This window comes from Amycolatopsis sp. cmx-4-61 (genome assembly GCF_046548775.1).
GTDB lineage: Bacteria > Actinomycetota > Actinomycetes > Mycobacteriales > Pseudonocardiaceae > Amycolatopsis.
In genome coordinates this window covers 1-227,215 of the sequence record NZ_JAEBEI010000010.1, presented here as the reverse complement: position 1 = coordinate 227,215, position 227,215 = coordinate 1, and the positions used below count along the sequence as shown (strand labels likewise).

At 72.7% G+C, this 227,215-nt stretch carries 203 protein-coding genes, 1 tRNA gene, 2 pseudogenes and 2 riboswitches (1 of these 208 cut by a window edge); of the genes and pseudogenes, 86 read left to right on the top strand and 120 right to left on the bottom strand.

What is annotated here, in order from left to right; translation table 11 throughout:
- The 3 genes from ACLJOU_RS27220 to ACLJOU_RS27210 form a co-directional block, all read left to right on the top strand.
- A protein-coding gene (locus ACLJOU_RS27220) for a cation:proton antiporter (RefSeq protein WP_410571061.1) crosses the window boundary here: on the top strand, positions 1 to 683 show its 3' portion. The gene continues 583 nt to the left of window position 1, outside the view; only the last 683 of its 1,266 coding nucleotides appear in the window; the start codon falls outside the window, past its left edge; its stop codon occupies positions 681 to 683.
- A gap of 112 nt (positions 684 to 795) precedes the next feature.
- On the top strand, positions 796 to 978 hold the full coding sequence (locus tag ACLJOU_RS27215) for a CsbD family protein (RefSeq protein WP_364268336.1): 183 nt from the start codon (positions 796 to 798) through the stop codon (positions 976 to 978).
- Positions 979 to 1,044: 66 nt separating this feature from the next.
- On the top strand, positions 1,045 to 1,923 hold the full coding sequence (locus ACLJOU_RS27210) for an alpha/beta fold hydrolase (protein WP_410571059.1): 879 nt from the start codon (positions 1,045 to 1,047) through the stop codon (positions 1,921 to 1,923).
- Here the strand turns inward: ACLJOU_RS27210 and ACLJOU_RS27205 are convergent.
- Positions 1,914 to 2,687: an SDR family NAD(P)-dependent oxidoreductase gene (locus tag ACLJOU_RS27205; RefSeq protein WP_410571058.1), complete on the bottom strand. Its 774-nt coding sequence runs from the start codon at positions 2,685 to 2,687 to the stop codon at positions 1,914 to 1,916. The two genes, ACLJOU_RS27210 and ACLJOU_RS27205, sit on opposite strands and share 10 nt — an antisense overlap.
- Positions 2,688 to 2,812: 125 nt before the next feature.
- Here ACLJOU_RS27205 and ACLJOU_RS27200 point away from each other — a divergent pair, with 125 nt between their 5' ends.
- The gene (locus ACLJOU_RS27200) at positions 2,813 to 3,652 is read left to right on the top strand and encodes a helix-turn-helix domain-containing protein (RefSeq protein WP_410571056.1); all 840 of its coding nucleotides are present in this window, start codon (positions 2,813 to 2,815) and stop codon (positions 3,650 to 3,652) included.
- Here ACLJOU_RS27200 and ACLJOU_RS27195 read toward each other — a convergent pair.
- The 3 genes from ACLJOU_RS27195 to ACLJOU_RS27185 form a co-directional block, all read right to left on the bottom strand.
- Positions 3,649 to 5,373, bottom strand: coding sequence for a SelB C-terminal domain-containing protein (locus ACLJOU_RS27195; RefSeq protein ID WP_410571054.1), 1,725 nt, complete (start codon positions 5,371 to 5,373; stop codon positions 3,649 to 3,651). The two genes, ACLJOU_RS27200 and ACLJOU_RS27195, sit on opposite strands and share 4 nt — an antisense overlap.
- On the bottom strand, positions 5,364 to 6,656 hold the full coding sequence (gene selA / locus ACLJOU_RS27190; RefSeq protein WP_410571052.1) for an L-seryl-tRNA(Sec) selenium transferase: 1,293 nt from the start codon (positions 6,654 to 6,656) through the stop codon (positions 5,364 to 5,366). The genes ACLJOU_RS27195 and selA overlap by 10 nt, the downstream gene beginning before the upstream one ends.
- Positions 6,656 to 6,750 (bottom strand) — tRNA-Sec (locus ACLJOU_RS27185). Before ACLJOU_RS27185 ends, selA begins: the two co-directional genes overlap by 1 nt.
- Positions 6,751 to 6,804: 54 nt before the next feature.
- On the opposite strand from ACLJOU_RS27185, the gene selD reads away from it, so the two are divergent.
- The 3 genes from selD to ACLJOU_RS27170 all read left to right on the top strand — a co-directional run bounded on the left by selD (position 6,805) and on the right by ACLJOU_RS27170 (position 8,689).
- Positions 6,805 to 7,797: a selenide, water dikinase SelD gene (selD, locus tag ACLJOU_RS27180; protein WP_410571051.1), complete on the top strand. Its 993-nt coding sequence runs from the start codon at positions 6,805 to 6,807 to the stop codon at positions 7,795 to 7,797.
- A gap of 68 nt (positions 7,798 to 7,865) precedes the next feature.
- A complete protein-coding gene (locus ACLJOU_RS27175) occupies positions 7,866 to 8,078 on the top strand; it encodes a DUF2795 domain-containing protein (RefSeq protein WP_410571049.1) in 213 nt (70 codons plus the stop codon).
- A gap of 44 nt (positions 8,079 to 8,122) precedes the next feature.
- Complete coding sequence (locus ACLJOU_RS27170) at positions 8,123 to 8,689, top strand: isochorismatase family protein (RefSeq protein WP_410571048.1); 567 nt, start codon at positions 8,123 to 8,125, stop codon at positions 8,687 to 8,689.
- A gap of 461 nt (positions 8,690 to 9,150) precedes the next feature.
- Here the strand turns inward: ACLJOU_RS27170 and ACLJOU_RS27165 are convergent, their stop codons facing one another.
- Positions 9,151 to 9,486 carry an antibiotic biosynthesis monooxygenase family protein gene (locus tag ACLJOU_RS27165; protein ID WP_410571047.1) on the bottom strand — a complete coding sequence of 112 codons (336 nt, stop codon included), beginning with the start codon at positions 9,484 to 9,486 and terminating at the stop codon, positions 9,151 to 9,153.
- Positions 9,487 to 9,621: 135 nt separating this feature from the next.
- Here ACLJOU_RS27165 and bla point away from each other — a divergent pair.
- A pseudogene (bla, locus tag ACLJOU_RS27160) lies at positions 9,622 to 10,547 on the top strand (class A beta-lactamase).
- Here bla and ACLJOU_RS27155 read toward each other — a convergent pair.
- The 14 genes from ACLJOU_RS27155 to ACLJOU_RS27090 all read right to left on the bottom strand — a co-directional run bounded on the left by ACLJOU_RS27155 (position 10,544) and on the right by ACLJOU_RS27090 (position 39,825).
- Positions 10,544 to 11,158: an NAD(P)H-dependent oxidoreductase gene (locus ACLJOU_RS27155; protein ID WP_410571045.1), complete on the bottom strand. Its 615-nt coding sequence runs from the start codon at positions 11,156 to 11,158 to the stop codon at positions 10,544 to 10,546. The pseudogene bla and the gene ACLJOU_RS27155 sit on opposite strands and share 4 nt — an antisense overlap.
- On the bottom strand, positions 11,155 to 12,096 hold the full coding sequence (locus tag ACLJOU_RS27150) for a TauD/TfdA family dioxygenase (protein ID WP_410571043.1): 942 nt from the start codon (positions 12,094 to 12,096) through the stop codon (positions 11,155 to 11,157). Before ACLJOU_RS27150 ends, ACLJOU_RS27155 begins: the two co-directional genes overlap by 4 nt.
- Positions 12,093 to 13,355 carry an ATP-grasp domain-containing protein gene (locus ACLJOU_RS27145; protein WP_410571041.1) on the bottom strand — a complete coding sequence of 421 codons (1,263 nt, stop codon included), beginning with the start codon at positions 13,353 to 13,355 and terminating at the stop codon, positions 12,093 to 12,095. Before ACLJOU_RS27145 ends, ACLJOU_RS27150 begins: the two co-directional genes overlap by 4 nt.
- Positions 13,352 to 14,614, bottom strand: a complete 1,263-nt coding sequence (locus ACLJOU_RS27140; RefSeq protein WP_410571039.1) for an ATP-grasp domain-containing protein — start codon at positions 14,612 to 14,614, stop codon at positions 13,352 to 13,354. The genes ACLJOU_RS27145 and ACLJOU_RS27140 overlap by 4 nt, the downstream gene beginning before the upstream one ends.
- On the bottom strand, positions 14,611 to 20,019 hold the full coding sequence (locus ACLJOU_RS27135) for an amino acid adenylation domain-containing protein (RefSeq protein WP_410571037.1): 5,409 nt from the start codon (positions 20,017 to 20,019) through the stop codon (positions 14,611 to 14,613). Before ACLJOU_RS27135 ends, ACLJOU_RS27140 begins: the two co-directional genes overlap by 4 nt.
- On the bottom strand, positions 20,016 to 23,003 hold the full coding sequence (locus tag ACLJOU_RS27130; protein WP_410571035.1) for a non-ribosomal peptide synthetase: 2,988 nt from the start codon (positions 23,001 to 23,003) through the stop codon (positions 20,016 to 20,018). The genes ACLJOU_RS27135 and ACLJOU_RS27130 overlap by 4 nt, the downstream gene beginning before the upstream one ends.
- Before the next feature lie 10 nt (positions 23,004 to 23,013).
- A complete protein-coding gene (locus ACLJOU_RS27125; RefSeq protein WP_410571033.1) occupies positions 23,014 to 28,305 on the bottom strand; it encodes an SDR family NAD(P)-dependent oxidoreductase in 5,292 nt (1,763 codons plus the stop codon).
- Complete coding sequence (locus ACLJOU_RS27120; protein WP_410571032.1) at positions 28,302 to 31,739, bottom strand: amino acid adenylation domain-containing protein; 3,438 nt, start codon at positions 31,737 to 31,739, stop codon at positions 28,302 to 28,304. The genes ACLJOU_RS27125 and ACLJOU_RS27120 overlap by 4 nt, the downstream gene beginning before the upstream one ends.
- A 150-nt stretch (positions 31,740 to 31,889) precedes the next feature.
- On the bottom strand, positions 31,890 to 35,336 hold the full coding sequence (locus ACLJOU_RS27115; RefSeq protein WP_410571030.1) for a beta-ketoacyl synthase N-terminal-like domain-containing protein: 3,447 nt from the start codon (positions 35,334 to 35,336) through the stop codon (positions 31,890 to 31,892).
- 387 nt (positions 35,337 to 35,723) lie between these two features.
- Complete coding sequence (locus ACLJOU_RS27110; RefSeq protein ID WP_410571143.1) at positions 35,724 to 35,954, bottom strand: hypothetical protein; 231 nt, start codon at positions 35,952 to 35,954, stop codon at positions 35,724 to 35,726.
- Between the two features lie 103 nt (positions 35,955 to 36,057).
- Positions 36,058 to 37,323 carry a PucR family transcriptional regulator gene (locus tag ACLJOU_RS27105; RefSeq protein ID WP_410571028.1) on the bottom strand — a complete coding sequence of 422 codons (1,266 nt, stop codon included), beginning with the start codon at positions 37,321 to 37,323 and terminating at the stop codon, positions 36,058 to 36,060.
- A 29-nt stretch (positions 37,324 to 37,352) separates the two neighbouring features.
- Complete coding sequence (locus ACLJOU_RS27100) at positions 37,353 to 38,015, bottom strand: alpha/beta fold hydrolase (RefSeq protein WP_410571026.1); 663 nt, start codon at positions 38,013 to 38,015, stop codon at positions 37,353 to 37,355.
- Positions 38,016 to 38,029: 14 nt separating this feature from the next.
- Complete coding sequence (locus ACLJOU_RS27095) at positions 38,030 to 39,139, bottom strand: FAD-dependent oxidoreductase (protein WP_410571025.1); 1,110 nt, start codon at positions 39,137 to 39,139, stop codon at positions 38,030 to 38,032.
- Positions 39,136 to 39,825, bottom strand: a complete 690-nt coding sequence (locus ACLJOU_RS27090; protein WP_410571023.1) for a TetR/AcrR family transcriptional regulator — start codon at positions 39,823 to 39,825, stop codon at positions 39,136 to 39,138. Before ACLJOU_RS27090 ends, ACLJOU_RS27095 begins: the two co-directional genes overlap by 4 nt.
- A 430-nt stretch (positions 39,826 to 40,255) precedes the next feature.
- Between ACLJOU_RS27090 and ACLJOU_RS27085 the strand changes: the two genes are divergently transcribed.
- Positions 40,256 to 40,681, top strand: a complete 426-nt coding sequence (locus ACLJOU_RS27085; protein ID WP_410571022.1) for a DoxX family protein — start codon at positions 40,256 to 40,258, stop codon at positions 40,679 to 40,681.
- Here ACLJOU_RS27085 and ACLJOU_RS27080 read toward each other — a convergent pair.
- The 5 genes from ACLJOU_RS27080 to ACLJOU_RS27060 form a co-directional block, all read right to left on the bottom strand.
- The gene (locus ACLJOU_RS27080) at positions 40,678 to 41,196 is read right to left on the bottom strand and encodes a VOC family protein (protein ID WP_410571020.1); all 519 of its coding nucleotides are present in this window, start codon (positions 41,194 to 41,196) and stop codon (positions 40,678 to 40,680) included. The genes ACLJOU_RS27085 and ACLJOU_RS27080 overlap by 4 nt on opposite strands.
- A 66-nt stretch (positions 41,197 to 41,262) precedes the next feature.
- Positions 41,263 to 41,415: a hypothetical protein gene (locus ACLJOU_RS27075; RefSeq protein ID WP_410571018.1), complete on the bottom strand. Its 153-nt coding sequence runs from the start codon at positions 41,413 to 41,415 to the stop codon at positions 41,263 to 41,265.
- Between the two features lie 279 nt (positions 41,416 to 41,694).
- Positions 41,695 to 42,237 carry a dihydrofolate reductase family protein gene (locus ACLJOU_RS27070; RefSeq protein ID WP_410571017.1) on the bottom strand — a complete coding sequence of 181 codons (543 nt, stop codon included), beginning with the start codon at positions 42,235 to 42,237 and terminating at the stop codon, positions 41,695 to 41,697.
- Between the two features lie 101 nt (positions 42,238 to 42,338).
- Positions 42,339 to 43,466: a S1 family peptidase gene (locus ACLJOU_RS27065; protein ID WP_410571016.1), complete on the bottom strand. Its 1,128-nt coding sequence runs from the start codon at positions 43,464 to 43,466 to the stop codon at positions 42,339 to 42,341.
- Positions 43,467 to 44,186: 720 nt separating this feature from the next.
- Positions 44,187 to 45,866 carry a sulfatase gene (locus tag ACLJOU_RS27060; RefSeq protein ID WP_410571014.1) on the bottom strand — a complete coding sequence of 560 codons (1,680 nt, stop codon included), beginning with the start codon at positions 45,864 to 45,866 and terminating at the stop codon, positions 44,187 to 44,189.
- 284 nt (positions 45,867 to 46,150) lie between these two features.
- On the opposite strand from ACLJOU_RS27060, the gene ACLJOU_RS27055 reads away from it, so the two are divergent.
- The 7 genes from ACLJOU_RS27055 to ACLJOU_RS27025 all read left to right on the top strand — a co-directional run bounded on the left by ACLJOU_RS27055 (position 46,151) and on the right by ACLJOU_RS27025 (position 51,592).
- Complete coding sequence (locus ACLJOU_RS27055) at positions 46,151 to 46,345, top strand: antitoxin (RefSeq protein ID WP_410571013.1); 195 nt, start codon at positions 46,151 to 46,153, stop codon at positions 46,343 to 46,345.
- A 74-nt stretch (positions 46,346 to 46,419) separates the two neighbouring features.
- Positions 46,420 to 47,586: a VanZ family protein gene (locus ACLJOU_RS27050; protein ID WP_410571012.1), complete on the top strand. Its 1,167-nt coding sequence runs from the start codon at positions 46,420 to 46,422 to the stop codon at positions 47,584 to 47,586.
- A gap of 99 nt (positions 47,587 to 47,685) precedes the next feature.
- On the top strand, positions 47,686 to 48,063 hold the full coding sequence (locus ACLJOU_RS27045; protein ID WP_410571010.1) for an STAS domain-containing protein: 378 nt from the start codon (positions 47,686 to 47,688) through the stop codon (positions 48,061 to 48,063).
- Between the two features lie 92 nt (positions 48,064 to 48,155).
- Positions 48,156 to 48,554 (top strand): ATP-binding protein, encoded by a 399-nt coding sequence (locus tag ACLJOU_RS27040; protein WP_410571008.1) that lies wholly within the window; start codon positions 48,156 to 48,158, stop codon positions 48,552 to 48,554.
- A complete protein-coding gene (locus ACLJOU_RS27035; RefSeq protein ID WP_410571006.1) occupies positions 48,547 to 50,175 on the top strand; it encodes a PP2C family protein-serine/threonine phosphatase in 1,629 nt (542 codons plus the stop codon). The genes ACLJOU_RS27040 and ACLJOU_RS27035 overlap by 8 nt, the downstream gene beginning before the upstream one ends.
- Positions 50,172 to 51,242 (top strand): B12-binding domain-containing protein, encoded by a 1,071-nt coding sequence (locus ACLJOU_RS27030; RefSeq protein WP_410571005.1) that lies wholly within the window; start codon positions 50,172 to 50,174, stop codon positions 51,240 to 51,242. The genes ACLJOU_RS27035 and ACLJOU_RS27030 overlap by 4 nt, the downstream gene beginning before the upstream one ends.
- Complete coding sequence (locus tag ACLJOU_RS27025; protein WP_410571003.1) at positions 51,239 to 51,592, top strand: STAS domain-containing protein; 354 nt, start codon at positions 51,239 to 51,241, stop codon at positions 51,590 to 51,592. Before ACLJOU_RS27030 ends, ACLJOU_RS27025 begins: the two co-directional genes overlap by 4 nt.
- Before the next feature lie 29 nt (positions 51,593 to 51,621).
- On the opposite strand, the gene ACLJOU_RS27020 is transcribed toward ACLJOU_RS27025, so the two are convergent.
- Entirely contained in the window at positions 51,622 to 53,697 is a 2,076-nt protein-coding gene (locus tag ACLJOU_RS27020) for an MMPL family transporter (RefSeq protein WP_410571001.1), read from the bottom strand.
- Positions 53,698 to 53,771: 74 nt separating this feature from the next.
- Here ACLJOU_RS27020 and ACLJOU_RS27015 point away from each other — a divergent pair, with 74 nt between their 5' ends.
- The gene (locus ACLJOU_RS27015; RefSeq protein WP_410570999.1) at positions 53,772 to 54,206 is read left to right on the top strand and encodes a MarR family winged helix-turn-helix transcriptional regulator; all 435 of its coding nucleotides are present in this window, start codon (positions 53,772 to 53,774) and stop codon (positions 54,204 to 54,206) included.
- A 29-nt stretch (positions 54,207 to 54,235) separates the two neighbouring features.
- Complete coding sequence (locus ACLJOU_RS27010) at positions 54,236 to 54,358, top strand: hypothetical protein (protein ID WP_410570998.1); 123 nt, start codon at positions 54,236 to 54,238, stop codon at positions 54,356 to 54,358.
- A gap of 124 nt (positions 54,359 to 54,482) precedes the next feature.
- Here the strand turns inward: ACLJOU_RS27010 and ACLJOU_RS27005 are convergent, their stop codons facing one another.
- From ACLJOU_RS27005 to ACLJOU_RS26965, 9 genes are all read right to left on the bottom strand, one after another.
- Positions 54,483 to 55,109: a DUF4360 domain-containing protein gene (locus ACLJOU_RS27005; RefSeq protein ID WP_410570996.1), complete on the bottom strand. Its 627-nt coding sequence runs from the start codon at positions 55,107 to 55,109 to the stop codon at positions 54,483 to 54,485.
- A 185-nt stretch (positions 55,110 to 55,294) separates the two neighbouring features.
- Complete coding sequence (locus ACLJOU_RS27000; protein WP_410570994.1) at positions 55,295 to 56,170, bottom strand: spermidine synthase; 876 nt, start codon at positions 56,168 to 56,170, stop codon at positions 55,295 to 55,297.
- Positions 56,170 to 56,529, bottom strand: a complete 360-nt coding sequence (gene speD / locus ACLJOU_RS26995; protein WP_410570993.1) for an adenosylmethionine decarboxylase — start codon at positions 56,527 to 56,529, stop codon at positions 56,170 to 56,172. Before speD ends, ACLJOU_RS27000 begins: the two co-directional genes overlap by 1 nt.
- Positions 56,522 to 57,670 carry a type III PLP-dependent enzyme gene (locus tag ACLJOU_RS26990; protein ID WP_410570991.1) on the bottom strand — a complete coding sequence of 383 codons (1,149 nt, stop codon included), beginning with the start codon at positions 57,668 to 57,670 and terminating at the stop codon, positions 56,522 to 56,524. Before ACLJOU_RS26990 ends, speD begins: the two co-directional genes overlap by 8 nt.
- A gap of 24 nt (positions 57,671 to 57,694) precedes the next feature.
- Entirely contained in the window at positions 57,695 to 60,226 is a 2,532-nt protein-coding gene (locus ACLJOU_RS26985; RefSeq protein ID WP_410570990.1) for a glutaminase domain-containing protein, read from the bottom strand.
- A 273-nt stretch (positions 60,227 to 60,499) separates the two neighbouring features.
- The gene (locus tag ACLJOU_RS26980) at positions 60,500 to 60,976 is read right to left on the bottom strand and encodes an MSMEG_6728 family protein (RefSeq protein ID WP_410571142.1); all 477 of its coding nucleotides are present in this window, start codon (positions 60,974 to 60,976) and stop codon (positions 60,500 to 60,502) included.
- A 74-nt stretch (positions 60,977 to 61,050) separates the two neighbouring features.
- Complete coding sequence (locus ACLJOU_RS26975) at positions 61,051 to 61,356, bottom strand: DUF1883 domain-containing protein (RefSeq protein ID WP_410570988.1); 306 nt, start codon at positions 61,354 to 61,356, stop codon at positions 61,051 to 61,053.
- Between the two features lie 100 nt (positions 61,357 to 61,456).
- Positions 61,457 to 62,671: a hypothetical protein gene (locus tag ACLJOU_RS26970; protein ID WP_410570986.1), complete on the bottom strand. Its 1,215-nt coding sequence runs from the start codon at positions 62,669 to 62,671 to the stop codon at positions 61,457 to 61,459.
- Between the two features lie 191 nt (positions 62,672 to 62,862).
- On the bottom strand, positions 62,863 to 63,351 hold the full coding sequence (locus ACLJOU_RS26965; RefSeq protein ID WP_410570985.1) for a MarR family winged helix-turn-helix transcriptional regulator: 489 nt from the start codon (positions 63,349 to 63,351) through the stop codon (positions 62,863 to 62,865).
- 28 nt (positions 63,352 to 63,379) lie between these two features.
- Here ACLJOU_RS26965 and ACLJOU_RS26960 point away from each other — a divergent pair, with 28 nt between their 5' ends.
- Entirely contained in the window at positions 63,380 to 64,825 is a 1,446-nt protein-coding gene (locus ACLJOU_RS26960) for a phenylacetate--CoA ligase family protein (protein ID WP_410570984.1), read from the top strand.
- Here the strand turns inward: ACLJOU_RS26960 and ACLJOU_RS26955 are convergent.
- Both ACLJOU_RS26955 and ACLJOU_RS26950 read right to left on the bottom strand, forming a co-directional pair.
- Positions 64,822 to 67,392, bottom strand: coding sequence for a hypothetical protein (locus ACLJOU_RS26955; RefSeq protein WP_410570982.1), 2,571 nt, complete (start codon positions 67,390 to 67,392; stop codon positions 64,822 to 64,824). The genes ACLJOU_RS26960 and ACLJOU_RS26955 overlap by 4 nt on opposite strands.
- Before the next feature lie 46 nt (positions 67,393 to 67,438).
- Entirely contained in the window at positions 67,439 to 67,633 is a 195-nt protein-coding gene (locus ACLJOU_RS26950) for a DUF4326 domain-containing protein (protein WP_410571140.1), read from the bottom strand.
- 323 nt (positions 67,634 to 67,956) lie between these two features.
- On the opposite strand from ACLJOU_RS26950, the gene ACLJOU_RS26945 reads away from it, so the two are divergent.
- A complete protein-coding gene (locus ACLJOU_RS26945; protein WP_410570980.1) occupies positions 67,957 to 68,349 on the top strand; it encodes an STAS domain-containing protein in 393 nt (130 codons plus the stop codon).
- 4 nt (positions 68,350 to 68,353) lie between these two features.
- On the opposite strand, the gene ACLJOU_RS26940 is transcribed toward ACLJOU_RS26945, so the two are convergent.
- The 8 genes from ACLJOU_RS26940 to ACLJOU_RS26905 form a co-directional block, all read right to left on the bottom strand.
- A complete protein-coding gene (locus tag ACLJOU_RS26940) occupies positions 68,354 to 68,734 on the bottom strand; it encodes a response regulator transcription factor (RefSeq protein ID WP_410570978.1) in 381 nt (126 codons plus the stop codon).
- Positions 68,731 to 70,152, bottom strand: coding sequence for a PAS domain S-box protein (locus tag ACLJOU_RS26935; protein ID WP_410570976.1), 1,422 nt, complete (start codon positions 70,150 to 70,152; stop codon positions 68,731 to 68,733). Before ACLJOU_RS26935 ends, ACLJOU_RS26940 begins: the two co-directional genes overlap by 4 nt.
- Before the next feature lie 52 nt (positions 70,153 to 70,204).
- Positions 70,205 to 70,603: an ATP-binding protein gene (locus ACLJOU_RS26930; protein WP_410570974.1), complete on the bottom strand. Its 399-nt coding sequence runs from the start codon at positions 70,601 to 70,603 to the stop codon at positions 70,205 to 70,207.
- A 71-nt stretch (positions 70,604 to 70,674) separates the two neighbouring features.
- Entirely contained in the window at positions 70,675 to 71,316 is a 642-nt protein-coding gene (locus ACLJOU_RS26925) for a response regulator transcription factor (RefSeq protein ID WP_410570972.1), read from the bottom strand.
- 53 nt (positions 71,317 to 71,369) lie between these two features.
- Positions 71,370 to 71,834, bottom strand: a complete 465-nt coding sequence (locus ACLJOU_RS26920) for a DUF6292 family protein (protein ID WP_410570971.1) — start codon at positions 71,832 to 71,834, stop codon at positions 71,370 to 71,372.
- Between the two features lie 66 nt (positions 71,835 to 71,900).
- Positions 71,901 to 72,608: an RraA family protein gene (locus ACLJOU_RS26915; protein ID WP_410570969.1), complete on the bottom strand. Its 708-nt coding sequence runs from the start codon at positions 72,606 to 72,608 to the stop codon at positions 71,901 to 71,903.
- Between the two features lie 9 nt (positions 72,609 to 72,617).
- Positions 72,618 to 72,941 carry a divalent-cation tolerance protein CutA gene (cutA, locus tag ACLJOU_RS26910; protein WP_410570968.1) on the bottom strand — a complete coding sequence of 108 codons (324 nt, stop codon included), beginning with the start codon at positions 72,939 to 72,941 and terminating at the stop codon, positions 72,618 to 72,620.
- A 112-nt stretch (positions 72,942 to 73,053) separates the two neighbouring features.
- On the bottom strand, positions 73,054 to 74,208 hold the full coding sequence (locus ACLJOU_RS26905) for an MFS transporter (protein ID WP_410570967.1): 1,155 nt from the start codon (positions 74,206 to 74,208) through the stop codon (positions 73,054 to 73,056).
- A gap of 165 nt (positions 74,209 to 74,373) precedes the next feature.
- Between ACLJOU_RS26905 and ACLJOU_RS26900 the strand changes: the two genes are divergently transcribed.
- Both ACLJOU_RS26900 and ACLJOU_RS26895 read left to right on the top strand, forming a co-directional pair.
- Positions 74,374 to 75,780 (top strand): hypothetical protein, encoded by a 1,407-nt coding sequence (locus tag ACLJOU_RS26900; RefSeq protein ID WP_410570966.1) that lies wholly within the window; start codon positions 74,374 to 74,376, stop codon positions 75,778 to 75,780.
- A gap of 130 nt (positions 75,781 to 75,910) precedes the next feature.
- Positions 75,911 to 77,062, top strand: coding sequence for an FAD-dependent monooxygenase (locus ACLJOU_RS26895; RefSeq protein ID WP_410570964.1), 1,152 nt, complete (start codon positions 75,911 to 75,913; stop codon positions 77,060 to 77,062).
- Here the strand turns inward: ACLJOU_RS26895 and metH are convergent.
- Positions 77,044 to 80,673 (bottom strand): methionine synthase, encoded by a 3,630-nt coding sequence (gene metH / locus ACLJOU_RS26890; RefSeq protein WP_410570963.1) that lies wholly within the window; start codon positions 80,671 to 80,673, stop codon positions 77,044 to 77,046. The genes ACLJOU_RS26895 and metH overlap by 19 nt on opposite strands.
- Before the next feature lie 14 nt (positions 80,674 to 80,687).
- A riboswitch (S-adenosyl-L-homocysteine riboswitch) is annotated at positions 80,688 to 80,766 on the bottom strand.
- A gap of 260 nt (positions 80,767 to 81,026) precedes the next feature.
- On the opposite strand from metH, the gene ACLJOU_RS26885 reads away from it, so the two are divergent.
- Positions 81,027 to 81,884: a TIGR03619 family F420-dependent LLM class oxidoreductase gene (locus ACLJOU_RS26885; protein ID WP_410570961.1), complete on the top strand. Its 858-nt coding sequence runs from the start codon at positions 81,027 to 81,029 to the stop codon at positions 81,882 to 81,884.
- A 28-nt stretch (positions 81,885 to 81,912) separates the two neighbouring features.
- Here ACLJOU_RS26885 and ACLJOU_RS26880 read toward each other — a convergent pair whose 3' ends face one another.
- Both ACLJOU_RS26880 and ACLJOU_RS26875 read right to left on the bottom strand, forming a co-directional pair.
- A complete protein-coding gene (locus tag ACLJOU_RS26880) occupies positions 81,913 to 82,101 on the bottom strand; it encodes a hypothetical protein (RefSeq protein ID WP_410570959.1) in 189 nt (62 codons plus the stop codon).
- 120 nt (positions 82,102 to 82,221) lie between these two features.
- Positions 82,222 to 83,622 carry a sugar porter family MFS transporter gene (locus ACLJOU_RS26875; protein ID WP_410570957.1) on the bottom strand — a complete coding sequence of 467 codons (1,401 nt, stop codon included), beginning with the start codon at positions 83,620 to 83,622 and terminating at the stop codon, positions 82,222 to 82,224.
- 347 nt (positions 83,623 to 83,969) lie between these two features.
- On the opposite strand from ACLJOU_RS26875, the gene ACLJOU_RS26870 reads away from it, so the two are divergent.
- A complete protein-coding gene (locus ACLJOU_RS26870) occupies positions 83,970 to 86,672 on the top strand; it encodes a cellulose binding domain-containing protein (RefSeq protein ID WP_410570956.1) in 2,703 nt (900 codons plus the stop codon).
- 335 nt (positions 86,673 to 87,007) lie between these two features.
- Here the strand turns inward: ACLJOU_RS26870 and ACLJOU_RS26865 are convergent, their stop codons facing one another.
- The 5 genes from ACLJOU_RS26865 to ACLJOU_RS26845 are packed head-to-tail and all read right to left on the bottom strand — an operon-like array spanning position 87,008 to position 91,871.
- On the bottom strand, positions 87,008 to 88,009 hold the full coding sequence (locus ACLJOU_RS26865; protein ID WP_410570955.1) for a zinc-dependent alcohol dehydrogenase family protein: 1,002 nt from the start codon (positions 88,007 to 88,009) through the stop codon (positions 87,008 to 87,010).
- Between the two features lie 26 nt (positions 88,010 to 88,035).
- Positions 88,036 to 88,737, bottom strand: a complete 702-nt coding sequence (locus tag ACLJOU_RS26860) for an HAD family hydrolase (RefSeq protein WP_410570953.1) — start codon at positions 88,735 to 88,737, stop codon at positions 88,036 to 88,038.
- Positions 88,734 to 89,555: a carboxymuconolactone decarboxylase family protein gene (locus ACLJOU_RS26855; protein ID WP_410570952.1), complete on the bottom strand. Its 822-nt coding sequence runs from the start codon at positions 89,553 to 89,555 to the stop codon at positions 88,734 to 88,736. The genes ACLJOU_RS26860 and ACLJOU_RS26855 overlap by 4 nt, the downstream gene beginning before the upstream one ends.
- A 28-nt stretch (positions 89,556 to 89,583) precedes the next feature.
- On the bottom strand, positions 89,584 to 90,393 hold the full coding sequence (locus ACLJOU_RS26850; protein ID WP_410570951.1) for an AfsA-related hotdog domain-containing protein: 810 nt from the start codon (positions 90,391 to 90,393) through the stop codon (positions 89,584 to 89,586).
- Between the two features lie 29 nt (positions 90,394 to 90,422).
- On the bottom strand, positions 90,423 to 91,871 hold the full coding sequence (locus ACLJOU_RS26845) for a hypothetical protein (RefSeq protein ID WP_410570950.1): 1,449 nt from the start codon (positions 91,869 to 91,871) through the stop codon (positions 90,423 to 90,425).
- 515 nt (positions 91,872 to 92,386) lie between these two features.
- Between ACLJOU_RS26845 and ACLJOU_RS26840 the strand changes: the two genes are divergently transcribed.
- On the top strand, positions 92,387 to 93,568 hold the full coding sequence (locus ACLJOU_RS26840; RefSeq protein ID WP_410570949.1) for a cellulose-binding domain-containing protein: 1,182 nt from the start codon (positions 92,387 to 92,389) through the stop codon (positions 93,566 to 93,568).
- A gap of 150 nt (positions 93,569 to 93,718) precedes the next feature.
- Here ACLJOU_RS26840 and ACLJOU_RS26835 read toward each other — a convergent pair whose 3' ends face one another.
- Positions 93,719 to 94,714, bottom strand: a complete 996-nt coding sequence (locus ACLJOU_RS26835; RefSeq protein WP_410570948.1) for an aldo/keto reductase — start codon at positions 94,712 to 94,714, stop codon at positions 93,719 to 93,721.
- 35 nt (positions 94,715 to 94,749) lie between these two features.
- Positions 94,750 to 95,943 carry an AGE family epimerase/isomerase gene (locus ACLJOU_RS26830; protein WP_410570947.1) on the bottom strand — a complete coding sequence of 398 codons (1,194 nt, stop codon included), beginning with the start codon at positions 95,941 to 95,943 and terminating at the stop codon, positions 94,750 to 94,752.
- Positions 95,944 to 96,110: 167 nt separating this feature from the next.
- Between ACLJOU_RS26830 and ACLJOU_RS26825 the strand changes: the two genes are divergently transcribed.
- Positions 96,111 to 97,244 carry a lytic polysaccharide monooxygenase gene (locus ACLJOU_RS26825; protein WP_410570946.1) on the top strand — a complete coding sequence of 378 codons (1,134 nt, stop codon included), beginning with the start codon at positions 96,111 to 96,113 and terminating at the stop codon, positions 97,242 to 97,244.
- A gap of 103 nt (positions 97,245 to 97,347) precedes the next feature.
- Here the strand turns inward: ACLJOU_RS26825 and ACLJOU_RS26820 are convergent, their stop codons facing one another.
- The gene (locus tag ACLJOU_RS26820; protein ID WP_410570944.1) at positions 97,348 to 98,298 is read right to left on the bottom strand and encodes a LacI family DNA-binding transcriptional regulator; all 951 of its coding nucleotides are present in this window, start codon (positions 98,296 to 98,298) and stop codon (positions 97,348 to 97,350) included.
- Between the two features lie 170 nt (positions 98,299 to 98,468).
- Here ACLJOU_RS26820 and ACLJOU_RS26815 point away from each other — a divergent pair, with 170 nt between their 5' ends.
- Complete coding sequence (locus ACLJOU_RS26815; RefSeq protein ID WP_410570943.1) at positions 98,469 to 99,740, top strand: ABC transporter substrate-binding protein; 1,272 nt, start codon at positions 98,469 to 98,471, stop codon at positions 99,738 to 99,740.
- A 48-nt stretch (positions 99,741 to 99,788) separates the two neighbouring features.
- Positions 99,789 to 100,316, top strand: coding sequence for a GNAT family N-acetyltransferase (locus tag ACLJOU_RS26810; protein WP_410570941.1), 528 nt, complete (start codon positions 99,789 to 99,791; stop codon positions 100,314 to 100,316).
- A 194-nt stretch (positions 100,317 to 100,510) separates the two neighbouring features.
- Here the strand turns inward: ACLJOU_RS26810 and ACLJOU_RS26805 are convergent, their stop codons facing one another.
- The 4 genes from ACLJOU_RS26805 to ACLJOU_RS26790 all read right to left on the bottom strand — a co-directional run bounded on the left by ACLJOU_RS26805 (position 100,511) and on the right by ACLJOU_RS26790 (position 108,232).
- Positions 100,511 to 102,340, bottom strand: coding sequence for a glycoside hydrolase family 6 protein (locus ACLJOU_RS26805; RefSeq protein WP_410570940.1), 1,830 nt, complete (start codon positions 102,338 to 102,340; stop codon positions 100,511 to 100,513).
- Positions 102,341 to 102,374: 34 nt separating this feature from the next.
- Positions 102,375 to 103,895 (bottom strand): cellulase family glycosylhydrolase, encoded by a 1,521-nt coding sequence (locus ACLJOU_RS26800; RefSeq protein ID WP_410570938.1) that lies wholly within the window; start codon positions 103,893 to 103,895, stop codon positions 102,375 to 102,377.
- A 10-nt stretch (positions 103,896 to 103,905) separates the two neighbouring features.
- A complete protein-coding gene (locus ACLJOU_RS26795; RefSeq protein WP_410570936.1) occupies positions 103,906 to 106,824 on the bottom strand; it encodes a glycoside hydrolase family 48 protein in 2,919 nt (972 codons plus the stop codon).
- 412 nt (positions 106,825 to 107,236) lie between these two features.
- Complete coding sequence (locus ACLJOU_RS26790; protein WP_410571138.1) at positions 107,237 to 108,232, bottom strand: LacI family DNA-binding transcriptional regulator; 996 nt, start codon at positions 108,230 to 108,232, stop codon at positions 107,237 to 107,239.
- A gap of 250 nt (positions 108,233 to 108,482) precedes the next feature.
- Here ACLJOU_RS26790 and ACLJOU_RS26785 point away from each other — a divergent pair, with 250 nt between their 5' ends.
- The 6 genes from ACLJOU_RS26785 (at position 108,483) to ACLJOU_RS26760 (ending at position 115,386) form a co-directional block, all read left to right on the top strand.
- Positions 108,483 to 109,790 carry an extracellular solute-binding protein gene (locus ACLJOU_RS26785; RefSeq protein ID WP_410570935.1) on the top strand — a complete coding sequence of 436 codons (1,308 nt, stop codon included), beginning with the start codon at positions 108,483 to 108,485 and terminating at the stop codon, positions 109,788 to 109,790.
- A 4-nt stretch (positions 109,791 to 109,794) separates the two neighbouring features.
- Positions 109,795 to 110,784, top strand: a complete 990-nt coding sequence (locus tag ACLJOU_RS26780) for a carbohydrate ABC transporter permease (protein WP_410570933.1) — start codon at positions 109,795 to 109,797, stop codon at positions 110,782 to 110,784.
- Positions 110,781 to 111,638 carry a carbohydrate ABC transporter permease gene (locus tag ACLJOU_RS26775; protein ID WP_410570931.1) on the top strand — a complete coding sequence of 286 codons (858 nt, stop codon included), beginning with the start codon at positions 110,781 to 110,783 and terminating at the stop codon, positions 111,636 to 111,638. Before ACLJOU_RS26780 ends, ACLJOU_RS26775 begins: the two co-directional genes overlap by 4 nt.
- Positions 111,639 to 111,640: 2 nt before the next feature.
- Entirely contained in the window at positions 111,641 to 113,062 is a 1,422-nt protein-coding gene (locus ACLJOU_RS26770) for a GH1 family beta-glucosidase (RefSeq protein WP_410570930.1), read from the top strand.
- Positions 113,063 to 113,248: 186 nt separating this feature from the next.
- Positions 113,249 to 115,015, top strand: a complete 1,767-nt coding sequence (locus ACLJOU_RS26765) for an IlvD/Edd family dehydratase (protein WP_410570928.1) — start codon at positions 113,249 to 113,251, stop codon at positions 115,013 to 115,015.
- A gap of 65 nt (positions 115,016 to 115,080) precedes the next feature.
- Positions 115,081 to 115,386: a DUF3040 domain-containing protein gene (locus ACLJOU_RS26760; protein WP_410570927.1), complete on the top strand. Its 306-nt coding sequence runs from the start codon at positions 115,081 to 115,083 to the stop codon at positions 115,384 to 115,386.
- Positions 115,387 to 115,456: 70 nt separating this feature from the next.
- Here ACLJOU_RS26760 and ACLJOU_RS26755 read toward each other — a convergent pair whose 3' ends face one another.
- Positions 115,457 to 115,873, bottom strand: coding sequence for a CBS domain-containing protein (locus ACLJOU_RS26755; RefSeq protein ID WP_410570925.1), 417 nt, complete (start codon positions 115,871 to 115,873; stop codon positions 115,457 to 115,459).
- An 87-nt stretch (positions 115,874 to 115,960) separates the two neighbouring features.
- Between ACLJOU_RS26755 and ACLJOU_RS26750 the strand changes: the two genes are divergently transcribed.
- Positions 115,961 to 116,593: a UdgX family uracil-DNA binding protein gene (locus tag ACLJOU_RS26750; protein ID WP_410570923.1), complete on the top strand. Its 633-nt coding sequence runs from the start codon at positions 115,961 to 115,963 to the stop codon at positions 116,591 to 116,593.
- Here the strand turns inward: ACLJOU_RS26750 and ligD (ACLJOU_RS26745) are convergent.
- Genes ligD (ACLJOU_RS26745) through ACLJOU_RS26730 form a run of 4 tightly spaced genes read right to left on the bottom strand, consistent with a single transcriptional unit; the run spans position 116,586 to position 119,556 of the window.
- Entirely contained in the window at positions 116,586 to 117,449 is an 864-nt protein-coding gene (ligD, locus tag ACLJOU_RS26745) for a non-homologous end-joining DNA ligase (protein ID WP_410570921.1), read from the bottom strand. The two genes, ACLJOU_RS26750 and ligD (ACLJOU_RS26745), sit on opposite strands and share 8 nt — an antisense overlap.
- Entirely contained in the window at positions 117,446 to 118,390 is a 945-nt protein-coding gene (gene ligD, locus ACLJOU_RS26740) for a non-homologous end-joining DNA ligase (protein WP_410570920.1), read from the bottom strand. The genes ligD (ACLJOU_RS26745) and ligD (ACLJOU_RS26740) overlap by 4 nt, the downstream gene beginning before the upstream one ends.
- Positions 118,387 to 119,343 carry a Ku protein gene (locus tag ACLJOU_RS26735; protein ID WP_410570918.1) on the bottom strand — a complete coding sequence of 319 codons (957 nt, stop codon included), beginning with the start codon at positions 119,341 to 119,343 and terminating at the stop codon, positions 118,387 to 118,389. Before ACLJOU_RS26735 ends, ligD (ACLJOU_RS26740) begins: the two co-directional genes overlap by 4 nt.
- 15 nt (positions 119,344 to 119,358) lie before the next feature.
- Entirely contained in the window at positions 119,359 to 119,556 is a 198-nt protein-coding gene (locus ACLJOU_RS26730) for a hypothetical protein (protein ID WP_410570917.1), read from the bottom strand.
- 177 nt (positions 119,557 to 119,733) lie between these two features.
- Here ACLJOU_RS26730 and ACLJOU_RS26725 point away from each other — a divergent pair, with 177 nt between their 5' ends.
- Entirely contained in the window at positions 119,734 to 119,946 is a 213-nt protein-coding gene (locus ACLJOU_RS26725) for a hypothetical protein (protein WP_410570916.1), read from the top strand.
- A 22-nt stretch (positions 119,947 to 119,968) separates the two neighbouring features.
- Here the strand turns inward: ACLJOU_RS26725 and ACLJOU_RS26720 are convergent, their stop codons facing one another.
- Positions 119,969 to 120,700 (bottom strand): ANTAR domain-containing response regulator, encoded by a 732-nt coding sequence (locus tag ACLJOU_RS26720; RefSeq protein ID WP_410570914.1) that lies wholly within the window; start codon positions 120,698 to 120,700, stop codon positions 119,969 to 119,971.
- A 292-nt stretch (positions 120,701 to 120,992) separates the two neighbouring features.
- On the opposite strand from ACLJOU_RS26720, the gene ACLJOU_RS26715 reads away from it, so the two are divergent.
- A complete protein-coding gene (locus ACLJOU_RS26715) occupies positions 120,993 to 121,358 on the top strand; it encodes an STAS domain-containing protein (protein ID WP_410570912.1) in 366 nt (121 codons plus the stop codon).
- Between the two features lie 5 nt (positions 121,359 to 121,363).
- Here ACLJOU_RS26715 and ACLJOU_RS26710 read toward each other — a convergent pair whose 3' ends face one another.
- Complete coding sequence (locus ACLJOU_RS26710; RefSeq protein WP_410570910.1) at positions 121,364 to 122,329, bottom strand: TIGR03557 family F420-dependent LLM class oxidoreductase; 966 nt, start codon at positions 122,327 to 122,329, stop codon at positions 121,364 to 121,366.
- Between the two features lie 119 nt (positions 122,330 to 122,448).
- Here ACLJOU_RS26710 and ACLJOU_RS26705 point away from each other — a divergent pair, with 119 nt between their 5' ends.
- The 3 genes from ACLJOU_RS26705 to ACLJOU_RS26695 all read left to right on the top strand — a co-directional run bounded on the left by ACLJOU_RS26705 (position 122,449) and on the right by ACLJOU_RS26695 (position 124,084).
- Positions 122,449 to 122,778, top strand: a complete 330-nt coding sequence (locus ACLJOU_RS26705; RefSeq protein ID WP_410570909.1) for a plasmid stabilization protein — start codon at positions 122,449 to 122,451, stop codon at positions 122,776 to 122,778.
- Between the two features lie 68 nt (positions 122,779 to 122,846).
- A complete protein-coding gene (locus ACLJOU_RS26700; protein ID WP_410570908.1) occupies positions 122,847 to 123,296 on the top strand; it encodes an ATP-binding protein in 450 nt (149 codons plus the stop codon).
- Positions 123,293 to 124,084 (top strand): SigB/SigF/SigG family RNA polymerase sigma factor, encoded by a 792-nt coding sequence (locus tag ACLJOU_RS26695; protein WP_410570907.1) that lies wholly within the window; start codon positions 123,293 to 123,295, stop codon positions 124,082 to 124,084. Before ACLJOU_RS26700 ends, ACLJOU_RS26695 begins: the two co-directional genes overlap by 4 nt.
- 557 nt (positions 124,085 to 124,641) lie before the next feature.
- Here the strand turns inward: ACLJOU_RS26695 and ACLJOU_RS26690 are convergent.
- Positions 124,642 to 126,159, bottom strand: a complete 1,518-nt coding sequence (locus ACLJOU_RS26690) for a CHAD domain-containing protein (RefSeq protein WP_410570906.1) — start codon at positions 126,157 to 126,159, stop codon at positions 124,642 to 124,644.
- Positions 126,160 to 126,284: 125 nt separating this feature from the next.
- Here ACLJOU_RS26690 and ACLJOU_RS26685 point away from each other — a divergent pair, with 125 nt between their 5' ends.
- Entirely contained in the window at positions 126,285 to 126,806 is a 522-nt protein-coding gene (locus tag ACLJOU_RS26685) for a hemerythrin domain-containing protein (protein WP_410570905.1), read from the top strand.
- Between the two features lie 41 nt (positions 126,807 to 126,847).
- Positions 126,848 to 127,684, top strand: coding sequence for an ANTAR domain-containing protein (locus tag ACLJOU_RS26680; protein ID WP_410570903.1), 837 nt, complete (start codon positions 126,848 to 126,850; stop codon positions 127,682 to 127,684).
- 32 nt (positions 127,685 to 127,716) lie between these two features.
- On the opposite strand, the gene ACLJOU_RS26675 is transcribed toward ACLJOU_RS26680, so the two are convergent.
- The 3 genes from ACLJOU_RS26675 to ACLJOU_RS26665 form a co-directional block, all read right to left on the bottom strand.
- Complete coding sequence (locus ACLJOU_RS26675; protein ID WP_410570902.1) at positions 127,717 to 128,193, bottom strand: hypothetical protein; 477 nt, start codon at positions 128,191 to 128,193, stop codon at positions 127,717 to 127,719.
- 69 nt (positions 128,194 to 128,262) lie between these two features.
- On the bottom strand, positions 128,263 to 129,102 hold the full coding sequence (locus ACLJOU_RS26670) for an aldo/keto reductase (RefSeq protein WP_410570900.1): 840 nt from the start codon (positions 129,100 to 129,102) through the stop codon (positions 128,263 to 128,265).
- A 98-nt stretch (positions 129,103 to 129,200) separates the two neighbouring features.
- Positions 129,201 to 129,662, bottom strand: a complete 462-nt coding sequence (locus ACLJOU_RS26665; protein ID WP_410570899.1) for an SRPBCC family protein — start codon at positions 129,660 to 129,662, stop codon at positions 129,201 to 129,203.
- A 119-nt stretch (positions 129,663 to 129,781) separates the two neighbouring features.
- Here ACLJOU_RS26665 and ACLJOU_RS26660 point away from each other — a divergent pair, with 119 nt between their 5' ends.
- Genes ACLJOU_RS26660 through ACLJOU_RS26650 form a run of 3 tightly spaced genes read left to right on the top strand, consistent with a single transcriptional unit; the run spans position 129,782 to position 130,760 of the window.
- Complete coding sequence (locus ACLJOU_RS26660) at positions 129,782 to 130,195, top strand: phage holin family protein (protein ID WP_410570897.1); 414 nt, start codon at positions 129,782 to 129,784, stop codon at positions 130,193 to 130,195.
- Positions 130,192 to 130,497, top strand: coding sequence for a DUF3618 domain-containing protein (locus tag ACLJOU_RS26655; RefSeq protein ID WP_410570895.1), 306 nt, complete (start codon positions 130,192 to 130,194; stop codon positions 130,495 to 130,497). The genes ACLJOU_RS26660 and ACLJOU_RS26655 overlap by 4 nt, the downstream gene beginning before the upstream one ends.
- Positions 130,494 to 130,760: a DUF4235 domain-containing protein gene (locus ACLJOU_RS26650; protein ID WP_364247189.1), complete on the top strand. Its 267-nt coding sequence runs from the start codon at positions 130,494 to 130,496 to the stop codon at positions 130,758 to 130,760. Before ACLJOU_RS26655 ends, ACLJOU_RS26650 begins: the two co-directional genes overlap by 4 nt.
- A gap of 40 nt (positions 130,761 to 130,800) precedes the next feature.
- On the opposite strand, the gene ACLJOU_RS26645 is transcribed toward ACLJOU_RS26650, so the two are convergent.
- Complete coding sequence (locus ACLJOU_RS26645; RefSeq protein ID WP_410570893.1) at positions 130,801 to 131,169, bottom strand: STAS domain-containing protein; 369 nt, start codon at positions 131,167 to 131,169, stop codon at positions 130,801 to 130,803.
- Positions 131,170 to 131,336: 167 nt separating this feature from the next.
- Between ACLJOU_RS26645 and ACLJOU_RS26640 the strand changes: the two genes are divergently transcribed.
- A complete protein-coding gene (locus ACLJOU_RS26640; protein WP_410570891.1) occupies positions 131,337 to 132,626 on the top strand; it encodes an NAD(P)/FAD-dependent oxidoreductase in 1,290 nt (429 codons plus the stop codon).
- 11 nt (positions 132,627 to 132,637) lie between these two features.
- Complete coding sequence (locus ACLJOU_RS26635; protein WP_410570890.1) at positions 132,638 to 133,192, top strand: hypothetical protein; 555 nt, start codon at positions 132,638 to 132,640, stop codon at positions 133,190 to 133,192.
- Between the two features lie 179 nt (positions 133,193 to 133,371).
- Here ACLJOU_RS26635 and ACLJOU_RS26630 read toward each other — a convergent pair whose 3' ends face one another.
- Positions 133,372 to 134,250 carry a LysR family transcriptional regulator gene (locus ACLJOU_RS26630; protein ID WP_410570888.1) on the bottom strand — a complete coding sequence of 293 codons (879 nt, stop codon included), beginning with the start codon at positions 134,248 to 134,250 and terminating at the stop codon, positions 133,372 to 133,374.
- An 81-nt stretch (positions 134,251 to 134,331) separates the two neighbouring features.
- Between ACLJOU_RS26630 and ACLJOU_RS26625 the strand changes: the two genes are divergently transcribed.
- From ACLJOU_RS26625 to ACLJOU_RS26610, 4 genes are all read left to right on the top strand, one after another.
- Positions 134,332 to 135,657 carry a diaminopimelate decarboxylase gene (locus ACLJOU_RS26625; protein WP_410570886.1) on the top strand — a complete coding sequence of 442 codons (1,326 nt, stop codon included), beginning with the start codon at positions 134,332 to 134,334 and terminating at the stop codon, positions 135,655 to 135,657.
- A gap of 23 nt (positions 135,658 to 135,680) precedes the next feature.
- A complete protein-coding gene (locus tag ACLJOU_RS26620) occupies positions 135,681 to 137,174 on the top strand; it encodes an ArnT family glycosyltransferase (RefSeq protein WP_410570884.1) in 1,494 nt (497 codons plus the stop codon).
- A 222-nt stretch (positions 137,175 to 137,396) separates the two neighbouring features.
- Positions 137,397 to 137,663: a hypothetical protein gene (locus ACLJOU_RS26615; RefSeq protein WP_410570882.1), complete on the top strand. Its 267-nt coding sequence runs from the start codon at positions 137,397 to 137,399 to the stop codon at positions 137,661 to 137,663.
- 583 nt (positions 137,664 to 138,246) lie between these two features.
- Positions 138,247 to 139,467, top strand: coding sequence for an SGNH/GDSL hydrolase family protein (locus tag ACLJOU_RS26610; protein WP_410570881.1), 1,221 nt, complete (start codon positions 138,247 to 138,249; stop codon positions 139,465 to 139,467).
- Here the strand turns inward: ACLJOU_RS26610 and ACLJOU_RS26605 are convergent.
- The 12 genes and pseudogenes from ACLJOU_RS26605 to ACLJOU_RS26550 form a co-directional block, all read right to left on the bottom strand.
- Positions 139,425 to 140,732 carry an MFS transporter gene (locus ACLJOU_RS26605; RefSeq protein ID WP_410570879.1) on the bottom strand — a complete coding sequence of 436 codons (1,308 nt, stop codon included), beginning with the start codon at positions 140,730 to 140,732 and terminating at the stop codon, positions 139,425 to 139,427. The two genes, ACLJOU_RS26610 and ACLJOU_RS26605, sit on opposite strands and share 43 nt — an antisense overlap.
- Positions 140,729 to 141,301 (bottom strand): GNAT family N-acetyltransferase, encoded by a 573-nt coding sequence (locus ACLJOU_RS26600; protein ID WP_410570878.1) that lies wholly within the window; start codon positions 141,299 to 141,301, stop codon positions 140,729 to 140,731. Before ACLJOU_RS26600 ends, ACLJOU_RS26605 begins: the two co-directional genes overlap by 4 nt.
- Positions 141,302 to 141,430: 129 nt before the next feature.
- Positions 141,431 to 141,976 carry a YbaB/EbfC family nucleoid-associated protein gene (locus ACLJOU_RS26595; protein WP_410570877.1) on the bottom strand — a complete coding sequence of 182 codons (546 nt, stop codon included), beginning with the start codon at positions 141,974 to 141,976 and terminating at the stop codon, positions 141,431 to 141,433.
- Positions 141,973 to 142,317, bottom strand: a complete 345-nt coding sequence (locus ACLJOU_RS26590) for a type VII secretion target (RefSeq protein WP_410571136.1) — start codon at positions 142,315 to 142,317, stop codon at positions 141,973 to 141,975. The genes ACLJOU_RS26595 and ACLJOU_RS26590 overlap by 4 nt, the downstream gene beginning before the upstream one ends.
- A 5-nt stretch (positions 142,318 to 142,322) precedes the next feature.
- Positions 142,323 to 144,410 carry a hypothetical protein gene (locus ACLJOU_RS26585; RefSeq protein ID WP_410570875.1) on the bottom strand — a complete coding sequence of 696 codons (2,088 nt, stop codon included), beginning with the start codon at positions 144,408 to 144,410 and terminating at the stop codon, positions 142,323 to 142,325.
- A gap of 8 nt (positions 144,411 to 144,418) precedes the next feature.
- The gene (locus ACLJOU_RS26580; RefSeq protein ID WP_410570873.1) at positions 144,419 to 144,889 is read right to left on the bottom strand and encodes a hypothetical protein; all 471 of its coding nucleotides are present in this window, start codon (positions 144,887 to 144,889) and stop codon (positions 144,419 to 144,421) included.
- Positions 144,890 to 144,903: 14 nt separating this feature from the next.
- Positions 144,904 to 145,746: an ESX secretion-associated protein EspG gene (locus tag ACLJOU_RS26575; RefSeq protein ID WP_410571134.1), complete on the bottom strand. Its 843-nt coding sequence runs from the start codon at positions 145,744 to 145,746 to the stop codon at positions 144,904 to 144,906.
- A gap of 429 nt (positions 145,747 to 146,175) precedes the next feature.
- Positions 146,176 to 146,712: pseudogene (locus ACLJOU_RS26570) on the bottom strand (flavin reductase family protein); the annotation flags it as partial.
- A gap of 47 nt (positions 146,713 to 146,759) precedes the next feature.
- On the bottom strand, positions 146,760 to 147,578 hold the full coding sequence (locus ACLJOU_RS26565) for an FAD binding domain-containing protein (RefSeq protein ID WP_410570871.1): 819 nt from the start codon (positions 147,576 to 147,578) through the stop codon (positions 146,760 to 146,762).
- On the bottom strand, positions 147,575 to 148,045 hold the full coding sequence (locus ACLJOU_RS26560) for a (2Fe-2S)-binding protein (protein ID WP_410570870.1): 471 nt from the start codon (positions 148,043 to 148,045) through the stop codon (positions 147,575 to 147,577). Before ACLJOU_RS26560 ends, ACLJOU_RS26565 begins: the two co-directional genes overlap by 4 nt.
- Entirely contained in the window at positions 148,042 to 150,306 is a 2,265-nt protein-coding gene (locus tag ACLJOU_RS26555; RefSeq protein ID WP_410570869.1) for a xanthine dehydrogenase family protein molybdopterin-binding subunit, read from the bottom strand. Before ACLJOU_RS26555 ends, ACLJOU_RS26560 begins: the two co-directional genes overlap by 4 nt.
- Positions 150,307 to 150,335: 29 nt before the next feature.
- Complete coding sequence (locus ACLJOU_RS26550) at positions 150,336 to 151,091, bottom strand: sulfite exporter TauE/SafE family protein (protein WP_410570867.1); 756 nt, start codon at positions 151,089 to 151,091, stop codon at positions 150,336 to 150,338.
- A 234-nt stretch (positions 151,092 to 151,325) separates the two neighbouring features.
- Here ACLJOU_RS26550 and ACLJOU_RS26545 point away from each other — a divergent pair, with 234 nt between their 5' ends.
- From ACLJOU_RS26545 to ACLJOU_RS26530, 4 genes are all read left to right on the top strand, one after another.
- Positions 151,326 to 151,538, top strand: a complete 213-nt coding sequence (locus ACLJOU_RS26545; RefSeq protein WP_410570866.1) for a hypothetical protein — start codon at positions 151,326 to 151,328, stop codon at positions 151,536 to 151,538.
- Between the two features lie 17 nt (positions 151,539 to 151,555).
- Positions 151,556 to 151,792: a dihydrofolate reductase family protein gene (locus ACLJOU_RS26540; protein WP_410570865.1), complete on the top strand. Its 237-nt coding sequence runs from the start codon at positions 151,556 to 151,558 to the stop codon at positions 151,790 to 151,792.
- Positions 151,793 to 151,905: 113 nt separating this feature from the next.
- Positions 151,906 to 154,926 (top strand): discoidin domain-containing protein, encoded by a 3,021-nt coding sequence (locus ACLJOU_RS26535; RefSeq protein ID WP_410570863.1) that lies wholly within the window; start codon positions 151,906 to 151,908, stop codon positions 154,924 to 154,926.
- A 112-nt stretch (positions 154,927 to 155,038) separates the two neighbouring features.
- Positions 155,039 to 156,085, top strand: coding sequence for a LacI family DNA-binding transcriptional regulator (locus ACLJOU_RS26530; protein WP_410570861.1), 1,047 nt, complete (start codon positions 155,039 to 155,041; stop codon positions 156,083 to 156,085).
- On the opposite strand, the gene ACLJOU_RS26525 is transcribed toward ACLJOU_RS26530, so the two are convergent.
- Positions 156,028 to 158,982 carry a glycoside hydrolase family 3 C-terminal domain-containing protein gene (locus ACLJOU_RS26525; RefSeq protein WP_410570860.1) on the bottom strand — a complete coding sequence of 985 codons (2,955 nt, stop codon included), beginning with the start codon at positions 158,980 to 158,982 and terminating at the stop codon, positions 156,028 to 156,030. The two genes, ACLJOU_RS26530 and ACLJOU_RS26525, sit on opposite strands and share 58 nt — an antisense overlap.
- On the bottom strand, positions 158,979 to 160,685 hold the full coding sequence (locus ACLJOU_RS26520) for a discoidin domain-containing protein (protein ID WP_410570859.1): 1,707 nt from the start codon (positions 160,683 to 160,685) through the stop codon (positions 158,979 to 158,981). The genes ACLJOU_RS26525 and ACLJOU_RS26520 overlap by 4 nt, the downstream gene beginning before the upstream one ends.
- A 479-nt stretch (positions 160,686 to 161,164) precedes the next feature.
- Here ACLJOU_RS26520 and ACLJOU_RS26515 point away from each other — a divergent pair, with 479 nt between their 5' ends.
- Positions 161,165 to 163,378, top strand: coding sequence for a discoidin domain-containing protein (locus ACLJOU_RS26515; protein WP_410570857.1), 2,214 nt, complete (start codon positions 161,165 to 161,167; stop codon positions 163,376 to 163,378).
- Here ACLJOU_RS26515 and ACLJOU_RS26510 read toward each other — a convergent pair.
- Both ACLJOU_RS26510 and ACLJOU_RS26505 read right to left on the bottom strand, forming a co-directional pair.
- Entirely contained in the window at positions 163,280 to 164,815 is a 1,536-nt protein-coding gene (locus ACLJOU_RS26510) for an FAD-dependent monooxygenase (protein ID WP_410570856.1), read from the bottom strand. The two genes, ACLJOU_RS26515 and ACLJOU_RS26510, sit on opposite strands and share 99 nt — an antisense overlap.
- On the bottom strand, positions 164,812 to 165,774 hold the full coding sequence (locus ACLJOU_RS26505; protein WP_410570854.1) for an MBL fold metallo-hydrolase: 963 nt from the start codon (positions 165,772 to 165,774) through the stop codon (positions 164,812 to 164,814). The genes ACLJOU_RS26510 and ACLJOU_RS26505 overlap by 4 nt, the downstream gene beginning before the upstream one ends.
- Positions 165,775 to 165,870: 96 nt before the next feature.
- Here ACLJOU_RS26505 and ACLJOU_RS26500 point away from each other — a divergent pair, with 96 nt between their 5' ends.
- A complete protein-coding gene (locus ACLJOU_RS26500) occupies positions 165,871 to 166,401 on the top strand; it encodes a MarR family winged helix-turn-helix transcriptional regulator (protein WP_410570852.1) in 531 nt (176 codons plus the stop codon).
- Between the two features lie 30 nt (positions 166,402 to 166,431).
- Here ACLJOU_RS26500 and ACLJOU_RS26495 read toward each other — a convergent pair whose 3' ends face one another.
- On the bottom strand, positions 166,432 to 167,043 hold the full coding sequence (locus tag ACLJOU_RS26495; protein ID WP_410571132.1) for a GTP cyclohydrolase II: 612 nt from the start codon (positions 167,041 to 167,043) through the stop codon (positions 166,432 to 166,434).
- A 326-nt stretch (positions 167,044 to 167,369) separates the two neighbouring features.
- Between ACLJOU_RS26495 and ACLJOU_RS26490 the strand changes: the two genes are divergently transcribed.
- Positions 167,370 to 168,002, top strand: coding sequence for a LysE family translocator (locus ACLJOU_RS26490; RefSeq protein ID WP_410570851.1), 633 nt, complete (start codon positions 167,370 to 167,372; stop codon positions 168,000 to 168,002).
- A 15-nt stretch (positions 168,003 to 168,017) separates the two neighbouring features.
- On the opposite strand, the gene ACLJOU_RS26485 is transcribed toward ACLJOU_RS26490, so the two are convergent.
- Positions 168,018 to 169,079, bottom strand: coding sequence for a cobalamin-independent methionine synthase II family protein (locus tag ACLJOU_RS26485; RefSeq protein WP_410570849.1), 1,062 nt, complete (start codon positions 169,077 to 169,079; stop codon positions 168,018 to 168,020).
- 262 nt (positions 169,080 to 169,341) lie between these two features.
- Here ACLJOU_RS26485 and ACLJOU_RS26480 point away from each other — a divergent pair, with 262 nt between their 5' ends.
- Positions 169,342 to 169,605 carry a DUF3040 domain-containing protein gene (locus ACLJOU_RS26480; RefSeq protein WP_410570848.1) on the top strand — a complete coding sequence of 88 codons (264 nt, stop codon included), beginning with the start codon at positions 169,342 to 169,344 and terminating at the stop codon, positions 169,603 to 169,605.
- 14 nt (positions 169,606 to 169,619) lie between these two features.
- On the top strand, positions 169,620 to 170,660 hold the full coding sequence (locus ACLJOU_RS26475) for a DNA polymerase IV (RefSeq protein ID WP_410570847.1): 1,041 nt from the start codon (positions 169,620 to 169,622) through the stop codon (positions 170,658 to 170,660).
- A gap of 72 nt (positions 170,661 to 170,732) precedes the next feature.
- Here ACLJOU_RS26475 and ACLJOU_RS26470 read toward each other — a convergent pair whose 3' ends face one another.
- Entirely contained in the window at positions 170,733 to 171,380 is a 648-nt protein-coding gene (locus tag ACLJOU_RS26470; protein WP_410570846.1) for a TetR/AcrR family transcriptional regulator, read from the bottom strand.
- An 89-nt stretch (positions 171,381 to 171,469) separates the two neighbouring features.
- On the opposite strand from ACLJOU_RS26470, the gene ACLJOU_RS26465 reads away from it, so the two are divergent.
- The 4 genes from ACLJOU_RS26465 (at position 171,470) to ACLJOU_RS26450 (ending at position 174,813) form a co-directional block, all read left to right on the top strand.
- Complete coding sequence (locus ACLJOU_RS26465; RefSeq protein WP_410570845.1) at positions 171,470 to 172,360, top strand: AurF N-oxygenase family protein; 891 nt, start codon at positions 171,470 to 171,472, stop codon at positions 172,358 to 172,360.
- 40 nt (positions 172,361 to 172,400) lie between these two features.
- Positions 172,401 to 172,883: a GNAT family N-acetyltransferase gene (locus ACLJOU_RS26460; protein WP_410570844.1), complete on the top strand. Its 483-nt coding sequence runs from the start codon at positions 172,401 to 172,403 to the stop codon at positions 172,881 to 172,883.
- Positions 172,884 to 172,914: 31 nt separating this feature from the next.
- Positions 172,915 to 172,992: riboswitch (S-adenosyl-L-homocysteine riboswitch) on the top strand.
- Between the two features lie 83 nt (positions 172,993 to 173,075).
- A complete protein-coding gene (ahcY, locus tag ACLJOU_RS26455) occupies positions 173,076 to 174,536 on the top strand; it encodes an adenosylhomocysteinase (protein ID WP_410570842.1) in 1,461 nt (486 codons plus the stop codon).
- 121 nt (positions 174,537 to 174,657) lie between these two features.
- Positions 174,658 to 174,813: a hypothetical protein gene (locus ACLJOU_RS26450; protein WP_004559113.1), complete on the top strand. Its 156-nt coding sequence runs from the start codon at positions 174,658 to 174,660 to the stop codon at positions 174,811 to 174,813.
- A gap of 372 nt (positions 174,814 to 175,185) precedes the next feature.
- Here ACLJOU_RS26450 and ACLJOU_RS26445 read toward each other — a convergent pair whose 3' ends face one another.
- The 7 genes from ACLJOU_RS26445 to ACLJOU_RS26415 all read right to left on the bottom strand — a co-directional run bounded on the left by ACLJOU_RS26445 (position 175,186) and on the right by ACLJOU_RS26415 (position 180,423).
- Positions 175,186 to 175,395, bottom strand: coding sequence for a hypothetical protein (locus ACLJOU_RS26445; protein ID WP_410570840.1), 210 nt, complete (start codon positions 175,393 to 175,395; stop codon positions 175,186 to 175,188).
- A gap of 110 nt (positions 175,396 to 175,505) precedes the next feature.
- On the bottom strand, positions 175,506 to 176,375 hold the full coding sequence (locus tag ACLJOU_RS26440) for a Ku protein (protein WP_410570838.1): 870 nt from the start codon (positions 176,373 to 176,375) through the stop codon (positions 175,506 to 175,508).
- A gap of 84 nt (positions 176,376 to 176,459) precedes the next feature.
- Positions 176,460 to 177,686: a styrene monooxygenase/indole monooxygenase family protein gene (locus ACLJOU_RS26435; protein WP_410570836.1), complete on the bottom strand. Its 1,227-nt coding sequence runs from the start codon at positions 177,684 to 177,686 to the stop codon at positions 176,460 to 176,462.
- A gap of 23 nt (positions 177,687 to 177,709) precedes the next feature.
- Positions 177,710 to 178,336, bottom strand: a complete 627-nt coding sequence (locus ACLJOU_RS26430; protein WP_410570835.1) for a GTP-binding protein — start codon at positions 178,334 to 178,336, stop codon at positions 177,710 to 177,712.
- Positions 178,311 to 178,721 carry a DUF742 domain-containing protein gene (locus ACLJOU_RS26425; protein ID WP_410571131.1) on the bottom strand — a complete coding sequence of 137 codons (411 nt, stop codon included), beginning with the start codon at positions 178,719 to 178,721 and terminating at the stop codon, positions 178,311 to 178,313. The genes ACLJOU_RS26430 and ACLJOU_RS26425 overlap by 26 nt, the downstream gene beginning before the upstream one ends.
- A gap of 26 nt (positions 178,722 to 178,747) precedes the next feature.
- Positions 178,748 to 179,185, bottom strand: coding sequence for a roadblock/LC7 domain-containing protein (locus ACLJOU_RS26420; RefSeq protein WP_410570834.1), 438 nt, complete (start codon positions 179,183 to 179,185; stop codon positions 178,748 to 178,750).
- Entirely contained in the window at positions 179,182 to 180,423 is a 1,242-nt protein-coding gene (locus ACLJOU_RS26415; RefSeq protein ID WP_410570832.1) for a sensor histidine kinase, read from the bottom strand. Before ACLJOU_RS26415 ends, ACLJOU_RS26420 begins: the two co-directional genes overlap by 4 nt.
- Positions 180,424 to 180,784: 361 nt before the next feature.
- Between ACLJOU_RS26415 and ACLJOU_RS26410 the strand changes: the two genes are divergently transcribed.
- From ACLJOU_RS26410 to ACLJOU_RS26395, 4 genes are read left to right on the top strand one after another with little or no spacing between them, the layout of a single operon-like run.
- A complete protein-coding gene (locus ACLJOU_RS26410; RefSeq protein WP_410570831.1) occupies positions 180,785 to 181,450 on the top strand; it encodes a TetR/AcrR family transcriptional regulator in 666 nt (221 codons plus the stop codon).
- On the top strand, positions 181,444 to 183,177 hold the full coding sequence (locus tag ACLJOU_RS26405) for an ABC transporter ATP-binding protein (RefSeq protein ID WP_410570830.1): 1,734 nt from the start codon (positions 181,444 to 181,446) through the stop codon (positions 183,175 to 183,177). The genes ACLJOU_RS26410 and ACLJOU_RS26405 overlap by 7 nt, the downstream gene beginning before the upstream one ends.
- Positions 183,174 to 185,186 carry an ABC transporter ATP-binding protein gene (locus tag ACLJOU_RS26400; RefSeq protein WP_410570828.1) on the top strand — a complete coding sequence of 671 codons (2,013 nt, stop codon included), beginning with the start codon at positions 183,174 to 183,176 and terminating at the stop codon, positions 185,184 to 185,186. Before ACLJOU_RS26405 ends, ACLJOU_RS26400 begins: the two co-directional genes overlap by 4 nt.
- Before the next feature lie 56 nt (positions 185,187 to 185,242).
- On the top strand, positions 185,243 to 186,316 hold the full coding sequence (locus ACLJOU_RS26395; protein ID WP_410570826.1) for a DNA polymerase ligase N-terminal domain-containing protein: 1,074 nt from the start codon (positions 185,243 to 185,245) through the stop codon (positions 186,314 to 186,316).
- Positions 186,317 to 186,367: 51 nt separating this feature from the next.
- On the opposite strand, the gene ACLJOU_RS26390 is transcribed toward ACLJOU_RS26395, so the two are convergent.
- Positions 186,368 to 187,834 (bottom strand): MFS transporter, encoded by a 1,467-nt coding sequence (locus ACLJOU_RS26390; RefSeq protein ID WP_410570824.1) that lies wholly within the window; start codon positions 187,832 to 187,834, stop codon positions 186,368 to 186,370.
- 193 nt (positions 187,835 to 188,027) lie between these two features.
- Entirely contained in the window at positions 188,028 to 188,912 is an 885-nt protein-coding gene (ligD, locus tag ACLJOU_RS26385; protein WP_410570822.1) for a non-homologous end-joining DNA ligase, read from the bottom strand.
- A gap of 221 nt (positions 188,913 to 189,133) precedes the next feature.
- Between ligD (ACLJOU_RS26385) and ACLJOU_RS26380 the strand changes: the two genes are divergently transcribed.
- From ACLJOU_RS26380 to ACLJOU_RS26370, 3 genes are read left to right on the top strand one after another with little or no spacing between them, the layout of a single operon-like run.
- Positions 189,134 to 190,402, top strand: coding sequence for an aromatic ring-hydroxylating oxygenase subunit alpha (locus ACLJOU_RS26380; protein ID WP_410570820.1), 1,269 nt, complete (start codon positions 189,134 to 189,136; stop codon positions 190,400 to 190,402).
- Complete coding sequence (locus ACLJOU_RS26375) at positions 190,399 to 190,899, top strand: aromatic-ring-hydroxylating dioxygenase subunit beta (RefSeq protein ID WP_410570819.1); 501 nt, start codon at positions 190,399 to 190,401, stop codon at positions 190,897 to 190,899. Before ACLJOU_RS26380 ends, ACLJOU_RS26375 begins: the two co-directional genes overlap by 4 nt.
- On the top strand, positions 190,896 to 191,525 hold the full coding sequence (locus ACLJOU_RS26370; protein ID WP_410570817.1) for a maleylpyruvate isomerase N-terminal domain-containing protein: 630 nt from the start codon (positions 190,896 to 190,898) through the stop codon (positions 191,523 to 191,525). Before ACLJOU_RS26375 ends, ACLJOU_RS26370 begins: the two co-directional genes overlap by 4 nt.
- A gap of 3 nt (positions 191,526 to 191,528) precedes the next feature.
- On the opposite strand, the gene ACLJOU_RS26365 is transcribed toward ACLJOU_RS26370, so the two are convergent.
- Together ACLJOU_RS26365 and ACLJOU_RS26360 are read right to left on the bottom strand one after the other, a co-directional pair.
- The gene (locus ACLJOU_RS26365) at positions 191,529 to 192,431 is read right to left on the bottom strand and encodes a prenyltransferase (protein ID WP_410570815.1); all 903 of its coding nucleotides are present in this window, start codon (positions 192,429 to 192,431) and stop codon (positions 191,529 to 191,531) included.
- Positions 192,428 to 193,180, bottom strand: coding sequence for a methyltransferase domain-containing protein (locus tag ACLJOU_RS26360; protein ID WP_410570814.1), 753 nt, complete (start codon positions 193,178 to 193,180; stop codon positions 192,428 to 192,430). The genes ACLJOU_RS26365 and ACLJOU_RS26360 overlap by 4 nt, the downstream gene beginning before the upstream one ends.
- 66 nt (positions 193,181 to 193,246) lie before the next feature.
- Between ACLJOU_RS26360 and ACLJOU_RS26355 the strand changes: the two genes are divergently transcribed.
- Positions 193,247 to 193,780, top strand: coding sequence for a PPOX class F420-dependent oxidoreductase (locus tag ACLJOU_RS26355; protein WP_410570812.1), 534 nt, complete (start codon positions 193,247 to 193,249; stop codon positions 193,778 to 193,780).
- Here the strand turns inward: ACLJOU_RS26355 and shc are convergent.
- Together shc and ACLJOU_RS26345 are read right to left on the bottom strand one after the other, a co-directional pair.
- Complete coding sequence (gene shc / locus ACLJOU_RS26350; protein ID WP_410570810.1) at positions 193,741 to 195,645, bottom strand: squalene--hopene cyclase; 1,905 nt, start codon at positions 195,643 to 195,645, stop codon at positions 193,741 to 193,743. The two genes, ACLJOU_RS26355 and shc, sit on opposite strands and share 40 nt — an antisense overlap.
- Positions 195,642 to 197,969 (bottom strand): isochorismate synthase, encoded by a 2,328-nt coding sequence (locus ACLJOU_RS26345; protein ID WP_410570808.1) that lies wholly within the window; start codon positions 197,967 to 197,969, stop codon positions 195,642 to 195,644. Before ACLJOU_RS26345 ends, shc begins: the two co-directional genes overlap by 4 nt.
- 161 nt (positions 197,970 to 198,130) lie before the next feature.
- Between ACLJOU_RS26345 and ACLJOU_RS26340 the strand changes: the two genes are divergently transcribed.
- Entirely contained in the window at positions 198,131 to 198,544 is a 414-nt protein-coding gene (locus tag ACLJOU_RS26340; protein ID WP_410570806.1) for a cupin domain-containing protein, read from the top strand.
- Positions 198,545 to 198,576: 32 nt separating this feature from the next.
- On the opposite strand, the gene ACLJOU_RS26335 is transcribed toward ACLJOU_RS26340, so the two are convergent.
- Together ACLJOU_RS26335 and ACLJOU_RS26330 are read right to left on the bottom strand one after the other, a co-directional pair.
- On the bottom strand, positions 198,577 to 199,617 hold the full coding sequence (locus tag ACLJOU_RS26335; RefSeq protein ID WP_410571129.1) for an alcohol dehydrogenase catalytic domain-containing protein: 1,041 nt from the start codon (positions 199,615 to 199,617) through the stop codon (positions 198,577 to 198,579).
- A gap of 28 nt (positions 199,618 to 199,645) precedes the next feature.
- Positions 199,646 to 200,740 carry a cytochrome P450 gene (locus ACLJOU_RS26330; protein WP_410570804.1) on the bottom strand — a complete coding sequence of 365 codons (1,095 nt, stop codon included), beginning with the start codon at positions 200,738 to 200,740 and terminating at the stop codon, positions 199,646 to 199,648.
- A 452-nt stretch (positions 200,741 to 201,192) separates the two neighbouring features.
- On the opposite strand from ACLJOU_RS26330, the gene ACLJOU_RS26325 reads away from it, so the two are divergent.
- Genes ACLJOU_RS26325 through ACLJOU_RS26315 form a run of 3 tightly spaced genes read left to right on the top strand, consistent with a single transcriptional unit; the run spans position 201,193 to position 204,298 of the window.
- Complete coding sequence (locus tag ACLJOU_RS26325; protein WP_410570803.1) at positions 201,193 to 202,497, top strand: cytochrome P450; 1,305 nt, start codon at positions 201,193 to 201,195, stop codon at positions 202,495 to 202,497.
- Positions 202,498 to 202,527: 30 nt separating this feature from the next.
- Entirely contained in the window at positions 202,528 to 203,745 is a 1,218-nt protein-coding gene (locus ACLJOU_RS26320; RefSeq protein ID WP_410570801.1) for a cytochrome P450, read from the top strand.
- A 46-nt stretch (positions 203,746 to 203,791) separates the two neighbouring features.
- Positions 203,792 to 204,298 carry a tetratricopeptide repeat protein gene (locus ACLJOU_RS26315; RefSeq protein ID WP_410570799.1) on the top strand — a complete coding sequence of 169 codons (507 nt, stop codon included), beginning with the start codon at positions 203,792 to 203,794 and terminating at the stop codon, positions 204,296 to 204,298.
- Between the two features lie 58 nt (positions 204,299 to 204,356).
- On the opposite strand, the gene ACLJOU_RS26310 is transcribed toward ACLJOU_RS26315, so the two are convergent.
- Positions 204,357 to 205,061 (bottom strand): DJ-1/PfpI family protein, encoded by a 705-nt coding sequence (locus ACLJOU_RS26310; RefSeq protein ID WP_410570797.1) that lies wholly within the window; start codon positions 205,059 to 205,061, stop codon positions 204,357 to 204,359.
- A gap of 99 nt (positions 205,062 to 205,160) precedes the next feature.
- On the opposite strand from ACLJOU_RS26310, the gene ACLJOU_RS26305 reads away from it, so the two are divergent.
- On the top strand, positions 205,161 to 206,138 hold the full coding sequence (locus ACLJOU_RS26305; protein ID WP_410570796.1) for a GlxA family transcriptional regulator: 978 nt from the start codon (positions 205,161 to 205,163) through the stop codon (positions 206,136 to 206,138).
- 253 nt (positions 206,139 to 206,391) lie between these two features.
- The gene (locus ACLJOU_RS26300; RefSeq protein ID WP_410570794.1) at positions 206,392 to 208,194 is read left to right on the top strand and encodes a YibE/F family protein; all 1,803 of its coding nucleotides are present in this window, start codon (positions 206,392 to 206,394) and stop codon (positions 208,192 to 208,194) included.
- On the opposite strand, the gene ACLJOU_RS26295 is transcribed toward ACLJOU_RS26300, so the two are convergent.
- Positions 208,166 to 208,807: a hypothetical protein gene (locus tag ACLJOU_RS26295; RefSeq protein WP_410571127.1), complete on the bottom strand. Its 642-nt coding sequence runs from the start codon at positions 208,805 to 208,807 to the stop codon at positions 208,166 to 208,168. The genes ACLJOU_RS26300 and ACLJOU_RS26295 overlap by 29 nt on opposite strands.
- Before the next feature lie 2 nt (positions 208,808 to 208,809).
- Entirely contained in the window at positions 208,810 to 209,376 is a 567-nt protein-coding gene (locus tag ACLJOU_RS26290; protein ID WP_410570793.1) for an MBL fold metallo-hydrolase, read from the bottom strand.
- Positions 209,377 to 209,522: 146 nt separating this feature from the next.
- Between ACLJOU_RS26290 and ACLJOU_RS26285 the strand changes: the two genes are divergently transcribed.
- From ACLJOU_RS26285 to ACLJOU_RS26275, 3 genes are all read left to right on the top strand, one after another.
- Complete coding sequence (locus ACLJOU_RS26285) at positions 209,523 to 210,395, top strand: peptidylprolyl isomerase (protein ID WP_410570792.1); 873 nt, start codon at positions 209,523 to 209,525, stop codon at positions 210,393 to 210,395.
- Between the two features lie 151 nt (positions 210,396 to 210,546).
- On the top strand, positions 210,547 to 211,359 hold the full coding sequence (locus ACLJOU_RS26280; RefSeq protein ID WP_410570791.1) for a LysM peptidoglycan-binding domain-containing protein: 813 nt from the start codon (positions 210,547 to 210,549) through the stop codon (positions 211,357 to 211,359).
- A 95-nt stretch (positions 211,360 to 211,454) separates the two neighbouring features.
- On the top strand, positions 211,455 to 212,018 hold the full coding sequence (locus ACLJOU_RS26275) for a hypothetical protein (RefSeq protein WP_410570789.1): 564 nt from the start codon (positions 211,455 to 211,457) through the stop codon (positions 212,016 to 212,018).
- Between the two features lie 2 nt (positions 212,019 to 212,020).
- Here ACLJOU_RS26275 and ACLJOU_RS26270 read toward each other — a convergent pair whose 3' ends face one another.
- Positions 212,021 to 212,800 (bottom strand): enoyl-CoA hydratase/isomerase family protein, encoded by a 780-nt coding sequence (locus ACLJOU_RS26270; RefSeq protein ID WP_410570787.1) that lies wholly within the window; start codon positions 212,798 to 212,800, stop codon positions 212,021 to 212,023.
- 72 nt (positions 212,801 to 212,872) lie between these two features.
- On the opposite strand from ACLJOU_RS26270, the gene ACLJOU_RS26265 reads away from it, so the two are divergent.
- Positions 212,873 to 213,706 carry an alpha/beta fold hydrolase gene (locus ACLJOU_RS26265; protein ID WP_410570786.1) on the top strand — a complete coding sequence of 278 codons (834 nt, stop codon included), beginning with the start codon at positions 212,873 to 212,875 and terminating at the stop codon, positions 213,704 to 213,706.
- 40 nt (positions 213,707 to 213,746) lie between these two features.
- Here ACLJOU_RS26265 and ACLJOU_RS26260 read toward each other — a convergent pair whose 3' ends face one another.
- Positions 213,747 to 214,769 carry a helix-turn-helix transcriptional regulator gene (locus tag ACLJOU_RS26260; protein WP_410570784.1) on the bottom strand — a complete coding sequence of 341 codons (1,023 nt, stop codon included), beginning with the start codon at positions 214,767 to 214,769 and terminating at the stop codon, positions 213,747 to 213,749.
- Between the two features lie 88 nt (positions 214,770 to 214,857).
- Between ACLJOU_RS26260 and ACLJOU_RS26255 the strand changes: the two genes are divergently transcribed.
- Together ACLJOU_RS26255 and ACLJOU_RS26250 are read left to right on the top strand one after the other, a co-directional pair.
- On the top strand, positions 214,858 to 215,271 hold the full coding sequence (locus ACLJOU_RS26255) for a cupin domain-containing protein (protein ID WP_410570783.1): 414 nt from the start codon (positions 214,858 to 214,860) through the stop codon (positions 215,269 to 215,271).
- Positions 215,268 to 215,669 (top strand): DUF1304 domain-containing protein, encoded by a 402-nt coding sequence (locus ACLJOU_RS26250; protein ID WP_410570781.1) that lies wholly within the window; start codon positions 215,268 to 215,270, stop codon positions 215,667 to 215,669. The genes ACLJOU_RS26255 and ACLJOU_RS26250 overlap by 4 nt, the downstream gene beginning before the upstream one ends.
- Here ACLJOU_RS26250 and ACLJOU_RS26245 read toward each other — a convergent pair.
- Positions 215,666 to 216,103 carry a MarR family winged helix-turn-helix transcriptional regulator gene (locus tag ACLJOU_RS26245; RefSeq protein WP_410570780.1) on the bottom strand — a complete coding sequence of 146 codons (438 nt, stop codon included), beginning with the start codon at positions 216,101 to 216,103 and terminating at the stop codon, positions 215,666 to 215,668. The two genes, ACLJOU_RS26250 and ACLJOU_RS26245, sit on opposite strands and share 4 nt — an antisense overlap.
- A 48-nt stretch (positions 216,104 to 216,151) precedes the next feature.
- Between ACLJOU_RS26245 and ACLJOU_RS26240 the strand changes: the two genes are divergently transcribed.
- Complete coding sequence (locus ACLJOU_RS26240) at positions 216,152 to 217,441, top strand: amidohydrolase family protein (protein ID WP_410570778.1); 1,290 nt, start codon at positions 216,152 to 216,154, stop codon at positions 217,439 to 217,441.
- Here ACLJOU_RS26240 and ACLJOU_RS26235 read toward each other — a convergent pair.
- The 8 genes from ACLJOU_RS26235 to ruvC all read right to left on the bottom strand — a co-directional run bounded on the left by ACLJOU_RS26235 (position 217,417) and on the right by ruvC (position 226,535).
- Positions 217,417 to 219,771 carry a RelA/SpoT family protein gene (locus ACLJOU_RS26235; RefSeq protein ID WP_410570777.1) on the bottom strand — a complete coding sequence of 785 codons (2,355 nt, stop codon included), beginning with the start codon at positions 219,769 to 219,771 and terminating at the stop codon, positions 217,417 to 217,419. The genes ACLJOU_RS26240 and ACLJOU_RS26235 overlap by 25 nt on opposite strands.
- 217 nt (positions 219,772 to 219,988) lie before the next feature.
- Entirely contained in the window at positions 219,989 to 220,507 is a 519-nt protein-coding gene (locus tag ACLJOU_RS26230; protein WP_410570775.1) for an adenine phosphoribosyltransferase, read from the bottom strand.
- A 1-nt stretch (position 220,508) separates the two neighbouring features.
- On the bottom strand, positions 220,509 to 221,726 hold the full coding sequence (secF, locus tag ACLJOU_RS26225; protein WP_410570773.1) for a protein translocase subunit SecF: 1,218 nt from the start codon (positions 221,724 to 221,726) through the stop codon (positions 220,509 to 220,511).
- Position 221,727: 1 nt separating this feature from the next.
- The gene (gene secD / locus ACLJOU_RS26220; RefSeq protein WP_410570771.1) at positions 221,728 to 223,536 is read right to left on the bottom strand and encodes a protein translocase subunit SecD; all 1,809 of its coding nucleotides are present in this window, start codon (positions 223,534 to 223,536) and stop codon (positions 221,728 to 221,730) included.
- Positions 223,537 to 223,752: 216 nt separating this feature from the next.
- Positions 223,753 to 224,163, bottom strand: a complete 411-nt coding sequence (gene yajC / locus ACLJOU_RS26215; RefSeq protein WP_410570770.1) for a preprotein translocase subunit YajC — start codon at positions 224,161 to 224,163, stop codon at positions 223,753 to 223,755.
- Between the two features lie 119 nt (positions 224,164 to 224,282).
- A complete protein-coding gene (gene ruvB, locus ACLJOU_RS26210) occupies positions 224,283 to 225,350 on the bottom strand; it encodes a Holliday junction branch migration DNA helicase RuvB (RefSeq protein ID WP_410570769.1) in 1,068 nt (355 codons plus the stop codon).
- Positions 225,351 to 225,357: 7 nt separating this feature from the next.
- A complete protein-coding gene (ruvA, locus tag ACLJOU_RS26205) occupies positions 225,358 to 225,954 on the bottom strand; it encodes a Holliday junction branch migration protein RuvA (RefSeq protein ID WP_410570767.1) in 597 nt (198 codons plus the stop codon).
- Positions 225,951 to 226,535, bottom strand: a complete 585-nt coding sequence (ruvC, locus tag ACLJOU_RS26200) for a crossover junction endodeoxyribonuclease RuvC (RefSeq protein WP_410570765.1) — start codon at positions 226,533 to 226,535, stop codon at positions 225,951 to 225,953. The genes ruvA and ruvC overlap by 4 nt, the downstream gene beginning before the upstream one ends.
- A 74-nt stretch (positions 226,536 to 226,609) precedes the next feature.
- On the opposite strand from ruvC, the gene ACLJOU_RS26195 reads away from it, so the two are divergent.
- Positions 226,610 to 227,050 (top strand): cupin domain-containing protein, encoded by a 441-nt coding sequence (locus ACLJOU_RS26195; protein WP_410570764.1) that lies wholly within the window; start codon positions 226,610 to 226,612, stop codon positions 227,048 to 227,050.
- Positions 227,051 to 227,215 lie beyond the last annotated feature (165 nt).

Here is a 227,215-nt window from a genome sequence, read left to right as displayed (position 1 = left end):
ACCTGTCCTGGGTGCTGGTGGACCTGCTGCTCCCGCTGGTCATCGGGGTCGTCGCCGGCCTGGTCACCGGCCGGGTGCTCGGCTGGGCGATCTTCCGGGCGCCGTCGGACCGGCTGCGGCTGGCCGAATACGCCGACGGGCTGGTCCTGCTCGCCCTCGCCTTCGTGCCCTACGCGCTCGCGGAAGCGAGCCACGGCAACGGGTTCGTCGCCGTGTTCACCGCCGCGGTCGCGGTGCGCACGCAGGAACGCGAGCACGAGTACCACGGCGTCCTGCACGCGTTCGGCCACCAGCTGGAGCGGCTGTTCGTGCCGATCGCGCTGCTGGGGCTCGGCCTGGCCATCGGGGACGGCCTGCTGCGCGGGCTGCAGCCGCTGGAAGTGGTGCTGGCGGTGGTCGCGGTGCTGGTGGTCCGGCCGGTGGTCGGCTGGCTGTCGCTGCTCGGCGCGCCGTCGCCGGGGCGGCGGGCGAGCGCGGCGATCGCGTTCTTCGGCGTGCGCGGCATCGGCACGCTGTTCTACCTCGCCTACGCGCTCGACCGGCAGCCGATCCCCCACCAGGACGTGCTGTGGCGCGTGGGCGCGGTGGCCATCGCCGTCTCGGTGGTCGTGCACGGCGTGCTCGCGGAGCCGGCGATCCAGCGCATCGAGCGGATGGGCGGTCATCTGCCGGCCGATGTCTAGCCGGCTGTCCGGCCGGCGATGTTAGGAACCGGGGTGAGTGGGTACACCACTGTCAAGGCCCTTTTGGCGACTGGCCGATCCGGAAATGTCGCCGCAACGGAAGGTGCACCCGATGAACGACAAGTTGGAAAACAAGGGCGAAGAGCTCAAGGGCCGGGCCAAGGAAGCCGTCGGCGACGCCACGGGCAACGAGCAGTGGCAGGCCGAGGGCAAGACCGACCAGGCCAAGGGCTCGCTCAAGCAGGCCGGCGAGAAGGTCAAGGACGCCGTGAAGGGCGTCACGAACAAGGACTGACCCAGTTCTTCCGCTGCCGCACCCCGCACACCGGGGTGCGGCAGCGTTCTGTTTCCGGGGGTAGCCGTGTTCGAAGGCTTCACGCTCGACCGCGTCGATCTCGGCGAGGTGACCCTGCGGGTGCGCCACGGCGGCTCCGGGCCGCCGGTCCTGCTGGTGCACGGGCACCCGCGCACCCACACGACGTGGCACCGCGTGGCCCCGCTGCTGGCCGGCGGGTTCACCGTCGTCTGCCCGGACACCCGCGGGTACGGCGAATCCGGCAAACCGCCGACCGACGAACACCACACGCCCTACAGCAAACGCGTCATGGCGGCCGACTGCGTCGCGCTGATGCGGCACCTGGGGCACGAGGAGTTCTTCGTGGCGGGGCACGACCGCGGCGCGTACGTGGCGACCCGCCTGGCCCTCGACCACCCGGCCGTCGTCCGCGGCGCGGCGATCCTCGACGCCGTCCCGATCGGCGAGGCCCTCGCCCGCTGCGACGCGCGGTTCGCGCGGGAGTGGTACCACTGGTTCTTCTTCGCCCAGCCGGAGAAGCCCGAGCGGGTGATCACGGCCGACCCCGACGCCTGGTACGACGTCGGCACGCGCAACACCCCCGAGCGGCTCGGCGAGGAGAACTTCGCCGACTTCCACCGCGCCATCCACGACCCGGCGACGGTGACCGCGATGCTCGAGGACTACCGCGCGGGCCTGGGCGTCGACCGCGCCCACGACGACGCCGACCGCGCCGCCGGGCGGCGGATCACCTGCCCCACCTTGGTGCTCTGGTCCAGCGACGACGACATGGAAGACCTCTACGGCGATGTCCTCGGCGTCTGGCGGCCGTGGGCGGCCGACCTGCGCGGGCACGCGATCGAGTCCGGGCACCACGTCGCCGAGGAGAACCCCGAGGCGCTCGCCGCCGCGCTGACGGAGTTCTTCGGCGGGCTTCAGCGGTAGCGGGAGGCGAGTTCCGGGCTTTGCGCGCCGAAGGCGGCCAGGTCGGCCCGGAAGACGGCCTCGAGCAGGCCGGCGTCCTCGACGCCCGGGGCGGTGACGACTTCGCCGAGCTCGAACCCGCGCAGGGACGCGGTCACAACGTCGGCGGCGCTCATGCGGGGCACCGCGCTCAGGTCGAGGCCCTGGCGCTCGTGGAACTCGGTGGCGACGACACCCGGGCACAGCACCTGCACCCGGACCCCGGTGCCGGCCAGCTCGGCGTTCAGCGTCTGGGACAGGGCCACGAGGTAGGCGAGCGAACCGGCGTAGACGGCCCGCCTCGGCATGACCGACGCATCGGCGGGGCCGCTGAACGCGATCATCCCGGCCACGTTGACGATCTTTCCCTCGCCGCGTTCCTGCATGCCCGCCACTGCGGCCCGGGTCAGCATGGTGGGCGCGGCCACCTTGACGTGGACGAGTTCGGCGGCCTTGGCGGCGGGCAGCTGCGCGAGCGGCATGTAGTGGGCGACCCCGGCGTTGTTGACGAGCACGGTCAGCGGCTCGGTGGCGCAGAGGGCGGCGACCGTCTCGACGCCTTCGTCGGTGCCCAGGTCCGCGACCACGGTCCGGACCCCGATGCCGGTGTGGGCGGCGGCGAACTCGGCGAGCCGGTCCTCGCGGCGGCCGGTGACGATCAGGTCGTAGCCGTCGGCGGCCAGGCGGTCGGCGAACGCCCGGCCGATGCCGGAGGTGGCGCCGGTGACGAGGGCGAGCTGGTGCATGGGTTCGGTCCTTTCCGGAAGTTCTGCCACCACGATCGGCCCGGAGCGCGCGGGCCGGAAGTGTCCGGTTTTCCTGGGACGGGCAGTACCAGGACAAGCGGCCGTCCGGCTTGCACAATCGAGGCATGGCGAACACCGCACTCGGCACGGCCCTGCGCCACTGGCGCGACCGTGTCTCCCCGCAGGCGGCCGGCCTGTCCGCGGGTGGCCGCCGCCGGGCCGCCGGGCTGCGCCGCGAGGAGCTGGCCCAGCTGGCCGGCATCTCCGCCGACTACGTCGTCCGGCTGGAACAGGGCCGCGCGACGAGCCCGTCGGCCCAGGTCGTCGAGGCGCTGGCCCGGGCCCTGCGCCTGACGTCGGACGAGCGCACGCACCTGTTCCGCCTGGCGGGCCTCGCTCCCCCGGGCCCCGGCACGGTCCCGCGGCACATCACGCCGGGCGTCCACCGCATGCTGGACCGTCTCGCGGGCACCCCGGTCGCCGTCTTCGACGCGGCGTGGAACCAGCTGCTGGCCAACCCGCTCCACACCGCCCTGATGGGTGAATGGCACGGCAGCGACCGCAACGGGGTGTGGCGCAACTTCCTCAACCCGAACAGCCGAGTGCGTGACACACCCGAGTCTCGCGCCGCCCTGCAGGCGGCGTTGGTGGCCGACCTGCGCCGCACGGCCGGGCAGTACCCGGACGACCCGGACCTGCGGTCCCTGATCGCCGACCTCCGCCGCCGCAGCCCCCGCTTCGCGGAGATGTGGGAGTCGGGCGCGGTCGGCCGGCACGAAGCGGCCCGCAAGACGATCGACCACCCGGACGTCGGCCCGCTGACGCTGGACTGCGACGTCTTGAGCGTCGCGGGGAGTGACCTGCGGATGATGGTGTACACGGCGGAACCGGGCAGCGAAGCGGCCGACCGCCTGGCGCTGCTCGGCGTGATCGGGACGCAGTCCCTGGTCGGGGAACGGCCTTAGCCGGTCGTGCGGCGGGTGCCGTCGCCGAGGGGTTCGGTGTGCCCGGCCGCGTCCAGGCGTTCCAGCAGCGGGATCATCACGCGGCGGGTGCTGTCGAGGGCCTGGCGCGCCTCCGACACCGTGAACGGCTGCGGCAGCCCGCGCAACTGCGCCGCCGCCAGCTCGGCCACGTCCGGGCCGAGGACCACCCCTTCGGCGACCGCCGTCAGCCGGCCCAGGCGGACCGCCGCCGCCAGCTCGCGGCGGCCCAGGCCCAGTGCGCGCAGCTCGTCCGCCTCCGGGGCGCGGAACGGGTGCTCGGCGAGCCGCTTCGCGACCACGTCCAGCGCCTTCTCCACGGCCGGGGCGAGCCCGGCGCCGGGGCGGCGGACCAGGCCGCCCGACACCTCGAAGCCGGTCCCCCGCACCACGGGGACGACCAGGTCCGGGGCGGGCAGCCCGAGCCGCTGCCGCAGCGCTTCGACCGGCACGCCCGCGGCCGTGCTGTCCCACGAGCCCACGACTTCGGCCGCCCGGGCGCGCAACGCCGTGAGCCGCTCCTCGTCGGCGTACCACTCGCCCAGACGCTCCCCCGTCGCGCTCAGCCCCATCGCCGTGAAGTCCCCGGCCCGCACGAAACCCTTGCGGCGCAGGTACGTCCGGGCCAGGTCCGGACCGGCCAGCTCGCGGCCGCGGGCGCGCGCCGCGCCGCGGCGGGACAGCGGGGGCGGGTCGACGTCGAGGACGTCGAACCCGGCGGCGATCCGGTGCTTGCCCGGATCGCGCACCAGGCCGCGGTCCCCCGTGCGCAGCGGCAGCGGGCTCGCCGTGGCGAGGCGCGCGGTGTCCGTCCCGAGTGGACGGACGCGCACCGGCACGGCCGCGGTGCCCAGGTGCAGCACCAGCTCGCGGTGCAGGTCCGCGGCCGCCACGCCGCGCAGCCGGACGTCGAACTCCGCCGTGGTGCGCCACCGGCCCGGCGTCAGCAGCACGTCACCGCGGCCGACGTCGCCGCGGGCGGTACCGCGCAGGTTCACCGCGACCCGGGCCACGGCGCCGACGCGGGCCCGGGGTTCGCCCAGAGCCTGCAGGCCGCGGACCTTGACCCGCGACGACCCGAGCAGCAGCTCGTCGCCCGTGGCGATCGTGCCCGCGGCCAGCGTGCCCGTGACGACCGTGCCCGCGCCGGAAACCGTGAAGGCGCGGTCGATCCACAGCCGGACGTCGGCGCCGGGGTCCGGCGTGGGCAGCCCGGCGGTCAGGTCCGCGATCGCCGCGCGCAGGCGGTCGAGACCCGCGCCCGTGGTACCGCTGACCGCGACGCTCGGGACCGCGCCCAGCGACGTCGCCGCGATCTCCTGCCGGGCGAGCGCCGTGGCGGCGGCCGGGTCGGCGCGGTCGGCCTTGGTGACGACGAGCAGGCCGCGGCGGACGCCGAACGCGTCCAGCGCCGCGAGGTGCTCGGCCGACTGCGGCATCCAGCCTTCGTCGGCGGCGACGACGAACAGCACCGCCGGGGCCGGCCCGGCGCCGGCGAGCATGTTCGGCACGAACCGCTCGTGCCCCGGCACGTCCACGAACGCGACGTCCTCGTCGCCGATCCGCGTCCACGCGAAGCCGAGGTCGATGGTGAGGCCGCGGCGGCGCTCCTCGGCCCACCGGTCCGGCTCCATCCCGGTCAGCCGCCGCACCAGCGTGGACTTGCCGTGGTCGACGTGCCCGGCGGTGACGATCACCCGCATCGGCGCACGGCTTCCCGCAGGTTCGCGTCCTCTTCCGGCCGCACGGTCCGCAGGTCCAGCAGGCAGCGGTCCTTGACCACCCGGCCGGCCACCGCGGGCTCGCCCGTGCGCAGCGCGGCCGCGTACCGGGCGGGCAGGCTCACCGCGACGCTGGGCAGCTCGACCCCGGGTGCGCCCCCGCCGCCGACGGCCGCCACCGACCCGACGACGCGGGCATCGACGTCCTCGACGTCCCCGAGGGCCTTGACCAGCGCTTCGGCGCGTTCCCGCAAGCTCGCCACGGACGCTTCGAGCGCGGCGCGTACCGGGGGCACCGGCCCGCGCAGCGTCGCTTCGAGGGCGGCGAGAGTCAGCTTGTCGACACGCAGGGCCCGCGCGGCCGGGTGCCGCCGCAGCCGTTCGACGACGCCCGCGTCCCCGAGCAGCAGGCCGGCCTGCGGGCCGCCGAGCAGCTTGTCCCCGCTCGCGGTGACGACCGTGGCGCCCGCCCGCAGCGCGCTCGCCGCGTCCGGCTCGTCGGGCAGCAGGGGGTGCGGCGCGAGCAGGCCGGAGCCGATGTCGGCGACGAGCGGCACGCCGAGGCCGGCCAGCTCGCCGAGTGTCGCTTCCGCAGTGAACCCGGTGACGCGGTAGTTCGAGGGGTGGACCTTGAGCACGAAGCCGGTGTCCGGGCCGATCGCCGCGGCGTAGTCCCGGATCGAGGTCCGGTTCGTGGTGCCGACCTCGCGCAGCCGCGCCCCGGCCGATTCCAGCAGGTCCGGGAGGCGGAAGCCGTCGCCGATCTCGACCAGCTCGCCCCGGCTGACGACGATCTCGCGGCCCGGGGCCAGCGCGAGCGCGCAGAGCAGCAGGGCGGCCGCGTTGTTGTTGACGACGTGGACCGCGCCGGCGTCCGGCACCGCCGCCTCCAGCGCCGCCAGTGCGCCGCGGCCGCGGCGGGCCCGCTCGCCGGTCGCGAGGTCGAATTCGACGTCGGTGGCGCCGCCGGCCGCGGCGAGGGCGTCCAGCGCGGCGGGCGACAGCGGGGCCCGGCCGAGGTTGGTGTGCACGACGACGCCGGTCGCGTTGACCACCGGCCGCAGCGAGGACGCGCTCGCCGGCAGCCGCGCGAGCACGGCGTCGGCGACGTCGCCCGGGGCGATCTCGCCGGCCCGCGCCGCCCGCTGGACGTCGTTGACCACCGATTTCACCAGGTCCCGGCCGAGCGACCCGGCGGCCTTGGCGATCCGGGGCTCGGCCAGGACCGCGTCGGTCCGCGGGATCGCGCGGCGCGGGTCAGGCATGGCGGAGGCGGACGGGAATCGAACCCGCCAGCGGCAGAACCTGCCGTTCGACGGTTTTGAAGACCGCGCCGGTCACCAGGCCGGATACGCCTCCCTGCACCATGGTGGCCATCCTGCCAAGGATGCCGCCGGCGGGCAGGATGAGGGGGTGGGTTACCGACTGACGCAGTACGCGCACGGCGGCGGGTGCGCCTGCAAGATCCCGCCCGGCGAACTGGAAGCGGCCGTGGCCGGCCTCACCGGAGCCGCGCCCGTTTCGCCGCCGGGAGAGCTGCTCGTCGGGCTCGACACCGGCGACGACGCGGCCGCGGTCCGCATCTCCGGGGACACCGCGCTGATCGCCACCACGGACTTCTTCACCCCGGTCGTCGACGACGCCTACGACTGGGGCCGGATCGCCGCGGCCAACGCGCTCTCCGACGTCTACGCCATGGGCGGCACGCCGGTGGTCGCGGTCAACCTGCTCGGCTGGCCGCGGGAGACGCTGCCGTTCGAGCTCGCGGCCGAGGTCCTGCGCGGCGGCCTCGACGTCTGCGGCGAGGCGGGCTGCCACCTGGCCGGCGGCCACAGCATCGACGACCCGGAGCCGAAGTACGGGCTCGCCGTCACCGGCGTCGCGGATCCCGCCCGGCTGCTGCGCAACGACGCGGGCCGCGCGGGCGTGCCGCTGACGCTCACCAAGCCGCTCGGCATCGGCGTGCTCAACTCGCGGCACAAGGCCACCGGCGAACGGTTCGAGCAGGCGATCGACGCGATGACGACGCTGAACGGGCCGGCGTCGCGAGCCGCGCTGGCCGCCGGCGCCACCTGCGCCACCGACGTGACGGGGTTCGGCCTGCTGGGGCACCTGCACAAGCTGGCGCGCGCGAGCGGCGTCACGGCGAGGCTGGACCCGGCGGCGGTGCCGTACCTCGACGGCGCGCGGGAGGCGCTGCGCGACGGGTACGTCAGCGGCGGCACGCGGCGGAACCTGGACTGGGTGCGCCCGCACGCCGACCTGTCCCGGATCCCGGAGGACGAGGCGTTGCTGCTGGCGGACGCGCAGACGTCGGGCGGCCTGCTGGTCGCCGGGGAGCTGCCGGGCCACCCGGTGATCGGGTCACTGGAACCGCGGTCGGCGCACACGATCGTCGTGGGCTGAGTTTTCGTCGTTTTCGTCCCGGCCGCCGCGGGTACGCCGGGGTGGCAAGAACGATCAGGAGGTGTGCGATGCCCGCTCCGGACCGGACCAGCCTCGAGCAGCACCTGTCCGAGACCGAGTACCCCTGCGGCCGCGACGAGCTTCTGCGCCGCGCGGCGGCCGCAGGCGGCGGCGACGGCGTGCTGGGCTCGCTCGGCGGGCTGCCGGACAACGACCGGTACGACAACTTCGACGCGGTGTGGGAAGCGGTGTCGGCCAAGCACATCGGCGGGGCGCCCTGATCGCGGGCTCGGGAATTGTCGGTGCCGGTGGCTAGGGTGGCGCCATGACCACTTTGACCGGCCGGCCGAACACCGCCCTGCTCGTCGTCGACGTGCAGAACGGCGTGATGGAGACGGCCCACGACCGCGAACCCGTCCTGGCCAACCTCGTCACGCTGGTGGAACGCGCCCGCGCGGCGGGCACCGACGTGGTGTGGGTCCAGCACACCAGCGACGAGCTGCCGCGCGGCAGCCGGACCTGGGAGTACGTCCCGGAGCTGGTGCGCGCCGAGGCGGAACCGCTGGTGCACAAGGAGTACGGCGACTCGTTCGAGGCGACCGACCTCGAGGAGGTGCTGGCCGCCCGGGGCATCGGCTCGCTGGTGGTGGCGGGTGCGCAGACGGACGCGTGCATCCGGTCGACCCTGCACGGAGCGCTGGCTCGGGGGTACGACGTGGCGCTGGTGGCGGATGCGCACACCACGGAGGATCTTTCGGCTTACGGGGCACCGCCGCCCGGGCAGGTCATCGCGCACACGAATCTGTACTGGAAGTACCAGACCGCGCCGGGGCGGACCGCGGGGACTGTGGAGACCGCGGAGGTGGACTTCGGGGTGAAGGCGCCGGTCTGAGGGGTTGCCGGGCTGGGACCGCGGGGTTGGCTGCGAGTCTCGCCGGGGAGCGCGCGGCCGGTGGGCGTGGGGCCGGTGGGTATAGCACTGTGCCCGGCGGCGCTGGTGGAAGGCCCTGGGCCGATCGCCGGGGCGAAGCTGTGGCCGCACCCGACGGCCGGGCTCGCGGGGCGCCGGGTGCGGCCGCGCGCACAGAGCTGCCGGGTGGCCGTGTCTGCGGGGCACCGGGCATGGCCGCGCGCACAGAGCTGCCGGGCGGCCGGGCCTCGGGGCGCCAGAATCGGCCGCGCGCACAGCGCTGCCGTGCGGCCGCGACCGGGCAGCCGGGCCTGCAGGGCCACTGGCGCTAAGCCGACCATGGCGGGGGACACCTGCGGCCTCCGCCGGGCGTGCGGGCAGCCAAGGGGCGGTGAGCCACCTTCGTCCTGGCGGCCATGTCCGATGCCGTGCGGCGGCCCCCCTTACTCCTCGCCCCGGTCGAAGCCGTACGCGCGCTCCACTCTGGCCACCTCGATGTGGTACCTCGTGTACCACTGCTCCCGGCCTCGGCGCTGGGCCTCCAGGTGCTCCGGATGCTGTTTCCACGCCGAGATCGACTCTGCGTCGCGGTAGTACAGCACCGTCAGGTCGCGGCCCTGCGCGTCCGTTTTCGACTCGCGGCCCAGGTATCCCGGCTGGGCTCGGCCCAGCTCCGCCATGCGCTCGTCCATGGCCGCGTAGCCGTCGAGGTCGGTCGCGTCGAGGGCGCTGGTGATGATCACCGCGTAGTACGGGGGTTCGGGTCTGGTGAACGACACCGCCGGAGCCTAAGCCGCCTTCCCCGCGCCCCCAACCGGTTTTCCCGCCGGCACCGGACCGCGCCTTCCCCGTCTTGGACGGCAGGGACCGCGACCGTGAACACTGCGAGAGATCACCTCGAAAGGAAGCTCCTCGTGCCGCTCCCCCACGCCCGGCGGGCCGCGCTCGCCGCGCTGGTCCTCCTGCCGCTCACCGCCTGCGCCGCCGAACCGCCGACACCGACGCGCCGGCCACGACCGCGCCGCGGACGACCTCGCCGCCCGCGACCGCGGCCGTCGCGTCGCCGGACTTCGCTCCGCTCGAGCGGGACTTCGACGCCCGCCTCGGCGTCTACGCCCTGGACACCGGCTCCGGCCGCGAGATCGCCCACCGCGCCGACGAACGCTTCGGCTTCGCCTCGACGCACAAGGCGTTCTCCGCCGCGGCCGTCCTCCAGCGCACCAGCCTCGACGGGCTCGCCGAGAACCTCACCTACACGCGCGCCGATCTGCAGCCGAACTCGCCCGTCACCGAACAGCACGTCGCCACCGGGCTGCCGCTGCGCGACGCGATCGACGCCGCCCTGCGCTACAGCGACAACACCGCCGCGAACCTGCTGTTCCGCGCACTCGGCGGACCCGCCGGGCTCGCCCAGGCGCTGCGCGGGATCGGTGACACGACCACCCACGTCGACCGGATCGAACCCGGGCTCAACGACCTCGCACCCGGCAACGTCCGCGACACGAGCACGCCGCGCGCGATGGCGGGCAGCCTGCGCGCCTTCACCCTCGGTGCCGCCCTGCCGCCGGAGAAGCAGGCCGTCCTAGTCGACATGATGCGCGCCAACACGACCGGCGGCGCGCTGATCCGGGCGGGGACGCCGGCGGGCTGGACCGTCGCCGACAAGACCGGCACCGGCAGCTACGCCACCCGCAACGACATCGCCGTCGTCCGGCCGCCCGGGCGCGCGCCGATCGTGCTGGTCGTCATGTCCAGCCGGGCGGCCGAACACGCCACCCACGACGACCGGCTGATCGCGCAGGCGGCGAAGCTGGTCTTCGACGCCCTGCAGAGGAGCTAACCGAAGAGCCGCCGCACCTCCGCCGAGACGTCGTCGAGCCACTCCGCTCGCCGGGCCGCGTCGGCGTCGCCGACCACGCGCAGCACCAGCCGGCTCACCTCCGGCTCTCCGAGGTAGGGCGCGAGGCAACGCCGCCAGATCGCGTCCAGGGGGTCGCCGAACAGCGTCCGCTCCCGGTCCGCCGTCGTGTCGGACGTGTTCACCACGAGCAGGCGCCGCAGGGACAGCAGCGATTCGGGCGCGCCGCCGGCGTCGTCGAGGCGGTACGCCACCCCGGGCACGAGGATCCGGTCGAGCCAGCCGCTGAGGATGGCGGGCGGCTTGCCCCACCAGTTCGGGTGAATCGCGACGAGGCCGCCGGCGGTGCTCAGCTCGTCGCGGTGCCGCCGCACCAGCGGGTCCGGTTCGGCGGCGAGGAACTCCTCCGCCCGGGACCCGCTGGTGTACGCCTCTTCCGCGGTCAGCACCGGGTCGAACCCTTCGGCGTACAGGTCGTGGAACCGCACCGGCACCCCGGCCCGGGCCAGCGTGTCGGTCACTCGCGCGGCGAGCGCGTGGTTGAAGCTGCCCGGCCGCGGGTGCGCGAGCAGCACCACCACCGGTGCGGTCATCCCGTCATCGCCACCAGGATGCGCCGCTTGCCGGTGAACGGCTCGCGCCCGTGGGCCATCAGCATGTTGTTGATCACCATGATGTCGCCAGTCTGCCACGGGAACGCGTAGCTGACCTCGTCGTACACCTCGCGGATCCGCTCGAGGTCGGCGAGCGGGATCGGGCTGCCGTCGGCGAAGTAGGCGTTGCGCGGCAGGTCCTCCTCCGGGTACAGCTCCAGCAGCGCTTCGCTGACCTCTTCGCCGAGGCTGGACACGTGGAAGAGATTGGCCTGGTTGAACCACACGGTGTCCCCCGTGTGCGGTTCCGCCACGAAGGACGGCCGGACGTGCCGCGTGCGCAGCCCTTCCTCGGTCCATTCGAAAGTCTGCCCGTAACTCGCGCAGTACTCCTCGACGGCCGCGCGGTCCTCGGTCTGGAACGCCTCCTGCCAGGTCAGCCCCAGCCCTTCGCGGAACGCCCGGGTGTAGGTGACGCCGTCCGCGAACCGCCCCCGCAGGTCTTCGGGCAGCAGGCGGAACATCGCGCGGCTGTCCGCGATCGGCGTCGCGCCGCCGGTCTCCGCGGCGGTGTCGCACAGGAAGAACAGCCGCGCCGGCCAGCTCGCCGAGTAGGAGTTCTCGTTGTGCATCGGGATCGACTCGGCCGGCGGGTACTCCGTCGAGGTGTAGATGTTGCCCGCCACCGCCGAGCGCGGCGTCGACCGCTCGGTGTAGGTGAGCAGCGCGCCGCCGATCGTCTCGGTGACGCGGTTGAACAGGCCGAGGTCGGCGGGCAGGCCGCGCAGCAGGACCGCGCCGTGGTCGCGCAGGTGCGCCTGCAGCCGCGGCAGGTGCGCCTCGACCGCGGCGAAGTCCGCGGCCGGGAACACGGCGATCCGGGTGTGCTCGTTGCCCTGCAGTTGCTCCAGCGAAGCCCCGGACGGCAGAGCGGTCATGCTTCCTCCAGTTCGAAACGGACGAGTTTGGTGGCCTCGGCGTGCAGCGCGGCCAGGTCGTCGACGTCGGCGAACCCGGCGACGAGGACGTTCACGGCGTAGATCTCCTGGTCGTCGGTGAGCACCTGGCCCGGGGAAACGATGGTGACGACGTCGAGCACCTCGGGCAGGTCCGCGACCTCGCCGGTGCCTTCGACCCGCACCAGCCGCCCCGCGCCTTCGGCGTAGACGACCAGGTACCCGACCGGCACCGGCAGCCCGGTACCCCGCGCCGGCGGCGGTGTGCCGAGGGCGAGCGAGACCGCTTCGGCGCTGACGTCGATGCCGGTGGCGAGCTTCAGCAGCGCGGGCTGCGCTCCCCCGGCGGGCCGGCCGGCGTTGACCTCGACGACCACCGGCCCGAGCCGTTCGTCGTCGATGACCTCGACGTGCGCGCACGTCCGGTCGAGCCCGAGGGCGAGCACCGCGTCGGCCGCGGCCCCCCGGATCGCCGCCGCGCGCTCCCCGGACAGCCCGAACGGCGGGCACACCATGGCGAGCTCGAACTTCCGCTCGTCGATCAGCGGCTTGCCGACCACGGTGACGGTCTCCGCAGCGCCGTCGCGGACGAGGACGTCCACCGCGTACTCGGGCCCGTCGAGCAGTCCTTCGACGAGGAACACCCGCAGCGGGTCGAGGCCGCCGGGCAGCAGCCGGTGGTAGCGGGCGTCCGCGTTCTCCGGCAGCCGGGTGGCCAAGACCTGGTAGGCCGCGACGAGATCATCCACAGTGGACACCGTGCGGACCAGGGTGCTGGCGGCGCCGTTGACCGGCTTGACGATCGCCGGCAGCCCGACCCGCTCGGCGATCGCCGCGGCCTCGGCCGGGTCGGCGAACAACGCCGCCCGCGGCCCCGGCAACCCGGCCTCCGCCAGCTTTTCCCGGACGGCGAACTTGTTGTGCGCCACCGTGAACACCGACGCCGGGCCGCGCGCGACGCCGAGCTCCTCGGCGATCCGGGCGGTGCTCGCGATGATCCCCTCCGCCGCGGTGAGCACCGCGGCGGGTTCCCGGTCCCGCAAGGCGTCGGCGACGGCCGACACGTCCCGCACGTCCTCGACGACGACGAACCCGTCCACGACCGGGTCCAGCACGGCCCGCTCGGTGTCGTCCAGCGGCTCGGTGACGAGCTCGGCCCGCCACCCTGACGCCCGGACGGCGGCGGCGAAGTCGCCGATCCAGTGCCCGCGCGTCTCGCGGACGATGAACGCGGTCTTCACGCGACCTCCAGCCGGATCAGCTTGCTCGCTTCGGCGTGCAGGGCCGCGAGGTCTTCGTGGTCGGCGAATCCGGCGACGACGAGGTTGACCGCGTACGTCTCCTGGTCGTCGGTGAGCACCTGGCCGGGCGAGACCGTCGTGACGACGTCGACGACCTCGGGCAGCGCGGCGACCTCGTCGAGGCCGCCGATGCTCCGCAGCGTGCCGGAGCCCGCCGCGTAGAGGATCAGCATCGCCAGGGGGATCGGCAGTTTCGCCGGCTCGCGCGCGGGCGGCGGCGCACCCAGGGCCAGGGCCGTCAGCTCGGCGAACACGTCGATGCCCGTGCGCAGCTTGGCCAGCAGCGGCATGATCGACCCCGCCGGCCGGCCCGCGTTGACCTCGACGATCGTCGGGCCACGCCGCTCGTCGTCGATCACCTCGACGTGCGCGACCGTGTTGTCCAGGCCCAGCGCGAGCACCGCCGAAGACGCGGCCGCCGTGACCAGCGCGGCCCGCTCGGCGGACAGTCCCGCCGGGGGGCAGGACAGCGCCAGCTCGAACTTGCGCTCGTCGATCAGGGGCTTGTCGAGGATCTCGATCGGCTCGACGACACCGTCGCGGACCAGCACGTCCACGGCGTACTCCGGGCCGGCCAGGAAGCTCTCGACCAGGAAGGTCGCCGACGGGTCCAGGGACCCGAGCCGGCGGTGGTACCGCGGATCCGGCGAGGAAGGCAGCCGGGTCGCCAGCAGCTCGTACGCCGCCGCCAGTTCGTCCACGGTGGACACCGTGCGCACGAGGTTGCTGCCGGCGCCGTTGACCGGCTTGACGATCGCGGGCAGCCCGACCCGCTCGGCGACGGCCGGCGCTTCGGAAGCCGACGAGATCAGCGCGGCCGCGGGGCCGGGCAGCCCGGCCGCGGCCAGGGCCTCCCGGACGGCGAACTTGTCCGCGCACCGGGCGAACACGGCGGCCGGGCACCGGGCGACGCCGAGCAGCTCGGCGACCCGGGCCGTGCTCGCGATGGCGCCGTCCGAGCCGGTCAGCACGGCGGCGGGCGTCCCGTACGCCGAGCGGATCGCAGCGGCGACCGCCGAAGCGTCGTAGACGTCGTCGACCGCCACCACCTCGTCCACCAGCGCGGCGAGCGACGCGCGCTCGGCCGCGTCCACCGGCGGTGCGAGCAGCACCGCGCGGTGGCCCGCCGCGTGCACCGCGGCGGCGACCTCGCCGACCCAGTGCCCGCGGGCTTCCCTGATCAGGACCACGACGCTCACGCGGCCTCCTTCCCGGCGAGCCTGCGCTCGCGTTCCTGCGCGCCGACGAGGTCGTCCGGCAGCGAGTCGGGGACTTCGGTGTCGAACCGGCGCAGCAGCCGCACGCCGAACCCGCCGGCGTTGATCAGCAGGAGGATCAGCGCGTAGACGACGTAGGCGAGCCCGACGCCACGGCCTTCGCCGGTGCCCAGGACCGTGCCGACCGACCCGGCGAGGGCCCCGCCGGGCGCGAGCAGCGGCGAGAACCAGCCGACGGCCAGCGGCGCCAGCACCGCGAACCCGATCGGCAACGTCGACCAGGTGATCGTCTGGTTGATCGCGAAAACCCGGCCGTGGTAGCGCTGCGGCACCTTGACCTGCACCAGCGTCGCGTAGATGCCCTGCGACACCGCCATCGCGGCGGCCAGCAGGAACACCCCCGCCGCGACGACGAGCAGCGACGGGCGCAGGCCCATCACCAGGCTGCCCAGCGCGATGCCGACGTTGCCGAAGAGGACGCCGACCATCCGCCGGTGGCGCGGCCCGCCCCACAGCGCCATGCCGATGCCGCCGGCCACCGCGCCGATCGCCTCGGCCAGGGCGACCTGGGCGACGTCGGTCACCGTGCCGAAGGACAGCACCAGCGGCGAGACGAGCACCAGGGCGGGCGCCAGGAAGACGTTGGCCAGCGCGAAGTACAGCAGCATGGTGCGGAAGCCGCGGTGGTGCCACGAGTACTTCAGCCCGCCCGCGATCGCCGTCAGCAGCGGTTCGCGCGGGCGCCAGCCCAGCAGGTCGGGGAACCGGACGAACAGCAGGCTGACGACGGCGAAGGCGTAGCTCGCCATGTCCAGGACCAGGATGCCGGACAGCTGGATCGCGGCGAGCAGCCCGGCGGCGATCACCGGCATGAGCAGCTGCGCGAAGCCGTTGGACAGCTGGGCCAGGCCCATCGCGTGGCCGAGGTACTGCTTCGGCACCAGCTGCGCCACCGACGACTGGTAGGCGATCCGCTGGATCGACCCGGCGACCGAACCGAGCGGGATCAGCACGTAGAGGAACCACAGCTGCAGGTGCCCGGCCGTCAGCAGCAGCGCGAGCGCGAGCTGGATGACACCGGCGACCGCGCTGGCCGCGATCATGATCCGGCGGCGGTCGCCGCGGTCGACCAGCGCGCCCGCCACCGGCAGGACGAGCACGCCGCACAGCAGGGCGAGGGCCCAGAGCAGGCCGAGGTCGGTGACCGAGCCGGTCTTCGTGTAAAGCCAGATGGGCACCGCGAACGACGTCAGCGCGGAGCCGGTCGAGGAAACGAGCTGGCCGACGGTGACCGTGACGAACCGGGCCATGCTCGGCTGCACCGCGGCCTTCTCGTCCACTGTGGACTCGTGCGTGTCGTGCACGGCCCAGCCCGCGTCTTCACCGCGGGCCGAAACGTGCAGGTCACCCGGATCGTCGAGCGCCGGGTACACCCGGGTGAGGATTTCGGCAAGCTCCTCGGCGCGGTAGCGGAGGAAGAAGTGTCCGGCCTGGTCCAGCACGACCAGGGCGGTGCGGTCGGTGAGGAACTCCCATTCGCGGTAGCGCTCGGCGTAGTAGTCGGTGACCGGGTCCTCCGAGCCGACGACCGAGACGATCGGCGCGCGCAGCTTGGCCACGCGGGCGTCGAGCAGGCCGCTGAAGTACTCCTCGGCGGCGCGGCTGTCGGCGCGCATGTTGCTGATGATCCGGTCGGCCTGGGCCGGGTCGAGGTCGTCGGTGTCGACACCCATGCCCTTGAGCCAGTTCGCGTAGTACCGGTTGCTGCGCAGCTTCTCCAGCCGGGTGCGCAGGGTGCCGACCGCGCCCTTGATCCGGGCGAACGGGAAGATCGCGCCGATGTGGACGACCTCCAGTTCGCGGCCGCGCTCTTCCAGGCGCCGGGCGACGCCGACGGCGAGCGCGTTGCCGACGCCGCAGTGGCCGTAGATGGCGAGGGGGCCGTCGATGCGCTCGAGGACCTCGTCCGCCAGCCGCTCGACCAGCTCGTCGAACGGCACCGCCTCCTCGGAGAGCCCGACGTCGTGGCCGGGGATCGCCACCGAGAACAGCGAGTAGCCGCTCGGCAGGGCGTCGGCGAGGGGCTGGTAGACGATCGCGCTGCCGCCGCCGTACGGGAAGCAGACGTAGGTGAGCGTCGGCTTCGCGACCGGCTTGGTCAGCTCGTACAGCAGGCGGCCCGAGTCGTCGCGGTCGCCGGCCAGGAACACCGCCAGCGCGCGGATCGTGCGGTGCTGGAACAGGTCCATCACGCCCGCCTGGTGTCCCGCCTTCGCGATCCGCGCGACGACCTGGGTGGCGAGCATCGAATGCCCGCCGAGGTCGAAGAAGTCGTCGTCGACGCCGAGTTCGTCGACCTTGAGGACGTCCCGCCAGATGTCCGCCAGGAGGACTTCGAGCGGCGTGGACGGCTCGACCAGGGCCGTGCTCGCGTCGCGGGCCGCGACCGGCGCGGGCAGCGCCTTGCGGTCGAGTTTGCCGTTCGGGGTCAGCGGCAGGGCGTCGAGGGTGACGAACGACGGCGGCACCATGTAGTCCGGCAGCGTCTCCTTCAACGCCGTCCGCAGCACGCCCGCGTCCGCCTCGCCGACCACGTATCCGACCAGCCGCTTGTCCCCCGGCGTGTCCTCTCGGACGAGGACCACCGCGTCGGCGACGCCGGGCTGCTCCCGCAGGCGCGCCTCGATCTCGCCCAGCTCGATGCGCAGGCCGCGCAGCTTGACCTGGTGGTCGAGCCGGCCGAGGAACGCGATCGTGCCGTCCGGGCGCCACCGGGCGAGGTCGCCGGTGCGGTACATCCGGCCGTCGGCAGAAGCGCCGAACGGGTCGGGCACGAACCGCTCGGCCGTCAGCTCCGGCCGGTTGTGGTAGCCCAGCGCCAGCCCGGCGCCCGCGATGTGCAGCTCCCCCGGCACGCCGACCGGGCACGGGTGGCCGTGCCGGTCGAGGATGTGGATGCGCAGGTTGCGGATCGGCGCCCCGATCGGCACGGACGCGACCTCGGCGAGGGCTTCGGGCGTGCAGTGCCAGGCGGTGACGTCGATCGCGGCCTCGGTCGGGCCGTAGAGGTTGTGCAGTTCGCAGTGCGGCAGCCGCCGGACGAACTCGCGGGCGGTGCCCAGGGGCAGTTCCTCGCCACTGCACACGACCCGCCGCAGCGCCGTCACCGATTCGACGCCGGGCTCCGCGAGGAACAACGTCAGCATCGACGGCACGAAGTGCGCGGTCGTGATCCCTTCGCCGACGAGGAGTTCCCGCAGGTAGGCGGCGTCCTTGTGGCCGCCGGGCTCGGCAAGCACCAGGCGGGCGCCGGTCATCAGCGGCCAGAAGAACTCCCACACCGAGACGTCGAAGCTCGCCGGGGTCTTCTGCAGCACCGCGTCCGAGCCGTCGAGGCCGTATGCCCGCTGCATCCAGTCGAGGCGGTTGACGATGCCGCGGTGCCCGTTCGGGACGCCCTTCGGCCGCCCGGTGGAGCCGGAGGTGTAGATGACGTACGCCGGATCGTCCGCGCTCGCCAGGGGTTCCACGGGCGTGCCCGGTCCGGTCAGGTCGTCCAGGACGACCACGGCCGCGTCGCTCGCGGGCAGCGTGTCGCGCAGCGCGGCCTGGGTGAGCACGACCGGCGCGGCCGCGTCTTCGAGCATGAACGCGAGCCGGTCGGCCGGGTACTCGGGGTCGAGCGGCACGTACGCGCCCCCGGCCTTGAGCACCCCGAGCAGCGCGGCGACGAGCTCGAACGACCGCTGCGCGAAGACGCCGACCAGGGTGCCCGGTCCGACGCCGAGGTCCCGCAGGCGGTGGGCGAGCCGGTTGGCGCGCTCGTCGAGCTCCCGGTAGGACAGCGATTCGCCGCGGAAGGTCAGCGCGGGCGCGTCCGGCGTGCGGGCGGCCTGCGCTTCGACCAGCGAGTGCAGCGTGCCCGGCGGGATCTCGCCCGCGGTGTCGTTCCACCGGTGCACGACCAGGTCGCGCTGCTCGCCCAGGATGTCGAGTTCGGACAGCGGCCGGGTGGGGTCGGCGACGATCGAGCGCAGCAGTGTGACCAGGCGCCCGGCCATGCCGGCGACGGTCTCCGCGCCGAAGAGCGCCGTGTTGTGCACGAACTTGCCGATGATGCCGGACTCGATTTCGATCGCGTGGAACTCGAAGTCGAACCGGGTGGCGGGCAGGTCCATCGGCAGCCAGCGGAAGTCCACTTCGGACGTCCCCGCCGCGCCCAGCCGGCCCATCTCGTAGTTCTGCAGCACGAACATCGCCTGGAACACCGGCGAGCGGCTGACGTCCCGGGGCACGCCGAGGGCGTTCACCAGGCGCTCGAACGGGACGTCGGCGTGCTCGAACGCGTCGAGCACGTGCCGCCGGGTCCGGGCCAGCAGCTCGGCGAAGGGGGGATCGCCGTCGAGCTGCGCGCGCAGCGGCAGCATGTTGATGAACATGCCGACGACGCCCTCGAGCTCGGGCAGCCCGCGCCCGGCCGACGACGACCCGACCGCGAAGTCGTCCTGCCCCGAGTACCGCGAAAGCAGCACCTGGTAGGCGGCCAGGAGCGTCATGAAGAGCGTGACACCGTGGTCGCGGCTCAACGCGCCGAGCGCGCGGGCGAGGTCCTGCTCGACGAAGAACTCGTGGATGGCACCGTCGAACGTCTGGGTCGCCGGCCGCGGGTGGTCCGTCGGCAGTTCGAGGGGTGCCACGCCGTCGAGCGCGGCCCGCCAGTGGTCGAGCTGGCGGTCCAGTTCGGCGCCGGTCAGCGTCCGGCGCTGCCAGTGCGCGAAGTCGCCGTACCCGATGGACAGCGCGGGCAGCGCGGCCGCCGTGCCGTGGTAGTGCGCGGCGAGGTCGCGCAGGAGCAGGTCGACCGACCAGCCGTCGCCGACGATGTGGTGCGTGCACACGGCGAGCAGGTGCTCGTCGTCGGAGATCCGGGCCAGGGTCGCGCGCAGCAGCGGCCCGGTGGCCAGGTCGAACGGCTCGGCCGCGGCGGCGTCGACGGCCGCACGGGCCGCCTCCTCGCCACCGCAATCCACCATGGACAAGGGAACGGCGGCGACCGGTTCGATGTGGACGGACGGCTGCCCGTCCTCCCCCGCCGGGAAGCGCATCCGCAGGGCCTCGTGGCGGGCCGGGAGGGCGTCGAGCGCCGCCTGCAGCACGCCGAGATCGAGCCGGCCGCTGAGCCGGATCGGCACCGGGATGTGGTACGACGTGGTCCCGGGAGCGAACTGCTCCATGAACCAGACGCGTTCCTGCTGGTAGGACAGCGGGACGGGGTCGCCGTCCGGCCGCCGGCTGATGGTCGCGGCCGGCTCGGCGCGCCGCCGCAGCCGCTGTTCGAGCAGCGCGCGGCGCGCGGCCGCCCGGCCGGTTTCGTCGATCGTCGTCACGCCGGCCCGCCTTCGGCCAGCTGGGCCTGGACCTCTTCGTCGCTGAGCTGGTCGAGGTCGGCCTCCAGGCGGCGCTCGACCTCGGCGGCGAGCTCGGCCACCGTGGTGAACGAGAACAGCCCGCGGACCGGCAGGTCGACGCCGACCTGCTTGCGGATCCGCACCATCGCCCGGATGGCGAGGAGCGAATTGCCGCCGTGGGCGAAGAAGTCGTCGTGCACGCCGAGCTTCTCCACGCCCAGCAGCTCGCCGAGCACCTCGGCGACCAGCTCCTCGGCCGCGGTGCTCGGGGCCACGTACTCCGCCGCGCCACCGAGCTGCGGGTCCGGCAGGGCGGCCCGGTCGAGCTTGCCGCTCGCCGCGACCGGCAGCGCGTCCAGGGTGACGAACACCGTCGGCACCAGGTACTCCGGCAGGGTCGCCCGCAGGGCGTCGGCCGCGCCGTCCGCGGTGCCGACGACGTACCCGACGAGCGTGCCTTCGCGGACGGCGACCGCCGCGTCCCGGATCCCCGGCAGCTCCTTCAGGGCGGCCTCGACCTCGCCCGGCTCGATCCGGAACCCGCGCAGCTTGACCTGGTCGTCGGTCCGGCCGAGGTAGTCCAGGGTGCCGTCGCGGCGCCAGCGCGCGAGGTCGCCGGTGGCGTACATCCGCCCGAACGGACCTTCGGGGAACCGCTGCGCGGTCAGCTCGGGCAACCCGAGGTAGCCGTGGGCGAGCTGCGCGCCGGCCAGGTGGAGCTGGCCGGCGACCCCGGGCGGGACCGGCCGCAGCCGGTCGTCGAGGACGTAGGCGCGGGTGCCGGGGATCGGGCGGCCGATCGGCACCGGCCCGGTGACCGGCCCGTCGAGGCGGTGGGCGACGCAGCCGACCGTCACCTCCGTCGGCCCGTACTCGTTCGTGACGGCGATCCCGGAGAACGGCTGCACGGCCTCGCCCAGCAGCGCTTCGCCGCCGAGCACCAGATCGCCGGCCGGGTGGGACTCCGCCGGCAGGACGGCCAGGTGCGTCGGGGTGGCCTTGACGAAGTCCGGTCGTCCCGAGTCCACAATGGACCCGCCGGCGGTGAGCGGGCCGAGCAGCGTCGTGACGGTCAGGTCGAACGACGCCGACGTGTGCAGCAGGGCGCGGCCGGCCAGGCTCGGGTACGCCTGACGCGCCCAGCCGAGGTAGGTGGCGAGCGCACGGTGCCCGACCTGGACGCCCTTCGGCCGCCCGGTCGAGCCGGACGTGTAGATGACGTAGGCGATGTCGTCCGGGGCCGGTCGCGCGGGATTCTCCTCGGGCGAGTCCGCCCAGGCCGCCGGGTCGTCGAGCGCGAGGGTGTCCCCCTCGAGAACCACGTCCCCGGCGGTGAGCACCACCCGCGCTCCGGCGTCGGCCAGGATGAGCGCCTGCCGCTGGGCGGGGTTGGCCGGATCCAGCGGGACGTAGGCCGCGCCGCTCTTCAGCGCACCGAGGATGCCCACGATCAAGTCCGCGGAGTTCGGCGCGCAGATCCCGACCACGCCGCCACCGCCGAGGCGGTGCGCGACGCGGTTGGCCCGCGCGTTCAGTTCGGCGTAGGTCAGCCGGACCCCGCCGAGGTCGACGGCGACGGCGTCGGGGGTCGCCCGCACCCGGTCTTCGAAGCACGCGACGACCGACGGGGCGTCCTCGGTGGCCGAACCGCTCCACTCCTCGAGGACCTGGACGCGCTCGGCCTCCGACAGCAGCGGCAGGTCCGCCACCGCGACCGCCGGGTCCGCGACCGCGGCCGTCAGCAGCCGCAGGAACCGGTCGGCCATGGCCTCCGCGGTGGCCCGGTCGAACAGGTCGGTGCGGTAGAGGAGCCGGCCGCCGACCGCGGTCAGGTCGATGGCGACGTCGTCCTTCGCCGTGGCGTAGCGGACCGGCTCGATGCCCGAGTCCGGGATGAAGTTGAAGCCGAGCTGGTAGACCGCCTGCACGCTCGGGTCGCGCTCGGGACGGACCTCGTCGGCGACCAGCTGGAACGGCACCCGGCCGTGCTCGATGGCGTCCAGCACCGCGGTCCGGACGCGGCCCACCAGCTCGGTGAACGGCCGGTCGCCGTCGCAGTCCACCCGGATCGCGAGCTGGTTGACGAACATCCCGATCAGCGGCGCCAGCTCCGGCAGGTCGCGGCCCGCGACCGGCACGCCCACCACGATGTCGGCCGAACCGGACAGCCGGGACAGCAACGCCGTGTAGGCGGCCAGCAGCACCATGAACGGCGACGCCGACACGCCCCGGCCGACCTCGCCGACCCGCGCGAGCAGGCCGTCGGGCAGGGCGAAGTCGACCTGGTCGCCGGCGAACCCGAACTCCGCGGGCCGCGGCCGGTCGGTGGGCAGGCCGTGCACCGGCGGCAGGCCGGCCAGCCGGTCGCGCCAGTAGTCCAGCTGCGGCCGGACGGCCGCCAGCTGGCCGCGTTGCCAGGCCGAGTAGTCGGGGTACTGGATGGCCAGCTCGGGCAGCTTCGGCAGCCGGCCCTCGGCGGCCGCGTTGCACGCTTCGTCGAGTTCCTTGCCCAGGACGACCGCCGAGCCGGCGTCGAACACCGTGTGGTGCACGACGAAGGTGAGCAGCCAGTCCGTGTCGGCCAGCCGGCACAGCTGCGCACGCCACGGCGGCGCGGTGTCCAGCGGGATCGGGCGGCGGGCGATCGCTTCCGACAGCTCGGTCGCGCGGGTTTCCCGGTCCGGGTCGTCCCGCAGGTCGTGCACCTCGAAGTCGATCGGGACGTCCTGGTGCACCACCTGGACGAGGTCGCCGCCGTCCATCCGGAACGTCGTCCGCAGGGCTTCGTGCCGCCCGACGACCACGCCGAGCGCGGCCCGCCACTGTCCCTCCGTGAGCGGCAGGTCCTGCCGCACCTGGCACGGGAGGTTGTACACCGGGGACGCCGGGTCGAGCTGGTTGGACAGCCAGATCCGCTCCTGCCCGAACGAGGCCGGGAACGTCCATTCCTTCGTGTCGGTCATGTCTCCTGCTTCAGCGCTCGAGCTTGGGGATGGTGGTCGCGGCCGGGGCGGGCTCGGGGGCGCTTCCACGGGAATGGGCCCCGCTGCGCAGTTCCTCGATCCGCTCGGCCAGTGCGGCCACCGTGGAGGATTCGAACAGCGTCTTCATGGCCAGCCGGGCGCCGGTGGTCTTGCGCACCTGGGCGATCAGCTGGATGGCGACGAGGGAATTGCCGCCGAGGGCGAAGAAGTCGTCGTGGACGCCGACGCGCTCGACGCCGAGCACCTCGGCCCACTGCCGCGCGATCTCCGCCTCGAGGTCGGTGCGCGGGGCGACGTAGTCGTCCTGCGCCTGCGGCGAGACCGCCTCGGCGACCTCTTCGGTCTCTTCCAGGCGCTCGGCGGTGACGCGGCGGGCGAACAGGTCGCGCACCGGGCGGGTGCTGATCACCACCTGCCCGCCGAGGCCCGGCGTCAAGGCCCGCAGGAACGCCTCGGCGCCGTCGACCGGCCGGATCCCGGTGGAGTCCACAGTGGACCTCGGCACGACGCTCAGCCCGCTGCTGACCGCGTTCTCGTCGACCTGCCGCAGCACGAAGTCCTCGATTTCGACCAGCACGCGGCCGGTGTCGTCGCAGAGCGTCAGGTCGGCGGAGATCACCTGGTCGCCACCGGAGTCGCGATGACGCAGGTGGCTGTGGAAGCTCGCCGGGAGCGGGGCGTGCACGACGACGCGCCCGTAGCTCATCGGCAGGTAGGTGCCGCTTCCCCGGCCGCGGCCGAACGCGGTCGCGACGTCGAGCAGCGCGGGGTGCAGGCCCCAGCCGGTGTCCCCGGCGGCCGCGTCCGGCGCGACGAGCGATGCCAGTTCCTCGTGCTCGCCGACGTGGTGGGTGCGCAGCGCCGCCCAGCGCGGGCCGAAGGTGACCATGCTGGTCCGGCCGGTGCCGAAGGCGTTGCCGTCGTCGAGCACCCGGGTCCGGCCCCGCACCGCTTCGAGGTCCACTGTGGACGTCGTCGGGGCCGGGACCCAGCCCGCGGAGCCGCGGACGTGCACCTTCGTCACCCCACCCGCGCGGCTGGTCACGGTGAAGCCGTCGCCCTCGAAGGCGACCCGGTACTCCGCGACGGTCCCGTCCGGCACCGAGAACGGCTCGAGGAAGGCGACGTCCTGCAGTTCGACGACGTGGCCGTCGCCCGGGCGCGGCCGGGCCGCCTCGACCGCCGCTCGCACGGTTTCCAGGTGCCCGGTGCCCGGGACGACCGGCACGCCGGAGATCCGGTGCTCGGCCAGCAGCCAGTGCCCGTTCGCCGAGACCAGACCGTGGCAGCTCTCGCCGGTGCGGGTGGTCAGCACCGGGTGCGAGACGGGGCCGTCCGCCTTGGTGCGGGTGGAGCGGATCGTCGTCGGCGCGGCGACCTCGGCGGCCATGCCGACCTCGTCCCAGCCGCCCCAGTCGTGCGAGACGACCCGGGCCCGCCAGCCGTGGGAGCCGCGGGCGTAGGCGTCGAGGAAGTTGTTGGCCGCGCAGTAGTCGACCTGCCCGAAGTCACCGGAGACGGCGGTGACCGACGAGCACAGCGCGACGAAGTCCATCGGCAGGTCGGCGAACGCCTCGGCGAGCGCGAGCGTGCCACCGATCTTCGGGGCGAGGACCGCTTCCGCGGCCGCCCGCTCCTTGACTTCGGCGACGCCGCCGCCGGGCAGGCCGGCCGCGTGCACGATCCCGTCGAGCCCGCCGAACTCGCGCTCGGCCAGCTCGCGGACCTCCCGCAGCCGTACCGGGTCGGTGACGTCGGCGGCGACCACGTGCACCACCGCACCGGCCGCCTCCATCCGCCGGATAGCGCGGATCGCGCGGGCCGGTCGGTCGTCGCCGTCATAGGCGGCCCAGTCCTCGCGGGGCGGGAGCCCGGACCGAGTCAGCAGGATCAGCTTCGCGCGGACGCGCAGCGCGAAGTCCTCGGCCAGGGTGATCCCGATGCCGCCGGTCCCGCCGGTGATCAGGTACCGGCCGCCCTCGCGCAGCACCGGCTGCGTCACCTCCGGCACGGTGAGCTGCGTGTGCTCCAGGACCCACCGACGGCCGCGCCGCAAGGCGACCTCGGCGGTGTCCGCCGGCCCGAACAGCTCGGCCACGACCGCACCGGACACGCTTTCGACGTCGATCCGCCGCACGACCGTGCCGGGGACCTCCAGCGGGAGCACCCGGGCGATGCCCGCGAGGGTCGCGTGCTCGGGCCGGGTCAGGTCGGTGCCGGTGACGTCGGCGGTGCCGGTGGCCAGCACGTCGATCCGCACCGGCTCGCCCCACGCCTGGACCAGGTCGAGGACGCTGAAGAACCCGCGGTCCTGCGCGGCCATCCCGGTTTCCGTCCCGCCGAGGGCCCACGCGTGGACGACCCGCTCCGGCCGGGTGCCGAGGGCGGCGACGAGTTCGTCGTAGTCCTTCCGGGCCCCCGGCCGGACGGTGAAGCCGTGCTCGACGGCGGCGAACTCCGCACCCGGGCGGACCTCGGTGACCGTGACCCCGGCGTCCCGCAGCAGGCCGGGCAGCACGTCGTCGTCGACGAACGCGAGGCAGGTGGCGAACGGCTCGCGCCGCAGCTCCGGGCCGGCCTGGCGCCAGGACGGCACGGCGAACCACTCGTCCAGGGGCAGCGGTCCGCTCGGACGCGCCGGTTCGGCGATCGTGCCCGCCGGATCGGGGTCGACCCAGTAGCGCTTGCGGGCGTACGGGTAGCCGGGGAGGGGAACGCGGTGCCCGGGCACCGTCGACTCGACCGGTACTCCGTGTGTCCACAAGAGACCGGCCGCGGCATGGAGCGTTTCGACGTCGCCTTCGCGGTCGGTGCGGCCGGGCAGGCTCGGCCGCGGCGCGGGCAGGCCCTTCGGCACCTGGCCGCGGGCGAGCCCGGCCAGCTGGTGCCCCGGACCGCACTCGACGAGCGCCCAGCGGTCACCGCCGGCGAACAGCGTCCGCACGCAGTCGCCGAACCGGACCGCCTGCCGCAGGTGCGCGGCCCAGTAGCCCGGGTCGGTGGCCTGCGCGTCGGTGATCCAGCCGCCGGTGAGGTTCGAGAGGAACGGCAGCGACGGCGCCGACCGCGGCACCGCGGCGACGGCCTCGGTGAACTCGGCCAGGATCGGGTCCATCATCGGCGAGTGGAAGGCGTGCGAGGTCACCAGCTCACGGCACTGCACGTCACTCGACCTGAGCAGCGCGGCGAAGTCCGCCACGGCGTCGGACGGCCCGGCGACGACGCAGGTGCCCGGGCCGTTGACGCCCGCGATGGCCAGGCCTTCGGGCAGCCGTTGCGTCACGGCCGCTTCGTCGAGCTGGACGGCCAGCATCGCGCCGGCCGGCATCGCCTGCATCAGCTCCCCGCGCCGGACGACCAGCCGCAGCGCGTCGGCCAGGGTGAAGACCCCGGCTACGGTCGCGGCGACGTACTCGCCGACGGAATGGCCGATCATCGCCCCGGGCCGCACACCCCAGCTGCGCCAGAGGGTGGCGAGCGCGTATTCGACGACGAACAGCGCGGGCTGGGTGTACCGGGTCTCCCGCAGCTGCGCGTCCCCGCCGCGGTCGAAGATCAGCTCCTTCAAGCCCGGCAGCCCGGCCAGCTCGCAGCACTCGTCGACGGCCGCGGCGAACACCGGCTCGCTGCGGTACAGCTCGGCACCCATCCCGGCGTACTGCGACCCCTGCCCCGAGAACAGGAACGCCACCTTGAGCTCGGCCGCCTGCGCGGTGAGCAGGCGCCGCGGGTCACGCAGGCCGTCGACCGCGTCTTCGGAATCGCGGGCGACGACGGCCGCGCGGTGCGGGTACTCCGTGCGCCCGGCCGCCAGGGTGTGGGCGACGTCGGCGAGGTCGAGGTCGATGTCCCCGGCCAGCCGGTCGGCCAGCCGCTCGACCGCCGCGGCCAGCGTTTCCGGCGTCTTCGCCGACACCCGCAGCAGGTAAGCCGGGTGCGGGCGGCGGTGCCGCCGCGGCGCCGGGGCCTCCTCCAGCACCAGGTGGGCGTTGGTGCCGCCGACGCCGAACGAGCTCACCCCCGCCCGGCGCGGGGTGTCGGCCGCCTCCCACTTGGTCACCGTGCGCGCCGGGTAGAACGGGCTGCGCGGGAAGTCGATGCCCGGGTTGGGTGCTTCGTAGTTGATGGTCGGCGGGATGAGCCCGTGCTCCATCGCCAGCACGGTCTTGATCAGCGCGACGACGCCGGCCGCCTGGGACAGGTGGCCGATGTTCGACTTCACCGAGCCGATGGCGCACCAGCCGGTGTCCGGCACGCCGTGTCCGTACACAGTGGACAACGAGGTGATCTCGATCGGGTCGCCCAGCGCGGTTCCGGTGCCGTGCGCCTCGACGTAGGAGATCGTGCGCGGGCTCACCCCGGCCATGCCGACCGCCTGCGCGATGGCCTCGGTCTGGCCCGAGACGCTCGGCGCGGAGAAGCCGACCTTCGTGGCACCGTCGTTGTTGATCGCGTTGCCGAGCACGACCGCCCGGACGTGGTCACCGTCCGCCAGGGCCTGCGAAAGCCGCTTGAGCAGGACGACGCCGACGCCGCTGCTCCAGACCGTGCCGTTGGCGCCCGCGTCGAACGCGCGGACGTGCCCGTCCGGCGAGGTGAAGCCGTCGACACCCATGTACCCGATGCCGTGCGGCATCTCCAGGTTCACCCCGCCGGCCAGCGCCATGTCGCATTCGCCGTTGCGCAGGGCCTCGCAGGCCAGGTGCACCGCGACCAGCGACGTCGAGCACGCCGTGTGGACGGCCAGGCTCGGCCCGCGCAGGTTCAGCTTGTAGGACACCGACGTCGTCAGGTAGCTCGGCTGGTTCCCGGTCGACATCCCGATGCCGCCGTGCTGCGACGCCATCACCCGCTCGTTGCGCAGCAGGTTCTCGATCAGGTACCCGGTCCGGCCGGTGCCGCCGTAGACGCCGATCGCGCCGCGGTAGCGGGCCGGGTCGTAGCCGCCGTCGGTCAGCGCCGAGTGGCAGGCTTCGAGGAACACGCGGTGCTGCGGGTCGGTGATCTCCGCTTCGCGGCTGGTCATCCCGAACAGGTCGGCGTCGAACTCGTCGAAGCCGTCGACCATCGTGGTCGCGTTGACCCAGCTGGGATCGTCCAAGGTGGCCGGGTCCGCGCCGCGGGCCAGCAGTTCCTCGCGGGTGGCGGGCTTGATGGACTCGACGCCGTCGACGAGGTTCCGCCAGAACCGGCGCAGGTCGCCGGCGCCGGGCACGCGGGCGGCCATGCCGACGATCGCGATCGGGTCGGCGATCGCGTCGGGTTCGAGGTCGTGGGTCACAGCGGTCGCTCCTGTTCCTGGCCGGTCGTGCCGGCACTGCGGCGGGGTCTTCTGGACGGGGTGCGCCCCCGGCGGGCGGCGACCCGCTCGGCGGCGCGGGCGAGCTCCGGGCCGGGTGCGGCCCCCGCGTGCAGGTGGGCGGCGAGGGCGCGGACGGTGGGGTGGGTGAACAGGTCCACCATCGGGATGCGGCGGCCGAGCCGGGCGGTGACCTCGGCGTGGACGCGGGCCAGGGCGAGCGAATGCCCGCCGATGTCGAAGAAGTTGTCGGTCACGCCCACGGCGTCGAGCCCCAGCACCTCCCGCCAGGTGGCCGCGATGACCGTCTCCGTGGCGGCCAGCGCGGCGACGTCGGCGACCGGTGCCTGCTCGGACCGGGACCGTGCGGCCGCCTCCGGTGCGGCGGTGCGGACGGCGGCCCGCGGGAGCTCCGGCGCGCACGCCGCGGCCGGCCGGTCCGGCTCGGCGACCAGCGCCGCGAGCAGCGCCGTGAAGTCCTCGGCCAGCGCGGCCATCCGGGCCGCGTCGAAGAGATCCGGGTTGTAGAGCAGCTCGACGCCGTGCTCGAGCACGTAGACGGTCAGGTCGAACGGCGAGCCGGGCTTCTCGACCGGCAGCCACGACCCGCGCACCCCGGGCAGGTCGAGCCGGGGTTCGGTGAAGTTGAGGACGTTGACCATCACCTGCACGAGCGGCGCCCGCGACGGGTCGCGCGGCACGCCGAGGGCGTCCACGAGCCGGTCGATCGGTGCCGCCGGGTGCGCGGTGGCGGCCAGGAGTTCCTCGCCGCTGGCCCGCACCAGTGTGGTGAAGTCCGCCTCCCGCGCCCTCAGCCGCACCGGGACGATGTCCACGAAGAACCCGGCGACGTCCTGGGTTTCGGCCAGCTGCCGGTCCGCGACGACGGTGGCCACCAGGTGGTCGTCGCCGCCCGTCAGCCGGCGCAGCAGCTGCCCGAACGCCGCCAGCACCACACCGGCGCGGGTGGTCCCGGTGCGCCGCGCCAGTTCCCCGGCGGCGTCGGCCACGCCGGCGGGGAACGCCTGGTACCGGCTCGCGCCGCGGTAGGTCTGCACGGCCGGGCGCGGGTGATCCCGCGGCAGGTCCACAGTGGACGGTGCACCGGCGAGGTGGGCGCTCCACCAGGCGAGGTCGATCGCTTCACGACGGCGGTCGCGGTCCGCGCGCCAGACCGCGTAGTCCGCATAGGACACCGGCAGCGGCGGCAGCGCCTCGCCGCGGTAGGCCGCCGCGAGGTCGGCGCACAGCAGTTCCTGCGACCAGCCGTCGAACACCGCGTGGTGCAGCGTGCACCCGAGGACGTGCTCGTCCGGCCCCAGCTCGTAGAGCCGCACGCGCCAGGGCGGTTCGCGGTCGAGCCGCAACGGCGTCGCCGCGTCGGCGGCCAGCCGGTCGCGCACGGCGTCCGCGGCCACCGGGATGACCGGCAGGGCCACGTCGGACGGCGGCAGGCACTCGGCTCGCGGGACACCGTCGACCGGGCGGATGCGCCAGCGGAGCACGTCGTGCCGCTCGGCCACCGCCCGCAGCGCGGCCCGCAGCGCCTCGACGTCGAGACGACCGGCGAGGCGGAAGGCCATCGCGATGTTGTACGGCGCCGCGTCCGGGGCGAGCTGGTCGAGGAACCACAGCCGCCGCTGCGGCGGGGACAACGCGGGCGCGTGCCCGGTGGTCAGGCCCGCGCCGGAGAGCGGGGCGGCCGCGGCCACCCGCCGGGTGAGCCCGTCGAGGGTCCGCCCGGCGAAGACGTCCTCGACCGAGACGTCGGCGGCCAGGTCCGCCCGCAGGGCCGCGACCAGCCGCATCGCCGAGATCGAATCGCCGCCGGAGAGCAGGAAGTCGGCTCCGGCGCCCGCGCCGAGCACCCGGCGCCACACCGCTTCCACCGGTGACGCGGGTTCGGCGGCCGCCACCGGCTCGGTCCCGGCCAGTGCGCGCAGGGCGGCCCGGTCGATCTTGCCGGTGACGGCGTTGACCGGCAGCGCGTCCAGCCGCCGGAGCGCGGCCGGGCGCATCGCCTCGGTCAGCCGCTCCCCGGCATAAGCGTGGATGTCGGCGTCGGACGGGGCCGAGGCCGGGGTCAGGAAGGCGACCAGCCGGGTGCCACCGGGACCCGGTACGGCCTCGACCGCGACGGCGCCGACGTCCGGGTGGCTCCCGAGGGCCGCCTCGACCTCGCCGAGCTCGATCCGCTGGCCGCGGACCTTCACCTGGCGGTCGGCGCGGCCGGCGAACTCGAGCCGGCCGTCGAGGCGCAGGCGGGCCAGGTCTCCGGTGCGGTAGCGCCGCTCCCCCGGGGCGACCGGGTCGTCCACGAACTTCCGCGCGGTCAGCTCCGGGTGGTTCAGGTAGCCCGCGGCGACGCCCGGGCCGCCGATGACCAGCTCGCCCACTTCGCCCGGCGGGACCGGCCGCAGCTCGGCGTCGACGATGCTCGCGCGGTGGTTCGGCGTCGGCGTGCCCAGCGGCAGCGGGTCGGCCGGGCTGCCGGTCACCTCGTCGGTGACCACGACGACGGTGGTCTCGGTCGGGCCGTAGACGTGGAAGAACCGGCGGCCGGGCAGCCAGCGGGCGACCAGCTCGGCGGGCACCGGCTCGCCGCCGCAGGCCACGGTCCGCCAGCCGGGCACGTCCGCGGGGTCGAGCAGGGACAGCAGGGTCGGCGTGGTGAACCCGAAGTTCACGTCGTGCTCGACGACGAACCGCCGCAGCCGTTCCGGGTCGGCGCGGTCGGCCGAGCCGGCGAGCTGCACCGAGCCGCCGACGGCGAGCGGGACGAAGACGTCCATGGTGAACGCGTCGAACCCCAGCGAGGAGACGCCGAGCGCGCGGGTGCCTTCGCCGGCGCCGAGCCGGGCGGCGAACCCGGCGACGAAGGCGACGATGTTGCGGTGGCTGGTGAGCACGCCCTTCGGCCGCCCGGTCGAGCCGGAGGTGTAGAGCACGTGCGCGGTGTTGTCCGGTGTCGCGGGGCAGGTGCCCGGGTCACCGGGCGGCGGGACGTCGATTCCGCGGCCGGGCCCGAATTCCGCGACGGCGGCGTCCCCGACGACCAGGGTCACGCCGGCGTCCGCGGCGATGCCGGTCAGCCGGGCCCGCGGGCCACCGGGTTCGAGCGGGACGTAGCAGGCGCCGGACAGCAGCACCCCGAGCACGGTGGCCACCAGAGCGGGTGTCCGGTGGGCGCACACCCCGACCCGGGTCTCCGGGCCGGCGCCGCGCTCCCGCAGGGCGGCGGCCACCCCCCAGGCGGCCGCGACGAGCTCAGCGTAGGTGAGCTCGGTGGCGCCCTGCCGCACGGCGAGCGCATCCGGCGTCCGCCGCGCCTGCGCGAGGACCAGCGCGGCGACCGTCGTGTCCGGATAGGACAGTGGCGGGCCGTCGATGCCGGTGCCGGCCAACGTGTCGGTCAAGGTGAACTCCCCGGTTCGGTACGGCCGCGGTGGCGGCCGGGTGGTCGTGCGTGCCGGTCACGGGTGTGTCCCGGGACGGGCGGGTCGATCGGGTGGTGCCGCCGCCGGGCTGGGCGCGGGGCGCCTCAGCCGGGTGGACGAGCTCACCGGTCACCGTTGTTCTCCCGGGACCGGCGGGTCGATCCAGCAGCGGGTGCGCTGGAACGGATGTCCCGGCAACGGCACCCGGCCGGGGCGGGCGCCGTCGTGCCGGGCGGCCCAGTCGACCCCCGCGCCGCCGATCCAGCGGGCGGCCAGTTCCCGCGCCGCCCCCGGCGGGCCGGCCAAGCCGGTGCCCTCGGCCAGCAGCGTCTCCAGCGCCTCGACCGCCTCGGCCGCCGTCGTCGCGACCACGGCCGCGCGAACACCGAACTCCCGGCGGCCCACCGCGAGGGTGTACGCCACGTCGGCCAGGTCCGGTGGGTCGGCCGCGAGGCGGTCCCGCAACGCCGACAGCGCCTCGCGCAGGGCGGTCCCGTCCCGCGCGGACACCGGCAGGACGTACGGGCCGTCGGCCGTCACCCGCGGCCCGGGTGCCGGGGCCTCCGCCACGAGCACGTGGACGTTGGTCCCGCCCATGCCGAACGCGCTGACCCCGGCCACCCGCCGCGGCACCTCCGGCCAGTCGGTCGCCTTGACCGGCACGAAACACGGGCCGCCCGCCAGGTCCACCTCCGGGTGCGGGGCGGTGAAGTGCAGGTTCGGCGGGATCACGCCGTGGCGCACCGACAACACGGCCTTGATCAGCCCGGCCACTCCGGCCGCCGCGTCGAGGTGGCCGATGTTCGTCTTCACCGAGCCGAGCGCGCAGGTGCCGGGCGGGACGTCCCCGTACACCCGGTTGAGGGCGGCCACCTCGATGGCGTCGCCCAGCGGGGTGCCGCTGCCGTGCGCCTCGATCAGCCGGACCTCCGCCGGGTCCACCTCGGCCACGGCGAGGGCCTCGGCGATCGCGGCCGCCTGCCCGGCCGGGCTCGGCACCGCGTACCCGGCGCGGTCGCCGCCGTCGTTGGTCATCGCCCAGCCGGGCAGCACCGCGTGGATGTGGTCGCGGTCGGCGAGGGCGTCGGCCAGCCGCCGCAGCACCACCACCCCGGCGCCCGAACCGAACCCGGCGCCGCCGGCCGCGGAGTCGAACGAGCGGCAGCGGCCGTCCGGGGACGCCATGCCGCCGGCGCGGTACCGCGGCCACGTGACGCTCACTCCCCCGGCGATCGCGAGGTCGCAGCGGTAATCGGCCAGGCTCTGCGCGGCCAGCCCGACCGCGGCGAGCGAGCTGGAGCAGGCACTTTGGACGGCCACCGCGGGCCCGGTCAGGCCGAACCGGTAGGCGAGCTGGCCGGGCAGGTGGTCGGTCAGCTGGCGGCCGAGCAGCCGGCCCTCCCAGTCGTCCGGGTCGACGTCCCCGGTCACCGCCGGGTTGCCGAACAGGTGGAACAGGAAGTACCGGTTCACCCCGGCGGCGGTGAACACGCCGACCGGGCCGGTTTCCCGCGCCGGGTCGCGGCCCGCGTCCTCCAGCGCCCGCCACGCCGTCTCCAGGAACAGCCGGTGCTGCGGGTCGGTGCGGGCGGCCTCCTCGGCGGTGAACCCGAAGAACCCCGCGTCGAAGTCCTCGACGCCGTCGAGCCGGCCGCCGGCGCGCACGTGTGCCGGGTCGGCGCGCAGGCCGGGGCCGATGCCGAGGGCGGCCAGCTCGTCGTCGGTGTAGTCGTGGACCGAGTCGGTCCCCGCGCAGAGGTTCCACCAGAACGCGCCGGCGTCCGGGGCGCCGGGGAACCGGCAGGCCAGCCCGACGACGGCGATCAGGTCGCTGCCGGGTTCGTCCGCACGGGACTCGTCCGCACCGGAGAGCAGCGGGTCCGAAGTGGACTGCTCCAGGTACGCGGCCTGCGCCGCGACCGTCGGGTGCTCCAGCAGGCTCAGCAGCGGGACCTCGGTCCCGAACTCGGCGGCCAGCCGCTGCTGGACCCGGCCCAGCAGCAGGGAATGCCCGCCGACGTCGAAGAACGCGTCCGTGGTGCCGATGCGGTCGTGCCCGAGCACCGCGCACCAGATTTCGTGCACCCGGCGCTGCGCCGGGGACATCGGCCCGGCGGGGACGGGCGCCGGCGGCCGCGGGTCCGGAAGCGCTTCCTCGTCCAGCTTGCCGCTGACGGTGAGCGGGAACGCCGGCACCACGGTCACCGCGCCGGGTACCGCGTGCCCGGGCAGCACCTCGGCCAGCGCGGCCCGCAGCGCCGTCCCGCCCGGCCGGGATCCGGCCACCGGGACGACGTAGGCGAGCAGCTCCCCGTCGCGGACGATCGCCCGCGCTTCGGCCACTTCCGGGTGCTCGCCGAGCCGGGCCTCGACCTCGGTCAGCTCGATCCGGAAGCCGCGGACCTTCACCTGCCGGTCCAGCCGGCCGAGGCAGACGAGGTTCCCGTCGGGGAGCACCCGGCCGAGGTCGCCGGTGCGGTAGCTGCGGACGCCGCCGCCGGTGGTCCCGAACGCCGGGCTCGCCTGGTCGAAGTAGCCGTCGACCAGGTACTCGCCGCTGACTTCCAGCTCACCGCCGTCGAGCACGGTCAGCGTGTAGCCGGGCAGCGCGGTCCCGATGGGCAGCGGCCCGGTGTCGTCGTCGCCGACGTCCGCGGCGGTCAGCCGGTACTGCGCGGCGAAGGTCACCTCGGTCGCGCCGTAGCCGTTGACGTACACGCACTCGGGGGCGAACCGGCCGCGGCGGACGTCGGCGTAGATCGCCTGCTCGCCGCCCAGCAGGACGGTCCGCACCGAGGGCAGGTCGCCGTCGAGGGCGTCGAGCAGGTAGCGGTAGACCGTCGGCGTCGAGTGGTAGACGGTCACCTCGTGCCGCGCGAGCTCGCGGGCCGCGTGGGCCACGCCGTGGGCGCGGACGTCCACCGGCACGACGGCGGCGCCGGTCAGCAGCGCCGGGTAGAGGTCGGGGATCGCCGCGTCGAAGCCGAAGGAGGCCAGCAGGCTGACCCGGTCCGCCGCGGTGATCCCGAGCGTGGCGATCTGGTTGTCGACCACGTGGCCCAGGTTGCGGTGGGTCTGCGCGACGGCCTTGGGCGTCCCGGTGGAGCCGGAGGTGAACAGCACGTAGGCGGGCGCGTCCGGGTCCGGGTCGGGCACCGGCAGCGGCGCGGTGTCCGTTCCGGACCGCACGACCCGCGCGGACCCGGTGCGGCACAGGGCTTCCGCGAGTTCGACGTGCTCGCGACACTCGGCGTCGGCGAGCACGGCCGACACGCGGGCCGCCGCGACCTGGTGGGCGAGCCGGTCCCGCGGGAAGGTCGGGTCCAGCGGGACGTAGGCGCACCCGGCGGCCAGGGTGCCGAGGATCGCGGCGATGGTGGAGGTGCCGTGCCCGGTGACCAGGCCGACGAACTCCCCGGGCCGCACCCCGGCGTCGAGCAGCCGGGCGGCGTGCCCGCCGGCCAGCGCGGCCAGCCGGCCGTAGCCGACCGCCGGACCGGCCTCCAGGACCGCGATCCGGTCGGGGGCGCGCCGGGCGAGTTCCGCGAATCGTCTGAGACAACCGGCTTGCGTCATCGCCGGCAGTCGGCTCCCGATGGCGAATGGGCGCGCGAAAACCAAAGCGGTGACGTGGACTTCATCTCACTCCCCAGTGCGATTTGACGAAGAATCACGCAAGGCTAAGGGGCAGGACCGCATCTGGGGATACGCAATCCGCAGAGTTCAGCCGAATGCCCTATCGAACCTGGACCGGTCGACGCAGTTTCCCACGTCTTCCACGGTTGATCGCCACTGTGGACGATCGATCGGCTACCGATCGTCACCTGCCGGAATACCCGTGCTCCCGGTCGGATATTCACCGACCGCATTTCGGTAGCCCGGTTCGGCGGCCGGGCGGGTGGCAATTCCACGAAATCGATTCAGGCACCGCACGCGCGATCCCGCGAAGGGAGTGGTGGCTCCTCAGCCCGCGTTGGCGAGGAGGCCCTGCCCCGGTGTCGCACTCCGCAGCAGGCACGGGTGGCACGGCATGCCGCGCAGGCCGTCCAGCACCTCGGCATCGGCGGGGAAGATCGGCTCGCCGCACAGCGCCGTCAGGTGGCCGGGCACCGGGGCGTCCGGGACGGGGATCAGGTGGCAGACGCGTCTGCTTTCGCCGACGACGCCTCGGCGTAGCCGCACCAGCGCGAGCATCCCACCGTTCTCACCCATGGGAGCACGGTAGGCGAAGATCGGCGCCGCGACTTCGTGCCGGCGGCCCAACGATCTTGGGCGCCCGTGGTCCGGGACACCAAAGTCACGCCGGGGAGAGCACCGCCGCGCCCAGCCGGCGGCACAGGGCCAGCGCCAGCTCGACGTCCAGCCGTCCCTCGCCGAGGCCGCGCGGCAGCAGCTCCTGCGCCTTGCGGACCCGGTACTGCACGGAGTTCTTGTGCATCGTCAGCTCGGCGGCGGCCGCGGTGTAGCTGCCGCCGGAGGCGAGGAACACCTGCAGCGTCTCGCGCAGCCGCGCGCAGTTCTCGTCGTCGGCGGCCAGCGGCCCGAGCGTGCTCGCCACCCACAGCCGGGCCGCGTTGAGGTCGCTCGTCATCAGCGCCACCGTGCCGACCTCCCGGAAGGTCAGGACGCGGTCGCAGTGCTCCCCGGCGGCCAGGGCCAGCGCGTGCACCCGGCGGGCCTGCTGGTGGGTGTCGCGGAAACCGACGACGCCGGTGCCCGGGTCGCCGACGGTCACCCGCACGCCGGCTTCGGCTTCGGCGAGCACCGCGTCGAGGTGCTCGCGGCCGACCGTCGCCCCGGGGGCGAGCGGCAGCCACACCCAGGCGCTGGCCTCGTCGCGGGGCACGAACAGGGGACGCCCGTGCCCGCGGACGCGCTCGAACACCGCACCCGCGACCGACTCCAGCGACGACAGGGCGTCGTCGACGAAGGCGGCCGACGCGTGCCAGACGATCATCCCCACGTGCGTGCCGCGCAGGCGGTAGCCGATCACCGCCTCGGCGGCGTCGACGTCGGGCGGGCCGCCGTTGCCGTCGAGCAGGTCCGCCACCTTCGCCGCCCGCGCGGCACTGCGGTTGAGCAGCCACCGGTCGCGTTCGTCCTGGTAGACGCCGACGAGCTGGCGGACGACCCGGGTGATGAACTCGTAGGCGACCCGCAGCAGCCGGCGCATCATGGCCCCGAGCAGGGCGGCGTCGTCGACGAGCCGGGTGCACTCCTGGAACCCGAAGTCGAGCATCGCGGCCTGCCCGAGGTCGTAGGCACGGATCAGGTCGAACACCGGGGTGCCGCGCTGCGCGAGCCGGCGCGCGTACTCGATCGCCGCGGCCGGCGGCTCGACCCCGGCCGGGTCGATGCCGTGCCGGAAGATCTGCAGCGCGGTCTCGATGTTCTGGTAGACGCTCGACGACAGCAGGCTGACCATGCGCTCGTCGTCGTTGACCAGCTGCGGCAGATCGGTGGCGTACAGCTGGACCAGCTCGCCGGTGAGCTCGCCCGCGCGCCCCTCGAGGGTGGCGGCGATCTGCCGGATGCGCTCCGAGACGACTTCTTCGTCCACCATGGAGCCACCTTAGGGGGTCGCCCTTCAGGCTAGTCGAGGAACTCGTCGATCAAGTCGAACGTCTCCCGCGGAGCCTGGAGGGCCGGCTGGTGGCCCGCGCCCGCCACCACCTCGAACCGCGCGTCGGGGAACGCGCCCGCGTACGCCTTGCCGAACGCCGGCGGGACGACGACGTCGTCCTCGCCCCAGATCAGCAGGGCCGGGACCCGGACCCGGGCGAGGCGGCGCAGCAGTTTCGGATCGGCCAGGCCGGGCCCGGCGTACGCCTGCATGGCGGCCAGGTCGGCCGGGTCCGGCCCCGGGGCGCCCGGCGGCGGCTGCGGCAGCCGCACCGGGTGGCCCTCGATCGCCGGGCCGATGGCGTCGAGCAGGACGAGCCGGCCGAGCCGGTGGCCGCGGTCCCGCACCGCCAGTTCGGCCGCGACCCAGCCGCCGAACGAGCTGCCCACCACGACGACGCCGGCCAGGTCTTCGTCGTCGAGGAGGTCGAGGTAGGCCAGGGCGAGGTCGTCGACGCCGCCGAACGCGGCCGGGCGCGGGGTGCCCGCCCAGCCCGGGTGCGTCGGCGCGAGCACGCGGGCGCGCGGCGCGAAGTGCTCGACGATCGGGGTGACGCTGCGCGGTCCGGCTCCGCCGTGCAGGACGAGCACGGCACGGTCGCCGCCGCCGGTGTCGAGGAGGTCGAAGTCCACGGGTTTTCCTTCCGTCAGTGCTGCTGGGCGGCGAACCGCGTCATCTGCTCGACCATCGCGCCGGGCGCGCCGGGGGCGAAGCAGGCTTCGAGGCTCTCCGCGGAAACCCGTGCGGCGGCTTCCGCACGGGGGAACATCGCGGCTTCGTAAGTGGAGAGAGCGCTTTCGACGTCGTCGTGGCCGGCCAGCGCGAGAGCCAGCTCGGTCGCGTCGAGCATCGCGAGGTTCGCGCCCTCCCCGGCGAAGGGCGACATGACGTGCGCGGCGTCGCCGAGCAGCGTCACCCCCGGCACCCGCGGCCAACGGTGGCCGGTCGGCAGCGCGTGGATCGGCCGCGGGACCACGGCGCCTTCACTGTCCGCGACGAGCGCCCGCAGGGCGGGGGCGAAGTCGGCGAAGACCTCGAGCAGCCGATCCCGGTCGGCCAGCTCCGCGACGGCGGTCGTGTCGGCGGTCCCGACGGCGGCGTACACCCGGATCCGGCCGCCGCCGGTGCGCTGGGCGATCAGCCCTTTCCCGTCGGCGAGCGCGAACATCGAACCGGCGCCGACCAACGCCGACGCCGCCGGGTGCTGTCGGTCCACATCGGACAGATGGGCTTCCGCGAAGGACAGCCCGGAATAGCGCGGCACGGCGTCCGAAAGCAGGGTCCGGACCTTCGACCAGGCGCCGTCGGCACCGACCACGAGATCCGCTTCGACGACGTCGCCGGTGGCCAGGGTGATCGTCCCCGGCGACACGGCGGTCACCTTGGCCCCCCAGCGGACCACCCCGGACGGCAGCGACCCGGCCAGGATCCGCTTGAGGTCGCCGCGGTCCACTTCCGGCCGCGTGCCGCCGCCTTCGTCGGCCGTTTCTTCGAAGCGGACGGTGCCGTGCCGGTCCAGGATGCGCAGCGCCTCGCCCTCCTCGCGCACGACGGCGCGGAATTCGGCCGTCAGCCCCGCTTCGGCCAGCGCGCGCTGCCCCGACTCTTCGTGCAGGTCGAGGGTGCCGCCCTGGTCCCGGGCGGTCGGCGAGGCGTCGAGCTCGTAGACGGTCGACGGGATCCCGCGGGTGTGCAGGACCCGCGCCAGCGTGAGGCCGCCGAGGCCCCCGCCGACGATCGCGACGGACGGGGTCATCGGTCCTCCCCGGACGCGGGGCGCGGGGTGGCGAGCGCGCCGTTCAACAAGGCGTCGAACGCCCACCTCGCGCGGGCGGGCCCGGGGCCGGACACCAGGTCACCGGCCAGCGCGGCGATGTGGGGGTGCGTCCCGGACGGAACACCGGCCAGGGATTCGGTCAGCACCTCGTGTTCGCGGGCCGCCCCGGGCCGCTCGCGGCGGCTGCCGTGTTCGACGGCGGTGGCGGTCGCGGTCAGCAGCAGGACGTCGACCGCCCACGCGGCCTGTCCCGGGGCCATGCCACCTTCGTCGAGCAGGGCCAGCACCGCCTCGACGAGCGCCAGGTAGTGCGGACCGCTCAGCCGGGTCACCAGCGCGACCCGGGCGAGGCTCGGGTGCGCGAACAGCACCGCCCGGTAGGAGTCCAGCACCGCCCACAGGCGTTCGCGCCAGTCCCCGTCGCCGTCGAGGGCGACCTCGGCGAGCAGTTCGTCGAGCACCGCCGCGTGGAGCTCCTCGGTGTCCCTGACGTAGACGTAGAGCGACGCCGCGCCGGTGTCGAGCTCCTGGGCGAGCCGCCGCATGGTGACGCGCTCGACACCTTCGGCTCGCATCACGGCCACGGCGGCCGTCACGATCCCTTCGCGCGTCAACGCGGGCTTCGCCGGCCGCTCCCGGCGGTTGTGCGTGCTTCCCGGACTCATGACCCCACTGTAGCGAACATGTTCGTTCCGATCACGTTCGGAGCGAACATGTTCGAGTGAGCCGCGCCACAGCGATCAACACTTCATTCGGGTGCGTGGAATACGGCATTCGGATCCCCCATTTTGTTAAGTCGTCCGTTAAGCGGTCACCTCGAAAGACTCGAAAATAATCGCGAAAGAGCGGACCTGATTATCAGGTGGTCTGGACCATACCGGGAAAGATCACCCGTACGGCGGCTTTTCCTTGCCGCACAACGCCGACGGACCGGCGCGATCACCGGAGCACGGTTTTCGAAAGGCGCTTACACGACGTTTGGTGCTTGTGGCAACTCTCCACGAGCGGTATATCTGGGTGACCTGAATTCGCACGCGGCCGGCCACACTGCCGGCCGGTTCGATGCCGCCCTCTCCCCCGCTCCCCGGAGGCACCATGCATCGCCTGGACCCCGCCCGCGACCACGTCATCGGGCTCTACCGCATCGTCATCGGGTTCCTCTTCGCCTGCCACGGCCTCAAGTCGCTCTTCGGCCTGTTCGGCGCGAAGTCGACCATCCCCGTCGGGACCTGGCCCGGCTGGTGGGCCGCGGTCATCCAGCTGGTGTGCGGGGTGCTCGTCTGCGTCGGCCTCGGCACGCGGGTCGCGGCCGTGCTCGGCTCCGGGTCGATGGCCTACGCGTACTTCGTCGTCCACCTGCCGACGGGCCTGTTCCCGATCCAGAACGGCGGCGAAGCGGCCGCGCTGTTCTGCTGGTCCCTGCTCCTGATCGCCTTCGTCGGCGCGGGGCGCTTCGCCCTCGGCAACCTGCCCGTGCGCCAGCGGACGGCCGAGCCGACGCGAGAGGGCGCCGCGGTCTAAGCGGGACGGGAGATCCCGACGCCGCTGCGCGCGTCGGGACCGTACTTCGCCACTTCCGCCGCGAGGTCGAGCCGCCGGGTGGCCGCGCTCTTCGCCCGGTCCTCGTCGGTCAGCAGGTCACGCGGGATGATCCAGACGACCTCGAACTCCAGCCCGCTGGGATCCCGGCCGTACAGCGACTTCGTGGTCCCGTGGTCGGACGAGCCGACCAGCGCGCCCGCTTCGGCGAGCCGGGCGGCGAGCCGCTCGAGGTCACCGAGGGTGTCCACTTCCCACGCGAGGTGGTAGAGCCCCACCGAGGTCCGCCCGGCCCCGGAGTCCGCGGCGTCCGCGCCGATTTCGAAGAGGCCGAGGTCGTGGTCGTTGACCGACCCGGGAGCCCGCAGGAACGCGGCGCCGCGGTGCGCGTCCCCGCCGTCGATGTACCCGAAGCCGAGCACGTCGCGGTAGAACGCCACGCTCTCGGCCAGGTTCCGGACGTAGAGCACGGCGTGGTTCAGGCGGAAGATCGACATCGGTGCTCCACGGCGCGCGAATCGGTTGAAGTTTCAACTTGAGGTTAAGCGCCCGCCTGCGGCCGGTCAACCCGGCAGTGCCGCCACCCAGAGCCGGCCGAGCCAGGCCGCGTACCGCTCGTCGGACCACGCACGTCCCTCGACGAGCATCGCCGCCGCGGCGGGATCGCTCGCCGCCGCGGCGCGCACCGCCAGGTGCGGCCGCGCGGTCCGCCGCATGGTCGCAGCGGCGACCTCGCCTACACCATCGGCTTCGAGCACAACACGGTGTCGATCAACGGCCGGCCGGGACCCACTCTCCGTACGTCCGGTGACCGACCGGGCGACAAACCTTCGACACCGGATCGAGGCCCTGGTCAGGGTCCCCGGCGGTTCGTAGGGTGGGTCCACCGCAGGACATCGTCAGCCGTCCCGCGGGCGGTGGTGCCCCCGGATCCGACCTTTCCCCGAAGCCAAGTCCCGGGGCACCACCGCATCGACACCGCGGCCTCGGCCGGGCTAGCGCGTCCGGTAGGTGCCGAGGATCGCCGGCCCGACCTGGACGGCGGAGACCAAGGTGAAGTCGGCGGCGTCGCCGAAGAGCCGCCTGCCCGCCCCCGCCACGCTCGGGAAGACGAGCAGGCGGTACTCGTCCACGAGGCCGTGGCGGGCGAGTTCCTGCGCGATCCCGACCGAGCCGATGACCACCACATCACGCTCTTCCCGCGCGATCGTCTCGGCCAGTTCTCCCCGCAGCAGCACGGAGTTCCGCCACGCCGACACGTCCTGGAGGGTGCGCGAGGCGACCAGCTTGGCCGCGGCGTTGAGCCGGTCCGGGAACTCGCCCGACCGGCCGGGCCAGAGCTTCGCGAACAGCTCCCAGGTGGTCCGGCCGAACAGCAGGACACCCGTGTCCAGCAGGGACCCGAGCCGGAACTTGTCGCCGGCCACCGCCTCCGGCCCGTGCCGGAACGCCCAGCCGCCGAAGGCCGTGCCGGCGGACCCGTCCGGGTCCTCGACGACGCCGTCCAGGGTGGTGAACTCGACCACGATCACGCTCATGACTGCTCCCGGTGCTGTCCCGCCGCGCCCCGGTGGCGCGGCCGCACCGGTACCTACCGGCGGCGGCCGCCGGATTCATCGGCCGCCGCCGGCGGAGCTCCCTACGCCGTCACCAGCGACACGCCGTAGGTCTGCAGGATCTCGTTCACCGGCTGGAACCACGTCTCCCCGCCGGAGCTGCAGTTGCCCCAGCCCCCGGAGGTGACGCCCTGGGCCTGGTCACCGGTGATGAACGAGCCGCCGGAGTCGCCGGGCTCGGCGCAGACGTTGGTGCGAGTCACCTCGTAGACCGCGCCCTGGGCGTAGTTGACCGTCTCGTTCAGCCCTTCGACGACGCCGCAGTGCCAGTGCGTGGTCGAGCCCGAGCGGCACACCGACGTGCCGACCGGCGCGACCCACGACCCGCGGACGAGCGCGTCGCTCACCGTGCCCCAGCCCAGCACGACCGGTGCGGTCCACCAGCCGCCGCCGATGCGGATGAACGAATAGTCGTTGCCGGGGAAGGACGAGCCGGCGAACGTGCCCATCCACGAGCCGTCCCAGCCGACGACCGAGCTGCCCGCGCCGCCGCAGTGCCCGGCGCTGACGAACCCGCCCTGCACGGAGAAGCCGATCGAGCAGCGGGTGTTGCCGTTGATGTAGTACGGGTCCCCGCCGACGGTGCCGGCCGAGAACGGCGCGGCGGCCGGCGCGGTCGCCACGGTGACCGGACCGGCCTCGGCCGCCCGGGCCAGGAAGGCGTCGACGTCGGCGCCGCGGGCGCCCGGGCGGACGGTGACCACGACGCTGCCGGCCCGCGGGTCGGCGCGCCAGCCGGTGACGGCGGCGGGCGCCGGCCGCGCCTTCGCCGACGCGTCGATCGCGGCCTTCGCGGCGTCGAGCTTCGCCGCGCTGGTCCGGGCCGCCACGGGTTCGGCGCCGGCCTGCCGGACGGCGGCGGCCGCGGCCGGGTCGGTGACGCCGACGACGAGCTTGCCCCGCGCCGGGTCGAACCACGCGCCGCCGAACGCGCTGCCGGCGGCCTGCTGCGCGGCGGGCAGCACCCGGCTGGCGGTCATTTCCTGCGTGAGCCGGGCCGACGCCTGCGCGGCGGTGAGCCCGAGGTCCCGCTGCATGGCGGTGAGCAGGCCGGGTGACGCCTGGGCCACCGCCGGCGTGAAGGAAGCGGAGGCGAGGGACGCGGTGAGGACGGCGGCGCCGCCGAGAGCCAGGGCGATTCTTCGACGCATGGGAACTCCTCCAAGGCCGGGGGAAAGAAACACACCGTCCGCCGAGTGTGCGGGCGGCGCTCGCGCCGGTCCAGATTTGTCCGGTCTTCTGTCCGGAACTTCCCCCGCCTCGTCCACTGTGGACAGTGGAATCCCGTCGCCTGGCAACCCCTTTTGCCGCGCACGGCTGAGGCGCGGATCGGCCGCCGGCTCGTCCGCGCCGTGCCGCCACCCCTTCGTCGCGGCGTCGCAGAAAGGTCTGAACCAAGTAGAACACGCCCGGCCCGGCGGCGGCCCGGACGGGAGTCTGCCGGGCACCGGACGTGCCCGGCCGTCCCCGCCCCGAAGACGGACGAGCGCCGACACCCCCACCGACAGTCCGAAGTGGACGATCTGGCCGCGGTGGCGTACGACATCCGGACGAAACGCCGTGCGGCCTCCTGACCGGTCGTACTCGAAGGGCCTTCCGCGTCACCGCGGAAGGCCCTTCACCGTGTCGTCCCTCCAATCACGCGTGATGTCCTCCCAATCACGCGAGTCACGGGCTCGATCACGTCGGCCGCGGCTTTGCTCGTGCGCCGAAGGGCCATCACGCGTGATCAGAGGGACATCAAGCGTGATTGGAGGGACATCACGCGTGATTGAAGGGACGACTCGGAGGGCCGCGCCGGGGGATCCGGCGCGGCCCTCCGGTCACTGGTTGCAGCGCTTGCCGGTGTTGATGCAGTTGACCAACCTGGTTCAGCGTGCGAAGGCGTTGAGGAAGCGGTCGCGGAAGGAATCCATCTTCCAGATCGGCGCCTGCGCGCCCGGGTGGAGGCCGTCCTGCCAGCCCCAGCCGGCGATCCGGTCGAGGACCTTCGGGTCCTTGGCCACGATGGTGATCGGCACGTCGTGCACCGCGCCCTGCGGGGTGACCACCGGCGGCTGGTGGTCGCCGAGGAACACGAGCACGAGGTCGTCGCCGCCGTAGTGCCGGACGAACGAAATCACCGTCTTCAGGGAGTAGTCGGTCGCGTCGCGGTAGGCCTCGCGGATCTTCTCCGGGTCCTTCCAGACCGATTCCGGCGCTTCGCCCGCCGCGGGCTGGGGGGCGAAGACCGAGCCGTCCCCGACCTGGTTCCAGTCGACCAGCCACGGCCGCGGCGACCAGGGTGCGTGGCTGGAGACGAGGTCGACCTCGGCCAGCACCGGCTGCTTGGCCGAGTTCGCCAGTTCCTTGCGCTGCAGCATCGACAGCGAGAACTGGTCGGGCATGGTGGCGTAGGCGTAACCCGGCCCGTGGTAGCCGATGGACCGGGCGTCGTAGTAGGCGTCCGGGTGGTAGAACCGCTGTCCCTCCGGCCAGTCCTTCGTGTGCGCGGGCACGTCCCAGACCGTCCGCCAGCCGGCCCGCTGGAACGCCCCGCCGAGGGTCAGCCGGTCACTGGCGAGCAGGTCGTTGTACCGCTGCTGGTTGTCGATCCACAGGCCCGACTGCACGGTCGAGTGGGCGAGCCAGCTGCCGCCGCCGAACGTCGAGGAGGACAGGAACGCGCTCTTCGCGCCGATGCCCGCCGCGCGCAGCTCGGCCGTGCCCGCGTCCAGCGTCGGGCCGATCTTCGCCCCGATGACCGGGTCGTCGAGCGCGATCCGCCCGTAGCTCTCCACGAAGGTCAGCACGACGTTCTTGCCGCGCAGCCCGTTCAGCAGCTGCGCCCCCGGGGTCGACCGGAAGGCGTCGTCGGCGGCCACCTCCCCGAACGGCCGCTGGTCCCGCAGGTCCGCGCCGACCTGGCGCAGGTCGCCGTAGGCCAGCGCGGCGGCGCTCTGCGCGGCGACCGGCTGCCCCGGCGCGAGCTCGACACCGAACACCGAGGAGACGATCCAGACCACGGCGAGGACGGCCACCACCCGCGTCGCGCCGGTCCGGCGCCCGGCCGCGACGTGGCTGAGCCGCAGCACCGCGAGGACCATCAGCACCACCACGGCCACCGCGAGCAGGCCGGCGCCGACGAGCGCGGCGATCGTGGCCGCGTCCCCGATCTGCCCGGCGAGGAACTCGACGCCGGCGTGGAAGAAGCTCCAGTCGTAGATCGGGTCGAACGGCTTCTCGAGGGTCGCGTAGAACCCGGTGTCGAGCGCCTTCAGCAGGGTGAGCAGCCCGAGCCCCAGCCCGGCGAGCACCGCGCCGACGCGGCGCGCCCGCGGCGGCAGGACCAGCAGGACCGCGCCGATGACCACCCCCTCGACCGGCACCCGCACCAGGGCCGCCGCGGAGAACGAGCTGAGGTCGTCCGGAGCCAGCAGCCCGAAGAGCACGAGCAGCGCGGCCAGCACGGTCAGGACCCCGCCGGCGACGTCGTGCCGCCGGGCGAGCCGCGGCAGGCCGAAGTCGGGCAGGGACACGGCCGGGGTGGTCGGACCGGTTCGTCGGAGCATGCGGGCCTCACGTCGTCGTTCGCGGCGGCGACCGCGCGGCCCGTGCGGCGGGGCCGGCGATCCTCACCCCGGTATACGGGCTGCGGCCCCGGGCGGTTCAGGCGAAACCCCTCCGCACCCGTCCGCGCCCTTTCCCGGAACCGCCCGGCGTGAAACCCCGCCCCCGGCCGTTCACCCGCGGATACCGCCGGAATCGCCGGGTCAGGGGAAGGAGCGTTGCGGGTCCGCGCCACTGGTGCTTCCCTCGGGGTTGTCCGAACACCGGTTTCGAGCGGAGGTCCACGATGAACCTGTTCGACAAGGCCAAGGAAGCACTCGGCAAGCACCCGGACCAGGCCGACCAGGGTGTCGACAAGGCCGCCGAGGCCGCCAAGCAGCGCTTCGGCGACCACGGCGACCAGATCGACCAGGGTTCGGAGAAGGCGAAGGAGTTCCTGCACAAGCAGGGCGGCAGCGGGCAGGACGCCCCGCCGCAGTGAGCCGCCGCCGGTGATCCCCAGCCGTCCGGGGGAAGCACGCTTCGCCGCCCCCGCGGCTGGGTACCACCGGCTCCGTGGTCGCCACCTACCTCGTCCCCGTCCGGACCGCCCTGCTGCTCTTCCCGTTCGTCGCGCTGGCCGTGATGCTCCCGGCCGCCTTCGTCAGCTACCGCCGCCGCGGCCGCGCCGGCGGATGGCCGACGTTCGTCTTCTACACGTTCCTGTTCTACCTGCTGGCGATCGCGATGCAGACGGTCCTGCCGCTGCCGGCCGATCCCGCCTACTGCGCCGGGCACACCTACGCCAGTTCGCCGCAGCTGCGCCCGTTCTACTTCGTCGAGGTGGTTTCCCAGCGTGCCCGCGGCCACTGGAGCCCGGGCGCGCTGCTGCACAACCCGGCGGTCTGGACCACCGCGCTCAACGTCGTGATGCTGGCGCCGCTGGGGTTCTACGTCCGCTACGCCCAGCGGATGCGGCTGCTGCCCGCGACCCTGATCGGCTTCGGCGTGTCCCTGTTCTTCGAACTGACGCAGCTGACCGGCCTCTGGTTCGTCTACCCGTGCCCGTACCGGCTGTTCAGCGTCGACGACCTCATCCTCAACACCGCGGGCGTCGTGGCCGGCTGGCTGCTGGCCGGCCCGCTCGGGCGCCTGCTCCCGTCGCCGGAACCCGAGCACGACCGGCGCCGCTACGCCGCAAGGGTCACCTTCACCCGGCGGCTGTTCGCGCTGGCCACCGACCTGCTCGGGTTCGCCGCGCTGCTCGGGTTCCTCTTCGGCCTGCTGACGCTGTTCGGCGAGGACCTGAGCCACCGCGACACGCCGGTCGTCATCCTCGCCCTCGTGTGGTTCGTGGTGCTGCCCGCCGTGACCGGCTCGACCCCCGGCAAGCGGGCGATGCTGCTGCGGGTGACCCGCCGGGGCGGCCGGCGGGCCGGACCGGTCGCGCTGCTGGTCCGCAACGGCGTGCTGCTCTCGCCGCTGTGGCTCACCTGGCTGCTGCTGGACCTGGACCGCTGGGACCTGGGCGACCACCCCGAGCAGCTGCTGCTGCCGGTGGCACTGGCCGCCTCGGTGTTCGTCGTCGGGATCTGGACGCCGCTGGCGGTGCTGCTCGACAACGAGCACCGGGCGCCCTACGAGCGGCTGACCCGCACCGTGAACGTCGCCGTCGTGCCGCCGCAGCACGCGGAACCGGCGCCCCCGGCGGCCCGGCCGGAGGAAGTCCTTAAAGGACGGTGAGGGACGCCGGGCTGCCCGGGGTCGACAGCGCTGGTAGATTGCGACCGGAACGGGTTGAGCCCCGCCGGCCCGTGTCCCCTCCCCAGCCTGGAGTTTCCGATGACCACCGACGCAGCGCGGCCGCGGTACTCGGGTGACGGCTGGTCGCTCGTCGCGCACGAAGCCGGCGGCCTGAGCGTCTACACCCTGCGCGGTGAGTTCGACTTCGCGGCCTCGGCGAAGCTGGCGGAGCTGCTCCCGGCCGCTCCCGGCGCCGAGCGGATCGTCGTCGACATGGCCGAGGTCGAGTACTGCGACTCCAGCTGCCTGCAGATCCTGCTGCGGCTGTCCCGGCGGCTGCGCGCGGCCGGCGGCCGCTTCGCCGTCGTGTCGGCCGCACCCGCCGTGACCAGGCCCATCGCCCTGCTCCGCCTCGGTGACGTGCTGCCCGTGCACCCCGCCGTCGAAGCGGTCGAAGCTTCCTGGAGTGCGGCATGACAACCTCGGACACCCGTGTCGGCGGCCCCGGTTCCGGGCATGAAGAAGGGGAGGGCCTCCCCACGGGGGCCGGCACGGCGAAGGAGGCGGACGTGAAACTCCGATCTGTCCGGCACGAACTCGGCATCTCCCCCGAGCTCTCCGAACTGGCGCGGGTCCGCCACTGGGTCCGGACGGTGCTGCGCGGATTCCCGGCGCACTTCGTCGGCACTGCGGTCATGGTGGTGGACGAGCTGACGTCGAACGCGCTGCGGCACGGCCGCGCGCCCTACTACGTCCGCCTGCTGCCCGACGCCGCCAAGCTGCGGATCGAAGTCGACGACAGCGGCGGCGAGCCCGCCCGCCGCCGGGCGCCGTCCGACCACGGCGGGCGCGGGCTCCTGCTGGTCGAGCGCTGCGCGGCCGCCTGGGGCCAGCTGCGCCGGGCGGGCGGCAAGACCCTCTGGGCCGAGCTGGCCACCGACCCGGACCCGGCCGGAGCCCGTGGCTGACCGGGCGCACCCGACGCTCGCCGTCCCGGTGGACAGCACCCGCGGCTGGACCGCCGCGCCCGTCGCCGCCCTGGTGGCCGACGGGTCCGGCGTGCTCCGCTCGCTCAACGACGCCGCCCGCCGGCTCTTCCCCGCCGCCGCCCCCGGCCGGCCGCTGGCGGGCACGGTGGCGGACTGGCTGGTCACCGCCCACGGCGACGGTCCGCCCGGGATCGTCCGCGGCGAGGTCGGCGAGCGGTGCTTCGCGGCGCACCCGATCCTGCACGGCGACGCCGTGACGTGGTGGCTGCTCGACGAGACCGAGACCCGTTCCGCCCGCGACGCGCTGGCCCGCGAGCAGGAGCGGACCACGTTCCTCAGCGACGCCTCCGCGGCCCTGCTCGGCTCGCTCAACCTCGACCGCTGCATGGAGGTCGCCGCCCGGCTGGCCGCGCAGCACCTGGCCGACGCCGCGCTCGTCCTGGCCCCGACGAACGGCGGCCCCTTCCCCGCCGTCACCTGCGTGCGCGGCGGCGAGCCCGCCCGGACCCGGCTGGAGATCGACCCGGCCGAGCTGCCCGGGCTGGGCGAAGCGCTGCAGGGCTTCCCGCCGGTGCCGTCGCGCTGGCTCGACCCCGACGCGGCGCCGTCGTGGGTGCTGCCGGCGGGCTTCGGGCCGGTCGGTTCGGTCGTCGTGACGCCGCTGCCCGGCCACGGCGTCCCCGCGGGTGCCCTGGTCCTGCTGCGCCGGGGTGACCGGGCGTCGTTCAGCGAATCCGAGGAGCTCTTCGCGCGGCTGTTCGCGGCGCGGGCGGGCGCGGCGATGTCGGCGGCGCGGGTGTTCGCGCTGCAGGCGTCGATCACCGACACGCTGATGCGCGAGCTGCTGCCGCCGACCCTCGAACAGCTCGGCGGCGTCGAGTTCGCCGGCCGGTACCGCCCGGCCCGCGACGGCGAGCGGATCGGCGGCGACTTCTACGACGTCCACTCGGTGGTCACCGCCGAGGGCGACGAGTCACTCGCCGTGCTCGGCGACGTCTGCGGCAAGGGGCTGGACGCGGCCGTGCTGACCGGCAAGATCCGCACCACGCTGCGGGCGCTGCTGCCGATGGCCGTCGACCACCACCGGCTGCTCGACCTGCTGAACCGCACGCTCGGCGACAACGACGACGCCCGGTACGTCACCCTGGTGCTGGCGTCCGCGCGGCGCGAAGGCGCCACCGTGCAGCTGCGCGTGACCTGCGCGGGGCACCCGCCGCCGCTGATCGTGCGGGCCGACGGCCGGGTCGAGGAGGCCGACAGCCAGGGCAGCCTGATCGGCGTGCTGCCCGAAATCGAGTCGCAGAGCGCGGACATCACGCTGCACCCCGGGGAGACCTGCCTGCTCTACACCGACGGGATCGTCGAGGCCAAGGGCGGCCCGCTCGGGGACGTCATGTACGGCGAAGAGCGGCTCAAGCAGGCGGTGGCCGAGTGCGTGAACATGCCGGCCGACGCCGTCGTCGAGCGGGTGCAGATGCTCGCGTCGCAGTGGATCGGGCGCGGCGCCCACGACGACATGGCCGTGCTGGCGATCACCCCGCCTCGCGGGCAGCACCTGGCCGCAGTCGGCGGCCACGGCCGCGGGAGGTACACCGCATGAGCACCGTGACCCGCGGCACCCGGGTGGCCGAGCACGCCGAGCGGCTCTGGGACGCCGTCACGGCCGGCGACGAGTACGCGGCGGGCGACATCGTGGTCCGGGCCCTCGGCGACGGGACCGACCCGGAGAGCGTGCTGCTCGACGTGATCGGCGCGGTGCAGCGGCGGGTCGGCCGGGAGTGGGCGGCGAACCGCCTCAGCGTCGCCCAGGAGCACGCGGCGACCGCGATCAACGACCGCGTCATCGCCACCGTCGGCCACGTCCTGCGCCGTCCCGAACCACACCTCGGCCGGATCACCGTCGCCTGCGTCGACGGCGAGTGGCACGCGATGCCGGCCCGGCTGCTGTCGGAGGTGCTGCGGCTGCGCGGGTTCCGGGTGGACTACCTCGGCGCGCAGGTGCCGGCCCCGCACCTGGTGGCCCACCTGCACCGCACCGGCCCGGACGCGGTGGCGCTGTCCGGTTCGCTGGCGACCCGGCTGCCGGCCGCGCACGCGACGATCACGGCGTGCCAGGCGGCGGCGACCCCGGTCATCGCGGGCGGCGCCGCCTTCGGCCCCGACGGCCGGTACGCCCGCCTGCTGGGCGCCGAAGCGTGGGCCCCGGACGCGCGCGCGGCCGCCGACCGGCTGGCCGAGCCGCTCCCCCGCCCGCACGCTGCGCACCAGCCGCTCGACGACCTGCCGCACCTGGCCGACCAGGAGTACACGCTGGTCACGCGCAGCTCGCCGGCGCTGGTGAAGACGGTGCTGACCGGCCTGGCGGAGCGCATCCCGGCGATGCGGGCCTACACCGACCAGCAGCGCCAGCACACCGCCGAGGACCTCGCCCACATCGTCGAGTTCCTGGCGACCGCCCTCTACGTCGGCGACGAGGAGCTGTTCACCGGGTTCCTGGGCTGGACGGCCGGGATCCTGACCGCGCGTGGCGTCCCGGCGGCGTCGCTCGTGCCGGCCCTCGAGCTGTTCGAAGCGGAGCTTCGCGACTTCCCGCGGGCCACCGGCATGCTCCGCGCCGCACGTACGCACCTGGCGGAGCCGGCCGCCGGATCGGAGCTGCCCGCATGACCACCGGGCTGACCTGTACCTGGACCACCGCGGAAGAGGGCACGGCCCGCGTGACGATCGAGGGCGACCTCGAGTTCGCCACGACCGGCACGCTGCTGCGCCTGATCGCCGACCACCTGGCGGCCGGCACCGGCGTCCGCCACGTCCGCCTGGACTGCGCCGCGATCGGCTTCTGCGACTCCTCCGGGTTGTCGGAGCTGATGAAGGTGCACCGCATCGTCGTGGCGGCGGGCGCCCGGCTGCACCTGGACAACCGCCAGCCCGCCCTGCACCGCCTCCTGACCCGGACCGGCACGGCCGCGCTCCTGACCGGCGACGCACTGGACTCCCGGGCGCGCCGCGACTCCTGAGCAGTCCCGGGCCCGGTACGCGCACTCCGCTACCCGGCCGGCGATTCGGGGCGCGCCAGTTTCGACGGCCACCAGATGCGCCGGCCGACGTCGACCGTCAGGGCGGGGACCAGCAGGGAGCGTACCAGGAGCGTGTCCAGGAGCACGCCGAACGCCACGATGAACGCGATCTGGGCCAGGAACAGGATCGGGATCACCGCCAGCGCCGAGAACGTCGCCGCCAGCACGACCCCCGCCGAGGTGATCACCCCGCCCGTCAGCGACAGGCCGCGCAACGTGCCCTCGCGCGTGCCCCGGGTCAGCGCTTCCTCGCGCACCCGGGTCATCAGGAAGATGTTGTAGTCGATGCCCAGCGCCACCAGGAAGACGAACCCGAACAGGGGCACCACCGGGTCCGCGCCGGGGAAGTCCAGGACATGGTTGAACACCAGCGCCGACACGCCCATCGTCGCCGCGAACGAGAGGACCACCGTCGCGATCAGCAGCAAGGGGGCCACCAACGACCGCAGCAGCAAGGCCAGCACCAGGAAGATCACCAGCAGCACGATCGGGATGATCAGCGCGCGGTCGCGCTTCGACGTCTGCTGCGTGTCCAGCTGGATCGCCGTCGGGCCGCCCACCTTCGCGTTCGCGTCCGGCACCGCGTGCACGGCGTCGCGCAGCCGGCCGACCGTGGCGACCGCCGCTTCCGAGTCCGCGGGGTCGGTGAGCACCGACAGGATCTGCACGCGGCCGCCGACCACCTTCGGACGGCCGTCGTCGCCGGGCAACGGGAACGACTGCGCCACCCCGGCCGTCGCGGCCGCCGCCTTGAGGACGGCGGGCAGCGCGCCGGCGTCGGCGATCGTGATCGCCGGGGCGCCGAGGCCGCCCGGGAAGTGCCGCCCGAGGATCTCCTGCCCGGTCCCGGATTCCACCTGGGTCAGGAAGACGTCGGATTGGGCGGTCCCGGACGCCTTGAGCTGCGGCAGGAACGCCACGCCGACGCCGAGCACCAGCGCCGTCACCACCCAGACCGCGCGCGGGCGGCGGCCGACCAGGCGGGCGACCCGGCCCCAGATCCCCGCCGTCTCCGGGTGCGGCGAACCCAGCGCCGGCTTGAACGGCCAGAACGCGCCGCGGCCGCACAGCGCCAGCGCGGCAGGCAGGAACGTCGTCGACGCCAGCAGCGCGGCACCGATGCCGATCGCCGCGACCGGACCGAGGCCCTTGTTCGAGTTGAGGTCGCTGAAGAGCAGGCACAGGACGCCGAGCACGACGGTGCCCGCCGACGCCGCGATCGGTTCGAGCGTCGCCCGCCAGGCCAGCTTGAGCGCGTCGAACCGGCTCGGCGTGTCGCGCAGCTGCTCGCGGAACCGGGCGACCAGCAGGAGCGCGTAGTCGGTCGCCGCGCCGAAGACGAGGATCGAAAGAATGCCCTGGCTCTGGCCGTTGAGCGCGAGCACGTCGTGCTTCGCCAGCAGGTACACGACCAGGCTGGCCAGGCCGAGCGCGAACACCGCCGACAGCAGCACCAGGAGCGGCAGCAGGGGGCTGCGGTAGACCACGACGAGGATCAGCGCCACCACGCCGCCCGCGACGAGCAGCAGGATGCCGTCGATGCCGCCGAACGCCTTGACGAGGTCGGCGATCTGCCCGGCGGGCCCGGTGACGAGCACGGTGAGCCCGGCCGGCGCGCCACCGAGCCGGGCCCGGACCTCCTTGACGACGTCCGCGGGGTTGCCGTCGGCGAAGATCGGCACGGCCAGCTGCTCGGCCTGGTCGTCCCGGGGGGCCTGCTGCGGCTGCCCGAGCGGGCCGGCCACTCCGGGCACGCCGCCCAGCTCCTGCGCCTTGGCCGCCAGGAACCGCCGGTCTTCGCCGGTCAGGCCGCTCGTGCGCTCGGCGACGACCGTCGCGGGCAGCACCTGGCGCGGGCTGAACGCTTTCGTCTCGTCGGAGACTTCGGTGGCTTCGGCGGACTGGGGCAGGAAGGCGGCGTTGTCGTTCTTCGCGACCTCACTGAGCTTGCCGGCGAACGGGCCACCGAACCCGCCCAGCCCGAGCCAGGCGATCACCAGGAGGGCGGGGACCAGCCAGCGGAGGCGGCGCGGCTTGTCGTTCATGGTCGCTAAGGTCCTTTCGAGGGCGGACACGCCCAATTGTTCAGCAAGCTGAACATTCTGCACGACGACCCGGAGTGACGGTGAGCACAACCCCCGAACCCGACCTGAGCACCTGGCCGACCGGCCGCCTGCTGGCCGTGGCCGCACGGCTGGTGGAGCAACGCTGGGTGGCCGTGCTCGACGGCATGGGCCTCACCCACGCGGGTCTCATCGCGCTGCACACCCTGCGTGACGGGCCGCTCCCCCAGCGGACGCTGGCCCAGCGCTGCCAGGTCACCGACCAGACGATGAGCCGCACGCTCGACCGCCTGACCAAGGCCGGCTTCGTCACCCGTACGGCGGACCCGGCCGACGCCCGCCGTCACCTGACCCGGTTGACCGACCACGGCCGGGCGGTGCACGAGCAGGCCGTGCGCGCCGAACCGGCCCTGCTCGGGGGCCTCGGCGACGACGACGCGTTCCGCGCCGGGCTGCTGGACCTGATCACCCGGCTGTCCACGGGCGATTGAGACCGCGCGAGGCTGGGTAGCTTTCTCACATGTGGATCGCGGTGAGCACCCCAGTGGCCGTCCTGATCGCTACCGTCCTGATGGAGCGGTTCGAACGCCGGTGCCGTCTGGTACCCGGCTCCGAAACCGAGCGCGCGCCGCTCGGCAGCTGACGTCGACCGGTTGATTCGCGTTCAACGGATTCGCGGTTCGGAAAGCGGGTACGGCAAACCCGCTCACCGGCCGAGGGGTTTCCGGTGAGCGGGCGCCTTGACAATGGCTCCGGCGAGGGCCTATTCAGCAGGTCTTCCACGCGAAGTGGTAAATCGTGTCCACGCTCGCGTGCTCAGAATCCATTTCGATGAAACTGCCCCCGGCGGACGAACCCGCGTCCGCGCGCAGTTCCGCATTGATGTTCAGGTTGCGGCTCTCCCCGCACGGGGCGAACACCAGGTCGGCCACGTCCGTCGTGTCGGTGGCCCGCCACACGCCGTGGAACGGGCCGGGGAAGGTGTGCCGCACGCGGGCGGTGGGCGCCGTCCCGGTGAAGTAGTAGTTGGCCTGCTCGAGGGCGCTCGCTCCGCTCTCGATGTGGGCGAAGCCGCGGTAGTCCGCCTCCGCGATCGCGTACGTGAACCCTTGCGGCACATGCACGAGCACGTTGATCTGGCAGTTCTTCCTGCCTTCGAGCGCCGACGCCCCGCCGCCCGCCTTGGCGGTGAAGTTCGTGTAGTGCACCGTGAACGCCGTGTTGTCCGAAGCGACGTCGGCCGACGCGGTGGCCGTGCCCGCCGGGCAGCCGGAACCGTTGATCGTCTTGATGTCGAGCGTGATCTTCTCGGACGGAACCGAGTCCGCCCCGGAAGCGACGGGGGCGGCGAAGGCGGACAGAACCAGTGCGGCAACGATCGACGTACCGAGCATGACGCTCCTCCAATTGGGCCACGGTGCCTGGTGGTCGTGATGATCGCGCGCGGAGAGGATCGTAGCGCGATCGCAACCTTTTCGACGGCCACTGAACGGAGTAACACGATCGGGCCCGCCGACCCGGGAAAACCATTTCCCGCCATTTCCCGTTTCACAGGGCCGGATATTCGCGGAATCGAAGGTCAAGAGCGGCGAGCCGGACCACTGTCGTGCCGGAGCGAATACGGCGGGGTGCAGCCGCCGAGCAGCGCTTCGGCGTCGAGCGTCACCGCCCCGCTCCCCCGCTCCGCGAACCGCCGCGCCACCAGCGCGCCGGGCTGTTCGACCGGGTCCGCACGCCCGGTCAGGAAGGCCCACTCGTGCTCGTCGGAACCGAAGTACAGCACGGCGCCGAACACCTCGCGGAACCGGCGCCAGGACGCGCGCAGCATTTCGTTGCGCCACAGCGTCGGGCAGCCCGCCTGGCAGGTCACGACCCCGCCCGGCGCCAGCAGGCGCGCGCAGCGGGCGAGGAAATCCGGGCCGTACAAGCGGTTGTGCTGCGCGGCCGGTTCGGTGTTCTCGTCCGGCAGGTCGATCACGACCACGTCGTAGGTCTCGCCCCGCCGTTCCGCCTCGCCCAGGAACGCCCAGCCGTCTAGATAGGACACCCGGACCGGTCCGTCCCCGCGCTCGGCCCGCGCGAGCTCCGCCGGGGTGTAGCCGTAGGGCAGGTGCTCGGCGCAGGCCCGCACGGCGTCGGCGTCGATGTCGACGTGGTCGACCAGCGAGGCGCCCGCGTCGACCGCCAACCGGCTCGCCACTCCCTCGCTCGAGCCGATGACGAGCACCCGCCGCACCCGCTCGGCCAGCAGCAGGGCGGGCACCATCAGGGCTTCGTGGTACACCAGCTGGCTCGCCTCGGTGCTCTGGCGCTCGCCGTCGCAGAACAGCGAAACGCCCTGCGCGGTCGTCCCGATCAGCACCTCCTGGTACGGCGTGCGCTCGTGGTACCGGACGTCGCCGACCTCCCAGACGCGGGTGAGGCCGTCGCCGACCGGTTCGTGGATCAGGGGCATCAGCGTTCTCCCCGGTGCAGGACCGACAGGTGGACCGAAGCGGCGTGCAGCGAGGCCGCGAGCAGCCGCAGCGCGTGCTCGGGATCGGCGCGTTCCCCGCAGGTGAACACGTCGGCGAAGAGCGACCCGTGCTCCGGGTAGGTGTGCACGGACGCGTGCGACTCGGCCAGCAGCGCGACCACCGTGGCGCCCTGGGGCGCGAACCGCTGCGCCACGACGTCGAGGACCGTCGCGCCCGCCGCGGTCACTGCGGCCCGCAGCAGTTCCCCGAGCCGGACCGGGTCGTCGAGCAGGCCGGGGTCGACGCCGTGCAGCTCCGCGAGCACGTGCCGCCCGGTGAACCGGCCGACGTCAGGCATCGCCCCACCGCCCGAGGCAGTACGTGCGCAGCGGCTCGATCCCGTTGAACCCCACCGACGCGTAGCTCGCGGTGTAGGCCCCGGTGCCCGGCAGGTCGAGCCGGTCACCGGGCCGCAGCGCCAGGGGCAGCTCGTACGGCGTCCGCTGGTAGAGCACGTCGTCGCCGTCGCAGGTGGGCCCGGCGAGCACCACCGGGCCGTCCGGGCCGTCGTGCGCCCCCACCGGCTCGAACCGGTAGGCGATGGCTTCGTTCTCCGCCTCGGCGAGCCCGTTGTAGCGGCCGATGTCGAGGTACACCCAGCGCCGCTCGTCCCGGTGCGCGACCAGCACGACCTCGGTACGCAGCAGGCCGGCGTCCGCGACGAGCACCCGCCCGGGCTCCAGCAGCAGCTCCGGCCGCTCGCCGGGGAAGAACGCCGCCAGGGCCGCCGCGATCGTCGACGCGTACGCGGCCAAGGGCGGGACGGCGGTGCGGTGGGCCGTCGCGAAGCCGCCGCCGAGGTTGAGCCGCGTCATGGTGACGCCGTGCGCCGCGGCCTCACCGAACAGCTTCGCCGCCGTGGCGATGCCGATCTCCCAGGCGGTGACGTCCGGCTGCTGCGAGCCGACGTGGAAGGCGAGGCCGGGCCGCAGTCCCCGCTCGGCCGCGCGCAGCACCAGCTCGAGCGCCCCGGTCGGCGCGCAGCCGAACTTCCGGCCGAACGGCGTCGCCGAGTCCGGCGCGTCGAGCACGACGCGGATCGACACCGCCGCGCCCGGCGCGTACCGGCCCAGGTGGTCGACGTCGGCCGGGGCGTCCGAAGTGAACTCCCGGACCCCGCGCTCGAACGCGAAGGCGATGTCCCGCGGCTTCTTGATCGGGTTGCCGTAGGCGAGGTCCGCCGGATCGGCGCCGCGGCCGAGGCACAGCCCGATCTCCCCCGGCCCGGCGACGTCGAAGCCGACCCCGGCCGCCACCAGCGCGTCGAGCACCGGCGGCGCCGGGTTGGCCTTGACCGCGTACCGGATCAGCGCGCCGGGGAAGGCCGCACCGAACTCACGCGCCCGGTCCGCGACGACGTCGGTGTCGACGACCAGGCACGGCGTCGGCGGGTCCCGCTCGGTGAGGAAGCGGCGGATCCGGGTGAAGTCGGCGCGCACGGCCGCCAGTGTCGCAAACCGGCGTCAGACGAACCGCCACAGGTGGTCCGGTGTCCCGTTGTCGTCCCACTGGGTGACCTGGGCGCCGTCCGCCGTGGACTGCTGGTCGACGGCCATCACCTTGCCGCTGCGGACGTTCACCAGCTTCGACCAGCCACCGCCGGCGTCGACGATCCGCCAGTTGTGGTCGGGCGTGCCGTTGTCGCGGTACTGCTGCACGTGGGCGCCGTTGTCGAGGCTCTGGTCGTGCACCGCCAGGACCTTCCCGCTGTTGCGGTTGACGATCCGGACGGTGCCGTCGCCGTTGTCCACCACGGCCCAGAGGTGATCGGCGGTGCCGTTGTCCGACCACTGGGTGACCTCGGCGGTGTCGGCCAGGGACATGTTCGAGACGGCGAGGACCTTCCCCGAGCGCTGGTTCTGCAGCTTCCGCCACACCGTCGCCGACGCGGCCGGGCGGGTCAGCAGGGCCAGGTAGCCGCCGGCGACCGGGCGGGCCTGGAAGCCGCGCTGGGTGGCGTCGGCGACGACGTACCAGTCGCTGAACGGCACGCGCTGCGGTGTGGTGTTCGCGTAGCTGTAGACGCCTTCGACCAGCGTGGCGCGGATGTTCGGCTGGTCGGTGAGCCAGGCCGCGGTCCACAGTTCCCAGTCGGCCTTCGTGTAGTCGTTCCGCGGGTCGAGCAGGACGCCGTGGGCCCCCGCGCGGGCCTGGTACCAGGCGGCCTCCTGCGTCGCGACGCCGTAGGGGACGAGGTCGAGGCCGAGCACGCGGTCGGCGAAGCCGTTGTACTTCAGGCTCCACGTACCCGGCTGGTCGTAGGCGAGCCGCAGGTGCTGCCCGTCCTCGGCGAGCGTCACCCACTGGCTGACGTAGCTGCGGGACGTCGAGCGGTACCGCTGGACGTCGGCGGTGTTGCCCACGGTGGCGGCGATGATGCCCATGGCGCCGACGCCGATGATCCCCTTCAAGGCGAGGTTCGCGCTGTGGGCGATGAAGCCGGTGAAGTCGTCGGTCTGGTTCTGGAAGCCGGGGTCGAGGGTGTTGGCGACGAGGTATTCGCCCCACTGCCGCAGGATTCGGTAGTGGGTGTTCGCGAACGCCACGGCGTCGGCCGACGGCAGCCGCTGCACCAGCGCCGCCGCCATGATCAGCAGGTTCGCCGACTCCTCGACGGGCATGCTTTCTTCGTTGCCGTCGTTGTGCCCGGTCGCGTCCGGGTAGTGGGTGCCGAGGTCGTGCTCGGCGAACTGCATCGGCCAGCCGCCGCGCTCGGCGTAGTCGAGCAGGGGTTCCAGCAGCAGCCGCAGGTAGGCGGGCGAGAGGTAGAGGTAGGCCGGGAACGCCGGGTAGGTGACGTCCACTGTGGACATGTTGCCGTTGGAGGAGATCTCCTTGAGGAACGCCCAGGGCGCGCCGCCCCGGTCGACCAGCTCGGTCCCGCCGTAGGCCTGGCGCAGCGCGAGCGCGCAGATCCCGGCGTAGTGCTCGCCGGTGGTGCCGCCGCCCGCCGCGGCGACGGCGTCGTCGTGCAGGCGCTGGTCGAGCGCGGTCGCGGCCGACAGCGCGGCGGCGTAGTCGTTCGCGAACCACACCGCCATGTCCGGCCAGCTGCTCCAGTAGTGCGTCCACCAGGGGCGCAGCTCGGTGCCGAGGTAGCGGACCGCGGGGGTGCGGACGTGCCCGATCGCCAGGGTGAACGGGGCGGCCGTGCCGCCGGCGGGGATCGTGCCCAGGTCCCTGTTGACCGCGAGGACGGGCCAGCGGTCGTTGATCGCCCGGGGCTGGGCGCTGTCGCTGGTGTTGTTCAGGGCGCCCTGGGCCGCCGACGCACCGCGCACGACGGTGTCCTGCCCGATCTGCCAGGTGGTCCCGGACGCCGGCGCGGCGAGGACGAGGGAGCCCCAGCTCGCCTGGTCGCCGTTTTCCTGCAGCACGCCGGGGCTCGCCGGGGTGCAGCTGAGCAGCGTGTAGCCGCCTGCCTGCTGCTGCGACCAGGTGACGGGCGTGGCAGTGTCGCCGTGCACCCACTCGGCGGAGGTGTCGAAGTGCAGGTCGACGGCGTGCGCGCGGCCGTCGGCGCTGGCGGCCTGGATGGTGACGTACCCGAACGGGACGCACTGGCGCTGCAGGTTCGCCGGGTCGACCGGGGAGAAGAACGTGACGGTGAGGTTCACCCCGCCGCCGGTGAGGACGTAAGTGGACCGGGTGCCGGTGACCTGGAGGCTCACCTGCGTCATCGCGGTCGCGGCCGGGCTGCCGGGCGCGCCGGCGAAGAGGTAGGCGACGCCGTCGATCCGCGCGAGGCCGCAGAGCGCGGTGATGTGGCCGGTCCAGAAGCTCGACCAGGTGCCGGCGAGGTTGTCGGCGGGCTGCCAGGTGGACAGGTAGGGCGAGCGGACGATCAGCGGGGTGGCGGGCGGCCGAATCGGGCTGAAGGTCCCGGCGACGGCGGTCCCGGGCAGCCAGAGGGCCGCGGCGACGGCGGCGGCGGTGCCGCCGGCGAGCCGGAGCAGATCGCGGCGGGTGAGGTGATCGCGTTCTCGGGAGGACATCGGTGGCCCCTTCCAACGGCGCACGAGCCGGGCAGGGACTTTTTTACATCGTTGGTACAACGTTGTAAATCCGCCGAAGGTCGGCGTTCGGGTGGGGTGCGGACCAGTGGCGCCGCAGGTCCGGTGCGGATTCCGGGCGCGTTGTCCGGCGCTGTTCGGTGAGGCCGTCCGGCGCGGCTCGGTCGAGCCGTCCCGTGGGGTTCGGCCGAGCCGTCCGGCGCGGCTCGGTCAAGCCGTCCGGTGGGGTCCGGTCGAGCCATCCGGTGGGTTCGGTCAGGCCGTCCGGCTCGGCCGGTCCGACGGCGGCCACACGTACGGCAGGTCCGCCGGCACCCCGGGGAACCGCGCGCCGTAGTGCTCCGGGTCCTTGCGCACCAAGGCCGACTGGTGACTGCGGTGCAGGGCTTCGTCGCCCAGCCACGGCGGCACGTCGCCCGCCGCCGTGAGCTCCGCCTGGGTGCGGACCTCGGCCGTGCCGCCCGATCGGGTGAACTCCTCCCCCAGCTTGACCGCGCAGGTGTCCGCCGCGCCCAGCTCGCACCACACCCGGCAGACCTCGAGGCCGTAGCGCGTCAGCGCTTCCTCGTACCCGGTCCACATCTTGGCCGCCGGGTGGTGGCGCCAGCCGTAGCCGGGGATCACGAGCGCACGCAGCACCTGGAGCGCCTCGACGCGCTGCTTCCCCAGCCGGCGGCGGTCGAGGACGCGGGCGCTGGCGGCGAAGTCGGCACACGGCAGGAACGTCTGCATCCCGGCCGGGTACCCGGCTTTCGCCCGGCGATGCCCCCCTTCGGCGGCCCTGCCGGCCGCCGAAGGGGCGGTGGTCACCGTGGGCCGCCGCGTCCCCGGGTCGTGCCGGCCGCTTCCGGTTCGACGCTCACCCGCGGGCGCAGGGGCCGGGCTTCGAGGCCCTCGACGTCGATCACCAGGAACCAGTGGGCGTTGGCCGGGATGTGGATCTTGAACATCGGTGCGGTGGCCACCCCGCCGTGCATCCGGTAGTACTGCCGGCGCTGGTAGGCCTCGAAGTTGACCGCGGTCAGCAGCCGGATGTTGGCCATCGCGTCCAGGCGCACGGTGACCACCGCGTCTCTTCGCACCTTCCCCAGGTCGAACACGCTCGCTTCCATTTCGTCCCTCTTCCACGCGTGGTTTTCGGTTCGAGTTCGGCGGTCGCGGGCAGCGCGGATCGCGCCGCGCAGCACACGACGGGCGGAAGACCGGAACGGACTAGCCGGGCCCGGTGCCCGGTTCGCACGGCCGCCACAGCGGCACGAACTCGCCGTGCGCCCAGGGGGACGCCCGGAAGCGGTGCGGGGCGGGGCCCGCGGTCAGGAAGGCGGGCGGAAGGGTGGAGCCGACCCCGGAGGCGACATCGCAGGGCACGGGCACACCGGGACGCCGCGGGGCGGGGGTTTCCTCGGGCCGGTGGCCACCTCGCGGCGCGCGCGGGTGTTTTCCTCCGGGTGCTCGCGCGTCGGGGCGGTTGGTGACGCAGGCCGGGCCGTCCGCGACGGGGGCGGCGGTTTCCGGGGCCGGGGTGACCTGCTGGGGCGGCGACGGGCGGATCTCGGTCCAGAGCAGCGGAGCTCCGAAGGCGGCCGCGGGTGGTTCGCCGCCCGCCGGGACCGCCAGGGACCGCTCGGCTCCCTCGACTCCCTCCGCAACGGCGGGAACCGGCTCGGTCGGACGCAGAACCGGGGCAAGGGGGGTGGCAACGGGCGAGACGGCACGCGCGATCGGCTCGAGAGACCCCAGCACATCCCCCACGGGCGCCAGTACGGCGGCAGCGGTTTGGCGCACTGGCGAGAGAAGAGCTTCCGCAGCGCGCGCGACTGCCGTGACGCCCTTACGCACCGGGGAAACGACAGTTTCAGCAGTACGCGCCACCGGCTCCACCGAACCCGCCAAAGGCTCCACGACCGCCCCGGCGCCCTTGGCCACCGGCGAAACGACAGTGCGCGCCACCGGGGCCACCGAACCCGCCAAAGGGCCCATGACCGCCCCGGCGCCCTTCCGCACCGGCGAAACAACAGCTTCCGCCGTACGCGCCACCGGCTCCGCCGAACCCGCCAAAGGCTCCACGACCGCCCCGACACCCTTGCCCACCGGCGAAACGACAGTGCGCGCCACCGGGGCCACCGAACCGGTCACCGGCCTCGCTGCCGCCGCGGCGCTCTTGCTCACCGGGGCGACCGCCGCACGGACCACCTGCCCGGCCGCGAGCGCGAGGCCGTCCTCGGCCGTGGCCCGGTGCGAGACCGGCACCGGGCCCACACCGTCAGCAGGCGCAGCCACCACAACCGGATCCCCGGCCCGGGTCGCTGCGCCGGCGTGGGCGGACGTCAGCCATGACACCAGCCAGAGGCCGGCCACGGCCCCCGCCAGCACCAGCAGCCGTCGCGCGGTGACGGACGCGCCGCCCACCTTGCGAGCCCGGGTCACGTCGGCGAACCTCCACAGTGAGAGCAGGCCTGGGACTTACCCTCCAACGCCGCCCGCCACACCCCTGCAACGGGCCGCTGGGCGCTTCCACTCGTCCGGCCTAGCGTTTTCACCCTGCAAGGCCCCACTTAGGCCTCCGGTCGGGCGAGTGTGCTGGACCGGGTGTCCGCTGCCGGATACCTCCGCCGGGTTCAGGCTTCCTGGGCGCGCCGTTGGCCGGAGAGCGCGCCCAGCGCCGTGACGCCGTGCTGGAGCCCTTCGCGGAACGTCGCGCGCTGGCCCGGGCTCAGGTCCGCCAGGAGCGCGTTCTCCACCTCGGCGACCGCGGGCGCGCACCCGGCGAGCAGCGCGCGTCCGGCGTCGGTGAGGCCCGCGAGCAGGACGCGCTTGTTGCCCGCTTTCGGGGTCCGCGCGATCAGCCCGCGTTTTTCCAGCGCCAGCACCATTTCGTGCATGGTCTGCGGCCGCAGGAACGAGCGGCGGGCCAGCTGCGCCGACGAGAGCGCGCCGCTGGCTTCGAGCACGGTCAGCGCCGTGTACTGCAGCGTGGTCAGCCCGAGCGGCCGCAGGGCGTCGTCGAGCAGCGCCCTGATCACCAGCTCGAGCCGTTTGACCAGGTAGAGGGTCAACGGCGCGCCGGCGGGCTGCTCCTGGGCCGAGGTGCTCACGGCGCCCATCATGACACGCGGCCGCCGCTATGCTCCGATCATGGACCTCGGTCGGCAGACCCGCGTGCGGCAGGCGTTCGACACCTTCTTCGGGGCTCCGGAACCGCCGTCGGAAACCCGTGTCCTCGACCTCTTCCACCGCACGGCGGAGACCGTGCCGGCGTACCGGAAGTTCCTGCGGGAGCACGGGATCGAACCCGCGAGCGTCACGACGATGGCCGACTTCCGGCGGCTGCCCCCGGTCGACAAGGACGGCTACCACCGCAGGTACCCGCTGCCCGAGCTGTGCCGCGGCGGCACGTTCGCCGGGCTCGACATGATCGCCGTCTCCTCCGGCTCGAGCGGCCGGCCGACGATCTGGCCGCGGGCGCTCGAAGACGAACTGCACGTCGCCCGGCGGTTCGAGCAGGTGCTGGTGGACGCCTTCGGCGCCGATCGGCGCAGCACGCTCGCCGTCGTCTGCTTCCCGCTCGGCACCTGGGTGGGCGGCCTGTTCACCACGGCGTGCGTACGCCACCTCGCCGCCAAGGGCTGCCCGATCACCGTCGTGGCGCCGGGCAACAACAAGGCGGAGATCCTGCGGGTGCTGCCCGAGCTCGCGCCGCACTTCGAGCAGGTGGTGCTGCTGGGCTACCCGCCGTTCGTCAAGGACGTCGTCGACACCGGCCTGGCCGAGGGCGTCGACTGGCCCGCGTACGCGATCAAGCTCGTGCTGGCGGGCGAGGTCTTCAGCGAGCAGTGGCGCGAGCTGGTGGCCGGGCGCGCGGGGATCGCCGACCCCGTCCGGGACATCGCGTCGCTGTACGGCACGGCCGACGCGGGCGTGCTCGGCACCGAAACCCCGGTGTCGGCGGGCATCCGCCGGTTCCTCGCCGGCCGTCCGGACCTCGCGCGCGAGCTCTTCGGCGACGCGCGGCTGCCGACGCTGGTCCAGTACGACCCGGCGAGCCGCTTCTTCGAGGTGCACGAGGGCACGCTGCTGTTCACCGCGGACGGCGGCATCCCGCTGATCCGCTACCACATCGCCGACGACGGCGGGCTCCTGCCGCACGCCGGGCTGCTCGCCTTCTGCGCCCGGCACGGCTGCACACCGCCGCCCGGCCCGGAGCTGCCGTTCGTGTACGTGTTCGGCCGCTCGCTGTTCACGGTGTCGTTCTTCGGCGCGAACGTCTACCCGGAGAACGTGACGGTCGGCCTGGAGCAGCCCGGCATCAGCGACACGGTGACGGGCAAGTTCGTGATCGAGTCGGTGGAGGACGCCGACCGCGACCGCCGGCTGCGCATCACGGTCGAGACGGCCCCGGGCACCACCGCCGACGCTGCCCGGATCGCGGCGGCGGTGCGCGCCCAGCTGGTCCGGCTGAACAGCGAGTTCGCGCACTACGTCCCGGCGGAGCGCCAGCTGCCGGAGGTCGTCCTGCGCCCGGCGGGCGACCCGGAGTACTTCCCGGTGGGGGTGAAACACCGCTACACGCGGCCGGTCTAGGGGTGGGCCAGCTTGCGGAACCGGTCCCGCCGTTCGTCCGCCGACGAGCCGTCGGCGATGGCGTCGTCGAACCAGGAACCGAGCGCGGCCCAGAGTTCCGCGCAGCCGGCGAAGTCGTCGATCACGGACTGCTCGGCCAGCTCGGCGATGTCGGCCACCAGGTGGTCCAGGCGGCGGTCGCACAGGCGGACGTACTCGCGGACGACGATGTTCGCGTCCAGGTTCGTCTTCGCGCGCGGACCCGCCGCCCCGCGCAGCTGGGCGTGCAGGCTTTCTTCGCAGTACAGCGGGAATCCCGGGATCGAACCCGGGTAGCCGCACTCGGCCGACCACTCGCGGAACGCGCAGATCGCCTGGTACCGCGTGTACCAGTCCTGCTTGCCCGCCGCCAGGCTCGCCAGTTTCCGCCAGGCGTCGCGGTCGGCCGAGCGCCAGCGGTCGAGGGTGCGGCCGTCCGGGGCCGGCCCCTCGTCGAGCGCGTGGGCGCGCCAGAAGTGCGCCCGGCAGCCGGCCATCTCGGCGACGAGCTCGCGCACGTAGCTGACCTGTTCCCAGACGTGGGCGCGCTGCGGCCGCAGCGGGGCCGCGCGGTCCGGGGAGAACGTCACCATCTCGAAGACGCGGAACAGCTCGTGGCCGCGCAGGGCCGCCAGGTCCGGGTCCTCCCCCATCACCCAGGACCGGCGCTCCGGCAGCCGGCCGCTGTGGCTGATCGTCGCCGCGTGGTAGAGCTCGCGGACCGCCCGGCGGGCCACCTCGTCCCGGGCTTCGCCGGCCAGACGCGGGTTGCGCGCGCGGTCGCGCAGGTCGCGCTCGCCGCGCGGGCCGACTTCGAGCAGCGCGACCGCGTACACGCTCGCCGCGTTGTAGCACTCCTCCCACGACCGGCGGGGGCCCGCGGCTTCCACGGTGGCGTCGAGCGCGGCGGGGTCCGGCGGCCAGCGCCGGTCCGGGCAGACGTCGGCCAGCCGGACGCGGCTGCCCGGGTAGGCGGGCTGCGGTTCGGGCACCGCGCCGGTGACCGGCTCGACGTCCGCCATCGCGCGCCGCACCACCGACCAGACCAGGGAGAGGTCGAGCGCGCGGTTGGTCAGCTGGTGCCAGCTGGGCCGCCAGCGGCGGCCGAACCGGTGGTAGTCCGCGATGAGCCGTTCGATCTCGTACTGCGAGAGCGCGCAGAAGTACGAGCGCATCTCCGCCGCGCGCTGGTTGTACTCGGCCAGCTGCTCCGGGGTCGCCTCGCCGACCAGCAGCTCCTCCACCGGCACGCGCAGCACGCGCCGGTGCAGCTCCAGGCGCTTCTCACGCGGGATCGCGTACGGCCGCGTCCGGACGTCGAGGTCGACGTACCGGCGGAAGCGCAGCTCGATCGCCGCCCGCAGCTCGGCGCGGCGCTGGGCCCGCGCGTCGCCGGGAGCGCCCGCCGTCGTGCGCCGCACCCACCAGGCCCCGGCCACGGAGTCGCCGTGGCCCAGGACGAGGGCATGCCGGTAGCGGGCGATGAGCAGGGCGACGTCGCGGCCGCGGCCGGCGTGGCGGGGCTGCCGCGCGAAGTCCGGACCGATCCACCAGCGGGCCAGCCGCGCGTGGCCGCGGCTGCAGACGGTGATCACGTCGTCGTAGGTGGCGAGCGCGTCGAGGTGCAGGTCGAGCTGCTCCTGCAGGGCGGCGATCTCGAGTCTGATGTAGACGTTGGCCGGGTCGAGGCTGACCGCGCGGTAGTACTCGGCGAGGGCCTCGTCGTAGCGGCGGTTGGTGATGAAGTGGTTGGCGCGCTGGTAGGCGTCGAACAGCTCGCACGGGATCTTCGCCCCGCGCCAGGCGGCCCAGTGGATGTTCGTGCGGACGTACGCGCTGCGCGGGATGACCAGCGCGGCCACGGCGTTCGCCGCCCGGTGCAGCACGCGCGGCCAGTTCGCGTCCTCGATCACCAGCGGGCTCGCGGCGAACCGCGGGACCCGGACGAGTTCCAGGATGAGCTGGTGGCGGCCGGGGGTGTTGCCGGGCCGCACGGTGCCGGTCACGGTGAACGCGGCCGGCGGCTGGGCGAGCCGGATCAGCTTGGTGACGGCCTTCCACCAGCCTTCCGCGGCATCGCCGGCGTGCTCGACGATCTGCAGGAAGTCGTAGGAGCTGCCGGCGCCCGGGACCGGCGTCGGGGTGTAGAGCCGGGAGTCGTTGAGGAACCGCTTGAAGGTGGCGGTCAGCTCGACGGCGGAGTCGATCTCCCGGTCGTGGCTGCCGTCGGGCCGTTCGTCCACGAACACCCGGATGTCGATCTGGTTGGCCCGGTAGGCGGCGGCTTCCAGCCGCGCCTTGCCGACGAAGTACAGCGTCAGGACGGCCGAGACGAGCACGACCGACGTCTGCAGCACGGTCCAGGTGATCACGGTGGCGACCTTCGGGTCGCGCACGAAGGTCCAGGCCTGGAAGAACGGCAGGTACGGCACGACCGCGAAGCCGGCCGCGACGAGCCCGGCCGCCACCGCCGCCAGCCACCACCTGATCCGGTGAGCTGCGGGGAGTTCGGCTTGGTCGAAGCCGCCGAGTCGCCGCGCGTGCACCATCCCTCACCCCCTCGTGCCAGGTTACTCGCGGAGGGAGTGCGTTGCGTTACGGCGCGTTATCCGCGAGCTCGGCGATCACCTGGGCGTGACACGGTTCGGGGACGCACCAGCACCCGAGCCGGCGACCGCGCAGCCCGGGCAGCAGCGCGAGCAGGTCCGGCCGGGACAGCAGGTACTCGCGGTACTTCGCGACGACGTCGTCGCGCGTTCCGTCCGGACCCGGCCGGAACGGGCTGGCCAGCTCCGAGCCCGCCAGGTGCCAGCCCCGCGGTGCATCGGCCGCCCGACGTAGACCACGTCGGCGTACTCCGGATCGTCCCGGTGGCCCTTCAGGTTGACGACCGTCGTCGGCACGCTGACTCCTTACACCACGGGCTGTCCGTTGTCCACCGGTCCGCTCTCCATCCGGTTACGTCCGTTGGTTCGCCTAGTGCAGTTGCACTATGCTCAAGGTTCACGGTTGAGCCGCCAGCCGCTGCCGGACGTTCCGCGCCCGGGCCGGCAGGTTGCCGCCGTCCCGCACGTCCGGCCCGCCCCCGCTGCCCGACGAAAGGGTGTGCCGCGATGGTTCCTGAACCGCGATCGGCCGACCACCAGCTCACCGGCCCCGCCTGGCTGACCGCCGGCGGGTACATGGCGCTGCGGGTGCTCCGCCCCGGCGCCCGCACCCTGCTCGTCGAGGTGACCGGCGAGGTGGACCTCGGCACCGCCCGCCGCCTGGACGAAGTGCTGCGCGACCACGTCCGCGGCGACCTCGGGGAGGTCGTCGTCGACCTCGCCGGCGTCACGTTCTTCTCCGTGGCCGGGCTGAACTCGCTGCTGCGCGCCCGGCTGCTCGCCGACGCGGCCGGGGCCCGCCTCACCGTGGCCGCCGGCCGGTCCCGCGCGGTGCGGCGGCTGTTCACGCTGGTGCCGACCGACTTCGACAGCGTCGCGGACGTCCGGCCGGTCCCGTGACCGCTCACCCGGCCGCCCGGCGGCCCAGCCGCCGGACGGCTTCGACGATCTCCACGTTCGGCGCGCCCTTCACCAGGTACTCGGTGACGCCCGCCGCCGCCAGCCCGGCGATCGAGGCCCGGTCGGCGTAGGCGGAAAAGGCGAGGATGGCGGTGTCCGGGCTGCACCGGGCGATTTCGCGCGCGGCCCGCGCCCCGCCGCCGCCCGGCATCCGGACGTCGAGGACGGCGACCGCGGGCCGGTGCCGCTCGGCGAGCCGGATCGCCTCGTCGGCGTCGCCGGCGACCGCGACCACGGCGATGTCGGCCTCGGACTCCAGGACCTCCCTCAGGACCTCGCGGATCATCACGTCGTCGTCGGAGATCAGCACGCGCAGCTCGGTCACGGTTCGAGCTCCGTCGCGTCGGGCAGCAGCGGCAGCCAGAACTCGACGACGGTGCCCTCGCCGGGTGTGCTGTCCACCGAGAGCCAGCCGTGGGCCGCTTCGGCGCGTTCGTGCATCTCGACCAGCCCGAAGTGGCCCGTGCCGGCGTCGCCCCCGGCCGTGCCGACGCCGTCGTCGGCGATCCGCACGCGGGTTCCGCGGTCCACAGTGGACAGCGTGACCAGGACCCGGGTGGCGCGCGCGTGCCGGTGGACGTTGCTGAGCGCCTCCTGGCAGATCCGGTAGACGGTGATCGCCGCTTCCGGGGACGGCTCGGCGGTGAGCTCGTCCCGCACCTCGTGCGCCAGTCCCCAGCGGCCCGCGACGTCGTCGACGTAGGCCGAGACCGCCTCCACGAGGCCGTGCCGGTCGAGCTCCGGCGGCCGCAGCCGGGACACCAGGCCGCGCAGCCGGGCGATCGCGGCGGCGACCGACTCGTCGAGGCTGCCGACGGCGGCGGCGTGCGGCTCCGGCAGCCGGGAGGCCAGCAGCTGCAGGCGCATGCCGACGGCGACCATGGACTGGATCGACTCGTCGTGCACGTCCCAGGCGATCCGGCGCCGCTCCACCTCCTGGGCCTCCACGAGGTGCCCGACCAGCCGCCGGCGTTCGCGCAGGGCCTGCTCGGCGTTGCGGCGCTCGGTCATGTCCCGGGTGACCTTCCCGAACCCGTGCAGCCGCCCGTGCTCGTCGAGCAACGCCGTGATGACCACGTTCGCCCAGAACCGCGTGCCGTCCTTGCGCACCCGCCAGCCCTCGTCCTCCAGCCGCCCTTCGGCGACGGCGGTCTCGAGTTCCCGGGCGGGCTTGCCCGCCGCCACGTCTTCGGCCGGGTAGAACACCGAAAAGTGCTGCCCGATGATCTCCTCGGCGGTGTACCCCTTGATCCGCTCGGCGCCCGCGTTCCAGCTCGAAATGTGCCCCCCGGTGTCGAGCATGAAGATGCCGTAGTCCTGGACGCTCTGGACGAGCAGGCGGAACCGTTCTTCGCTTTCCCGCAGCGCCAGTTCGGCCGCGCGGCGCTCGGTGACGTCCCGGATGACCTTCCCGAACCCGTGCAGCCGCCCCTGTTCGTCGTACAACGCGGTGATCACCACGTTCGCCCAGAACCGGGTGCCGTCCTTGCGCAGCCGCCAGCCGTCGTCCTCCAGCCGTCCCTCTTCGACGGCCGTTTCCAGCTCCCGGGCGGGCTTGCCCGCCGCCACGTCCTCGGCCGGGTAGAACACCGAAAAGTGCTGCCCGATGATCTCCTCGGCGGTGTACCCCTTGATCCGCTCGGCGCCCGCGTTCCACGTCGAAACCCGGCCTTCGGTGTCGAGCATGAAGATCCCGTAGTCCAGCACGCCCTGCACCAGCAGCCGGAACCGGTCGTCGTCCATGGGGCAACTCTGCCGGATCCCGGCGCGTCCGGCGAGGCCACGGACCGGCGGCTCAGCCCGCCACCCCGGCGGCCGGGGCGGGCAGGACGCACCAGACGACCTTGCCGCGGCCGTGGCGCTCGGTCCCCCGCAGCGAGGACAGGCGGTCGACGAGGGCGAGACCCCAGCCGCCGTCGGGCCCGGCGGGGCGGCGCACCGGGGGCGCCGGGTTGTCGTCGAAGACCTCGATGCGCAGGTCCGCGGCGGCCACGCTCAGCCGCAGCACCGGGTGGCCGGCCCCGTGGCGCAACGCGTTCGCCGCCAGCTCGGTGACGACCAGCAGCGCGTCGTCGACGGCGACGCCATCGGTCCAGGCCCGCAGGACCAGCCGGGTGAACCGGCGGGCGAGGGCGAGGCCGCCCGTGGAGCCGGTCAGCACGCACTCCGCGGTGAGCGGGGCAGAAGTTTTCACCCGGCAAGCCTGCGCGACGAGCACCGGGCGGCGCGAGATGCAAACGCCCCCCTGCGGCTGGTGCAGGTGCATCAGCCGATGAGGCCCTCCCGGCGGGCCACCGCGACGGCTTCGAGCTTCGACCGGGCGCCCAGCTTCTCCAGCACCCGCTGGACGTGGTTGCGGGTCGTGTTGCGGGACACGCCCAGCCGCCGTCCGATTTCGTCGGTGGTCGCGCCCTCGGCGAGCAGGTTGAGGGTTTCGCGTTCCCGCGCGGTCAGCGCCGCGCCCGGGCTGCGGCCGGCGAGCCGGTCGAAGAGGCCGGGCAGCAGCTCCGGGTCGAAGACCACGGCGCCGGCGGCCACGTCCCGCACGGCGGCTTCCAGCACGCCGAGCTGGGCGGACTTGAGCAGCAGCCCCGCGCCGCCCGCCTTGGCCACCTGCACGGCGACCGCCGGGGTCGCGTCGCCGGTCAGCACCAGCACCCGCGCGCCACCCGCCCCGAGCTGCGCGATGACGTCGAGCGCGTCGCCGTCGGCGAGCCGCCGGTCCAGCACCACGACGTCGGGCGCGTGCCCGAGCACGTCGGCGAGGGCCTCCGCCCGGGACCGCGCCCGGCCGACCACGGTGATGCCGTCGGCGCGGTCGAGGGCCTGCTGCAGCGCCTCGGCGACCATGTCGTGGTCCTCCACGAGCAGGACACGGACGGGACGAGGTTCCTCGGCGCTGCTCACGGCGTTCCCTCACTCCGGCGGTGACTGCCCGCCCATCCTAGGCGCCCCGCCGGTCACCAGGCCGGGGAGCTCGGCCGCAGCAGTCCTTCGGGGCCGCTCGCCGGCAGCCAGTCGACCAGCTCCTCGTGGTGGCCCGCCGCGCGGAACACCGGCGGGTGGAACGAGCCGGCGGGCGGCCCGGCGACCCGCAGCGCCTCCAGGAACCGGGCGACCGCCCGCGGCTCGGGCAGGACCTGCGGGCCTCCGAGATAGCCGAGCACCCGCACCGCGCCGCCGCCCGTCGGCTCGACGACCGCCGACCAGCCGTGCACCTCGTCCCAGATGAGGGCCAGGTCGTGCCCCGGCAGGTCGGGACGCGTCCGCTCGAGCGCGACGTACCCGGAGGTGGGGACGTCGAGGTCGAGCGAACACGATTCGTACCCGACGCCGACCGCCCGGGCGACCCGGGCGAGGTAGGCACGCAGCCCCCGGGCGAAGTGGTATTCGATGTCCCTGCCGAATCCGATGAGCGTGTTCATGGTTCCGCCTCCCGCGCCCGCTACAGGCCGGAATACCCGATACGGGCGGCGATCACACTTTCGTGGTCACTCTTCGATGGCGCCGCCCACGGCCCTGAGGTGAGCTCGGAAAGTCAAGCCCGGATTCGTTTCCCGCGCCGCCAGGAATTCACCGAACCGCACCTGCCGGCGCAACGGTTCGCCGCCGCGGATCCGGTCGGTCTGCCGGCGTTCGGTGTCGCGGATTCCTTCCGCGAGGGTGAACAGTTCACCCGCCCGGTCGAGCGGGACGAAGAGGACGCCGTCGTCGTCGCCCAGCACGAGGTCCGCCGGCCCGATCCGCCAGGTCCCGACGATCGCCTCCGCCAGCCCGCCGTCGACGCGCGGCCCCAGGCTGAGCGGCCCGGTGGGCAGCGACCCGAGGCTGAACACCGGAAGCCCGATGGCGCGGATGTCCGCGGTGTCGCGGTGCAGGCCCCAGATCACCACCCCGGCGAGCCCCGCGGCGCGCGCCTCGAGGACCACGAGGTCCCCGACGCAGCTTTCGTCGAGCCGTCCGCCGTTGTCGACCACCAGGACGCCCCCTTCGGGCGCGTTCTCGAACGCTTCGAGGAAGACGTCGACGCTGCCGACGTGCCGGGCCGGGACCGCCGGGCCGAACAGCCGGCTGCCCGGCACGACCGCGCGCGTCGGCGCGGGCGCGCAGCGCACCGGCAGCCCGGCGCGGATGCAGGCGTCGGCGAGGTGGGCGGTGGTCAGCGTCGCGAAGCGCTGTTTGAGTCCTTCGTGCTCCATGCGCCGAATCTAGCCAGCGGTCTCGTCGCTCAGCCAGGCCAGGTATCCGGCGCTGCCGCCGACGATCGGCGTGGCGACGACCTCGGGCAGGTCGTAGCCGTGCAGCTGCCGGAGGCGTTCGGTGAGCGCGGGCACCCGCTCGGCGGTGGTCTTGATTTCGACCCGCCACTCCCGGTCGGCCCGCACGGCGCCGTCCCACCGGTAGACGCTGGTGATCGGCCCGACGATCTGGGCGCAGGCCCCGAGCCGGGCTTCGACCGCCTGCGTGGCCAGCTCCCGCGCCGAGGCTTCGGAGTCCGTCGTGGACGTGACGATCACGTGTTCTGCCACCATGCGGCGAGGTTACCGGCCCAGGCGGGCCGTCGCGGGCGCCCCGAAGAGCGGACCGCGCGGCCGCCCCCGTAGCCGGGGACAGGCACTCCGACCCGAGTCACCCCGCTCCCGGCTACCGGCCCAAGCGGGCCAACGCCGCCGCCCCCACCAGCGGGCCGATCGACAGCAGGGGCACCGCGGCCCGCCAGCCGACCGTGGCGGCCACGAGCGGCAGCAGCTGGATCGTGGCCGCACTCAGCAGGAACCCGGCCGTCGTCATCGCCGTGAGCGCCGTGCCGAGGTACCGGGGGTCCGTCGTCTCGGCGAGGGCGGCGGAGAACTGGCCGGAGTCGGCGATCACGGCGACGCCCCAGACCAGCAGCAGCGGCAGCAGCAGGGCGGTGCCGGACAGCGGGAACGACAGCAGCGCGCACCCCCCGCTGACGAGCATCGCCGCCATCGCCACGACCGCGCGGCCGCAGCGGTCCGAGAGCGCGCCGCCCAGTACGCAGCCCGCCGCGCCGCAGGGGCCGATGACCGCGAAGGCCGTCGGGCCGCCCGGGCCGCCGGTCGCGGCGAGGTAGGCGGGCAGCCACGCCCACAGCGCGTACAGCTCCCACATGTGCCCGAAGTACCCGAGGCACACCAGCCGCCGCCGGCGGTCGGCCGCCAGGCGCAGCAGGTACCGCGGCTGCCACGGCGGGGCGGGCGCCAGGCCGGGGCCCGGCCGGACGAGGACCGCCGAGACCACCGCGCCCGCCGCCGCCAGCCCGGCCGACCAGCGCAGGACCGCCGGCCAGCGCAGGGGTTCGAACGTCACCAGCAGGCTCGGCAGGGCCGACCCGAGGGTCAGGGCCCCGAGCAGCACGCCCAGCGCGAGCCCGCGCCGCCGCGGGAACCACGACACCACGACCTTCATCCCGACCGGGTAGACCCCGGCGAGCGCGAAGCCGGTCGCGAACCGCAACGGGACGGCGAGCCCGGCGCACCACGGCAGGACCGCTGTCGCGGCCGCCGCCAGCAGGGCGCTGCCGGCCATCAGCAACGGCGGCTGCACCCGGTCGGCGAGGTTGAGGGCGGCCGAAACGACCGCCCCGCAGGCGAAACCCAGCTGGACGGCCGCCGCCAGCAGGACCGCCGGTTCGCCCGCCAGGCCCCACTCGGCGCGCAGCGCGGGCAGGACCGCCGAGGCGGAGAACCAGACGCTCATCGCGCACACCTGCACCACGGCGAGCAGCCCGAGCTGCCGCCCGCCCGTCGCGGGCCGGAGGATGATCACCCGTCCCACTTGCGGCCACCGCGCGACCCGCGTCAACGGCGGCACCCGCGCTGTCACACCTTGGGCTGGAAAACCTCCCGCATCGCGGACGCGGATTCATCCGGAATTCGAGACAACGCAACCGGTCGGCGGCCAGGATGGGCGGCACCCGTTCCCCGACGTGAGGACCCGAGGATGCGCCGCTTGCCCGCGTTGGCCGTCTCCGCACTGGTCACCGCCGCCGTCCTGACCCCCGCCACCGCCCACGCCGCGAGCCCGCCGTTCACCGCGTCGGTGTTCCGCGCGACCCACAACAGCTATTCGGGAAACGTCGACGGCGCCAAGAACTCCCTCGCCTACCAGCTCGACCACGGCGTGCGGTTCCTGGAACTCGACGTGCACGACAACGGCTACGCCACCTCCCACGACTACGCCGTCGGGCACGACTCCCCCGGCAACCTCGTGGACCACAGCGGCGGCAACCCGGCTTCGAACGACCTGCGCGACTGGCTCGCCGTGGTCGACACGTGGTCGGCGCAGCACCCGGCCGCCGCGCCGATCGTCGTCATGCTCGACCTCAAGGACGACCTGACCGACAACCCGTCGTTCGCGGCCGGCAACCTGACCGCGCTCGACCAGGAGCTGGAGTCGGCGTTCGGCGCGCGGCTGCTGCGGGCGCAGGACTACCCGGCGGCGCCGCCGGACGTCGACGCGCTGCGCGGGCGCGTGCTGGCGCTGCTGTCCGGTGACGGCGGCTCCCGCACCGAGTACAAACGCGATGTCGGCTACCACCCGGCGGTCGCGCTCAACGGCCGCGGCCAGGTCGTCGAGGTGCACGACTCCGGGGCCGGCGCGCTCTGGTACTGGACCGGGACCTACGGCGCCGACGGGCGCGTCACCTGGCTGCGGCACGGCAAGTACGACAGCGGGCAGACGCCGGCCGTCGCGCTCGACGACAACGGCGACGTCGTCGAGGTGCACCAGTCGCCGAGCGCGGCCACGCTCTGGTACCGCGTCGGCAAGCTCGGCGCGGACGGCGAAATCACCTGGCAGGCGTCCCACCAGTACGACAACGGCGTCCTGCCGACGGTCGCCTTCACCGACGCGACGCACCTGCGGGAGATCCACCGGAGCCAGAGCAGCAGCCAGAACTGGGACTGGGACGGCGTGCTGGCGGGCACCACGGTGGCGTGGAGCGGCAACGCCAAGACGTCCGACGCGCGGTTCGCGAAGGCCACGGCGACCGACGGCGCCCAGCGGGTGAGCGTGTGGACCGGCGCGGACGGCCCGACGCCGTCGAACACGCTGCGCGTGGACACCGGCAGCGTCGCCGGGGACCGGATCCGCTACCGGCAGGTGGCCTTCGACGAGTTCCAGCAGGGCGACAGCGCCGAACTCCAGCAGGGTGCGTTGTTCTACGGCGCACCGGCGACGGAGTCGGCGTTCCTCACCTCGGCCCGGCAGGCGGGCAAGCTGGTCCGCGGCTGGGACTTCGACTCCGCGAGCCAGGCGACCACGCCCCTGGCGAACTACCCGGCGACCAACCACCCGTACGACCCGTGGTACCAGAACCTGCTGGCCCAGGCGGGCGCGATCGAGTAGCGGGTCACCGGCGACGTCCGGAACTGTCGGTGCTCTCCGGTAGCTTGGAAAACGGGGGCGCCCCGCGGCTGACGGGCGCGGTCAGCGCTTCGCCAGGGAGCGGTAAGCCGCCCTGGCGAAGCTCGGCGGCATGACCGAGCCCACCGTCCTCATCTCCGGCGCGAGCATCGCCGGCCCCGCCCTCGCCGGCCTGCTGACCCGCGCCGGCTGCACCGTCACCGTCGTCGAACGCGCTCCGGCGCTGCGGCCGGGCGGGCAGGCCGTCGACTTCAAGGGCGCCACCCACCGGACCGTGCTGGAGCGCATGGGCATCCTCGACGAAGTCCGGCGCCGCCGGACGGGCGGGCAGGACCAGACGATCGTCGACGCCGCCGGGCGTCCGCAGGCGGTGATCCCCGGCGAATTCACCGGGGGCGAGATCGAGATCCGCCGCGGCGACCTGGCGGAGATCCTGTATGACCGCTCGGGTTGCGAGTACGTCTTCGGCGACACCGTCACGTCGCTGACCGAGACGACCGGCGGCGTCGACGTCACCTTCGCCCGCGCGGCACCGCGCCGGTTCGACCTCGTCGTCGGCGCCGACGGCATCCATTCGACCATCCGGCGGCTGGCGTTCGGCCCGGAACGCGACTACGTGCGGTACCTCGGCTACCACTACGCCCTCGCCGAACTCGGCGAGGAGCTCGGCGGCGGCGAGGCGCAGATGTACAACGAGCCGGGCCGGATGGCCGCGGTCGGCGGCCCGAAGGCGTCGGCGTTCTTCGTGTTCGCCTCCCCCGAGCTCGACTACGACCGCACCGACACCGCGGAACAGCGGCAGCTGCTGATGGACGCCTACCGGGGCGCCGGCTGGCGGGTGCCGGAACTGATGGCCCGGATCCCGCGGGCCCGTGAGTTCCACCTGGATTCGCTGAGCCGCGTCACGATCGACCGGTATTCCCGCGGCCGGGTCGTGCTGCTCGGCGACGCGGCCTACGGCAACTCCCTCGGCGGCTTCGGCACCGGCCTGGCGATCGTCGGCGCGTACGTGCTCGCGGGCGAGCTCCGCGCCGCGGACGGCGACCACCGGATCGCGTTCGCCCGCTACGAGGAGCTGATGCGGGACTACGCCAAGGTCGCGCAACGCGGCAGCGCCGGGCCGTTCCTGGCGCCGCCGTCCCCGCTCCGGATCAAGCTGCGGAACCGGACGTTCAAGTCCCGCTTCCTGCTCGGCCTGCTGCTCAAGGCGACCGACAAGTTCGCCACCGGCATCGAGCTGCCGGACTACGCCTCGGGGTCGTAGGCGAGGTTCGGCCGCAGCCACTGCTCGACCTCGGCGATCTCGACACCCTTGCGGCGGGCGTAGTCCTCGACCTGGTCGCGGCCGAGCCGTCCGACGGTGAAGTAGCGGGAGTCCGGGTGGGCGAAGATGAGGCCGGACACGCTCGCCGCCGGCGTCATCGCGAACGACTCGGTCAGGTCCATGCCCAGCTCGCCCGCTTCCAGGAGCTCGAACAGCTCGCGCTTTTGGCTGTGGTCGGGGCTGGCCGGGTAGCCCAGCGCCGGGCGGATCCCGCGGAACCGCTCGGCGTGCAGGTCCGCCAGTTCCGGCTGCGCGTCCGGCTCGAACCAGTCGCGGCGGGCGCGCAGGTGGATGTGCTCGGCGAAGGCCTCGGCGAGCCGGTCGGCCAGCGCCTTGACCATGATCGCGCGGTAGTCGTCCTGCTCGGCCTCGAACCGCCTGGCCAGGTCGTCGGCGCCGTGGATGGTCACCGCGAAGCCGCCGAGGTGGTCCCCGGCCGGCGCGATGTAGTCGGCCAGGCAGCGGTTGGCGCGGTCCTCGGGCTTGGCCGTCTGCTGCCGCAGCATCGGGAACTTGACGTGCGCGAAGTCGCCGTCCAGCAGGATGTCGTCGCCTTCGCGGTGCGCCGGCCAGAACGCGTACGCGCCCTTCGCGGTGAAGCTGCCGTCGGCGATGATCTGGTCGAGGAGGGTGTTCGCGTCGTCGAACAGCTCACGGGCGACCGGCTGCTCCAGGATGGCCGGGTACTTGCCCTTGAGCTCCCAGGCCAGGAACAGGAACTGCCAGTCGATCATCTCGCGCAGTTCCGCGATGGGGGGCTCGACCACGCGGACGCCGGTGAACGCCGGGGTCGGCAGGCCGTCGAAGGACACCTTCTCGGGGTTCGCGCGGGCCTGCTCGAGGGTGAGCATCGGGCGGCGCTGCTTGCTCGCGTGCTGCTCGCGCAGCACCTCCTGGTCCGCCCGGTTCTTCTCGGTCAGCGCGATCGACCGGTCCGGGTCGAGCAGGTCGGACACGACGCCGACCACGCGCGAGGCGTCGAGGACGTGGACGGTCGCGTTGTCGTAGGCCGGGGCGATCTTCACCGCGGTGTGCTGCTTGGACGTCGTCGCGCCGCCGATGAGCAGCGGCATCTTCAGGCCGCGCCGCTGCATCTCGGTCGCCACGGCGACCATCTCGTCCAGCGACGGTGTGATCAGCCCGGACAGCCCGACGGCGTCGGCGCCTTCGGTCACCGCGGTGTCGAGGATCTTGGCCGCCGGCACCATCACGCCGAGGTCGATCACCTCGTAGTTGTTGCAGCCCAGCACGACACCGACGATGTTCTTGCCGATGTCGTGGACGTCGCCCTTGACCGTGGCCAGCACGACCTTGCCCTGCCCGCCGGTCGAAGCCAGCCGGCCCTCCTGGCGGGCCTTCTCCTTCTCCGCCTCCATGAACGGCTCGAGGTAGGCGACGGACCGCTTCATCACCCGCGCGCTCTTGACCACCTGCGGCAGGAACATCTTGCCGGAACCGAACAGGTCGCCGACGACCTTCATGCCGTCCATCAGCGGGCCCTCGATGACGTCGAGGGGCCGCGCCATCTGCTGCCGCGCCTCTTCGGTGTCGTCCTCGATGTAGTCGACGATGCCGTGGACCAGGGCGTGGGACAGGCGCTCGCCGACCGGGCCTTCGCGCCAGGAGAGGTCGACGACGCGCTTGGTGCCGCTGCCCTTGACGTTCTCGGCGAAGCTCACCAGCCGGTCGGTGGCGTCCTCACGGCGGTCGAAGAGCACGTCCTCGACCAGCTCCAGGAGGTCCTTCGGGATGTCCTCGTAGACCGCGAGCTGGCCGGCGTTGACGATGCCCATGTCCAGCCCGGCCTTCACGGCGTGGAAGAGGAACGCCGAGTGCATGGCCTCGCGCACCACGTCGTTGCCGCGGAAGGAGAACGACAGGTTCGAGATGCCGCCGCTGGTCCGGGCGCCGGGACAGCGCTCCTTGATCCGGGGCAGGGCCTCGATGAAGGCCTTCGCGTAGCCGTTGTGCTCGGCGATGCCGGTGGCGACGGCGAGGACGTTCGGGTCGAAGATGATGTCTTCGCCCGCGAAGCCCGCCTTCTGCGTCAGCAGGTCGTACGCGCGGGCGCAGATCTCCACCTTGCGGTCGGCGGTGTCGGCCTGCCCCCGCTCGTCGAAGGCCATCACGACGACGCCGGCGCCGTAGTTGCGGATCGTGCGGGCCTGGGCGAGGAACGGCTCCTCGCCCTCCTTGAGGCTGATGGAGTTGACCACGCCCTTGCCCTGCAGGCAGCGCAGGCCCGCTTCGAGCACGCTCCACTTGGAGCTGTCGACCATCACCGGGATCCGGGCCACCTCGGGCTCGGTGGCGATCAGGTTGAGGAACGTCGTCATCGCCTGCTCGGATTCGAGCAGGTCGGCGTCCATGTTGACGTCGAGCAGGTTGGCCCCGCCGCGGACCTGCTCCAGGGCGACGTCGACGGCGCCGGCCTGGTCGCCGGATTCGATGAGCCGCCGGAACCGCTTGGAGCCGGTGACGTTCGTGCGCTCGCCGATCATCACGAAGCCGGTGTCGGCGCCGATGCCGAACGGCTCTAGACCGCTGAAGCGCGTGTGCGTGCGAGGGGCCGGCACCTCCCGCGGCGTGACGGTCTTCGCGGCCGCGGCGATCTTCGCGATGTGCGCCGGGGTCGTGCCGCAGCAGCCGCCGACCAGGTTGACCAGGCCCTCGCGGGCGAACCCGCCGACCAGGCCGGCCGTCTCCTCCGGCGTTTCGTCGTAGCCGCCGAACGCGTTCGGCAGGCCGGCGTTGGGGTGGCAGGCGACGTAGGTGTCGGCGAGCCGGGCGAGTTCCTCGACGTGCGGGCGCATCTCCGCGGCGCCGAGCGAGCAGTTCACGCCGACGACCAGCGGCTTCGCGTGCTCGATCGAGCTCCAGAACGCCTCGACGGTCTGCCCCGACAGCGTCCGGCCGCTCAGGTCGACGATCGTCACCGAGATCCACAGCGGCAGGTGCGGCGCGACCTCGCGCGCGGCGGCGATCGCCGCCTTGCAGTTGAGCGTGTCGAAGATCGTCTCGATGAGCAGGAGGTCGACGCCGCCCTCGGCGAGGCTGGCGATCTGCTCGGCGTAGGCCGCCTTGACCTGCTCGAACGTCACCGCCCGGTACGCCGGGTCGTCGACCTTGGGCGACAGGCTGAGGGTGACGTTGAGCGGGCCGATCGACCCGGCGACGAACTTGCCGCCCGCTTCGTCGGCGGCCTGGCGGGCCAGCTGCGCGCCGCGGACGTTCATCTCGTGGACGCAGGCCTGCAGGCCGTAGTCGGCCTGGCCGATGCTGGTCGCGGTGAAGGTGTTGGTCGTGGTGATGTCCGCACCCGCGGCCAGGTACTGGCGGTGGACGTCGAGGATGACGTCCGGGCGGGTGAGGTTCAGCAGGTCGGGGTCGCCGGTGACGTCGTGGGTGTGGTCGCCGAAGCGGGCCCCGCGGTAGTCGGCCGGGGTCAGCCCGGCGCCCTGCAGCATGGTGCCCCAGGCGCCGTCGAGCACGGCCACCCGCTGGTCCAGCAGGGTGCGCAACCTGGCTTCGGACTCGTGCGGGGTGTTCACCGGCAGCCTCCCTCGGTCGGGAGGCGCCCTTGGGTGGTCAGTCCCGGCCGAGCGTGGCGGACCCGGTGGTCCGTTGCAGCGCCTCTCGACCTGTGGTCCACGGTATCGGATCCGGCCCCCCGCACGCCATCCCGCCCCGCGGTCGTGCCCACGGAGTGGGACACCGCCCTTGATCGTCCACAGTGGAGCGTCTGGTCCACCCTGCACCTCCGGTCGTGCCCGCGACTGCCGACCCCGAGTCTCCCAGCCCGGCATCGAACACCCCTCAAGCCCACCTCGGGTGACCACCCCCTCACCGCGAGCGACCGTCCGGCCGTCTTGAAAACTGAAACACGTTCTAATACGCTCCGCGGGTGGACTACGGAATCGTGCTGTTCACCAGCGACCGGGGAATCACCCCGGCGGCCGCGGCGCGCGCCGCGGAGGCCGCGGGGTTCTCCACCTTCTACGTCCCCGAGCACACCCACATCCCGGTGAAGCGCGAGTCACCGCACCCGCGCACCGGGGACGCGTCACTGCCCGACGACCGCTACCGCCGGACGCTCGACCCGTGGGTCGCCCTGGCGACGGCGGCCGCGGTGACCTCGCGCATCCGGCTCTCGACGGCCGTGGCCCTGCCGGTGGAGAGCGACCCGATCACCCTCGCCAAGACGATCGCCAGCCTCGACCACCTCTCCGGGGGCCGCGTCACGCTCGGCGCGGGCTTCGGCTGGAACGTCGACGAGCTGACCGACCACGGCGTGCCGGGGAACCGCCGCCGCACCGCGCTGCGCGAGTACCTCGAAGCGATGAGTGCACTGTGGACCCAGGAGGAAGCGGCCTACGACGGGGAGTTCGTCTCCTTCGGACCGAGCTGGGCGTGGCCGAAGCCGGTCCAGCCGCACATCCCGGTGCTGCTCGGCGCGGGTCCGACGGAGAAGACGTTCCGCTGGATCGCCCGCCACGCCGACGGCTGGCTCACCACCCCGGCCGACACCGGCCTCGACGGGCACGTGGCGCTGCTGAAGGAGATCTGGCGTTCCGAAGGGCGCGCAGGAGCGCCGCGGATCTGCGCACTCGGCGAACGGCCGGATCCGGAACGCCTGACGCACCTGGATTCCCTCGGGGTGACCGAGACGATCTTCGGCCTGCCCGACCGTTCGCCCGAAGAAGTCGAGGCGTGGATCGGGCGGCTGGCCGGGAAACTCGCCCTCGTCGGTGTCCCGACGTGATGACGAGTCCCGGCGCCGCCTGAATCCGCTACGAGAAGGTGGAAGTCGGCCCGGAGCCGCCCTTTTCGAACCAGGTGTTGCGGCCGCGCTTGGAGAACCCCGCCCAAAGGGCGAAGCCCACGCCCACCACCCCGAACGCCACCCAGAGCCACACCGGCATGCCCTTGACGCCCTTCACCAGCGCCAAGACGATCAACGCCACCCAGACGATCGCCACACCCACGGCTTTGGGCTTGGAGATTCCTTTTTGCCACCGAGACATCGGCATCACTCCCCAGTGTGGTGAACTTTCCCGTCTCACTGGTACCCGGGGAGTGATCCACCGAAACTGCGGCTGTCAGCTCTTGGCCGCGACGCCCTGGCGAGCCCGCAGGTCGAGCTCGATCTGCTCCAGCGAACGGCCCTTGGTCTCCGGGACCAGCCACTTGGTGAGCCCGAACAGCACCACGTTCACCCCGGCGAACAGGAACATCGAGCCGCCGATGCCGAGGGACTTCGGGTCGGAGATGATCGGGAACACCGCACTCACGATGCCCGTGGCCGCCCACAGGACCACGCTGCTGACGCCCATGCCCGTCGCCCGGTACTTCAGCGGGAAAACCTCCGACATCATCACCCACACGACCGCGCCCCAGCCGAGTTCGTACCCGACGAGGTAGAGCACCATCATCACCAGCATCAGCAGGCCGCGCGTGCCGGTGTCGTGCACGTTCAGCACCACCAGCCCGGCCGCCACCAGCGTCAGCACCATGATGACGTTGCCGATGAGCAGCAGCGGCTTGCGGCCCCAGCGGTCCACCACGAACACGACCCAGGCGGTGAACAGGAACTTCGTCACGCCCAGCAGCACGCCGGACAGCAGCGCGGCCTGCGTCGCGAAACCCAGGCCGATCAGCATCGTCGGGAAGTACGCGTTGATCGCGTTGACGCCGCTGAACTGCTGGCCGATGGCGAGCAGCAGCGCGACCACGAGCATCGGCCGCACGAACCCGGAGAACAGGTCGCGGATCCGCGGCTTCTCCTCCGTGTCGAGCCGGATGACCTCGTGGATGGTCGCGATCTCCTCGTCGAGGTCGACGGTGCTGCCGTGCGCGCTCGCCAGCACGCGCCGGGCTTCCTCCTCCCGGCCGTTCTTGACCAGCCACCGCGGGGTTTCCGGCAGGAACACCAGCCCGATCAGCAGGACCACCGCGGGCACGATCGCGCCGGCGAACATCCAGCGCCACGCCGAGATCGGCCCGAGCCCGTAGCTGACCAGGAACGCGATCAGGATGCCCAGCACGATGAAGATCTGGTTGAGCGCGCCCATCGCGCCCCGCCACTTCGCCGGGGCCAGTTCGGACAGGTAGGTCGGGACGGTCGACGACGAGAGCCCGATCCCCAGCCCGATGACCAGGCGCGAGAGCACCAGCAGCACGAACGTCGGCGAGACGCTCGCCGCGAGCGTGCCCACGATGACGATGCCCGCGGCGACCATGATGGTGCGGCGGCGGCCGAGGGCTTCGTTGGTGCGGCTGGAGAACAGCGCGCCGACGATGGCGCCGACCGACAGGCTGGCGGTGATCACGCCCTTGTCCCAGCTCGTCAGCGCCCACAGTTTCCCGATGAACGGGAGCACCCCGGAGATCACACCGAGGTCGTAGCCGAAGAGGATGCCGCCCAGTGCGCCGAAGAAGTACAACGTGGGTCGGCTGATGTGCCGCGCCGGGGCTGTCAGTGCCCTTGACGGATCGGTCATTGCCGGGTCGCCTCTTTCGTAGGTCCAGTCCAGCCAGCGGGCACCACACTCACACGCCGGAAAATGGCGGGCAAGAAGATCCGAGGTAACAATTCAGAAACCTGATCGCTGTTCAGATATGTGACTCCGGCAAACCCGGCGCAAGCCGCTCCCGCAGGGCCGCTCTTCGAGCCTCCGAATCCACTGTGGACAGTCGGGATCGCCGAAATCGTCGAATGCTTTACAACGCTCCGAACGCTGGTTTACCGTCCCTCTGGAAGCGCTCCCAGACCGTGGAGGCAGAGGTGCACACCGTCGTGCCGAGAACTCATTTCCCGTCCAGGTCCCGCTCAGCGAGACGACTGTTCGTGTCCGCGCTCGCCGTCCTGCTGCCCGCCGCCCTCGCGGTCACCGTCGGCGCACCGGCGTCCCCGGCCGCACCGGCGGCCGCCGCCACCACGTGGCGCAACGCGGAGATCGCCGGCGGCGGCTTCGTCCCCGGGATCGTCTTCAACCAGACCGAACCCGGGCTGGTCTACGCCCGCACCGACATCGGCGGGGCGTACCGGTGGAACACCACCACCGGGCGCTGGATCCCCCTGCTGGACTCGGTCGGCTGGACCGATTGGGGGCACAACGGCGTCGTCAGCCTGGCCACCGACGCGGTCGACCCGAACCGGGTCTACGTCGCGGCCGGGATGTACACCAACAGCTGGGACCCGAACACCGGCGCGGTCCTCCGGTCGGCCGACCGCGGCGCGACCTGGCAGGCGTCCGCGCTGCCGTTCAAGCTCGGCGGCAACATGCCCGGCCGCGGCATGGGCGAGCGGCTCGCGATCGACCCGAACCGCAACAGCGTCCTCTACCTCGGCGCCCCGAGCGGCAACGGGCTTTGGCGCAGCACGGATTCCGGCGTCACGTGGGCGAAGGTGACCGCTTTCCCCAACCCCGGCAACTACGCCCCCGACCCGAGCGACACGACGGGCTACCAAAGCGACAACGAGGGTGTCACCTGGGTGACGTTCGACCCGTCGACCGGCACCCGCGGCAGCACGACGCAGACGATCTACGTCGGGGTCGCGGACAAGCAGAACACCGTCTACCGCAGCACCGACGGCGGCACGACGTGGGCACGGCTGGCCGGGCAACCCACCGGGTACCTGGCGCACAAGGGCGTGGTGGACCCGGTCGGCGGCTACCTCTACCTCGCGACCAGCGACACCGGCGGCCCCTACGACGGCGCGAAGGGCGACGTCTGGAAGTACGCCACGAAGACCGGCACCTGGACGCGGATCAGCCCGATCCCCTCCGACAGCTCCGACGACTACTTCGGCTACAGCGGCCTGACGATCGACCGGCAGCACCCGAACACGCTGATGGTCGCCACGCAGGTGTCGTGGTGGCCGGACGTGATCTTCTTCCGCAGCACCGACGGCGGCGCCACCTGGACCCGGATCTGGGACTTCGCCGGCTACCCCGACCGGTCGCTGCGGTACACCCAGGACATCTCTTCGGTGCCGTGGCTGACCTTCGGGACGCAGCCCGCGCCGCCGGTGCCGTCGCCGAAGCTCGGCTGGATGACCGAGTCGGTCGAGATCGACCCCTTCGACTCCGACCACCTGCTCTACGGCACCGGCGCGACCGTCTACGGCACGTCCGACCTCACGAAGTGGGACAGCGGCGGGAAGATCACGATCAAGCCGGTCGTCGGCGGCCTCGAAGAGACCGCGGTGCTCGACCTGATCAGCCCGCCGTCGGGCGCTCCCCTGCTGTCGGGCCTCGGCGACATCGGCGGGTTCCGGCACGACAGCCTCGACGCGGTCCCGGCCACCATGTACACGCAGCCGGTGTTCACCACGACCACCAGCCTGGACTACGCCGAACTGTCCCCGGCGACGATCGTGCGCGTGGGCACGCTGGACCGGTCCGCGCGGCCGAACGACAACCGAATCGCCTTCTCCACCGACGGCGGCAAGAACTGGTTCCAGGGTGCGGAACCGGGCGGGAACGCCGCCGGCGGCACGGTGGCCGCGGGCGCCGACGGCAGCCGGTTCGTCTGGAGCCCGGACGGCGGGAACGTCAGCTACACGGCCGGGTTCGGGTCCTCGTGGACGGCGTCCACCGGCATCCCGGCCGGGGCGGTGGTCGAAGCCGACCGGGCCGACCCGAAGCGGTTCTACGGGTTCGCCGCCGGAAGGTTCTACGTCAGCACCGACGGCGGCGCGACGTTCACCGCGACCGCGGCCACCGGGCTGCCCACCGGCTCGGCGCACTTCAAGGCGCTGCCCGGCGTGGCCGGCGACATCTGGCTGGCCGGCGGTTCCGGCACGGCGTACGGCCTCTGGCACTCGACCGACTTCGGAGCCTCCTTCACGAAACTGGCGAACGTCGCCGAAGCCGACAACATCGGGTTCGGCAAGGCGGCACCCGGCCGGACGTACCCGGCCTTGTACACGATCGCCTCGATCGGCGGGGTGCGCGGGATCTTCCGTTCGGACGACGGCGGCGCGTCGTGGACGCGGATCAACGACGACCAGCACCAGTACGGCAACATCGGCGCGGCTCTGACCGGGGATCCGCGCGTCTACGGCCGGGTCTACGTGGGCACGAACGGCCGGGGCGTGATCGTGGGCGAATCCGGCGGCACCCAGCCGCCGCCCCCGACGAGCACCACCCCCACCACCCCCACCACGACCCCGACCCCGACCACCACGACGACCCCGACGACGACCACCACCCCGGTGCCGTCGGGGTCCTGCACGGCGGCCTACACGGTCACCAACCAGTGGCAGGGCGGGTTCCAGGCCGCGGTGAAGGTGGGCAACACCGGCACGGCGGCGGTGACCGGCTGGACGGTGACGTGGACGTTCGCCGACGGCCAGAAGGTGACGCAGGCGTGGAACGCGCAGGTGACCCAGAGCGGGGCGGCGGTGACGGCGGCCGACGCCGGCTGGAACCGGACCATCCCGGCCGCCGGGAGCGCGGAGTTCGGCTTCACCGGGAGTTCGGGGATGGTGAACTCCCGGCCGAGCTCGATCTCGCTCAACGGCCGGGCCTGCACGACGACCTGACCGAAACCCCGAAAGCCACCTCGAAGAGGTCGGGGTTCCTCGAGGTGGCTTCCGGAGTGCCCGACGCGCGGGCGGAAGGGGGTTTCAACCCACCCCCAGGCGGTTGAAACCCCCTCCCCGCGCCCCCAGTGCCCGGACCCGCTCGAGCATCCGCAGCCTGCTCGGGCGATGTCCTGGTGAGCTCCACTCTTCCCGTTGCCGCCGACAGCCGCCATTCCTGCCCAAAGGGGACTTTTTCGCCCCGACACACCCCCGCTGAGCTGCGCAAACCCGGACCACGGGTACCGGAAATACCCACCCGGGCGCGCAAAAGTTACCCGGCGGACAGCAGGCGCTCAGGCGCTCTCCAGGACGACCTTCCCGATGTGGGTCCCCGACTCCAGGTGCTTGAGGGCCTCGGCGACCTCGTCGAAGGCGAACCGGCGGTCGATCACCGGCTTCAGGCCGGTCCGTTCGATCGCGGTGTTCATCGCCTGGAACGTCTCGCGGGAGGCGTTGGTGAGCCCGCGCAGGGTCAGCTGCTTGACCAGCATTAGGATCGGGTCGGCGCCGCCTTCGTGGGTCAGGACGCCGGCGACGCTGACGCGGCCGCCGTACCGGGCGGCGAGCATCGACTGGCCGATCGTGCCGCCGCCGCCCACGTCGACGACGTGGTCGACGCCGCCGCCGGTCAGCTCGGCCACGGCCGCGCCCCACTCCGGGGTGGTCGTGTGGTTGAGCGTCTCGGCGGCGCCGAGCTCGCGCAGCCGCTCGAGCTTCTCGTCCGAACCGGACGTCGAGACGACGTGGGCACCGCCGAGCGCGGCGAACTGCAGCGCGAACGTGGACAGGCCGCCGCTGCCGAGCGTGAGCACCGTCTGGCCCGGCGCCAGCCCGCCTTCCTCGACGACCGCCCGCCACGCCGTCACCCCGGCGCTGGGGAGCGTGGCCGCTTCGGCGTAGTCCAGGTGCGCGGGCACCGCGACCAGGGCGTCCTCGGCGAAGACCGCGTACTCCGCGAGCACGCCGTCGAGCGTGCCGGCCAGGTCGTCCGCGGTCTTCTCGGGCGTGCCGGGGCCGGCCAGCCAGTCCGGGAAGTACGTCGCCGCCACCCGGTCGCCCGCGGCCCAGGCGCGCACCCCCTCGCCGACCGCGACGACCTCGCCGGCGCCGTCGGACAGCGGGATCACGTCCGGCTTGACCGGCTTCGGGTAGAAACCCTTGAGGATCATCAGGTCACGGGCGTTGACCGCCCACCCGCGCAGCCGGACGAGGACCTGTCCGGGCCCGGGTTCGGGCACGTCGCGCTCGCCCAGGACGAGCCCGGCGCCGGGACGGGGCAGGGAGAAGAACTTCACAGCGGCTCCAAGGGTCGGGGAACTCCTCAACGAGGCCAGTGTGTCGAAGCCGCGAGCTCCCCGTCGACGGTCGCCAGCAGTTCCGGGGTCAGTTCGGCGAGCGACGAGGCGAAGTGGCGGACGCCGAGGGCGGCCATGAAGTCCCGCTGCCGCGCGTGGGCGGGGCTCGACGGGAACCCGACGAAGCCGGCGCCGTGCGCGCGGGCGTCCTCGGCCACCCGGCTGACGTCGTCGACGAACACGATCTCGTCGAAGCCGGCGCCGAGGACGGTCCGGGTGATGTGGTCGACGCCCGGGCGGTGCTCGTTGATGCTCACGTAGGGCACCTCGGGGTCGAGGAGGTCGACGAAGCCGCCGAGGTGGTGGTCGAAGGTGTGCTCGCGGGTCCGGCCGCCGTAGCAGACGACCCGCAGCGGCAGCTTCGCCAGCGCCTCCAGGCAGTCCCGCACACCCTCGGCGACGCGGATGGGGTGCTCGGCCAGGTACTCCTGCCGAGCGGCCCACAGCTGCTTCAGCGTCTCTTCCGCCGGCTGGTCCAGCCCGCAGAGCCGGGTGACCTTCTCGGCGACGACGATGTCGCGCAGCCCGATGACGTCCCGCTCGGCCGCGGCGTCGTACACCCCGCCGTGCCCGGTGACGAACCGGGCGATCATGGCCAGGTAGGTGTCGTCGATGAGCACGCCGTCGCAGTCGAGCGCGACCACGCGCAGTTTCTCGAACCGGGTCACCGCTGCGCGAACACTTCGCGGACGGCGGCGATGGCGTTGAGCGCGGCCGGGAAGCCGCAGTAGAACGCCAGGTGCAGCACGGTTTCCACGACTTCCTGCTCGGTGCCGCCGACGTTGAGCAGCCCGTGGACGTGCACCTTCAGCTGCGGCAGCGCGGTGCCCAGCGCGACGCACGCGGCGATCGTGACGATCTCGCGGTGGCGCAGGCTCAGGTGCGGGCGGGAGTAGATCTCGCCGAAGGTGAATTCGACGATGTAGGCGGCCAGGTCCGGGGCGATGTCCCGCAGGCCGTCGGCGACCCGCTCCCCCGCCTCGCCGTCGACGGCCTTCATCGCGGCCAGGCCGCGCTCGTAGCGGTCCTCGATGCCGGCCCACGGCACTTCGCCGTCCTCGTCCTCACCGGCCGGTGAGGACTCCTCCTCGGGCAGGCCGTCGAAGGCCGCCTTGAGCGCCGTCAGGGCGTTCAGCGTGGCCGGGAACCCGGCGAACGAGCTGACGTGGATCACGGCCTCGACCAGCTGGCGGCGGGTGCAGCCGACGTTGAGCGCGGCCTTGGCGTGGAACTGCAGCTGCGAGCCGGCGTAGCCCAGCGCGGTGAGCGCGGCGACGGTCGCCAGCTGCCGCTCGGGCAGCGGCAGGCCGGGCCGGTGGTAGACGTCGCCGTAGATGAACCCGACGCACTGCTGCCCGAACTCGGCCTCCCCGATGCTTTCGAACAGGTCCAGCACGGCGGGCCGGTCCGTCCCGCCGAGCTGCCGGATGAGTTTCAGGCCCTGGGCGAAGGACGCGGAGCGGTCCTGCTGCTGCAGGTCGGACATCGTGGCGTGGTTCCCTTCCGGAGTGGACTCAGCCGAGGTAGGCCTCGGTGGCCTGGTCGGCCTTGCGGCGTTCGAGGGTGTCGATGCGCCCCTGCACGATCATCGAGTACTCGATGGCCGCGGTGGCCACGGTGCGCTCCTGCTGGCGCACCGACGTCGTGGCTCGGAACTTCAGGTTGGTGTCCCGGCCGAGGTCGGCTTCGACGATCAGCGATTCGACCGTGGCCGGCAGGGGGAACAGGAAGTCCTCGAAGGACAGGTCGATCCGCTTCCACACACCGGCGTACGGGGCCGGGGCGAGGCCGGGGCGGATCGCGGTTTCGAACTGCGCGATGCAGATCTGGCGCATCGCCTCGATGATCACGATGCCCTGCACGTGCTCACCGGTGTGGTGGTCGAGGACCAGCTCGTTGTCCCGGTGGATCCGCAGCTCGGCCCGGCAGTGCCGCGGCAGGGGGCTGTGCACGCCCGCCAGCAGCACGTTCTCCGGCCGGCTCTTGTGGACGACCACGGGTCGTGCCCACGGCTGCCGGAACTTCTCCGGGTCCGCCAGGTACACCGCGCCTTCGCTCTTGTCGCAGGCGGCTTCGAGCAGGTCGCCGTCGGTCGCGTCGAGGCCCTGGCCGAGGTGGACGACCCAGTGACCGCCCGAGGCCGCCAGCCCGCCGGAATCCAGCAGGGCCAGCAGGCCCGACAGCGTGAACACCCGGTCGCCGCGGGCGAACTGCCCGAAGCGGTCGGCGACCACGACGACGTCCCGCCGCGTGTGCCCGGCGAACGCCCAGTCCTCCTCGCTCTCGGCTTGCACGTCCGGGCACGGGAAATCGTGCGGTGCCACTCCGGGCGCCTCCGTCCTCGGGTCTGGTGTCACGGCCGCGCCGACGCATGGGCGTCCAGCAGGGCTTCGGCGAGGTGGCGGGCCGTCGCGGCCGAGCGCCAGCGCGGCCCGGACAGCTCGGTGGCCAGCAGCTTCAGCATGGCGCGCACCATGTCCGGCTGTTTGCCAACGCCCGCGTCGAGCAGCGGCGCCACCTGGGCGGCGGCACCGTCGAGATCGTCGAGCCGCAGGTGCGCGCGGCCGGTGTCGATCCGGATCATCGGGTCCATGGCTTCCCAGCGGTTTTCCAGCGACAGCTTCTCGAAAGCCTCGCGGGCGGTGGTGAACTCGCGCAGCGCGGCCGAGGCCTGCCCGACCGACAGCAGCGAATTGCCCGCCATGTAGTGCCGCCGGTCCTTCGTGATGTTGAAGAAGCTGTCGTCGCCGCCCGCCCCGACGTCGGGGTCCTCGATGGTGGCCCAGCGGGCGATCGCGTCCAGCACCTGCGGCTCGGCCTGCACCGACGACCAGCCGCGCGCCTCGGCGAGGATCAGCGGCGCGTCGGTCAGCCGGCCGCCCACCTGGTAGTTGAGCCCGTCGGCGGCGAGCTTCGCGGATTCGATGCCGTTGCCCGCCCAGAACGCCACCCGGGCCTGGGACGTGCGCACCCAGCGGCGGGCGAGGAAGTCGTCGGCGTACTGGGTGTAGAGCCAGGCCGCGGAGTTGAGCTCGCGCGAGAGCCGGTACCGGCCGAGGTCGCCCGCGATCCAGGCCATCATCGCCGTCGACTTCGCCCCGACGAGCAGCAGCTCCTGGGTCTGCTTCGGGCGCTGCCTGCCCTTCAGCAGGGCCGAGGTCCGCTGCTCGATCACGGCGAGCTGGCCGAGGATCGAGTCGGGAGCGGTCCGCGTGTAGGCGCCGCCGACGAAGTCGAGGTCGGCCCAGAGGTCTTCGAGCTGGACGTCGTCGACGTTGGTCTTGGTGAGCAGGATGGCGGCGTCGAGGGCGCTGCCGCCGAGCTCCTCGTCCGTCCGGGTTCCGGTGCGCGCGACGGCCGCGGCGGGCGGCGCTTCGGGTTCGGGGGCCGGCGCCGGCTGCGCCTCGGCGTGGTACTCGGCGAGGTCCTTGGCCGGCAGCTGCTCGAGGTCACGCAGGCTCAGCAGGCACTTCCAGTCGGTGCCGTAGACCTGCGCCAGTACCCGCAGGGCGGCGAGGGTGGGCCGGACCCCGCGCTCGGGCCACTGCTCGTACTCCCAGATCCGGGTGCCGCGCATGCCCGCGCGGGGGTCTCCGGTCACGGCGTTGTACTGGTGCGCCGCGACGTCGAGCGAGAGCTCGGCCGCGAGGCGCCACGCGGTGCGCGGGGGGATCCGGCACTCGACGACCAGGTTCTTCGCCACCTGGCCCGGGATCGCCGCCTCGGGGAAGCCCAGGGCGGCCAGCCGGTCGCGCAGCTGTGCACGGTAGGGCTTACTCCCTGGTTTGGCCTGTCGACTCATCGTTCATCCAACGATTTCCGGAGTACGGGTGCACCCCGACGACAGTACCGCAGCGTGACAGCGGGGGCCCAGGCCGTCACGGGGCGGAAACCGGGCGGTTTGCGAGAGGTTGAGGACGCAACGAATGGGCCTCGATTTCCTGAGAGCGCTCCCATGTTCGCCTTCCGGCGCTCGGGCGATGATCTTGGGGCGGATTTTCGGATTCCACCCCAACGGCGGCGTCCGGGCGCGCGGAGCGGTGGCGCAGTGCGACCGCGGGATGCTTTGCCTCCCAACGGCTTCCGCCGTTCAGGAGCGTTCAGTGGCGAGCACGGGCGCCCCGGCTGCGGAAAACCGACCACCGGATCGGACCGCGTCCGGGTCGCTCTTTACAAGCACGACACAGCGGGGTTACCTTTCCGGCGGCTGGAAGCGCTCCCATGCCAGGTCGCCTCGCCAGAACGCGGCCACCACCCAGGGGCGCCGTGGTGCAGGCCACGGCGCCCCTGTCCGCGTCCCCGGGAGGAGCCCACCCCATGAACAGGTTCGCCGGCGCCCTCGCCGCGCTCTGCCTCGCCGCGGCGGGCACCACCGCGCTCGTCGTGGCCGGTCCGGCCGCCGCCGCACCCGCGTGCTCGGTCGACTACCGCGTCAACCAGTGGCAGTCCGGGTTCACCGCGGACATCACGGTGACCAACGGCCCGGCCGCCGTCTCTTCCTGGACGCTCACCTGGCACTACGCGGGGAACCAGTCGGTGACGTCCGCCTGGAACGCCACCGTCCGCCAGACCGGGACCGCCGTCACCGCGCAGAGCCTGTCCTACAACGGCGCCCTCCCCGCCGGCGGTTCGGCGTCCTTCGGGCTCCAGGGCACCTACAGCGGGACGAACGCCGCGCCCACGGACTTCGCGCTGAACGGCGTCTCGTGCGGCGACGTCGCTCCCCCGACATCGACCACCCCGACCACCCCGACGACACCCACCACACCGACGACGCCGACCACCCCCACCACCACGACTTCGGGGCCGCCGCCCGCCGGCTGCGCGAGCGCGACGATCTGCGACGACTTCGAGCAGCAGACCGGCAGCACCCCGGCCGGCCGCTGGACCGTCGGCGCGGCCAACTGCCAGGGCACCGGCACGGTCGCCGTCGACACCTCGGTCGCGCACTCGGGCACCCGCTCGGTCAAGGTGACCGGCCAGGGCGGCTACTGCAACCACGCGTTCCTCGGCACCAGCCTCACGGGTGGCTCGGGCCCGCTGTTCGGCCGGTTCTGGGTCCGCCACACGACCCCGCTGCCCACCGGGCACGTCGCGTTCATGGCCCTGCGCGACACCGCCGACGGCGGCCGCGACCTGCGCGCCGGCGGGCAGAACCGGGCCCTGCAGTGGAACCGCGAGTCCGACGACGCGACGCTGCCCGCGCAGAGCCCGGCGGGGGTGGCCCAGAGCGTCCCGCTGGCCACCGGCACGTGGTCCTGCTTCGAGTTCGAGGTCGACGGCGCCGCCGGTCAGCTGCGCACGTGGCTGAACTCCGCCGAGGTACCGGGCCTGGTGGTGGACGGGGTGCCGACACCCGACATCGACCAGCAGTGGCTGGCCCGCGCCTGGCACCCGGCACTGACGGACCTGCGCCTCGGCTGGGAGAGCTACGCGGGCGACGCCGACACGCTGTGGTTCGACGACGTGGCCCTGGGCAGCAGCCGCATCGGCTGCTGACCGGGGGCCGCCCCTGTTCACCGGCGCGACTCGGTCAGCGGCGCCCGAGCCGCGCCGGCCACCGGCCGGCCGGATCGGCGGGCCGGATCGGCGGGCCGGGCCCTCCACCGGCGCCGGTGGAGAACCGAGACCCGGCCCCCCGCCGGGCGGCTACCGGCCCAGGATCCGCTCGATGGCGGCCAGCTCGTCGTCGGCGAACTCGAGGTTCGCGGTCGCCGCCACGGTGTTCTCCAGCTGGGCCACGCTGCTCGCGCCGATCAGCGCCGACGTGATGCGGCCGCGGCGCAGGACCCACGCGATCGCCAGCTGGGCCAGCGTCTGGCCGCGGCCCTTCGCCACGTCGTTCAGCGCGCGGATGGTCGCCAGCGTGTCCTCGGTCAGCCGGTCGCGGGTGAGGAACGGGCTCGCGCCCGCCGCGCGGGAGTCGGCCGGGATGCCGTCGAGGTAGCGGTCGGTCAGCAGGCCCTGGCTCAGCGGCGAGTACGCGATCGAGCCGACACCGTGCTCGTCGAGCGTGTCGAGCAGACCGTCCTCGACCCAGCGGTCCAGCATCGAATACCGCGGCTGGTGGAGCAGCAGCGGCGTCCCGAGTTCCTTCAGCGCCGCGAGCGCCGCCTCGGTCTGCTCCGGCGAGTAGTTCGAGATGCCCGCGTACCGCGCCTTCCCCGACCGGACCGCCGTGTCGAGCGCCCCCATCGTCTCCTCGATCGGCGTCTCCGGGTCCGGGCGGTGGGAGTAGAAGACGTCGAAGTGGTCGAGCCCGGTGCGGGCCAGGCTCTGGTCGAGGCTGGCCAGGAGGTTCTTGCGGGAGCCCCACTCGCCGTACGGGCCGTCCCACATCAGGTAGCCCGCCTTGGACGACACCAGGATCTCGTCGCGGTAGGGGCGGAAGTCGGCGGCGAAGTGCCGTCCGAAGTTGGCCTCGGCCGAGCCGGGCGGCGGACCGTAGTTGTTGGCCAGGTCGAAGTGCGTCACCCCGAGGTCGAACGCCCGGCGCAGCACCGCCTGCTGGACGTCGAGGGGCTTGTCGTCCCCGAAGTTGTGCCAGAGGCCGAGCGACACGGCGGGCAGCTTCAGCCCGCTGCGCCCGGCCCGCCGGTACGGCATGTCCGCGTACCGGTCTTCCGCCGCGACGAAAGGCGACATGGTGCTCCTTGGTGAAGAGGGACGGCGAGCGCAGTCTAATCGCGCGGCAGGAGGGCGCCCGCGAACGACGCCGCGGGCGGCAGTTGCGGCAGCAGCGTCGCCTGGTAGGCGTGGTAGACGTCCGGTTTGCCCGCCCAGACCGTCGCGGCGGGGCGGTTGTCCGGGTCGAGTTCGTGGTGCCACGAACCGAGTTCCCGGTCGACGAAGCACCGTTCGGCGTGGTCGCACCATTCCCGGAACCGCGCGAGGTGGCCCGGTTCGCCGGTTTCCTGGTGCAGCGTCCACGCCGCGGCCATCGCCTCGGCGACCACCCAGTGCAGCCGGGTGCGCACCACCGGCGTCCCGGCGAAGTCGGTCGTGTAGACGAAGCCCGGCCGGCCGTCGACCGCCCAGCCGTACCGGACGCCCGCCTCGAACAGCGCGGCCGCGTCGGGCACCAGCCACGGCGGCGCGTCGGCGCCGAGGGCCCGTCCGAGGTGGACGGCCAGCCGCGCCCACTCGAAGAGGTGGCCGATCGTCGCGCCGAACGGGCGGAACGGGTGGGCCGGTTCGCCGCGGTTGAACTCCAGCCGCACCCGCCAGTCCGCGTCGTAGTGCTCCGGGAGCAGCCAGCCGTGCGCGCGGGCCTCGCCGTGGACCAGTCGCTCCACAATGGACAGCGCACGCCGTGTCCACACCGCGTCGCCGGTGACGTCCGCGGCGGCCAGGAACGCTTCGACGGTGTGCATGTTGGCGTTGGCGCCGCGGTAGTCCTCCAGGTGCGTCCACCCGCGGTCCCAGACGTCGGCGACGAGCCCGGCCCCGGGTTCCCAGAACCGGCGTTCGACGGTTTCCAGGGCTTCGGCCAGCAACGCCGGGGCGCCGTCGGCACCGGCCGCGGTGGCGCTCGCCGCGGCCAGCACGACGAACGCGTGCTCGTACGCCCGCTTCTCGTCCACGGCGGTCGAGGCGTACCAGCCGCCGTGGCGGGCGTCCCGCAGCAGGCCGGTCAGCGCCGCGACGCCGTGGGAGACCTGCTCGCCGGTGTCCGCTCCCCGCAGCGACGCGAGCGCGAAGACGTGCGTCATCCGGCAGGTGATCCAGGTTTCGACGGGCCGGTCGAGCACCGGCCGCCCGGCGTCGTCGAGCCAGGCGAACCCGCCGCCCGGGTGGGCCGCGGCGCCGGCGAAACCGAGCAGCCGGGCGGGTTCGGCGCGCACCCAGGCGGGAACCGAAGACGGACTGTCCACTCTCTGCCTTTCTCGAGGGGCGCGCCCGGTGCGACGGCCCCCGCCAAGGTAGGCCAAGGCACCCGCCCCGGCCATCGCGGGCTGTTCCGGAAGTGACCGCCACCGCGTATCCTGACCTTGGAAGCGCTCCCAGTCTTCGACGCACGCAACCCAATGAAGGGACTGACGTGACCAGGAGACGAAGTACGATCCTCGCCGCCGTCACCGTGCTGCTGGCGAGCCTGACCGCCATCCTGCTGAACACCGGCACGGCCGAGGCACACGGTGCCATGATGAAACCGGGCAGCCGGACCTTCCTGTGCTGGCAGGACGGGCTCAGTTCGACCGGCGAGATCAAGCCGCAGAACCCGGCCTGCGCGGCCGCGGTGGCCGTCAGCGGCGCCAACTCGCTGTACAACTGGTTCGGCGTGCTGCGGTCCGACGGCGCCGGGCGCACGCGCGGGTTCATCCCCGACGGCAAGCTGTGCTCGGGCGGGAACCCGAACTACGCGGGCTTCGACGGGGTCGGCGCGTGGCCGCTGACGCACCTCACCGCCGGCGCCCAGTTCGACTTCTCGTACAACGCGTGGGCGGCGCACCCGGGCTGGTTCTACACCTACGTCACCAAGGACGGCTGGAACCCGAACCAGCCGCTCACCTGGGACTCGCTGGAGGACCAGCCGTTCCTGACGGTGGACCACCCGCCGGTGACCGGCCAGGTGGGCACGGTGGACGGCCAGTACAAGTGGAGCGGCGCGCTGCCGTCGAACAAGTCCGGCCGGCACATCATCTACTCGGTGTGGAAGCGCTCGGACAGCGCCGAGACGTTCTACGGCTGCTCGGACGTCGTGTTCGACGGCGGGCACGGCGAGGTCACCGGCGTGAAGGACCCGGGCACGGGCACGACGACCACGCCCACGACCCCGACCACGCCCACCACGCCGACGACACCCACGACCCCGACCACTCCGACCACGCCCACCACGCCGACCACGCCGACGACCCCGACCACGCCGCCGGGTTCGTGCATGGCGACGTACGAGATCACCAACACCTGGAGCGGCGGCTACCAGGCGACGGTGACGGTGATGAACCACGGCACCTCGGCGTACACGAGCTGGCAGGTGCAGTGGACGCTGCCGGCGGGCCAGACGGTCGGCAGCGTCTGGAACGGCACGCTGAACCAGTCCGGCTCGGCGGTCACGGTCCGCAACGCCAACTGGAACGGCGCGGTCGCCGCCGACGGCACGACCACGTTCGGCCTGGTCGTCAACACGACGGGCGGCAACGCGGCCCCGTCGCCGACGTGCCAGGGCACCTGAGAAGTCCTGAATGGACGGTTGGGGAGGCCGCTCCGGGTACGCCCGGAGCGGCCTCCCCCCGTTCGCCGGGCCGGACCCGCGCGGGGGATCCGGCCCGCCGTGCTCACGCGTTCGCCGGGCCGGTACTGCCCCGGGTGAGCAACCGCGGCCGCGAGGTGTACACGTCGCCCGGCCGCTCCCCCGCCAGCACGTCGTGCAGCACGGCCGCCGCCAGGGTGCCCAGCTCGGCCAGCGGGCGCCGGATCGCGGTGAGGGCCGGGCGGACCAGGCGGCAGAGCGGGGTGTCGTCCCACGACACCACCGACAGGTCCTTCGGCACCGCGAGGCCCAGTTCGCGGGCGGCGACCAGCGCGGCCACCGCGAGGTCGTCGGTGTCGCACAGCAGCGCCGTGGGCCGGGGGCAGGACGTCAGCACGCGGCGGACCGCGTCGGCCGAGGGTTCCGGGTGGACCGTGCCCGGGTGCGGGAGGCCGGTCGCCGCCGTGGTGAACGCCCGGCCGCGCGCCTCGGGGTCGGCGAACACCGCCGCGCCCGCGATGCGGACCACGTGCCGGTGGCCCAGCGCCGCCAGGTAGGCCAGCGCCTCGGCGGCGCCGGCGACGTCGTCCACGAGCACCGAGGGCACGCCCGGCACCCCGCCCGGCCCGCCGAGCACCACCGCCGGCAGGCCGATCCGCACCAGTTCGGCCGCGCACCCCGGCTCGGTGAGCAGCACGCCGTCGACCTTGCGCTCGGCCCGCCAGCGGCGGTAGCTGGCCAGCGCGGCGTCGCGGCCGGGCGCGACCTGCAGCAGCAGTTCGCCCTGGAAGCCGTCGAGCAGGGCCGGGACGAACTCCTCCAGGGACCGGTCCAGCACCAGGCCGATGGCCCCGGACCGGCCGCCGGACAGCGCCCGGGCGGTACTGCTCGGGGCCCACCCGAGCTCCCGGGCGATCTCGGTGATCCGCCGCCGGGTCGCCTCCGAGACGCCGGGGCGGCCGTTGAGGGCGTAGGAGACCGCGCCTTTCGAGACGCCGGCCTCCCGCGCGATGTCGGTGATCGTCGGACGCTTCATCGCACCCCTTTCCTCGCACCACGGACCGGGCCGGAGCCCGCGGTCCGTGTCCGGGCGGACACCCGCCGTCGCACACTTGACACCCGCCGCACCGGGAAACGAGACTCCTGCCGGGAGCGCTCCCAGCCAATGGGGGCCGGGAGCGTGCCGCGAACGGGGAGTGCGCGCGCATGAGGCATATCCGCAGACAGCTGGCCTTCGCCGCGGCCGTCGTCCTGCTCATCCTGACCGGGGGGTGCGGACCGGACGAGCCGGAGCGGATCACGCTCACGGTGGCGACGTTCGGCGAGTTCGGCTACGACGACCTCATCCCCGGTTACGAGTTCACCCACCCCGGGCTCACCATCCGCCAGGTGCGGACCGAGCAGGGCGGACCGTACCACCAGGACCTGTTGAACAAGCTGCAGAGCGGCCAGGGCCTCGCCGACGTCCAAGCCGTCGAGGAAGGGCACCTCGCCGACGTGCTCGCGCAGTCGGCGAAGTTCGCGGACCTGGCCAAGGTCGGGCCCGCCGACGTGAAACCCGGCCGGTGGCTCGAGTGGAAGTACGAGGCGGGCCGCAGCAAGGACGGCAAGCTCGTCGGCTACGGCACCGACATCGGCCCGCTGGCCATGTGCTACCGCAAGGACCTGCTCGAAGCGGCCGGGCTGCCCACCGACCCGGGCTCGGTGAAGACGATGTTCGCGACCTGGGACAGCTTTTTCAAGGCCGGCGAGAAGTACGTCAAGCGCTCGCACGGCAAGCCGTGGTTCGACTCGTCGGCACAGATCTTCAACGCCATGGTGAACCAGCTGCCGGTCGGCTACCTCAACCGCGAGGACCACCCGACGCTGGAGACGAACACCGCGCTGAAGGACGCCTGGAACGAGGTCACCACCGCGGTCAAGCAGGGTCAGTCGGCCGGGCTGACCGCCTTCGCCGACGACGGCAACAACGGCCTGCGCACCGGCGCCTTCGCCACGAAGGTCTGTCCGTCGTGGATGCTCGGCGTCATCGAGCAGCAGGCCGGGATCGGCAACGCGGGCAAGTGGGCGCTCACCGACGCCTTCCCCGACGGCGGCGGCAACTGGGGCGGGTCCTACCTGACCGTGCCGGCCGCCAGCCCGCACCAGAAGGAGGCCGCCGCGCTGGCCGCCTGGCTGACCGCGCCGGAGCAGCAGCTGCACGCCTTCCGCGTCAGCGGCAACTTCCCCAGCCAGGTCGACGCCTTCACCTCCCCGGACCTGCTCAGCGAGATGAACGGCTACTTCGGCGGCGCCCTGAGCGGCCAGGTCTTCGTCGCACAGGCCCGGAAGGTCGGGAAACCGCAGTACAAGGGGCCGGGCGACGGCAAGATCCAGGAAACGGTGATCGCGCCGGGGCTCAAGGCGGTCGAGCAGGGCGCCGATCCCGCGGCCGTCTGGGACCAGGTGCTGATCGGGGTGCGCCGGCTGGTCCCCTGACCGGAAATCCGCTCGTCGGAGCCCGCCGGACCGGGCAGGGTGACGGGCATGATCAGTCCTCTGCCCGAACCCTGGCGGCACCACACGGTCCGGCACCCCGGCCCGGACGACCACCTGCCCGTGCTGGCCGTCCTCGACCGCTGGTGGGGCGGTCTCGGCGGCGAAGCGGGCTCGCGCCAGCGGGCTCTGCTGCTGCCGAAGCTGATGTTCCAGCACTTCTGGCGCAGCAGCGTCCTGGTGACGTCCGACGAGCGGATCGTCGCGTTCCTGATCGGGTTCCTCTCGCCGTCGAGGCCGGCCGAGAGCTACATCCACTTCGTCGGCGTCGAGCCCGCCGAACGCGGCCGCGGGCTGGGTGCCGCGCTGTACGAGCGCTTCTTCGCCTACAGCGCCGCCCATGGGCGCTCGGTGGTCCGGGCGATCACGTCGCCGGAAAACAAGGGTTCGCACGCGTTCCACACCCGGATGGGGTTCGTCACCGAACCAGGGCCGAAGGAGGTCGGGGGGTTGCCGGTCCAGCCCGACTACGACGGGCCGGGCCTGGACCGGCTGAGCTTCCGCAAGGATCTCGGCTGACGCGCCCTCAGGCGCGCGCCGCGGGGTCCGGCCGGGGTTCCCGTGGACCTCGGCCGGACCCCGCGGTCCCTTCCGGCCGCCTCAGGCGGCGCGGGCGGGACCGCGGCGACCGGGCCCGGCGGGACGGGCCGCGGTCGCCGTGGTGGAGTCCGGGCCGGGCGGCGGCTGCGCGGCACCGCCCGGCCCGGGGCTTTCTACTGGATCGTCGGGTAGGCGTTCTGGACCAGCTGCTCGAACTGGGCCTCGAACCACTTGCCCGACAGCGGGGCGTCCGGCAGCGCGCCGGTCAGGTTGCCGCCGTTGGCCTGCTGGGTGCCGTGGAACGTCGGGTCGCACATCTGGTCGAAACCCTTGCCTTCGTCGTTCGGGATCTGCGAGCTCGCGCCGTCGGACTCACCCGGCGGCTTGATCCAGACGTAGGCGTCGAAGTGCGCCGCCGGGGACGCGGTGGGCCGCACGCCCAGTCCCGCCCCGCTCTGGTTGCACCAGTTGCCGCGGTGCAGCCGCCGGTCGACCCGGCCCGAGTTGACGTAGGCGTCCACAGTGGACCCGGAGGCCCCGCTGGGCCGGGCCGAGCCGCCCCAGCCGTTGCGCGAGGTGTCGACCAGCATGCCGATGCCGCTGGGCAGGCCGGCCGCCACGAACGCGTTGTACATCGCGGTGGCGAAGGGAACCTCCGCGAAGTACGGGTTGTACTGGTAGAACGTCGCCGACTTCAGCGGCTGCCCGCCGACGGTCAGGTTCGGGTCCGGCAGGTTGGGCTCGGTCAGCGGCGTGTAGTTGGCCGTGTCGCTGATGAAGCCGTCGACGCTGTTCACACCGGCCGTGGTGCCCTGCAGCGTCTGCTTGATCAGGTTGACGAACGGCTGGAAGTTGCTGTCCCAGCCCAGCCACGCCGAGTGCGCGATGTCCAGGTAGTTGTAGACGTTGGAGATCGCGTGCAGCTTGTTCAGCGCGTACTGGATGCCCTGCACGTACGCCCCGCTGGACTGCGCCTCGGCGCAGGTGGACATCGAGGTGTTCGTGATCAGGTTCGGCAGCGAGTCCGGTTCGACGACGGCGACGATCCGCAGCGGCGCGTACTTCGCGTCGGAGAGGATCGAGGCGATCGGGTCGATGTACTCGCTCTTGTACCGGGCCAGGCCGTTCTGCGCGACCTTCAGCTCGCCGTTGGACGCCAGCGCCGCGCAGTCGCGGTTGGGCAGGTCGTAGACGACGATCTGGATGGTCACCGGCGTGCCGCCGGCCGCCTGGGCCAGCGCCGCGTCGAGGTGCCCGCGCAGCCCGCGCGCGCTCGACGTGCCCTCGATCGCGGCGATCCGGTCCAGCCAGACCGCCGTCGAGGCGTTGGCCACCTTGGCCATCTGGGCGCCCAGCGTGCCGCCCTTCGCCGCGGCCGCCGCGCTGACCTCCGACGACCAGTCCGGGTTCACGTACCCCTTGGCACCGGCGTACGGGTTGTCCACGTGGGTCCCCGGCTGCGGGGTCGTGGTGACCGTCGTCGGGGTCGTCGTCGTGGTCGTGGGGGTCGTGGTCGTCGGTGTCGTGGTCGGGGTCGTGGTGGTCGTCGGCGTCGTCGTGGTGCCGCCCGGCGTGCCGTCGCAGTGCGCACCGTTCAGCGAGAACGACGTCGGGATGTCGTTCGTCCCCGAATACGAGCCGTTGAAGCCGAAGCTGGCCGTGGCGTTCGTGCCCAGCGACCCGCCCCACGACGGGTTCTTGGCGCTCACGTGCTGGCCGCTCTGGCTGAACGTGGCGCTCCAGCCCTGCTGCACCTTCTGGTTGCCGCCGAAGTCCCATTCGACGTTCCAGGACGAAACGGCGTCACCCAGGTTGGTCACGGCGATGTTGGCGGTGAAGCCGGTGTCCCACTGGTTGACCGTGTAGGTGACCTTGCAGCCGGTGGCGGCGCCCGCCGGACTGCCCCCGGCCACCAGCAATCCCGCGGTGACCGCGGCTGCCGTCACCGAGGACGCCACGGCGAACCGTGACTTCCTCTTCGCGGACCAGAATTCACTCCTCATCGAGTGCGCTCCTTAGTGTTCTTCGGTGGGTGGGTCAGGTGGTGCAGGCGGTCGCGCCGACGGCGAAGCCGCTCGGCGTGCCGGTCGAAGCGCCGGACGCCTGGATGCCGATCGACACCGAGGCACCGCCGGCGAGGTCGGGCGCCCAGGTCGGCGCCTTGGCGCTCGCCTGCTGCCCGGTCTGCGTGACCGTCGCGTTCCAGCCGCTCGTGATCTGCGTCCCGGACGGCACGGTCCAGCCGAGCGTCCAGTTCTTCAGCGCCGAGCTGCCGGTGTTCTTCAGCGTCACCGAGGCGGTGAAGCCGCCCGGCCAGCTGTTGTCGACGTGGTAGGTGACCGCGCAGCTCGCCGCGGGCGGCGGATCGGTCGTGCCGCCGCCCGAACCCACCGGCGGGATCAGGTACGGCTGCAGGATCGCCTGCTTGGTCTGGTTGACCGTGGTCCAGTCGTCGTTGAGGATGCCGCCGGTGTCCCCGGAGTTCGGGTTCCACGACCAGTACGTGAAGCTCATCCCGGTGGGCCCGGTGCCCGCGTACTTCATCAGTTCCTGCAGCCAGACCTTGTCGCGCGGGTCGGCGAGCGTGGAGCCGAACTCGCCGAGCAGCACCGGCGCGATGTTCTGCTTCTGCAGGTAGCCGAAGAAGTGGTCCCACAACGCCGGCAGGTTCGCCGGGAACGCCGGGTCGGAGAACCACGTCTGGGCGAACACCGAAGTCGCGTACTCGTGCGCCGAGTACACCAGCTTCTCCGGCTTGGACAGCCGCACCGGGAACTGCTTGGCCCCGGAGAGGTTGCCGCCCCACCAGCCGCATTGCGGGTCGCCGGTGCCGCTCACGCAGTCGACGCCCTCGACGATGATCAGCCAGTCCGGGTTGGCCGCGAGCACGGCGTTGCCGCCGCGTTCGGCGGCCAGGCGCCAGTCGGTCGCGGTGTCGCCGCAGCCCCAGCACGCTCCCCCGCCACCCTGGATCGAGTGGGGCTCGTTGTGCAGGTCGGCGCCGATCACCGTCGGGTTGCCCTTGTAGTGCTGGGCCAGCATCGTCCAGTCGGACAGCCACCGGCTTTCCGGGTAGGCGCTGGTGTACCAGAGCGGGGACTGCGCGCCGGAGTCCGGCCGGTGCTGGTCGAGGATCACGCGCATGCCCTTGACGCCGGCGTAGGCGATGATCTTGTCCAGCACCTGCAGGCCGGACAGGCCCTGCAGGTCCGGGTTCTGGACGGCGTCGATGCTGGTGGGTTTGACGCCGGGGTCGAACAGCTGGTTGGAGTACGGCAGCCGCAGCGTGTTGTAGCCGAGGCTCGCCATCTGGTCGAGCATGTCCTTGTAGTTGCGGCTCCACAGGCCGTGCGGCGAGTAGTTGCCGGTTTCGGCGCCGAACCAGTTGACGCCGGTCATCCGGACCGGTGCGCCGGTCGAGTCGACCAGCTGGGAACCGACGGCGTGCCAGAAGCCGGTGCCGGTTCCCGAAGCAGCGGGGGCCGCGGCGGCCGGGGACGCCGTGAGAACGGCGCCCCCGACCAGTGCGGCGACCACCAGTGAGAGCAGTCGCTTCATCGAGTGCCTTTCAGCCGAACAGGGCGACGTGCGCGGCGAACGCCGTGGCGATCTCCGACTGGGCCCAGAACCGGTGGTAGGTGAACGTCGGCGCGGCGCCGCCGTCCAGGTAGGCCTGGACCTTCGGCCACTGCGGGTCGCTCTTGTAGAAGGACCGGATCGACAGGAACGTGGAGTTCGCGTTGATCGGGTCGCCGTTGGGCATCGTGCCCGTCCAGCCCGGGGGCACGTACAGCCCCTGGTCCGTGGTGGCGTTGTAGGTGTCGTCGAACCGGTTGTAGTCCGTCCGGGTCTCCGGCACCGCGATGCCCTTGCTGTCCGCGTTCGCCGACAGCGCGTTGAGCAGCTGCTCCCCGACCGACTGGGCCTGGGCGTTGCTCGCCCCGGACGCGTAGTAGAGCAGCGTCTTGGCGAGCGAAGCCGCGACCCCGACGTCCTGGCTGTAGTTCTTCACCGAGACGTGCAGGCCGGTGTTGGCCCCCGGGCTGGTGGCGTTCCAGGTGTCCGGCGCGCCGCTCCAGGTCAGGTCGGACGGGATCTGGAAGCTTCCGCCGGCGCCGACCGTGGTGTTGGCGATGGCCCACGGAACCCACTTGTCGAGGATCTTCTTCGCCCGGGCGTCGCCGGTCGCCTGGTAGTACTCGGCGATCCGCTCCATGCCCCAGGTCTGGAAGCCGAACCACTGGTTGCTCGGCGGGTCGTGCCAGACCGGCTGGTAGTCGTAGTACATGCCGTAGAAGGTCGGCGTGCCCGCGGGCGGGGTGCCGTACTGGCCGTCCCAGCTGTTGGTCGCGCCGCCGGCGAGACCGCCTTCGGAGGACTGCAGCCACTGCAGGAACTCCATCTGGCGGCCGAGGCTGGTCGCCCAGTCGGTCGCACCGGTCGCCGAGGTGACCTTCAGGCCCGGGTCGGCCGACAACGCGTACGCGGCCAGGGGGTTCTGGTAACCCTGGTGCGCCGCACCGTCACCGATCCGCCACGCCCAGGCGCTGGACGAGTCCATCGAACCGCCCCAGGCGTAGTACCACGAGATGAGGTAGTGCTCGCTGTCCTTGCCGGTCCCGGCCGGGCAGCTCGACGCGCCGACGCAGTTGCCGATCTTCTTGAAGTACTTGTCGAACAGCGAGTACCGCAGGTAGTCGCCCATCTTCGACGCCTTCTTCAGCACGCCCGCGACATCGGCGCTCTTGCCCTGCGCCTGCGCCCACTTCTCGGCCTGGAAGGCCACCTGCACGACGCGGGCGTCCGCGTCGGGCGCGTCGGTGTACTTCCACTGCTTGGCGTAGGAGGAGTCACCGGTGAACAGGTCGAGGTACCCGTTCTTGCCGCCGAACTTCAGCACGTCGCAGCTCGGCTGGGTGATCGTCTCCCAGACCGATTCCTGCGAGCCGCGCTGGAAGGTGTTGATGAACGCCGGCGCGGTGTTGGTGCCGTCCTCGCAGTGGCCGAACTTGTAGATGTTGTCCACGTCGAGCAGCCAGTGCATGCCGTAGACGTCCGGCGAGCCGTAGGCCGCCTTCAGCTCGGCCGCGATCGGGTCGCTGCCGACGGGCACGCCGCTCTGCAGCGGCGACGGGTAGGACTTCGGGGTCGGGTACTCCGCGGCGTACGTCGCCGGCTTGCTGGCGTTGTAGCCGGAGTTGCCCGGCTGGTCCGCCGCCGACGGGATCGCGTACGTCTCGATCGAGGTCCACGCCTGGTTGAACGGGGCCCAGTCACCGGTCACCCGGCCGTAGGACGCCTCCAGCCAGAGGTAGTAGCTGAACGCCTCCGACGTCGTCTCGTGGCCGTAGTCCGGCGCCTCGACGATCAGCGTCTCGATCGAGTGGTAGGGCACCAGGATGTTGCCGAACTTGCGGAAGTAGCCGTTGTTCGGGTCCTTGATCTTGTTGTACTGCGTGAGGAACGCGAGCTGGTAGTCCGAAGTGGACGACGAGATCTCGTTGACCGTCACCGTGGCCGCGGTGTACCCGCTGCTGCCGGCGCTGAAGGTCGCGCTGCCCAGCGCTCCCCCGTTGTCGGCGCTGGTGACCGTGACGTTCTGCGGCACGTTCCAGTTCGCCGTGGTGAAGGTCAGGCTCGCCGGGCTCGCGGTCAGGTCCGTGCTGCCGGCCGTCCGCGCGACGGCGACGGTGACCGGCGCCGACGGGGCACCGGCGAGGGAGACGGCGAACGTCGTCGTCCCGCCCTGCTTCACCTGCGCGGTCGCCGGGCTCGCCACGATCGTCGGCCCGGAGAGGACCTTCACGCTCACCGGGCTGGACGTCGTCGACGCGCCCTTGTTGTCGTAGGCCTTCGCCGTGATCGAGTAGGTGCCGGCCGGGACGTTGCCCCAGTTGCCTTCGAACGGCGCGGCCGTGTCGGTGGCCAGCAGCGTGTCGCCGGCGTAGAACTCGACCTTGCTCACCGTGCCGTCGCTGTCGGCGGCGGTCGCGGCCAGCGGGATCGTCGCCGGGGCGTAGTACGTGCCGGTCGAGGACGGCGCGGTGAGGCTGACCGTGGGCGCCTTGTTCGCGCCGGTGCACGAGGTGCCGTTCACCGAGAAGTCGGTGGGCGGCCGGTTGGCCGAGCCCTTCGAGCCGTTGAACCCGAAGGACGTGCTCGCCCCGGTGTCGAGGTGGCCGTTGTAGGACAGGTTCGTCGCGGTGACCGCGGCGCCGGACTGGGCGAACGTGGCGCTCCAGCCCTGCTGGACCTTCTGGCCGTCGAGGAACGTCCAGCCGACCTTCCAGCTGTCGAGCGGAGCTCCGTCGTTGCGCAACGAGACGTTGGCGGTGAACCCGGTGTCCCAGTCGTTGGTGGTGTAGGTGACCGAACAGGCGATGTCGGCGCCGAGCGCCGGTGGTGGGGCGACCACCGCGCCCGTGACCGCCAGCACGGCCGAAGCCAGTGCCAGCGCACGGACGCGCTTTCGGGGAGAGGAACGCATGGCTGCGGAACTCCTTTGTCCGTAGGGAGCCAGCGATCTGGGAGCGCTTCCAGGCGCAGACGGTAGCCAGCCGGAAACCTGGATGTAAAGAATCGAGTCAGAAGGACACCGGCGGCGCGGATGTCACATCTGCGCTTCCGGCGAGCACCGGCGCACTGAACGCTCCTGAACAGCCGTAGCCGTTGGTCGGCCCGTCACTCGTTCGGCGCAGCGAAACGGTGACTCACCGTTTCGTGAAACGTTATTTAGCGCCAAACGTGTACACCTCAGGCGGGAGACTCCCCACTGACCGGGCAACACCGGCGGGCCGAGCACACGCGGAGTTCACCGAGGGGGCACCCCGGGACGCACCCGGGTGGCCGCCACGCGTGCGGCGGATCGACGGCACGCGTGTTCGGCCGGACACGACCGGTCAGCTCGAGGCGCGGACCGCCAGGGAGACCGGGAGGATGTGCTGGCGCGGCTTGAGGTTCTGGTCGTCGAGCAGCTGCATCAGCGTCTCGACCATGGCGTGGACCTGCTCGCGCGGGTCCTGGTGCACCGACGTCAGCGGCGGGTCCATGGCCGGGGCGAGGGTGACGTTGTCGTCGAAGCTGACCACCGCGACGTCCTCCGGGACGCGGCGGCCCGCGCCGCCGAGGGTGCGCAGCGCGCCCACCGCCATCATGTCGCTGGCGACGAACACCGCGTCGAGGTCCGGGTGCCGGGCCAGCAGCGCCGACATCGCGTTCGCGCCGCCCGAAAGGGTGAAGTCGCCCTCTTCGACCAGGTCGGCCGGGTCGAGCCCGGCGTCGAGGAGGGTCTTGCGCCAGCCGGCCAGGCGGTCGATCGGGGCACTCTGGTCCTGCGGGCCGGCGATCGTGGCGATCCGCCGCCGACCGGCCGCGACCAGGTGCTCGACCGCCAGCCGGGCGCCGCCTTCGTTGTCGAAGTCGACGACGTGCACGCCGCGGCGGATGCCGGCCGCCTGGCCGCCGAACACCACCGGGATGCGCAGCAGCCGCAGGGCCTTGGGCAGCGGGTCGGCCCGGTGCGGGGCGAACACGAGCGCGCCGTCGACGTGCCCGCCCTCGAGGAACCGGACCGTCCGGCTCAGGTCCTCGCGGATGTCGCTGAAGATGAGGACCATCTGGCGGCCGACGTCGGCGAGCTCCCGGTAGCCGGCCCGCATGACGGCGGCGCGGTACGGGTCGTCGAGCAGCCGGGACTCCGGCTCCGACAGCACCACCGCGATCGCGCCGGTGCGGCGCGTGACCAGCGAGCGCGCCGCCTGGTTGGGCGAATAGCCCAGGTCACGGGCCGCGGCGAGGACCTTCTCCCGCGCCGCCGCACTGACGTACGCGTCGTCGTTCAACGCGCGCGACGCCGTCGACCGCGACACGCCGGCGAACGCCGCGACGTCCTCCAGTGTCGGCCGTTCTTCATCGCCTGCTCGAGGCCCCACGGCACCGCCCTCGCTCACCCTCTGCAACTCTGACGGACTCAGCTTAACGTTCACGCCTTTGCGCGTCCGGGAGCGCTCCTCGCAGGAAACACTCCGGTTACGACCTCTTGACACCGGTGAACACCCCCAGCAGACTCTGCCACACCTGGGAGCGCTCCCAGATCGGCTCCCAGCAGTGAGAGCGCTCATTCCCGTCAACAAGGTGGTTGGACACGTGAGAACGATCCGGAACAGCCTGGTCCTGGCACTGGGCATCACGATGACGGCGCTCGGCGCCACGGCCTGCAACGGAGGAGGTGGCGACCAGCAGACCCCGGCCGCGGCGGCTCCGAACGAGCACGTCGACCTGACGCTGGCGACCTTCACCGAGTTCGGCTACGAGGCCCTCATCCCGGAGTACGAGCGACTGCACCCGAACATCAAGATCACCCACCGCAAGACCGGCCAGGGCGGGCCCTACCACCAGGAGCTCACGACCAAGCTGGCCGCCGGTTCGGGTCTCGCCGACGTGACGGCGCTGGAAGAGGGCCACCTGTCCGACTTCCTCGACAAGGGTTCGAAGTTCAACGACCTGAGCAAGATCGGGCCGGCCGACGCCTCCCCCGACCGCTGGCTGCCGTGGAAGTACGACGCCGCCAAGACCAAGGACGGCAAGGTCATCGGCTACGGCACCGACATCGGTCCGCTCGCCATGTGCTACCGCAAGGACCTGTTCAAGGCCGCCGGCCTGCCGGATGACCCCGAGGCCGTCAAGCCGCTGTTCGCCACCTGGGACAGCTACTTCCAGGCCGGCGCGGACTACGTGAAGAAGACCGGCGGCAAGGCCTGGTTCGACTCGGCCGCGCAGAACTTCAACGCCATGGTCAACCAGCTGCCCGAGGGCTACATCAACACCGACGACAAGCTCGCCGTCGACACCAACCAGGGCATCAAGGACGCCTGGACCAAGGTCACCGACGCGGTCGCCAAGGGCGAGTCCGCCAAGCTGACGGCGTTCAGCCCCGAGTGGAACACCGGCTTCAAGCAGGGCGCGTTCGCCACGAAGGTGTGCCCGTCCTGGATGCTCGGCGTGATCAAGGAGCAGGCGGGCCCGGACAACGCGAACAAGTGGGCCGTCACCGCGGCCTTCCCCGGCGGCGGCGGCAACTGGGGCGGCTCGTACCTCACCGTGCCGACGCAGTCCAAGCACCCGAAGGAAGCCGCCGAGCTGGCCGCGTGGCTGACCGCGCCGGAGCAGCAGATCAAGGCGTTCCAGGCCAAGGGCAACTTCCCCAGCCAGGTGAAGGCGCTGTCCGACCCCGCCCTGCTGAGCCAGACCGACGCCTACTTCGGCAACGCCAAGATCGGTGAGCTGTTCGCCGAGCAGGCCAAGAAGGTGCAGAAGCCGCAGTACAAGGGCCCCGGCGACGGCCAGATCCAGGAGAACGCGTCGAGCCCGGCCCTGCAGGCGGTCGAGCAGGGCAAGTCGGCCGCGGACGGCTGGAACCAGATGGTCGAAGCCGCGAAGAAGATCACGCGCTGAACCGATGACCGTCCTCGACAAGGTCGCGCCAGAAGGGAGTAAGGCCGGGGAGCGGGTGTCTCCCCGGCCCACCTTCCGTCACCGGTTGAGCCGGTGGGACGTCAAGGTGTCGCCCTACCTGTACGTCGCGCCGTTCTTCATCGTGTTCGGGATCGTCGGCCTGTTCCCGCTGCTCTACACCGCCTACGTTTCGCTGTTCAAGTGGAAGGCCGGGGGCGACGACCCGGACTTCATCGGCCTGGACAACTACAAGGACCTGTTCGCCGACAGCCAGTTCTGGAACGCGCTGGTCAACACGATCAGCATCTTCCTGCTCTCCAGCATCCCGCAGCTCGTCATCGCGGTGCTGCTGGCCGCCCTGCTCGGCGCCCGCCTGCGCGGGGCGACCGGCTGGCGCGTCGGCATCCTGCTCCCGTACGCGGCCAGCCTGGTCTCGATCGGGATCATCTTCGCCAACCTGTTCGGCTCCAAGTACGGGCTGATCAACGGCGTGCTGCAGACGCTCGGGCTGGACCCGATCGACTGGCAGGCCAACCGGTTCGCCAGCCACGTCGCGATCGCGATCATGGTGAACTGGCGCTGGACCGGCTACAACGCCCTGATCGTGCTGGCGGCCATGCAGGCCATCCCGAAGGAACTGCACGAGGCGGCGCTGATCGACGGCGCGGGCCTGTGGCGCCGGTTCTTCAACGTCACGCTGCCCCTGCTGAAGCCGACGCTGGTCTTCGTCACCATCACCTCGACGATCGGCGGCCTGCAGATCTTCACCGAGCCCAAGCTGTTCGACGCCATGCCGGGGTCGAACAACGGCGGCTCGACCAACCAGTTCCAGACCGTGACGCTGTACCTGTACCAGATGGCGTTCGAGAACTCGAGCCTCGGGTACGCCTCGGCGATCGCCTGGGTGCTGTTCCTGGTCATCGTGCTCATCGCGCTGGTGAACTTCTTCCTCACCGGCCGGCTCGCCCGTACCCCGGCGGTGAAGAAGAAATGACAACACTCCAGACCGGGCTGCGCAAGAGCGTCGCCACCCTCGGCAGGCCGCGCAAGGCGACCTACGTCGTGCTGGCGATCTTCGTGCTCGGCTCGCTGTTCCCGTTCTACTGGTCGTTCCTCGTGGCCAGCCGCGACAACGGGATGCTCACCGAGCGCGTCCCGCCGTTCCTGCCCGGCGGGAACTTCTTCGCGAACGCCTCCCGGGTGTTCGACAGCGTGCCGTTCTGGAAGGCGCTGGCCAACAGCGTCATCGTGTCCGGGACGGTCACGCTGACCACGGTGCTGTTCTCGTCGCTGGCCGGCTTCGCCTTCGCCAAGCTGCGGTTCCGCGGGCGGAACGGGTTGTTCGTGTTCATCGTCGTCACGCTGGCCGTGCCGACCCAGCTCGGCATCATCCCGCTGTTCATCGCGATGTCCGAGCTGGGCTGGGCGGGGCACCTGCAGGCGGTGATCGTGCCCAACCTGGTCACCGCCTTCGGCGTGTTCTGGATGCGCCAGTACACAGTGGACGCTCTGCCGTACGAGCTCATCGAGGCCGCGCGCGTCGACGGCTGCAGCATGATCCGGATCTTCTGGAACGTCTGCATGCCCGCGGTGCGCCCGGCCGCGGCGATCCTCGCGATGTTCACGTTCATGATGTCGTGGAACGACTTCCTGTGGCCGCTCGTCGTGCTGGACGCCGGCAACCCCACCGTCCAGGTGGCCCTGGAGAAGCTGCAGAGCGGCTACTACGTCGACTATTCGCTCGTCCTGGCCGGCACGACCCTGGCCACCATTCCCATCCTCATCGTCTTCGTCCTCCTCGGCCGCCAGATCGTGGCCGGGATCATGCAAGGTGCCGTGAAAGGGTGAACATGTCCGTACATCCCGACAGTGTTCGGGCCGAGAACGTCCGGGCGGAGACCGCGTTGATGTTCCCGCCCGGCTTCGTCTGGGGGGCCGCCACCGCGGCCTTCCAGGTGGAAGGGGCCACGACGGCCGACGGACGCACCGACTCGGTCTGGGACGTCTTCGCCCGCCGCCCGGGGGCGGTCCGGGGCGGCGACAACGGCGAGCCGGCGGCCGACCACTACCGGCGGTACTCCGAAGACGTCGGGCTGATGCGCCGGCTCGGCCTCGGTGCCTACCGCTTCTCGCTGGCCTGGCCGCGAGTGCGGCCGGACGGCGGCGAAGCGAACACCGCGGGGCTCGCCTTCTACGACCGGCTGGTCGACTGCCTGCTCGAGTCCGGGATCCAGCCGTGGGCGACGCTGTACCACTGGGACCTGCCGCAGGCCCTGGAGGAGAAGGGCGGCTGGACGAACCGGGACACCGCCTACCGCTTCGCCGAGTACGCCGAAAGCGTGCTGGAGCGGCTGGGCGACCGCGTCGCGAGCTGGTCGACGCTCAACGAGCCGTGGTGCGCCGCGATGCTCGGCTACGCGGGCGGCATCCACGCGCCCGGCCGGACCGACCACCCGGCCGCCGTCGCCGCCACGCACCACCTGCTGCTGGGCCACGGCCTGGCGATGGACGTCATCCGGCGGCACGCCGGGGACACCCCGGCCGGCATCACGCTGAACCTGTACCCGGTCGCCCCGCACGACCCGGCGAACGTCGCCGACGTCGCCGCGGCCCGGCGGATCGACGGCCTGCAGAACCGGTTGTTCCTCGACCCGGTGCTGCGCGGCGGGTACCCCGACGACCTGGTCGCGGACCTCGAGCCGTTCGGGCTCGGCGACGTGGTCCGCGACGAGGACGCCGCGGTCATCGCCGCGCACGTCGACTGGCTGGGCGTGAACTACTACCGCGACTACCGGGTCGCGGGCCGCCCGGTGCCGGGCAGCGAGCCGGCGGGCCCGGAGTGGGTCGGCGCGGCCGACGTGCACTTCGTCCCGGACCCGGCGGCCCCCCGGACCGACTCGGGCTGGGAGGTCCAGCCGGCCGGGCTCACCGAGTCCCTGCTGCAGGTGCACCGCGGCTACCGGCCGGTGCCGCTGTACATCACGGAGAACGGCGCGGCCTACCCGGACGTCGTCAGCGACGGCGGTGACATCGTCGACACCGACCGCGTGGCGTTCCTCGACTCCCACCTGCGGGCGTGCCACGACGCCCTCCAGGCGGGCGTCGACCTGCGCGGGTACTTCTACTGGTCGCTGCTGGACAACTTCGAGTGGGCCGAGGGGTACGCGAAGCGGTTCGGCCTGGTCCACGTCGACTACGCGACCCAGCGGCGCACGCCCAAGCAGAGTGCGCACTGGTACTCCCGGGTGATCGGCCTCAACGGCCTCGGCTGAGGGGGAGGGTTCGTGGCGGGCACCGGCGCGGGTGCCCGCCACGAACGACCCGAGCGCCCCAAGGCGGCCTTGGGTGCGTCCCACGCACCGAAGGCCGCCTTGGGTGCGTCTCGCGCACCGAAGGCCACATTGGGGCGCTCGAGCCGGGGCGTGCATTCCCGGCAGCGCGTTGTCAGACTGGCCGGTATGGGACTGCGCAGCGAAGCTTGGTTCGACAACCCCGCCGACCCCGGGATGACCGCGCTCTACCTCGAGCGGTACCTGAACTGGGGCCTGACCCGGGAAGAGCTCCAGTCCGGCAAACCGGTCATCGGCATCGCGCAGACCGGCTCCGACCTCACCCCCTGCAACCGCCACCACCTGCAGCTGGCCGACCGGACGCGGGAGGGTATCCGCGAGGCGGGCGGGATCGCCATCGAGTTCCCGGTCCACCCGATCCAGGAGACCGGCAAGCGCCCGACCGCGGCGCTGGACCGCAACCTCGCCTACCTCGGCCTGGTGGAGACGCTCTACGGCTACCCGATCGACGGCGTCGTGCTCACCACCGGCTGCGACAAGACCACCCCGGCGTGCCTGATGGCCGCCGCGACCGTCGACATCCCCGCCATCGTGCTTTCGGGCGGCCCGATGCTCAACGGCTGGTTCAACGGCGAGCGCACCGGGTCCGGCACCATCGTCTGGAAGGCGCGGGAGCTGCTCGCCGCCGGCGAGATCGACGCCGCCGGGTTCATGGAGCTCGTCGCCTCCTCCGCGCCGTCGCCCGGGCACTGCAACACGATGGGCACGGCGTCCACCATGAACGCGCTCGCCGAGGCCCTCGGGATGAGCCTGCCCGGCTGCGCGGCCATCCCGGCACCGCACCGCGACCGCGCCCGGATGGCCTACCGGACCGGGCTGCGGATCGTCGAGATGGTCCGCGAGGACCTCAAGCCCTCGGACATCCTGACGCGGGAAGCGTTCGAGAACGCCATCGTGGTGAGCTCCGCGATCGGCGGCTCGACCAACGCCCCCATCCACCTCGGCGCGATCGCCCGGCACATCGGCGTCGACCTGCCCCTGGACGACTGGCAGCGGCTCGGTCACGGCGTCCCGCTCCTGGTCGACCTGCAGCCCGCGGGCAAGTACCTCGGCGAGGAGTTCCACCGCGCCGGCGGCGTCCCGGCCGTGGTGCACGAGCTGATGCGGCACGGGCTGATCCACGAGGACGCGCCCACGGTCAACGGCCGCACCCTGGGCGACAACTGCCGCGACGCCGAGGCGGGCGACCGGGACGTCATCCGCACCTTCGACACGGCCCTCACCCCCGATGCCGGGTTCCTGGTGCTCAAGGGCAACCTCTTCGACGCCGCCATCATGAAGTCGAGCGTGATCTCGCCGGAGTTCCGGCGGCGGTACCTGGCCGGGGGCGTCTACGAAGGCACCGCGGTCGTGTTCGACGGCCCGGAGGACTACCACGCCCGCATCGACGACCCGGCCCTCGGCGTCGACGAGCACTCGCTGCTGGTGATGCGCGGCACCGGCCCGCTCGGCTACCCGGGTTCGGCGGAGGTGGTCAACATGCGCCCGCCCGCGGAGCTGATCAAGCGGGGCGTGCACGAGCTGCCCTGCCTCGGCGACGGCCGCCAGTCGGGCACCTCCGGCTCGCCGTCGATCCTGAACGCCTCCCCCGAGGCCGCGGCGGGCGGTGGCCTCGCCGTGCTGCGCACCGGGGACCGGGTCCGGATCGACCTGGGGGCCGGCACCGCGGACGTGCTCGTCTCCGACGACGAACTCGCGCGGCGCCACCGGGAACTGGCCGACGCCGGCGGGTACCCGGTCCCCGAGTCGCAGACGCCGTGGCAGGAGATCCAGCGGTCGCTGACCGACCAGCTGTGCGACGGCATGGTGCTGCGCCCGGCCGTGGCGTACCAGCGGATCGCCGCGACCAAGGGGATCCCCCGCGACAACCACTGAGTTTCTCGCTTCGGAAGCCGGGAAAACGGGTATCCAGTCCGATAGCCGAGGCGAGGAGGCCCCCCATGCTCCCGGATCGTGAACGCCACGCCCTGCGCGAAATCGAGGCGGAGCTGCAAGCGAGCGATCCCGCGTTCGCCGCCGCCTTCAGCGGCCGCAGGCTGCGTGCGCCCAGGCGGTGGAACCTGCTGCTGGTGCTCTGCGACATCACCGCGGTGGTGATGCTGGTCGTCGGGCTGTTCGCCCGTGACGCCGCGCTGGTGCTCTGGGGCACCGTCAGCGCGGGCGCGCTGGTGGCCTGGCACATCGCCCGCGCCGAGTCCCTCCACGAATCCACTGAGGACGGTGCCACCCCCGCCGGCTCGCGCTGAACCCCCTCCGACGCACCACGGCCGCTCCCGGAACTCGCGCCGGGAGCGGCCGTGGTCGGTCGAGGGTCACTCAGTCGTAGGAGAGCGCCTCGACCAGCTCGCCGGCGGTCGGGTTCGACAGCGCCCGGGCCACGTCGGCCTGGGCGACGATCCCGACGAGGTCGTGTCCGTCGATCACCGGCAGCCGGCGGACGCGGTGCTCGGACATCGTGCGCAGGATCTCCTGGGCGTCGTCGTCGGCGCCGATGGTCACGACCTCGCCCTGGGCGAGCTCGCCGACGTGGACCGCGCGCGCGTCCTTGCCTTCGGCCAGCACCTTCACCACGATGTCGCGGTCGGTGAGCATGCCCTTCAGCCGGTTGTCCTCGCCGCAGATCGGCAGGGCGCCGACACCCTTCTGCGCCATCGTGACCGCGGCGTCGTGCACGGTGTCCGACTCGCGGGCGCAGGTCGCGTCCGACGTCATGATGTCGCGTGCGGTGGTCATCGTGAACTCCTTTCTCCGGTCCCTTGTCTTCCGGCTACCCGGGTGCGGCGGGTTTACCCGCGGCCCGGCCGGGGAATTTCGGCGCACATGCCGGATCCCCGCGGTGCCGAGCCACCGGACACCACCGACCTGGAACGCCTGCGGTCGGCGGCGTCGGGCTGCCACGGATGTCACCTGTACCAGGACGCCACGCAGACCGTCTTCGGCGAAGGCGCGGCCGGGGCGAAGGTCCTCGTCGTCGGCGAGCAGCCGGGTGACAAGGAGGACCTCGCCGGCGAACCGTTCGTCGGGCCCGCCGGCAAGCTGCTGGACCGCGCCTTCACCGAGGCCGGCTTCGACCGGCGGTCGATGTACGTGACCAACGCCGTCAAGCACTTCAAGTTCAAGCGCGACGAACGCGGCAAGCGCCGGATCCACCAGAAGCCGGGCCGCACCGAGGTGGTCGCGTGCCGCCCGTGGCTGCTGGCCGAGCTGCGCGCGGTCCGCCCGGACCTGGTGCTGCTGCTGGGCGCGACGGCCGCGCAGTCGTTGCTGGGCCCGAAGTTCCGGCTGACCGCCCACCGCGGGGAGCCGGTGGAGGCGCCGGCGGACGTGGCCGAACTGGTGCCCTCGGCGGTGGCCACCGTCCACCCGTCGGCCGTGCTGCGGGCACCCGACCGCGACGAAGCCTACGCGGCTTTCGTCGCCGATCTGAAGGCCGCGGGCAAGCTCCTCAGGTGAGCCGCTTCAAAGCCGCTTCCGCCGAAGCGGCGTGCTCGTCCAGGTTCCGCCAGGGGTCTTCCTTGCGCGCCAGCCGCCGCTTCTCCTTCGCCAGTGACCAGCCGTCCGGATCGGCGCCGCCCAGCTCCCGCCAGTCCAGCGGGGTGGCCGCCGCCGCACCCGGGCGGGCGCGCAGCGAGTAGGGGGCGACGAACGTCTGCGCGTACCCGTTGCGGTTGGCGTCCAGGAAGATGCGGTCGCCGCGCTTGTCCTTGCGCTGGGCCGTGGTCAGCCGATCGGGGTCGTCCGCCGCGACGCGGTCGGCGAGCACGCGGGACAGCTCCAGCACGGTCTCGGTGTCCGACTTCGCGTCCAGTGGCGCGAGCACGTGGAAGCCGCGGCCGCCGGTCGCCTGGACGAACGCCGTCAGGCCGGCGTCCTCGCAGTGGGCGCGGATGCGGCGGGCCACCGCGCGCAGCCGGCCCACCGGGGTGCCGTCCGGGGGGTCGAGGTCGAGCACCAGCCGGTCCGGGCGCTCCGGCGCGTCCACAGTGGACAGCCAGACGTGGAACTCCACGGTCCCCTGGTTCGCCAGGTACTCCAGGGTTTCGGCGTCCTCGCACACCGCGTACTCGTCCGTGCCGCCGCCGCGCCGGGGCACGCGCTCGACGCGGATCGAGTCCGGGAAGTGCTCCCCCGGGTGCTTCTGGAACCAGCCCGGCTTCCCGATGCCGTCGGGGTACCGCCGCAGGGTCAGCGGGCGGCCGCGCAGGTGCGGCAGCATGACGTCGGCGACGGCGCGGTAGTACTCGACGACGTCGCCCTTGGTCAGCCCGTCCTCGGGGTAGAACACCTTGTCCGGGTGGGAAGTCTTCACGCGTGCTCCCGTACGACGTCCGCGGCCTGCTTGTCCTCGCGCAGCCCGGCGAACCGCGGGTGCCGCAGCCGCCTGTCCCGCGTCCACTCGGAGAAGCCGATCTGCGCCACCAGTTCGGGGCGCACCCAGTGCGCCCCGGGTTCCTTGACCGGCCCCTCGAACGGCGACCGCTCCGTCTCCCGCTCCCGCAGCTGCGCGTGCAGGGACGTCAGCAGCCCCTCGTCGAAGCCCGTGCCGACCTTGCCGGCGTACCGGAAGGCGCCGTCTTCGTGGTAGCCGAGCAGCAGCGCGCCGAAGCCGTGGCGCGCGCCCTGGGGGTCGGTGAAGCCGCCGATGACGAACTCCTGGCCCTGCGCGCACTTGAACTTCAGCCAGTCGGGTGACCGGCCGTGGTGGTAGGGCGCGTCCGCCCGTTTCGCGATGATGCCTTCCCAGCCGCGCCGGCAGGCCTCCGCGTAGAACTTCTCGCCCTCGGTGTTGCGGTGCGCCGACAACCGCAGTGGGTCCGCGAAGTCGAACGCGTCCCGCAGCAGCGCCTTCCGCTGCCGCAGCGGCAGCCCGGTCGTGTCCTGGTCGTCGAAGTAGAGCAGGTCGAACAGGTAGTAGTAGACGCGCACACCGGTCGCCCGGGCGCGCTCCGGGTCGCTGACGTGGATCCGCGGCTGCAGGGCGGCAAAGCTGGTGTTCGCCCCGTCGAACGCGACGATCTCGCCGTCGGCGACGAACCGCTCGCCGCCCCGGTCGGCGAGCGCCTCGACGATCTCCGGGTAGGCGTTGTCCATCACCTTGTGGTTGCGCGAGTAGAGCGTCGGCGTCCCGGAATCGCGCACGCAGAGCGCGCGGACGCCGTCCAGCTTCCGTTCGAAGAGCCAGCCCGCGTCGGAGAACCGGCGGTCGGTGAGCGTCGCCAGGGTCGGCTCGCGCCAGCCGGGGCCGGTCACGACGCCTTCAGCGCCTTCTCCAGCTGGGCACGCGTCATCTTCGACCGGCCCTTCACGCCCTGTTCGCGGGCCAGCTTGTCGAGGTCGGCCTTGGTCAGCTCGCCCAGGTCGGCCTGCTGCTTCTTCGGCTTCTTCCCCTTCACCGGCTTCTTCGCCGGCTCTTTGCCGCCGCCGCTCTTGCGGTTCTTCACGCTGCGCGACAGCGCCTCGAACAGGTCGACGACGTCGGCCGAGGGCTCGGGCTCCTCCTCGTGGGTGATCTCCTTGCCGGCTTCCTTGGCCTTGATCAGCTCTTCGACGCGCTCGGCGTATTCGTCGCGGTAGTCCTCGGGTTTCCACGGCGCGGTCATCTCGTCGACCAGCGCGAGCGCCATGTCGAGCTCCTTCGGCCGCGGCTTCGGCAGCTGCGGGAGCTTGCCCATGACGTCCTTCGGCTTCCGCAGGTCGGCGACGAAGTGCAGCGTGTTGAGCACCATGACGTCTTCCCCGGCGCGGACGGCGGCGAGGTACTCCTTGCCGCGCAGCACGAACTTCGCGACCCCGGCCTTTTCGCTGCGGTCCATCGCCTGCAGCAGCAGGCCGTAGGCCTTCGCGAAGTCCTCCTTCGCCGGCTTGAGCCAGTACGTCTTGTCGAAGAACCACGGATCGATCTCGTCGAGCTCGACGAACTGCTCGATGTCGATCCGGCGGGACCGCTCGGGCGCGATCTCGTCCAGTTCGTCCGGTTCGACGAGCACGTGGTCACCGCCGCCGACGTCGTAGCCCTTGACGATCTCGTCCTGGGTGACCTCCTCGCCGGTCCGCTCGTTGACGCGGCGGTTGCGGATCCGGTCCGACGTCCCCCGCTCGAACTGGTGGAAGTGGATCGTGTGGTCCGCCACCGCCGGGTACAGCTCCACCGGCACGGTGACCAGCCCCAGGCTCAGCGCGCCGCTCCACACCGGTCGGGCCATGTCGTCCTCCCCGTCTCAGGCGACGTCGCTGCTGCGGAGCCCGCTCCGGTGCAGCCCCAGCATGTCGAGCAGCCGGGCGCAGTCTTCGGGGTCCTTGGCCCGCGCGGCCACGGCCAACGCGGCCTTGCGCCGCGTGCGCTCCTGGTCCGGCGAATTCCCGCCGTCGGCGAGGAGGTCCGCCACCGGTCGCAGGTCGTTCCGCTTGTCTCGCATGTTCGCTCCCCTCCGGCAATCCGTTCGCGGGCGGGTTACCCAGGATCACCGCAGGCGACACAGGTGTCACCGAAGGAAGCACAGAAGGCGAGGCCGACTAGGCCGAACGAGTGAATTCGTCCGGCTCGGACGCCGAACACGGCAAGGTGGTGAGACCCACGTCACACAGGAGGCCGGATGGGCACCCAGCTCCGCATCAGCCGCGAGGACGGCTCCCTGCCCTGCGAGGTCTGCGGCTTCCCGACGATGCACGTGGCCCAGGTCGTCGCCGACGACGGCACCGTGCTCGGCCGCACCCTGGTCTGCACGACGTGCCAGCGCGGCAAGCAGCGCCCGGATCCGGCGCCGGTGGCGTCCGAGGCACCCCCGGACGAGGTCCCGGCGGGCTAGAGGCTCCGGCGCGGGGGCCGGCTCACGCGGTCGTCGTCGCGACCGCCGCCACGAACTCGGCCGCCACCTCGTGGAGTTTCCGGTTGCCGTCCTGGGAGCGCTTCACCAGCCGCTGGAACGCCTCTTCCGCGGTGATCCGGTGCGCGGCCATCAGGATGCCCTTGGCCTGGTCGATCACCGCCCGGGTCTCCAGGGCGCGGTTGAGCTGGTCGACCAGTTCGCGCGCCGCGAAGTACCGCCGCGCGCTGCGCAGCCCGATCACCACGGTCGCGGTGTACAGCTCGAGGATCTTGGTGCCCAGCTCGCTGAACCCGTGTTGGCCGAACCCGAAGAGGTTGACCGCACCGGACATGTCGTCGTCCACGGTCAGCGGCGCGGCGAGGAAGCTGGCCACGCCCAGCTGTTCGGCCGCCGTGACGAACTGGGGCCACAGGTCCCCGACCGCGCCGACGCCGACGCGGACCGGCTGGCCCGTCTCGGCGGCACGCAGGCACGGCCCGTCCCCGATCCGGTACTGCTCGCGGTCGAAGTTCACGGCCCGCTGGTCGGTGCTGGCCACGGTCTCCGGCACCCCGTCGCGCACCAGGGTGATGCTGGCCATGTCGGCCCCGGGTACGACCTGCACGACGTGGTCGCACACCGCCTGGAGCATCTGGCCCAGGTCGAGCTCGCCGTCCAGCATCGCGGTCAGCGACTCCATCGCGAGCGTGACTTCGTCCAGCCGCGCGGTGAGCTGCTCGTGGCCGCCCGTCATCCTGGTGACGCCCCTCTTTCTTCAACAGGGCGCTCTGAACCAGGGAGGACCCGGGCGCGCGCCACTAGTGGGCCGCTAGCGCTTTAACGGGTCCAGCGCGAGATTACTGCATCCCCGTCCGCCCGGGCACGAGCGGTCACCACCGCGGCGTGCCGCACGCCCGTTCGGAGCAACGGCGGTTGCGGGCCGCGGGCGCAGGGTTAGTGTCGGTGGCACGGTTCAACCAGCAGCCGCTCCACTCCCCCGAGCGCGGCGCCGCGGCCGCGCCGCACCAGGACGGTGGCGAACCGGCATGAACCTTCCCCGAGCCCGGCACCCCAACCTCCGGCTGCGCACGGCGTGGCCCGCTCCGCACGCGGTCGTGGTGACCGTGCGCGGCGAGCTCGACAGCGCGACGGCGGGCGACCTCGCCGCGCTGCTGTCCGACCGGCTGTGGGCGAGGCCGGAGCAACTGGCCGTCGACCTTTCCGAAGTGGACTTCCTCGGCGTGGCCGGGATCCGGGCGCTGCTGCACGCGGCGCTGCAGGCGGGGCCGGGTGGCACCTCGTTCCTCGTGGTCACCGGGTCCAACCCGGTGGTCCGGCGGGCCCTGCGGGTGACGGGGGCGGACCAGCGGCTGGCGCTGGCCGATCGCCGCCCCGCCCCCGCACCGGCGTGACCGCGCTAGCCGCGCAGCGCCGGGAGCAGTTCCTTCTCGGCGAAGTCGAGGAACCCGTCCTGCTGGTCACCGCCGATCTGGACCAGCGCGACGTCGGTGAACCCCGCCTTCTCGAACTCCTGCACCGCCTCGGCGATCGGCTCGACGTCGGGCCCGCACGGGATCGAGCCGGCGACGTCGTCCTCGCGGACGAACTGGGTCGCCCCGGCGAACCCGGCCGGCCCCGGCAGCTCGGCGTTGACCTTCCAGCCGCCGGCGAACCACCGGAACTGCTCGTGCGCGCGCTGCACCGCGGCGTCCCGGTCGGTGCCCCACGACACCGGCAGCTGCCCGACCTTGCGGCTCGGCGCGCCGCCGAGCTTCGTCGCGTCCCATTCCTGGGAAAGCTCCGCCTTCGGCTCGACGGCGATCATCACGTCGGCGACCGGCGCGAACCGCCGGACCGACTGCGAACCGGACACCGCGACGCCGATCGGCACCCGCCTCTCCGGCAGGTCCCACAGCTTCGCCGAGTCGACGCGGAAGTGCTTGCCGTCGTAGTCGAAGTAGCCGCCGTCGAAGAGGCCGCCGATGATCTGCACGGCCTCGGCGAGCATCTCGTGCCGGACGTTGGCCGGCGGCCAGCCGCGGCCGATGACGTGCTCGTTGAGGTTTTCGCCCGCCCCGAGGCCGAGGGTGAACCGGCCTCCGGAGAGCGCCTGCACGGTCGCGGCCTTCTGGGCCACCACCGCCGGGTGGTACCGCATGGTCGGGCAGGTCACGTAGGTCATCAGCTCCGCCCGCTCGGTCACCTGCGTGACCGCGCCGAGCACGGCCCAGGCGTAGGGCGCGTGCCCCTGTTCGTCCAGCCAGGGCGAGTAGTGGTCGCTCATGACCTCGAAGTCGAAGCCGGCCCGTTCCGCACCGGCGGCGAACCGGACCAGGTCGCCCGGGCCCGCCTGCTCGGTCATCAGGGTGTAGCCGATTCGCATCGGCGCCTCCTCTCGGTCGACTCTCCGCTTACCCTCGCGCGGCGGCGGGTAACCACCACGACCGGGATGTTTGCGCCGTGATCAAGCGGGTACCCGACCCGTGATACGAAGGGAGCGGCATGCCTCAGTCGTGGAGCGGCAAGCGCGAACGCCAGTACGAGCACGTCAAGGACTCGGCCGAGGACCGCGGAGCGAGCACGAAACGGGCCAAGGAGATCGCGGCCCGCACGGTGAACAAGAACCGCGCGCAGTCGGGTGAGTCCCGGCAGGCGAGCAAGACGTCGCTGAAGGACAAGTCGCCGCAGCAGCGCGGCGGCGAGCGGTCGGGCAACCGCAAGGGCCCGGGCGGCCCGACGAAGGAGCAGCTGTACAACGAAGCGAAGAAGAAGAACATCGACGGGCGTTCCAAGATGACCAAGAAGGAACTCGAACGGGCGCTGGGCCGTTGACCGTTCCCGAAACCCCCGACCACGAAGTGTCCGTGTCAGCATTACACTGGATGGGTAGTACCTCCCGCATGGAAGAAACTCGAAGCGACAGCTCGTTCGGCGCCAAGCCGACCGTCGACGAGCTGCTCGACGAACTCGTCGAGCTGCGGCTCCCCGCGATGGCGGAGCAGATCCCGCTGGTCCGGATGCTCACGCACGGCGTGGTCTCGCGCGCCGACTTCGGCTTGGACGCGATCGCCGACGCCAAGATGGCGGTCGACGAGGCGTGCGCGCAGCTCGTCCAGCTGGCCGAGCTCGGCTCGCAGCTGCAGTGCCGCTTCCGCCTGGCCCCCGACGGCCTGCACGTCATCGTTTCGACCCGGTCGACCGACCCCCGGCCGCCGAGCGACCGCACGTTCGGCTGGCACGTCCTGACCACCCTGAGCCGCTCGGTGACGGCCCACTGCGACACGCTGCCCGGCGGGGGTGCGGGCATCGTCACGATCGAGCTGGTGCTCAACCCGGGAACGAGCGCGTGAGCAGCGAGCGCAAAACCCTCCTCCACCGCCCGGACGAATATGCCCACTGCGAACCGCTGTTCGCGGAACTGGGCGAGCTCGAGCCCGGCAACCCGCGGCGCGACGTCGTCCGGAGCAAACTGGTCACGGAGCTGCTCCCCCTGGCCGAGCACATCGCCACCCGCTTCTCCGGCCGCGGCGAGCCCCGCGAGGACCTGGTCCAGGTCGCGCGCATCGGCTTGATCAACGCGGTCGACCGCTTCGACCCGGCCCGCGGCCACGACTTCCTGTCCTTCGCGGTGCCGACGATCATGGGCGAGGTCCGCCGCCACTTCCGCGACACCGGCTGGTCCGTGCGGGTCCCCCGCCGCCTCAAGGAGCTCCACCTGTCGCTCAGCCAGGGTTCGGCGGTGCTGTCCCAGAGGCTGGGCCGAGCCCCGACGCCGACGGAGCTGGCGGAGCACCTGAGCCTGGACGTCGACGAGGTCCGCGAGGGCCTGCTGGCGGGCAACGCGTACCAGGCCCTTTCGGTCGACAAGCCGGTCCACGACGACGCGGAGGCGTTGTCACTGGCGGACACCATGGGGGAACCGGACCACGAGATGGCCATGGTGGAGAACCACGAGGCCCTCCAGCCCCTGCTGCAGGAACTGCCCAAGCGAGAGCGCGCAATCCTGGTGATGCGCTTCTTCGGCGGCTTGACCCAGACCCAGATCGCCGACCGGGTCGGCATCTCCCAGATGCACGTATCCCGCCTGCTGTCCCAGACACTGGAGCAGCTGCGCGGAAAGCTCACAGGCGAAGGCTGAGCGACCCCACAAGCGCCCCAATGCGGCCTTGGTTGCGTCTGACGCACCGAAGGCCGCCTTGGGCCGCTCGCCGCGAGCAATCTCGCCAAGGCGAGTTCGACCGCGACATTTCGCCAAGGCGAGTTCGACCGCAACATTTCGAGAACGCGAGCTCGACCGCGAGATTCCGAAAACGCGAGCTCGACCGCGACATTTTGAGAACGCGAGCTCGACCGCGAGATTCCGAAAACGCGAGCTCGACCGCGACATTTTGAGAACGCGAGTTCGACCGCGAGATTCCGAAAACGCGGGTAAGCAACCCACCTCAAGACCCCACCCACGCCTCGGCCGCACCCCCCTGCCGACCCGATACGCAGCCGCATCAGCGGCCGACAGGCTGTGTCAAGGCACGCTTTCCCGCCTTGACACAGCCTGTCGGCCGTTGAACAATCCGGCGTTCGGGCCGGCGGGAAGCCCCCGGCAGAGCCAAATCCGGCAGAGCTGAACCGTCAGAACCAAACCCCGGCAGAGCTAAATCCGGCAGAGCTAAAGTCCGCCAGGGCAAAACCGACCCAAGCTCACCCAAGGAACCCAGGCCGACCCCCCTTCCGCAACCTACCCCACTCCTTCCGGAACCGCCCCCGCAATTCCCCGGCCCGCGCACTCTCCCGCCCGTACAACAACCCGAACGAAAAAGTGTTCTGCCCCTCCCCGTGCCCGGCAATGGCCAGGTGACGCAGCACCTCCCGCCCGACAACGGTGTCCTGATGCTCCCCCAGCGTCTCCTGCACGACCTTGACGTTCTCCCGCCATTGACGCAGTTTTTTGCCGTACACCGGCTTCACCGTGTCAGCCGCATACCGAGCCTGCTTCGCCTTCTTGCGGACCCCGTGCAGAGCCGTCTCCAGCTGATCCCCCGCGAGCCCCCGGCTCGCCGCCTCGGCCCGGCCCAGTTTCCGCGCCACCTTCCGCAGCGGCTTCCGCAGCCCCGCCTTCGCGGGCTTCCGCGCCTGAGCCGTCAGCGGCGGGTCCTCCAGCAGCGTGTCCAGCCCGCGCAGCAGTTCGAGGTACCGCTTCCCGGTCAACGTCGCGAGCACCCGGGTCCGCCCCTCCTCGGCCTCCCGGGCGAACTGCCGGGTGAGGAACTGCCGCAGCGGCCCGAACACGAGCTCCGACGGCACGTCGTCGAGCTGCTCCCGCAGCCGCTCCTCGGTGACCTCGGTGTCCCTGGCCGGCGACAGCTGACGGCCGAGCCACTGCAGTTCGGCGAGCAGAGGCGCGGTCTCCTTCTTGTCGACGATGGACCCGAAGGTGCGAAGCGTGCTCCGCAGCTTGCGAATCGCGACCCGCATCTGGTGCACCGAATCGTCGACGTCCAGCCGCACCCCGACGTCCGCCCCGCGCAACCGGCCGTAGTGCTCGTGCAAGGCCGTCAGCACGACGTCCCCCGCCGACGGCTTCTTGGCCGCTCGCGGCGGTGCCGGGACCCGGTCGCCGATCAGGCGGCGCAGCTTCGACGGCCACGGGGACGCCGACGCACCGGCCTCGGTCAACGCCCGGTCGAACTTCGGAAGCAGCTTGGGGTCGGCCGAGGGATCCAGCTCGAGTTCCAGCTCCCGCCACTCGTCGAGCCGCGCGGTCTCGCCGCCGGCCTCCCCGGTCACGTGGTCGTCCGTCAGCACCGCGATGGTGCGGCCGCCGGCGTCGGCCAGCCGGTGGGCGAAGCGGTCGGTGCGCAGGTGCGCGATCGGGACCAGCTTCTCCCCCAGCGTGTACGCCCGCACCAGGCGCCGGAGCCGGCCGGGCACCTTGTGGGCGTCCCCGCCCAGCGGCCACTGCAGCTCCTGCCGCTCGTCGGCCGACACCGGCAGCTTCAGGTGCCAGCCGGCGTCGGGCCCGCCGACGCGCCGCCGCAGAGTGATGCCGCTGCGGGCCAGCCGGAACGTTTCGGTGTCGTAGTAGGACGCGTCGAGGACGTGCTCCACCGGGTCGTCCTGCGTCTCGACGCCGCCGATGCCGACCAGCCGGGGTACGCCGCTGCCCGCGACGATCTCGTACTTGCGTTCGCGCTCGGTCACCGAAGTCGGCGCTGCCATGATTCGTCCTCCCTGGGGCCGGGTTCGCCGGATGAGTACCCGCCCGGCGCGCGGCCGACACGGGATTCGGCGCCGGAGCAGCGGGTATCCCCTTCTGCGAACCCGAGCCCGGACCAGGAGAGTGCATGAACGGCAACCAGCCCGCAACCGACCTGACGACCGTCCTCACCGGCGACCACCGTGAACTCGACCGGCTCTGCACCGAACTCGAGCTCGGCCAGGGCAGCCCGGAAAACCGCAAGGACCTCGCCGATCACCTGATCGCGGCGCTGATCCGGCACGCCGTCGCCGAAGAGCCCTACCTCGACGGCGAGGGCGACCTCGCCGAGGCGGACGGCCTGATGCGGCAGCTCGAAGGCACCGGGCCGCAGGAGACGCGGTTCGAGCGCCTGCTGGGCGGGCTGATCCGCGCCGTCCGCCGGCACGTCCGCGAGGAGGGGCCCGCCGCCGTGCGCGAGATCCGGCGCAGCTGCTCCCCGGAGCAGCAGGCCGCACTGGGCAAGGAGGTGCTCGAGGCCCGGGAGGCCGCGCCGACGCTGCCCCACCCGGACCTCGCCGACCGGGTGCCCCAGGCCGATCAGCTGTGGCCGGGTCCGGGGTTCGTCGACCGGGCCCGTGCCGCCCTGCGCACCCCGGCATCGGGTTGAATGGAGGGTCCGCACCACGAACCCGGAGACAGCGAGGACCCATGAGCGCCGGCGGCGAAGAGGAGTGGGCCCGCGAACGGGCCCGGTTCGGGCAGGACGGTGCTCCCGGACCGGGCCCGCTGGCCCGGCAGTTCGCCGATCTCACGCGGACGCTGCTCGACGTGGCGCCCACCGTCGGCGGGGTGCTCAAGCTGGTCGTCGGGGCCGCGACCGCGCTCGTCCCCGACGCCGACCTGGTCAGCGTCACGCTGCGGGACGCCGACGGCACCTTCCACACCCCGGTCGAAACGGACCCGGTCGCCGAACGGCTCGACCAGGTCCAGTACGACCACGGCGAAGGCCCCTGCGTGGAGTCGGCCCGCCCGGACGGCCCGGCCGTCGGCTGGTCGCAGGACCTCGGGCGGGATCCGCGCTGGCCGGCGTTCGGCCCGGCCGCCGCCCGCCACGGCTTCCACTCCGTGCTGGCCACGGCCCTGCTCCCGGACGCCCGCCCGCCGAGGCTGTCCGGTGCGCTCAACATCTACTCGCGCCGGCCGGGCGCGTTCGACGCCCGGGCGATCGACGTCGCCCTGCTGCTGGCCACGCACGCGTCGCTGGCGCTGGCCCACACCCAGGCCGTGGCCGCGGCCGAGCTGGAGACGGCGCACCTGCGCCGGGCAGTCGACAGCCGTGACGTCATCGGCCAGGCGAAGGGCATCCTGATGCAGCGGCGGGGCATCACCGCCGACGAGGCCTTCGACGTGCTCCGCCGGGCGTCCCAGGACCTCAACGTCAAGCTCGCGGACCTGGCGAAGGCCCTCGCCTCGCGGCACGCCGACGTGGACCTCCCGGACTCCCCGCCCACCCCACCCGTGCGAAAGAGCGGCACTCTCACCTGAAAGTGCCGCTCTCCCGTGGGTGCTGAAAGCCGTTACGGCGTGGTGTACGGGGACCGGTTCTCCAGCGACGGGCCGGCCGTGGGGTACCGGACGTCCTGACCCGGCGCCGGGGTGACCGGGGTGACCGTGGTGCCCTGCTGCTCCGCCTCCACCCGCGGCCGGGGACCGCGGTGGACGACCGCCTCGACCTCCTGCTCACCGCGGATGCGGGCCAGGACGCCGAGGGTGATCGCGTGGGCCAGGGCGAGGATCAGCAGCAGCACGCCGATCCGCCCGACCACGCCGGGCAGGTCGCTGTCGCCCAGGTTGACGGTCGAGATCAGGGCCAGCACCCCCAGCGTCGCGAGGTGGAACAGCACCGTGACCAGGCGCGTCATCGAAGCGCCCGCCGCCGGGTCGCCGTAGGAGTTCTCCAGGTACCGGCGGCCGCTGCGGTAGATGATCTGCCCGTCTATCAGGACCAGCGCGATGCCGATCGCGAGGAACGACAGGTATGCGTTCGTGGTCATGCCGGACGCTCCTTCCAGGGGGACCTTGCCGGAGGGATACCCGGCAGGTCGCGCAGGGAAACGCCGCGGTCACCCGGTGAAGGTGTCCGGGTCCGGTCCGGTCCGGCGGCCCTCGTCGAGCCGGCCGAGTTCGGCCATGTCCTCGTCGTCGAGTTCGAAGCCGAACACGTCGATGTTCTGCCGCATCCGCTCGGGCGACGACGACTTCGGGAACACGATGTTGCCCAGCTGCACGTGCCAGCGCAGCACGACCTGCGCGGCGGTGCGGCCGTGCTTGTCCGCGAGGCCGGTCAGGACGGGGTCGTCGAGCAGCTCGGCCCGCGCCAGCGGGCTCCACGCCTCGGTGGCGATGCCGTGCGTGCGGTGGTATTCACGCAGGTCGGTTTGCTGCAGCGCCGGGTGCAGCTCGATCTGGTTGACCGCGGGCACCAGCGACGTCTCCTCGGCGAGCCGGTCGAGGTGGGCGGGCTGGAAGTTCGAGACGCCGATGGCCCGGGCCTTGCCCGCGCGGAGGATGTCCTCGAAACCCAGCCACGTCCGGACGTAGTTGTCCTTGGCGGGCAGGGGCCAGTGGATCAGGTAGAGGTCGACGTAGTCGAAGCCGAAGCGGCGCAGGCTGCCTTCCAGCGCGGTGATCGCGTTGTCGTGCCCGTGAGCGTCGTTCGCCAGCTTCGTCGTGACGAACACCTCATCGCGGGCGACGCCGGAGTCCGCGATCCCGGCGGCGACGCCGGCCTCGTTGCGGTACGTCTGCGCGGTGTCGATGTGGCGGTAGCCCGTTTCCAGTGCCGTCCGCACGGCGGCGGCGGTTTCGCCGGGTTCGATGTCGTAAACGCCGAGCCCGAACTGCGGGATCCGCACGCCGTTGTTCAGTTCCAGTGCGGGAACGCCGGCCGTGGTGGTGATCATGCGTACCGCCTACCCGGCGTGCCGGGCACGCGAAACGCGGCGGGGCGGGTGATCCCGCCCCGCCGCGGCAACTCACCCTGATCGGGTGATCGCGGGGGCTACTGGCCCGGGCGGTCCACGTCACCGCGCCAGCTGCCGGTCTCCCGGCCGCGCTGCTCGATGAACTCCTTGAACCGCTTGAGATCGCCCTTCACCCGGCGGTCGAGCAGGCCGAGCTTGTCGGCGACGTTCTCGGCGAAGCCCTCCGGGTCGATGTCCATCTGGGCGGTCACCCGGGTGCGCGAGTCGTCCAGCCGGTGGAAGGTGATGACGCCGGCGTGGTCAGGCCCGGAGTCCGAGGTCCAGGCGACCCGCTCGTCGGGGTGCTGCTCGGTGATCGTCGCGTCGAATTCGCGCGTCACGCCACCGAACCGCGTGACCCAGTGGGTGTGGGTGGCGTCCACCTGGCGGATTTCTTCGACACCCTCCATGAACTTCGGGAATTCCTCGAACTGCGTCCACTGGTTGTACGCGGTCGAAACGGGGACTTCCACGTCCACGATTTCGGTGATCGTGCTCATGCACTCCTCCTCGTCGGTGGTCGGTGTCATTCGGCTACCCGGTGCACTCGCGGCCAAACCCGGCGCGATTGACCCCCGGCGCCGCCGGGTACCCGGCGGCCAGGCAAAGGAGGTGTTCGGTGATCGAAGAGGCAAACAAGACACCGGCGGCCGACCGCTCGGTCGGCGAACTGGTGACGGACCTGACCGACGAGGTCAAGCGGCTCGTCCGGGACGAGATGCGGCTCGCGGTCTTCGAACTGCAGCGCAAGGGCAAGAAGCTCGGCCTGGGCGCCGGGTTGTTCGGTGCGGCGGGCCTGTTCGCGTTCCTCGGGGCCGGCACGCTGGTCGCGGCCGCCGTGCTGGCGCTGGCCCTGGCCGTGCCGGGCTGGCTGGCGGCGGTGATCGTCGCGGTCGCGCTGTTCGTCGTGGCCGGGATCGCGGCGCTGGTCGGGAAGAAGGAAGTCACCCAAGGGGTGCCCCCGGTGCCCGAAGAAGCGATCAGCGGCGTCCGCGAAGACGTGGACACCGTGAAGCAGGGAGTGCGGGCATGAGCGGGGACTTCCCCAAGAACGCCGAAGAGGCGCGGCTCGACCGGGACACCACCCGGGAGGAACTCACCGAGACGCTGACGGCGCTCGGCCAGAAACTCGACGTGAAGGCCCGCGTCAAGGAAAGCGTCGACGAGAAGCTCGACCAGGCGACCGCGAAGGTCGCCGACGTCACGAACGAGCCGACCGCGGCCAAGTTCCGCCAGGGTGCCGACACCGTCCGCGCCCACCCGCTGCCGGTCTTCGCCGGCGTGCTGGGCCTGCTCATCCTGATCCGCCTGATCCTGCGCCGGAGGGACTCGTGAACAAAGCGCTCTACAAGCCGCTCAGCTGGGTGGTGGGTGCCCTGGGCGGCATCCTGGCCGGTCAGGTGTTCAAGCAGGTCTGGAGCCGCGTGGCGGGCGAAGAAGACGCCCCCGACGCCACCGACCGCGACTACACCTGGCGGCAGGTGGTCATCGCGGCGGCGGTGCAGGGGGCGATCTTCGGCGCGGTCAAGGCGGCCACCGAACGGGCCGGGGCCGTCGGTTACCGCAAGGCGACCGGCGACTGGCCCGGCGACGACTGACCGGACACAGTGGACGGTGGGAGGTGTGCCCGCGCGGCGGTCACGCCTCCCGGCCGGGCTCGGGTCCCATCCCCACGAGCGCGGCGCCGACCCCGGGGTGGATCTTCAGCACCACGTCGGCGCCGGTGGCTTCGAGCGAGCGGGTGACCGCGTGGCCGCCGAGGACGACGGCCAGTTCGGTGCGGGCGTCCGCCTGCAGCAGCGACCGGACGCCGGCGCAGCTCAGGAAGGCGACCCGGCTCAGGTCGACGACCAGCCGCCCCACGGTGGCGAGGGCGTCTTCGAGCGTGCCGACCGTGGCGGCGTCGATGTCGCCGACCAGGGTGAGCACGGTGATCCCGCCCGGTCGTTCGGTCGTGGTGACGGTGAGGCCGGCGGGTTCGTGGATCGTGCGGAAACAGTCGTACATGGCGCTCCCTTTCTCAGCGGTGCCGGGGGCGCTGACCGGAGCACGTGTCTGAACAACAGCCAACCCCCTGACCGTACGCCCCTGGGCTGGGAGGTCAACCCCGCGGGTTTCCCGGCACTGACCTCGGGTAATCCGTTCGGGACGGAATCAGGCGCGGAAGGAGATCCATGCGAGTCGTGATCGTCGGCGGCGGTTTCGCCGGTTACCACGCGGCGAAGAGCCTGCGGAAGGAAGCCGGGGCCGACGTCGAGGTCGTCGTGCTGAACCCGACGGATTACTTCCTCTACCTGCCGTTGCTGCCGGAAGTGGCGGCCGGGATCCTCGACCCGCGGCGGGTCACCGTTTCGATTCCCGAAACGCTGCGCGGGGTCCGCCTGGTGCTCGGCGCGGCCACCGCGGTCGATTTCGATTCGCGTCAGGTCACCTACACCGATCCCGAGGACAACGAACACCGGATCGGGTACGACCGGCTGGTGCTGGCCGCGGGCAGCGTCAACAAGCTGTTGCCGATTCCCGGCGTCCCGGAATACGCCCACGGTTTCCGTGGCGTGCCGGAAGCGCTCTACCTGCGCGACCACATCACGCGGCAGATCGAGCTGGCCGCGACGGCCGAAGACCCGGCCGAACGCGACGCCCGCTGCACGTTCGTGGTGGTCGGCGCCGGTTACACCGGCACCGAGGTCGCCGCGCAGGGTCCCGCGTTCACCGCGGCGCTCGCCGCGCGCCACCCCGAGCTGGCCGGGCAGAAGGTCCGCTGGCTGCTGCTCGACGTCGCCGAGCGGGTGCTGCCCGAACTCCAGGGGCGCCTGGGCCGGACCGCCGACGAGGTGCTGCGCTCGCGCGGGGTCGAAGTGCTCATGAAGACCTCGGTCGACCACGCCGACGCCAAGGGCGTCACGCTGACCAACGGGGACACGGTGCCGACGCGCACCCTCGTGTGGTGCGTGGGCGTGCGGCCGGACCCGCTGGTGGCCGGGCTCGGGCTCGAAACCGCGAAGGGCAGGCTCGTGGTCACCGAGCAGCTGAACGTCCCGGGCCGCGACGACGTGTTCGCCTGCGGCGACGCGGCCGCGGTGCCCGACCTGACCCGCCCGGGCCAGTACACCGCGATGACCGCCCAGCACGCCGAGCGCCAGGGCAAGCTCGCCGGGCGCAACGTGGCGGCGTCGCTCGGGTACGGCCGCCGCGGCACCTACCGCCACCACGACCTCGGCTTCGTCGTCGACCTCGGGGCCGGCGCCGCCGCGGCGAACCCGCTGCACATCCCGCTGTCCGGGCGGCCGGCGAAGGCGGTGACGCGCGGTTACCACCTCATGGCGATGCCGGGCAACCGCGTCCGCACGGCCGCCGACTGGCTGCTGGAAACCCTGACCGGCCGCCAGACCGTCCAACTGGGGCTCGTCCGCTCCGGTGCCGTGCCGCTCGACACGGACACCCCGGAACTCCCCCGCCGCTGAAAGGACCGCGCATGCCCACCGAACCCGAACCCGTCCGCTCCGAAGGCCCGTCCGTCGTGACCGCCGGGGACCTGTCGGGCCCCAAGGTGGTCGTCCTCGACCCGGCGGGCGCCGGGAAGCACGACGAACTGCCCGCGACCTGGCGGCCGCTGGCCGAACAGCGGGCCGTGGTCTGGTGCCGGGTCCCCGCCGGCGGCGCCCTGACCGAAGCCGACGACCTCCTCGGCGACGCGGGACCCGGCGATCCCGAGATCGCCGTGGTGGCGAGCGGCCCCTTCGCGGCCGAGGCGCTGCAGCTGGTCGAGCGCCACCCGGGCGCGGCGGCGCACCTGCTGCTGGTCGACCCGGCCTCGGACGCGTTCCTCGGTTCCGGCGACGCCGCCCAGGCCAACGAGGCCTGGCTGACCGAGCACGACGACGTCGTCACCAAGCTGCGCGAGGCGGGCACCGAAGTGCGGATCGCGGCGTCGAGCACCGACGACCTGGACGACCGGGTGCCGCCGCCGCTGCCCCTCGGCCACCCGAACGTGGTCACGGCGGTGCGCGCGGCTCTCGGGCTGGATTAGGTTTCCGCGCGGGCGGGTCCGGAGCGCCTGCGCTCGGCGCTCCGGACCCGACGGCGGCACCCGAGCCCCGACCGGGACCGGCTGCTCGGCGGATCCACGAAAGTCCGCAAGAGCGGAGAAGCCGGAAGCAGGTCCGCCGGCCGCCCCAGCGCCCGGTATTCCCGAACCGTCGACCGGGACTAGCTCCCGGCAGCGAGCGCCACGAACGCCCGCACCACCGGTGACACCGGCCCGGCCCGCCAAGCCAGGCCCAGGTCGATCCTCGGGGCCGGGTCGGCCAGCCGGCGCAGCACCACCCCGCGCCGCCGGAGGGCCCGCGCGCGGTGCTCCGGGACCGCGGCGAGGCCCGCGCCCTCGGCCACCGCCCGCATCAGCTGCTCGTCCTCCGGTTCCTCCCGGACGATCGGCGGGAGGCCGGCCGGCCAGACCTGGCCGCTGATCGCGTCGTACTGGCCGGGGCCGTTCTCCCTCGGCCAGAACACCACCGGCTCGGCGGCGATCGCGGCCCGGCTCACGCGGCCGCGGCGGCGGGCGAGCGCGTGACCCGACGGCAGGGCGAGCAGGACCTCCTCCGAGCCGACCACGGCGACCTCGATCCCCGGGGCGGTGACCGGCGGCCGCACGAAGCCGAGGTCGATCTCGCCCGCCGCCAGCCGGGCCAGGTTCAAGCTCGTCCAGCCCGTTTCCAGGGCCAGTTCGACGTCCGGGTACCGCTCGCGGTACGCCGCGACCAGGTCGCCGGCCGGCGGGCCGGGCGCCGACCGCGTGTAGGCGATCCGCAGGCGGCCGGCGTCGCCCCGGCCGGCCGCGGTGATCGCGCCCCGGGCCCGGTCGAGCCGCTCGAGCAGGTCGCGGGCCTCGGCGGCGGCCACGCGCCCGGCCTCGGTCAACGCGAACCGCGGACCCGTGCGGTCGAGCAGCGCCACCCCGAGATCCGCTTCGAAGGCGCGGATCTGCTGGCTCAGCGACGGCTGGGACACGAACAGGCGGGCGGCCGCCTTCGTGAAGTGCATCTCTTCGGCGAGCACGGCGAAGTAGTGCCATCGGCGCAGGTCCACGCAGCGATTATAGGTCTGCCCTATGATTTGATCGGGACGAAGTCTTGGACGGCCCGCCACACCCGCTGCTGTCCTGGGTCCGTGACCACGACCCGCGCGCCGCTGACCCGCGCCGACCGCAAGCACCTGGCCCTCGCCGCCGCGGCGGACCGGCGGCTGATCGGCCCGATGGCCGGGTTCGTCGACCTCGCCGCCGTCCGGGAAGCCGTCGAAGACCTCAAGAAGGCGTTCGCGCCGCTCGGCCGCGTCCAGCACACCGTCGCCGCCAAGGCGTGCGGCCTGGCCCCGCTCCTGCGGTTCCTGGGCGAGCTCGGGATCGACGCCGAGGTCGCGAGCCCGGGCGAGACGGCGGTCGCGGAAGCCGCCGGCCTGCGCGGCCCGCGGCTCGTGCTCGACTCCCCCGCCAAGACGACCGCCGAGCTCGCGCACGCCCTCGCCGAGGGCACGGCGGTCAACGCCGACAACTTCCAGGAACTCGCCCGGCTCGACTGGCTGGCCGGGGCGGCACCGCCCCGGTCGGTGCTCGGCCTGCGGATCAACCCGCAGGTCGGAGCGGGCCGGATCGGCGGCACGAGCACCGCTACCGCGGTGTCGAAGTTCGGCATTCCCCTGCGGGACAACGGAAATCGCGCGCTGCTGCGCGAGGCGTTCGCCCGGCGGCCGTGGCTGACGCGGCTGCACGTCCACGTCGGCTCGCAGGGCTGCCCACCGGAGCTGATGGCCGACGGCGTGGCCGCGGTGCACGAACTCGCCGAGGAGATCAACGCCGAGGCGGGGTACCGCCAGGTGACCAGCCTCGACATCGGCGGCGGGCTCCCGGTGGACTTCACCTCCGACGAGCCGGGCCCGGGCTACGCGGATTACGTCGCGACACTGCTGGCGCGGGTTCCGGCGCTGGCCGGCGGGCACTACGCGTTCGTCACCGAGTTCGGCCGGTCGCTGCTGGCGAAGAGCGGTTTCCTCGTCAGCACGGTGGAGTACACGAAGGTCGCCGGCGGACGGCACATCGCGGTGACGCACGCGGGCGCCCAGGTGGCGGCGCGCACGGTGCTGCAGCCGGAGCACTGGCCGCTGCGGCTCGGCGCGTTCGACGCCACCGGCGTCCCGAAGACCGGATCCGAGGTGCCGCAGGACATCGCCGGCCCCCTGTGTTTCGCCGGCGACCTCCTCGCCCGGGAGCGGCCGCTGCCGCTGCTGGAGCCGGGTGACCTCGTCGTCGCCCACGACACGGGCGCGTACTACTTCGGGGCGCACTACGCGTACAACACGCTGCCGCGCCCGGCCGTGCACGGGTTCACCGTCTCCGGCGGCCACGTCGAGTTCACGCCGATCCGCCGTGCCCAGACCCTGGCCGAACTGGTCGCCGACGCCGGCGGCGAGTTCCTCGGAGCGCTCCCGGAAGGGTGATCGACCGCGTACGATGCCCGGCCATGGGGGATGATCGAGAGCTGCCGCGGTTCGCCGCGCTGCCGGTCGGAATCGTCGTCGCCGTCCAGGCGGTCGTGCTGACCGCGCTGTCCGGACGCTACGGCTTCCACCGCGACGAGCTGTACTTCGTCGCCGCCGGCCGCCGCCCGGACTGGGGGTACGTCGACAACCCGCCGATCACCCCGTGGCTCGCGCGGGCGTCGACGGCGGTGTTCGGCGAGACGCCGTCGGGCCTGCGCGTGGTGGCGACCCTGCTGGGCATGGCGACGGTCGTGGTCGTCGCGCTGATCGCGCGCGAGTTCGGCGGCGGCCGCGGAGTCCAGCTGGGCACCGCGATCGCGACGGCGTTGTCGTCGTACGTGCTGGTCGTGTCCCACACGCTGGCGACCAACTCGGCGGACGTGCTGCTGTGGTCGGTGCTGACCCTGTGCGGCCTGCGGCTGCTGCGCACCGGCGACGGCCGGTGGTGGCTCGCCGTCGGTGCCGCCGCCGGGCTCGGCCTGGCGAACAAGTGGCTCGTGCTGCTCCTGCTGTCGGGGCTCGGCATCGGCGTGGCCGTGGCCGGCCCGCGCGGGGTGCTGCGCACGTGGTGGCTCGCGGCCGGCGCCGGGATCGCCGTCGTCCTGGCCGCGCCGGTGGTGCTCTGGCAGGCGGCGCACGGCTGGCCGATGCTCACCGTGGCCGGCGGGATCAGCGCGGACGACGGGCCCGGGAACCGGCTCCTGTTCGTGCCCATGCAGCTGGTGCTGCTCTCACCGGTCCTGGTCCCGGTGTGGGTGACCGGGCTCGTGCGCCCGTGGCGCGAACCCGGCCTGCGCTGGGCCCGGGCACTGGCGATCGCCTACCCCGTCGTCTGTGCCGAGCTCCTGGCCGTGGGCGGGAAGCCGTACTACTCGGTGCCGTTGCTGCTGCCGCTGGTGGCGCTGGGCGCGGAACCGGCCGTGCGGTGGTTCGGCCGCGGCGGCCCGGCGCGGCGGGCGCTCACCGGCGTGGCCGTCGCGGTGTGCGCGGCGGTGTCCGTCCTCATCGGACTCCCGGTGGTGCCGGCCTCGGCGCTGAACGGACCCCTGCTGGCGATGAACAAGGAACCGGGCGAGCAGGTCGGCTGGCCGGACTTCGCCGGCACGGTGGCGGACGCGTGGGCCCGCATCCCGGCCACCGAGCGCGACACGGCGGTCATCCTCACCGGCAACTACGGCGAGGCCGGGGCGCTGGAGCGCTACGGCCCCGAGCGCGGGCTGCCGCAGGCGTACTCGCCACACATGTCGTACGCCGACTGGGGCCCGCCACCGGACCGGCTGGTCGGCCCGGTGCTGCTGGTCGGGCGGATCCGGCCGGGCACGCCCGCGGCCCGCCTGCTCACCGGCTGCCGGGCGGTCGCCAAGCACCACAACGCCGACGGCGTGCACAACGACGAGGACGGGGTCGTGGTGTCCCTGTGCACGCTGACGCGGCCCTGGTCCGAGGCGTGGCCCCAGCTGCGGCGGTACTACTGACCGATTGTCGCGCTGTCGGGGACACCGCGGCCGAGAAACCGTTTGCGGCGCTGCCGCCAGCGGAGCTGGTTCAGCCGACGAATGGCCCTGCTCGCCGGCTGGGGCCGTGTCAAGGGGCCAATCGGCGCGATCGACCTGAACCGCGCTCGTGTTCGCCGCGTGTCCCCAGGTGGCGAGCCGCCGCGGCTCGCCCCGAACCAGCCGCACCGAAAGGCCGGACCGATGTCCACCCACCCGAACGCACCGAGCCGCCGCGCGATCGCCATGCTCAAGGCGGTCGCCGCGGGCCGGGCCGAGCTCCGCTGCAGCTGCGAACCCGACCTCCGCGTCGACGGCTTGCCCTGCTGCGACCAGTCCGCCGCCCACGAACTCGCCCACGCCGGGCTGGTCAGAGCCACCCGGCCCGTCTCCCCCGGCCAGTGGGCGCCCGCCGAACTGACCGACGCGGGCCACCGCGCCCTGGCCGGCTTTCCCGCCGCCGCAGCCTGAGCTCGACGGCGCCCCTGGACCGGCGGGGTGAGAAAACCCGTCGCTGGGCGACGACCCCGACCTGGTCGACGCCGAGGCGATCGGCGACCTGGCCGGCAGCTGGAGACGCTGCTGACGGCGACGCCCGCGGCCCCGGAAGCCCGACCGGCGGCCCTGCGCCTGCTCGCGGCGCGGGAGCGGCCGCGGTCGCCCGGTGCCGCGACGTGCCCGCGGGAACCCCGGACGCCGACCGCCTGCACCGAAGACGAACGGCACCGCGAAAGTGCACTGAACCGGGGCGGGCCGGCGGACGTGCTTGGGGGTGAGGGCGTCTCGCACACGCCCTCCGGGGTCGCCACGACGCAACGATCCGGGCCAGCCTCCGCCCGATCGGGACCGGGTACCCCGGCGAGCGGCCGTCGCGGCAACGGCCACCTCGCGCGGGCCCGTCCGGCATCCCCAGAATCCCGGACGGGCCCGCCCCTTTTCCCGCGCAGACCCCCTTCCCGGAGCCGCTTCCCGGAGGTCCTGTCCCGGGTCTTGTCCGGCGCCCTCACCTGAACAGCGGTCGCTGACCCCGTGCACCGCGCGCGACGGTGGGGACATGCGACGTTTCGTGGCCGTGAGCGCGGCCGTCCTGGCGGGTCTCGGCCTCCTCACCACGGCCGGCAGCGCGAATCCGGAAAGCGCTCTCCCGGCGCCGCCGCAGCACGCGGTGGGTGGCTGGGTCGGCACCTGGGCGGCGGCGCCCGCGGCCGCCGTGCCGAACACGCCGGACGGCTACCCCGGCTACTCGATCCGCAACGTCGTGCACACCAGCGCCGGCGGCGGGCGCGCCCGCGTCCACCTGTCGAACGCCTTCGGCGCCGCTCCCCTGACCTTCGGGCACGTCACGGTCGCGGTGCAGGCGACCGGGCCGGACGCCGTGCCGGGCACCCTGCGGTCGCTGACCTTCGGCGGCACCCCGAGCGTCGTCGTGCCCGCCGGTGCCGAGGCGCTGAGCGATCCGGTGGGCCTGCGGGTGCCCGCCGACGCGAACCTGCTGGTCACGACCTACGTGCCGGCGAAGTCCGGGCCGGTGACCTATCACCCGGCCGCGGCGCAGACGTCGTACTTCACGCGCACCGGCGACTTCGCCGCCAGCGAGTCCGGCGCCCCCTACACCGAGCAGACGTCCGTGTGGCACTACGTCTCCGGCGTCGACGTCCAGGGCGGCGCGGAAGCTTCCATCGTGGCCCTCGGCGACTCCATCACCGACGGCGTCGGCTCGGCCACCGGCGCCGACCACCGCTGGCCGGACTACCTCGCCGACCGGCTGCACGGCCGGTTCGGCGTGCTCAACGCGGGCATCAGCGCCAACCGGCTGCTGCTGGACGTCCCCGGGTCCGGTGCCGGCCAGAACGCGCTCGCCCGCTTCGACCGCGACGTCCTGAGCGTCGGCGGCGTGCGGACGCTCATCGTGCTCGAAGGCATCAACGACATCCAGCAGGACCCGCACCAGACCGACCCGGCCGCGATCACCTCGGCCTACCGCCAGCTGGTCGCGCAGGCGCACGCGCGCGGCATCCGGGTCCTCGGCGGCACGCTGACGCCGTTCAAGGGCTGGCGCGTCTACGACGACACCCTCGAAGCGACCCGCACGGCGGTGAACGCGTTCATCCGCACCGGCGGGGTCTTCGACGGCGTCGTCGACTTCGACGCGGCGGTCCGCGATCCGGCCGACCCGCTCCGGATGCGGCCGGCCTACGACTCCGGCGACCACCTCCACCCCGGCGACGCCGGCTACGAGCGGATGGCCGCCGCCGTCCGGCTCGACCGGCTCTGACCCGTCGGGATGAACAGCACCGCGACGAGGCTCAGCACCGCCACCGCGACCAGGTAGAGCGACACCGAGAGCGAAGTGCCCGTGGACGTCTGCAACGCCGTCGCGATCAACGGCGCGAAGCCCCCGCCCAGCACCGCGCCCACGGCGTAGGAAAAGGAAGCCCCGCTGTAGCGGTAGCGCGGCTCGAACAGTTCCGCGAACAACGCCGACTGCGGCCCGTAGGTGGCGCCGAGGCCGATGTTGAGCACGATCACCGCCACGATCAGCCACGCCGTCGCCTTCGTGTCGACGAGCAGGAAGAACGGGATCGGCCAGAGCACCAGGAGCACCGAACCGGCCAGGTACACCGGTTTGCGGCCCACGCGGTCGGACCACGCCGCCGTGACGAGGATGCTCACCAGCCACGTCACGCTGCCGATGATCACGACGACCAGCAGCGTGGTGCGGTTGATCTTGAGCACCGAAGTGCCGTAGGACAGCAGGTAGGCCAGGAAGATGTAGCCGATCGCGGTGTTGGCGACGAAACTGCCGGACGCCACCAGCAGCGCCCGCGGCCGCTCGCGCAGCACGTCGACCATCGGCCGGCTGCTGCGTTCTTCCGCGTCCCGCAGCTGTGCGAACACCGGGCTCTCTTCGATCCGCAGCCGGATCACCAGGCCGACGGCGACGAGCACGATGCTCGCCAGGAACGGCACCCGCCACCCCCAGGACGCGAACTGCGCGTCGGTCAGCGCCCGGCCGAGGACGAAGAACATCAGCTGCGCCAGGATGAGTCCCGCCGGGACGCCGATCTGCGAGAACGCGCCGTACCGGCCGCGGCGCCCTTCGGGGGCGTGTTCGACGGCCATCAGCGCGGCCCCGCCCCACTCGCCGCCCGCGCTCAGCCCCTGCAGGAGCCGCAGCACCAGCAGCAGGATCGGCGCCCAGACGCCGATCGCGGAGTACGTCGGCAGCAGCCCGACGCCGACGGTGGCCAGGCCCATCAGCAGCAGCGACAGCACCAGCATCGCCTTGCGGCCGACGCGGTCGCCGAAGTGGCCCCAGAGGATCCCGCCGACCGGACGGGCCAGGAACCCGACCCCGAGCGTCGCGAAGGCGGCGAGGGTGCCGGAAGCGGGCGACAGCGTCGTGAAGAACAGCTTGCCGAACACCAGCGCCGTCGCCGTGCTGTAGATGAAGTAGTCGTACCACTCGATGGTGGTCCCCACCGCGCTCGCCACGGCGACCCGCCGCAAGGGCCGGGCCGCGACCGCGGGGCCCGTCACGAGCCGGCTAGTACGGGGTCGGAGGAAGCGACCAGGTCGTCCACGAGCAGGTCCATCAGCAGCCCGTCGTGCCAGCTGCCGTCGGGACCGCGCTCGTAGGACCGCATCGTGCCGACCGGGCGGAAGCCGAGCGAGCGGTAGAGCCGGATCGCCGTCTCGTTGCCGGCCGCGGGGTCGATCACCAGCCGGTGGTGTCCCCGCACGGTGAACAGGTACTCGGCCAGCGTGCGGATGGCGTCCGAACCGAGGCCGCGGCCCTGGAAGTCCGGGTGCACCGCGATGTCGATCCCGGCGTGGCGGTACTGCGGATCGGCTTCCTCGAAGGCGAGTTCGATGCCGACGACAGTGCCTGTCTCGTCGTCGCCCGTCACGTCGTCGAGTTCGATGGCGTAGGTCGTGGTGCCCTCGTCCGGGTCCAGCAGGTAGGACACCTGGGCGGCCACCGGCTCCTCGGCGTCGGCCCACCAGCGGGCGACTTCGGGGTGCGACAGGATCTCCTCGAACCGGGCGGCGTCCGGGGCGGCGGCTGGCCGCAGCCGGACACGGCTTCCGGTGATCAGGCCGGTCATCGGCCCAGTGTCGCCCGCACGGGCGCCCGCTGTCGAGACCCCGAAAGGACCGCTCGGGCGTGGACCGCGACGGCGCCCGGCCCGGTCTCGGCGGCCTTGCGCAGGGCCACCGAGCCCGAACCGGTCAGTTCACCACGGGTTGTTGTCGTCGTCGTCGGCCGGGGCGGGCCGCCGCGGCGGCTGCGGAGCGCCGGGAGCGGGCGGGGCCGCGGCGCCCCCGGAGGGCGGGGACGGCGGAACCGGCTCCGGCGGCGCGGGCGGCTGCTCGTCCGGTTCGTCGGGGTTCGGGAAGCGGCCGCGCAGGTTGTCCAGCAGTGCGCCGCGGGTTTCGCGGTCCTCGTCGCCGAGCTGCTCGGCCATCACCCCGGCGACGCGGTCGGCGATGCCGGACTGCGCCCGCCGCATCGTCGTCAGGATCTGCCGCGACAGCTCCTCCAGCGGGAACGACTTGACCTTGTTCGAGAACGTCAGGTCGGTGACCGTGCCGTCCGCGCCGACGGTGACGCTGACCGCGCCGTCGGCGCTGGTCGCGGTCAGGCGCAGCCGTTCGGTCTGCTCCTGCGCGGCCTGGTAGCGCTGCGCCTTCGCGGCGAACCCGGCGGCCCAGTCGTCCATCCGGCGGATCGTCTCGTCGGGGTCCCGCATCAGGTTCCCCAGCCCGTTCGGACCCGTCATGCGTTCGTCCTCGCTTCCGCTGCGCGCGGCGAGGCCGCGAGCTGGCGTTCGAACGGCTGCGCGTTGGCGTCTTCGCCTTCGCGGTAGGACTGCGCGGCCGTCCGGACGTTGTCCGCCAGCCCGCGCACGCCTTCGCCCGACGCCGTCAGGGCTTCCTTCGCCTGCTCGTTCGTCGGCCGGATGATCGGCGGGAGGAACGCGCACAGCAGCCCGTAGGCGTGGTCCGACATCGCCGTGTCCGCCGCCGAGCTCGCCGTGGTGAGCCGGTCCACCAGGCTCTCGACGTGACTCGCGTGCGCGACCAGGTCATCCGGTTCGACCTCGAAGCCGGGGGCCGTCATGGCCGTCACTTCCAATCCTGGTTCTTCCAGTCGCCGATCACCGGAGGCGCGACCGCCTGCTCACCCGCGAAGAAGTTCGGGTCGTCGCTCTCGAGGTAGTCGGCCGACTTGTGTTCCTTGTCGTCTTCCTTCTTGCCGCCCCGGCCGGCGCCCATGCCGCCCATGCCCGGGGAGCCCGCGGCACCGGCCGCACCGCGGCCCGACATCGCGTTGCGCGCCGCCGCGGCTTCGGCTTCCGCGGCCGCACCGGACGCGGCACCGCCGCCGAGGTTGCCCGCGCCCGTGCCGCGCACGCCGCCACCGCCACCGGCCCCGCCGGCACCGCCGCCGATCCCCCCGGCACCGCCGCCGATCCCGCCGAGGGAGCCGCCCCCGGCGCCGCCGCCACCGATGCCGCCGAGCCGGCTCGCGATGCTCTCACCGTTGATCCCGCCGCCGCGGCCGATGGTCGGCAGCTTGGCGCCGCCCGTGCCCCCGCCGGGGATGCCGCCGGGGCCGGTGCCGGTGGGCAGGCCGGTGATCGGGTCGATGCCGGGCGGGGTGAAGCCCGGGATCGGCGAGCCGCCGCGGACCGCGCCGCCCCCGCCGGAGACGTCCGGGATGTTCGGGATCGACGGCGGCGTGAAGCCGCTGCCGCCGCTCCCGCCGCCGGCCGGGATGCCGGACGGCGTGAAGCCGGACGAGGTCGTCGAGTCGTCGAAGTGCGGCAGCGACGAGCCGGGGATCCCCGCACCGCTGAAGTTGCCGCCGCCGGGGCCGCTCGGGGCGTCGAAGTTCGGCGGCGTGAAGCCGGCGCCGCCGCCGCTGCCGCCACCGGGGATGCCGCTGCCGGAGAAGCCGCTTCCCGAAGAGCCACTGCCGAAGCCGTCCGATCCCGGGATGCCGCTGCCGGAAAAGCCACTCCCCGAGGAGCCGCTCCCCGAAGAGCCGCTGCCGGAGCCGTCCGATCCCGGGATGCCGCCGGAGAAGTCGCTGCCTCCGGCGCCCGGGATGCCGCTGCCGGAGAACCCGGAGCCGCCGCTGCCCGAGCCGCCGCCGGGGATGCCCGGCACCCCCGCGCCGCCGGCACCGGAGCCGCCCGCGCCGGCACCGCCGAAGGCCGCGGCGTTCGCGTCGACCGGGGTCTGCGGGGTCACGCCGTCCATCGCGGTCCGCGCCATCAGCGGGTGCTGCGCGCTGCCCGCCCCGGAGCCGCCCGAGGCCGGGGTGCCGGAGGAGTACGCCGTCGCGGTGGCGGTCGGCAGTTTCGGCGGCGCCGGGAACCGCGGGGTGGCAACGGCGGCGCCGATGGTCTCGTCGTACTGGGTCATGATCTGCGCGGCGTGCTCCCGGGCGGCCTGCTGCGCCCGGTAGGTCTGCATGGCCTCGCCCGCGGCCGCGGCGTACTGCACCGGGTCGGTCATCGACATCAGGCGCTGGTTGGTCGCCTGGAGGTCGAACTGCACCGGCGGGTTGGCGGCCATCTGCCGCTGGGTCTCGTTGAGGGCCTGGGAGTGGATCTCCTGCTGCCGCCCGGCCAGCGTCGCGCCCTGCGCGGTGGCGCCGAGCCACTTGCCGACGCCGGCGAGGTGCTCGCGGACGGCGTCACCGGCGCCGCCCTGCCAGTTGCTGGTGCTGGCGTTGATCGCGTCGGCGAGGGTCTTCTGGTGGGTGCCGAGGTCGTTGCCGACGCGCACCCACTCCTCCGAAGTTTCCGCGACGGTCGCCGGGTTGGCGTCCTGCGTGATGGCTTCGTTCATCTGTTCGTGGCTGGCGTTGTTCCACAGCGTGCGCGGCGCTCCGCCGGTCTCGCGCATGGCGAGGCCCTCGTCGAGGCCGTGCTTGGCGTCGTCGAGGTGCTGCTGGTAGAGCTCCTGGATCTTCCGGTCGCGCAGCACGGGGTCGACGACCGGGCCGAGCCAGCCGCGCCGGATCTCGTCGTCGACCTGCCGGGTCGCCATCTCGCGGATCTGATCGCCCGAGGGCGAGTTGTCCGTGGTCAGCGGCCCGACGTAGTACTTCGACGACGGATCGGCGGTCACGTCGTAGAGCGGACTGCGCGGGTTGTAGTCCGGGGACGACGGGTCCGAGACGGACTCGGCGGTGGGTGCCACGGTCTCCCTCAGCTCTGGTCGGCGGTCGGGAGCGAGGTCAACGTCTGCTGCGTCGTCTCTTCCCGGGACTTGTAGTTCTGCTTCGCCAGCTTGATGGCTTCGATGTAGGTCGGGAACTCCTGCCGCGCGGCCTGCAGCTGGGTGACCAGGCCGTGCTCGTCGGCGGCGGTGCTGACCATGTGCGCGGACACCCACTGCCCGGTGGCGGTCCGGCTCATCGCCGGGGCGTCGTGCAGCCGCTGCAGCGCGGCCCACCGCGCCTCGAGGGACTCCAGCACGCCTTCGAGCGCCTCGATCAGCTGGTTGCCGGTGGTGTCGTCGATGGCGAAGCCGCCGCTTTGGGCGAGCCGCTTCAGCTGCGCCCCGGCGAGGCCGACCCGCAACGCGGCCACGGCCTTCGTCTCGGGGGACGTGGCCGCCTGCAGCTGCATGGTGGCCTGGACAGCCTGGACCGTGGCCGCGGTCTCTTCCGTCGTCATCTGGTCCTCCCCGATCAGTAGACAGCCGCGATCGCGTCGCGGATGGCGCGCGCGAGGTCGGCCCGCCCGGCGGGCACGTATTCGGCGGTCAGTTCCCCGGCGTCCCCGGTCCGCGTGTGCACCAGGTACCGCCCGTCGGCGGTGTCGAGCCAGCTCAGCGGTTCGCCGGCGAGCCGTTCGCCCCGCCGTCCCTGCGCGCTGACGGCGATGTGCCCGCCGCCGAGCCGCGGTTCGGCCAGCACCCGTTCGAGCACGGCGACGTCGGACGGCTTCGGCGCCGCCGGACGGCGCCCGGGCCGCACGACCGCCTTGACCTCGATCATCCCGAAGGCGTCGGTTTCTTCTTCGTCGAATTCGGCCTCGGCGATCCGCTTCGCGGTCATCGCGGAGACTTCCCGCCCGGCCGCCCGGTGCACGACGTGCTTCCCGGTGGTGGCGGCGGGTGCCGGCGGCAGCACCCCGGTGACGACCTCGACGAGGTCTTCGTCGGCGAACAGCGAGAACAGCAGTTCGTCGGTGTCCGGCGCCTGGGTGATCCCGAGGGCCTGGGCCCCGTCGCTGACGACGAGGACGGCGACATCGGCCCCGAGCCCGTCGATCCCGCTCACCGCGACCGAGATCCGCGGGTCGGCGAGCAGTTCGAAGGCGGTCCGGACGCCGGGGTGCAGCTCGCCGGAGACCGACAGCCGCCGCTGTTCGAGGGCGTCGTACACCTGCCGGGCCAGTCCCACGAACCGCACCGGATCGGCGGGCAGGTTCCCGGCCCGGAGCGGGTACCGCCGCACCTCGCCCCCGGTGGCCCGCCCGACGACGAGCGCTTCGAAGACCTCGAGGACGAACTCGAACCGCTCCGCCATTTCCCCTCGCCGGATCCTTTTCATCAAACCTTCAAGCAAGTTCCCTGACGACACTAGCAGTGCGCCGGGGAGGGGCGTCGGCGCCGCCACCCGGATGCCCGAAAGACCACGATCCCCTGGACCGGCCGGGCAAAGCCCGGGGTTTCCCTCGATCGGGTGGCGGCGCCGGCTGTGGCGGACCGACGTGCGGAGATGAATCGGGGCGGCGGGCCCGGCCGGGCGGTCAGACCCGCTGCCCGACCTCCGGAGCACCGGGAACCCGCCGGGCCGGTCGATGTCCGGACCACGGTAGAGCCGCTCCGGGATCCGGGCCAGCGTCGACGGGTGCACCTGCGTCCCGAGCCCGTAGAACTTCTGGAAACTCATGATGAGCGGCCGCCAGCGGTCCGGGTCGATCCGGTCCTCGGTCCCCGCCAGCCGGATCTCCTCGTGCACCCACACCCGCTGCACCCGCGCCTCGAAGGCGAGCACGCCCCCGCCGTCCCCCACCGGGTGCGCCGCCTCGACGACGACCTCCATGGCCACCGGGCACTCGCCGACCCGCGGCGGACCCACGGTCGACGACGGCACCGGCGTCAGCCCGGCGCGCGCGAACTTGTTCGCCACGTGGAAGTAGCCGCGCTCCTGCTTGCCGGCCGGGACCGGGTCCGACCCCGTCGTCAGGGCCAGCCGGTCGACCGCCGGGGCGAGCGCCTCCGACGGCAGGTTCAGCACGCCTTCGCGGGTGCGCAGCAGGTTCTGCGCGGTCTTCGACCGGGCGCCCAGCCCGAGCATCGCCCGCCAGCCGAGCCAGAACGCCGAGGACATCGGGGCCAGGTTGGCGGATCCGTCTTCGTTGGTCGTGGAGATCAGCACCACCGGGGTGCCGAAATACAGGATGCCGGGCTCGATGGCCGTGTGCGCAAGGGTTTTCACCCGGCCGATCCTGCCGTCCACACGGGACACCCGCTGGCGGGAATCGGCCATGGCGATTTCCCGGGGCGGCACCGCGGAAGCGCCGCCCCGGGGATCGGTCAGCTGCGCGACGCCGCCTGCGTCAGCGCCCGCCGCGTCAGCACCCGCGCCAGGTGACGCCGGTACTCCGCGGTCGCGTGGGGCTCGTCCGGCGGGTTCGTCCCCGACGCCGCCAGCGCTGCCGCCTCTTCGATCGAAGCGCCCGCCGCCAGCGCCTGCTCCGTGGCCGTGGCGCGCAGGGGTACGCCCCCCATGTTCACCAGGCCGACGCGGCCGCCCGCGACCGCCACCCCGACCAGCGCCCAGTCGATCGCGCGGCGGGTGAACTTCTCGAAGCCCCAGCCCTGCCCCGTCTGGGCCGGCAGGCGGATCTCCGTCAGCAGCTCCGTGGGCTCGAGCGGTGTGGTGAACGGGCCGAGGAAGAACTCCGCCGCCGGGATCCGGCGCTCCCCCGCCGGGCCGCGGGCCACCAGGACCGCGTCCGACGCCAGCACCGCCGCGGGCAGGTCCGCCGCCGCGTCGGCGTGGACCAGGGAGCCGCCGATCGTGCCGCGGTGGCGGACCTGGCGGTCGCCCACCTCGCCGGACACGTGCGCCAGCAGCGGCGCGTGCTCCCGCAGGACCGGGTCCTGCACCAGCGAGCTGTACCGCGACAGCGCGCCGATGACGACCTCGTCGCCGTCCAGGCGGACGTACCGCAGCTCGTCGAGCGGGCCGATGTCCACCAGGTGCTCCGGCGTGGCCAGCCGCAGCTTCATCAGCGGCAGCAGGGAATGCCCGCCCGCCAGCACCTTCGCGTCGTCGCCGTGCGAGGCGAGCAGGGCCAGCGCTTCGTCCACTGTGGACGCCCGGGTGTACTGGAACGCAGCGGGGATCACCGGTCCACCTCCTGCCCCGAAGCGTCGATCACGGCGCTGACGATGTTGTGGTAACCCGTGCAGCGGCAGAGGTTGCCCTCGAGCCCGGCGCGGACTTCGTCGCGCGTCGGCTTCGGGTTGTCGGCCAGCAGCGAAACCGACGCCATGATCATCCCCGGCGTGCAGAACCCGCACTGCAGGCCGTGCTGCTCCCGGAACGCCCGCTGCACCGGGTGCAGCGAACCGTCCGGAGAGGACAGTCCCTCGACGGTGGTGACGGCGTGGCCGTCGGCCTGCGCGGCCAGCACCGTGCAGGACTTGACCGACTCGCCGTCGAGCAGCACCGTGCAGGCGCCGCACGACGTCGTGTCGCAGCCGACGTTCGTGGCGGTGAGCCCGGCGGTGTCGCGCAGGAAGTGCACCAGCAGCGTCCGGTCCGGCACCTCCTCGGTCACCGGCCGCCCGTTGACCTCGATCGAGACCTTCACTGCGCGCTCTCCTTCCGAGCTTCCTCCAGCGCGGCCCAGACCCGGATCGGGGTCGTGGGCATGTCCAGGTGCTTGACACCGCGGGCCGACAGCGCGTCGACCACGGCGTTGTGCACCGCCGGCGTCGACCCGATCGTCGCGGCCTCGCCGATCCCCTTGACGCCGAGCAGGTTCCGGTCGGTCGGGGTCGCCATGTCGACCAGCTCGAAGTCCGGCAGCTCGGCGGCGGTGACGAACGAGTAGTCGGCCAGCGTCGCGGTCGTCGGGTTGCCGTCGTCGTCGTAGGTCACGACCTCCATCAGCGCCTGGGCCGCGCCCTGCCCCAGCCCGCCGTGGCGCTGCCCGCGGAAGGTGAGCGGGTTGACGACCGGGCCGGCGTCGTCGACGGCGACGATCCGGCGCAGCCACACCTTGCCGGTCTCGGTGTCCACCTCGACCACCGCCAGGTGCGCGCCGAAGGGGAAGGTCGGCTTGCCGTCGCCGAACCAGACGTCGGCGGTGAGCTTGCCGCCGTCGGCGCGCCCGGCGACCTGCGCCCAGCTGAGCACGGTGCTCGACGGCGCCCCCCGGACCTGCCAGACCCCGCGTCCGGCGTCCAGTTCGAGGTCCTCCGGCGCCGCTTCGAGCAGCTCCGCGGCCAGTTCGCGGGCCCGCGAGATCACCTCGTCGGCCGCCTGCCGGATCGCCGAGCCGCCCAGCTGCAGCGACCGGGAGCCGAACGTGCCGACCGCCTTCGGCACCTCGTCGGTGTCGCCGTGGCGGACGGTGATCTCGTCCAGCGGCACGCCGAGCCGGTCCGACAGCAGCATGGCCAGGGTCGTGCCGAGCCCCTGCCCGTGCGGCGAACTGCCGGTCCACGCGACGACCGAGCCGTCGGGGTGGATGTCCACGCGGCCGCTCTCGCCACCGCCGTCGCCGCCGGTGATCTCGACGTAGGCCGCGATGCCCAGGCCGAGCTCGACGGGGTCGCCCGCCTCCCGGCGACGCCGCTGCTCGGCCCGCAGCTCCGCGTATCCGGCGGCCGCCAGGACCTTGTCCAGCGCCGCCGCGTACTCGCCCGTGTCGTAGGACGCCCCGGTCGGCGACTGGTACGGGAACTCGTCGGGCCGGATGAAGTTGACCCGGCGGACCTCGGCCGGGTCCCGCCCGATCTCCGCGGCGAACAAGTCCATCGCGCGCTCGACCGCGGCCGTCGCCTCCGGGCGACCGGCGCCGCGGTAGGCCCCGACCGGCGTGGTGGTGGTGACGACCGCACGGCTGCGCGTCTCGACCCGGGGGAACCGGTAGACGCCAATCGCCATCAGCTCGGTCAGCGTCGGCAGCAGCAGCATCCGCGGGTACGCACCGGAGTCCTGGACGACGTCGAGGCGGTAGGCCAGCACCGTGCCGTCGCGCTTCCCGCCGATGGTCACGGTGTTCTGCTGCGCGCGGCCGTGGGTCATCGCCGTGAGGTTCTCGCTGCGCGTCTCCACCCAGCGCACGCCCCGCCCGAGCCGCTTGGCCGCCCAGCCCAGCACGGTCGCCTCGGGGTCCGCCCCGATCTTCGCGCCGAACCCGCCACCGACGTCCGGCGCGATCACCCGCACCGACTCTTCGCCGACGCCGAGGGTCGCGGCCAGCTGGCTGCGGGCCATCTGCGCGTTCTGCGTGGACAGCCAGGCCGTCAGCCTGCCGTCCTCGCCCCACACGCAGGAAGCGCCGCGCACTTCGAGCGGCGCGGGCGCGACGCGCTGGTTGAGGATGGTCTCGGTGACGACCACTTCGCAGTCTTCGAAGAGGGCGTCGTCGAACTCCGTGACTCCCTTGGCCTGCACGATGTTGCTGCCGTGCTCCGGGAACAGCAGCGTCTCGCCGGCCAGGGCCGCGTCGATGCCCGCCACGGCTTCGAGCGGTTCGTAGTCGACGTCGACCAGCTCGGCCGCGTCCGCCAGCTGGTAGCGCTCTTCGGTGACGACGAGCGCGACCGGTTCGCCGACGTACCGCACCACCTCACCGGCCAGCCACGGTTCCCGTAGTGGCCCCGCCGGGCGCGGGGCCAGCCCGAGGTCCGCGGCGGTGAAGACGCCGAGCACACCCGGTGCCTCCTTCGCCGCGCTCACGTCGATGCCGCCGATCCGCGCGTGCGCGATCGGGCTCCGCACGAAAACCGCGTGCGCGGCACCGGAAAGCGCTTCCTCCCGCAGGTCGTCCACGTACGTGCCGCCCGCGGTGATCAGATTCCGGTCTTCCCGGCGGACCACCCTGGTCCCGACAATGCTCATCCGACCTCCTGCTCGCCGATATCCGCCGATCATGCCCGCAGGCCGAGGACGACCGCCAGGCCCAGTCCGCAGAGAGCGATCCCGATCCGCAACGGCGTCGCCGGCAGCCGCCGCACGAGCGCCGAGCCCAGCCAGGAGCCGCCGAGCGAGCCGAGGCAGACCGCGAGCGCGGCCGGCCAGACCACCTTGCCGGTGACCGAGAAGACGATCGCCGCGAGGAGGTTCGCCGAGCCGGTGACCAGGTTCTTCGCCGCGTTGGTCCGGGCGAGTGGCTGGGTCCAGACGGTGACGAGCAGCGCGAGCATGAGCACGCCCGCGGCGGCCCCGAAGTAGCCGCCGTAGCCGCCGATCAGGAACGCGAGCACGCCGGTGACCGGGCTGAGGCCGTGGTGCTCGGCGCCTTCGGCCAGCCGGCGCAGCCACGGGCCCGCCAGCAGCACCAGCGACGCCCCGCCGATCAGCCACGGCACGATGACGGTGAACGCGCTCGACGGCGTCAGCAGCAGCACGAGCCCGCCGCACGCGCCGCCGACGGTGGTGATGGCGCAGAGCGGGACGAGCCGCCGCCGCTGCCCGGCCAGTTCGGGCCGCGCCCCGGCGGCGGCACCCACGGTGGTGCCCAGCATGGCGACGGTGTTGGTGACGTTGGCCGTCACCGGCGGCAGCCCGGCGGCGAGCAGTGCCGGGTAGGACACCAGCGAAGCGAGCCCGGCGGTCGCCCCGGTCAGGCCGGCGCCGACGCCGGCCAGCACGAGCAGGAGCAGCACCCACGGGTCGGTGATCACGTTCTCATGAGAGCACGGCCATCCGAGCACGCCGCAGTGGCTGTCGATCCGGGCCGCCGCCGTTCGTATCGGACGTGACAACCGTCCCGGCCGGAAGGACACCGATGCGTTCGATCACCGTCACCACCAGCGTCAGCCTCGACGGCGTCGTGCAGGGCCCCGGCCGTCCCGACGAGGACCCCCCGCGGCGGGTTCGCCCACGGCGGCTGGGGCACGCGCTACCAGGACGACGTCATGGCCCGGGCGATGGGCGAGGGGATGAGCCGGCCCGGCGACATGCTGTTCGGCCGCCGCACCTGGGCGGACGTCACCACCGCCTGGAGCGGGCGCGACGACGGCAACCCGTTCACCACCCACCTGAACGCCGCCACCAAGTACCTCGCCTCGACCACCCTCGCCGACGCCGGCGCGTGGGAGAACCCGATACTGCTGCGAGGCCGGCTTTGAGTTCCGCCACGCGGACGGTGGCCGAACTCAAAGTCCGGCCAGGCCGTGACCTGTCGGTGATCGGCAGCGCCGCGCTGGTGCGGGCCCTGCACGCCGCCGGCCTGGTCGACCGGTACACCCTGCTCATCCACCCGCTGACCCTCGGCTCCGGCGCCCGCCTCTTCGGCGCCGGGCCGCTCACCGAGTTCACCCTCACCGGCTGCGTCACCACGACCAAAGGGGTCGTGATCGCGCACTACGACCGCGGCGTGTAGGCCGTTATACGGATGTCCGAAACCGGACGGGTTCCGCCGCCGGGGTTGCCCGGGGTGACGGCGGCGTCCCAGAATCCGCGCTGACAAGGTTGTCAGCGACGGGAGACCCGGGCATGGAGCTGGACCGGCGGCAGGCACTGCGCCTGCTGGGCGCGGGTGGCGCGGCGGCGGCACTGGCTTCGGGCCTGCTCCCCGGCCGGGCGCGGGCGGCGGCACCCGGCGGGCCGCCCGATCCGGTCGCCGCGACCTACCTGCGCGTGCTGCTGCGGCACACCCGCTGGGCCGAGCAGCAGTTCGACCCGGCCGCCGGCACCTACCCGGCCCGGGACTTCACCTTCGCCGTCGTGCTCGGCAACGCCGTGCTGCTGACGCGCGACGGCTACGACCCGGCCGTCGCCGGGGTCGACCGGGACACCCTCCGCACCCACACCCTCGCCACGATCCGGCGCTTCGCCGCGTCGAACCGGCTCGCCGGCGGGACCGAGTGGGGCCGCAAGCTGTTCTTCGACACCACCTTCCAGTCGTACTTCGTGCTCGCCGCCCGCCTCCTGTGGACGGAACTCGACGACCCGGCCCGGGCCGCCGTCGAGCGCATCACCGCCGGGCAGGCCGCCTACACGACCGCGCTCGGCACCGGGGACGACCCGGACTCCGGCGCCTGGACCCCGAACGGCCTGCGCGGCGGCCACGTCGGGGACACCAAGCTGGAAGAGATGGGCGTCTACGCCCAGTCGCTGGCCCCCGCGCTCGCGTGGGCGCCCGGCGACCCGCGGGCGGGTGACTGGCGGGCGGCCTTCGGCGCCTGGAGCCGCAACGAAGCCGGGCTGCCCGCCGCCGACCTGGCCAACCCGCGGCTCGTCGACGGCCGTCCGATCAGCGAGAACACCGCCACGAACCTCTACGACACCTTCCTCGTCGAGAACCACGGCTCGTTCGGGCCGCACTACCAGGAAGAGCTCTGGCGCACCTCCGGCCGCAACGCGATGCACTTCCTCGCCGCCGGCACGCCGCTGCCGGAGGTGCTCACCGCGCAGCCGAACGGCGAGCTGCTGTGGCGCACGATGCTACTGATGACCAGCGACGCCGGTGAGCCGCTGATGCCGATGGTCGCCGACCGCGAGCACCTCTACGGCCGGGACGTCATCCCGCTGGCCTTCCGCGCCCAGGTGCTCGGCGACCGCTACGCCGCCTACGCCGAGGCGCAGCTGGCCGCGCGGCTCGAGCCGTACCAGGCCTACGCGCCGGCCGACCGGATCACGAAGTTCTCGGGCGAGCCGAAGTACGAGCCGGAGGCCCGGGCCGAAGTGGCCATCAGCTACCTGCTGCACGAGTGGCGGGCCGCGCACGGCGGCCCGGTCGTCCCGGTGAGCGGGCGCGAGTTCGACACCCACGCCGCCGGCGTCGCGGACTTCGGCGCCGGGCCGGGCCTGCTCGCCCACCGCTCCCCCAGCGCATGGGCCGCCACCGTCAGCAAGCCCGGCTTCGTCAAGTTCGCCTGGCAGCCGCACCACGACGACTGGCTGTTCGTGCTCGGCGGCGCCAACCCGATGCTGCTGCCGTCGGCGAACTTCGCGGTGCGGGAACGGCACGCGACGGCCTACGCGAAGGTCCGCGACGGCTTCGACGGCACCGTCGGCGTCCTGCGCTTCGACACCGGGTACGCCGCCTTCGCCACCCTCCCCACCGGCACCGCCGTCTACGCCAGCACCGGTGTCGCCGAGAGCGAAGGCGTCCTGAACGTCCACAACCTCACCATGCCGGGTGTCCCGGGCCTCGACGGCGACCGCACCTACACCGCCGTCGAAGGCGCGGTGACGATCGAGGCGGCGGCCGCACCCACCGGCGCCCGGACCGACGACCTGACGTTCGCCCCGGTCACCGCGCGGCACGTCCGTATGCGCGGCGTCGAGCCGGACCCGCAGTACGGCTACTCGCTCTGGGCGTTCGAGGTCCGCGACGGCGACGGCCCCGACCTCGCGCGAACCGGCACCGCCTCGGCCTCGTCGGCGTCGCCGGGCAAGGAAGCCGGGTACGTCAACGACGGCAACGCGGCAACGCGGTGGGCGGTGTCCACATCGGACCGGCCGCGGGCGGACAGCTGGCTCGCCGTCGACCTCGGGAGCCCGCGGGCGATCGACCGCGTGCGGCTGAGCTGGGAATCCGCCGCCGGGCGGAAGTACCGCATCGAAACCTCGGCCGACGGCGTGACCTGGACGACCGCCGCGACCTACCCGGTGCCCGCGCTGCGCAGCACCGGCGGGCGGCTGGACATCGACGGCCGCGCCGGGATCACGGTCGCGGGCCCGCACCCGATCACCGTCGCCGGCGACCGCGTCACGCTCTCCGACGGGCCGCCCGCCCGGTTCGCCGCCGAGCTGCGGCCCGGGCCGCCGCAGGCGAGCGGCCGCGTCCCGGCCGGCGCCGACGCGGTCGAAGCGACCGTCACCGACGGCTTCCTCGTGCTGCTCAACCTCTCCGGCGCCGCGGTGCGCGGCACGGCGGTCCTCCCCGGGGAAACCCGGCTGTACCGCGGCGAGCAGACCGTCACCCGGACGGGCACGGAATTCTCCTACGAGCTCGCTCCGGCGGAAGGCCGCATCGAGCCTCCGCGGTTCACCGTACGTGGCCCGGCTGGGCTGAAAGCGGTCGTCCGCGACGCGAGCCGGGTCGAGCTCACCGCGCCGGCCGGGCTGCTGCCCGTGCTCGTCACCGTGACGCCGGACGGCGGACGCGCGCGAGCGGTGCTGCTGCCGCCGCGGCGGACCGTGCCGGTCGTCTTCGGCGAACTGCGCCCCTACCCGCTGCCCGACCGCGCCCTCGGCCGGACCACCTTCCCCGCCGACCCCCTGCCGCCGGGCATGTCCGGCCCGGCCGCGGCCGTCGACGACGACCCGGCGACGGCGTGGCGGCCGGGCCCCGACGGCCGGATGGTCGTCGATCTCGGGACGGTGACGGAGGTTTCCGCGGTCGAGCTGGCCTGGACGCGCGGCCGCGTGCCCGGCGCGGCCGTCGAAACCAGCGTCGACGGCGTCACCTACGCGGCGGCGGACACCGGGCCGGCCCGGTACGTCGCGGTCCGGACGCGCTGGCGGCCCGGCGACGCGAGCCTCACGCGGTTGTCCGTCCGCACTTGATCGATCTCGCACCCCCCGCGGCGGGCCCGCGGGCGAGTACCTTGGCACCACAGAGCTTGGCACCCCAGAGCTTGGGAACACGGAGCTTTCCACCGCCCGATCGGGAGGACGGATGCGCGTCACGATCGCCGAGGTCGCCCGCCGCGCTCGGGTGAGCAAGACGACCGTGTCGCGGGTGCTCAACAACAAGGCCGACGTGGACGCCGCGACGGCGATCCGGGTGCGCGAAGTGATCGCCGCGACCGGGTACATCCCCAGCGCCGGCGCGGTCGGGCTGGCCCGCGGGGTGACCCGCACGGTGGGGATGCTGGTGCCGGGCCTGACCTGGCCGTGGATGGGCGAGGTGCTCCAGGGCGTCGCCGACGTCGTGGAGTCGAAGGGGTACGGCCTGCTGCTGTCCACGGCCAACCGCGGCGCCGACTCCCTCGGCGAGTTCTCCCGCCAGGTCTCGGCGAAGGCGTTCGACGGCCTCCTGCTGGTGGAACCGCCGGACGCGGTGCGGCACCTGCGGGTGCTGCACGACTCCGGGCTGCCGGTGGTGGTGATCGACGACCGCGGCCGCCGTCCCGCGTTCCCCTCGGTGGGCACGGACAACCGGCAGGGCGGCGCGGCCGCGGCCCGCCACCTGCTGGAGACCGGCCGCACCCGGTTCGCCACGGTCACCGGGCCGCACGACTTCGGCTGCACCGCCGACCGGCTGAACGGCTTCAACGAGGTCGTCCTCGACGCGGGGCTGACCCTCGACCCGCGGCTGATCATCGAAGGCGACTTCACGAGCGAAAGCGGTGAGGCGGCGATCCGGCAGCTGCTCGCCACCGGCCCGGAGTTCGACGCGGTCTTCGCGCACAACGACCTGACCGCGGCGGGCGTGCTGGCCGGGCTGCGCAAGTCCGGCCGCGCGGTGCCGGGGGACGTCGCCGTGGTCGGCTTCGACGACATCCCCCTGGCCGCGCACACCCAGCCGCCGCTCACCACGATCCGCCAGCCGCTGCGGCAGATGGGCGAGACGGCGGCCGGCCTGCTGCTGGACCGCCTGGCCGGCGCGCCGTCCCCGGACACCCCGCTGATCGTCCCGACCGCGCTCGTGGTGCGCGAGTCGACTCAGGAGACCGTCAGCGTCCCCGACAGCGGGACGTTGCGCGACGAGTCACCCAGGTAGACGCGGTACTGGCCCGCGTTGGTCGTCCACGAGCCGGTCCAGTGCGCGAGGTCCCGCGGGGTCAGCGGGAAGGACACCTGAGCGCTCTGGCCGGGGTTCAGCGCCACCTTCTTGAACCCCTTCAGCTGCTTCGGCGGCTCGCCGTTCCCGGCGGGCTGGCCGACGTAGAGCTGGACGACGTCCGCGCCCGCCCGGGTGCCGGTGTTGGTCACCGTCGCCGTCACGGTCGCCGTGCCGTTCGTCCCCTGCGGCGTCACGACGAGGTTCGAGAACCCGAACGTCGTGTACGACAGCCCGAAGCCGAACGGGAACAGCGGCTCGAGGTTGCGGCTGTCGTACCAGCGGTAGCCGACGTTGAGCCCCTCCGAATACTCGATCCGGTCGTTGGCGCCCGGGAACTGCTGGACGTTCGCCGTCGGCAGGTCGGCGAGCTGCTTCGGGAAGCTGACCGGCAGCTTGCCCGACGGGTTGACGTCGCCGTAGAGCAGCGACGCGAGCGCGTTGCCGTTCTCCTGGCCCGGGTACCAGCCCTCGAGCACCGCGGCGACCTTGCCCAGCCACGGCATGGTCACCGCCGAGCCCGTGTTGAGCACCACGACCGTGCGCGGGTTGGCCGAGGCGACCGCGTCGATCAGGTCGTTCTGCTGGTGCTGCAGGTCGATGCTGTCGAGGTCCTGTGTCTCGGACTCGCCGTAGCTGGCGAACACGATCGCGACGTCGGCCGCCTTGGCCGCCGCCACCGCACCCGGGATGTTCGGCGTCTGCACGTGCTCCCCCGCGCCGTCCACATAGGACACGGTGACGCCGGATCCCGCCCGTGCCTTGATGCCGTTGATCGGGTTCACCGACGCCGGCGACGGGTTGACCTTCGCACTGCCGCCGCCGATGTTCTGCGGGTCGATGCCGTCGCCGCCGGACAGCGCGATCGACTTGACCGACGGGCCCAGCGGCAGGACGCCGGTGTTCTTGAGCAGCACCGACCCGGCCGCGGCGACGTCCCGCGCGGTGGCCACGTTCGCCGCGTTCGTCACGACGGACTGGGGTGTCCCCCGCCGCGCCCGGTCGAAGAGGCCGAACCGGAACATCTGGGTCAGCACCCGCCGGACCATGTCGTCGACGCGGGCCTGCGTGACCTCGCCGCGGGAGACGGCGTCGAGCAGGCCCTGGCCGAAGAACGCGCCGCCGGGCATCTCCATGTCGAGCCCGCCGTTGGCCAGCTGCCGGGCCCCGCCGGTGGCCGAACCCCAGTCCGAGCCGACGAACCCGCCCCACCCGGCGTCCTGCTTGATCGCCGTGGTGAGCACGCCGCTGTTCTGGCAGGCCGGGACGCCGTTGATCTGGTTGTAGGCGCACATCATGGACGCGACCTGGCCCTGGCTCGCCACCTGCTGGAAGGCGGGCAGGTACAGCTCGTGCAGGGTCCGGTCGTCGATGATGACGTTGTCCGACGGCGTCCCGCGCGACGCCCCGGCCTCGACGTTGTAGGCGGCCGCGTGTTTCGCCTGCGCCATCACGCCCTGGCTCTGGATGCCCTGGATCGTCGCGGTCCCGGCCGCACCCGCGAGGTACGGGTCTTCCGCGTAGGTCTCGAAGTTGCGGCCCCAGCGCGGGTCGCGGACCAGGTTGATCGTCGGGCCGAGGGCGATGTCGACGCCCTTGCCCGCGAACTCCGCCCCCATCGCGCTGCCGTACCGGTTCAGCAGGCCGGTGTCCCAGGTCGCGGCGGCCGAGACCGGCGCCGGGAACTGGGTGACGCCGTCGAGGCCGTCGCCGACCCCGGCCGGGCCGTCCTGCAGGCCGAGCGCCGGGATGCACAGCTCGGGCACGGCGTCGGTGTTGCCGATGTAGGGACCCGTGGCGCCGTTGCCGTGCAGCACCTTCACCTTCTGCTGGGGTGTCATGACGGCCAGCAGCTGGTTCACCCGGTCGGCGACCGGCGCCGTGGACCCCACCCACGGGCAGCCACCCGGGTTGGTCGGGGTGGTCGTCGGCGTGGTCGTCGGCGTGGTCGTCGGCGTGGCACTGTCGGACGTGTGGACCGCGAACTCCCACAGCGAGACGCCCCACTGGGTGGCCCGGACGGTCGCGGTCAGCCGGACGTACCGCGCGGTCCCGGACACCGCGGGGTGCTCGGTCCCGTCGGCCCCCGCCACGGTGGCCGCCGTGGTCCACGACGAGCCGTCGGTGGACAGCTGGATCGTGTACGCGCTCGCATACGCCGCCTCCCACGTCAGGTCGACGCCGCAGACCCGACGCGGGCTGCCCAGGTCGACCTGGATCGACTGGGGGTCCGCGGCCAGGCTCGACCACCGCGTCCCGAGGTCGCCGTCGAACGCGGCGCTCGCCGGGAAGGCGTCGGACTGGACGCTGGACGCCGTCGCCGGCTGCCGCAGGGCCGCGTTCGCACTCCCGCACGCCTGGGCGGAACCGTCGCCGAACACCTGGAACTCCCACAGCGACACGCCCCACTGGGTGGCGCGTTTCGTCGTGGTCAAGCGGACGTACCGGCCGCTGCCGGCCACCGGCAGCGTCTGCGTGCCGCCGGTGCCGGTGGTCGTCGAGTACACCGTGGCCCACTGGCTGCCGTCCGCGGACGCCTGGACGGTGAACGCCGTCGCGTAGGCCGCCTCCCACTGGAGCACGACCTGGCTCAGCGTGTGCACCGAGCCGAGGTCGACCTGCAGCGTCTGCGGGTCCGCCGCCTGGCTCGACCAGCGGGTGCCGGGGTCGCCGTCGACGGCCGCGGTCGCGGGGAACGCGGCGTTTTCGGTGGAGGACGCCGTCACGGCGTGCCCCTGCGAGAGCAGCGCGGGCGCCGCCTGGGCGGTGAACAGCGGGGCGGTGAGCAGCCCGGCGGCCACCACCGCCCCGCTGACCAGTGCTAGACGTCGTCTCACTGGTAGACTCGCACGTAGTCGATCACCATGTCCTGCGGGAGCACGGTCCCCGCGCCCGGCGGACCGGGGAAGTCGCCGCCGATGGCGTTGTTGAGGATGAGGAAGAACGGGTGGTCGTACACCCACGGCCCGCGCGTCGACTCGACGGTGTCGCGGTTGATCGTCTCGAAGGCGTTGCCGTCGACGGAGAAGGTCATGTGGTTCGCGTCCCAGTCGAGACCGAACCTGTGGAACCCGGCCGAGACGTCCTGACCCAGGTCGTAGGGCTGGCCGATGCCGCCGGCGCCGTTGTAGGCCGGGGCGTGGATGGTCGAGTAGGCCAGGTTCGGCGACTTCCCGACGTGCTCCATGATGTCGATCTCGCCGCAGTTCGGCCACGGCGTGCCGCTGAAGAAGTTCGCGCCGAGCAGCCAGAACGCGGGCCACAGCCCCTGCGTGCCGGACACCTTGATGTTGGCCTCGACGTGCCCGTAGGTGAAGCTGAACTTGCCCGCGGTGTTGATCCGGCCGGAGGTGTACTGGCAGGTGCCGCTGCCGCTGATCGGGTCGACCGGGCAGGCGCTGCCCGGGGTGGCTTCCCGGCGGACCTGGATGACGAGGTTGCCGCGGCCGTCCTGCTTGGCGTTGTTGTTGTTCGTGTAGTACTCGAGCTCGTTGTTGACGCCGGGGCCGGTCTCGGCGGTCCACTTGCTCGGGTCCGGGGTCGCGCCGGCGGCGCCGTTGAACTCGTCGCTCCAGACCAGGGTGCCCGGGAAGTGCGGGGCGGGCGGCGCGGGCGGCGGCTGCGTCGGGTTGCCGCCGGTGCCGTAGACGTCGAAGCCCCACAGCGAGTAGCCGTAGCCGTTGGACCGGGCGGTGCCGTACATCCGCACGTACCGGCCGGAACCGTTGACGGTCAGCGTCTCCTTGAAGCCCTTGCCCGTCGTGGTCGAGTAGATCGAGGTCCAGTTGGCGTTGTCGTTGGACACCTGGATCTGGTACGCGACCGCGTAGGCCGGGTCCCACTGCAGGACGACCTGGTGGATCGCCGCGGGCGCGCCGAGGTCGACGGTGATCCAGCCGGGGTCGACCCAGCCGGTGGTCGCGCTCGTCGCCCAGCGCGTGGCCGGGTCGTGGTCGAACGCCTTCGCCGGGAGGCAGCCCGGGCAGTTGCCGTCGTCCTGGGACGAGGACGCCGTGCCGGGCTTGCCGTAGGACAGCAGGACGTCACCGGGCTGGGTCGTGCCGCCCCCGCCGTAGACCTGGAACTCCCACAGCGAGTAGCCGTACTGGGTGGCCCGCTGGGTGCCGGTCAGCCGGACGTACCGCCCGCTGCCGGTGACGTTCAGCGTCTGCGTGCCGCCGGCGCCGGTGCTGGTCGAGTAGAGGGACGTCCAGGTGGCGCCGTCGGCGGACGCCTGGACCGTGAACGCCTTGGCGTAGGCGGCTTCCCAGTTCAGCACGACCTGGGACAGCTGCTGCGTGGACCCGAGGTCGACCTGCAGGTACTGCGGGTCGCTGAAACCGCTGGACCAGCGGGTGCCGGGGTCGCCGTCGACGGCGGCCGAGGCGGGGAAGGCGGCGGATTCGGTCGAGGACGCCGTCACCGGACGGCCTTGGGACAGCAGGACGGGCGCGGCCTGCGCCACCGGCGCGGTGAGCAGGGCGGCCAGGGTCAGGGCGAGGACGGCGAGAACCCGGATCCTCGGCATGCGGCGTTGCATGGGCACCTCCACGGCGAACCGGCACCGGGGCGGCCTTGCCCCGGCGCGGATCGGCTCACGTGGTCCTCGGCGCGGGTGTGGGTCCCGCCCGTCGGCACGCTCTTAGTTCAGGATATAAATAAAGAGCCGTAAAATGTCAACGGTGCTGCGCCGGACGGTCGCGGACCGCGTCGCTTGCTGGTCCGGGAGAACGAATCCGCCGCGGAGCCTTGACGCCGGTGAACTTCGCGCTGTTAACTGCGAGCTCACCGACGGAACCGGTTCCGTGACCGCCACCGGGACGGCTCCGCCGCAACGAGCACCTTTCGGGCTGACCGGTTCGCGCTCACCCCTGCTCCGGCACCGCTCTTCCGGCTCACGGTTCCGGGCGGGGTGACCGGGCGCGGACCCGCCGCACCACCCGACGCCGGCGCGAGCTGTGGGGCTCGCACCGGCCCGCCGCTTCACCCTCCCGTTTTCCCGATTCTCCAGGCAGGGTCATGAGATCAACGACGTTCTCCCCGGTACACCGTCTCTTCGTCCTCGCGACCGCCGTGGCCACCGCGCTCACGACCGCGGTGGTGACCGGGGCCGCGCCCGCCCACGCCGCCGCGTGCGGCACGGCCAACCTCGCGCAGGGGCATCCCGCCACCGCGTCGTCCACCGAGAACGGCGGGACGCCCGCGTCCGCCGCGGTCGACGGCAACTCCGGCACGCGCTGGTCGAGCGCGTTCAGCGACCCGCAGTGGCTGCAGGTCGACCTCGGTTCCGCGCAGCAGCTCTGCGACGTGACGCTGAGCTGGGAAGCCGCCTACGCGAAAGCGTTCTCCGTCCAGCTCTCTTCGGACGCGAACAGCTGGACCACGGCGTACTCGACGACCACCGGTACCGGCGGCACGCAGACGGTGCCGCTGTCCGGCACCGCGCGGTACCTCCGGATCACCGGCACCCAGCGGGCCACGCAGTACGGCTACTCGCTGTGGGAGGTCGCCGCGCACGGCACCGGCGACACCACGACCATCCCGCCGACCGACCCGCGCAACCCGGACCTCGGGCCCAACGTGTCGGTGTTCGACCCCTCGACCCCGGCCGCGACCATCCAGAACCGGCTGACCCAGATCGCGGACCAGCAGCACACCAACCAGTTCGGCAACGAGCGCTACGCCGTGCTGTTCAAGCCGGGCACCTACAACGCCGACGTCAACCTCGGCTTCTACGAACAGGTCGCCGGGCTCGGCCTCTCCCCCGACGACGTCAACCTCAACGGCCACGTCCGCGTCGAGGCGGACTGGCTGCAGCAGGGTGACAACCCGGCCAACAAGGGCAACGCGACGCAGAACTTCTGGCGGTCCGCCGAGAACCTCTCGGTGACGCTGCCCGCCGGCCAGGTCGAGCGCTGGGCCGTCGCGCAGGCCGCACCCTACCGCCGGATGCACCTGCGCGGCAGCCAGATCCAGCTGTGGAACGGCGGCGACGGCTGGGCCAGCGGCGGCCTGATCGCCGACAGCAAGATCGACGGCGTCGCGGTTTCCGGTTCGCAGCAGCAGTTCTTCACCCGCAACAGCGAGCTCGGCGGCTGGCAGGGTGGCGTGTGGAACATGGTGTTCGTCGGCTCGACCGGCACCCCGCCGGCGTCCTTCCCGAACCCGCCGGAAACGGTCGTCGGCCAGACCCCGGTGATCCGCGAGAAGCCGTTCCTCTACGTCGACGGCTCCGGCAGCTACAACGTGTTCGTCCCGGCGGTGCGGCAGAACTCGTCCGGGACGAGCTGGGGCCACGGCGCCCCGGCCGGGCAGTCGATCTCGCTGAGCGAGTTCTACGTCGCGCACCCGTCGGACTCGGCGGCGACGATCAACGCGGCACTGGCGGCGGGCAAGAACCTGCTCGTCACCCCGGGTGTCTACCACCTCGACCAGGCGCTGAACGTCACCCGGCCGGACACCGTGGTGCTCGGGCTGGGCCTGGCGACGCTGATGCCCACCAACGGGACCGCGGCCATCACGACGTCCGACGTGGACGGTGTGAAGATCGCCGGGCTGCTGATCGACGCCGGTGCGGTGAACTCGCCGGTGCTGGTGCAGATCGGCCAGCCGGGGTCGGCCGCGAACCACGCGGGTGACCCGACGTCGCTGCACGACGTGTTCTTCCGGATCGGCGGTGCGGCCGTCGGGAAGGCCACGCAGACGCTGGTGGTGAACTCGAACAACGTCATCGGCGACCACATGTGGCTGTGGCGCGGCGACCACTCCAACGGCGTCGGCTGGAACGTCAACACCGCGGCCAACGGCCTGGTCGTCAACGGCGCGAACGTGACCATGTACGGCCTGTTCGTCGAGCACTACCAGCAGTACGAGGTGCTCTGGAACGGCAACGGCGGCCGGACGTACTTCTTCCAGAACGAGATGCCGTACGACCCGCCGGACCAGGCTTCGTGGTCCAGCGGCGGCGGCCGGCAGGGCTGGGCGGCGTACAAGGTGGCCGACTCGGTGACCAGCCACGAAGGGTGGGGTCTCGGCAGCTACTGCTTCTTCAACACGAACCCGGCCATCGTGGCCAGTCACTCGTTCGAGGTGCCGAACAACAGCGGGGTCCGGTTCCACAACCTCGTGTCGGTGTCACTCGGCGGCGTGGGCACGATCGCCCACGTCATCAACGATGCGGGTGACGCCGCGAACACCGGGCACCAGGTGAGCCCGCTGGTCTCCTACCCGTAACACCGCGGCGACGTACGCGTCCGGGCGGACCAGCCAGGCTTCGCCCGGGCGCGCGTCCAGCGCCCCGCCCAGCGGGATCCCCACCGACCGCAGTCCCTCGGCTCGCACCCCCGGGGTCGTCAGGGCGAGGAACCCCTGCCGGGCCAGGTCCCGCAACCGTCCACTCGCGACGGTGACGTCCGGGAGCAGCACCCCCGGTCCCGGCGCCGGCAGCGCACCCCGCGGCGGCCGTCCCGCGAACGGCCGTCCGGGATCGGGGGTGGTCAGCGGCGAGCCGGTGTACCAGAACGGTTCCGCCAGCCGCCCCGAGTCGACCTGCGCGCAGGCGGCCGGGTCGTGCGCCGCCCGCGTGAGGACGTCGAGCCGGCGACGGCGCTGCTCGTCGTCCCGCGGCACCAGGAAATCCATCGTTGCGGTGGTGACGGCCGCGTTCTCCACCGCCGCCGCGTGCCGCTCGGCGTGGTAGCTCTCCAGCAGTTCCTCCCCCGCGTCGCCGCGCAGGACGGCGGCCAGCTTCCAGGCCGCGTTCTCCGCGTCGGCCACGCCGGAGTTGAGCCCGCGCGCCCCGAACGGCGCGACGAGGTGTGCGCAGTCCCCGGCGAGCAGCACCCGGCCGACGCGCATCCGCGGGACCAGCCGGGTGTGGAAGCGGTACACCGAGCGCCAGACGACCTCGTAGGGCCGGTTGCCCAGGATCGCGCGGATCCGGCGGTCCAGCGCCCCGCCCGACTCCTCGGCCGCGAGGTCGTAGTCCCCGGGCACCTGCCAGTCGACGCGGAACTGCGAGCCCGGGCACGGGTGGATGAGCACCTGACGGCCCGGGTTCCAGGGCGGGTCGAAGTAGAACCGCCGTTCGGCCGCCCAGCCCGGCAGGTCGGCGCGGATGTCGCAGATCAGGAACAGGTCCGGGAACGACACGCCCTCGAGGTGCTGCCCGAGCGTCCGGCGCACGGTGTCCCCGCGTGCGCCGGCGCAGGCGATCGCGTAGTCGGCCTCGATGCGGCGCGGCCCGTCCTTCGTCTCGCAGCGGAGTTCGACGCAGCCCGGCTGGGCCACGCCGGTGACGCGGTGGCCGCGGCGGACGTCGATCAGCGGCTGCCGGGCGATCAGCTCGTCGAGGACCTCCTCGACGCGGGCCTGGGAAAGGTTGACGAACGGCGGCAACGCGGATCCGGCGTCCGGCAGCTTCAGCGAGAACAGCTCGGCGTCCCGGTGGAACGTCCGCGCGGTCGTCCAGGTCAGGCCTTCCTCGGCGAGGCGGCCCGCGCCGAGCCAGCCCCAGACGTCCAGGGTGTCACGCTGCTGGCAGATCGCCTTCGACCCCACGGGATCGCGCCGCTCGTGCTCGTCGACGAGCACCACCGGCACCCCCCGGCGCGCGAGCAGCAGCGCGGCCGTCTGGCCGACCGGCCCGCTGCCGAGGACCGCGACCGTCATCCCTGGAGCTGGTCCCAGACTTCGCGGTCGCGCTCGGCGGTCCAGATCACCGGCCGCTCGACACCGCCGAGTTCGTCCCACAGCCGCGAGACGTCGAAGGGCAGGCAGTGCTCGAAGATCGGCCAGTGGCCGTACTGGCCGTGCAGCGCCGCGTGGGTGCGTTCGAAGGCTTCTTTGAGCGAGCCGCCGGCCTCCCGGACCGCGCCGACCTCGCGGATCATCGTGTCGAGGAAGTGCCGGGTCTGCGCGATGGCGGCGTCGGCCGCGGCGCGCCCGCGGCTGACCCCGCCGCGGCCGCCGATCAGGGTCTCGGCCCCGAGGGCGGCCACCTGGTCCAATGTGGACGAAGCCCAGTCGCGGTGGAACGCGTCCCCGGTGTACAGCGCGGCCTCGGCTTCCACGAGGTCGCCGGCGTAGAGGATCCGCGGCCGCGGCAGCCAGGCGACGATGTCGCCCTCGGTGTGGCCGCGCCCGCAGTACTGCAGGACGAGGTCGCCGCGGTCGCCGCCGAGGTCGATCGTGAGCCGGTCGGAGAAGGTCAGCGTCGGCCACGTCAGCCCCGGGACCGATTCGGCACCCTTCGCCAGCCGCGGCATGCGGCCGAACTCGCTTGCCCAGTCCTCCTTGCCGCGCTCGGCGACCAGGGCGCGGGTGTTCTCGTGCGCGACGATCACCTCGGCGTCGAACGCGGAGGCGCCCAGCACGCGCACGGCGTGGTAGTGGCTCAGCACCAGGTACCGCACCGGCTTGTCGGTGTGCTCCCGCAGTTTCGCGAGCCACTCGGCCGCCGCGACCGGGGTGGCCAGCGCTTCGAAGCAGACGAGGAAGTCCTCGCCCTCGATCGCGCCGATGTTCGGGTCACCTTCGGCGGTCAGCGCGTACACGCCGTCGGCGAGGACTTCCAGGGTCTGCGCTTTCTCCGCCAAGTCGGCCGAAGAGGCGAAGGCTTTCTTCGTCACGGCGAGCGCTCCTTGATCGTCAAAGGCTTGACTATCGGCCCAGGCTAGCCCGATCGACCGCCCGCGGGGAACCCGTCGTCCCCTAACCTGGGCCGCATGACCGACCGACCGGCCGACCTCGACTACCTCTCGTTCGTCGACTACGCGATCGGGAAGACGCAGGCCGAGCTGCCCGCGACCGACCCGGTGGCGATGCGCCTCGGCCTGACGCTGCACCGGCTGGCCGGCGCGCTGGTCTACGACTGGGAGTCGACGGTCCACCGCCCCCGCGGCTGGAGCTGGGGCGGCTTCCGGGTGCTGTTCGTGCTGTGGCTGGCGGGCCCGCTGGAGTCCCGCCACGTGGCCCGGCTGGCCGGGATGAGCCGCGCGGCGGTGTCGGCGCTGGTCAAGACGCTGGCGCGGGACGGCCTGGTGACCCGCACCCCGGTCGCCCACGACCGCCGCGCGGTCGAGCTGGCGCTCACGGGAGCGGGTCACACGGCGGTCGCCGACGCCTACCAGGAGCACAACACGCGCGAACGGGCCTGGGTCGCGGCCCTGACCCCGGCGGAGCAGGCCGTGTTGGTCGGCCTGCTGGAGAAGCTGACCACGAGCCCGGCCGCGGCGGCCGCCCAGCGCCTCGCCTGACCCGCCGGATCCGCGGGCCGACGCTCGGGATCAGCTGGCCAGGCCCGGCAGGGTCAGCGTGTGCCCGGTCTGCTCGGCCTTGGCCCGCAGGTACCGGACGTTGTTCTCGGTCGCGAACACCCCGGTCGGAACCCGGTCGCGCACCGCGATCCCGGACGCCTGCAGCTGCGCCGCCTTGTCCGGGTTGTTCGACAGCAGGTCGACGCGGGCCACGCCCAGCGCACCGAGCATCTGCGCGGCGACGGTGTAGTCGCGGGCGTCCTCCGGCAGGCCGAGCGCGGCGTTCGCGGCGTAGGTGTCGAGGCCGCCGTCCTGCAGGGCGTACGCGTCGAGCTTGTTGTACAGCCCGATCCCGCGGCCCTCCTGGCGCAGGTACAGCAGGTACCCGCCGGCCTCGGAGATCCGCCCGACGGCTTCGGCCAGCTGCGGTCCGCAGTCGCAGCGCGCCGACCCGAAGACGTCGCCGGTCAGGCATTCCGAGTGCGGGCGCACCAGCGGCACCTCGCCGGGCGTGCCGAGGACGAACGCCAGGTGCTCCCCACCGTCGGCCAAGCCCCGGAAAGTGACGGCTTCGGCGTCGACCGCGATCCCGCCGTCGAGCCGCAGCGGGATCCGCACCCGCGTCCGCACCTCGGCCGTCATGCCCTCGCCCCTGGAGTCACCCACAAGATCGACCCTACACCAGTTCAAATTCGAACATCCCCACCACCACGACGTGCTCCAAGAGCCGACACCCGTGATCAGAAAGCCGACACGCGTGATCAGAAAGCCGACACGCGTGATCAGGAAGCCGACACGCGTGATCAGGAAGCCGACACGCGTGATTGACGAGTCGACACGGCACGCCCTCGCCGTGTCGACCCTTCAATCACGCGTGTCGACCCTCCAATCACGCGTGTCGACTCTTCCATCACGCGTGTCGACCCTTCCTGTCCATCGGAAAGCGGGGGCGGTCGTATCCTCGGGCCATGCTTCCCGGTGCCACCGCCGCCTCGTTCCTGCTGGTCGTCGTGCTCGGGGCGATGTCGCCCGGGCCCGACTTCGTCGTCGTGACGCGCTCGGCGCTCACCGGGGGACGGCGGGCCGGGATCGCCGCCGGCACCGGGATCGCGCTCGGCGTGTTCGCCTGGGTCGTCGCGATCGCCCTGGGTGTCGCCGCCGTGCTGACCGCGTCGGCGGTCGCCTTCACCGTCGTCAAGCTGGCCGGGGCGGCCTACCTGGTCGTCCTCGGCGGCAAGGCGTGGCTGGCCGTGCGCCGCGGCGAGTACCGGGACCTCGGGGAGAGCACCGGCGCCCGGCAGCTCACGGCGGGCGCCGCCTTCCGCCAGGGCCTGACGACCAACCTGCTCAACCCCAAGGTCGCCGTCTACTTCCTGGCGCTGCTCCCCCAGTTCCTGCCCGCCGACGGCGCCACCCTGCAGACCCTCGAACTCGCCGCGATCGCCACGGCCGGCACGGTCCTCTGGTTCATCACCCTCGCGGTCGTGGTCGGGGCGCTGAAGCGGTTCCTCGGCGCCGGCCGCGTCCGGCGGGGCCTCGACGCCGTCCTGGGCACGGTGCTCGTCGCCCTCGGGCTCAAGGTCGCCGCCGAAACCGCCTGACCCGGCCGGCGAAGCTCAGCCCAGCGCCTCGGCAGCCAGGCGCGTGCCCTCCACGCGCGCCGCGATCTTCGCGAACGCGATGTCGCGCGAGGTCGAGGTGTCGTCGGCGAACGGCGAGAACCCGCAGTCGTCGCAGGTGCCGAGCCGCTCGGCCGGGACGTACTTCGCCGCGGTGAGCACCCGGTCCCGGACCTCTTCCGGGGTTTCCACGCGCGGGTCGATCGGGTCGGTGACGCCGACGAAGACCCGTTGATCGGCCTTCAGGTGTTCGGCGATCACCCGCAGCGCGCGCTCCGGTTCGGCTTCGCTGGCCAGCTGGACGAAGAACCGGCCCGCCTTCAGGTCGAACAACGCCGGCAGCAGGCCCGCGTAGTCGACGTCGAGGCTGTGTACGGAGTCCTGGTCGCCGCCCGGGCACGTGTGGACGCCGATCTTCGCCCGTTCCTCGGCGGTGAACCGGTCGAGCACGGCGTTGTTGAGCTCGACGAACTGCCGCAGCAGGCCGCCGGACGGGTCGAGCTTCAGGGAGAGGCGGCCTTCGGTGAAGTCGATCTGCACGCTGTCCGCGCCCGCCTCGAGGCTGCCGCGGATGTCCGCTTCGGCCTCGTTCACCAGGTCGGCGACGAACTGCTCCTGCGAGTACCCCGCGATGCCGTCGCCGGGGTAGATCAGCGACAGCGCGGACGCGGCGATCACCGCCTGCTTGACCGGCCGGCCGGTCAGCGTCTTCGCTCGCGTCAAGTACGAGTCCGCGTGGGTCGCGTAGCGGAACGGGCCCGCGGTGAGCCGCGGCAGCTGCCGGGTGTGCCCGTCGGCGAACGGGATGACGACGCCGTCCGGCGCCAGCGCTTCCAGCCCGGCCAGCGGGTACGTCGCGAAGCTCGGCTTGCCCTGTTCCCCGTCGGTCAGCACCGGTGAGCCGGTCTCCTCGAACCGGCGGATCGTGTCCGCCAGCGCCCGGCTCTCGAGCTCGGCCAGCGCGGCGGCGTCGATCCGGCCGGCGGCGAACTCGCCGAGTCCTTCGACGAGGTAGGCGGGGCGCGGGATGCTGCCGATCGGTTCGGTGGGCAGGGTCATCGAGTCCTCCGCTTGGTTGCTGGGCCTGACCGGCCACCGGCACGAAGGCAGGACGTGGCCACCGGCCGCCCCCACCGCCGTCCGGTCCACGACCGGCCACGTTCGGACAGCAACATAACGTGGCCGAAGCCGGTCACGGAGCGCGGATCACCCGGTCGGACCAGAGAAAAGCACGAAATCGGAAGACGTTCGGCGGTTCGCGAGGAGGACGATGGGGTATTCGCTACGGCGACACGGCGGGTTCGGCGCCGAAGGAGGCCCGATGCTCAGTCACCACGACCGCACGGAGCTCGAGAAGATCGAGCGCACCCTGGAGCTCAGCGACCCCGATCTGGCCGCCGCCCTGCGCGACGGCCGGCGCCCGAAGTCCCGCGCGCTCCGCGGGGTCTTCCTGGTCTTCTTCGACATCGCCGCTGTGACGCTGCTGGTACTGGGGCTCGTGCTGCCCGACCCCGGCGTGACGCTGTGCGGGATCCTCGCCCTCACCGGCACCGTCTGGACCCACGTGGCGCGGCACCGGATCTGAGGCAGACTGGGCGGGTGAAGTGGGTCCTGCACGTCGACCTCGACCAGTTCATCGCCGCGGTCGAGATCGCCCGGCACCCGGAGCTGCGCGGCCGGCCCGTCGTGGTCGGCGGCAACGGCGACCCCGCCGAACGCGCCGTGGTCGCGACGGCGTCGTACGAGGCCCGCGAGTTCGGCGTGCAGTCCGGCATGCCGCTGCGGATCGCCGCCCGGCGCTGCCCGGACGCCGTCTTCCTGCCCAGTGACCCGGACGCCTACCTCGAGGTGTCGGCGCGGGTGATGGCGGCGGTGCGGGAGCTGCCCGTGGTGGTCGAGGTGCTGGGCTGGGACGAGGCCTTCGTCGGGGCGGAAACGACCGACCCCGAGGCCCTGGCGGCGTCGATCAAGGAGCGGATCGCCCGCGAAACGGGATTGTCGTGCGCGGTCGGGATCGGCGACAACAAGCTGCGGGCCAAGCTCGCCACCGGGTTCGGCAAGCCGGGCGGGATCTACCGGCTGACGCAGGAGAACTGGTGGGAGGTGATGGCGGCCCGCCCGACCGACGCGCTGTGGGGCATCGGCGGCAAGACGGCGAAGAAGCTCGCCTCGCTGGGCATCCACACGGTGCTGGACCTCGCGGGCGCGGACGCGGCGGAGCTCGCGGCGCGCTTCGGCCCGAAGACCGGCCCGTGGCTGCGCCTGCTCGGCGGCGGCATCAGCGACGCCGAGGTGAGCGCGACGCCGTGGGTGGCCCGCTCCCGCAGCCGCGAGACGACGTTCCAGCGCGACCTGACGGACCCGGCGGAAGTGGCGGCGGAGATCTCGGCGCTGGCCAAGCGCGTCGCCCAGGACGTCCTCGAGGAGGGCCGCCCGGCGGCGCGGGTGGCGGTCAAGGTGCGGTTCGTCCCGTTCCTGACCCACACGCACAGCATCACGCTCCCGGAGCCGACCTCGGACGCGGAGGAACTCGACCGGGCGGCACACGAGGTGCTGGGGATGTTCGAGCTGACCCGCGCGGTGCGGCTCCTGGGCGTGCGGGCCGAGTTCCCGCGTGAGGACCAGGACGCGTCCGCTTAGGGCGGCAGCCGGGTCGGGCCGCACCCCGCAATCCCGGTCCGGCTCCAGGCGCGCGAACCCGCCGGGCGAAGGCTAAAGCCCCTCCGGCAGCGGCAGCGGCCGGTCCGGGTCCAGTTCCACCCCGCCCGCGCGGAGCGTGTGGTCCAGCATCGCCCAGATCGTGCCCGTGAGCTGGGCCGTCAGCTGGGGCCGGGTCAGCGTGCCCGGGTGGTCGAGCCAGCGGGTCGTCGCCGATTCGACGTAGCCGACCAGGCCGAACGCCAGCGTGTCGGCCGGGGCCGGGTCCAGGCCGAACGCCGTCAGGTAGCCGGTGAACAGCGAGCCGAGGTGGCGGGCGATGGCCCCGCGGACGTCGGGGCCGTCCGGGATGCCGCGGGCCAGGTAGCGGTGCAGGTGGGCGTGTTCGGTCAGCCAGCGCAGGTGCGTCGAGATCACCGTGGAGATCATCTCGTTCGGCGAGCCCTCGGGGTGCCACAGCGGCGCCAGGTCGGCCGTCACCAGCTCGGCCGCCCGCCGCGCGATCGCGCGGCGGAGGTCGGCCGCGCCGTCGAAGTGCTTGTACAGGCGCGTGCGGGCGACGCCGGCGCGCTCGGCGATCTGCTCGGTCGAGACGTCCGGGCCGTGCTCGGCGATGGCGGCCAGTGCGGCGTCGACGAACTCCGCGCGCCGCCGTTCCTGCTGGCCCGCCCAGCGCGTCGCCCGTCCGTCGGCCTTGGTCACGGCGAAAGCCTACTCACCGGCCGCCGGGCGGTGTACGCTCCCGAAGTAGCTAGTACACCGCGTACCCCATACTTTTTTCGGAGGCCGCCATGGGCGTCGAGGCCCAGGACCGGGACGTCACCGCGGCTCGCCTGCTCAAGAGCTCCGCGAAGAACTCCTACGACCCGTACGTCGACATCGACTGGGACGCACCGCTCGCCGAGGGCAAGGCGTACATGCCGCTCGAGCGCGTCTCCCTGTACGGCACCGACCTCTGGGCGAAACTGACCCCGGAGCAGCGGATCGAGCTGTCCAAGCACGAGATCGCCAGCATCATGAGCGTCGGCCTGTGGTTCGAGATCGTCCTGATGCAGCTGCTCGCCCGGTACGTCTTCGACCTCGACGCGCGCACCGAGCACGCGCAGTACGCCATGACCGAGATCGGCGACGAGACGCGGCACTCGGTGATGTTCGCCCGCACCGCCGAGCGGCTCGGCGTCCCGCGCTACGGCGTCCCGAAGGTGGTCCACCGCGCCGCGAAGGTGTTCGGCGCCACCGCCGCCGGGCCGTCGATGTTCGCCAGCGTGCTGGTCGCGGAGGAGACCACCGACCGGCTCCAGCGGTCGATGATGGACGACGACGGCATCCAGCCGCTGATCCGCTCGGTCAACCGCATCCACGTGGTCGAGGAGGCCCGGCACGTCCGGTTCGCCAAGGAGGAGGTGCTGCGGGAGACGCCGAAGCTGTCGAAGGCGGGCCTCCAGCGGCACCGGCTGCGCACCGCGCTGGTGGCGTTCGGCGTCGTCGACGCCATGGTCGACCCGCGGATCTACCGCAGCGTCGGGATCGACCCGCGCGAAGGCCGCGCCGCGGCGCTGGCGAACCCGCACTTCCACGAGACGCGCCGCTGGATGGCCGAGAAGATCGTGCCCTTCCTGCGGGACGCGGGCCTGGTCGGCGGCCGCTCGGAGGGCATCTGGCGGCGCGCGCACCTGGTGTAAATCCCTCGCGCCCGGCGGCGGGTTCCGCCAGGCTGCCCGCGTGCTCACCACCAGGACCGCCCGCGCCGAGGACGACGGCGTCCTCGCGAAGCTCGACGAACGCACGTGGACCCCCGACGTCTCGCCCGCCCCCGCTCCCCCGCCCGGGACACCCTTCTTCGACGAGGGCACGCGCCCCGAGGACGTCCTGGTCGCCGAGGACGACGGCGTCATTGCCGGGTACGTGCGCCTCGGCGAGGGGTTCGGCATCCCCGCCCACCGGCACGTGGTGGTGATCGGCGGGCTGGCCGTCGACCCGGACCGGCGACGGCTCGGCATCGCGCGGCAGCTCGTCGAGGCCGCCGTCGCCGAGGCGCGCCGCCGGGGCGCCCGCAAGGTGACGCTGCGCGTGCTCGGGCCGAACGCCGGCGCCCGGCGGGTGTACGAGCGGTGCGGGTTCGTCGTGGAAGGCGTGCTGCGCGGCGAATTCCGCATCGACGGCACCGACATCGACGACGTTCTGATGGCCCGATCGCTCGCTTGACAGCCTCGCCGCGGCTTTGCCATCCTGGATCCGGGCCGAGAGGCGCTGCGACGGAAACTCCTTCCGCCACGCTCGGCCCGACACACGACTCCAAGGGCGCCTCCCGCGAGGGAGGCGCCTTTTCTTTGTCCGCACGGATTTTCGTGCTGCCTCCCGAGCGCATCCACGACGAACTCCGGAGTGCACCGAAGCATGAGTGACAAACTGCAGACCCGAAACGGCCTCGACTTCGCCGTGGCCGACCTCACCCTGGCCGACGCCGGTCGCACCCAGCTGCGGCTGGCCGAGCACGAGATGCCCGGCCTGATGGCGATCCGCCGCGAGTACGCCGCCGCGCAGCCGCTGAAGGGCGCCCGCATCGCCGGGTCGCTGCACATGACCGTGCAGACCGCCGTGCTCATCGAGACCCTGGTCGCCCTCGGCGCGCAGGTGCGCTGGGTGTCCTGCAACATCTTCTCGACCCAGGACGAGGCCGCGGCCGCGGTCGTCGTCGGCCCCGAGGGCACCGTCGAGGCCCCGGCGGGCACCTCGGTGTTCGCGTGGAAGGGCGAAACGCTCGAAGAGTACTGGTGGTGCACCGACCGGCTCTTCGCCTTCCCCGGCGGCCAGGCCCCGAACATGATCCTCGACGACGGCGGCGACGCCACCCTGCTCGTCCACAAGGGAGTCGAGTTCGAGGCGGCCGGCGCCGTCCCGCAACCGTCCGAAGAGGACCCGGAGGAGTACCGGATCGTCCTCGACACCCTCCGCGCGAGCCTCGCCGCCGACGGCGACCGCTTCACCCGCATGGCCAAGGAGATCCGCGGGGTCACCGAGGAGACCACCAACGGCGTCAAGCGGCTCTACAAGCTGGCCAAGGACGGCGAGCTGCTCTTCCCCGCGATGAACGTCAACGACTCGGTGACGAAGTCCAAGTTCGACAACAAGTACGGCATCCGGCACTCACTGGTGGACGGCCTCAACCGGGCCACCGACGTGATGATCGGCGGCAAGCGCGTCCTCGTCTGCGGCTACGGCGACGTCGGCAAGGGCGCGGTCGAGGCGCTGCGCGGCCAGGGCGCCCGGGTGTCGGTCACCGAGATCGACCCGATCTGCGCGCTGCAGGCGGCGATGGACGGGCTGGACGTCGTCGAGCTCGACGACGTCGTGGCCGACGCGGACATCTTCATCACGACCACCGGCAACTTCGGCATCATCTCGGCGGAGCAGATGGGCCGGATGAAGCACAACGCGATCGTCGCCAACGTCGGGCACTTCGACAACGAGATCGACATGGCGGGGCTGGCGAAGCTGCCCGGCGTGGTCAAGAAGGAGATCAAGCCGCAGGTGCACGAGTGGACGTTCCCCGACGGCCACGCGATCATCGTGCTGTCCGAGGGGCGGCTGATGAACCTCGGCAACGCGACCGGTCACCCGTCCTTCGTCATGTCGAACTCCTTCACCAACCAGGCGATCGCCCAGATCGAGCTGTTCACCAAGCCCGGCGAGTACGCCACCGACGTGCACCGGCTGCCGAAGCACCTCGACGAGAAGGTGGCCCGCCTGCACCTCGACGCACTCGGTGTGAAACTCACCAAGCTGACGAAGGCGCAGGCGGAATACATCGGCGTCGACGTCCAAGGTCCGTACAAGCTCGATCACTATCGGTACTGATCCAAGATTGCTCCATTCGCCGTAGTTTGGTTTATCGCGAAAATGGCCATCCTCCCCGCGAGAGCGCATCCGCCCGGACGGCACGGAGCCGGGCCGGGTCTCATGCGAAGGAGTGTGTCAAGTGATCATTCTCGGTGTGATTCTCCTTGTCATCGGGTTCATCGTGGGCATCCCGGTGCTGTACACCATCGGTATCATTCTCGCGGTGGCCGGCGTGGCACTGGCCATCCTGGGCGGCACGGGCCGCCGGATCGGTGGCCGCGCACACTGGTACTGATCCCGGGACTCCGCCACGGCCTGGCGCGCGCCGGCAGCAATGCCGGTGCGTGCCAGGCCGTTCGGCCGTCCGGGGCCGGTCCGGAAAAGGTAAACGCAAAGCAAATTCGCCCGAAGAATCCGCCGGCGTTTCCACCCGGCGGATTTCGGCACCCTCCACAGCGGACCCGCGGCCCGACGAAAAGGGTCCTCCGGCTCCGAGGGGGAGGGAGAGCCGAAGGACCCCGTTAGTGTTAGCACATCGCCCAGCGCGTGTACACAGCTGCATACACGATCGGGTTACGCCCTTGACGGCCCCCGAAGGGCCGCGCGAGCCTCCCCGGCGGGCGCGGGAGCCCGGCCGGGAAGGCCCACCCGGATCCTGGCGGGAGGCTCAGGAAGCTCGGTGCAGCAACGATCCCCGAGGCGAGGCGGCACAGCCACACCCGCTGCCGACACCCCGGCAGTCGACGATCAGCGCGTGCCGCACGCGGTCACCGTCCCCGCAGGCCGGTTCCGTGCACTCGGCGAATCCGCCTTCCGGGTGCACCACCAGCGTGCCGTGGCAGTGGTCGATCCCCGCGGCACACGAAGCACACTCCATGACCGGCCGCCTTTCCGCTCGTGCCCGACGTCCCCCCAACGTAGGACCGGGAAGCGACCGGGTACGGCACTCCGGCGGCGTGTCGGCACAACCACCCGTCCGGGGCTGCCTCAGGCGGGCTTCGGCGCCCGCTTGCGCGCGGCCGGCTTCTTCTTCGCCGCCGGCTTGGGGTCCTCTTCGGACCCCTCCGAAGAGGACTGGCGCGACTTCTTCGCGGCGTCCACACTGGCCTGCAGGGCCGCCATCAGGTCGACGACGTCGGCCTTGGCGGTGACCGAGGCGGGCTTGGTCGTCTCGTCGCCGGCGACCTTGGCCTCGATCATCTCTTCCAGGGCCTCGCGGTAGTGGTCGTGGTACTTCTCCGGCTCGAACACCGGCTCGGCGAGCGAGTCGATCAGCGAGCCGGCCATGGTCAGCTCCTGCGGGCGGATCTGCGGCGGGTCGTCGCGCAGGAACGGGAAGTCCGGCTCGCGGACCTCGTCCGGCCACAGCATGGTCGTCATCACCAGCACGTCGGCGTGCACCCGCAGCACCGCCATGCTCTCCCGCTGCCGGACCGCGACCTTCGCGATGGCCACCTGGCTCGACTTGTGCAGCGCGTCCCGCAGCACCACGTACGGCTTCACCGCGTTCTTCTGCGGCTCCAGGTAGTAGGTCCGGTCGTACTGGATCGGGTCGATCGACTCGAGCGGCACGAACTCCAGCACGTCGATCGTGCGCTGGGTGGTGAGCGGCAGCTCGGCCATCTCGGCGTCGGTGATCACGACCATCTCGCCGTCGGGCAGCTCGTAGCCCTTGGCGATCTCGGCGTACGGTACTTCCTGGCCGTCGATGGTGCAGAACCGCTTGTACTGGATGCGGCCGCCGTCGGCCTCGTGCACCTGCCGGAGGGACACGTTCTTGTTCTCGGTGGCCGCGTACATCTGGATCGGGATGCTGACCAGCCCGAACGACACCGAGCCCTTCCACATCGCCCGCATGCCACGCACCTCCGATAGACCACCCGGCCGACTTCACGCTCGGTAACTACCGTAGCCCGAATCGTCCCGCGGCGACAGTCGGATCTAGACCTCCGCCAGGTACTTCTTCCAGAGTGCGGGGTCCATGAACCAGTGCCGGAAGTCGGCGGGGTTGGTGAAACCGTTGGCGAACCGCCGCGCGACGGCCGGGTTCTGGCCCGCCACCCCGAGGATTTCGAGCACGTGCGGAGGCGGCGGCAGGAGCAGCGCGTTCGTCCATTCGGTGACGTGCCGGGCGTACTCCCAGTAGCGCTCGAACGTCGCCACCATCCACGCGGCATCGAACGGCTGGTCACCGTGGGCCACGATGGCGTCGAGGTAGGTCGCGGCGCAGTGGCTGGCGTTGTTCGAGCCCTGCCCGGTGATCGGGTCGTTCGCCACCACGACGTCGGCCATGCCCAGCACCACGGCCCCGCCGGGCAGGGTGCCGACGGGGTGGCGCACCACGGGCGTGTACCCGCCGGCCAGGGTCGCCTTCGCGTCGGTCAGCTCCGCGTCGCGGCAGCGGTCGTACTCCCACGGCACGAACTGCCGCATCAGGTCCAGCACGCGCTTGAAGTGCTCGTCCGGGCTCGGGTGGTCGCCGAAGCAGTCCAGCGGCCCGCCGGGCACGCCTTCGAAGAAGAGGATGTCGCAGTTGCCGCTCAGCGTGTAGGCCGGGATCATGAACAGCTCGCCGACACCGGGGACGATGTTGAACCGCACCCCGACCTTGTCCGGGTGCTCCGGACGGCGGCCCACCCCGTGGGCGTAGACCAGCGACAGCGCGCGCATCGGCCGGGTGTACGGCGACCGCTCGGGCACCCGGTCGAACAGCTGGACCAGCTCCCCCTTGCCCGCCGAAATGACCACGAGGTCGTACAGCCGGGCCAGCGCGTCCAGTTCGGACGTCATCACGCCGTGGATGACGAGCTTGCCGCCGCGGTCTTCGAACCGCTCCAGCCAGCCGGCCATCTTCACCCGCTGGTCGACCGACTGCGCCGGCTGGTCGAGTTCGGCGAACCAGTCGAGCGCGCGCCCGCCGTCCGGCGCGGCCACCGAGACGCCGAGCCCTTCGACGTCGACCGTGTCCGCCTCCCACAGGTTGATCCCGAGGTCCCGCTCGTGCTGCAGGGCGTCGTGGAACATGCACTGCGTCGACATCACCCGCCCGCTCCGGATCTCCTCCGGCGTCCGCGCGGACATCACGGTGACGTCGTAGTCCTTCGCCTGCAGCCCGAGGGCCAGCTGCAGGCCGGACTGCCCGGCGCCCACGACCAGGACCTTGCGCATGGAGCTCTTCACCTTCCGGGGGTTCAGGCGTGCGGGGTGCTGCCGGCGAGCTCGCGGCCCGCCGGGCCGGAGAGCACCGCCAGCGACAGCGTGTGGCCGACCAGTTCGGTCAGGGTGGCGATCGTCGACGCGCGGTCGCGGGCGTCGCAGGTGACCAGCGGGACGCTCGGGTCGAGCGCGAGGGCGTCCCGCACCTCTTCGAGGTCGTGCACCGGCATGCCTTCGAACTGGTTGACCGCGACGATGAACGGCAGCTCCGAGTCGTTCTCGAAGTAGTTGATCGCCGCGAAGGACTCGTCGATTCGGCTGGTGTCCACGAGCACGACCGCGCCGAGCGCGCCGCGGCTCAGGTCGTCCCAGAGGAACCAGAACCGCGCCTGCCCCGGCGTGCCGAACAGGTACAGCAGCAGGTCCGGGCGCAGCGTGATCCGCCCGAAGTCCATGGCCACGGTCGTGGTCGACTTGCCCCCCGGCGGGATGTCGTCGATGCCTTCCCCGGCCTCGGTCATCCACGCCTCGTTGCTCATCGGCGGCACTTCCGACACCGCGCCGACGAAGGTGGTCTTGCCGACACCGAAGCCCCCGGCGACGACGATCTTCGCGGAGATCGTCAGCAGATCGCCCTCAGGCGGGGAGCCGCTTGAGCCCATCAAGGATCCTCTCGAGCACGTTGGTGTCGTGGTGGTAGGCGTGCGCGGTCGGGTGGACGAACACCGCGCCCTGGGAGGCGAGGTCGCCGAGCAGCACCCGCACCACGCCCAGGGGCAGGTCCAGCCCGACCGACAGCTCGGCGACCGAGCACCGCACCCGCGCGCGTTCGTAGAGCGAGCGCGACTCGGGCATGAGCGTGTCGCTCAGCGCGGGGTCGTACTGCGGCACCGAAATCAGCGTCTCCACCAGCAGCTGGAACCGCGTGCCGGTGCGGCCGCCGGTGAGGGCGTACGCGCGGATCCGGCGGCTCCGGCGCGGCAGTGGGGATTTCACCGGGGATTTCACCGGGGAGTCCCCTGGGGTGTCCGGTGTGGACACGGGCATCACATCCTCGTGCGGCACGGGCGTCATCACATCCGGGGCCGGCGTGCGGTCAGCACCTGCCGCAGCTCCGCGCGCACCTCGGGGGTGAGCGCGTGGCCGGCGTTGGTGATGAACTGGGTCATCTCGTAGGCGACCACCTTCATGTCCGCCTCGCTCGAGGTCAGCACGGCGAGCCCGGCACCGGACCCGATGCCCATGAACAGGAAGTAGCCGTGGGTGAGCCGGATGATGATCTGCTCGCAGGCGCCCTTCCCGAACAGGGCCGCGCTGTTGCCCGCCAGCGAGAGCAGGCCGCTGGCGATCGCGGCGAGCTGTTCGGCCTCGGCCTCGCCGACCGAGTCCGACGCGGTGAGCGGGAAGCCGTCCACGCTCATGATCAGCGCGTGGCTCACACCGTGGACCTTGCGCACGAAGTCGTCGAGCAGCCAGGCGAAGTTCGCCGTGGCCGGGTGGGGTGCGCTCACCGGGCGGTTCCTCCGGGCGTCTCGTCCTGGCGGGTGCGGTTCTCCGCCAGCGCGGCCTGCTCGCCGTCGGCGAACGCCCCGAGGTCGGCCAGCAGCTGTTCGTGCCCGGCCGTGGCGGTGTCCGCGGCCGGCGCGGGTGGCGGCGGGGGTGGTTCCGGCGCGGCGCCGCGGATGCTGCCGGGCACGCGGCGGGGCAGGCCGTTCGCCGTGGTGCCGCCGGTGGCCCGCTCGACCGGCCGCGGCCGGGGGCTGGGTTTGGTGCGGGGCGCGGCGTCCGGGTCCTCCCGCGGGAACGCGGCCGCCCGGCGGCGCGGCAACCCGCCGACCACGGCGGGTTCGCGCCCGGGCGTGACCGGCTCGATGGTGACCGTCTTCGTGCCCGACCACGCGTGTTCGGCCAGCTCGGTGACGACCCCGGTGGGCAGCAGCACGGTGGCGACCGTGCCGTGCGGGCTGCGCCGGTCGAGCCGCACGGTCACGCCGTGCCGCGCGGCCAGGCGGGCGACCACGGCGAGGCCCATGTGCCGTGCCGCGGCGTCGTCGAGGTCGCCGCCGGCCTCCAGCCGCGCGTTGAGGTCCCCGATGCGGTCGGCGGGGATGCCGATGCCCTCGTCCTCGATCCGGACGAGCACGCTGCCCTGTTCGGTCAGGTGCGCGCTGACGTGCACCGGCGAACTCGGCGAGGACTGGTTGGCGGCGTTGTCGAACAGCTCCGCCAGCACCCGCCCCAGGTCCTCCGCGGCGAACCCGACGACGCCGAGGTTGACCACGCGGCCGATGGTGATCCGGGCGTAGTGGTTGATCGAGGACATCGCCTCGCGCATGAGGTCGAGCAGCGATGTCGCGCGGGCGGCGTCGTCGGCGGTGTCCTGCCCGGCGAGCACGCGCAGGTTCTCGGCGTTGCGCCGCAGTCGCGTGGCGAGGTGGTCGAGCTGGTAGAGCTCGGCGAGGCGGTGGTGGTCCTCCTCCCCCGCCTCGAGCTCCTCCAGCCGCGCCAGCAGCTGGTCGAGGAGGTTGAGGTCACGCAGGGCGACGCTGGCGCAGATCTCGGCCAGGACGCCTTCGCCGGACGGCGCGGCCACCGGCTCCGGTCGCGTCAGCTCCACGAACGCCGGTCCGGCCGCGGGTGCGTACCCGGGGTGCTTCGGAGGCGCGGTGAGGAACTGCGCGGCGGCGACGCGCGAGCGGTCCAGGAGGACGCGTGATCGATCCAGGAGTTCCCGGGCCCGGCTCGCCATGTGGTCCCACTTCTTCCTTGCTCAGGTTCGGAAACGACTGCGGAAACGGCTTTGCTGCGCCGACCCCCGGCGGCGATGCGGGACATGCAAGCAGAAACGTTCGTGGGATGTCCACAGCCGGTTCCCGCGCGATCGCCCTGTGTGATCATGAATTCGGAGCGTCGCTGCTGGTGAGCGCAGCGGATTAGGCCATTCGGTTCAATTTTGCAAATTGCGGGTCGCAACCCTGCGCACACGGCCGTCGAACGCGCAGCTGAAGCAGGCCCTGCCCGCGAATCCGCAGGTCGTGCCCGATTCGTCCCAAACTTGCGTGCCGCGCAATTTTTTGCGTGGCACGCAAGTTTTTCGCTACACTCTGCACATGCCGCCGGACGAACCCCCGAAGCTGACCCTGCGCGAGCGGAAGAAGCGCGAGGCCCGCCGGGCCCTCGCCCAGGCCGCGCTCCGGCTCACGCTGGAGCGGGGGCTGGAGAACGTCCGGGTGGAGGACATCGCCACCGAGGTGGGGGTCTCGCCCCGCACGTTCAACAACTACTTCTCCAGCAAGGAGCAGGCGGTCTGCGCGGTCGTCGCGGACCGGCACGAGGGGATGCGCGATGCCCTGCTCGCCCGGCCCGAGGGCGAGCCGCTCTGGGAGTCCGTCAAGCACGCGGTCCTGGAGCAATATTCGCGTGAAGGCGAGCCCGATCGCGCGTATGTTGCGCGTATCCGGGAGCTGATGGGCCAGCTCGTGCTGCGTGGCGAATTCCTCAACGCCCACGCGGCGGTCGAGCGGGTCCTCGCCGAAACGATCGCGAAACGGGTGGGCGGTGTGGACCACCTGCTGTGCCGGCTCATGGCCTCCTCGGTGGAAAGTGCCGTCCGCGTCGCCTTCGTCAACTGGTTCACCGAAGGCGAACCGCTCCTGCCGACGCTGGAGCGGCTGCTGGACGAACTGGCCGCCGGGATGCCGACCCTGACCGGCGGCGGCACCGAAGGAAAACCCGACCCGAACACCACCACTCCACTGGGGGAATCGTTGTGCTAGTCAAGCTCCTGCGCAGTCACCTGCGCCCGTACCGGGGCACCTTGTGGGTGATCGTCGCGCTCCAGCTGGTGCAGACGATCGCCATGCTCTACCTGCCGACGCTGAACGCCGACATCGTCGACAACGGCCTGATCAAGGGCGACATGCCCTACATCCTGCGGGTCGGCGCGGTGATGCTCGCCGTCACGCTGGCCCAGATCGCCGGCTCGATCGGCGCGGTCTACTTCGGCGCCCGCACGGCGATGGCGATCGGGCGGGACATCCGCGCCGGGGTCTTCCACCGGGTGCAGGACTTCTCGGCCCGCGAAGTCGGCCAGTTCGGCACGCCGTCGCTCATCACCCGCACCACCAACGACGTCCAGCAGGTCCAGATGCTGGTCCTGATGACGCTGACGCTGATGGTGTCCGCGCCGATCATGTGCGTGGGCGGGATCATCCTGGCGCTGAACCTCGACGTGCCGCTGTCGTCGCTGCTGCTGGTCATCGTGCCGGTCCTGGCGGTCGCGGTCGGGACGGTCATCGCCAAGATGCGCCCCGCGTTCCGGCTGATGCAGGTGCGGATCGACCGGATCAATCAGATCCTGCGCGAGCAGATCATGGGCGTCCGGGTGATCCGCGCGTTCGTGCGGGACACCCGGGAGCGCAAGCGGTTCGACGTCGCCAACGACGAACTGCTCACCGTGTCGCTGCGGGTCGGGCGACTGATGGCGCTGATGTTCCCGATCGTGATGCTGGTGATGAACACCTCCAGCGTCGCGGTGCTGTGGTTCGGCGGGCAGCGGATCGACTCCGGCAGCATGCAGATCGGGGCGATGACGGCGTTCCTGTCCTACCTGCTGCAGATCCTGATGGCCGTCATGATGGCCACGTTCATGTTCATGATGGTGCCCCGCGCGGAGGTCAGCGCCGAGCGGATCAGCGAGGTGCTCGACACGGAGTCGAGCGTCCGGCCGCCGGTGTCGCCGATCCGCCCCGGCGCGGTGCACGGGCACCTCGAGCTGTCCGGGGTGGAGTTCCGCTACCCCGGCGCGGAAAAGCCGGTGCTGTGCGACATCTCGCTGGTCGGGCGGCCGGGTGAGACCACCGCCGTCATCGGGTCCACCGGCACCGGCAAGACCACGCTGCTCAACCTCATCCCGCGGCTGATGGACGCCACCGCCGGCACGGTGAAGGTCGACGGCGTCGACGTCCGCGACCTCGATCCGGCGGTGCTCGCCCGCGCGGTCGGGCTGGTGCCGCAGAAGCCGTACCTGTTCGCCGGCACGGTGGCGAGCAACCTGCGTTACGGCAACCCGGACGCCACCGACGAAGAACTGTGGCACGCCCTGGAAGTGGCGCAGGGCAAGGACTTCGTCGCGGCGATGGCCGAGGGCCTCGACGCGCCGATCGCCCAGGGCGGCACGAACGTCTCGGGTGGCCAGCGGCAGCGGCTCGCGATCGCCCGGATGCTGGTGCACAAACCGGAGATCTACCTGTTCGACGACTCGTTCTCGGCGCTCGACTACGCGACCGACGCGGCCCTGCGCCGTGCGCTGGTGTCGGAGACGAAGGACGCGACGGTGGTCATCGTCGCGCAGCGGGTCAGCACCATCCGGAACGCCGACCGGATCCTCGTCCTCGACGAGGGCCGCGTCGTCGGCACCGGCACCCACCACGAACTCATGGACACCAACGAAACCTACCGGGAGATCGTGCTGTCCCAGCTGACCGAGCAGGAGGCGGCGTGAGTACCACGGAATCGTCCGAGGCCACCGTCACCGAGGCCGGCGAACGACCGACCGCCCAGCGGCACCGGAACACCGGTGCCGCGGCCGGCGGACCGGCGGCCCGCTGGATGAGCGGCGGCGCGCCGGCGGAGAAGGCCCTGGACTTCACCGGCTCCTTGAAACGGCTGCTGCAGCTGCTCAGGCCGCAGCGGGTGGCCCTGATCGGCGTCTTCGTGCTCGGCGCGGCCAGCGTCACGTTGACCGTGATCGGGCCGAAGATCCTCGGGCAGGCCACCGACGCCATCCTGGCCGGCGTGCTCGGCAAGCAGGTTCCGCCGGGGGTGACCAAGGAGCAGATCGTCGCCGGCCTGCGGGCCCGCGGTGACGGCACGCTCGCCGACATCTACAGCCGCGTCGACCTCGTGCCGGGGGTCGGCATCGACTTCGACCGGGTCGGGCAGATCCTGCTGACCGTGCTGGCGCTGTTCGTCGTTTCGTCGTTCTTCGGGCTGATCCAGGCCCGGCTGACGACGACGCTGGTGCAGCACGCGGTGTACCGGCTGCGCCAGGAGGTCGAGGAGAAGTTCGCGCGGCTGCCCCTGAAGTACTTCGACCGCCAGCCGCGCGGTGAGGTGCTGTCCCGCGTCACCAACGACATCGACAACCTGGCGATGTCGCTGCAGCAGACGCTGTCGCAGATCGTCTCGTCGCTGCTGACGGTCATCGGCGTGCTGATCATGATGTTCCTGATCTCCCCGCTGCTGGCGCTGATCGCGCTGCTCACCGTGCCGCTGTCGGCGGTGGTGGCCGCGAAGGTCGGCAAGCGGGCGCAGCCGAACTTCATCAAGCAGTGGTCGACGACGGGCAAGCTCAACGCGCACGTCGAGGAGATGTACACCGGGCACTCGCTGGTCAAGGTGTTCGGCCGCCGCGAGGAGTCCGCGGCGATCTTCGACAAGCAGAACGAAACGCTGTACCAGGCGAGCTTCCGGGCGCAGTTCATCTCCGGGATGATCCAGCCGGCGATGATGTTCATCGGCAACCTCAGCTACGTGCTGGTGGCGGTGATCGGCGCGCTGCGCGTCGCGTCGGGCAGCCTGACGCTCGGCGAGGTGCAGGCGTTCATCCAGTACTCGCGCCAGTTCAGCCAGCCGGTCACGCAGATCGCCAGCATGGCGAACCTGCTGCAGTCCGGCGTCGCCTCGGCCGAGCGAGTGTTCGCGCTGCTCGACGCCGAGGAGCAGGCGCCGGAACCGGAGCACCCGGAGCGGCCCGCGGTGATCCGCGGGCGGGTCGAGTTCCAGGACGTCTCGTTCCGCTACCTGCCGGACAAGCCGCTGATCGACGACCTGTCCCTCACCGTCGAACCCGGCCAGACGGTGGCGATCGTCGGCCCGACGGGCGCCGGGAAGACGACCCTGGTCAACCTGCTCATGCGGTTCTACGAGCTGGACGGCGGCCGGATCACGCTCGACGGCGTCGACATCGCGAAGATGAACCGCGAGGAACTGCGCGACCAGACCGGCATGGTGCTGCAGGACGCGTGGCTGTTCGGCGGCACGATCGCGGAGAACATCGCCTACGGCGCGGACGACCCGAGCCGCGAGCAGATCGTCGAGGCGGCCCAGGCGACGTACGTGGACCGCTTCGTGCGGACGCTGCCGGAGGGCTACGACACGGTGCTCGACGACGAGGGCGGCACGGTCAGCGCGGGTGAGAAGCAGCTGATCACGGTCGCGCGGGCGTTCCTGGCCAAGCCGGTGATCCTCATCCTCGACGAGGCGACCAGCTCGGTCGACACCCGCACCGAGGTGCTCATCCAGCGGGCGATGAACTCGCTGCGCAGCGGCCGCACGAGCTTCGTCATCGCGCACCGCCTTTCGACGATCCGCGACGCGGACGTGATCCTGGTGATGGAAAACGGCCGCATCGTCGAGCAGGGCGACCACGAAACGCTGCTGCACAGCGGGGGTGCGTACGCGCGGCTGTACGCGGCGCAGTTCGCCGAAGCAATGGCGGAGACCGACTGACGCCGGCGCCCCGGTACCCTGGACGCTCCGGAAGCGGAAGGGGTACTGGGGCGCCCATGGCGGACAAACTCGAGGAATACCGCGGCAAACGGGCGCGCGACCGCACCTCGGAGCCGTGGCCGGACGGCCCGCCCGTCCCCGGCGGCAACGACCTGTTCGTCATCCAGGAACACCACGCCACCCGGCTGCACTGGGACTTCCGCCTGGAGCGCGACGGCGTGCTCGTGTCGTGGGCGGTGCCGAAGGGCCTGCCGCTCTCCCCCGGCGTGCCCCGGCTCGCCGTGCACACCGAAGACCACCCCATGGAGTACCTCACGTTCTCCGGCGAGATCCCCGCCGGCGAGTACGGCGGCGGCCGGATGACCGTGTGGGACACCGGGAAGTACGAAACGCTGCACTGGAACGACCACAAGGTCGAGGTGGTCTTCCACGGCGAACGCGCGCGCGGCAAGTACCTGTTCACCAACCGGCACGACGAAGACGGCCGGGACTGGACGCTGCGGCGCCTCGACCCGGCCGAACCGGGCCACGAAGACGCGCCGGAGTTCCTCGAGCCGATGGCCGCGGTCCCGGGCGAGCTGCCGCCGCCGGCCGAGGACGACGGCTGGGCCTACGAATTCGACTGGGGCGGCGCCCGCACCATGCTCTGCGTGTCCGGCGGCCGCATCGCGGCGCACGACAACACCGGCGCCGACGTCATCGGACGCTGGCCGGAGCTGCACAAACTCGGCGAAACCCTCGGCTCGACCGAGGTGCTGCTCGACGGCGAGATGGTCGTGGTCTGCGACGGCCGTCCGGATCCGGCCGGCCTCGTCCGGCGCGGCCGGGCCGACGGCACCGAGGCCAAGCGGATGGCCAAGCACTGCCCGGCGTTCTTCTTCGCCTACGACCTGCTGCACCACGAGGGCCGGGCGACGCTGGACCTGCCGTACGTGCGGCGGCGGGACATGCTGGCCGGCCTCGGCCTGTCCGGCGGCAACTGGCAGGTCCCGCAGTACTTCCGCGGCAACGGCGAAGCGGTGCTGGCGGCGGCCCGGGAACACGGCCTCGGCGGGATCTACGCGAAACGCACCGACGGCGGGTACCACCCGGGCGAAGCCGACGGCGACTGGCTCCGGATCCGGGCGTGAAAGCGGCCTCCCCGGCCGGAAACCGGGGAGGCCGCCGTCTTCGGACGGAGCTCAGTGCGCCGACGGCGTCCGCTGCTCCGGGACCACCTGCAGCTGCCCGCCGCCGTGCTTGCGCAGCAGCGCCACGGACAGCACCAGGCCGACCGCCGCGAAGATCACGCACGCCCAGAAGCCCTGGGTGAAGCCGGCCATGATCGCGGCCGGGTTGGTGGCCGCCTGCGCCATGTGCGTCGCGATCACGGTCGAGACGACCGCCACGCCGATCGCGCCGCCGACCTGGAACGCGGCCGAGTTGAAGCCGGACGCGATGCCCGCGTCGCGCTTGGCGATGCCGTTCAGCGCGGCCGCCGCGAGGGCGACCGGGCCGCCGCCGAGGCCGAGCCCGAACAGCACCAGGCCCGGAAAGACGTCGGCCCAGTAGCTGCCGGTCGGCGAAATCCCGGTCAGCAGGAAGCAGCCGGCCCCCAGCAGCACCACGCCGGTGACCGCGACGACCCGGATGCCGATGCGGTTCAGCACGGCCTGGGCGAGGTACGCGCCGGCCACCGCGGCGATCGGCATCGCGGACTGGCTGAGCCCGAACTCCAGTGCGGTGTACTGCCGCACCCCCAGCGAGAACTGGGAGATCGCGACCGACATGCCGAACGCGAGTGCCGCCACGATCCCGGTCACGAGGTTGCCGCCGAGCAGCGCGCGCGAGCGGAACAGCCGCAGCGGCACCAGCGGCGCGGCCGAGCGCTTCTCGATCACCAGCGTCAGCGCGACCAGCACGAGGAACACCACGCCGAGGCCGAGGGTGTGGAAGCTGACCCAGCCCTTCCCGGGCGCCTCGACCAGGATGTAGACCAGCAGGCCGAGCGCGGCCGTGCTGACGATCGCCCCGGCGAGGTCGAACGTCCGCTGCTTGCCCGCGTCCTTGCTCTCCCGCAGCAGCACCGGGCTCAGCACCAGCATGACCACCGCGACCGGGACGTTGACGAAGAAGATCGACTGCCAGCCCAGCCAGTCGATGAGCGTCCCGCCCAGCAGCAGGCCGACGGTGGCGCCGATCGACGCGATCCCGGACCAGGCGGCGAACGCCTTGTTGCGCTCCCGGCCTTCCGGGAAGGTGTTGGTCAGGATGGACAACGCGGTCGGCGCCATCAGCGCGGCCGAGACTCCGTGCAGCGCGCGGGCCACCAGCAGGACCTCGGCGTTCCAGGCCAGCCCGGACAGCAGGGAAACCAGCAGGAACAGCGCGGTGCCGGCGATGAACACCTTGCGCCTGCCGAGCAGGTCGGCCGCCCGCCCGCCGAGCAGGAGCAACCCGCCGAAGGTCAGCAGGTTGGCCGAGAGGGCCCACTGCGCCGCCACGGGCGACAGCTTGAGGTCCGCCGAGATCGAGGGCAGGCCCATGATGACGATCTGCGCGTCGAGGATCACCATGAAGTTGGCCGTGCAGAGGAGGATGAGGGCTTTCCAGCGGCGCGGGTCGAGACCCGTGGCCACCGATGCGGGTGCTGCCTGGGCGACGTTCACTGCTCTCTCCTTCGAGCGGAGACGGCGTTTCTCCGCGGTCCGTAGGTCTGCGTCGACCGTACGGAGGGAACGGCGCGGTCTCCTTCCTCCGGATTGCACAGCGGCTTCTTCCCGCGTGCCGTCCGCGCCGGATCCGGAACCGGCGGCGCTGTCCGGGTACGCGCAGTCCGGCGGCGGACACAGCGCGTTCCCGTCACAGCTTCTTCAGCAGCTCCATCGCGCGCGCCGGAGACGCCGCGTGGTCGGCCAGACCGGCCCACGGGTCGGCCTTCCGCGCCAGGCGGTCCTTCATCCGCTTCGGCGTCCAGCCGTCCGGCTCCGCCTTGCCCAGCTCGTGCCAGTCCAGCGGCGTGGCGACCCCGGCGGACGGCCGCGCGCGCAGCGAGTAGGGCGCCACGAACGTCGACGTGTAGCCGTTGCGCTGGACGTCGAGGTACACCCGGTCACCGCGCTGGTTCTTCCGCACCGCCGTGGTCAGCCGGTCCGGGTCGTGCCGGACCAGCACCTCGGCCGCGGTCTTGGCCAGGTCCCGGACCTGGTCGTAGGTCTGGCTGGGCTCCAAGGGCGCGACGACGTGGAACCCGCGCCCGCCGGTCGCCTGCACGTACGGCACCAGCCCGGCGGCGGTGTAGACGTCTCGCACCAGCCGCGCGATCTCCCGCAGCTCGCCGGCCGGCACGTGGCCGGGCGGATCGATGTCGATCAGCACCATGTCGGGGTGTTCCAGGTCGTCCACCGTCGAGGACCAGATGTGGTACTCGATCGCCGCCTGGTTGGCCAGGTACACCAGGGTCGCGGCGTCGTCGCAGATCACGTGCCGCACGTCGCTCGTGGTCCGCTGCGGGATCGTCTCGACGCGGATCCACGACGGCAGCTTGCCGCCGGCCTCCTTCTGGTACCACGTCTGGCCGTCGATACCGCGGGGGAAGCGGCGGAGGGTGAGCGGCCGGCCGCGCAGGTGCGGCACCATCACTTCGGCAACGGTCCGGTAGTGCCCGACGACGTCGCCCTTGGTCAGCCCGGCCGCGGGGTAGTAGATCCGGTCGGGGTTCGAGGTCGTGATCTCGGCCGGGTCCACGAGGCCCCCCAGTCGGTGGTCGGCGGCGGGCCGGTCCGCACGCACTCCTGACCGGAGCCTGCCGGTCCGCGGGCGCGCGCGTCCACTCGGAGCGTGCTCAGCCGCCGCCACCACGTTGCCGGCCGTCACGGCGATCGCCGTGAAGGGTGACGGGACGAGCGGCAGCCGCTATGCTCACCCGGTCCCGAACATGTCTCGGTCGGGACGACTGGGGTGAGACGATGACTGGCCGTACCGCGGAAACCGACGTGCCCGGAACCGATTCCGCTCCACTCGGCCGCCGCTGGCCGAGTGACGACACGTCGCGAATACCGAACTGGGTGTACACCGACGAAGACGTGTTCCGGCTGGAACAGCAACGCATCTTCGGCGGTCCCTTTTGGAACTACGTGGCGCTGGCCGCGGAAGTGCCCGAGCCCGGTGATTTCGTGCGCTCCTGGGTGGGCGATCACCCGGTGGTCGTGGTGCGCACCCGGCGCGGCACGATCAACGTCGTGTCCAACCGGTGCGCGCACCGCGGGCTGGCGTTCTGCATGCAGCAGCACGGAAAAGCCAAGACGTTCGTCTGTCCGTACCACCAGTGGTCGTTCGACCTGGACGGCAACCTGACCGGGTTGCCGTTCAAGCGGGGAGTACGCGGAAACGGCGGGATGCCCGCCGATTTCGACTTCGCCGCGCACGGCCTGAACACCCTGGCGGTGGCCGAACGCGGCGGGGTGGTGTTCGCCAGCCTGGCCGCGGATCCGCCCACTCTGCAGGACTCCTTCGGCGCGCCCATGCTGCGCTACTTCGACCGCGTCTTCGACGGCCGGGAACTCCGCGTGCTGGGCTACCAGCGGCAGCGGATCCCGGCCAACTGGAAACTGGTCTTCGAGAACATCAAGGACCCGTACCACGCCAGCCTGCTGCACGTGTTCCTGGTCAGCCTCGGCCTCTTCCGGGCCGACCAGCCGTCCAAGGTGGTCATGGACGCGACCGGGCAGCACGCGGCGCTGCTGTCCCGGCGCGGCGGCCAGAGCGCCAACGACGTCACCGCCGAGATCCGGCAGTTCGACGACCGGCTGGAACTGCACGACAAGAACATGCTGCGGCCGGCCAAGGAGTTCCCGGACGACCACACCGTGGTGATGCACACGCTGTGGCCGAACCTGATGGTGCAGGCGCAGACCAACACGCTGGCCATGCGGGCGATGGCGCCGCGCTCGGCCGGCGTCACCGATCTGCACTGGACCTACTTCGGGTACGCCGACGACGACGAGGAGATGACGCTGCGCCGGTTGCGGCAGGCCAACCTCCAGGGACCGGCCGGGATGATCGGCATCGACGACTGGGAAGTGCTGGCCTACAACCAGACCGGCCTGCTCAGCGACCCGGGAGGAGCGGGCGTGGTCGAGATGGGCGGCCTGGGCGTCACCGACGAAGACCACATGGTGACCGAAGCGGCGATCCGGGCGATGTACGTGTACTACCGCGAGGTGATGGGCTGGTGACCGAGGTCGTCACCGCGGCGGACGCGGACCTGACCACGTGGTTCGCGGCGTACCGGTTGTACACCGGCTACGCCGGGCTGCTCGACGAGCAGCGGCTGGACGACTGGCTGGAACTGTTCACCGAGGACTGCCTGTTCCGGGTGGTCTCCCGGGAAAACGAGCAGCGCGGCCTGGCGCTGGCGCTGATGCGCTGCGAGGGCGTGGCCGGGCTGCGCGACCGGGTGCACGCCATCCGGGAGGTGTCGGTGTACGCGCCGCGCACGATGCGGCACCTGGTCAGCGGGCTGCAGGTGACGGCGGGGCCGCAGCCGGGCACGTACCGGGCCACGGCGTCGTTCGCGGTGCTGCAGTCGCTGGAGAGCGAGCACACCACGCTGTTCGCCGCCGGCAGCTACACCGACGTGCTGGTGCGGCAAGGCGAGGCGCTGCGGTTCGCCGAGAAGACCGCGGTCTACGACGGTTCACTGGTGGTCAACTCGATGGTGTTCCCGCTGTGACGGAGGACTTCCCGCGCGCACGGGGCACCGCGGCCGACGTGGACCTCCTGCGCCGCGGCTGGGCGCACTGGGCCGAGATCGGCGCCTCGCTGACCGAGGCCGAACGGCAGCAGGCGACCCGGTTGCCGGGCTGGCCGGTCGGCACGCTGTACGCGCACGTGGCCCGCTCGGTCGACGTGCTGGCCGCCGCGCTGGACACGGCGAAGTCCGATGTGGACACCGCGTGCCCGGACGCGAGCGCGTACTTCCGGTCGTTCCACGGGGCCCGCGAGCAGGCGGCGCGAACCGTCGACCAGGTCGCGCGGCAGGCCGCCGGGAGCCCGCCGGCCGTCTGGGCGGCGAAGCTCGCCGAGCACGGCCCGCCGCTGCTGGACCGGGCGGCGGCCGCGACCGGTGCCGTCGACTCCCCCGCCGGACGGATCGCCGTGCCGGACTACCTGCTGACCCGGCTGGTCGAGGTCACCGTGCACCTGCTCGACCTGCGGGCCGCCGTGCCCGGTCCCGGCCCCGAACCCGAGGCGCTGCACCGGGTTTCGGACGTGCTGGTCGGGGTGGCCGGCCCGACGGCGTTCGTCGAGGCGGCCACCGGCCGGACACCGTTTCCGGTGTTCCCCCTGCTGGCCTGAAGATCAAAGCCACGCACCGATCGAGAACAGCGCGAAGTTCGCGATCATCACCAGGTACAGGCGGCTCCACGAGATCATCGTGTCGCCCAGCCGGTCCGCCCGGGCCACCCCCCACACGGTGCTCGCCGCCCACGGCAGCGTCACCAGCGGCAGCAGGTACCAAGGCGCGTTCAGCAGCACCGCGACCAGGGCCACCACCACGTAGAACCCGGTGACCAGCATCGCGTACAGCACCTTGGTCGGACCCAGGCCGATCAGGTGCGGCAGCGTGGTCTTGCCGGCCCGCGCGTCCTTGTCGACGTCGCGGGCGTTGTTGTGCAGCATCAACGCGCTGAACAGGCAAGCCGGGCCGAGTGCGCCGATCACCGCGACCGCGTCCAGCCGGCCGGCGTTGGCCAGCACCACCAGCAGGGTCACCGCGGCCCCGGTGACGAGGAAGTCGATCAGCTCGCCGAGCCCGTGGTGCCCCAGGGGTTTCGGGCCGCCGGCGTAGGCGAAGTAGGCGGCGTAGCAGATCACCACCAGCACCAGGATCCACGGCGTGCTGGTCACCGACAGGTAGAGCGCCAGCACCCAGGCCAGCCCGAAGCACGTCATGCCGACCAGCCGCACCTGCCGCATGTCCAGCCGCAGCGCCAGTGAGCTGTCCGGCCGCACGCTGTCCGGCCGGTCGAGGCCGCGCCGGTGGTCTTCGTAGTCGTTGATCAGCCGGCGGCCGACCGCGTCCAGCAGGAACAACGCCAGGGTGAGCCCGACCCGCAGGCCCGGCAACGGTCCGATGTGGTGCGCCAGCGACAGGCCGTAACACGCCTGCAGCACGATCACCAGGATCAGCGGCGGCCCGGCCGCCTTCACCCAGTCGGCCAGGGTCGGCTTCAGCGGCCGGGCGGCCGAGCCGGTGCTCACGCCGTCACCGCCTCGGCCGGCGCGGGCTGCTTGGTGCCGACGGCCTGGTACAGCACGCTGGTGCTGCGCACCGGCCGCATCCGGACGTCCCTGCGCGCCTTGGGGAACCACAACATGAAGTCGAGGATGCTGGGGAACAGACCGCGCAGCTTCATCGGCACGCCCGCGGCCGCGCAGGCCAGGGCCAGCCGGTCCGGGTTGACGAACAGCTTGTGGTCGTGACAGCCCTTGGGGGCCATGCCGGGCAGCGGCAGGCTCTCCCCGATGGTGATGATCATCAGCCGGGCCAGCCGGGTGTCGGCGATGGTGTCCAGCACGAACGTGCCGCCCGGCTTGAGGATCCGGCAGCACTCGGCGGCCACCGCGTACGGGTCGGGCACGTGTTCCAGGCACTGTCCGGCCACGACCACGTCGGCACAGCCGTCGGCCAGCGGGATGCGGTTGATGTCACCGCGCACGGTGAAGTCCACGCCGTGCTCGCGGGCCACTCTCGGCCCCTGTTCGGACAGGTCGACGCCGACGTGCCGGTACCCCTTGCCCTCGAGGTGCGGGTGCAGCAGCCCGCCCCCGCAGGCCACGTCGACGAGGATCGCGTCCGGCCGGGTGGCGGCCGGGATCAGCTCGGCCCGGGCCTTGGCGATCCAGCTGAGCGAAACGAAGTGCCCCCGCGGATCCCACCACTGGTCGGCCAGTTCGTCGTACTGCTTGGGGTCGTTGCGCACGAGCACCTCCGGAAACCGCTGCTGCACATCGGAAAACTCTGGACACCCGGCCGATCCGGTATACGGTCGGGAGGAAGACCCGGGAGGCGGACCGTGACTGCTGATGAGACCGTTCCGGACCGGGCCCGCGCGCACGCGCGCCCGGTGGCCGGCCGCAAGCTGCCCGGTGGCCGGGTCGCCGACCGGCTCAGCCGCCGGTCCGCGGACCTGGTCGGACTGCTGGACGCGCAGCCGCCGGGCAGCGCGGTCGACCCGCGCACGGTGCGCAGCCACGAACTGCTGCTCGTCACTTTCCGGCGCAACGGCGACCGGGTGGCGACTCCGGTGTGGGCGGCCACCGCGGACGGCGTGGTGTACGTGCGCACGCAGCGCGCGTCCGGCAAGGTGAAACGGCTGCGGCGCAACGGGAACGTGTTGCTCGCGCCGTGCGGTCCGCGGGGCGTGCCGCGGTGCGCGCCGGTGGCCGGCCGGGCCCGGTTGCTGCCGGCCGCCGAGGAGCCGGTGGCCGAACGCGCGCTGCGCGCCCGGTACGGTCCGGTACGCGCGCTCTGCGCGAGGATCCAGGACCTGCTGCGCGTCGACATGTGCTACCTCGCCGTCACGGTCGAGCCGGGCGAACCGAGGTAGCGCCCGAGCGCCATGACCGGCCAGATCTTGCGGTACATCGGGTAGCCCATGTAGAAGTCGCCGGGGAACCCGGTTCCGGTGAACACGTCTTCGGCCCAGCTGCCGTCCGGCCGCTGGGCGTCCGCCAGCCAGCGCAGCCCGCGAGCCACCGCGGGATGGCCGGCCGGGGTCCCGGCCGCGTGCCAGGCCAGCAGCGCCCACGCCGTCTGCGACGGGGTGGACTCGCCGCGGCCGATCCAGCGCTCGTCGTGGTAGGAGCGCAGGTCCTCGCCCCAGCCGCCGTCCGCGTTCTGGTGGTGCACCAGCCAGTCCAGCGCGCGCCGGATCGCCGGGCTGTGCGCGGGCACCCCCGCGGCGAGCAGTGCCGGGACGGCCGCCCCGAGACCGTAGACGTGGTTGGCGCCCCAGCGGCCGAACCACGAGCCGTCGTCCTCCTGGTGGCGCAGCAGCCAGATCGCGCCGCGCCGGACGGCCGGGTGCTCCCCCGGGAGTTCCGCGGCCAGCGCCTCGACCACGTGCGCGGTGACGTCCGCCGACGGCGGGTCGGTGGCCTCGCCGAAGTCGCAGAAGGGAAGTTTGGCGGCGATCGCGGAGTCGTTGTCACCGTCGTAGGAGGCCCAGCCGCCGTCCTTCGACTGCATCCCGGTCAGCCAGCCGGTCGCGCGCCCGCAGGCGCCCTCCAGCGCGGCCTGCTCGGCGGCGTCCGCGCCCCGCACCCGGCGCAGCGCCAGCAGCACCGAGGAGGTGTCGTCGCAGTCCGGGAACAGGTCGTTGTCGAACGAGAACGACCAGCCGCCACCGGCCGGCAGCGCGGGGCGGCGCAACGTCCAGTCGCCGCGGACGCCCACTTCCTCGGCCAGCAGCCAGCGCGCGGCCGAGCGCAGCGCCGGGTGCGCCGGGTCGATCCCCGCATCGGCCAGCGCGACGACCGACAGGCTGGTGTCCCACACCGGTCCGGTCACGCACTCCATCCGGCGGCTCGGCCCGGCGTCGGTGTCCTCCCACACCTCGAACCGGCGCAGCCCCTCGAACGCCTTGCGCACCACCGGGTGGTGCACCGGGTAGCCGGCGACGTGCAGGCCCAGCAGGCAGAACACCGACAGCAGGTGCACACCCAGCCAGGTGCCGTCGGCCTCCTGGTGGTCGACGATCCAGTTCTCGGCCAGCCGCAGCGACCGGGCCCGCACCGCCCGCAGCGGCCGCCGCTCGTAGCGCGTCAGCAGCCGGTTCAGCCGGACGAACGCGTTTTCCACGCTCAGCGCCGGGTGGTGCGGCTCCGGCCGCGGCACCCCCGAGCGCAGCTCGTCCAGGCCGAACGGCAACGGGTGCACCGGGCGCAGCGCGCGGGCGATGGCCAGCGGGATCAACGCGATCCGGGACCACCCGGAGAACGACGGCACGGCCAGTTCGGCCTTGTCCGGCACGAGCATGATCTCCGGCGGCAGCACCGGCAGGTCGTCCCACGGCCACAGCCCGAACACGGCCAGCCAGATCCGGGTGGCCATCCGGGTGTTCTCGATGCCGCCGTTGTCCCGGCAGAACGCCGCCGCCTTGGCCAGGTGCGGGGCGTCCGGCTCTTCACCGGCCAGCCGCAGCGCGAAGTAGCCCTCGACGGTGGTCGACAGCTCGCCCGGGCCGCCGGGGAAGGTGGCCCAGCTGCCGTCGGCGCGCTGCTGGTCCCGGATCCAGGTGGCCGCGGCCGCGGTGACCTCGGGGGTGCGCACGCCGTACAGCTCGCGCAGCAGCAGGTCCTCCGCGTCCAGGGTCGTGTTGGTGTACATGCGACCCCACCAGTAGCCGTCCGGGTGCTGCGCGGCCAGCAACCCGGCGACGGCCTTGTCCAGCGTCTCCCGCAGCTCGCTCACGGGGTGTTTCCCTTCCCCATCACCGCGGCCAGCAGCTGGTTCACTTCCGGCATCAGGTCACGGGCCACGCCGACCAGCCGGGGCAGGAAGCGTTCGGCCAGCTCCCCCAGTTCGCCGACGGACGACAGGGCCGCGGTGATGTGCGTGCGCGCCTGGGCCAGGCAGAGCTCCCGGACGCCGGCCTCGTCCAGCAGCGCCGAGACGCGCGCGCACCGCTCGTCGGACAGCGGGCCGCCGTCCAGCAGTTCGGCGAGCTCCGGCCGTTGCGCCAGGCCGTAGATCACCGGCAGGGTGTAGACGCCGTTGCGCAGGTCCACGAAGCGCGGCTTGCCGGTGTCGTGCGCGGACCACACGTCCAGCAGGTCGTCCCAGATCTGGAAGGCGATGCCGAGGTGGTGGCCGTAGCCGGCCATGATCTTCTGCTCCTGCGCGGTGGCGCCGGCCTGCATGGCGCCGAACGCGGCACTGCTGGACATCAGCTTCGCGGTCTTGCCCGCGATCGACTCGAAGTAGGCGGCTTCGCTGCGTCCCAGGTCGCCCAGGTCGACGGTTTCCAGGAACTGGCCCCGGCACAGGTCCCGCAGCGTCTCGCCGAACAGCAGCATCGCGTCGGCGCCCAGATCGGACAGCAACTGGGTGCAGACGGCCAGCAGGTAGTCGCCGCACAGCAGCGCGACGGTGTTGCCGTACTGGGCGTTCACCGTGGGCTCGCCGCGCCGCGCGGTCGCCTCGTCGCACACGTCGTCGTGGTAGAGCGTGGCCACGTGCAGCAGCTCCACGACGGCGGCGGCCCGGATCACCCCCTCCGGGGCCGGTCCGTCCGGAGCGAACGGGTAGGCCGAGGTGAGCGCGAGCGTCGGCCGGAACAGCCGGCCGTTGTTGCGGATCAGCCGCCCGCACGGCTCGTGGATGCGGTCGTCGCCGGCGGCGATCCGGCCGCCGATCAGCGCCCGCACCCGTTCCAGGTCGGCCGCCAGGTGCGGGAAGCCCAGGTCCGTCCCGGCTTCGCTGCTGGTGTCCGTGCCGGTTGCTTTCACAGCCATCGCGGTGCCCCGTCCGTCGTGTCCGTTCATGCTTTGTGCCGCCGGCGGGAGCCGGTCGTCCGCGCCGGTCAGCGCGGTCCGCAGCACCCGGAACTTCGCCTCCGCCTCGGCCGCCTCCACGTCCGGATCGGAGGCGGCGACCACGCCGCAGCCGGCGTACAACCGCAGCCGCCGGCCGGTCAGCTGCGCGCAGCGCAGCGCGATGCCGAACTCACCGTCGCCGCCGGCGTCGAGCCAGCCGACCGGGCCGGCGTAGCGGCCGCGGTCCATCGGTTCCAGCGCGGCGATCTCGCGCAGCGCCGCCGCCTGCGGGGTCCCGCCGACCGCAGCCGTCGGGTGGAGTTCGGCGACCAGGTCCAGCAGGTCCGGTGCCCCCGGCCGGAGGGTGCCGCGCACGTCGGTGGCCAGGTGCGCCAGCGCGTTCAGCCGCAGCAGCACCGGCTCCCCGGGCGCGTCCAGTTCGACGGTGTGCGGCGCCAGGCGGTCCAGCACCGAGCGGACCGCGTACCGGTGCTCGGCCCGGTCCTTGGCCGAGCCGGACAGCCCGGCCCGCGATCCGTCGCCGGTCCAGGCGCGGCCGGGGAAGCTGGTGCCGGCCAGCACGCGGGATTCGACGGTGCCGTCCCGGCGGCGCAGCAGCAGTTCCGGCGTCGCACCGACGAGCCCGCCGACGCAGTACGTCCAGGACGCGGGGTTGGCGCCGGCCAGCCGGTGCAGCAGGTACCGCGGGTCGACGTCGTGTTCGGCCTCGGCGTACTGGTCGCGGGCCAGGACGATCTTCTCCGCGTGCCCGGCCCGGATCCGCGCCACTCCGGCGGCCACCAGGGCCCGGTACTTCTCGGGGGGCACCGCGGCGCCGGTGAACGTCACCACGCCCGGGTCGCGCACCGGTTCCGCTTCCGGCTCGCCGGCCGGTTCGGCGCCGTCCGGCGTGATCGTGGTCCGCCAGCAGCGATCGCCCGACCGGCCCAGCACCACGGCCGGCACGGTCAGCCGGGAGTCGCCGGGTTCGTCGGCGAACGCGAAGGCGGCGAACGCGATCAGCCCCGAACCGGGCACCCGCACCTCGTCGTCGATCTCGGCGCGCACGCACAGCTGCCGCCACCAGTGCCGGGCCTGGCCGAACCGGTCCGGTCCGGACGGTGCGGCACCGGCGCTTTCGCCCCAGCCGACGATCCCGTCCGCGCCGCGCACCCAGGCGGCCACGCCGTGCGCACTGGGCAGCGCACCGATCAGCCCGGGCAGGGCGCCGGTGAACCGGGTGCGCACGCGCAGCCGCACCGGCTCACCGGGTCCGGGTGGGACGGTTTTCCCGGCCGCGCCGCTCACCGGTGGCTGCCGTTCGGTTCCGCGACCGCCGCGGTCTCCGGTAGTGTCGTTGGCAGACAACAAGATCGGCGGTGATCCCGATGGGCGCGCACCCGGCTTCCCACTCTTTCTCCTTGCCCTTCCTCGACGGCCGCATCCGCGTCGGTCCACAGGACACGAACAGCGCGTTCGCCCTGCTGGAGATGACCATGAAGCCGTGGTCCGGACCGCAGGCCCACGTGCACCGGGACGAGGAGGAGTTCTTCTACGTGCTCGCCGGTTCCTACGACTTCGTGTGCGGCGACGAGGAGTTCACCTGCGGCCCGGGCGAACTGGTGATGGTGCCCCGCGGGGTGCCGCACCGGCTCAGTGCCCGCGAGGCGGGTGGCCGGCACCTGACCCTGTTCCAGCCGGCCGGCCCCGAGGGCTGGTTCGTGGAGGCGGACAGCCTGGCGCGCAACGGTATCCTCACCCCGGAGACGGCGGCGCCGCTGTTCGAGAAGTACGGGATGACCACGGTGCCCGATCCGGAGTCCGTTGTGGACTGACCGGGGCGGGCCGGCGGGCGCCGGTCGCGGGTTCACGGGACGCTCAGCACAACCCGGCCGAAACCGGCGTCGGACTCCACGTGCCGGTGCGCCGCGGCCGCCCCGGCCAGGGTGAACGGCCGCGGGTCGAGCGGAACCCGGAACCCGGCCGCGACCTCCTTCCACAGCGCCACCGCGTCGGCCGGCCGGGCGGTGCGCACCGCCCGGATCGACTGGCTGCGCAGGTACATCCGGCGCAGGTCCAGCTGGACCCGGGCGGGCCCGAGCGCGCCGGAGCACACCACCGTGCCACCCGGCGCCAGCACGTCCGCGACGGCCGGCCACATCGCCGGATCGGCCACGTTGTCGATGATCGCGCGCACCCCGCGGCCGCCGGTCGCTTCGGCCAGCCGGGCCGGCGTGCCGGGATCGGCCGGGTCGAGCACCAGATCGGCGCCGATCTGCTGCAGCCGGCGGTGTTTCGCCGCATGCCGGGTGCCCGCGGCGATCCGGATCCCCCGGCGCCGGGCCAGCGTGACCACGGCCGAGCCGAGCGCGCCGGCCGCGGCCGGCACGAGCACCCAGTCGCCCGGCCGCAGCGCCGCCTCGGCGAGCTGGCGCACCGCGACCGCGCCGTTCAGCGCGAGCGCGGCGGCCTGCTCGTCGGACACGTCGTCCGGGACGGGGTACAGGTTCTCCTCCGGCACCACGCAGAACTGCGCGTACGCGCCGGGACGGTGCACCCCCAGCAGTTCCAGCCGGGCACAGGTTTCCGGCCGGCCGTCCTCACACCCGTCGCAGTCACCGCAGACCAGCACCGGGAACGCCGCCACGCGGGTGCCGGGTGGCGGCCCGGCGCCGCCCGGGCCGAGTGCGGCGACGGTACCGGCGTGGTCCGCGCCGAGCACGTGCGGCAGCGAAACCAGGCGGGAGAACGGCAGCCCGCCGGCCCGGGTCGCGACGTCCAGCGTGCGGCCGACGGAGACCGCGCCGACGCGCACCAGCACCTCGCCGGGACCCGGTCGCGGGACCGGCAGTTCCGTCATGCGCAACACGTCCGGATCGCCGAACTCCGGCAACGGCACGGCCGTCATCCTCGTCGGGACCATCATCAGCCGCCGGCTACCAGGTGACCGGCAGCGACTGCAGCGTGTGCAGGGACAGCGTCGGCTGCAGCCGCAGGTCGTCCCGGTCGCACGCCAGCGCCAGCTTCGGGAAGCGGCGGAACAACGAGCCCAGCACGATCTTCAGCTCGGCGCGGGCCAGCGGTGCACCCAGGCAGGAGTGCGCCCCCAGCCCGAACGCCAGGTGGTCGCGGTTTTCCCGCTCCGGCTTGAACGCCGCCGGGTCCTCGTAGCGGCGGCTGTCCCGGTTGGCCGCGCCGACCGGCACCAGCACCGCCTCGCCCGCCTTGATCACGGTGCCGCTCACTTCGACGTCCTCGGTGACGATGGCCAGCGGGCCGCCGTCGCCGATCGGGTTGACCCGCAACAGTTCCTCGACGTACGCGTCGGCGACCGACTCGTCGGTGCGGAAGATCTCCAGGTGCTCGGGGTTGTCCAGCAGGGTGAGCACCGCGCCGTTGATCATGCTCACGGTGGTCTCGTGCCCGGCGATGGCCAGGAACATGATGAGCATGACCAGCTCGCCGCTGTCCAGTTTGCCCTCGTCCATGGCCTGCACGAGGTTGGCCAGCAGGTCGTCGCCGGGTTCCTTGCGCTTGAGCTCGGCCAGTTCCAGCGTGTACGCGGCCATTTTCATCTGGTGCGCGATGAGCTCGTCCGGCTCGTCCGCGGTGATGGTGATCAGCGAGTTGCACCAGTCGTGCACCAGTTCCTCACCATCGGGTGGCACGCCGAGCAACTGGCAGATCATCGCGATCGGCACCGGCAGGGACAGCGCCCGGACCAGGTCGACCGGCGGGGTGCGTGCCTCCATCGCGTCCAGCAGGCCGTCGGTGACCGCCTGCATCCGCGGGGTCATGATCTTGATGCGCTTGCCGCCGAAGTAGCCGGCGACCAGCCGGCGCAGCCGCATGTTCTCCGGCGGGTCGGTGGTGGTCAGCATCCCGGGTGGCGGGCGCAGCGTGGAGAACCAGGGCGCGCCCGGCTCGCACAACCGGGCCCGGCTGTAGATGTTCTCCCGGTCCAGCAGGATGTTCCGGGCGTCCTCGAACCGGGTGATCAGCTTGACCCGGTCGCCGGTCGGCAACGTCACCGTCGCCACCGGTTCGTGGTCCTGGAGCGTGTAGTACAGCTCAGGATGTTCTACGGACCTGCGGTCGAAGGGAAACGCCGGACACGTCCCCGCCTGATGTGGAATGTCCACCCAAGACTCCGATCCCCCGTGGCCGGCTGCGGGGAATCGGCGACGACCGATCTTCCCGGCACGGAAATCCGGGCAGCAGACGACCACGTCTGCCCTGCTGCCACTCCCCAGTGTGCGATCCGAGTGCCGGCGGTGGCCGGTCGGACCGGTGCGTCAACTGTGCACGCATCCCGGCCGGTTCCGCAACCCTCCTCGTGGGCCGGGAAAGGGGAAACCGCGAATACCACTCGGCGCGTTGGTCCGGATCGGGCAACCGCGAACGCCGGTCTTGACTTTCCCAGGTGGTCCCGGTAGGACTCGCAGTCCGAGGAAAAAATCTTCTGCGGCGCGCTGGGGGCGTGGTGAGCAGAACCGATCGACCTCCGCGAAACGGGCCGCTGCAACAGTTCCGTACGCTCGCGGAACTGACATTCACGCCACACCGGGCACTGCTCAACCAGTACCGCCGGTACGGGCCGGTGTCGGTGCTGCGCAACGGCCGCAGCCGCTACGTCTTCCTGCTCGGGCCGGACGCGAACGACTTCGTACTGAGCAATTCGGACCTGTTCAGCTGGCACGAATCGTTCGAGTCGCTGATCGTGATCAACGGTGCGACCGCGTTGCTGGTCAGCGACGGCGCCGACCACCGCAGGCGGCGGCAGGTGCTGGTGCCGAAATTCACGCAGCGCATCGTCGACGGTTACACCGAATCGATCCGCGCCGCCGCCGACACCGTGATCGACGGCTGGCGGCGCGGGCAACGGCTGGACCTTTCCCGGGAGCTGCGCAGCATGGTGCGGCGCAGCACCATCGCGGTGTTGTTCGGTCCGCGGCTGGCCGCCGAGGAAGCCCGGCTGGGCGCGCTGGTCGACGAGGTGCTGGTCGTGGTGGACCGGGCGGAGCCGCTGCAGTCCCTGCAACGCAAGGGCTTGCCGTCGTGGCGGCGGGCGGTGCGGTCGCGGGCCGCGGTGGCGCGGCGGGTCGCGGAGGAGGTCGCACACCGGCTGCGGACGGGTGCCCCCGACGACGGGGACGACGTGCTCAGCCTGTTGCTGGCGCACCGCACGCCGGCCGGGGCCGCGCTCACCGACACCGAGATCGTCGACCAGGTGATCAGCGTGACCGCGGCCAGCTACGTGACCAGCAGCGCGGCCATGACCTGGACCGCGCTGGCTCTGCTGGCCACGCCCGAGGAGTGGCGACGCTGCCGGGACAGCATCCCCGGCCCCGGCTGGCGTTACCTGGACGGCACGGTGTCCGAGGCGCTGCGGCTGCACCCGCCGGTGGCGTTGCTGCCCCGTGCGGTGGTGTCCGGGTTCGAGTACGGCGGCCTGCGGGTGCACGCCGGCGACGAGGTGCTGATCAGCCCGTTCGTCACGCACCGGATCGGCGAGGTGTTCCCGGACCCGGAGCGGTTCGACCCGCAGCGCTGGGACCCGCACCGGCCGGACCACCGGAAACCGGGCCGGCACGAGTACTTCCCGTTCGGCGGCGGGCCGCACCGCTGTCTCGGCGCGGGTTTCGCACTGGCCGAACTGACCGTGCTGGCCGAACAGTTGCTGCGGCGCACCACGTTGCGGCTGGACGAAGTGGACGCCACCCCGGTCGGCTTGGCCGACATGCAGCCGAGATCCGGGCCGCACGTGACCGTGCTGTCCGTCGACTGAACCGCAAACCCCGCCCCTTACGGAGGAATCGTGTCCGTGCCGAGCAGCACCGGTGACCAGACCGCGCTCGACTACCCGTTCGCCAACCCTTCCGCGCTGGAGCCGTCACCGGAGTGGGCCCGGCTGCGCGGCGAGTGCCCGGTCGCCCGGATCCGGCTGGCCAGCGGGGACGAGGCGGTGCTGCTGACCCGGCACGAGGACGTCCGCCGGGTGATCTACGACCCGCGGTTCGCGCGGCAGCTGGACGCGGAGGGCGCGGCCAAGATCAGCGACGACGAAGACGGCGGCCTGTTCGGCGCGGCCAACTCGATCGCCTCCGGGGCCGGGCACCAGCGCTGGCGGCGGCTGGTCGGCCGGTACTTCACCGCCCGCCGGATGCTGGCCATCCGGCCGCGCATCGAGGAGATGGCCGCGCAGTTGCTGGACCGGATGATCGAGAACGGTTCGCCGGCGGATCTGGCCGAGGCGTACGGGTTTCCGTTGCCCGTGTGGGTGATCGGGATGCTGCTGGGCGTCCCGGAGGAGGACCGGCACCGCTTCCGGCACTGGTCGGACACCATGCTGAACGTCTCCCGGTTCACCCAGGACGAGATCAACGCCGCCCAGGCCGACTACTTCGGCTACCTGACCGCGCACGTGGCCGCGCTCCGCGAGAACCCGGGCGATGACCTGCTGAGCACCCTGGTGACCGCGCCGGAGAACGGCGAGCGGTTGTCCGAGGCGGAAGTGGTGCTGACCGCGCAGGGCCTGCTGATCGCCGGGCACGAAGCCACGTCCAACATGATCGGCAAGCTGTTCGCGATGCTGCTGTCCGAGCGGGACCGCTGGGAACAGCTGCTGGTCGACCCGGCGAAGCGCCGCACCGCGATCGAGGAGGCGCTGCGGTTCGACGTGAACCCGGGCATCGGGATCCCGCGCTACGTCAGCGAAGACGTGCAGCTGACCGACCGGGTGCTGCCGGCGGGCACGACGGTGATCTGCAGCATGGGCGCGGCCAACCGCGACGAGGACGTGTTCCCCGGGGCCGACGTGATGGACCTGGGCCGCAGCCCCAACCCTCACGTGGCGTTCGGCGGCGGGCAGTACTCGTGCCTGGGCCAGTCGCTCGCCCGGATCGAGATGGAGATCTCCCTGGAGCTGTTCCTGAGCCGGCTGCCGCAGCTGGAACTCGCCGTTCCGGCCGCGGAACTCAAGGCCCACGAGGGTCTGCTGGTCGGCGGCCTCGAGTCGGTGTGGATCCGGTGGTGACCGGCCGCGAGCGGAACACCTTCCGCCGGCTCGATCGTCGAAAGCCGTGACGGCGCACGAGAGTACGCTCCCAACCCAGTTCGACGGCCGGCACGTCAACGGCTTTCCGCCTGAGCCGGGCCACCACGACGCACTGGCCGTCCGCCACACCCTCGCCGTCGCCCACCGGGACGCGGGTGACCTGGGGCGGGCGGTCCCGTTGCTGGAGGCCGTCGTCACTGATTACGCGCGGGTCCTGGGCGCCGACCACCCCGACACCGTGAACTGCCGGAGAAACCTCGCCGCCACCTACAAAGCAGCGGGCGACCCGGCGCGGGCGCTGCCCCTGTTCGAGGCCGTGCTGGCCCACCGGGTGCGGGCGCTCGACGCCGACCACCCCAGCGCCCTGGTCTCCCGGAGCAACCTCGCCGCCGCCTACCGCGACGCGGGTGATCCGTGGCGGGCGGTCCGGCTGCTCGAGGCCGCACTCGCCGGCGCCGAACGAACATCCGGCGGGCACACCGCACCTCCGAGGTCGGCCTCAGTTGCGCGGGTGCGGCAAGCCCGGCACTAGGGGTCGGGTCGGAACAACAGCAACGGGCCGCCGGCGAGATGGCCGGCGACGTTCGTCCTCACGCGTGCGCGAGCAGTTTCGCCAGCAGGTCCGGGTGCTCGGCCAGCCCGGCGCGCAAGGTGTGTTCGCGCAACGGCTTCAGGTCGCCGTACGGCTGGTTCGCCCAGTCCAGGGGACCCTGCGGCGGCTCCGGGTCGTACTCGATGGCGAACTGGATGTTCGTCGCGACCTGGCGGCCGGCCAGCCGCTCGGCCAGGTGCAGCGCCAGGTCGATGCCCGCCGAGACGCCCGCCGCGGTGATCACCGGGCCGTCCTCGACCCACCGCCGGGCGACGGGGGTCGCGCCGAGGCCCGGCAGCAGGTCGCGGAACAGCCAGTGCGTCGTCGCCTCCCGGCCCTCCAGCAGCCCGGCCGCGCCGAGGACGAGCGAGCCGGTGCACACGGACGTCACCAGCTCGGCGCGGCCGGCCGCGGTGCGCAGCCAGGCGAGGAGGCGTTCGTCCGCCATCGCGTGCAGGGTCGGCACGGTGCCGCCGGGCACGAGCACCGCGAAGGGGGACGGCACCTCGTCGAACGTATGGCTCGGGGCGATCCGCAGCGGGGTGTCGGTGCCGACGGCGTCCTTCGTGGCACCGACCACGACGGTCCGGTAGCGCGGGTCCATCTGGGCGAGTGCGCTGAGCACCTGCAGCGGGCCGACGAGATCCAGCGGCGTCAGGCCGGGGTACACGACGAAGGCGATGGTCTTCGGGTCATCGGTCATGCCGTTCACCGTGGCGTCCGCGCGGGACGTGGGCGACGTCGATGTCCGGATTCCTGCGAACCACGTCCGAGCGCCGGTTCCGGCTGCTAGCGTTCGATCATGCCAGGCTCACCCAGACGGGTCGCGATCGTCGGTTACGCCGACGCCGAGCTGCTGGACATCGCCTGTCCCGCCGATGTGTTCGACGCCGCGAACCGGCTCGGCGCGCGGCCGCCGTACGAGCTGCAGCTGGCCTCGGTCGACGGCCACGGCATCCGCACCGGCTCCGGCCTGACGCTGCAGCCGCACCTGCGGCTCGACCAGGTCGCGGGTGACCTGGACACGCTGGTGGTCGCGGGCGGCTGGGGCAGCACGGCCGCGGCGGCCGACGAACGCGTCCTGGCCCACGTCCGGCGGCTGGCCCGCACGAGCCGCCGCGTCGCGTCGGTGTGCACGGGCGCGGAGGTCCTCGCGGCGGCCGGGCTGCTCAACGGCCGCCGCGCGACGACGCACTGGCGGTACGCGGCCCGTTTGGCCCGGGACTACCCGTCGGTGACGGTGGACCCGGTCCCGCTGTACGTGCGTCACGGCAACGTCTACACCGCGGCGGGCGTCACGAGCGGGCTCGACCTGACGCTGTCGCTGGTGGAGGCCGACCACGGCCCGTCGCTGGCCCGTGAAGCGGCCCGCGCGCTGGTGACGTACCTGCAGCGGCCGGGCAACCAGGCCCAGGTCAGCCTGTTCCTGGCCGGGCCGCCGCCGGAGCACCGCGAGGTCCGCGACCTCACGGCGTACATCGCCGAGCACCTCGACGCCGACCTCGGCACGCCGGCCCTGGCGGCCCGGGCCGGCATCAGCACGCGCCAGCTGACCCGGCTGTTCGACGCCCACCTGGGCACCACCCCGAGCCGGTACGTCCGCACGATCCGCACCGAGCACGCGGCCCGCCTGCTGTCCGGCACGGACCTCCCGCTGGCGACGATCGCCCGCCGCTGTGGCTTCGGCTCGACCGAAACCCTGCGCCAGGCATTCCTCGACCACTTCGACACCCCGCCGTCGGCCTACCGCCGGGTCCACGTCCGCCAGTCCTACGGCTGAGCTCCGTGTCGTCCCTTCAATCACGCGAGATGACCCTCCAATCACGCGTGATGGCCCTCCAATCACGCCAGTTGCGCCTCTGATCACGCGAGTTCGGGTTTGCCCGGGCGGGGTTCGGCGTGCCGGAAGGGTCGACACGCGTGATCGTGAGGCCGACACGCGTGATTGCGGGGACGACACGGCGCATCGGGACGAACCGGGCCGTCGGCGGCCCCTCGCGCGGGGTGGCGAAACCCGCTGTCAGGATGTGCGGGTGGACCGCCCTGACCTCGACGACGACGAAACCGGCCCGATCCGCCGGATCACGGACGAGGTGTCCCTTTCGCCGGACCGCGCGACGTCCGGAACGCCGGGTACGTCCGGCAAACCCGCCCGCCGCACCCCACCGGAGGCCGCCCGCCGCGCGGCCGACCCCACCCGCCGCCGAGCCGACACCGGACCCCAGCGCACGGCGCACACCGGCTCACTGCGGCTCCCGGCCGAGAACGGGCACGCCGAGACCCCGCGGAAGCGCCGCGGCGACACCGGACCCCAGCCCGTCGCCGGGAGCGACCAAGCCGCCGCACCCCGCCGCCGCGGGGACACCGGGCCGCAGCGAGCCGCCGAGACCGCCACCGCCGCGCCGCGCACCCGCCGCGGGGACACCGGACCACAGCCCGCCCCAACCGAAGACCGTCCCGCTCCCCGCCGCGGGGACACCGGGCCGCAGGCCGTCCCCGCCGAAGACCGCTCCGCCTCCCGCCGTGGGGACACCGGGCCGCAGCCAGCCACCGGTGTCCGGCCCCGGCGCAAACCCGCCGCCGACACCCCGGAACCGCACGCCGGGCACGGGCACGGGCACGGGCACGGCCACGGACCGGCCGCCCCCGCGTCCCGGCGCGTGAAAATCCTCCTGATCTGGCTGCTCGCCCCGCTCGCGCTCGCCACCGTCGTCGGCATGGTCGTCCTCTACCCCTGGGGCAAGGCCGCCCCCACCAGCGTCGTCCCCCAGGGCACCCCCGTGCACGCCGACATCCGCACCACCGCCACCGGCCCCTGCCTCGCCCAGGGCCAGGTCCAGGTCGGCGACCAGAGCGACCCGAACGCGAAACCCTGCCTGACCGTCGAACTCGCCATGACCGACGGCCCGGCCGAAGGAAAACCGCTGCGGCTGACCGTCCCCATCGAGCCCAGCACTCCCCGCTTCGCGGCCGGAGACGCCGTCGTCCTCGCCTACAACAACGGCAACCCGAACGATCCGGCCAGCTTCCAGCTCGTCGACTTCCAGCGCGGTACCCCGCTGCTCGTGCTGGCCGCGCTCTTCGCCGTCGCCGTGCTCGTGCTGGGGCGGTGGCAGGGCGTCGCGGCGCTCGTCGCGCTCGGGTTGTCCTTCGTCGTCATCGCGCTGTTCATCCTCCCCGCCATCCTCGCCGGGGAAAATCCCCTGGTCGTGGCCATCGCCGGGGCCGGTGCGATCATGTTCATCGCGCTCTACCTGACCCACGGGCTCTCCGCGCGGACGTCCGCGGCCGTGCTCGGCACACTCGTCAGCCTCGCCCTCATCGGCGTGCTGTCCGCGATCTTCTCCGCCGCGGCCTCGCTGACCGGCCTCGACGACAGCACCTCGACGCTCATCGGCTCGCTCGGCCACGGCATCGACGCGCGCGGGCTGCTGCTCGCCGGCGTCGTGATCGGCGCCCTCGGCGTGCTCGACGACGTCACCGTCACGCAGACGAGCGCCGTGTGGGAACTCCGGCGCGCCAACCCGGACCTGACGTGGCGCGAGCTCTACCGCTCGGGCCTGCGGATCGGGCGCGACCACGTCGGTTCGGCGGTCAACACGCTCGTCATGGCCTACGCCGGGGCCGCGCTGCCGGTGCTGCTGTACTCGTCGATCTCCGGCGTCGGGCTCGGCGCGCTGCTCAGCAGCGAGGAGATCGCGCAGGAGATCATCCGCACGCTCGCGGGCAGCGTCGGCATCGTCGCGGCCGTCCCGGTGACCACCGTCCTGGCCGCCCTGATCGCCGCACGCGAGCCCGCCGGGCACCTCAGTCCAGCGTTGCCACGAACCGGCTGACCGCCTCCATCGTGAACCGCTGGACGTACTTGCCCGACGGCGCCACCGACGCCAGGCGGTAGAGCGGGCGCTCGGCGACACCGGAGCCGCGCGCCTCCGCCTTCAGTTCGGCGACGAGCAGCTCACCGAACACGAGGCCGTTCGCCTCGGTGTTGTTCATCAGGGCGTTCGCGAGCTTCCGCAGCTGCAGGATGCCCAGCTCGCGCCCGCCCGTCCCGGAGAACACGGCGAGGTCCACCTTCGCCACCTTGCCCCGCTGGCCCGCGTTGACCAGCAGGCTCACCGTGCGGCTGCCCCGGACGTCGCCGACGACGAGGTCGAGGCGGGTCGCTGTCGACAGGTCGACCCGGCGCAGCCCCCACGTGCGCACGAGCAGCGTCGAACCCTCGATCCAGACGCGCCGCCGGATGCTGACCGCCATCACGTACAGCAGCGGCAGCGCGATCACCAGCGCGACGACCAGGCCGGTCACCGTGCCGCCGATCAGGCCGGCGATCCCGCCGAACGCCGCGGCGACGATCACCACCCCGATCAGGCCGGACACGCCGCGGCGACGGCGGCCGCGCGGGTCCTCCTCGAACAGCGCGGTCCGCTCGGACGTCTCCCCGGCCATGCTCACGCCCCCGTCCCGGCCAGGAACGGGTTGCCCGCGCGTTCCCGGCCGATCGTCGTCGCCGGGCCGTGGCCCGGCAGCACCACCGTGTCGTCCGGGAACGCCGCCAGCAGGTCCCGCAGCGCCTGCGCCACGTCGCCGCGGCCGATCGACCCGGCGAAGAGCGTGTCGCCGGTCAGCGCGAGCCGGCCGCCCTCGGGCGTCGCCAGGCCCAGCACCACCGATCCCGGGGTGTGGCCGGGCACGTGCCGCACGTCGACGTCCAGGCCCGCGAACACGCCCGGCTCGAGCGGCACGCTGGCGCCGTCGTACAGCGGCGCGTCGGCGGGGTGCAGGTGCAGCGGGACGCCGTGTTCGGCCGACAGCTCGGCCGCCGAAGCGACGTGGTCGGGGTGGCCGTGGGTGGCCAGCAGCGCCGCCGGGACCAGCTCGTGTTCGCCCAGCGCGGCGGTCAGCGGCCCGGCCACCTCCTGCCCCGGATCGACGACCACGCACGGCCCGCCGGCGGCCGCCGCCAGCAGGTAGCAGTTGGCCTGCAGCGGGCCGCTGCCGAACCCGACGACGAGCACCGAACGCCTCCCCGGACATCCGCGCCGGATGGCGCCGATCACGATCGGGTTGAGACTAGCGGGCCCTGTACATGGTCCTCACAGGCTGTGCCCATACACTCCCCCTACCTCAGAAGTGTGACGAGCGGAAACCTGGAGGGTACGGGGTGGCGACCAACCAGCAGCGCCGCGAAGCTGCGAAGCGCAAGCTCGAGCGGCAGCTCGAGCGCCGATTGGAGCAGCAGAAGCGACGCCGGATGATCGGGGCTGGAGTGGTCGGCGTGGCCGTCCTCGTCGTCGCCGGTGTCGTGGTGTGGATCGTGAGCGCGAACAGCGGCGACAGCACCGACACCGCCGCGTCGTCCTCGGCCGCCCCGCCGTCGACCGAGGTCCAGATCCCGACGCAGCGCACTGCGCTGCCGAAGCGGGCGACGCCGCTGCCGAATCCGACGACGTGCGACTTCAAGGCCGACGCGACGGGCAAGGCACCGAAGAAGGTGAACCTGCCCGACGGCAAGAACGTCCCGTCGACCGGCACGGTGAACGTGACGCTCAAGAGCACCGCGGGCGACATCCCGCTGACGCTCGACCGGGCGCTCGCCCCCTGCGCGGTGCAGAGCTTCGTCAGCCTGGCCAAGCAGAACTTCTACAACGGCACCATGTGCCACCGGCTCGGCACCGAGGGCCTGCAGATGCTGCAGTGCGGTGACCCGTCGGCCACCGGCGACCCGACCCAGGACGGTCAGGGCGGCCCGGGCTACACGATGCCGGACGAGGCGTTCCCGGAGATCAAGTACGGCCGCGGCATCCTCGCCATGGCGAAGACGCAGGCCCCGAACTCCGGCGGCAGCCAGTTCTTCATGGTCTACGGCAACGCCGACGGCCTCCCGGCGGACTACTCGGTGTTCGGCAGCATCAGCGACGAGGGCCTGAAGGTGCTCGACGCGGTGGCGAAGGCGGGTATCGCGAACCCGAACCCGCAGGACGGCACCGGTGCGCCGACCAAGCAGGTGAAGTTCACGGGCGTCACCGTCTCGTAGCCCCAGCCCCGCGAAACCGCCCGTTCCGGACGTCCGGAACGGGCGGTTTCGCGCGTTCTCCCGGGACAAGATCTGAACCCCGGCCGCACCCGCCCCGTGTAGAGGGCAACACCGCCAGACCCAACGGGGTCGCCGGGGAGAGGTGCCGACGATGGTCGAAAACCGGGTTCGCGCGGTCCGCCGCGTCCTCGGGCGGGCCGGCCAGGCCGGCTGCGCCGGTGTCCTCTTCGCCGTGCTCGCCGGGGCTCCCGCGCTCGCGCAGGCCGATCCCCCGCCGCCGCCGGTGAAGTACTTCATCGTGCCGCACGCCGACAACCCCGACGACATCACGCTGTTCAAGATCGCCGAACGCGCGCTCGGCGACGGGCGGCGCTTCCCGGAGATCTTCGACCTCAACCGGGGCCGGCCGCGGCCGGACGGCACGCCGTTCACCGATCCGACGTCGATCGAGCCCGGTCAGGTGCTCCAGCTGCCCGAGGACGCCGCGCCGCAGCCGGGCGTGCAGTTCGGCCCGCTGCCGGCGACCCCGCCCGTCACCCCGGCCGCCCGGCCCGCTCCGGCCGCCGAGCCGTCCGGGCTCGGTGCCGGGCTGGCGTCGGCCGTCAGCGGCACCGGTGGCCTGCTGACCGGCCTGCTCGCCGGGCTCTGGTGGCGCCGGCGCCCGCAGCTGCTCCCGCCGGCGCCGTTCGAACCGCCCGCGCGCGAGGACGAGGACTTCGGCTCCGGCTCGGTCAGCGGCACCCTGCCGCTGCCGATCGTGGTCCCCGAACCGCGGCCGGACGTCGTGTTCCGGCCGGAGCCGATCACCACCGAGCTGGCGATCATCGTGCTCGACACGGCCGAGACCCAGGTGATCGCCGCGGTCGGGCCGGGCTCGCGCTTCCACTTCCGGATCGGCGGCCGGCCCGAGTTCGCGGACAGCTCCACCGTGCTCGTCGTCGACGGCGAAGGCGAGCAGTCCTGACCCCGCGGCGTGCGCGCCGGGTCACAGTGCGCTGAACGGATCAACCGGCGCCGGAACACTGGCCAGCGGACCGCCGGGCCCGCGATAGTCGTCTCATGACCTGGGATCCGTTCGGCACCCTCCGGAAGGCGCTGTGGATCGGCGGCGCGGCGTGGACCGGGAAGTCCACCGTCGCGCGGCTGCTGGCCGAGCGGCACGGCCTGACGACCTACCACCACGACGACCGGGCGCGGCCCGGCAACCCGCTGCCGGACGACCTCCCGGCGGAGGACCAGCTGACCGCGCTGATGGCCGAATTCGACACCCGCTTCCGCTGCGCCGTCGACGACCTCCGCGCGCTGACCTCACCCCGGCCGATCGTCGCCGAAGGCCGCGGGCTGCGGCCGGAACTGGTCGCGCCGCTGGTGGACTCCCCCGATCGCATGGTGGTGCTCGTGCCGACCGAGCTGTTCCGCCAGCACCAGCTCCGGCACCGGCCGGACGCACCCGCGATCCCGGTGCAGCGCACCCGGTTGACGCGCGACCGGATGCTCGCCGCCCACGCCGTGCGGGCGGCGCGGGAGCTCGGCATCCGCGTCATCGAGATCGACGGCAAGCTCGACCCGGCCGGCGTCACCGACGTCGTCGCCGAGCACTTCCACGCCTACCTGGACGGCTGAGGTCAGCGGAAGGTGAACCGCGGCGGGCGCCGCTCGAGGAACGCGGCGACGCCTTCGGCGTAGTCCTCGCCGTGCAAGGCTTCCGAGCGGATCTGCTCGACCTCGGCGTCCGGGGCTTCCTGCCCGGCGACGATCTTTTCGATGATCCGGTTCATCCCGCGGATCGACGCCTGGGAGCGCGAGCACAGCGTCCGCGCGAACGCCAGCGTCGAAGCCTCGAGGTCATCGGCCGGGAAGACGTCGTTGAGCAGGCCGATTTCCCGGGCGCGGGCGGCGCTGATCAGCTCGCCGGAGAGCAGGAAGTACTTGGCGTGCGCCGGACCGACGAGCGAGACGAGCTGGCGCGTCGAGTCGAAGTGGTAGACGATGCCGAGCTTCGCCGGGGTGATGCCGAACCGCGCGCCCTCGGCGGCGAACCGGAAGTCGCAGGCGACCGAAACCTGGCAGCCGCCGCCGATGCAGTTGCCCCGGATCATCGCGACCGACGGCTTCCGCAGCGCGGTGAGGGCGGCGACCGCGCCTTCGACGGCCTTGTCGTAGCTCGCCGCGCCTTCCGCGGTGGTGCGCAGTTCCCCGAACTCGCTGATGTCGGCGCCCGCGGAGAAGTGCCGGCCCGCACCGGCGACGACCAGGACCTTCAGCGCCGGATCGGCCTCCACTTCGGCGACGACGTCCGGGATCGCCGCCCACATGCCGTAGGTGATGGCGTTCATCTTCTCCGGCCGGGTCAGCGTCAGGCGCGCGACTTCGCCGTCGCGGGTCAGGTCGAATCCGTCGGTCATGAACGGCACTTTAACGCTCGCCCTCAGCGAAACCCGCGGTGTGTGACGCGGTCGGGTGGCTAGCTTGGGACCATGGCGGCGATCGAAGTGGACGGGACGGCGTTCGGCTACGACGAAGCGGGAGAGGGGCCCGCGGTCGTGCTGCTGCACGCCGCGCTCGGCGACCGCCGGATGTGGGACGCGCAGTTCACCGAGCTCGCCGCCGGCCACCGGGTGATCCGCTACGACCGCCGCGGTTTCGGGGAGACCCGCGGCGAAACCGGCGAACACGCGCACTACGAGGACCTGCTGGCCCTGCTCGACGCCCGGGGGATCGAGCAGGCCGCCCTCGTCGGGGCGTCGATGGGCGGGGCGTGCGCGCTGGACGCCGCCCTCGCCGCGCCGGAGCGGATCACCCGGCTGGTCCTGCTCGGTTCGGGTCTCACCGGACACGCCTGGCCGGACCACATGCAGGCGGACATCGCGAAGCTGACGGCGGAGATCCTGCCGGCGGACCGCCTCGCCCGCTACCAGGCCCGCGAAGGCGACGTCGATCCGGCGGACGTGCGGGCCATGGCGGAGGCAAACATCCGGTACCTGGTCGCCGGCCGCGGACGCGACGTTTCCGTGCTGCCGGCCGAAATGGTCGCGCTGGTCCGGGAAATGTGCGAGCAGGTGTACCGGCACGACTGGACGGCTCCACAGTGGACGGAGCGCGTCCCGGACACCCGGCACCGGCTCGCCGAGATCACCACACCGGCCCTGGTGGTGATCGGGGCGTCGGACGCACGGGGGCTGGTGGAGCTCTCGGAGCACCTGGCGGAGTCGTTGCCGCGGGCCGAACTCGTGGAGCTGGCCGACACCGGGCACCTGCCGTCGATGGAACGGCCGGAGGAGGTCAACGCCCTGCTGCGGGAGTTCCTGTAGCCCGGGTTTCCCCCTGACAGGCCTGAACACCGGGAAAGGGTCAGGAAAGCAGCCGCGCGGTCAGTTCCCCACGGCTGCGGACACCCACCTTGCCGAACACCGACTTGAGGTGGTCCTGCACCGTGTGCGCGGAGATCGCCAGCCGGGCCGCGATGTCCGTTGTGGACAGTCCGGCCAGCACCTCGCGGCAGACGTCGCGCTCCCGGGCGGTCAGGCCGTAGGCGGCGAGCAGCACGCCCAGCAGTTCGGCACCCGAGGCGCGGTCGACGGTCACGACCGTTTCGCCGTCGCCCTCCCCCGCCACCAGCCGGCTCGCGTGCAGCACGATCCACCCGCCGTGGGCGTCGCGGACGCGGGCGCGGAACGTCCCCGTCGCGGCCGCGCGGGCGCCGGTCACAACCGCGCGCAGCAGCACGGCGAACCGGCCCGGGGCGATTTCGTCGAGTTCGGCGCGCCAGGCTTCGGCCGCCGCGGTGGCCGCGCGCTGCCTGCCGTCCGGGCCGACCACGACGATCGCCGGTTCCGCCCGCTGCCCCGTCCCGCGGGTGCGTGCCGCCACCCGGGTCGCCGTCGCCAGCGCCGGGGCGACCGACGTCAGGAACTCGACCTCGCGGTCGCTGAACTCGCCGCGCCGCACCAGGCCGGCCGCGCCCCACGACGTGCCGTCGACCCGGAACACCACGCGCAGTTCGTGGCCCAGGCCCAGCGGCCGCCAGACCTCGTTGAGCCGGCCGCTGCGCTCGGCGACCCGGTGGGGCAGGTCGGTCAGGCGCGCCGCCGGCACCGGCCGCCGCGCCAGCTCGGCGAAGGTGCAGGGCTGGGCGCCGTCGTACTCGTAGGCCGCCAGCAGCGGCTCGTACTCGCCCGGGATGCGGGCCCGGCCGCTGGTCATCGAGCTGATCACCGCGGTGTCCGGATCGAGCGACGCCCAGCAGGTCAGCTCCGCCGGCACCACGCGGTCGACCAGCTCGATGGCGGCGGCGTGCAGCTCGGCGACGCCGAGGCCCGCCGTGGCGAGCGCGGCGACGTCCCGCCGCACCGCCTGCGCCCGGCCGTCCCACATGGACGCAGTATGCGCCGCCCGAGCCCGGAGCGGGTATCCCACATTTCCGGGATGGCCCGCTGCCGGCCGCGTTCCTAGCGTCGTCGGCATGACTCACTTCACCGCTCCGGGCGAAGGCCCGGAACTCGACACGCACGACGCGCGGATCACCGTCAAGGTCGGCGCGGAACACACCGGCGGCGCCTACGAGGTCTTCGAAGTCGACGCGCCCCGCGGGCCGTCCGTCCCGCCGCACACCGAACCGTGGGCGAAGACCTTCTACGTGCTGCACGGCCGCCTCACCGTCTACGTCGACGGCGAACTCCACGACCTCGGCCCGGGGGCGTCGATCAGCATCCCGGCGGGCGCGGTCAACACGTTCACCGTGCACACGCCGTCGGCGCAGTTCCTCGCGCTGTGCCTGACCGACGGGATGGGCCGGTTCTTCCGCGCCGTCGACGAGGCACCGCCGGAGCGGATCCCGGAGCTCGCCGGGCGCCACGGGATCGAGCTCGTGCCGTGAACGCCGTCGCGCAGTTCTTCGCCGGGCTGGCGGTGCTGGTGCACCTGCTGGCGTTCGCCTGGGAAGTGCTGCTCTTCGAACGGCGGGGCGTGCACGAGGGCATCTTCCGGATCCCGTCGGCGAACCTCCCGGCCACCCGGCTGTGGTCGTTCAACGTCGGTTTCTACAACCTGTTCCTCGCCGCCGGCCCGGTGCTCGGGCTGGTCCTGCTGCACACCGGGCACGTCGAGGCCGGCCGCGCGCTGGTGCTCTACTGCTGCGGGTTCATGCTGCTGGCCGGGGTGGCCCTCGGCGTGTCGGACGTGCTCGCGCTCAGCCGCCCGCGCGGCGCGGGCCGCAGCGGCGCACTGGCTCAGGCCCTGCCGTCGCTGGGCGCGCTGGTCGCCGCCCTCTTCTAGGCCGGTTCGACCCGCTCGGCCAGCTCCTCGCTCCACGACCGGATGGCCGCGGCCTGCTCCGGGGTCAGCCGGTCGAGGACGAGCCGGCGGACATTGGCACCGTGCGCCCGGGTCGCGCTCGCGGCGAGCCGGCGGCCTTCGGCGGTCAGCTCCACGCCGGTGCGCCGGCCGCTCGCCCCGTCCTCGGTGCGGGCCACCAGGCCGCGCTTCTCCATGCGCGTCAGCTGGTGGGCGACCCGGCTCTTCTCCCAGCCGAGGGCGTCGGCGAGCTCGCCGACGCGCATCGGCTGCCGCAGCGCCACCAGCACGCTGAACTCGGCCTTCGAGATGCCGCAGTCGCGTTGCAGGGCCCGGTCGAGCTCGCGGAAGAGCAGGCGCTGCGCGCGCATCCAGGTGTCCCAGAACGCCCAGTCCTCGGGGCTCATCTCCGCCATGACGCTAGTCTAAGCTAGAGTTGACGCATCAACTCTCGGGAGGACACCGTGAACACACTCCTGCGCGGCGGCATCGTGGTCAGCATGGATCCCGCCGTCGGCACGCTCCCCCGCGCCGACGTCCTGATCGAGCACGGCCGGATCGCCGCGATCGGCCCGGACCTCGACGTGGCCGGGGCCGAGGTCGTCGACGCCGCGGGCAGGATCGTCCTGCCCGGCTTCGTGGACACCCACCGGCACACCTGGCAGACGGCGTTGCGCGGCCTCGGCGCGGACTGGACGTTCGGCCAGTACCGCGCCGCCGTGCACGGCACGCTCGGCCCGCACTACCGCCCGGAGGACGTCTACCTCGGCAACCTGCTGGGCCGGATCGAGGCACTGAACTCCGGCGTCACGACCATGCTCGACTGGTTCCACCGCGCCGACCGCCCGGAGAACGCCGATGCCGCGATCCAGGCCCTGCGCGACGCGCCCGGCCGCTCGATCTTCTGCTACGGCGCCGCGGGCCCGGACATCGCGCCGGAGATCCGGCGGGTGCGGGCCCTGCTGCCCGGCGACGAGCTGGCGCTGGGCCTGCGCGGCCCGGTGATGTCCACACTGGACGAAACCGCCGCGGATGTCGCGCTGGCGCGGGAACTCGGGTTGCGCACCAGCATGCACGTCCACGGCACCGGCGGCTGGCCGCACGGCGACCGGCCGATCGCGGCGATGCACGAACGCGGCCTGCTCGACGAACGCACCACCGTCGTGCACGGCAACGGCCTCTCCGACGACCAGCTGGCGATGCTCGCCGACGCGGGCGGTTCGGTGTCGGTCAGCCCCGACGTCGAGCTGAAGATGGGCTTCGCACCCCTCGTCACCAGCCGGGCGCTGGCCGCCGGGATCCGGCCCTCGCTGTCGGTCGACGACTGCCCGTCCGCCGGCGGGGACATGTTCGGGGCCATGCGCACGGTCCTGGCCGCCGAACGCGGCGCCCTCACCACCCGGGACGTCCTCGCCTTCGCCACCGTGGACGGGGCCCGGGCCTGCGGCCTCGGCGCCCGGACCGGCAGCATCACCGTCGGCAAGGACGCCGACCTGGTCCTGCTCGACGCCGAGGACCCGGCGGTCTTCCCGGTGGGCGACGCCGTCGGCACCGTCGTCAGCGCCGGTCACCCCGGCCTGGTCGACAGCGTCTTCGTCGCCGGAACGGCGGTCAAGCGCCACGGCCGGCTGCTCGGCCTCGACCTGCCGGCCCTGCGCGCCCGGCTGCTCGCGTCCCGCGACCGGATCGCCGCGGCCGCGGGCGTCGCCCTCGACGGGTCGTGGCAGCCTCAGGAAGCCGAGGTCACGCGGTAGACGTCGTAGACGCCTTCCACGCCGCGGACCACCTTGAGGACGTGGCCGAGGTGCTTCGGGTCGCCCATCTCGAACGAGAAGCGGCTGACCGCGACCCGGTCCCGGGACGTGGTCACCGACGCCGAGAGGATGTTGACCTTCTCGTCGGCCAGCACCTTGGTCACGTCCGACAGGAGCCGGTGCCGGTCCAGCGCCTCGACCTGGATGGCCACCAGGAACACCGACGACGCCGAGGGCGCCCACTCGACCTCGACCAGCCGCTCGGGCTGGGACTGCAGGTCACCGGCGTTCGTGCAGTCGGTGCGGTGCACCGAAACGCCACCGCCACGCGTGACGAAGCCGAGGATTTCGTCCCCCGGCACCGGGGTGCAGCAGCGGGCGAGCTTCGCCCAGACGTCGCTGGCGCCCTTGACCACCACGCCGACGTCGTTGGAGCCGCGCCGGCGGGTCACCGTGGACGGCGTCGCGCGCTCGGCGAGCTCCTCCTCCGCCGCGTCGACCCCGCCGATCAGCGCGACCAGCCGCTGGACGACGTGCTTCGCGCTCGTGTGGCCCTCGCCGACCGCCGCGTACAGCGACGAGATGTCGGCGTGGCGCAGCTCGGTGGCCACCGCGCCCATGGATTCGGCGGAGACCAGCCGCTGGATCGGCAGGCCGACCTTGCGGATCTCCTTGGTGATGGCTTCCTTGCCGCCTTCGATCGCCTCGTCGCGGCGTTCCTTGGCGAACCACTGCCGGATCTTGGCGCGGGCCTTCGGCGAGCCGGCGAACTGCAGCCAGTCGCGCGACGGGCCGGCGTTCTCCGCCTTCGACGTGAAGATCTCGACGACTTCGCCGTTCTCCAGCTTGCGCTCGAGCGCGACCAGGCGGCCGTTGACGCGGGCGCCGATGCAGCGGTGCCCGACCTCGGTGTGCACGGCGTAGGCGAAGTCCACCGGCGTCGAGTCGACCGGCAGCGTGATGACGTCACCCTTGGGCGTGAACACGAAGATCTCGCGCGCGGCCAGCTCGTAGCGCAGCGACTCGAGGAAGTCGCCCGGGTCCGCCGCTTCCCGCTGCCAGTCGAGGAGCTGGCGCATCCACGCCATTTCGTCGACGTCCACGGCGTTGCCGGTGTGCGTGCCCTTGGTTTCCTTGTAGCGCCAGTGCGCGGCGATGCCGTACTCGGCGGTGCGGTGCATCTCGTAGGTGCGGATCTGCACCTCGAGGGGCTTGCCGTCCGGGCCGATCACCGTCGTGTGCAGCGACTGGTAGACGCCGAACCGGGGCTGGGCGATGTAGTCCTTGAACCGGCCGGGCACCGGCTGCCACAGCGCGTGCACGACACCCATCGCCGCGTAGCAGTCGCGGACGTCCTCGACCAGGATCCGCACGCCGACCAGGTCGTGGATGTCGTCCAGGTCGCGGCCGCGGACGATCATCTTCTGGTGGATCGAGTAGTAGTGCTTCGGCCGGCCCTCGACCTTCGCGGTGATCCGCGAGGAGACGAGGTTGCTGGTCAGGTCGGTGATGACCGAGCGCAGGTAGATGTCGCGCGAGGGCGCGCGGTCGGCGACCAGGCGCACTATCTCGTCGTACTTCTTGGGCTGCAGGATGGCGAACGCGAGGTCCTCGAGCTCCCACTTGACCGTGGCCATGCCGAGCCGGTGGGCCAGCGGGGCGAGGACTTCGAGGGTCTCGCGGGCCTTGCGGGCCTGCTTCTCCGGCGGCAGGAAGCGCATGGTGCGCATGTTGTGCAGCCGGTCGGCGAGCTTGATGACCAGCACCCGGGGGTCCTTGGCCATCGCGATGACCATCTTGCGGATGGTCTCGGCCTCGGCGGACGAGCCGAGCTGCACCTTGTCCAGCTTCGTGACGCCGTCGACGAGCTCGGCGACCTTGTCGCCGAAGTCGGCCTTCAGGCTCTCGACGGCGTAGCCGGTGTCCTCGACCGTGTCGTGCAGCAGGGCCGCGACCAGCGTGGTCGTGTCCATGCCCAGCTCGGCGAGGATGGTGGCGACGGCGAGGGGGTGGGTGATGTACGGGTCGCCGGACTTGCGCCGCTGGTTGCGGTGCAGCTCCTCGGCGACGTCGTAGGCGCGCTGGAGCAGGCCGAGGTCGGCGTTGGGGTGGAGCTCGCGGTGGATGACGGCCAGTGGCTCGAGGACCTGCTTGACCGGGGCGGCGCGCTGCGCGGTGATCCGCCGGGCCAGGCGCGCCCGGACCCGCCGGGTCGCGGACGGGTTCGGCGCCGCACCGTTCGGCTTCGGCGGCGCGGGCTGTGCCGCCGCCTGCCCGTTCTGCTGGGCGCCCTGCTTCGCGGGCACCGCGGCGTCGAGCTCCTGGCTCACCCGCACCTCCTGCTGCTCGTGCGGCCTTCGGACCACCAGGGTAGCCGTTGCGCCTCGCAGCCCTGTCGGGTGCGCCCGTTCAGGGGGATGTGGCCCCCGCCACCAGCGGCTCCACCGGCGAGTGGGCCCACCACCCCGAAGCCGGATCGTGACGACGGATCGGGGTGGCGGGAGGGCCGGGTGGGGTGCGGGAGGGCGGGCCGCCGCGGCGGACCTGTCAGCAGGTCTGGAGGGCGTGGATCCTGCGGTCGCCGAGGACCTGACGGCCGCCGAGGGCGGCCAGTTCGAGGACCACGGACACGCTGTCGACCACCGCGCCCGCGTCCTCGAGGAGCTTGCCGGTGGCCGCGACCGTGCCGCCGGTGGCCAGGACGTCGTCGAGGATCGCGATCCGCTGGCCCGGCCGGACCACGCCGGCCGGGAGCTCCACCGTCGCCGTGCCGTACTCCAGGGCGTAGTCGACCCGGCCCGCCACGGCCGGCAGCTTGCCCGGCTTGCGGATCAGCACCACGCCGAGGCCGCGGGCGTACCCGACGGCCGCGGCGAGCAGGAACCCGCGGGCCTCCACGCCGGCGAGCGCCTCGACCCCGGGGTCGAGGGTGCCCGCCAGCGCGTCGGTCACCGCTTTGAACGCACCCGCGTCCGCGAAGAGCGGGCTCAGGTCGCGGAACAGCACGCCGGGCTCCGGGAAGTCCGGCACCTCGGCGATCAGGCCGAGGGCGTCGTCGAGCTGCACGTCAGCGCTTCCGCTTCCCGGCCGGGCGCTGCTTCTGGATCCGGGCGGGGACGCTGGCGGCGGCCGCGTACGCCTTCTCCTTGCGCAGTTCCTTCGCCAGGGCGTCGTCGTCCGAGGCGTCGAAGTCCTCGCCCGCCGCCGCCCTGCGTTCCTGGCCCGCGCGACGCTGGCGGACGCGCTCGGCCTGCTGCTTGTACTTCGGGTCGCGCATCTTGAAGTCGACCAGCAGCGGCGTCGCCAGTGCGACCGACGACAGGACGCCGACGAGGGTACCGGTGAGCTGGACCAGCGCCAGGTCCTGCAGCGTGCCCGAGCCGAGCAGCACGTACCCGACGATCAGCAGGCCGAGGATCGGCAGCAGCGCGATGAACGCCGTGTTGAACGACCGCATCAGGGTCTGGTTCAGCGCGAGGTTCGCCGCTTCGCCGTAGGTGCGGCGGGTCAGGCCGAGCAGGCCGCGCGTGTTCTCGCGGACCTTGTCGAACACCACCACCGTGTCGTACAGCGAGAACCCGAGGATGGTCAGCAGGCCGATCACGGTCGCCGGGGTGACCTCGAAGCCGACCAGCGAGTACACACCCGCGGTGACCAGGATGTCGTGCAGCAGCGAGATCAGCGCGGCCGTGGCCATCCGCAGGTCGAAGTAGATCGCCAGGAAGATGACCACCGCGACGAGGAACACCGCGAGAGCGATCAGCGCCTTCTGGGAAATCTCCCCGCCCCACGACGCGCTCACCGCGCTGTCGCTGATGGCCTGGACGCTGGGCTGGCCGTTGGTGCCCTTCGGGCCCAGGTCCTGGAACAGGCCCTGCTTCAGCTTCGCGACGTCGGCCGCGTTCAGCGTGTCGGTGCGGATCTGGATGGTCGCCGCGTTGCCCGTGCCGACCTTCTGCGCCTCGGCCGCCGGGCGGCCCAGCGCCTTCTCGAAGGAGTCCTTCGCCTGCTGCTCGGTGATCACGCCGTGGACGCCGTCGGCGGGCATCTGGATCTGCGTGCCGCCCTCGAACTCGATGCCGAGGTTGAAGCCGCGGAAGATCATCGAGGCGAGGCACACCAGCACCAGCGCCGCGAAGAAGATGTACCAGCGCCTGCGCTTGCCGACGACGTCGAACGCGCCCGTGCCCACGTAGAGCCGGTGGAAGACGCTTTCCCGCTTGCCGGGCTTCGCCGCCACCTTGGCGTTGCCCTCCGCGTCCGTGCCCAGTTCTTCGACCCCCATGTCAGGCCTCCTTCACGTTCGCGCGGCCGACCGCGGTCGACTTCTTACGCTGCGAACCCACTTGCTGCACGGCGCCGAGGCCGAGGTGCCTCGGATTGGACAGGAACGCGTTCTTGGACGTGGACACGATGGCCACCAGCGGGTGCGTCACCAGGTACACGACCACCAGGTCGAGCACCGTGGACATGCCGAGGGTGAACGCGAAGCCCTGGACGTCGCCGACCGCGATGACGTACAGGATCGCCGCGGCCAGGAAGCTCACCGCGTCCGAGGCCAGGATGGTGCGCCGGGCGCGGACCCAGCCGCGCGGCACCGCGGACCGGAACGTCCGGCCCTCCCGGATCTCGTCCTTGAGCCGTTCGAAGTAGATGACGAACGAGTCCGCCGTGATCCCGATGGCGATGATCAGGCCGGCGATGCCCGCGAGGTCCAGCGTGTAGCCGATCCAGCGGCCGAGCAGCACCAGCACCGCGAACACCAGCGCGCCGGACAGGGCCAGCGACAGGATGGTGAGCACGCCGAGCAGCCGGTAGTAGAACAGGCAGTAGACGAAGACCACCAGCAGGCCGATGCCGCCGGCGATCAGGCCGGCCTGCAGCGAGGCGAGGCCGAGCGTGGCCGACACCGTGGTCGCGTCCGAAGAGGAGAACGACAGCGGCAGCGAGCCGTACTTGAGGATGTCCGAGAGGTCCTTCGCCTCGGCCTGGGTGAACTTGCCGGTGATCTGGGTGTTGCCGTCGAGGATGGCCACCTGGATGTTCGGCGCGGACACGACCTGCGTGTCGAGCACGAACGCGGCCTGCTGGTTGACGTTCTTCGACGTGAAGTCGGCCCAGATCTTGGTGCCCTCGCTCTTGAAGCTGAGGTTCACCACCCACTGGCCGTTCTGCGTGTTGTAGGTCGAGTTCGCGTCGGCGATCTCGGTGCCCGGCAGGAACTCCGGCTCCAGCAGGTACTTGTACGTGTTGTGGTCACCGCAGGCGACCAGCGGCAGCTTCGGGTCGTCGTTGCCTTCGAGGGCGTCCTTGGCGTTCGGCGCGCAGGTCAGCGTCGCCATCGCCTTCGCGACGAGCTCCTGGTTCGGCTGGCCGTCGGCGCCGATCAGCTGCGGGTTCTGGCGGACCGCCTTGGCGGCCTGGATCTGCTGCGCGGTCTGCGCGTCGACCGACCCGTCCGAGGGGGCCGGCGCCGGGGTGGCCGCGGGCGGGGGCGGGGTGCTGCTGCTCGGCGCGGCCGGCGTGGTGCTCTGCTGCTGCGCGGGCGCGGCGCCCGGCGCGCCACCGCCACCGGACTTGGTGGTCGGGGCAGCGGAGGTGGCCGACGGCGCGCCGGCCGACGGCGAGGTCGAGCTCTTCGGCGCGCCCGAGCTCGGGGCGCCCGTCGCCGGCGCGTTCGTGGCGGGCGGCGCGGTCTGCGGCGGCGCCACCGGCTGGGTGGCGCTGGAGACCACCTTCCGGAAGCCCAGCTTCGCGGTCTTGCCCAGGTTCTTCGCCTGGTCGCCCTGCTCGCCGGGAACCGTGATGACGACGTTGTTGCCGTCGAGGAGGACTTCGGTGCCGCTGACGCCGATCCCGTTGACGCGCCGTTCGATGATCTGGCGCGCCTGGTTCAGGGACTCCCGCGTCGGCTGGCCGCCGTCGGGGGTGCGGGCGGTGAGCGTGACCCGGGTGCCGCCCTGCAGGTCGATGCCCAGCTTCGGGGCCGGCTTGTGGTTGCCGGTGAGGAACACCAGCGCGTACAGGACGACCACGATCAGGGCGAACAGGGCGAGATAACGTCCCGGGCGGAGATGCCCGGCTGAAGCTGCCACGGTGCTTCGGTCTCCTCGGACGGGGTGGACCCCAACGTTGCGGTGCCCGCCCGGAGGGTTACCGGGAGGGACTGTGTGCGATTCACTCCCGGGCGCGGGTATGACGGCGGACACGCACGCAGCACCGAGACACTACTCGGTGCTGCGTGAGCCCGGCGTGCGAGGCCGTACCGACTTTCGTCGGGATTCCCGCCCGGCCCAGGAGTGCCGCGAAAGTTACTTCTTGCCGTGCTCCAGCGGCGGCGCCACCTGCGCGGTGGTCGGCGGCTCCTCGGTCTTGACCGCGGCGGAGGACTCGATGACGGCCGGCTCCTCGACGGGGGTCTCGTCGACCTCGACGGCGGAGTCTTCCTCGGTCTCGACGACCGGCTCGACCTTCTCGCGGACGGCCAGGCGCAGCCAGGTGGTGACGACACCGGGCGCGATCTCGATGTCGATCGTGTTGTCGCCGGAAGCGTCGGCGACGGTGCCGTAGAGACCCGAGGTGGTCATCACGCGGTCACCGGGCGCCAGGCTGCTCTGCAGTTCCTGCTGCGCCGCCTGCTGCTTCTTCTGCTTGCGCGTGCTCATCACCAGCGGCACGGCGAGGACGAGCACCAGCAGCAGGGGCAGCAATAGACTTTGCATGATTCTCCGTTCGACGGACACCGGGCCCAGCCGAAATGTCCGGTTCTTGGGTATGTGCTCCGGTCAAGTGTGCCAGGTACCAGCGCGGACGCCGACACCCACCCGCCCGTTCGGGCCGCTCAGTCCTGCTCGAACAGCGAGGGCCCGCCCTGGTCCGGGCGCCCCGGGAGGTCCGCGGGCGGCACCAAGCCGAGGTGTGCCCACGCGGTCGCGGTCGCGACGCGGCCCCGCGGGGTGCGGGCGAGCATACCGGCGCGGACGAGGTAGGGCTCGCACACCTCTTCCACGGTGGTCGCCTCCTCCCCCACGGCCACCGCGAGCGTCGAAATGCCCACCGGTCCGCCCCCGAACGACTTGGTCAGCGCGGTGAGGACGGCCCGGTCGAGGCGGTCGAGCCCCAGCTCGTCGACGTCGTAGACGGCCAACGCGGCGCGGGCGATGTCGCGGGTCACCTTGCCGTCCGCGCGGACCTCGGCGTAGTCGCGGACGCGCCGCAGCAGCCGGTTCGCGATCCGGGGCGTGCCCCGCGAGCGGCCGGCGATCTCGGCGCAGCCGTCGCGGTCGATCGGGATGTCGAGGATCGTCGCGGCCCGGCGGACGACCAGTTCCAGCTCGGTGTCGGTGTAGAACTCCATCTGCCCGGTGAAGCCGAACCGGTCGCGCAGCGGGCCGGTCAGCGAGCCGGACCGGGTGGTCGCGCCGACCAGCGTGAACGGCGCGATCTCCAGCGGGATGCTGGTGGCGCCCGGGCCCTTGCCGACGACGACGTCGACCCGGAAGTCCTCCATCGCCAGGTAGAGCATCTCCTCGGCGGGGCGGGCGATCCGGTGGATCTCGTCGATGAACAGCACGTCGCCGGGTGCCAGGTTGGACAGCATCGCGGCGAGGTCGCCGGCCCGTTCGAGCGCCGGGCCGGAGGTGATGCGGATGGCCGCGCCCAGCTCGGCGGCGACGATCATCGCCATCGACGTCTTGCCCAGCCCGGGCGGCCCGGACAGCAGGACGTGGTCGGGCGGCACGCCGCGGCGGCGCGCGCTCTCCAGCACCAGTTCCAGCTGCTCGCGCACGCGCGGCTGGCCGACGAACTCGTCGAGCTTGCGGGGCCGCAGGGTGCCCTCGACGTCGCGGTCGCCGGTCTGGGCCCACGCCGAAAGGGCGTCGTCCTCTTCCACGGCTTCATACTCCACGGCCGGTCTACCGCTTCCGGCCGAGGGTGGTCAGTGCGGCGCGCAGGACGCCGGCGGTCGTGTGGCCGTCACCGTCGGCGAGCACCTTGTCGACGGCCTGCTCGGCCTGCTTGGCCGGGAAGCCGAGCCCGGCCAGCGCCTCGACGACCTCGGCGCGAAGGGCGCCGGGAGCGGTGACGGCGGGCGCGTCGCCCGTGCCACCGAGCGCGGTGACCTTGTCGCGCAGCTCGAGCGTGAGCCGTTCGGCGCCCTTGCGGCCGATGCCGGGGACCGTGGTGAGCACGGTGATGTTGCCTTCGACCAGCGCGGCCCGCAGCTTGTCGGGGTCCAGCACGGCGAGGGTGGCCAGCGCCAGCCGCGGCCCGATGCCGGACACCGTCTGCAGCAGCCCGAACAGCTCGCGCGCGTCGGCGTCGGCGAAGCCGAACAGCGTCAGCGAGTCCTCGCGCACGATCAGCGCCGTGTGCAGGCGGACCTCTTCACCGCGGCGCAGGGTCGCCAGCGTCGCCGGGGTGGCCTGCACGGCGAAGCCGACCCCGCCGACCTCGACCACCACGTGGTCGAGGCCGACCGACAGGACTTCTCCGCGTACCGACGAGATCATCGTGCTGCTCCCGGGTTCTTCGCTTGTTTGGCGGCCGCGGCCAGGCGGGCCTTGTGCGTGCGGGCCATTTCGGCCGCGCGGGCTTCGGCTTCGGCGAGCCGGGCCCGCATCGGCTCCCGCCAGAGGTGGCAGATGGCCAGCGCGAGGGCGTCCGCGGCGTCGGCCGGGTGGGGGGCGACCTCGAGGTTGAGCAGGCGCATCACCATGGCGGTGACCTGGGCCTTGTCGGCCCGGCCCGATCCGCTGACGGCGGCCTTGACCTCGCTCGGGGTGTGGAACACGACGGGCAGGCCCCGGCGGGCGGCGGCGAGCGCGACCACGCCGCCGGCCTGCGCGGTCCCCATCGCGGTCCGGACGTTGTGCTGGGCGAAGACCCGTTCGACGGCGACGGCCTGCGGTTTGTACCGGTCCAGCCACCGCTCGACCTCGTCGGAGATGCCGAGCAGGCGGTGCGCCAGGTCGGCGTCCGCCGGCGTCCGCACGACGTCGACGGCGACGCAGCGGACGGCCCGGCCCTTGCCGCCGTCGACCACCCCCAGGCCGCACCTGGTCAGACCGGGGTCGACCCCGAGCACGCGCACCCGCATTCCTTCCCGCCGCGAACACCAGTTCGAGCTTGCAGGCTACTGGGCCTGCCTGCGGCAGGATGGAGGACATGCCGCAGCCGTCGGATTTCGTCACCCACCTGGGACTTCAGCCGTTGCCCGTGGAAGGCGGGCAGTGGGCGCAGAGCTGGCGCGCGGCCGACGGGTCCGCGATCTACTACCTGCTCGTCGCGCCCGAACGCTCCGCGCCGCACCGCCTGGACCGGGTCGAGGTCTACGCCCACCACGCCGGCGCGCCCGCCGCCATGCTGCTGCTGCACCCGGACGGCTCGGTCGAGCGGCCGGTCCTCGGGACCGACGTCGCCGCCGGGGAACGCCCGCAGGTCGTGGTGCCCGCCGGGACGTGGCAGGCCACGGTCACGCTCGGGGCGTGGAGCCTGCTGGGGACGGTCGTCGTGCCGCCCTACACCGACGACTGCGTGGAGTTCGCGGCCGCCGCGGACCTCGCGCTGCGGTATCCGGAAGCGGCCGCCGACCTGCGGAAGTTCTAGGGGCCAGTGCTGGGGGCCGGTGCTGGGGGCCAGTACTAGTGCCGCATCAAGCAACGTTGGGTAGGTAATCCGGTCGGCGGATCTTGGAGTTGACGGCGAAGTGGCGTTTGGGGTGGCTGTGGCGGTTGCGCCAGCGCAGGTAGCCGGCGATGGCGGCCTCCTGGG

Coding starts and splice junctions, on each gene's coding strand:
- ACLJOU_RS26595 (WP_410570877.1), bottom strand. CDS start 141,976: ATGACGGGTCCGAACGGGCTGGGGAACCTGATGCGGGACCCCGACGAG.
- ACLJOU_RS26675 (WP_410570902.1), bottom strand. CDS start 128,193: ATGACCACGAACGCATACCTGTCGTTCCTCGCGATCGGCATCGCGCTG.
- ACLJOU_RS26670 (WP_410570900.1), bottom strand. CDS start 129,102: ATGATCACCACCACGGCCGGCGTTCCCGCACTGGAACTGAACAACGGC.
- ACLJOU_RS26960 (WP_410570984.1), top strand. CDS start 63,380: ATGGACCTCGGTCGGCAGACCCGCGTGCGGCAGGCGTTCGACACCTTC.
- ACLJOU_RS26485 (WP_410570849.1), bottom strand. CDS start 169,079: ATGACCCTGCCCACCGAACCGATCGGCAGCATCCCGCGCCCCGCCTAC.
- ACLJOU_RS26895 (WP_410570964.1), top strand. CDS start 75,911: ATGACCGAGCCCACCGTCCTCATCTCCGGCGCGAGCATCGCCGGCCCC.
- ACLJOU_RS26305 (WP_410570796.1), top strand. CDS start 205,161: ATGCCAGGCTCACCCAGACGGGTCGCGATCGTCGGTTACGCCGACGCC.
- ACLJOU_RS26490 (WP_410570851.1), top strand. CDS start 167,370: ATGCTTCCCGGTGCCACCGCCGCCTCGTTCCTGCTGGTCGTCGTGCTC.
- ACLJOU_RS26775 (WP_410570931.1), top strand. CDS start 110,781: ATGACAACACTCCAGACCGGGCTGCGCAAGAGCGTCGCCACCCTCGGC.
- ACLJOU_RS26945 (WP_410570980.1), top strand. CDS start 67,957: ATGGTTCCTGAACCGCGATCGGCCGACCACCAGCTCACCGGCCCCGCC.
- ACLJOU_RS27060 (WP_410571014.1), bottom strand. CDS start 45,866: ATGCTCCGACGAACCGGTCCGACCACCCCGGCCGTGTCCCTGCCCGAC.
- ACLJOU_RS26545 (WP_410570866.1), top strand. CDS start 151,326: ATGGCCCGGGCGATGGGCGAGGGGATGAGCCGGCCCGGCGACATGCTG.
- ACLJOU_RS27205 (WP_410571058.1), bottom strand. CDS start 2,687: ATGCACCAGCTCGCCCTCGTCACCGGCGCCACCTCCGGCATCGGCCGG.
- ACLJOU_RS27095 (WP_410571025.1), bottom strand. CDS start 39,139: ATGACCCCGTCCGTCGCGATCGTCGGCGGGGGCCTCGGCGGCCTCACG.
- ACLJOU_RS26645 (WP_410570893.1), bottom strand. CDS start 131,169: ATGTACGACTGTTTCCGCACGATCCACGAACCCGCCGGCCTCACCGTC.
- ACLJOU_RS26410 (WP_410570831.1), top strand. CDS start 180,785: ATGCCGCCGGACGAACCCCCGAAGCTGACCCTGCGCGAGCGGAAGAAG.
- ACLJOU_RS27070 (WP_410571017.1), bottom strand. CDS start 42,237: ATGAGCGTGATCGTGGTCGAGTTCACCACCCTGGACGGCGTCGTCGAG.
- ACLJOU_RS26725 (WP_410570916.1), top strand. CDS start 119,734: ATGGGCACCCAGCTCCGCATCAGCCGCGAGGACGGCTCCCTGCCCTGC.
- ruvA (WP_410570767.1), bottom strand. CDS start 225,954: ATGATCTCGTCGGTACGCGGAGAAGTCCTGTCGGTCGGCCTCGACCAC.
- ACLJOU_RS26600 (WP_410570878.1), bottom strand. CDS start 141,301: ATGACCGGCCTGATCACCGGAAGCCGTGTCCGGCTGCGGCCAGCCGCC.
- ACLJOU_RS27105 (WP_410571028.1), bottom strand. CDS start 37,323: ATGGTGGACGAAGAAGTCGTCTCGGAGCGCATCCGGCAGATCGCCGCC.
- ACLJOU_RS26260 (WP_410570784.1), bottom strand. CDS start 214,769: ATGTGGGACGGCCGGGCGCAGGCGGTGCGGCGGGACGTCGCCGCGCTC.
- ACLJOU_RS26255 (WP_410570783.1), top strand. CDS start 214,858: ATGACTCACTTCACCGCTCCGGGCGAAGGCCCGGAACTCGACACGCAC.
- ACLJOU_RS27020 (WP_410571001.1), bottom strand. CDS start 53,697: ATGAACGACAAGCCGCGCCGCCTCCGCTGGCTGGTCCCCGCCCTCCTG.
- selA (WP_410571052.1), bottom strand. CDS start 6,656: ATGCCTGACCCGCGCCGCGCGATCCCGCGGACCGACGCGGTCCTGGCC.
- ACLJOU_RS26700 (WP_410570908.1), top strand. CDS start 122,847: ATGGAAGAAACTCGAAGCGACAGCTCGTTCGGCGCCAAGCCGACCGTC.
- ahcY (WP_410570842.1), top strand. CDS start 173,076: ATGAGTGACAAACTGCAGACCCGAAACGGCCTCGACTTCGCCGTGGCC.
- ACLJOU_RS27195 (WP_410571054.1), bottom strand. CDS start 5,373: ATGCGGGTGATCGTCACCGCCGGGCACGTCGACCACGGCAAGTCCACG.
- ACLJOU_RS26275 (WP_410570789.1), top strand. CDS start 211,455: ATGACCTGGGATCCGTTCGGCACCCTCCGGAAGGCGCTGTGGATCGGC.
- yajC (WP_410570770.1), bottom strand. CDS start 224,163: ATGCAAAGTCTATTGCTGCCCCTGCTGCTGGTGCTCGTCCTCGCCGTG.
- ACLJOU_RS26530 (WP_410570861.1), top strand. CDS start 155,039: ATGCGCGTCACGATCGCCGAGGTCGCCCGCCGCGCTCGGGTGAGCAAG.
- ACLJOU_RS26680 (WP_410570903.1), top strand. CDS start 126,848: ATGAGCGCCGGCGGCGAAGAGGAGTGGGCCCGCGAACGGGCCCGGTTC.
- ACLJOU_RS26710 (WP_410570910.1), bottom strand. CDS start 122,329: ATGCGAATCGGCTACACCCTGATGACCGAGCAGGCGGGCCCGGGCGAC.
- ACLJOU_RS27090 (WP_410571023.1), bottom strand. CDS start 39,825: ATGAGTCCGGGAAGCACGCACAACCGCCGGGAGCGGCCGGCGAAGCCC.
- ACLJOU_RS26610 (WP_410570881.1), top strand. CDS start 138,247: ATGCGACGTTTCGTGGCCGTGAGCGCGGCCGTCCTGGCGGGTCTCGGC.
- ACLJOU_RS27000 (WP_410570994.1), bottom strand. CDS start 56,170: ATGCCCCTGATCCACGAACCGGTCGGCGACGGCCTCACCCGCGTCTGG.
- ACLJOU_RS27055 (WP_410571013.1), top strand. CDS start 46,151: ATGAACCTGTTCGACAAGGCCAAGGAAGCACTCGGCAAGCACCCGGAC.
- ACLJOU_RS26955 (WP_410570982.1), bottom strand. CDS start 67,392: ATGGTGCACGCGCGGCGACTCGGCGGCTTCGACCAAGCCGAACTCCCC.
- ACLJOU_RS26280 (WP_410570791.1), top strand. CDS start 210,547: ATGGTCGAAAACCGGGTTCGCGCGGTCCGCCGCGTCCTCGGGCGGGCC.
- ACLJOU_RS26845 (WP_410570950.1), bottom strand. CDS start 91,871: ATGAGTCGACAGGCCAAACCAGGGAGTAAGCCCTACCGTGCACAGCTG.
- ACLJOU_RS26760 (WP_410570927.1), top strand. CDS start 115,081: ATGCTCCCGGATCGTGAACGCCACGCCCTGCGCGAAATCGAGGCGGAG.
- ACLJOU_RS27025 (WP_410571003.1), top strand. CDS start 51,239: ATGACCACCGGGCTGACCTGTACCTGGACCACCGCGGAAGAGGGCACG.
- ACLJOU_RS26840 (WP_410570949.1), top strand. CDS start 92,387: ATGAACAGGTTCGCCGGCGCCCTCGCCGCGCTCTGCCTCGCCGCGGCG.
- ACLJOU_RS26425 (WP_410571131.1), bottom strand. CDS start 178,721: ATGCCCGTGTCCACACCGGACACCCCAGGGGACTCCCCGGTGAAATCC.
- ACLJOU_RS26580 (WP_410570873.1), bottom strand. CDS start 144,889: ATGACGACGGAAGAGACCGCGGCCACGGTCCAGGCTGTCCAGGCCACC.
- ACLJOU_RS26720 (WP_410570914.1), bottom strand. CDS start 120,700: ATGACGGGCGGCCACGAGCAGCTCACCGCGCGGCTGGACGAAGTCACG.
- secF (WP_410570773.1), bottom strand. CDS start 221,726: ATGGGGGTCGAAGAACTGGGCACGGACGCGGAGGGCAACGCCAAGGTG.
- ACLJOU_RS26920 (WP_410570971.1), bottom strand. CDS start 71,834: ATGAACACGCTCATCGGATTCGGCAGGGACATCGAATACCACTTCGCC.
- ACLJOU_RS26975 (WP_410570988.1), bottom strand. CDS start 61,356: ATGGAAGCGAGCGTGTTCGACCTGGGGAAGGTGCGAAGAGACGCGGTG.
- ACLJOU_RS26380 (WP_410570820.1), top strand. CDS start 189,134: ATGACTGGCCGTACCGCGGAAACCGACGTGCCCGGAACCGATTCCGCT.
- ACLJOU_RS27080 (WP_410571020.1), bottom strand. CDS start 41,196: ATGTCGATCTTCCGCCTGAACCACGCCGTGCTCTACGTCCGGAACCTG.
- ACLJOU_RS26820 (WP_410570944.1), bottom strand. CDS start 98,298: ATGAAGCGTCCGACGATCACCGACATCGCGCGGGAGGCCGGCGTCTCG.
- ACLJOU_RS26815 (WP_410570943.1), top strand. CDS start 98,469: ATGAGGCATATCCGCAGACAGCTGGCCTTCGCCGCGGCCGTCGTCCTG.
- ACLJOU_RS26780 (WP_410570933.1), top strand. CDS start 109,795: ATGACCGTCCTCGACAAGGTCGCGCCAGAAGGGAGTAAGGCCGGGGAG.
- ACLJOU_RS27175 (WP_410571049.1), top strand. CDS start 7,866: ATGCCCGCTCCGGACCGGACCAGCCTCGAGCAGCACCTGTCCGAGACC.
- ACLJOU_RS26855 (WP_410570952.1), bottom strand. CDS start 89,555: ATGTCCGACCTGCAGCAGCAGGACCGCTCCGCGTCCTTCGCCCAGGGC.
- ACLJOU_RS26265 (WP_410570786.1), top strand. CDS start 212,873: ATGGCGGCGATCGAAGTGGACGGGACGGCGTTCGGCTACGACGAAGCG.
- ACLJOU_RS26980 (WP_410571142.1), bottom strand. CDS start 60,976: ATGCAGACGTTCCTGCCGTGTGCCGACTTCGCCGCCAGCGCCCGCGTC.
- ACLJOU_RS26445 (WP_410570840.1), bottom strand. CDS start 175,395: ATGGAGTGTGCTTCGTGTGCCGCGGGGATCGACCACTGCCACGGCACG.
- ACLJOU_RS26735 (WP_410570918.1), bottom strand. CDS start 119,343: ATGGCCCGACCGGTGTGGAGCGGCGCGCTGAGCCTGGGGCTGGTCACC.
- ACLJOU_RS26520 (WP_410570859.1), bottom strand. CDS start 160,685: ATGCAACGCCGCATGCCGAGGATCCGGGTTCTCGCCGTCCTCGCCCTG.
- ACLJOU_RS27085 (WP_410571022.1), top strand. CDS start 40,256: ATGCATCGCCTGGACCCCGCCCGCGACCACGTCATCGGGCTCTACCGC.
- ACLJOU_RS26510 (WP_410570856.1), bottom strand. CDS start 164,815: ATGACGGTCGCGGTCCTCGGCAGCGGGCCGGTCGGCCAGACGGCCGCG.
- ACLJOU_RS26770 (WP_410570930.1), top strand. CDS start 111,641: ATGTCCGTACATCCCGACAGTGTTCGGGCCGAGAACGTCCGGGCGGAG.
- ACLJOU_RS26245 (WP_410570780.1), bottom strand. CDS start 216,103: ATGGCGGAGATGAGCCCCGAGGACTGGGCGTTCTGGGACACCTGGATG.
- ACLJOU_RS26900 (WP_410570966.1), top strand. CDS start 74,374: ATGCGCCGCTTGCCCGCGTTGGCCGTCTCCGCACTGGTCACCGCCGCC.
- ACLJOU_RS26655 (WP_410570895.1), top strand. CDS start 130,192: ATGAGCGGGGACTTCCCCAAGAACGCCGAAGAGGCGCGGCTCGACCGG.
- speD (WP_410570993.1), bottom strand. CDS start 56,529: ATGCCTGACGTCGGCCGGTTCACCGGGCGGCACGTGCTCGCGGAGCTG.
- ACLJOU_RS27130 (WP_410571035.1), bottom strand. CDS start 23,003: ATGACCGACACGAAGGAATGGACGTTCCCGGCCTCGTTCGGGCAGGAG.
- ACLJOU_RS26635 (WP_410570890.1), top strand. CDS start 132,638: ATGCCCACCGAACCCGAACCCGTCCGCTCCGAAGGCCCGTCCGTCGTG.
- ACLJOU_RS26665 (WP_410570899.1), bottom strand. CDS start 129,662: ATGAGCACGATCACCGAAATCGTGGACGTGGAAGTCCCCGTTTCGACC.
- ACLJOU_RS26620 (WP_410570884.1), top strand. CDS start 135,681: ATGGGGGATGATCGAGAGCTGCCGCGGTTCGCCGCGCTGCCGGTCGGA.
- ACLJOU_RS27110 (WP_410571143.1), bottom strand. CDS start 35,954: ATGCTCGCGCTGGTGCGGCTACGCCGAGGCGTCGTCGGCGAAAGCAGA.
- ACLJOU_RS26765 (WP_410570928.1), top strand. CDS start 113,249: ATGGGACTGCGCAGCGAAGCTTGGTTCGACAACCCCGCCGACCCCGGG.
- ACLJOU_RS27005 (WP_410570996.1), bottom strand. CDS start 55,109: ATGCTCGGTACGTCGATCGTTGCCGCACTGGTTCTGTCCGCCTTCGCC.
- ACLJOU_RS27030 (WP_410571005.1), top strand. CDS start 50,172: ATGAGCACCGTGACCCGCGGCACCCGGGTGGCCGAGCACGCCGAGCGG.
- ACLJOU_RS26195 (WP_410570764.1), top strand. CDS start 226,610: ATGCCGCAGCCGTCGGATTTCGTCACCCACCTGGGACTTCAGCCGTTG.
- ACLJOU_RS26535 (WP_410570863.1), top strand. CDS start 151,906: ATGGAGCTGGACCGGCGGCAGGCACTGCGCCTGCTGGGCGCGGGTGGC.
- ACLJOU_RS26465 (WP_410570845.1), top strand. CDS start 171,470: ATGGGCGTCGAGGCCCAGGACCGGGACGTCACCGCGGCTCGCCTGCTC.
- ACLJOU_RS26730 (WP_410570917.1), bottom strand. CDS start 119,556: ATGCGAGACAAGCGGAACGACCTGCGACCGGTGGCGGACCTCCTCGCC.
- ACLJOU_RS26685 (WP_410570905.1), top strand. CDS start 126,285: ATGAACGGCAACCAGCCCGCAACCGACCTGACGACCGTCCTCACCGGC.
- ACLJOU_RS27115 (WP_410571030.1), bottom strand. CDS start 35,336: ATGACGCAAGCCGGTTGTCTCAGACGATTCGCGGAACTCGCCCGGCGC.
- ACLJOU_RS27170 (WP_410571048.1), top strand. CDS start 8,123: ATGACCACTTTGACCGGCCGGCCGAACACCGCCCTGCTCGTCGTCGAC.
- ACLJOU_RS26435 (WP_410570836.1), bottom strand. CDS start 177,686: ATGCGCAAGGTCCTGGTCGTGGGCGCCGGGCAGTCCGGCCTGCAGCTG.
- ACLJOU_RS26310 (WP_410570797.1), bottom strand. CDS start 205,061: ATGACCGATGACCCGAAGACCATCGCCTTCGTCGTGTACCCCGGCCTG.
- ACLJOU_RS26615 (WP_410570882.1), top strand. CDS start 137,397: ATGTCCACCCACCCGAACGCACCGAGCCGCCGCGCGATCGCCATGCTC.
- ACLJOU_RS26480 (WP_410570848.1), top strand. CDS start 169,342: ATGCTCAGTCACCACGACCGCACGGAGCTCGAGAAGATCGAGCGCACC.
- ACLJOU_RS26270 (WP_410570787.1), bottom strand. CDS start 212,800: ATGACCGACGGATTCGACCTGACCCGCGACGGCGAAGTCGCGCGCCTG.
- ACLJOU_RS26515 (WP_410570857.1), top strand. CDS start 161,165: ATGAGATCAACGACGTTCTCCCCGGTACACCGTCTCTTCGTCCTCGCG.
- ACLJOU_RS26715 (WP_410570912.1), top strand. CDS start 120,993: ATGAACCTTCCCCGAGCCCGGCACCCCAACCTCCGGCTGCGCACGGCG.
- ACLJOU_RS27045 (WP_410571010.1), top strand. CDS start 47,686: ATGACCACCGACGCAGCGCGGCCGCGGTACTCGGGTGACGGCTGGTCG.
- ACLJOU_RS26440 (WP_410570838.1), bottom strand. CDS start 176,375: ATGCGGGCGATGTGGAAGGGCTCGGTGTCGTTCGGGCTGGTCAGCATC.
- ACLJOU_RS26965 (WP_410570985.1), bottom strand. CDS start 63,351: ATGATGGGCGCCGTGAGCACCTCGGCCCAGGAGCAGCCCGCCGGCGCG.
- ACLJOU_RS26495 (WP_410571132.1), bottom strand. CDS start 167,043: ATGACGGCCGAGGTGCGGACGCGGGTGCGGATCCCGCTGCGGCTCGAC.
- ACLJOU_RS26985 (WP_410570990.1), bottom strand. CDS start 60,226: ATGTCCTCCCGAGAACGCGATCACCTCACCCGCCGCGATCTGCTCCGG.
- ACLJOU_RS26500 (WP_410570852.1), top strand. CDS start 165,871: ATGACCGACCGACCGGCCGACCTCGACTACCTCTCGTTCGTCGACTAC.
- ACLJOU_RS27155 (WP_410571045.1), bottom strand. CDS start 11,158: ATGACCGCACCGGTGGTGGTGCTGCTCGCGCACCCGCGGCCGGGCAGC.
- ACLJOU_RS26295 (WP_410571127.1), bottom strand. CDS start 208,807: ATGGCCGGGGAGACGTCCGAGCGGACCGCGCTGTTCGAGGAGGACCCG.
- ACLJOU_RS26915 (WP_410570969.1), bottom strand. CDS start 72,608: ATGGAGCACGAAGGACTCAAACAGCGCTTCGCGACGCTGACCACCGCC.
- ACLJOU_RS26590 (WP_410571136.1), bottom strand. CDS start 142,317: ATGACGGCCCCCGGCTTCGAGGTCGAACCGGATGACCTGGTCGCGCAC.
- ACLJOU_RS26805 (WP_410570940.1), bottom strand. CDS start 102,340: ATGAGGAGTGAATTCTGGTCCGCGAAGAGGAAGTCACGGTTCGCCGTG.
- ACLJOU_RS26335 (WP_410571129.1), bottom strand. CDS start 199,617: ATGACGGCCGTGCCGTTGCCGGAGTTCGGCGATCCGGACGTGTTGCGC.
- ACLJOU_RS27065 (WP_410571016.1), bottom strand. CDS start 43,466: ATGCGTCGAAGAATCGCCCTGGCTCTCGGCGGCGCCGCCGTCCTCACC.
- ACLJOU_RS26430 (WP_410570835.1), bottom strand. CDS start 178,336: ATGGGCTCAAGCGGCTCCCCGCCTGAGGGCGATCTGCTGACGATCTCC.
- ACLJOU_RS26875 (WP_410570957.1), bottom strand. CDS start 83,622: ATGACCGATCCGTCAAGGGCACTGACAGCCCCGGCGCGGCACATCAGC.
- ACLJOU_RS27215 (WP_364268336.1), top strand. CDS start 796: ATGAACGACAAGTTGGAAAACAAGGGCGAAGAGCTCAAGGGCCGGGCC.
- ACLJOU_RS27150 (WP_410571043.1), bottom strand. CDS start 12,096: ATGACCGCTCTGCCGTCCGGGGCTTCGCTGGAGCAACTGCAGGGCAAC.
- ACLJOU_RS26935 (WP_410570976.1), bottom strand. CDS start 70,152: ATGGACGACGACCGGTTCCGGCTGCTGGTGCAGGGCGTGCTGGACTAC.
- ACLJOU_RS26705 (WP_410570909.1), top strand. CDS start 122,449: ATGCCTCAGTCGTGGAGCGGCAAGCGCGAACGCCAGTACGAGCACGTC.
- cutA (WP_410570968.1), bottom strand. CDS start 72,941: ATGGTGGCAGAACACGTGATCGTCACGTCCACGACGGACTCCGAAGCC.
- ACLJOU_RS26415 (WP_410570832.1), bottom strand. CDS start 180,423: ATGGCGAGCCGGGCCCGGGAACTCCTGGATCGATCACGCGTCCTCCTG.
- ACLJOU_RS26795 (WP_410570936.1), bottom strand. CDS start 106,824: ATGCGTTCCTCTCCCCGAAAGCGCGTCCGTGCGCTGGCACTGGCTTCG.
- ACLJOU_RS26575 (WP_410571134.1), bottom strand. CDS start 145,746: ATGGCGGAGCGGTTCGAGTTCGTCCTCGAGGTCTTCGAAGCGCTCGTC.
- ACLJOU_RS26640 (WP_410570891.1), top strand. CDS start 131,337: ATGCGAGTCGTGATCGTCGGCGGCGGTTTCGCCGGTTACCACGCGGCG.
- ACLJOU_RS26810 (WP_410570941.1), top strand. CDS start 99,789: ATGATCAGTCCTCTGCCCGAACCCTGGCGGCACCACACGGTCCGGCAC.
- ACLJOU_RS26835 (WP_410570948.1), bottom strand. CDS start 94,714: ATGTCGCCTTTCGTCGCGGCGGAAGACCGGTACGCGGACATGCCGTAC.
- ACLJOU_RS26800 (WP_410570938.1), bottom strand. CDS start 103,895: ATGAAGCGACTGCTCTCACTGGTGGTCGCCGCACTGGTCGGGGGCGCC.
- ACLJOU_RS27010 (WP_410570998.1), top strand. CDS start 54,236: ATGTGGATCGCGGTGAGCACCCCAGTGGCCGTCCTGATCGCTACCGTC.
- ACLJOU_RS26690 (WP_410570906.1), bottom strand. CDS start 126,159: ATGGCAGCGCCGACTTCGGTGACCGAGCGCGAACGCAAGTACGAGATC.
- ACLJOU_RS26555 (WP_410570869.1), bottom strand. CDS start 150,306: ATGAGCATTGTCGGGACCAGGGTGGTCCGCCGGGAAGACCGGAATCTG.
- ACLJOU_RS27075 (WP_410571018.1), bottom strand. CDS start 41,415: ATGCGGCGGACCGCGCGGCCGCACCTGGCGGTGCGCGCCGCGGCGGCG.
- ACLJOU_RS26750 (WP_410570923.1), top strand. CDS start 115,961: ATGCCGGATCCCCGCGGTGCCGAGCCACCGGACACCACCGACCTGGAA.
- ACLJOU_RS26755 (WP_410570925.1), bottom strand. CDS start 115,873: ATGACCACCGCACGCGACATCATGACGTCGGACGCGACCTGCGCCCGC.
- ACLJOU_RS26395 (WP_410570826.1), top strand. CDS start 185,243: ATGGCGGACAAACTCGAGGAATACCGCGGCAAACGGGCGCGCGACCGC.
- ACLJOU_RS27200 (WP_410571056.1), top strand. CDS start 2,813: ATGGCGAACACCGCACTCGGCACGGCCCTGCGCCACTGGCGCGACCGT.